We start from the raw sequence: 224,676 nt of genomic DNA, 5'->3' as shown, positions 1-224,676 counted from the left end.
CAAGATCGGCATTCTCAACGATCAGTCCGGCGTCTATGCCGACTATGGCGGCAAGTGGTCCTTTGAAGCAGCCAAGATGGCGGTCGAGGAGTTCGGCGGCTCGGTGCTTGGTCAGAAGATTGAAGTTGTCTCCGCCGATCACCAGAACAAGCCGGACCTCGGCGTCAGCATTGCGCGCCGCTGGTATGAAGTTGAAAACGTCGACATGATCACCGAGCTGACCACGTCGTCGGTGGCGCTCGCAGTGCATGATCTCTCCAAGCAGATGAAGAAGATCGACATCGTGGTCGGCGCTGCGACCTCGCGTCTGAGCGGCGATGCCTGTCAGCCTTACGGTTTCCACTGGGCGTATGATACCCGCGCGCTCGCCTACGGCACCGGGGGCGCGCTGGTGAAGGCCGGCGGCGACACATGGTTCTTCATGACCGCGGATTATGCGTTCGGCCATGCGCTCGAAAAAGACACCGGCGACTTCGTTACACAGCAGGGCGGAAAGGTCGTGGGCGCGGTTCGCATTCCGCTGAACACCGCCGACTTCTCCTCGTTCCTGCTGCAGGCCCAAAGCTCGAAAGCGAAAATCATCGGGCTCGCCAATGCCGGTCTCGACACCACGAACTCGATCAAGCAGGCGGCGGAATTCGGCATCGTCAAGGGTGGCCAGAAACTCGCCGGACTGCTGCTGACGGCGGCTGAAGTTCACGGCCTGGGTCTCGAGGCCGCGCAGGGCCTGGTGCTGACGGAGGGTTACTACTGGGATCGTGACGCGCGTTCGCGCAACTTCGGTGAGAAGTTCTTCAAGCGCACCGGCCGGATGCCGAATATGATCCAGGCTGGCACCTACTCTGCGACCTTGTCGTATCTGAAGGCCGTAAAGGCCGCAGGCACCAAGGACACTGAGGCGGTGGCCAAGAAGCTGAAGGAACTGCCGGTCGATGACGACTTCGCGCAGGGCGGCAAGGTGCTCGAAAACGGCCGCATGGTACATGACCTCTACCTGTTCGAAGTCAAGAAGCCGTCCGAATCCAAGAAGCCCTGGGACTATTACAAGGAGCTGGCGGTGGTGCCGGGCGACAAGGCCTTCCCGTCGGCGAAGGACTCGGGCTGCCCGCTGACCAAGTAAACACGAATGCGATATCCGGTCCGGTATGTTGCCGGGCCGGAGATCGCGGCGATCTTTCAATTGACGATAGTTGAAGCTGTTTTCCTTAAGCATTTTCGCGCCGGTCGCCTTCTTTGCCGGGCCGCCCCGCGCTAAAGAGAGAGAAATGATCCGCATCCTCTCGCTTTGCCTTCTTGTCCTGCTCGGTGTGCCTGCGGCTGCGCAAACGCCGCCGGAGCAGAAGCCTGCGATCGAGCAAAAGAATACAGCCGAGCAAAAGATGCCGGCCGAGCCGAAGCCTGCCGCACTTCTGTGCGTGTACAACAACAGAAAATACAGTGAAGGCGCCAACGTTTGTGTGCATAAGGCGATGATGCAGACCTGCACCATCGACGGCGCCAAGGCCGTCTGGGCCAACGTGACGGACGAAAAACTCAGCAGCGGCTGCGTGGCGCCCGGTCCCCGTTTGACCAAGTATCAGCGAGCGGCAATCGTGAACAGGCGGAACATTCGCCGCGAAATCACACCCGCCACGGACAGCTCACCGTTCTGCTTTTATACGAACGGAAAGCGGTTCTGCGAGTAGCGCGACTTCGCCAGCGCGATCAATTCACCTTGTAGATCGAGTTGGCCCAGGTGCCGCCGCAAATTTCGTCGCGGTTACCGGTGCACTTCGCATCGCAGTTCGTGGCAGGGCCGGCAGCGCCATACTTGTTGCCGCAAAAGCAGTGCCCGGCATATTGCGTGCCGGCATGGCTGAAGCCCTTCTCGCGGCATGTTGAGATGCAAAGCTGCGTGGTCATCTTGCCGTCGTAGAAGGTGTAGCCATCGAGATCGCGCTTGCCCTGATCCCTGAAGCATCCGAGATAGCCGTTCGCAGCGGCGGTCGTCGCCCCGGCTGACGGCGCCGTGGTCGGCGCCGTGACGATCGGCGCGGGATGCAGCGAGCGCTCATCCGACTTTGTGGCGACTTTTGTCTCCGATGCCTTCATGTCCTGTAAGCGGGCGCGGGCGAGGTCGCCATAGATACTGTCGCCGAAGCGGCGCACGAAAGCTTCCAGCACTGTGGGGCTTGTGGTGGTGGAGACCGCGCGCCAGGCTTCCGCGATTTCGTTGGATGATGGCGCAGGCGCGACCGCAATTGCGCGCGGCCCCACGGAAGCGGCGGGGTCGGCCGCCGCGACCTGCGCGGGTGCAGGCTTGGTTTCGGCTTTCGCCGCAGCAACATTCGCATCGACAATCGCGACCGTGTTGCCGCCGAGCGAGCCGTAGACATAGGGTTCTTGTTTGCGGGCGGTGGAGGTCAGCACCGCGTCCCGCACCCGGCCGAACGCAATGCGCAGATCGACTCCCGGCGTTGCGATATGTTCAAGCAGTGCCGTGGTGAAGGGGCTGTTGCTGTTGTCGCCGTCGAGTGCCACCGAGCCCGCCTTCGCCGCGAACGCGATCAGGGTGTCCGAGACCGTCGGCTCGATCTTGGCGAGGCCGCGTCCGACCGAGCGCGACGCAACCGTGCGCTTCATCGTCTTGGCGAAGGGGTTGTCGCGGCAGGCGTCCAACATCACGAGGCGCAAGCGCTTGGCGGGCTCGATTGCCTTCAGCAGCCGGTCGAGCGACAGCGCTTCGTCCTCGATGTCGAAATCGCGCGCGAGTTTTGCATCGGCGGGCACCAGATAGTTGGTGCCGTCGACCTCGATGCCATGCCCGGCGAAGAACACCACGGCGACATCGGCGTCCTGCGCCTTGTCGGAGAAGTCGCCGACCGCGCGGCGCAGATCGGCGATGCCGACGTCGCGCTTGGTCTCGACCACATCGAACCCGGATTTCCGGAATAGCGCTGCCATGGCATCGGCGTCATTCGATGGGTTCGGCAGCTTGGCGACATGCTGATACGCGGAGATGCCAAGCACCAGAGCCACGCGTTTGTCGGCCTGCGCGGCAGTCATGGAGAACTGCGCCGCAGTGAGAACTGCAAACAGGATCAGCAGAGAACGCAGCATGGCGCGCACGATAAGTCTCCGGGCTTTCGGCACATTCTCTACCACACGGGCGGAACCGCGGAAAAGAGCTCGGCTGTGGCAAAAAATCGCTGTTTCGCTTGAACTTTCCGCCTTGTGGCGTAGACATCGCGCGAGAGTGAAGGAGCCAGCCGTCCATGTCCGTCCGTATCGTCGATGTTCGCGAAGTCACCAAGCCGATCTCGTCCCCGATCCGCAATGCCTACATCGACTTTACGAAGATGACGACCAGCCTCGTCGCTGTTGTCACCGATGCGGTTCGCGACGGCAAGCGCGTGGTCGGCTACGGGTTTAATTCCAACGGACGTTACGGGCAGGGCGGCCTGATCCGCGAACGCTTCGCGCCGCGGCTGCTGGAAGCCGATCCGAAGACGCTGCTGGATTCGTCTGGCGACAACATCGATCCCGACAAGGCTTGGGCGGCGCTGATGTCGAACGAGAAGCCCGGCGGCCACGGTGAGCGCTCGGTGGCGGTGGGCACCATCGACATGGCGATCTGGGATGCGGTGGCGAAGATCGCCGGCAAGCCGCTGTTTCGCCTGCTGGCGGAGCGTCACAATCGCAAGGCCGATCCGCGCGTGTTCGTCTATGCGGCGGGTGGCTACTACTATCCGGGCAAGGATCTGTCGGCGCTACGCGGCGAGATGCGCGGCTATCTCGATCGCGGCTACAATGTCGTCAAGATGAAGATCGGCGGTGCATCGATCGCGGAAGATCAGGAGCGCATCGAGGCGGTGCTGAAGGAGATCGGCAATCAGGCGCAGCTTGCGGTGGATGCCAACGGCCGCTTCGATCTGGAGACCGGCATCGCCTACGCCAAGATGCTGCGCGAGTATCCATTGTTCTGGTACGAGGAAGTCGGCGATCCGCTCGACTTCCAGCTGCAGGCGGCGCTCGCCGAATTCTATCCCGGCCCGATGGCCACCGGCGAGAATCTGTTCAGCCATCAGGACGCGCGCAATCTCATTCGCTACGGCGGTATGCGGCCGGATCGCGACTGGCTGCAGTTCGACTGCGCCTTGTCGTACGGGCTTTGCGAATACCTGCGCACGCTCGATGTGCTGAAGACCCATGGCTGGTCGCCGTCGCGCTGCATCCCGCATGGCGGGCATCAGATGTCATTGAACATCGCAGCGGGTCTCGGCCTTGGCGGCAACGAGAGTTATCCGGATCTGTTCCAGCCTTACGGCGGCTTCCCGGATGGCGTGCGGGTCGAGAACGGCCACATCACCATGCCCGACCTGCCGGGCATCGGCTTCGAGGGCAAATCCGATCTCTATAGGGAGATGAAAGCGCTGGCGGAGTAGCGTGGGCCCGCCACTCCGGCCAAGCCGTCACGCATTGACGTGAATGAAATCCCGCAGCAGCGGATAGATTTCGTTGTTCCATTTCCGGCCACTGAAGACACCGTAGTGGCCGACGCCCGCCTGCATGTGATGCACCTTTCGGTAGGCGCGCACGCCGGTGCAGAGATCCTGCGCCGCCAGCGTCTGCCCGATTGAACAGATGTCGTCCTTCTCACCTTCCACCGTCATCAGGCCCATCTTCTTGATGGAGGCCGGGTTCACTGCGCGTCCCTTGTAGGTGAGCTTGCCCTGCGGCAGCAGGTGTTCCTGAAACACATCGCGGATGGTATCGATGTAGAAATCCGCCGGCAGATCCATCACCGCGAAATACTCGTCGTAGAAGGTCTTGATGGTGTCGGCTTTCTCAACCTCACCCTTCGCCAGATGCTCCAGCAAGTCCTTGTGCGACTTGACGTGCCGTTCGAGATTCATCGACACGAACGCGGTGACCTGAATGAAGCCGGGATAGACCTTGCGGAAGGCGCCCTTGCACTGCATCGGCACGTAGTTGATCAGATTGTCCTCGAACCACTTCAGCGGCTTCGAGGTTGCGAATTCGTTGACCTTGGTTGGCGCAATGCGCGTATCGATCGGCCCCGCCATCAAAGTGAGGCTCGCCGGGCGCGCACGATGATTGTCTTCCGACATGATGGCGCAGGCCGCCAGCGCCGATACCGACGGCTGGCACACCGCCACCATGTGAGACTTCGGGCCGAGCTGATCCATGAAGGTGATGAGATGCTCGGTATATTCGTCGAGGCCGAACTTGCCCTGATCGAGCGGAATGTCGCGCGGATTGTGCCAGTCGGTGATGTAGACGTCGTGATCCTGCAACAGCGTCTGCACCGTGCCGCGCAGCAGTGTCGCGAAATGACCCGACATCGGCGCGACCAGCAAAACCTTCGGCTGGTCCGGCGCGCCATCCTTCTTGAAATGCAGCAGCGAGCCGAACGGCGTCGCGAACGGGACTTCCTCGATCACCGGCCATTCCCGGTTGCCGACCGCGACCGGCTTGATGTCGTAGTCCGGCCGCTTGTAGGTCAGCGAACTGCGCGACATCAGTTCGAGTGTTGCGGCGAGGCGGCCGAACACCTTGTCCGAAAAACCTTCGGGCAGCATTTTCAGATAGGACAGCGCCGTTGAGGCCCCGTTTCGCCACGGGGCCGTCATGTCCATGGTGTTCTGATAGGTCTGGTACATCATTGGCGACATCCGGCACATTCCCTTGCTTTGTGCCATGCAAACTTGACGCCAAAGCCCCGTCAATCGGCCATTCGGACTGGCATGTCGTTTGCTGTGTGTAAAAGGAGCAAGCGCTTAAACAACAGGCAGGCGCGGGCATAACCGGGCGGAAAAGTGCGATCCGCCTCTTTGATGTGCAGGCGTTAGGAGAGCGACCATGGCCAAGGCCACGTTGACCATCAGCAGCAAGAACTACTCCTCATGGTCGCTGCGCGGCTGGCTGCTGACCAAGTTCTCGGGGCTCGAGTTCGATGAGATCGTCACGGCGGCGGACGATCCGTCGGCCCGGGCGGAAATCCTGTTGCTGTCGTCGTCGATCCTGGTGCCGTGCCTGCGTCATGAGGGGGCGGTGGTCTGGGACACGCTGGCGATCGGCGAATATCTCAACGATCTCATGCCGGAAGCGGGCCTGTTGCCGTCCGAGCGGATTCCGCGGGCGCACTGCCGGTCGATCTGCGGCGAGATTCATTCGGGCTTCACCACGCTGCGCTCGTCATTGCCGGTCAACATCAAGGGGCATTTCCCGGGCTTCAAGGTCTGGTCGCGGGCGCAGGCGGACATCGATCGGGTCTGCGCGATCTGGAGCGACTGCCTTGAAAAGTCCGGCGGCCCGTTCCTGTTCGGACATCGGTCGATGGCGGACGCGATGTATGCCCCCGTGGTGACTCGCTTCCTGACCTACGACGTGCAGATCAGCCCGTCCTTGGCGAGCTATGCAAAACGGGTGATGAGCCTTCCTGAAATGCAGGAGTGGGTCGAGGCCGCGCGGCAGGAGCCGGCCGAAATCGAAGAGCTCGAGGTTGAATATTAGGCAGCGGCGCTGCGCAATTGCCTGATCGCTGGGCCGGTTGCGGCTGCGTGTGCTTGCCTGAACGAGCGCTTTCCTGGGATGCCAGAGGCGGCGCGTTGCGCGACGGCCAGGCCCCAGATCGTCATCAGGCTGAATCCCGCACGGACTCAGCCACATCTTTGATTGCGCAAAACTTCCGCACGCTGTGACCGCTCGCGATGCGGGTGCTGGCGTGGAATTCGCATGATGCATTGCAGAAGCAACTGCGCCGGCGCCGGTCGCCCGGATTGGAGGATGCTATGAATGTACATGCTGCGGTCGGTTCAAAATCGTCTGGTCTCACGCGCCCGAACGGCGCCCCCATTCGTCTGAATACCCAGAGCTTCGTCGCCATCGATCGCCACAAGGATACGACATACGAGGCGACGTATCGCCCGCAGGCGCTCTACAGCCGCGCGGACGAAGGTTTCCATGCGAATAACGAAGCCTTCCTGCTCCATGAGGTGGCGACAAACCTGCCGATCTATCTCCCGGATACAGGTCCCACCGATTTCCATCTTCATCTTCCGCCGGGCGGCTTCCAACTCGTGCTGGTCACGTCGGGCATGTTCACCTTCGATTACGATGGACGCTTCTACAACGTCGGCCCCGGCGCGGTGATGCTGCAAAGCGCGATCGTGCATCGTCAGCTCTTCTACACATGGTCGGGGTTGTCGACGGAGGAGAATCTGAAGACGCCGCAGACCGTGGCGCCCGATCCGATTTCGATGGGCTACTCGGGAAAATTTCTTGAAGCCTTCATTACCGATCCCACGACATTTCCCAACCCGACGATTGTGGGTCCGGATCAGATCAACGAAGATGAAACGCCGCGTGTGGCGTGGAGCCATCCGCTGCATGATCGCCCGGCCGATGCCGGCTTCTGGCTTCAGGACCCATTGGCACTGGATGCGCTGTTCAAGCCGCTGGCGGCCGGCTCACCCGACAGTCTCATCAAGTCGGCCATGCCGGTTTATGTGCGCGATATTGGAATCGAGATTCCAAGCGGTCATCTTGTCACCGGCCACATCATCGCAACCGATCCGCGCGGGCACTCGCTCCTGCCCAAGAGTACGTCCGCAACAGCGGACGCAGCCTGTCTCGCGAAGGGCGAGGTCGTTATCCATCGCGTCATTCGCGGCACGGCCGAATTCAAGGACAGTGCGGGCAAGACTTTCGAGCTCGCGGCCGGCGATGTGGTGACTGCGAGCAAGAATACGATCTCCCTCGTCGGTGTCGGCGAAAATACGCAAGTCCTGCGGCTTGGCCTGCTGAAGGGCATGGACAGTCTTCGCAGTTGGACGCCGACGCAGCGGGATGAGATTGACGGGCTGGCCGGCCAGATCATTACAGGGAGGGACGTCCGTCCTCTCCGCACCGAAGGCCGGCCGGTCGGGTACTTATACAAGTAGGCTCCTGACACCCGTAAAACTGCAACATATCGTCCCGTAGCGTTCTGTACATTGCGTGCTTAAGTGTTTCCGGCTGATAAACCGGGGAACACAGATGCCGACACGTGCGCGCGTTGACGAATTCATTGCAGTGGTCGAGAGCGGCGATCACGCCGGCGCCATCGAGCGCTATTACACCGAAGATGCCAGCATGCAGGAGAACACCGCGCCGCCGCGCGTGGGCCGCGACGGACTGGTGGCGCATGAGCGCGGCATCCTTGCGCGAATGAAAGAGGTCCACTCCAAGGCGCTGGTATCTGTGGTGGAGGGCGATCACGTCATGATCCACTGGAACTTCGATCTTGTCGGCCTCGACGGCAGGACGCTCCATATCGATGAAATCGCCATGCAGGAATGGCGCGGCGACAGGATTTTCCGTGAGCGGTTTTTCTACAACGCGGCCAAAGCGTAAGCCCCACGCGTGACATGACGGGGCTTCATGCGGGCGATGACGATGTCTCGCTTGACGCCGCGATCCGCATCCTGACAGATGGCGTAATTGCTGCCGGAATCGGCAGAAAAGAAGAGCGCCAAGCTCCTTCAGGGAACGCCGGACTATGAATGCACCTCACGCGGGTCCCACCGCGGACGGGAAGATCGTCGACGAGTCATCGATCCGCTATGAAGGCTGGCCGGTCGTCGGGGTCTGCTTCCTTGTCGCGACATTCGCCTGGGCTGCGGGCTTTTACGGTCAGGGCGTCTACCTTGCCGAACTGCAACGCCTTCATGGGTGGCCGGCGTCACTGATTTCGACGGCGACCACCTGTTACTATCTGTTCAGCGCGGTTCTGGTGGTGTTCGTCAGCGAGGCGATCCGTACACTGGGTCCGCGCCGCCTGCTGATCGGCGGCATTGTGACCATCGCCGCAGGCACCGTGATGGTCGGGCAGATCACATCGCCTTGGCAATTATACGTTGCCTATGCGCTGATCGCGTTCGGCTGGGCCGGGACCAGCCTCGCTGCGATCAACAACACGCTGGGATTGTGGTTCGACAAGAAGCGGGGCATGGCGATCAGCCTGGCCCTGAATGGCGCGAGCTGTGGCGGGGTGCTCGGCGTGCCGCTGCTGGTCGGCGCGATCGGCAAGTTCGGCTTCCCTGCAACGTCGATCGGTGCGGCGCTGGTGATCCTTCTGCTGGCGATACCGGCGATTCTGATCTGGGTGGGCCGGCCGCCGAAACGCGCGATGCCGCCGACAGATGTGTTTACCGCCGAGCCTGCGCCGGCCGTGCGATCGATCGCGCAGATACGACATGCTGCCTTCGGCAGTCTCTCGTTCTGGACCATCACGGTGCCGTTCTCGCTGCTGCTGGTCGCGCAGGTCGGCTTCATCGTGCATCAGATTTCGTTTCTCGATCCGATCATGGGCCGCGAACGCGCCAGCATTGCGGTGGCGCTGATGACCGCGATGGCGGTGATCGGGCGGGTCCTGTTCGGCCTCGTTGTCGACCGCATGGACCAGCGCAAGGCGGCGGCGGCCTCGGCGGTCAGTCAGGCGCTCGCGCTAATTGTGATGATCAACACCCGGAACGAAGCCGCACTTTTCGTGGCCAGCGCGGTGTTCGGCTTTTCGGTGGGGAACATGATCACGCTGCCGTCGATGATCGTACAGCGGGAATTCAGCGCAGTCGCTTTCGGCGTGCTGGTCAGCCTGGTGACGGCGATCTGCCAGTTCACCTATGCGTTCGGTCCGGGAATCGTGGGGCTGCTGCGCGATGCATTCGGCAGTTACGCTGTGCCGTTCTATGCCTGCGTGATGCTCCAGCTGATCGCGGCCGCGATCGTGCTGGTTCGTACCAAAACACCAAAGACGATTTGATCAGCCCTCACGCTCGCGCAGCAACGCCTCGACGTCGAGGCGGTGCGTGAACATCGCCAGCGTTCCGTCGGGATGGCGCGGCCACTCGGCCTCGGGCCTGTCGCGGTAAAGCTCGACGCCGTTCTCGTCGGGATCACGCAGATAAAGCGCCTCGCTGACGCCGTGATCGCTCGCGCCGTCCAGCGTAATTCCGGCGGACAGCACCCGGTGCAGCGCATCGGCCAGCGCCGCGCGTGTCGGATAGAGGATCGCGGTGTGAAACAATCCGGTGGTGCCTTCCGGCGGCGGGCTTCCGCCCTTGCTGTGCCAGGTGTTGAGGCCGATGTGGTGGTGATAGCCGCCCGCGGAAATGAACGCGGCCTGATCGCCGTAGCGCTGCATCAGTTCGAACCCGAGCACGTCCTGGTAAAAGCCGAGCGCGCGGTCGAGGTCCGCGACCTTCAGATGTACATGGCCGATCCGCGTACCCGCCGCAATCGGTTTGAAAGACGTTGATACCGCCTTGGTTTCTCCGGACATACCAGGTCTCTCCGATTGTATCGATGCGCTGCTCTCATCGATGTATGAGTGCCTTCCTCATGGTACAAGATCGGAGGTCTCGCCCTCGGGCAATTCGACCTCAAAGGTGTTGAGCGTCATCGACACCAGCGCGTAGTAGCCGAGGAGGCCGACCAGTTCGACCACGCCGGTTTCGCCGAGCATCTCGACGGCTTCCTTGTAAAGCAGCTTTGGCACGTTGTGATTTTCGTGCAGCGATTCGCTGAATTCGTAGACAAGCTGTGCTTTCCGGTCGTTGAAATCGGGAACGTGACGATGATTGATGGCGGCGATGATATTCGGATCGAGTCCCGCCGCGAGCGCCATCTTCTTGTGCGCATACCATTCGTACTGCGCGTTCCAGTGCCGTGCGGTCACGAGGATGGCCAACTCGGACAGACGCGGACCGAGTGTGGTGTCGTAACGCAGGGACGCGCCGAGCCGGCTGGCGTGTCGCGCGACTTCAGGCGCGTAAATCCATGCGCGCAGCGGTGGCGTGACGGTGCCGCGTTTGCCTGAAACCGATTCTTCAAAGATGCTTTTCTGATCGTCGCTCATTTCGCTAGGCGAAAGCGTCTTCAGGCGCATGGCGGCTCCTCTGTTTTAAACGCGGCAGTGCCGAGGTATGGGCTGGGCTGTCGTGCATGGCTACCATATCGTACCGAGTGAAGCTTTCGCGCCAGCGAGATATTGAAATCCGCCAAGCGGACAGTAGAGTCCGGCCCGGAAAATAAACAAAGCCGCGCCCATTGCGCCGCGGCCCATCAGCCCGAGGAACGATCGAATGGCCGATATGGAAAAATTCCGCAGCGAGACGCGCGCTTGGCTGGAGGCCAATTGTCCGCCGGAGATGCGCAAGCCCGTAACCGGCGACGCCGATGTGTTCTGGGGCGGCCGTAACACCACGTTCTCCTCAGAGCCGCAGCGCCTCTGGTTCGAACGGATGCGTGACAAGGGCTGGACCGTGCCGGACTGGCCCAAGGAGTATGGCGGCGGCGGCCTCAATCCAGAGGAAACGAAAATCCTGCGTCAGGAAATGTCGGCGATCGGCGCGCGGCTTCCGCTGTCGAGCTTCGGCATCTGGATGCTCGGACCTGCGCTGCTGAAATACGGTACCGATGCGCAGAAGCGCGAGCATCTGCCGAAGATCGCCGCCGGCCTGATCCGGTGGTGCCAGGGCTATTCGGAGCCAAACGCGGGCTCCGACCTCGCATCGTTGCAGACGCGCGCGGATGTCGATGGCGACGATTACATCATCAACGGTCAGAAGATCTGGACCTCGATGGCGAATTTTGCCGACTGGATTTTCTGTCTGGTGCGAACCGACTTCAGCGCCAAGAAGCACGATGGCATCAGCTTCATCCTGTTCGACATGACCTCGAAGGGCGTCTCGACCAAGCCGATCCTGCTGATCTCGGGCAAGTCGCCGTTTTGCGAAACCTTCTTCGACAACGTCCGCGTGCCGCGGTCGCATGTGGTGGGCACCGTCAATCGCGGCTGGGACGTCGCGAAATATCTGCTCCAGCACGAACGTTCCATGATCAGCGAGGTGGGTGAGCGCCGCGGCGCCCGGCCCCTGGGGCAGGTGGCGGCGAACTCCATCGGCGTCGATGAACGCGGGCAACTGGACGATCCTATGCTGCGTGGCCAGATCGCTGCCTTCGATGTCGATGAGGCCGCGATGGCCTGTGCCGCCGAGCGCGCGGTCGATCTTGCGAAAGCAGGACAGGGGCACCCCGCTTATTCGTCGGCGCTGAAGTACTACGGCACTGAACTCAACAAGCGCAGGTACGAGATTCTGATGTCGGCTGGCGGTATTGACGCGCTGGAATGGGAAAGCCCTCGTTCTCGCGAAGGACTGACGGCGCGGACGTGGCTGCGCACAAAGGCAAACTCGATCGAGGGCGGCACCAGCGAGGTGATGCTCGGCATCGTCGCCAAGCGCATCCTCGATCTGCCCGGCGCGTAAAACACTTCGTCATTGCGAGCGAAGCGAAGCAATCCATCCTTGAGTAAAGCTGGATTGCTTCGTCGCTTCGCTCCTCGCAATGACAGTCTACTAACTCAGGTTTATCTATATCGATTGGAACACCTATGGCTCTCGTCCTCAACGAAGAACAGTCAATGCTGCGCGACAGCGCGCGCGGCCTCATCAGCGACAAGGCGCCCGTGGCGCATCTGCGCAAGTTGCGCGATGACAAGGATGCAACCGGATTTTCGCGCGATCTCTGGAAGACATTCGCCGAAATAGGTTTTGCAGGCCTGCTGGTGCCGGAAGAGTTCGGCGGCAGCGGACTCGGCTATGTCGAGGCTGGTGTGGTGATGGAGGAAATTGGCCACACGCTGATGCCGTCGCCGTTTCTGTCGACCGGTGTCGTCGCTGCGGCAGCGTTGACGCGCGGCGGCAACGGTGCGCAGAAATCCGAATATCTCCCCAGGATCGCTAAGGGCGATCTGATCGCGTCGCTTGCCGTGGACGAGGGCGCCAAGCATCGTCCTTCCAAGGTGGCCATGAAAGCCGTGCGCTCCGGCAATGGCTTCAAACTCAAGGGTGCGAAGGCGCTCGTGGTCGATGGCCACGTTTCAGACCTGCTGATTGTCGCCGCCCGCACCGCGGGCGAGAGCGGCGACCGGGAAGGGCTGACGCTGTTTCTGGTCAATCCCAAGAGCAAGGGTATCGAGATCGAGCGCACCGCGATGGTCGATGCGCACAATGCTGCCCGCATTGTGTTCGACGATGCCGAGGTGACGGCGGATGGTGTGCTTGGTGAAGTCGATCAGGGCGGCGTGCTGCTGGAAGGCATTCTCAACGTCGGCCGCGCCGCCGTGGCATCGGAGATGGTTGGCCTCAGCGAGGAGGCTTTCGCGCGTACGGTGACGTATCTGAAAGAACGCAAGCAGTTCGGCAAGCTGATCGGCGAATTCCAGGCGCTGCAGCATCGCGCCGCGCATCTCTACACCGAGATCGAGATTACCAAGGCCGCGGTAATGAAGGCGTCGCAGATGCTGGACAGCGATTTCGACGCTGCGGGTGCGGCGGTGGCCGTCGCCAAGGCGAAAGCCGGGACAACCGCGACGCTGGCCGTTCAGGAGGCCGTGCAGATGCATGGCGGCGTCGGCATGACGGACGCCTTCGACATCGGCTTCTTCATGAAGCGTGCGCGTGTATGTCAGGAGCTTTTCGGCGACAGTGCCTATCACGCCGAGCAACTGGCGCGGATGAAGGGTTACTGAGCAGGCCGCTCAAAGAAAATGGCCGGGAAGATCCCGGCCATCACAATCCAGATAAAATATAGAGACGCATTACCGGATCGGCGGCGCGTACTGGATGCCGCCGGCGCTCCACAACTGGTTGAGGCCGCGCGGAATCTTGAGTTTCGATCCCTCGCCGACGTTGCGGTCGTAGACCTCGCCGTAGTTGCCGACGTGGCGGATGATGCGCGCGGCCCAGTCCTTCGTGAGATCCATTTCCTCGCCGTAAGCGCCTTCGGTGCCGAGCAGACGCATGACGTCGGGCTTCTTCGACTTCAGTGCGTCGTCGATGTTCTTGGACGTGACGCCGAGTTCTTCGGCGTTCAGCATGGCGTAGATCGTCCACTTCACGATCAGCAGCCACTCGTCGTCACGCTGGCGGACCACCGGGGCCAGCGGCTCCTTGGAGATCACGTCCGGCAGGATGGCGTGTTCGGCTGGCTTGGTCAGGCGCAGCCGCAGCGCATAGAGCTGCGACACGTCGGTGGTCAGCACGTCGCATTGTCCGGAATCATACGCCTTGAGAACCTCATCGAGATTCGGAAAATTCAGCTCCTGATACTTGATGTTGTTGGCGCGGAAGTAGTCGGCAAGATTGAGCTGCGTCGTGGTGCCGGTCTGCACGCACACCTTGCTGCCGTCGAGTTCGAGACCCGACGTAATGTTGCGTGACTGGCGCACCATGAAGCCTTCGCCGTCATAATAGGCGACGGCTGCGAAGTTCAGGCCGTATTCGGTTTCGCGCGACATGCTCCAGGTGGAATTGCGCGACAGGATGTCGACCTTGCGATTGCGCAATTCCTTGAAGCGTTCGCTGGCGTCAAGCGGAACGAACTTCACCTTGTTCGGATCGTTGAAGATCGCGGCGGCGACGGCGCGGCAGATATCGACGTCGAAGCCGGACCAGTTGCCCTTGTCGTCAGGAATGGAGAAACCCGGCAGTCCAGTGTTCACACCGCACAGCACGGCGTCGCGTTTCACGGTCCGCTTCAGTGTCCGCGTATCGTATCGCTCGTAGGCGATCGCGGCGGCAGCAACGGCAACCGCGAGGACTGCTCCGAGCGTAAGACCCGAGGCAAAAGTACGGGGAAAAAGGGCCATGAATGAATCTCGCTTCCAAGTATGCGTGCAAAAAGGGATAGGGCGTTATTGGGAGATCAGATTTCGGGACGCTGGCGAATGATGACCTTGGTGCCGACAGGAACGCGTTCAAACAGATCGGTGACGTCGGCATTGACAAGACGGAAGCATCCCGAAGACACGGCGCTGCCGATGGTCTGCGGCTGGTTGGTGCCGTGAATGCGATACACCGTGGCGCCAAGGTAAAGCGCGCGTGCACCCATCGGATTGCCCGGTCCGCCTGCCATGAAGCGCGGCAGGTAAGGCTGGCGTGCGATCATTTCCGGTGGCGGCGTCCAGTCCGGCCATTCCTGCTTGCGGGAGATCTTTTGCAATCCCTGCCACTGAAATCCTTCGCGGCCAACGCCGATGCCGTAGCGAAGTGCGCGGCCGTTGCCCTGAATCAGATAAAGAAAGCGCTCGGATGTGCTGATGATGATAGTGCCCGGCGCTTCGGTGGTCCGATAGAGCACAGCGGTACGCTTGAACTCCGGCGCGAGCTCTTCGTCATCGGGAATGTATCCCGGCTGGTCACCGATGTTCATTTCGCGGCCCTGCGCGAAGGCGTGAGGCGCCGCGAACAACAGGCTGGCGGCGACCGCTGCCAGAGCGAGAGAGCGGATGATGTTCATGTCGAGAATCCCGCGTTAATTCGTGCCCCGCGCTCATCAAACCTGAGCCGAGCCCGGCTGGCAAGTGACACGCGCTCGAAGGCGGGCGACCATGCGTCGTAAATCCTTAAAATATATCTGAAAATCGGCGATCGTCAGCGATCAGTGCGGAGCAATCCAGAGCCGCAAGACATACGCAAACGCGGCGACAGTGCCGGTACCCAGCAGCCACAGCGCCGCGAACCACAGCAGACGCTGCGCCAGGGGGCGAGGCTGTTCGGGCGGCGAGGTCATGCTCACCTTAATGATAACCGCTGTCGGCGTGCACCTTGCCGCGGAACACCCAGTACGCCCACGCGGTGTAGGCAAGAATGGTCGGCACGAGGATCGCGATGCCGTAGATCATGAAGTTGAGACTGTTGGCGGGCGCCGCCGCCTGCCAGATGGTGACGTTCTGCGGCACGATATAGGGATACATGCTGACACCGAGGCCAGCATAGGTGATGCCGAACAGGACCAGTGAGAGAATAAACGGCCGGTAGTCTTGCCTGTTAGCGAGACTCTTCAGCAGCAACAGCGTGATCGCCGCCACCGCAATCGGAATCGGTGCCGCGAAGATGATGTTCGGCCATTCGAACCAGCGCCGCCAGTACTCCGCCTGAAGGAACGGCGTCGCCGCGCTGACGGCGACGATGGCGATGATCGTCGCGAGCAGCAGAATCCGGCTCAGGCGATAGGCATGGTCGCGCAGTTCACCCGCGGTTTTCATAAGCAGCCACGTCGCGCCGAGAAGGCCATAACCGGCGACGACCGCACAGCCTGTCAAAATGCTGAAGGGCGTCAGCCAATCCCACCAGCCGCCTGCGTAATGACGCCCTTCGACATGGACGCCTTGCAGGATCGCGCCGAGCGCGATGCCTTGCGCCATCGCCGCGACCAGCGAGCCGCCCGCGAAGGCGATATCCCAGCGGTTGCGCTCGCTCTTGGTCCGCCAGCGGAATTCAAAGGCGACACCGCGAAACACCAGGCCAATCAGCATGGCGATGATCGGCGTATAGAGCGCCGGCATCAGGATTGCGTAAGCCAGTGGGAACGCCGCCATCAGGCCACCGCCGCCGAGCACCAGCCAGGTCTCGTTGCCATCCCACACCGGAGCGACCGTATTCATGATGACATTGCGGTCCTCCTTTTTCGGAAAGAAGGGAAACAGCATGCCGAGGCCGAGATCGAAGCCGTCCATCACGATGTACATGAAGACGGCAAAGGCGATGATGAAGGCCCAGAGTGTTGCGATGTCGAACGTGAATCCGGCCATGACGTTCACCCCTGTCCTGCGTGAGCGGCCTGCGCGGGCGTGATGCCCGCCGCGCGTGCGGGCGCGTCCGCGCGGGGACCTTCTTCGCCATGATGCGGCGGTTCATGCATCAGTCGCAGAATATAGAATACGCCCATGCCGAAGACGATGAAGTACACGACAATGAAGGCGAGCAGCGAGGTCGCAACCGCCGGCGCGTCCAGCGGGGAAGCCGAATCCACCGTGCGCAACAGGCCGTAAACCGTGAATGGCTGACGACCTGCTTCCGTCGTCACCCAGCCGGCAAGAACGGCGATAAAGCCCGCAGGTCCCATTGCCAGCGCGAACGAATGTAGCAGCTTCGAGTCATACAGAACGCCGCGCCAGCGTGCCCACAGGCTGAACAGGCCGATGCTCAGCATCAAGAAACCGATACCGACCATGATGCGGAACGACCAGAACACCAGCCCGACCTTGGGCCAGTTCTCTCGCGGCACCGTGTCGAGTCCCTTTAGCGGTGCATCAAGTGAATGTTTCAGGATCAGCGACGAGGCCTTCGGAATTTCGATGGAATATTTCACCTTCGCTTCGTCCTGATCGGGCCAGCCGAACAGGATCAGCGGTGCGCCGTTCGGATGGCTTTGGAAGTGCCCTTCCATCGCCATCACCTTCACCGGCTGATGCTCGAGTGTGTTGAGGCCGTGCTGGTCTCCGGCGAAGATCTGGATCGGCGCCACCAAGGCCGCCATCCACATCGCCATCGAGAACATCACGCGTGCGCCTTCATGCCTTGAATTGCGCAACAGATGAAAAGCGCCAACTGCGCCGACCACGAAAGCAGTGGTGAGATAAGCGGCCAGCACCATATGGACAAGGCGATAGGGAAATGACGGATTGAAGATCACCTTCCACCAGTCGGCGGCGACGAACTGTCCCTGCGAATTCATCGCAAAGCCGGTCGGCGTCTGCATCCAGGAGTTGGCCGAGAGAATCCAGAACGCTGAGATCAATGTGCCGATGGCGACCATCATGGTCGCGAAGAAATGAAGCCTGTGACCGACGCGGTTGAGCCCGAACAACATGACGCCGAGAAAGCCCGCTTCAAGGAAAAACGCCGTCAGGACCTCATAGGCCATCAGCGGACCAATGATGGGGCCGGTCTTGTCGGAGAACACCGCCCAGTTGGTGCCGAACTGGTAAGACATCACGATGCCGGAGACGACGCCCATGCCGAAGGCGACGGCGAAAATCTTCAGCCAGTAGTTAAAAAGGTTGATGAAAACTTCTCGGCCGGTCCAGAGCCACAAGGCTTCGAGGACGGCGAGATAGCTGGCAAGGCCGATGGAGAAGGCTGGAAACACGATGTGAAAGCTCATCGTGAACGAAAATTGCCAGCGCGCCAAAGTAATGGCGTCGAAACCATCAAGCATCGCGGACCTCCAGCATGTCCAATCTGGAAATCCTATAGCATACGCACCGCGACCTTGATATTCGCCGCGGTGCATAAAGTTGCATGGCTCAGACGCAATCGCGCCTGCGGCATTTAGCTGCTGGCGTTCAGCAGCTTGCCGACGGTGCGGTCGATGTCATCGTAGGCGCCTTCGCCGGCGTGGCTGTAGACGATCCGGCCGGACTGATCGACAATATATTGCGCCGGCCAGTATTGATTGCGCCAGGCATTCCATGTCGCGGACCTGTTGTCCTGTGCAACAGGGTACGTGATGCCGTGCCGCTTTAACGCGGCCTGAACATTGTTCGATGAATGCTCGAACGGGAATTCCGGCGTGTGGATGCCGACCACGACGAAACCCTTGTCCTTGTATTTGGAATAGAGCTGCGTGACATGCGGCAGGGTGTTGACGCAGTTGACACAGCCATAGGTCCAGAAGTTCACCAGCACGACCTTGCCGCGCAGGCTCGCCAGCGTCAGCGGCTGTGAGTTGAACCAGTTGCCGAGGCCGGTGAATTCGGGCGCGGAGGCATTCACTTCCGCAACCTGGGTCGCATTGCCAGCGATCTCGTCGCTGCGGCCGGGCAGGGTTGAAGCCGCCAGTGCGAGCGCGGCTGCTGAAAGCACTCTGGTGAGATGTCGCATGGGTCACTCCTTTTACAGGCCGGTCTGGCCGCTTGGATAAAACTGGGTCAGCCACGCCACGGCGAGCGTGTCGTACTGAAAGTAGGTTGCCGCCGCGAAGGCGATCACGATCACGCCGAACCCCTGCTGCAAGCGCGGTGCGATTTGCGCAAGGCTGCGCACGCGTGCGGTCACGGTCTGTCCGCCGTAGGCGATGAGCAGCATCGGGATTGCTGCGCCGATGGCGTAGGTCACCAGCAGCAACGAGGCCCATGCGGTATCTTTCGACGTCGCGACAACGGTGAGGATGGAGCCGAGCACCGGACCGGCGCACGGTGTCCATACCAGTCCAAGAGTCGTGCCGAGGATGAACCCGCCGAGCAGGCCCTGACGGTCGCGTGCTGCAGAGGTCTGTTGCGTCAGCCCGGTAAACCGGATCGAGAGCCATTCGAACGGTGCGGGCCAGATCATCAGGAGCCCGAAGATCGCAAGAAGAACGGCCGCGCCATCACGCAATACGCTCGGATCGAAATCGAAAATGCGCGTCAGCGCGGTGAGCGCCAGCGCGACGACGGAAAACGCGATCACGAATCCGGCGGCGATGAACGCCGGCCGGAGCACGCTGGTCTGTCCGACCGATGCGCCAAGCAGGATCGGCAGCACCGGCAACGTGCAGGGGGCCGCAATGGTGACGACGCCGGCCAGCGCCGCGAGAACAAGATTGAACACGATACCGTCCGCCGAATTCCTGGGCGGCGCGCTGAAGCGCCCGCCATCGCTGGGTTCGGGGAAATCTTCGGGGGAAACGGCTGTGATGTTACGGGATGCGGCGTCACGTATTCGTGACGTCGGCGTGACCGTGCCGGTCGGGCATCAGCGCATGAAGAATCGCACCGGCACGGTGAAGCTTGCGGAGCTTTGGGTCATTTCCGGCGGGAACGACGGCAGCGGCTGGGCGCGGCGGATCATGGCCATGGTTTCTGCATCCAGCGCTGCAGAGCCCGATGATTTGGCAAGCCGCGCGCTCAGCACACCGCCAGTGCGGCTGACGGTGAAACTCAGCATCGCGACGCCTTGTTCGCCGGCCGCCTTCGCGCCGGACGGATACTGCTTGTAGCGCTGCAGATGCGCCGAAAGGATGCCGTTATAGCTCGCGCGCGCAGCCTGCGCGGCGCGCGGCGTTGCCGTGGTCTGCGGCGCAGGATTTTCGGTCGGCTTCTTGGGCTTCTCGACAACGGGCTTGGGCTTTTTCTTCACCGGCTCCGGTGCGGGTTTCGGTTTCTCCGGTGGCGCGACGATTTCAGCCTTTTCCTGCAGCGGGGTCGGCGGAATCTGCTCTTCGACGACCTCCGGCTGCTTTTCCGGCTCCGGCGCAGGAGGTTCGGCCTCCTGCATCTGCGGACCCGGCGCGATGTCCTGCTGCACCGGCTCTGGCGTTTGCGGCGCGGATTCCAGATCGAGCATGATCGGCTCGGACGCTGTGCCGATCGCATCCGGCATCGACGGCGTGTACAGAACAAACCCCGCGATCAGCGCTGCATGCGTCGCCACCACCAGCGCCGCCGCAAGACTCCAGCGGCGGACGTCGGATATGTCGGGTGGTCCGTGCAGGACGAGTGTGTTCATTGCAGCGAGGCTCTCTGCCGTCAGTTTCTTGCGTCGAGCCCGACGAGCGCCACCTTGAGGTAGCCCGCGTTGCGCAGCAGGTTCATCACGTCCATCAGGTCGCCGTAAGGAACGCTCTTGTCGGCGCGCAGATAGATAGGATCGGATTTCTTGCCGCTGGTGGCGGTGTCGAGCGCGCCGATCAGTGTGGTGCGCGGAACGATGTCCTCACCGACCGCGACCGAGAGATCGGGCTTCACAGTGATGAAGACCGGCTTGTCGGGCCGCGGCGGCGGCGTCGCCGTCGAGGCCGGCAGTTCGACGCCGAGGTCGACGGTCGCCAGCGGGGCGGCCACCATGAAGATGATGAGAAGGACCAGCATCACGTCGATGAACGGCGTGACGTTGATTTCGTGGGTCTCGGACAGATCGTCATCTGCCCCGACTTTTCCACCCAGACGCGCTCCCATGACTTACTCCGCAGCGCGCGCGATGCGCAGGGAGCGGCGGCCCTGGTCGCGGCTGATGAGCAGCATCACCTGCGCGGTGGCGTCGCCGAGCAGCGCGCGATAGGCGGTAATCATGCGGACAAGGTGATTGTAGATCACGACCGCAGGGATGGCAGCGATCAGGCCCATCGCTGTGGCAAGCAGCGCTTCGGCGATGCCGGGTGCGACAACCGCGAGGTTGGTGGTGTGGGCTTCGGAAATGCCGATGAACGAATTCATGATGCCCCATACCGTGCCGAACAGGCCGACGAATGGTGCGGTTGCGCCGATGGTGGCGAGCATGCCGGTGCCGCGCGAAATCCGCCGCGACATCGCCGCCTCGACGCGGCTCAGCCGCAGTTCAACGCGCTCCTTGAAGCCTTCGTCGTTGACGGTATCCGACAGCTCCGCTTCCGCCGCGGCAGATTGCACCAGCCGGGATACGGCGTCCTTGCCGCTGCGGGCGTCACGCTCGGCTTCGGCCAGCGAGATGTCGTTGGCGAGAACCTTGATGCGTTTCTTCGCACGCCGGGTTTCATGACGCAGTTCAAGAAGTTTTGCGACGCAGATCGTCCAGGTGATGAGCGACGCGATTGCAAGGCCGATCATGACGAGTTTGACGACGATATCCGCACCCATGAACATGCCCCACGGGGACAGATTGTGCGGCAGGGCTGGATTTTTCGCGGTCTGGCCAACGACGGCGGGCTGCGACGCGGGGGTCTGAGCAGCAGGCGCCGGGGTCGCCGGTGCAGCGGCCACCGGAGCAGTTGGCGCAGCCGGCTGCGCGACGGGGGCTTGCGCAGCTGGCGTTTGTGCCGATGGCGTGGGCGAAGCGGGGGTTTGTGCAAAAGCCTGCGCAATCATCAAGGAAGTTGCGGCGGCGAGCAGGACCAGAGATCCGGCAGCCTTCCTGGGGTTGGTCATATGCTCTCCGCTTCTTTCAAATCGCGTTTGCTGCCGACATCGGATGAACGTCGGGTTGATCGCTGTTTCGCAGTTTTCGCCGTCGTGCAGTTTTGGTCCAAAGCTCTCGTCGATGAACCCGCAGCGAGGCGCTGCGGCCATAGCCGTTTGACGGGAGGCGAGTTTCATTTTCAGAATAGTGCACTGCGATGCCCTTGTCGCCACCAGGGACCTAGATTTTGCCGAAACTGGAACGATTCCAGATTGATCGGCCCTCAGAATTTCACATTCGTGAACAGCCGCACGCCGAGCCCGGGCTGCAAAACCTCTGCCTTCTTGAACGAAATATGGTTCCGAATCTGCTCGTTAAGCAGGTTGTCGCCGGCCAGGCCGATGACGAGTTCGCGCGGCCCGCTATCGGTCCTGTTGAATGTATGCGTGTAGCTCACCTCTGCCTTGAGCAGATTGTAACCGTCGGTCGGGGTTTCGTTCACTGCCACGTCGTTCTGTGCGAAGGCGTGCAGCAGCCCCACCCGCGCGTACCATTCGGCGTTGCGCCACCACACGCCGCCGCCGAGCCGCATCGGCGCGATGCGCGGCACGTTGGTTCCATCGGTGAAGGTCGCGCGGACGATGTCGTACTGGCCGTCGACGCCAAACACGCCATTACCGAGCGGTGTCACATCAAGCTGGGCTGCGACTTCGGCGCCCTGGAAAACTGCATCGCGCTGGCCATAGGCCACCTGCGTCAGCGGCCCGGCGGCGCCGCAACTCGCAAAGGTGTCGGTGCAGAAATTGCCGGTCACCTGCTTGAAGATGAAGTCTTTGTAGAAGGTGTAGTAGATGCTGGTCTCGAACCGCAGTTGCCCCTTCGCGCGCTTGAGTCCGATCTCGGCAGTTTGCGCGGTTTCAATCTTGAGGTTCGGATTTCCGATCACGAACGTTCCTGACGCGCCATCCGAGCCGCGGGAGAACAGTTCGGGCGCTGCGGGCGCGCGCTGGACATATTGAGCGTTGAGTGTTGCCACCATGTCCCATGGCAGGTCCTTCAGCACGCCGAGGCTGGTGCTTTTCGGTGTGAAGGTGCGCCGCGCAGGTTCTTCCGAGAACGTGTTGGGAGGAGGAAGAAAATCCGCCGGGAAGGTCGGCGCTAGTCCCTTGACGATATGATTTTCAATGCGGCCCGCGGCCTGCATGCGCAGTGTGTCGGTGAACCTGATCTGCTCGAATGCGAAGACCGCTGCGGTGTTTGTATTTGTTTGGGCCAGAAGGCCGCCGAGGCTGCCGTCGGTGCCGAGTTCGCGATGACCGAACTGCGCGCCCCACGTTCCGGTGAGTGCGCCGATGCCGGTCGCAATCGCCGCATGGTCGAACTCGAAGCGGCCTTCCAGCTCACGGTTCTTGATGACGTTTTTCAAGGCGTCGACGCCGTTGGCGTCGAGACCGAGTTCATTGTGCTTGTAGTTGCTAGCGCCGAAGGTGAATCGAAATGCATCGATGCCGTCGACCGGCGCGCGCCATTCACCCTTGCTGGTCCATTTTGTCTGTTCCATGTCGATGCGAGAATTCTGCTGCGCATCGGCCACGCCGGGGATGTGATAGAGGCTGGTGATGTGCTGGATCGCGGTGCCGATATAGCCGCCGTCGAAAATGTAGGAGCCGCCGACGGCTTGCCCTTCCGTATTCAGTCGCGTGTTGGCCTGTACGCCGCCGGGAATCCGGTAATCGCCCGCGCGTCGGCCGTAAGCATCGGCATGGATGGCTACATTGCTGCCGCTGGCATCGAGGCTGACCGCGCCGTCGAGCCCGTTATCGACTGACGATGCGCCGCCCTTGAAGCGTGCGCTGAAGCCGTCCTCCACCAGCTTTTCCGGAATGCGGTTGTTGGTGGCGCTCACCACACCGCCGATCGCCTGTGAGCCGTAGCGCAACGTGGCAGGTCCGCGGATCACCTCGACCTTGTCGGCGGCGAGCGGATCGACCGGAACCACGTGATCCTGACTGAAGTCGGAGGCGTCCTGGGTGCCGATGCCGTTTTCCTGCACGCGCACGCGATAATCATCGAGGCCCCGGATGTTCGGGCGGCTTGCGCCCGGCGCGAACGTCGATGCCGAAACTCCCGGCAAGCCGGAAAGAAGATCGGCGAGCGAGGCAGCATTGCTGCGCTGGATTTCGCGACCGGTGATCGCGGTGGCTGACTGATAAGTATTGTCGATGACGTTGACTGGTCCGCGCTGCAAGCCGTCGTCAGATGTGTTTCCGGTGGGGACTGGTACCGATACCGCGATTTCGGGCAGCACCTCCTGGGCCAGACTGCTGCCAACATCCGCGGCTGTGACCGACACGCAGGCCATGCCCGCCGCAGAAACCCATGATTTCAAACGCATTTTGACCCCACGCAACGCCATTCGCGGGAAGTTGATAATGCAAGTGCGAATTATTCGCAACAAGAGATTTGCGATTGATTCTCAATAAGCGACTGCGCTGGATATCTGGAAAAGGGGCATGCGACGGCAACCCGCCGCAGACGCGTAAGCGCGTTCCGCTGCGGGTGAAACCGATACCGCTCGAATGGTTGTGATTACTCCGCGGGTGCGGCGCTGCCGACGGACTGCGGCGGAGTCTTCGCCGTCGTCTGCGGGCCACCTCTCTTGATCAGCGCGCGCTGACGGCGCTGGCGGAGCCAGATCAGGATGCCGGTGACGCCGAGCACCGCAGGCATGATGCCGCTCAGGAATACGACAAAGCGCCAGATTTCTCCGGAGTGGCTGCCTTCATGCAGCCAGCGGATCCATGATGCAGTCCAGTCTCCCGACAGTGGCTGGACGACACTGACATCGCCGCTGCGGTCGTTGATCAGGATCGTCACGGGCTCTGTCTTGCCGTCTTCACGCAGCCGGACGCGCCATGCACCGGTCTGCGGGTTCGGGTAGGAGATCGCATCGACCGCTGAATTCGACCGCGCGGATGCGGTGGCGAAAATCTCGGCTGGCGAACGCGCCGTATTGGCCATCACCTGAGCGCGCGGTCCGCCGCGCTGCTGCTCCGTCATCGGCGCGACCGACGACAGGAGTTCTCGTCCCTGTTGCGGCCAGGCCAGATAGATTCCGGTCAGCGAGATCAGCGTCAGCGGAAAACAGATCCAGAAGCCGGTCATGTAATGCAGATTGGACGATGTGGCGGGGCTGCGCCGCCACACGAAAGCACGCGACCATTGACCATGCCGCGGCCACCAGAGGTAAAGACCGGTGAGCGACAGCGTCAGCATCGCTACGCCGGTCCATCCGACGATGCTGCGCCCGTAGTCGGGGATCGTCAGGTTCTCATGAAACACGTGCATGAAGCCGAAAAACGTCTGGCGGTAATCGACAATGCTGAGAACGCGCGCATCGTGGCGGTCGATGGTCGCGGTGAGGCGCACAGGGCGTTCGCCCTTCGCCGCGGGGCCGCGCAATGCGATCGTCAGCGGAACCCGGTTATCTTCGGGGAAGCTGATGGACATCGGCGTGAAGCCGTCACCCGCCGCCTTGCGGGCATTTGCGATGGCAAGCGTGAGGTCCGTCGGTTTCGATGGCACCACTGCGCCGCGCGGCGTGCTCAGATACTCACCGATGTCGTCGTGATAGACGAGAACCGCACCCGACAGCGCGACCGGCACGAGCAGAATGAACAGACCAATGCCGAGCCACAGATGGATATTGCGCCAGAGCCGCTTCAGCGATCCGCGCCGGTGTATCGAAGTTGCTGTCGGCATTTAGACTGTTTCTAATTCAGTGAGTTTGGAGAGATTCTAAAAATACGTAACTGCAAGTGCGATGGTGCACTTCTGCGCTTGTTCTAGTCCCGCTGCGCGTCATGTTGCAATCGACGAACGTGTCTGAAGCGTCAGTTTGCAGATGTTCTAATTTGAAAGCCTTGCCCTGCAGGCCTGCATTTTTCAAAAGCTGCCCTGAGTTCGCCGTTCTGATGAACGCGCGGCAGATTGAGTTGCGGGGCAAGCGATGCGGAACAGATTCAACAGGGTTCTCAAGTCAAAGAAGAAGAGTCAGAAGGGCGATACCGTCGCCGTCGCCGCGCCGCAGGTTGACGCCGCATCGCCGTCATCGTCCCCCTTCATCCGCTCGTCGGTGCGTAAACCCGGCACCGCGATGCTTGGCCTTGCCTCGGTGATGATGGCGACCAACGCGATGGCGCAGGAAACGCTTCCAACCATCGACGTGCAGGAAACCGGGGGCAACGGTGGTGGTTATCAGGCTCCCGCAACATCCCAGCTTTCGCGCATGCCGGTTCCGCTGCGCGATACACCGCAGACGGTTAACGTCGTGACCCAGCAGGTGATGCAGGATCAGGCTTCAACCTCGGTGCAAGACGCGTTGCGCAACGTGCCGGGCATCACCTTCACGGCTGGTGAAGGCGGCGTCCAAGGCGATCAGATCAACATTCGTGGTTATACCGCACGTAACGATATCTACCGCGACGGCATCCGCGATCCAGGCTGGTATGCACGCGATGCCTTCAGCTTCGATCGGGTTGAGGTTTACAAGGGGCCGTCGTCGTTCGTGTTCGGTCGTGGTTCGACCGGCGGCGCCATCAACATCGTGTCCAAGCTGCCGCAGAATCGTGACTTTGCCGTCATCGAAGGAACGGGTACGTCGGCAGCCGGTGGCCGCGCTACCGTCGATGTGAACAAGACTTTCGGTGACATCGCGGTGCGACTCGCTGCGCTTGGCTATGATACCGACATTGCAGGCCGCGACGCCGCGCATATCAGACGCTATGGCTTCGCGCCGTCGATCTCGTATCAGATCACCAACCAGACCAAGAACACGTTCAGTTATATTTACCAGAATGACGACAACATCGCGGATCGCGGCATTCCGATGCTGCCCGGCTCCTATTTCGGAACGTCGTACAGACAGCCCGCGCCGGTGCCGCGCAACACCTACTTTGGCGTGTTGACGCCGGGTCAGAACGACATCGAGCAAACTCAGGCCCATAACCTCATGAACAAGTTCGAGCATGAGTTTGCTCCGGGACTGAAGTTCACGAACACGACCGGCTTTTCCTACGTCGATCGCTTCAACCGGACGCGGCCGGTGCAGATCGCTGCAAATGGATCGAACCTGTCCCCCACGCCGTCCGGCGGTGTTGCCTACGGCACCAATCTTCCGCCCGGCACGCCTTTGAGCAACATCTGGATCGCGAATACCAATCACTTTCAGAACCAGACCACCAACCAGCTTGTCAGTAACGTCAGTGACCTGAATGCCAAGTTCAACACGGGCATACTGGAGCACAATGTGCTGGTCGGCATGGAAGTCAGCCGCGAGGATCGCGACCAGTATCGCACAAACTTTACCGATGCCTATCGGATCAATGTGGCCAATCCAAATCCCTATGTGACGGGGACATTGTCTCCAACCACCGCGGCGACGATATCTTCGTCGAACACGATTGGTGTTTATGCGCAGGATCAGATCAAGATCACCAAATGGCTTGAGCTTCTCGGCGGCGTTCGGTTTGATAATTATACGGCGAGCGCCCAGACCTACAGTTTCAATCGGTTCACCGGTGGTCCTGCGACGCCCGTAGTCACGCCGACCAATCTCAATGCCACCAACAACTTTACGACCTACCGCGCCGGCGTTGTGGTTCACCCGACCGAGAATTCGAGCGTGTACTACATGCACGGAACGTCGGCTAACCCGCCGGCGGAATTCACCACCATTACCAACGGTCAGCAATCGCTCGCTCCGGTCCTGTCGGAAACCGACGAAGTTGGCGTCAAGATTGGCTTGCTGAACAATCGTCTTGATGTGAACGCGGCGATTTTCCGCACCCAGAAAAAGAACGATTACGAAAACAGGGGCACCACAGCCGCGCCTGACTATGTCGCGATCGGTGATTCTCAGGTCGAGGGTTTCGAGATTGGGGCGCAGGGCAGGCTGACGAATGAGTGGGCCATCTACGGCGGCTACACCTATCTGAAGTCCAGGTTGACGAATTCTCTGACCCCGACGAACATCGGTCACGAGCTCGCCAATACGCCGCAGAATTCGTTCTCGATCTGGTCGACGTACGACATCACGCCGCTGCTCACGGTCGGCGGTGGCGCGGTCTTCCTCGATTCGCGCTGGACCAGCGTGACCAACGACGGGCGCGTTCCAAGCTACTGGCGATTCGACGCGATGGCGGCCTACAAGGTGACAAAGAATTTCACCATGCAGCTCAACATCTACAACATCGCGAATGAGTATTACTACGACACGCTGGCCGGTGCGGGTTATGCAGTGCCCGGCCAGGGCCGATATGTCGCGCTGACGGGGCGTGCTTCGTTCTGAGCGCGATCCGGCGAGGCTACCAATCCGGCCGCCCTTCGGGCGGCCGTTTGTTTTCCGAACAGCAGGTCTCCATGAATGGGGCTTGGACGAAACGTGTTTCGGCGCTAACGAAGTCGCGTCAATGAAGGAGCCGACGCCATGATGCTGCACATCCCCAATGTGCTGACGCCCGAGCAGGTCGCGCGCTGCAAGGAGGTCATGACCAAGGCCGCGTGGGTCGACGGCAACATCACCGCCGGTCACCAGTCCGGCAAGGTCAAGTTCAACCTGCAACTGCCGGAGCAGTCAGCCGAGGCGCGGGATCTCGGCGACATGGTGCGCGGCGCGCTGCTGCGCAATCCGCTGTTCATGTCGGCGGTGCTGCCGCTGCAGGTCTTTCCTCCGTTGTTCAACCGTTACGATGCAGGCATGACCTTCGGCTCGCATATCGACAATGCGATCCGCACCCATTCGCAGCAGCCGGTGCGGATTCGGACCGACGTCTCGACCACCCTGTTCATTTCATCGCCTGAGGATTACGACGGCGGTGAGCTCGTCGTCGAAGACACCTACGGCAGCCACAGCGTCAAGCTTCCGGCAGGCGATGCCATCATCTATCCCGCGACCAGCGTCCATCATGTGACGCCGATCACGCGCGGCTCGCGCATCGCCTCATTTTTCTGGACTCAGAGCATGATCCGCGACGTCAGTCATCGCGCGATGCTGTTCGATCTGGACATGGCGATTATCCGGCTGAATCAGGATGTGCCCAATCATCCGTCGCTGGTTTCACTGACCGGCTTCTATCACAACATGCTTCGCCAATGGGCTGAGGTGTAGGGCGTGAGGTAATCCCGTTCGTCCCCGCGGAGGCGGGGACCCAGTTCTCGAAGATCTGGATTCCCGCTTTCGCGGGAATGAGCGGAGAGAATTTCATAAAAGAAAAATCCCTAGGCCGACTTCGCCTGCGCCGCGATAAAGGCGCGCCAGCCGCCGAACGATGTGATGTCCCGTGCGCCTTCGGTTGCGTTGGCCTCGACCAGAAAGCCTTTGACGCCGGAGCCGTCGGCAAGACGCACGGTGCCGATCGACAGCGGCGAGGGGATCGCGGCGACGAATGCGCCGAACGCGTTTGTCGGCAGCGCCCACACTTCGACAGCGATCGCGGCGCCGGTGCCGGGATCGACCCGCAGCATTCCCGGTTTGGGCGGCGCCGTGCCCTTCAGCGCATAGAGCCTGTAGTCCGGTGTGGTCGATGTTGCCTCAAGCAGGCGTCCGCCGAGCGACAGCAGTTCGTGATTCAGCGCCATGCCGGACAGATGCGCGCCGACTGCAACGATGGCCACTTCATCTTTGCCGGGCTGCTTTGCGGCCGGCGTGAGCGGCGGTTGAGCGACGCCTTTTGCACCGGTCTTGAGTTTGGTGTCGGCATGAAACACGCGGCCGATGCTGGCGAGCTTCGCATCCTGCCCCGCAGGCGCGAGCAGGGTGATGCCGAACGGAATGCCGTCGGCGCGCATCGCCGCAGGCACCGCGAGGCCGCACATATCGAGCAGATTGACGAAATTGGTATAGGTGCCGTTGCGGCTGTTGAGTTCGATCGGGTTCGCCAGCACGTCATCGACCGTATAGGCGGTCGGTGCAGTCGGCAGCACCATCGCGTCGATACTCTCGAAGGTCTTGCGACTGATCTGCAGCATCGCCTCGAGCTTGTAGAGAGCCGCGAACGTATCGGCGGCGGTGATTTTCTCGCCCTTGAGTGTAATCTCGCGAGTGACCGGATGGACAGCGTCGGGATCTTTTGCGAGCAGATCGCGGATCACAAGATAACGCTCCGCCACCCACGGGCCGTCATAGAGCAGCTGCGCGGTTTCATAGAATGGCGCGAGGTCGAACTCGACAGGCACCGCGCCGAGCGCGATCAGTCGTCCGACCGCAGCGTCGTAACTCTTCTCAGAGGCAGCGTCCCCGAAGAACTTCAACTGGCCCTTGCGCGGAATACCGATCCGGATGCTGGGTGGAAAACCCGTCACCGGGCCGACAAAGCGGTCGCGCGAATAGGGATCGGCTTCGTCATATCCGGCCATGACGTTGAGCGCGATCATGGCGTCATCGACGTTGAGAGAGAAAATCGACACGCAATCCAGCGTGCGGCAGGCTGGCAGCACGCCGAAGGTCGACATCAGGCCGAGCGATGGCTTGAGGCCAACGATATTGTTGAGCATCGCGGGCACGCGGCCGGAGCCCGCAGTGTCGGTGCCAAGCGACAGCGGCACGAGACCAGCCGAGACGGCGACCGCCGAGCCTGAACTCGATCCGCCGGGGACGAGATCGCCATTCACCGGATTTTTCGGAATGCCATAAGGCGAGCGCACGCCGACAAGTCCTGTCGCGAACTGATCGAGGTTGGTCTTGCCGATCACGATGGCGCCTGCGGCGCGCAATCGCGCCACGGTGTTGGCGTCCTGTGCCGGCTTGTATGAAAACGCCGGGCAGGCGGCGGTGGTCGGAAGGCCCGCGACGTCAATGTTGTCCTTCACCGCAACCGGAACGCCATAGAGCGGCAGCGAGATGTCGCCCTTGGCGGACAGTGCTTCGGCTTCGGCAATCGCCTCGGCTTCATCGCGCAGGCTGATGAAGATAGCGGGATCGCCATGGTCGCGAATGCGCCGGAAGCTGCGCGCAACGGTCTTGGCAGGTGATGATGTTCGCGCGCGGTGCGCGGCAACGATCTCGGCAACAGTCTCGGTCACAAATCGCTTCCTATCATTTTGTTGATTGATCTTATTCCGCAGGCACGACGGCAGGTTTCGGCATCGCTGCCATCGCTGCGCCGGATCTGGCGTAAGCGAAGAAACCAGCCGCGACCAGAGCGTAGGCCAGCGCCACGCCGGGTGTCACGGCGATGCCGACGGCGGGGCCATGCATGAAGCCGAAGAATGTCAGCACGGCACCGGCGGCGGCAAATGCGGAGGCTTTGACGAAATCGCGTTCGATCACGAACACCGCCATCGCCGCCAGCACCAGCCCTGAGAGGATCGAGCCTTCGCCGAGGATTTCGAGGCCGTGATAGAGCACGCCGGTCGCGCCGAGCTTGTCGATGCCGACGGCTGCGGCGCTGGTGCCCGCTGCTGTGAGCGCGCCGTCCACGAGGGTCTTGCCCCATGCGGCCAGATGCGGCGTCAGCGCGAGCACAATGGCCGGTGCATGGTTGGCGGGCGTCGCCTGGAACGCCTGCGCGCCGACCAGCATGCCGATGTAAAGCAGGATCGGCAGGATCGCGACGACAGGCACCAGATTGAGCAGCAGCGAGATCACGCCCAGCCACGCCAGCACAATCACCATTGCACCGGTCGCGGCGGAATAGCCGATGCGCCCGCCCATCGCCTTCCAGCCGGGATGGCCGATGTACACCGCGTTGATGAAGGGATTACCCATCAACGCGCCGATCAGACTGACAACGCCATCAGCGGTCAGCACACGTGTCGTGGGGTAGTGATCGCCGGCGGCTTCCGCGCTTTCCACATTGTCCATCGCCTCGACGAGGTCATAGACGCCGAACGGAATCGCGGTGACGAGAATGATGCCGATGAATTCAAATCCGGAGAACACGTGGCCGATGGCGGGGATCGGCAGCGAGAAGCCGACATTGCTGAATGCCGCACCCAGCTTGGCCAAGCTCATGCCGCCGATGTTGAGGCCGAAGAGGTTCGAGCCCCATGCGATTACGGTGCCGACGAAGATGGCGACAAGGCCCGCCGGAATATTCTTCGGATATTTCACGCCGCCGAACCAGCTTGCGAGGATTACGGCGAAACATGTGAGGCCGATCACGGGCGTCATGAACATCTCGAACGCGGGGCGCATCGAGATGAACGCGACTGATACGCCCGCCAGCGTGCCGAGCAGCGCCGCGCGCGGGGTGATGCGCTGAATCCAGGGGGCGATGAAGCCGCCGAGCATCAGGATGAAACTCTGGATGAACACCCAGGTCAGCCCGGCTTCCCACGCCTTGATCGGATCACCTGTCTTGAGAAGGATCGGCAGCATGATCACGAAGGTGACGATGAACATGTGCGGAACGCTGACGCCGGAGGGCAGCGCGCAGACGTCGCTGCGGCCGGTTTTCTGCGCGAGACGATAGGCCAGCCATGCGTAGTACATGGTGGAGAGAAACATCATCAGCCCGAGCGCGGGCAGGATGCGGCCGAACACCAGCGAATCCGGCATCTTCAGCACGAAGCGTAGCAGCGCCGTCAGCGTCAGCATGTTGACAAGGATGTTGGTGCCAAAGCCGAAGAAGGCGTTCCAGTCGCCGGGCGCCCACAGGATCGGTTTGCCGGAAGTCACAGCCGTGTCTGATGTGCTCATCGCGCGCCCCTATGCAATCATTTTCGATGGTTCGGAATTCAGTGCCGCTAAAACCTCTGACGATGAACTGACCCAGCCGAAGATGCCGCCCTGTGCCTTGATCATGCGCAGGCCCATCTCGTGAAATTCTGGGAAGTACGATGCGCAGCAATCGGCCAGCACGACGCAGCGGTAACCGCGGTCGTTGGCTTCGCGCACCGTGGTGTTGACGCAGACCTCAGTGGTGACACCGCACACCAGCAGTGTTTCGATGCCGCGCTGTTTCAGAGTATCGCCGAGGTCGGTTGCGTAGAACGCGCCCTTGCCAGGCTTGTCGATGACAATCTCGCCTTTGACGGGATAAAGAGCCTCCACAATGTCGTGCCCGGCTTCGCCGCGAATGAGAATGCGGCCCATCGGACCGGGATCGCCGATGCGCAATGAAGGCGCGCCGCGCTCGATCTTGGCGGGTGGCGCGTCGGAGAGGTCGGGCGAATGACCTTCGCGTGTGTGGATGACAAGCAGTCCGGCTTCCCGAAACGCGTCGAGCACGAGGCCGCACGGTTTCACGGCGCTCGCAAGCTGCGAGACATCGTTGCCGAGGGTTTCGCCAAAACCGCCGGGTTCGAGGAAATCGCGCTGCATGTCGATGATGACGAGTGCGGTCTTCGCCCAGGTCACATCGACCGGCGTCGGCTCGGCTGCGAGCAAATTTTTCGTCGGTGGCATCAGCGTCGCCTTCGTTAATCCCGTTAACGAAGCAAGCGGTGTGCCATTGTGTACAAAGCGTGCAGCGACCGTACGGATGCCCGATTGTCGATCCAAAACAACAGGTTGATGTCAGCCAGAGGGACTCTCCGGGCTGGGAAAATCCTGCGCTGCTTTGGTCCTAAGACTAAATTTTAGGCGGCATGCTGCCGCAGCCGCTAAGGCCGGGCGGCAATTGACACGTTCCAAACTATCTGCATTATATTGCATTAATCGCCGAAGAGCGGCATCAGAACTGCATTATTATTCTAAAACATGCAGTCGCGGAGGGGAAGGAAGCCAATGCCTGCGTTCGCAGTACCTGCGGCGGAAGAAATGTTGGCTGGCGCGCTCCGGGCGCTGCCATGACAGCGGTCGTCGCCCAACGCCAGGCCAGTGCGCAGGCGCTGTTCGCTGATCCGAATATTGTCGCCGAGCGCAAAGCCGATGGCAGCATCTGGCTGAAATCGGCGGCGCCGTTGCAGCCGTTCGCGCGCTGTGTCGGCGACTGGCTGGAGCAGTGGGCGCGCGACACGCCGGATACAGTTTTTCTTGCAGAGCGCGGCAGCGCCGACGCGGCGTGGACCAAGCTGACCTACCGCGAAACGCTGCGGCGGGTGCGCGCGGCGGGCACCTGGATTCTGGCGCAGGGCATGAACGTGGAACGGCCGCTTGCGATCCTGTCCGACAACTCGATCGACCATGCCGTTTTCATGCTCGCGGCCATGCATGTCGGTGTGCCAGCGGCATCGGTGTCGCCGGCCTATTCGCTGGTGTCGAAGGATTTCGACAAGCTGAAAAGCATGATTGCGCTGCTCGATCCCGGCGCGGTCTATGTCTCCAGCGCGAAAATATTTGCGCCCGCGCTGAGTGCCATCGCACCGCTGCATACGGCGGTCGTCGTTGCCGGCGATCCTGAGGGATTTGACGGGGCGATTGCATTCTCGTCTCTGACAGCCGCAGCAGAAACGCCGGAGGTCGCGCGTGTCTTCGCTGCCGTTGGCCACGACACCATTGCAAAGTTTCTGTTCACTTCCGGTTCGACCGGAACGCCAAAGGCCGTCATCAATACCCAGCGCATGCTGACCTCAAATCAGGCAGCAAAGGCTCAAACCTGGCCGTTTCTCACCCGACCCGGCCTCACCACGCTCGACTGGCTGCCGTGGAGCCATACCTTCGGCGCCAATCACAACTTCAACTGCGTGCTGCGCAACGGCGGCACGCTGTACATCGACAGCGGCAAGCCGGCCCCGGGCCTGTTTGCGTTGTCGCTCGCCAATTTGCGCGATGTGATCCCGACCGTGTATTTCAATGTACCGCGTGGTTACGACATGCTGATCTCTGCGCTGCGCGAAGACGACGACCTGCGTCGCCGGTTCTTTTCGGAAGTGAAACTCCTGTTCTATGCCGCGGCGGCGTTGCCGCAAAACCTCTGGGAGGCACTGGAAGCGCTGTCGATCGCAACCGTTGGCCATGCGGTGCCAATAGTGTCCGCCTGGGGTTCGACCGAAACCGCACCGCTTGCCACGGACTGTCATTTTCAGGCGCAACGCTCTGGCAATATCGGCGTGCCGATCCCGGGCACGGAAATCAAGCTTGTGCCGACCGGCGACAAGCTGGAGGCGCGCGTGCGCGGCCCCAACGTGACGCCCGGGTACTGGAAAGCACCGGAGCAAACCGCGAAGGCGTTCGATGCCGACGGTTTTTACATGATGGGCGACGCGATGACGTTCGCCGACAGTGCGCGTCCGGAGCTTGGCTTGTTTTTCGATGGCCGTGTCGCGGAGGACTTCAAGCTCACCTCTGGCACCTGGGTCAGCGTTGGTGCGCTGCGCATTGCGGGCATCGCCGCGCTGGCGCCGCTGGCGCAGGACATCGTGGTCACCGGTCATGACAGGCATGAGGTTCGCTTCCTGGTGTTTCCGAACATCCCGGCCTGCCGTGCACTGACGAAACTGCCGGACGCTGATGTTGCCGAAGTGCTGCGTTCGCCTGCCGTGCGCGAGGCGGTGGCACAGGGGCTCGCACGCCTGAAGGCGAACGGCGGCGGTTCGTCAAGTTTTGCCACGCGCGCGTTGCTGCTGGCGGATTTGCCGTCAGTCGACGGCGGCGAAATCACCGACAAGGGCTACATCAATCAGCGCGCGGTGTTGTCGCGCCGCGCCGCGGATCTCAAACGGCTCGACGACGATGGATGCGGCGACTGGATCGGATGCCCGGCCTGATGGGCGCAAGGCCGATCTTGAAACCGGCGGGTCATGCGTGCTGCAATCGGATTCAACCATAAAAACGAATGAGAGGGAGACGCCTATGTCAAAGATCATGAAGGTAAGCCGCAGGGCACTGTTATCCGGTGCTGCGGGAGCCGCAACGCTTGCCGTGACGCCGCGCCTGTTCAGTCCCGCGATTGCGCAGAATGCACCGCTGAAGGTCGGCCTGATGCTGCCCTATACCGGTACCTTCGCGAAGCTCGGCCAGTTCATCGACAATGGTTTTGAGCTTTACTATCAGCAGAAAGGCCTCAAGCTCGGCGGCCGCGAAGTGCAGTTCATCAAGGTGGACGACGAATCCAAGCCCGAGGCGGCGACCGACAACATGAACCGCCTGGTCGGGCGCGAGAAGGTCGATGTCGTGGTCGGCACGGTGCATTCCGGTGTTGCCATGGCGATGGTGAAGGTGGCCCGCGATACCAAAACCATGCTCATCATTCCGAACGCCGGCGCCAACGACGCCACCGGCGCATTGTGCTCGCCGAACGTATTCCGCACCTCGTTCTCGAACTGGCAGACGACCTATCCCGCCGGCAAGGTGCTGGTCGACGCAGGCATCAAGAACGTCGTCACCATCACCTGGCGCTACACCGCCGGCGCGGAAATGATCAGTGCGTTCTCGGAGAACTTCACCAAATCCGGCGGCAAGATCGTCGAGGATCTGACACTGCCGTTCCCTGAGGTGGAATTCCAGGCACTCATCACGCGCATCGCGACCCTGAAGCCGGATGCGGTGTTCTCGTTCTTCGCCGGCGGCGGCGCGGTGAAGTTCGTCAAGGACTACGCGGCGGCGGGTCTCAACAAGACCATTCCGCTTTACGGTGCGGGCTTCCTCACCGACGGCACTATTCAGGCGCAGGGCGAAGCGGCCAACGGCATTAAGACCACGCTGCATTACGCGGACAATCTCGATAATCCGGCGAACCTCGCGTTCCTGAAAGCGTTCAAGGCCAAAACGGGTCTCGATGGCGACATCTATGCCGTGCAGGGCTACGACGCGGCGGCGCTGTTCGATATCGGTCTTAACGCCGTCGGCGGCGATGCCAAGGCGCAGGACAAGATGATCGCAGCGATGGGTGCGGCGAAGATCGATTCACCGCGCGGGCCGCTGTCTTTCAACAAGGCGCACAACCCGATCCAGAACATCTATCTGCGTGAGGTGCGCAACGGCCGCAACGAACTGGTGTCGATCGCGCAGGCCGCCGTCGACGATCCGGCCCGCGGTTGCAAGATGGCGTGAGGTGCGAGCGGATCGGCGCACATAAAAGAGCCACCGGGCTCCTCTCCCGATGTCGTCCCCGCGAAGGCGGGGACCCATAACCACTATGTTTGATATTTCGCACAGAATCTGCGTCAGCATGTTTGCGGGAGGCTCGGATTCAGGGAGTATGGGTCCCCGCCTTCGCGGGGACGACATCGTGTGTGTAGTTCATGCCGCTTTTTCTGACGGGACACATTAAATGGACCTCGTAACCCTCGGCGTTCAACTTCTGAATGCCATTCAGTACGGGATGGTCCTGTTTCTGGTCGCCAGCGGGCTGACGCTGGTGTTCGGCATTCTCGGCGTCATCAATCTCGCCCACGGCGCGTTCTACATGCTGGGCGCCTATCTCGCCTACTGGATCGCGGCCTATACCGGCAGCTTCTGGGTCGCTCTTGTTGCCGGTGTCGCCATCGCCTTCGTCGTGGGGCTGTTGCTCGAGAACGTTTTCATCCGCAGGCTTTACGGCCGCGATCATTTGGCCCAGGTGCTGCTCTCGTTCGGTCTGATTCTTGTCATCGACGAAATCAGGCAACTGCTGTTTGGCAAGGACGTGCATTCGGTGCTGCCGCCGGAAGGGCTGCGCGGCGCGATCCAGCTCACCGATAACCTGTCATACCCGGTTTATCGTCTCGCGATCTGTGGCTTCTGTCTGGTTGCGGCCGCGATCATCTATCTTGTCATTACGCGCACCAAGATCGGCATGATCGTGCGGGCGGGCGCTGAGAACCGTGAGATGACGCGCACCCTTGGGATCAACTTCGACGCTGTGAATCGCTACGTCTTCGCGGTAGGCATCGCGCTGGCGGCACTCGGCGGCATCGTCGTCGCCCCGGTTTCGACCGTCTATCCCGGCATGGGCGACAGCATGCTTATCCTCTCGTTCGTTGTCGTCGTGCTCGGCGGCATCGGCTCGATTGGGGGCGCTGCGATTGGCGCGCTCCTGATCGGTCTCACCGATACGTTCGGAAAAGTGTTCTTCCCGAGCGTCTCGAGCGTGCTGATCTATGTGCTGATGGCGGCGGTGTTGCTGTGGCGCCCGAACGGCATTCTCGGCCGGCGGGAGGTATGATCCGCATGGACGAGAAAGTGCGACGCAATCCGCGTGTGTTGCTGTTGCCGGGTGCGCTGCTCGCGCTGGCGATTGCGCTACCGTTCGTCGCGCCAACCTATTATGTGCAGTTCATCAGCAAGGCGCTGATCATGGGCATCCTGGCGATGTCGCTCAATCTCGTGGTCGGCTACGGAGGTCTTGTGAGCCTGTGCCACGCTGCGTTCTTCGGCATCGCAGGCTATGTGCTGGCGCTGGCCTCCCCGAAATACGATCCAGTCTCGCTGTGGTGGACGCTGCCGCTTGCGGTGGTAGCTTCCGCGGGTGCTGCCGCGGTAATCGGTTCGCTGGCGCTGCGCACGCGTGGCATCTACTTCATCATGGTGACGCTGGCATTCGGAGAAATGCTGTTCTTCCTGTTTCATGACAGCAAGTTCGCTGGCGGCTCTGACGGCGCGTTTATCTATAACAAGCCGTCGATGATGCTCGGCAACATCACCCTGCTCGATCTCGAAAAGCCGCTGACCTACTATTTCTTTATCCTCGCTGTTCTGGTGGCGGTGATCGCGCTCCTGACCATGATCGTGCGCTCGCCGTTCGGTCACGCGCTGGCGGCGGCCCGCGACAATGAGCGCCGCGCCCGTGCGCTCGGCTTTCCGGTGTTTCGTGTGCGGCTGACGGCATTCGTGATCTCGGGCGCGATTGCGGGCATCGCCGGATACTTCGCTGCGGCGCAGTTCGGCTTTGTCGCGCCGCAGATGCTGGGCTGGCATCTGTCGGCCACGGTGCTGGTGATGGTGCTGATCGGCGGTCAGCGTTCGGTGGCGGGTCCGCTGGCTGGCGCGCTGGTGCTGATCGGGCTTGAGGAAGCTCTCAAGGCGACCACCGAACACTGGAAGCTCGCCGAAGGACTGATCGTCATTCTGATCGTATTGGTGCTGCCGAACGGCGTGCGCGATCTGCTGAAAATGGTCCTTCCGACGCAGGAAACGTCTCCCGTCATTGCGAGGAGCGCAGCGACGAAGCAATCCAGTTCTTTGTCGGATGCTTCTGGATTGCTTCGCTCCGCTCGCAATGACGACGCGAAGGAGGCCGGTCATGGCTGACAACGGACATGTCGCGCTCCGCGCCGTTGGCCTGAAAAAGCATTTCGGCGGCCTCACCGCCGTGTCCGATGTCTCGCTTGATGTTCACACCGGTGAAATTCACGCCGTGATCGGACCGAACGGTGCGGGCAAATCGACGCTGATCAATCTGTTGTCCGGCGATCTGTCCGTCAGCGCTGGCGAGATCATGCTGGGTCAGGACGATATCACGCGCCTTGCGCCAGACCGCCGCGCCCGTGCGGGTCTGGGCCGTTCGTATCAGAAGACCACGATCTTCCAGCAGTTCAGTGCGCAGGAAAACGTTCGGCTGGCGGCGCAGGCGCATGCCGCATCACCGTTGAAGATGTTTGGCGACGTGTTCTCCGATGCGGACGTCAACCGTCGCACCCGCGAGGCGCTGGAGCAGGCGGGGCTTTCGGCGCGCGGGCAGATGACGGCGATGCATCTGAGCCACGGCGAACAGCGGCAGCTTGAAATCGCCATGGTGCTGGCGACGCAGCCGCGCATCATCCTGCTCGACGAGCCGCTCGCTGGAATGGGCCAATCGGAAGCGCGCAAGGTGGTCGATCTGATCGCATCGTTGAAGAGGGGGCGCGCCGTGCTGGTGGTCGAGCACGACATGGATGCGGTGTTCGAACTGGCGGATCGTCTCACGGTCATGGCCGACGGTCATGTCATCGCCAGCGGCTTGCCGCAGGATGTCCGCGTCGATCCGGCGGTGCGGCTCGCCTATCTCGGTGTTGAGGAGGACGCGGTATGAGCGCGTTACTCGATGTCCAGAAACTCGAAGCGTTTTATGGCGCGGGCCAGGTGCTGCACGGCACCGGGTTGTCGATTGCGCGCGGCGAACAGGTGGCGCTGCTCGGCCGCAACGGCATGGGCAAGACGACGCTGCTGCGTTCGCTGATGGGGCTCGTCGCCGACCGGCGCGGGCAGATCACGCTCAATGGCCGCGATATCATGCGGGCCGCGCCCGAGACAATCGCGCGCGCGGGTGTGGCGCTGGTGCCGGAAGGCCGCGGTGTGTTCGGCTCGCTGTCGGTGGTGGAGAATCTCGTGATGGCCGCGCGCCCCGGCGTCGACGGACGCAGGGTATGGACGCTGGAGAAGATCTACGAACTGTTCCCACGACTGCATGCGCGTCGCACCAATGGCGGCCATCAACTGTCCGGCGGCGAGCAGCAGATGCTGACCATCGGCCGTGCGCTGATGACAAATCCCGATCTGATCCTGATCGACGAAGCGACCGAAGGGCTCGCCCCGCTGGTGGCGAAAGACATCTGGAAGACGCTCGGCATCATTCGCAGTGAAGGCGTCGCGACCATTGTGGTCGACAAGGATTTCCGCGCGCTGTCGCGGATTGCCGACCGAATGGTGATGCTGTCGAAGGGGACGGTGGTGTTCGACGGCACGCCTGCCGAGCTGGCGGAGAAGCAGGATCTGCTGGAGCAGCATCTGGGGGTGTGAGGGTTCCTCACCTCTCCCCGTTTACGGGGAGAGGTCGGATTGCGTAGCAATCCGGGTGAGGGGCGTCTTCACTTTATTTCGTTGCGGAGGTCTGCCCCTCACCCCAACCCTCTCCCCGCAGGCGGGGAGAGGGAGCAGCGACAGCCCCTCTCTTGTCCTGGCCGGACTTTTTCCGGCCATCCCGATCACAGTGCCTTATGAATCAGGATCATCGGGATAGGCGAGCGAAAGCGACGCCGTTCTTCAAACGGCTATGCCCGGTGATGACATTGTCTATAGATCAACGACCACCAGCCCCGCATCACTCGCTTCAACAATGTTCCGCTCCAGCGGCTGCGGCCATTGCAGAACAAGTTCTCCGATCAGATCGCCGAGGCCATCTTCATCGAACGCATCATAAAAAACAGGTGCATGAGCGCGCGCAATGAACGCGTGCAGCAAATGCGCGGCGTCGTAATCATAGACAATGTCCGTCGGCACGATGCCCTCGCGCCGCATCAGAAATCGGCGGAAGCCCGTCAGCTTCGCGCGGCCATCCTCACACGCGGCAAAGGACAGTACCAATGCTTCGTGCGCGATGCGCGGACCGTCCTGCATGCGGTCGAGCATCGGCAGTGCGTTGGCATCAATCACGTCGGCAAGGGTGCGGAAGTCGCTCGACATATCGTCGATGTGCAGCGTGTTGCGGATCGCAACCATGTTCGCCGCGTCGAGTCCGCGGGCGCCGAGCAGATCCGCCAGTGTTTGTGCCGACGCCGTTGCGACGGTCACAGGTGATGCGAGGTCGAGAACGCCGCTCATTGCGTGGCGACGGCGCGCGGCGCGAAGGTCAGCGGTTCCTTGGCCAGCAGCGGCGCGACGGTGTCGGCGAGGCGTTTCGCGGCTTCCTCGACATCGAGCCCGGCGGTGTCGACCTGCGCCGAGGCGCGCGCATAGAGCGGCTCGCGGCTGAGCAGGATGGTGCGCAGCTCCTGCATCGCGGAACGGTCGTCTGCCATCGGCCGCAGGTCGCCCTGCTTGCGTACGCGCCCCATGTGCTCTTCCGGCTTGGCCTTCAGCCAGATCGTATAGAACGACGACAGCACCAGATCGAACGTGACCGGCTCGGAGACGATGCCACCGCCGGTCGCCAGCACGATCAGCTCCTTGCGCGCGAGCAATTGCGCCAGCGCCGCCTGCTCCATGCGGCGGAAGCCTTCCTGGCCGTAGAGCGCGATGATCTCGGCGACCGAAAGGCCGTTCTGCTTCTCGATCTCCTTGTTCAGCTCGACAAAGGTCCAGCCGATTTTCTTCGCCAGCATTTTGCCGAGCGTCGATTTACCCGCGCCGCGCAGGCCGATCAGTGCAATGCCGGCGAAGGTGTTGCCGCGCGATGCTCCGTTGCCCGACAGGGCCTCCTTGGCCTGCGCGATCTGCTGAGGTGTCGCGCTGCGCATCAGATCTCGGATCACCAGCCAGTCCGGCGTCGTATCTGCGGTCGGGATCAGGTCCTCGACATGCGCGCCCATCGCCGCGGAGACCCGGCGCAGCAGCACGATGGAGACGTTGCCCTTGCCGCTTTCGAGTTGCGCGATGTAGCGCTCGGAAATCCCCGACACCTTGGCGAGCGTCTTCCGCGACATGCCGCGCAGCGCGCGCATGGTGCGGACGCGCTGTCCAAGCTGCTCAAGGAATTGGCTTTCCGGCTCTACCTGCGGGGTCATCTCGGTTTCGACTCGTGGGCGTACCTGAAACATAATGCCGGAAAAGGTTGACATCAAGCTCAGGGGGTGACTTTATATGAATTATAATTCTAAAACTGATCCAAGGGAGAGCGTCGTGCGGGTGAAGGGTGGACTGGGCACCGGCCCAGCGTCGAAGTCATGAGCGATTCAGGCGGCGGATACAATGCCGTGGCCTACCTGCTCGACCGCAACGTCGACGCAGGGCGCGGGGCCAAGGTCGTGTTCAAGGACCCGGTGTCCGAGATCACCTATGGCCAGTTGCAGGCGCAGACGCGCCGGCTCGCGAATCTCCTGAAGCGGCTCGGTGTGCGGCGGGAAGAGCGCGTCGCGATGATGATGCTCGACACCATCGACTTCCCGATCGTGTTCCTGGGCGCGATCCGCGCGGGCATTGTGCCGGTGCCACTCAACACCCTGCTGACGTCCGAACAATATGCCTACGTGCTGGCGGATTGCCGCGCGCGCGTGCTGTTCATTTCGGAAGCGCTGCTGCCGGTGGTGAAGGATGTGCTCGGCCGCATGCCGGATTTGCAGCATGTCGTGGTGTCGGGTGCAAACGCGAACGGGCATCTGCTGCTCAAGGATGAACTCGCGAAGGAAAGCGATCAGTTCGAAACAGCCGCGACCCATCCGGATGAGCCTGCGTTCTGGCTCTATTCATCAGGCTCGACCGGCATGCCGAAAGGCGTGCGTCATCTGCACTCCAATCTCGAAGCGACGGCGGAGACCTACGCCAAGCAGGTGCTCGGCATCCGCGAGGACGATGTCGGTCTGTCGGCGGCCAAACTGTTCTTCGCCTACGGTCTCGGCAATGCGCTGACATTCCCGATGTCGGTGGGTGCGACCACGATCCTCAATCCCGAACGTCCGACGCCGCAGGTGATGTTCGAACTGATCCGCAAGCACGATCCCAGCATCTTCTTCGGCGTGCCGACGCTGTTCGCGGCCATGCTCAACGACGAAGCTTTCAAAAATGAGCCGCGCACCAAACGTCTGCGTGTGTGTACCTCGGCGGGCGAAGCGCTGCCCGAACTGGTGGGCCGGAGCTGGAAGGATCGCTTCGGTGTCGACATTCTCGATGGTGTGGGCTCCACCGAACTGCTGCACATCTTCCTGTCCAACGCGCCGGGCGACATCAAGTACGGCACCTCGGGCAAGCCGGTGCCGGGCTATGCGGTGCGTCTTGTGAATGATGCGGGCGCGGACGTTGCGGATGGCGAGGTCGGCGAACTGATCGTCAACGCGCCGTCGGCCGGCGAAGGCTACTGGAACCAGCGCAGCAAGAGCCGGCAGACGTTCGAGGGCGGCTGGACCCGAACCGGCGACAAATACACCCGCGACGCCGAGGGCCGGTACACCTACTGCGGCCGCTCCGACGACATGTTCAAGGTCTCCGGCATCTGGGTGTCGCCGTTCGAAGTGGAGAGCGCACTCATTACGCATCCGTCGGTGGCGGAGGCCGCCGTCGTGCCCGCGGAAGATTCCGAAGGTCTGCTGAAGCCGAAAGCGTTCGTTGTGCTGAAGCAGGGCGCGTCGGTCAGTGATCTCAACGGAGCACTGAAAGAGCACGTCAAGCAGAAGATCGGCCCGTGGAAATATCCGCGCTGGATCGAGGTGGTGGAGTCGTTGCCGAAAACCGCGACCGGAAAGATCCAGCGTTTCAAGCTGCGGGCCGGCGCGAAGCCCTAGCCCGTCATTGCGAGCGGAGCGAAGCAATCCACTCTCAAGAAAAGAAAACTGTGCTTCGTCGCAAGTGCTCCTCGCAATGACGAACTAAAGTGGAACGACGAGGAAAAACCAATGACCATCCTGCAACCCTCCGGCACACTCACCATCGGCGACGCGCAACTCGAGTATCGCATGATCGGGCCCATGCCCGACAAGGCGCCGACCATCGTGATGCTGCATGAAGGTCTCGGTTCCGTCGGGCTGTGGGGCGATTTCCCGGAGAAGCTGCAGGCCGCGACTGGCGCCGGTGTGTTCGTTTATTCACGCGCAGGTTACGGCAACTCGTCACCTGCGAAGTTGCCGCGGCCGCTGAACTTCATGGAGATCGAAGCGCTTGATGTGTTGCCGAAGGTGCTGGAAGCCATCGGCTTCCGGCGCGGGCTGCTGCTCGGCCATTCCGATGGCGCGTCGATCGCGACGATCTATGCCGGCGGCATTCAGGATCATCGCGTGCGCGGCGTGATCCTGATCGCGCCGCATTTCATGGTCGAGGAGTTCGGTCTGGTTTCGATCAAGAAGACCAAACAGAACTACGACACCGGCGACCTCAAGCCGAAGCTCGCGCGCTGGCACAAGGATGCCGACAACGCGTTCAACGGCTGGGCCGATGTCTGGCTCGATCCGAAATTCCGCGAATGGGACATTTCGGAATCGCTCGCCTATGTGCGCGTGCCGGTGGAGATCATCCAGGGCTCCGATGATCAGTATGGCACGCTGCGCCACATCGAGATTGCGCAGGCCGAGTGCTACTGCCCTGTGGACGTGACGATCATTCCCGGCGCGGGCCATTCGCCCCATCGCGAAACTCCTGAACCCACCCTCCGGACGGCGGCGGATTTCGCCAACCGGCTGCTGTCCCTGCATGGCGAGGGCGCCGTGGGCCGGGCTGCCTGACATGCAAAAAAGTGCATATTGAGGGCAATATAGAGCTGGACGTGTCACTTAACCTGCATTATTATGCATTATAATTCAGATTTCATCCGGATCGAGAGACAGCCATGGCCGCGGAAGACCGAAAACTCGCCAACAGCGCGACCTTCATCGATTTCCAGACCGAGCCGTCGAAGTACCGGCATTGGAAACTCGATGTGGCGGGCGATGTCGCCACCCTGACCATGGATGTCGACGAGAACGGCGGCCTGTTCGAGGGCTACCTGCTCAAGCTGAATTCCTACGACCTCGGCGTCGACATTGAACTCGCCGACGCCGTGCAGCGGCTGCGCTTCGAGCACCCGGAAGTGAAGGTGGTGCTGCTGCGCTCGGGCAAGAACCGCGTGTTCTGCGCCGGCGCCAACATCCGCATGCTCGCGGGCTCGACCCACGCGCACAAGGTGAACTTCTGCAAGTTCACCAACGAGACCCGTAACGGCATCGAAGATTCGTCGGAGAATTCCGGCCAGCGGTTCATCTGCGTCGTCAACGGCACCGCGGCCGGCGGCGGTTATGAACTCGCGCTTGCCGCCGACCACATCATCATGGCGGACGATGGTTCGGCTGCGGTGGCGCTTCCTGAAGTGCCGCTGCTGGCGGTGCTGCCGGGCACCGGCGGGCTCACCCGCGTTGTCGACAAGCGCAAGGTCCGGCGCGATCACGCCGACTTCTTCTGCACTATCGAGGAAGGCATCAAGGGCAAGCGCGCCGTGCAGTGGCGGCTGGTGGACGAAATCGTCTCCAACTCCAAGCTGGAAGCCAAGGTCGCGGAGCGCGCGAAGGAATTTGCCGACAAATCCAAACGCAACGGCGAAGGGCAGGGCATCGCGCTGACGCCGCTGAAGCGCAGCTTCACCGACGATGGCATCCGCTATGGTTTCGTCAGCGTCGATCTCAATCGCACGGGACGCATCGCCACCATCACCATCAAGGCTCCCGAAAACGATCCGCCCGTCGATGTCGCCGGCATGACCGCGCAGGGTGCGGATTTCTGGCCGCTTCAGGTGGCGCGTGAGCTGGACGACGCCATCCTGCATCTGCGCATCAATGAGCTTGAAACCGCGATGCTGGTGTTCAAGTCGGTCGGCGAACGCACGCGGGTGCTGGCCTATGACGCGTTCCTTGAAGCCAACAAGGCCAACTGGCTGGTCAACGAGATCCGTCATTACTGGAAGCGCGTGCTCAAGCGCATCGATGTCACCTCGCGCACGCTGGTGACGCTGGTCGAGCCCGGCTCTTGCTTCGTCGGCACGCTGGCGGAACTCGTGTTCGCATCCGACCGCTCCTACATGCTGATCGGCGAGAAGCAGGGCGACAATCGCGCGCCCGCGGAGATTGTTCTCTCGCCTGCGAACTTCGGTCCCTATCCGATGAGCCACGGCCTGACGCGGCTGGAATCGCGCTTCCAGGCCGATCCATCGGATGTCGAGACAGCGAAGGCGAAGATCGGCGAAGCGCTCGATGCCGAAACCGCCGAGGACCTGGGTCTCGTCACCTTCGCGCTCGACGACATCGACTGGGACGATGAAGTGCGCGTGTTCCTTGAAGAGCGCACGTCGTTCTCGCCTGACAGTCTTACCGGCATGGAAGCGAACCTGCGCTTCGTCGGGCCCGAGACCATGGAATCGAAAATCTTTTCGCGGCTCACTGCGTGGCAGAACTGGATCTTCCAGCGGCCGAATGCGGTGGGGGAAAACGGCGCACTGCAACGCTACGGCACCGGCGAGCGCGCGCAGTTCGACATGACGAGGGTTTGAGAAACTTAAATGCCGTCATTGCGAGCGAAGCGAAGCAATCCAGAGCCACATGAAGAAGCTGGATTGCTTTGTCGCTTCGCTCCTCGCAATGACGAAGCAACCTGACGGAGAGCACGCCATGAACATCATGAACGTCGACTACACCACCAAGATCCCGAACAACGTCAATCTCGCCGAGGATCGTCAGGTGCTGAAAGCGCTGGAAGGCTGGCATCCGGGCTATCTGGACTGGTGGAACGACATGGGCCCGGACGGTTTTCAGGAATCGCTGGTCTATCTGCGCACCGCCATCAGCGTCGACCCGAAGGGCTGGGCCAAGTTCGATTACGTCCGCATGCCGGAATATCGCTGGGGCGTCTTGCTGGCGCCCCAGGACGAGCAGCGCCTTGTGAATTTCGGCCAGCACAAGGGCGAGAAGGCCTGGCAGGAAGTGCCCGGCGAATATCGCGCGATGCTGCGCCGCCTTGTCGTGATTCAGGGCGACACCGAGCCGGCCTCGGTCGAACAGCAGCGCCATCTGGGTAAAACTGCGCCATCGCTTTACGACATGCGCAACCTGTTTCAGGTCAACGTGGAAGAAGGCCGCCATCTCTGGGCGATGGTCTATCTGTTGCAGAAGTATTTCGGCCGCGACGGCCGCGAGGAAGCCGACGATCTGCTGCGCCGCCGTTCCGGCGACGAGGACGCGCCGCGGATGCTCGGCGCGTTCAACGAAGCGACGCCGGACTGGCTGTCATTCTTTATGTTCACCTTCTTCACCGACCGCGATGGCAAGATGCAGCTTGAGAGCCTTGCGCAGTCCGGCTTCGATCCGCTGTCGCGCACCTGCCGCTTCATGCTGACGGAAGAAGCGCATCACATGTTCGTCGGCGAGACCGGCGTCAGCCGCGTGCTCCAGCGCACCTGTGATGCAATGAAGGCCGCTGGCATCGATGATCCGAACGAGATCGAGAAGGTCCGCGCGCTCGGCGTCATCGACCTGCCGACCATGCAGAAGAAGATGAATCTACACTATTCGCTGTCGCTCGATCTGTTCGGATCGGAGGTCTCGACCAACGCCGCGAACTTCTACAACGCTGGCCTCAAGGGCCGTTTCCAGGAAACCAAGATCGATGACGATCATCGTCTGACCAACGACATCTACAAGGTGCTCAAGATGGTAGATGGAAAGATCACGCTGGTGGACGAGCCCGCGCTCACCGCACTCAACATGCGGCTGCGCGACGACTACACCGAGGATTGCGCCAAGGGCGTCGAGCGCTGGAACAAGGTGATCGAGAAGGCCGGCGTGAATTTCCGTCTCGAATTGCCGCACACCGCGTTTCATCGCCAGATCGGCGAATTTGCCAATGTGCAGGCGACGCCGAAGGGCATCATTGTTTCCGATGCCGAGTGGGCGAAGGTGCGCGACGACTATCTGCCCTCGACGGCGGACGGCGATTTCATTTCCTCGCTGATGGAGCCGGTGTCCGAACCCGGCAAGTTCGCGAACTGGATTGCGCCTCCCAAGGTCGGTATCGACAACAAGCCCGGCGACTTCGAATATGTGAAGATCGCGGCGTAACGGACGAAGCCTATGAATGCGCCGACGCAGGAATTGCTGAAGCAACATCTCATCGATCCGGAAATCTGCATTCGCTGCAACACCTGCGAAGAGACATGTCCGGTCGATGCGGTGACGCATGACGGCAACAACTATGTCGTCGATGCGAGCATCTGCAATCACTGCATGGACTGCATCTCACCATGCCCCACCGGATCGATCGACAACTGGCGCGTGGTGACGCGGCCCTACTCCCTTGAGGAGCAATTCTCGTGGGAGGAATTGCCGAAGCAGGAAGAGGTCGCAGCAGCATCTAGCGAGGGCGGCACGGTCGAGGCACTTGAGGACGAGGTCTCAAGGCTTTTGGAAGAGGCCCGCAAGGGCCTCGGCGGCAAGCCGGTCGCGCCGCATTCCGCCAGCAAGCCGACGGTCAATCTCTACAACCGCGGCAAGCCGGCGACGGCGACGGTCACCGGAAATTTCCGTCTCACCGATGCCAACGCAGATTCCGACGTGCGTCACATCATTCTCGACTTCGGCGATCAGAAGTTTCCGGTGCTGGAGGGCCAGAGCATCGGCATCGTCGCGCCCGGCACCGATGAGAACGGCAAGCCGCATGTGGCACGGCTCTATTCGGTGGCAAGCCCCCGCGGCGGCGAGAAGCCCAACACCAACAATCTCGCGCTCACAGTGAAGCGCGAGGACAACGGCGTCTGCTCGAATTATCTGTGCGATCTGCCGCGCGGCGCGAAGCTGGAAGTCACCGGTCCGTTCGGCGCCACCTTCCTGATGCCGGACGATCCTGCCGCAAACATCATCATGATCTGCACTGGCACAGGCTCCGCGCCATTTCGCGGCTTTACCGAGCGCCGCCGCCGCGCGATGCCGGATGCGCCGGGACGGCTACTGCTGTTCTTCGGCGCGCGGCGTCCTGAGGAATTGCCGTATTTCGGCCCACTGCAGAAAGTGCCTGAAAAGCTGCTCGGGAAATATTTCTGCTACTCGCGTGTGCCGGATCAGCCCCGCGTGTATGTGCAGGATCGGATTCGCAGCGAGATGGCGCAGATCGCCGCGCTGCTGCGTGACGACAAGACCCATGTCTACATCTGCGGATTGAAAGGCATGGAGAGCGGCGTCGATGAAGCCTTCGCCGATGCCTGCCGCGCGGCGTCGATCGACTGGTTAGCGCTGAAACCGAAGATGCGCGAGAGCGGCCGCTACCACGTTGAGACGTACTAGCGCGTTCGCGGTTATCGCAAACAAACGCCCCCCAGATGCGCAGCGCTTTTTCCAAAAAGGCTGCCCTAGAATAGCCGTGTCCGCTGGCCACGTTCCGTTTTTTGGAATGCCCAGTCCCGGGGTTCCAGGGTTGTGATCGTGATCTGCGTCATCAAGGCGCGGAATGGTCGCTTGGCGGCACCGGGTCAATTTGTTGGCACGCCCGGCGCTCGGGCCGGGGATCGAAGCACATTATGGCGTCTGTACTTCAACTGATTTCGTCGCTGAGTATGGGCGGCTCCGAACGGTTGCTCACCAGTTTCGCCGCCAGTTGCGCAGAAAGCCCCGGCCTGCCGCAGGTCTTTGTCGTCATCAACGACAAGATCAATGCCTATCTGGCCGAAAGCCTCGCTGCGACGGGTCATCCGGTCTATTTCCTGAAGCGCCCGCCCGGTCAGCGCAACCCGCGCATCGTTCTGACGCTGCTCAACATCATGCGCCGGCACGATGTCCGGATGATTCATGCCCACGACACCGGGGCAAAGCATTTCGCCATGCTGAGTAAACTGTATCGGCCGATGAGCGTCGGCTACACTATTCACAATACCGGCCTCGTTCCGGCATGGGACGGCGTCAAGGTGCGGCTGCATCGGCGCTTCGTCGACTGGAACATCGCCATTTCCGCAGCGGTCGCGCGCGAATGCGAGGCGGCGCGGCTGCAACGAATCTTCAAGGTGCATAACGCGATCCCGCTGGCGTCGTTTTGCGCGCCGGTTCGCTTGCTCCAGCCCGATGCGCCGATCCGGCTGATCAACGTCGCCCGGCTTTATCCGCGTCAGAAGGGTCAGGACATTCTGATCGAGGCCATCGGCATTCTTCGGAAGCGCGGGCTCGACATCCATTGCGATTTTGTCGGCGATCCGCCTGAAGGCGATCGGGAGATGGTCCCGGCCTTGCAGCGCCTTGCCGCCGCGGAAGGCATATCGGATCGGATTCGCTTTCTCTGTGACCGCACCGACATCCCGGCTTTGCTCGGGGATGCCGATGTCTTCGTGCTGCCGTCACGTTTCGAAGGCTTCGGGCTGGTGCTGCTCGAAGCCATGGCGGCTGGCGTTCCGGTGGTCGCGGCCGATGTCGACGGGCCGGCGGAGCTTCTCGTCGATGGCTCGAACGGCATCAAGTTCAAGGCCTGCTCGGCAGAGGATCTTGCCGACAAGATTGCAGCGCTAGTGGCCAATCCCGAAGCTGCTGCGCGTATCGCGACGACCGCCCAGCACTTCGTGACCGAATTCGACATCGCCAATATGCGCGAACAGTATTTCGCCATCTACCGGCAGATGATGCAGATGACGAAGGCGGCCTAGCCTTCGCCCGATACCGGCAGGCTGAGATTCGCGTAGACGATGCCGCCGTCGACAGCGATCGAGTTGCCGATGACATAGTCCCCGGCCCGCGACGCGAGATAGATCGCGATACCCGCCATGTCCTCCGGACGGCCGATGCGCTTGGCCGGGATCGCCTTCGCAACCGAGTCTCCGTGATCGCGTGCCGCGATGTTCATGTCAGACTCGAACGCTCCGGGACAGATCGCCGTGACATTGATATTGTCCTTGATCAGCTTCGCGGCCATGCGGCGCGTCAGATGGATGACCGCCGCTTTGCTCGCCTGGTAGGAATAGGTTTCCATCGGATTGACCGACAGGCCGTCGATCGATGCGATGTTGATGACCTTGCCGGGCTTGTCCTTGGTCGCTGCGGCGCGCAGCGGCTTGGCCAGCGCCTTGGTGAGGAAGAACAGCGACTTGACGTTGAGGTTCATGACCTTGTCCCAGCCGGCTTCCGGGAATTCGTCGAAGTTTGCGCCCCAGGCCGCGCCTGCATTGTTCACAAGGATGTCGATCTTCGGTTCGCGCTTGATCAGTTCCTCGGCCAGCTTCTCGCATCCGGCAACGGTGGACATGTCGATCGGCAGCGCGATGCACTCGCCGTCATAGGCGGTGGTCAGTTCCTTGGCGGTTTCCTCGCAGGGACCGGCCTTGCGCGCGGTGATGTAGACTTTCGCGGCGCCTTGGGCGAGAAAGCCCGACGCGATCATCTTGCCGATGCCGCGCGAGCCGCCGGTGACGACCGCGATACGGCCCTTCAGTGAAAACAGATCCTTGAACATGGTGCCTCCTGTTGCTTTGGCGGCGATATAGCGCCAGCAACGAAGCCGAAGTCAAGGAATGGCGGAACTGCGAATTCTGTTTGAAACGCCCTACGCCGCGTCCACGCGGCGGAAGCCGTTCCACATCGCAGTTGCGGCGCCCGATGTCAGCACCGACAGGAAGCGCGTGGTCTGGTAGTTGCCGTTCAGCGAAATGCGGGGCAGCGCTGTGAGATGTTCGGCGTTCTCGGCGAAGATCATGCCGGGACGCGTGGTTACGGCCGTTGCGAAGCCGAGTTCTCTGGCGATTGCGAACTCGCGTGCGGCGGCGGCCGATTTGTCTCCATACGGATAGGCGAAGTGGCGCGCGGGCTTTTGCAGGTGGTCCTCGATCTGCATCCGGCTGTCGCGCATCTCGCGCAGTGCGCCTGCGTTGGTTTCGCGCGCCAGATTGCAGTGGCTGACGGTGTGCGCACCGATATTCACCAGCGGATCTGCGGAAAACGTCTTCAGTTCATCCCACGACATGCACAGTTCGCGTGCGATCGCGGCATCGTCAACGCCGTGCCGGGCGCACAATGCGCTGACTTCGCGATTCACCTCGGTGTCGTTTGAGAGTGTGCGCAACCAGTCGTGAATCTGATTGAACGCGTTCTGCTTGGCACCGGCGTCGTGTGCATCGAGCTGCAGCGTCGCGCCGTCGCGGACGATCTCGATGGTCTCGGCCTTGGCGACAACGCGCTCCAGCGCCTCCCACCACAGCCGGCCGGTGCCCTCTGCGAAGTCGCTGGCGACATAGACCGTGAACGGTGCGTCGTGCTCCCGCATCACGGGAAGCGCATGATCGCGGTTGTTGCGATAGCCGTCGTCGAACGTGAAACAGGCGAAGCGGCGCGCAAAGTTGCGCTGTTCCATCCGGCGATGCGCTTCATCCAGTGAGACGATATCGACATCGAGCGCGCGGACATGCGTCAGCACCTCGCGCAGGAAATCCGGGGTGATCTCGAGGTGCCGGTTGGGCTGGAACAGACTGTCGCCCGCCGGGCGGACGTGATGCAGCATGAAGATCGTGCCGACACCCGCCAGGATCGGCCGCAGCACGTGGTGCGCGCCTGTGAAGTACAGCGCGTCGAGGCCGGCGCGGATGACGTTGTGGCGAAGCTGCTTCATGGCGGCGGGCGTTGGCCGATCGTTCCAGGGATCCGGCTCGAGATTTGGCAGAAACCGTTGAACAAACGGTTATACCGGTGCCCGAAACACCCTCCGGCAGGTACGGCAGGGGCGTGCGGCGGTGGCCCCAGCTTGGCGTTCATTTCCCGTTTGACACCCTGCCAAGGGTTTGTTTTGTCTCCATTCCGTCAGGTGAAGGTCCGGGATGAGCCGAATATCCAGTTGGGCGCGAAAGTGGTGGCCGGGGTTGATTCCCTTGGTGTTCCTTTGGATCGGCGCGATCTGGACGAATACCTCGCCTCTCGAGACCGATATTGCTGCGCGCTCAACCGCCGCGCTCAAGGGCACCGTGCTCGACAAGACCCGTATTTCCGTGTCCGGCCGCGATGTTTCGCTGTCGGCGGAGGCTTTTTCGGAGGAGGGCCGGCGGAGCGCTGTCTCGCAGGTCGAAGCCGTCACCGGCGTCCGGCTGATTGACGACGATACCACCCTGATCCGCGAGGCCAGGCCGTTTGAATGGTCGATCGAGCGCGACGTGGTCAGGATCACCCTCGGCGGACATGCTCCGCTGCCTGCAAGCAAGGCGCGCCTGGCGGACGCCGCCCGGGCCGCGGCCGCGGGTACCGAAGTTTTGGATCAGATGATCCTGGCGCGGGGCGCCCCGCCGCGGTTCGACACGGCCGCGCTGTTGCTGATCGATCAGATCGGCAGGCTCAAGGACGGCAAGATCACGCTCAGCGACACCGCCGTCAGCCTGACCGGTATGGCGCGCGAGATCGGCAATCGCGAGGCGATCCTGGCGGCGCTGAAAAATCTGCCTGAAGGTTATTCGGTGAAAGAGAACGCCATCAAGGCGCCGCCTTATGTCTTCCGCGCCAACAAGGATCCGGTCGCCAACACCGTTACGCTCGAAGGTTATGTGCCTGACAACAACGTGCATGCCGCCATCGTCGCGGCGGTCGGCCGCAAGTTCTTTGCCGAGAAGCTGGTCGACAATCTGAAGGCGAGCGCCGGTGCGCCGCAGGGATTTCAGAACGCGGTCGTGGCCGCGCTCGGCGCGTTGTCACGGGTCTCGACCGGCTCGCTGATGCTCTCGGACCGGGAGGTCAAGCTGTCGGGCGATGCACTCTATGCAGTCGCGGCGGACCAGATTCGCGGTGGCATCGGCGGCGAGTTGCCGCAGGGCTGGAGCGTCAAGGCGGACGTCTCCGTCAAGCCGGTGGCCAGTGCGGTCGATCCGACCGTTTGCCAGCAGTTGTTTTTCGAGCTGCTCGGCAAGGCGAAGATCAGATTCGAGTCCGGCCGCGCCACCATCGACAAGGATTCGATGGGTCTGCTCGACAAGCTGATCGAAACCGCGTTGCGCTGTCCGACTGCCAACATCGAAGTGGCAGGTCACACCGATAGCGATGGCGACAACAACACCAATATGGCGCTGTCGGAAAGGCGCGCGCAGGCGGTGTCGGACTACCTGATCAAGGCTGGACTGCCGCCGGACCGGCTGAAGGCCGTGGGCTATGGCAGTTCGCAGCCGGTCGCCGCCAACGACACCGACGACGGCAAGGCCAAGAACCGGCGCATCGATTTCGTGGTGAAATGATCATGATCTATCTTGCGACATTCAACTGGGGTTGGCTGTTGGCATCGGGTCTCGTCGGTCTCGCGATGGGATGGATTGCCGTCGTCCATCGCGGCCGCGGCTGGTCCACGACGACACTGCGCAAGGTCGCCGTGCTGATCGTGGCGCTCATCCTGGCGGCCGTATTTCATCTGGCCCCCGGCCGGGCAGGGTACTGGCTCGATCTCGGTCTTGTCATGTTCGCGGCTTATGTCATCGGCTGCGCTGTTGGATCGTGGCTGCGCAGTCTCGTGGTCGCGCGGTACGCCGCCGCAGGCTGACGTGTATGGCGGCCGGCCTCACGTCGCATTTCCGGATGCTTGGCCACTACAATGCGTGGGCGAATGCGCGGCTGTACGACGCAGCCGGCCGTCTTGGCGAAGCCCAATACGGGGCCGATCGCGGCGCCTTCTTCAAATCGGTCCACGGCACGCTCAATCATCTGCTGGCAACGGATCGAATCTGGATGAAGCGCTTTACCGGTGAGGGCGATGCTCCGGACCGACTTGATGCGATTTTGTTCGAGACGTTCGGCGCGCTCCGCGCGGCCCGCGTGGCGGAAGATGCCCGGATCGTGGCCTATGTCGACGGACTGGACGATACGCGTGTTGCCGGAACGATTTCCTATCGGCGTGTCTCCAGCCCCGAGCATTTCGTGCAGGAACTGGCTCCCGCACTGGCGCACTGGTTCAATCACCAGACCCATCATCGCGGTCAGACTCATGCGCTTTTGACAGGGCTCGGACAGCCTGCCACCGAGCTGGACCTGCTGTTTTTTCAGCGCGAGCAAGTCAAATCGGCGTCATCGTCATGACACGGTGACGACACCGTTGCGGTGCGGCGGACGACCGCAATTCTTAATGTGATCCTTAACGTGACTTCCGCATTATAAATGGGCTCAGATTGGTGATACCGGCCCTCGCGGTTGCCGCGCCGGTCTGCTAGGAAACACGTGGGATAGTGCAATTTTGAGGTCTGGATGCTGGAGACACTGCGCGGGGCCATCGCGTACATGCGCGAGAAGCAAATCCTGCACAAGCTTGGTGTCGCGATCAGCATCGCGATCATCGCGACCGCTTGTTACATCCTCTATCACATGCTCGAGGGTCTCGATGTCGACGACCTCTATGAGGCGTTGCGCGGTACGGAAATCCGCACTGTCGTGCTCGCTGGGCTTTGCGTGGCCGCAGGCTATTTCACGCTGACGTTCTATGACCTGTTTGCATTGCGTGCCATCGGGCGCGATGCGGTGCCTTACAGGGTCGCAGCCTTTGCCGGCTTCACCAGCTATTCGATCGGTCACAATGTCGGCGCCAGCGTCTTTACCGGTGGCGTGGTGCGGTATCGGGTCTATTCCGCGTGGGGCCTTTCGGCAGTCGATGTTGCCAAGGTCTGCTTTCTCGCCGGACTGACCTTCTGGCTCGGCAATGCCGCTGTGCTGGGTCTTGGCGTCGCCTATCACCCGGAAGCGGCTGCCTCTATCGACAAGCTGCCGGTCTGGCTCAATCGCACGGCGGCGATCGGCATCCTGCTTTGTCTGTGCGCTTACGTGATCTGGGTCTGGATGAAGCCGCGCGAGGTCGGCCGCGGGAGCTGGAGCGTCTTTCTTCCCGGCGGGCCGCTGACGCTTTTGCAGATAGCGATCGGCATCGTCGATCTCGGCTTCTGCGCGCTGGCGATGTATATTCTGGTCCCGGATGAGCCTCATGTCGGGTTCATCGTGGTCGCGGTGATCTTCGTCTCGGCGACACTGCTCGGTTTCGCCAGCCACTCGCCGGGCGGCCTCGGCGTCTTCGATGCCGCGATGCTGGTGGGCCTGTTTCAGTTCGACCGGGAAGAGCTGTTGGCCGGGATGCTGCTGTTCCGGGTGCTGTATTATCTCGTCCCGTTCTTTATTTCTGTCATCTTGCTCTCGCTTCGGGAGCTTATTGTCGGTCTTCGGGCGAAGCGAGTCTCAGCGGCCCTGCGAAGGCTCGACGAAGCTGCGAAGTCTCCGTCGGCCAAGGGGTCGCAGTCTCCCGTATCGTAGGGGTGTGCTGCGTCAGTTCGTGCCTGCGGGTTTTCCGAAATTCGGAAAGGGGATGCTGAAGCGGATCACAAACTTCGCGAAGTGGGTGTGAGCGCGAAACAGGTACGGCGCATGACGATAACGTCTTCCAATTCTGGTTTTGCTCCGTGGTCGGACCGGCTGCGGCGGTCTGCGATCATCCTGATCGCGACCGCCCTGGGTCTTGTCGCCTCGGTGGTGTTCGGAGGCCTGACGCTGACGCAGGCCGGATTGATCTTTCTCGTGATCGCGGGCGCGGCGCTCGTGCCATGGCATCTGCATCAGTCCGTTCCGACAACCGAAGACATGATCGGTGCGCGGCCTGCGGAAACGCCGGTGGTGCAGGCGCTGGTTGGCGGCATGCCCGATGCGGCCGTGCTTCTCGACCGCGCCGGACGCGTGCTGCATTTCAACACCGCCGCGGCGCAACTGGCGCCGGCGCTGCGCAGAAACGAACTGGCCCTGTTCGCGCTGCGCTCTCCCGAGATTATCGCCGCGCTGCGCGAAGCCATCGCGACCCGTCAACCGCAGCGCGCCAGCTATGTGGACCGCGTTCCTGTCGACCGCTGGATGGAACTGATCGTGACGCCGCTGTCGTTGCCGACCGCATTCGGCGGCAGCGAATATTGCATTCTGATGACATTCCAGGATCAGACGCCGCTGCGCCGGGTCGAGGAAATGCGCGCCGATTTCGTCGCCAATGCGAGCCATGAACTGCGAACGCCGCTGGCCGCGCTGTCCGGCTTCATCGACACGCTGCAGGGACCGGCGCGTGAGGACCCCAAGGCGCGCGAACGTTTTCTCGGTATCATGCACGCGCAGGCGACGCGCATGGCGCGGCTGATCGACGATCTGCTCTCGCTGTCGCGGGTTGAACTCAGCGCGCATGTGCGTCCCGAAAAGCTGGTCGATGTCGTGCCGCTGGTGCGTCAGGTGGTCGATGGCCTTGAGCCGCTGGCGAGCGAGCGTCAGGTTGTGATCGATGTCGAGCTTCCGCAGGAGCCGGTTGTTGTCGCCGGCGACAGTGAGGAATTGCTGCGCCTGCTGGAAAACCTGATCGAGAACGGCCTCAAATACGGCGCATCCGGCGGACGCGTCGTCGTATCGCTGACCGATCCCGCGCCTGCGGACGCCGGTGAGGTCCGGCTCGCGGTGCGTGACTTCGGTCCAGGCATCGCGCCGGAACATCTGCCGCGGCTGACCGAACGGTTCTATCGCGTCGACGTTGGCGACAGCCGCGCGCAGGGCGGCACGGGCTTGGGTCTGTCGCTGGTCAAGCACATCCTCAATCGCCATCGCGGGCGGCTATTGATCGAAAGTGTTCCCAATCACGGCGCAACCTTCACGGCCTGCTTTCCCTCAACGAAGACTCCGATAAGCGAGAAAATTTCGGCAAAGGAATAGGGTGGTTCGATCCGGAGCATTTTCGCTGCACGGCATGTCGCAACAAAAAAGCCTCATCGGATCGATGAGGCTTTTTCGTTATCGTTGGAAAAACTTCCGCTTATTTCGTGCTGGGGCGCGAAGTGCGGCGGCGATCGGAGGCCGGCTGATAGGCGACGCGCGAATGATGCGCGCAGTAAGGCAGGCTGGTCAGCGCCTTGCCGCCGCAGAAGAAGAAATCCGGGCTGCCCGGATCGCCGACCGGCCAATGGCAGGTGTTCTCGTTGAGTTCCAGCAGGCTGAGACGCTGGCTCATCGGCACCACGTTATCATAGGCGATCGGATCCGGCTCGGCTTCGACCTCAAAGGCATGGGCGAGCGCGGTGTTGCCGCGTGACACCGGGCGGCTGATCCGCATCATGTGCTGCGCCGGACGCACCTTGCGCTGGCGCGGCGCCGCCGACGACGGGCTCTTGGCGCGGCCGGACAGGCCCAGCCGATGCACCTTCCCGATCACGGCGTTGCGGGTGATGTTTCCGAGTTCGGCGGCAATCTGACTTGCCGAAAGCCCGGCTTCCCAAAGCTTCTTCAACTGCTCAACGCGATCGTCGGTCCAGCTAATTACCGTCATCGCACTCTTCCTTTTGATATCGCGCCGGCCATTTTTGACGCGGCGTCGCGATTGCAAACCGTCCAAAATCCCTGTCGGCAGAATCCCTTAGCCCTCGCCGGTTGCATGAAAAGCGACCGGGCGTTTACGCCGTACCGAAGACAATCGAGGATCAGAACCGCCGCACGAGATGTCGTACCCAACGACAGGAATGCTACAATATGCCGTGACTCACGCGCAAGAGTCGGGCATGGCGCGTCCACATGTTCCGGACAAAAAGCAAATAAATTCGATCTTTCTGCGACGTTGCAAATCGCGGGTTTCTTGCCTCGCACGGGCGGTTTCATTGCTTGAACAGGTTCAAAACGCCGGATTGTGCTTCATTTGCAGTGATAAACGGGCTGTCGCCCGGCCTCGGGAAGGGCTCGCGTGGATTGACACGACAGGGGCCACCAATAGAATAACCGCCACGTGCCGCCTTTTCGGGCGGCACGTTTCGTTTCCGGGGCAGGCAATTGAGCGACGATCGCTGATGCGATCACGCCGCTGCCGGTCCTTCACCATCGATCAGGTCGCCATGAGCCAAAGTGTCAAACCGCATCTCGACTCTCACATGTTGCCGGTTTTTGCCCGCGCCGACGTTGCTTTCGAGCGCGGCGAGGGCCCATGGCTGATCGCGACCAATGGCGATCGTTATCTCGATTTCACCAGCGGCGTGGCTGTCAACGCGCTCGGTCATGCGCATCCGCATCTGGTCGCGGCGGTGCAGGAGCAGGCCGCGAAGCTCTGGCATGTCTCGAACCTGTTCACGATTCCGGAGGGCGAGCGGCTGGCGACGCGGCTGTGCGACGCGAGCTTCGCCGACGTGGCTTTCTTCTGCAATTCCGGTGCGGAAGCGATGGAAGCCTCCATCAAGATGGCACGGAAATTTCAGGCAGTGAACGGCCACCCCGAGCGCTATCGGCTGATCACGTTTGAAGGTGCTTTCCACGGGCGCACGCTTGCGACGCTCGCCGCCGGCGGACAGCAGAAATATCTCGAAGGTTTCGGTCCCCGTGTTGAAGGTTTCGACCAGGTGCCGCTCGGCGATCTTGAAGCGGTAAAGAAAGCAATCGGCCCACACACCGCAGGGATCATCATCGAGCCATGGCAGGGTGAGGGCGGCGTGCGCGCGGCGGATCCCTCCTTCTTCCGCGCCCTGCGGCAGCTTTGTGATGACAACAAGCTCGTGCTGGTGTTCGATGAAGTGCAGACCGGCATGGGCCGCATCGGAACGCTGTTCGCGTACGAGAAGACCGGCGTGACGCCGGACATCATGGCGCTGGCGAAGGCGCTTGGCGGCGGTTTCCCGATGGGCGCATGTCTTGCCACGGTCGCCGCTGCAGCCGGCATGACCCCGGGTACGCATGGGTCGACCTTCGGCGGCAACCTGCTGGCGGCTGCTGCGGGCAACGCCACCCTCGACGTGATGCTCGCGCCAGGGTTCCTCGATCACGTTCAGAAAATGTCGCTGCTGCTCAAGCAGAAGCTGGCGTCCGTGGTCGATCGCTACAGCAGCGTCGTGAGCGAAGTGCGCGGCGACGGCCTTCTCATTGGCGTCAAAGCCGTGGTGCCTGCGGGAGACGTCATCAGCGCGCTGCGTGACGAAAAGCTGCTGACGGTTGCCGCGGGTGACAACGTGGTGCGCTTCCTGCCGCCGCTGATCGTCAATGAATCGGAGATCGATGATGCGGTAACGCGTCTCGAACGCGCCTGTGCGCGGCTTGCCAAGACGTCCGCGCAGAGCGAGGCCGTGTGATGACCAAGAAGCTGTCCAATCAGTCTCCGCGGCATTTCCTCGATCTGTTCGACGTGTCGACGCAGGATCTGCGGACGATCCTCGACGCCAGCATCGCGATGAAAAAGCAGCGCAAGACCGGCGATATGTCCAACAAGCCGCTGGCCGACAAGACGCTGGCGATGATCTTCGACAAGCCGTCCACGCGCACGCGCGTGTCGTTCGATGTCGGCATGCGCCAGCTCGGCGGCGAAGCCATCATGCTGACCGGCGCCGAAATGCAGCTCGGGCGCGGCGAAACCATCGCGGACACCGCGCGGGTGCTGTCGCGCTTCGTCGATGCGATCATGATCCGGATTCTCAATCATGAAGCGCTGGCCGAGCTGGCCGCGCATGCGACGGTCCCGGTCATCAACGGCCTGACCCGGCGCTCGCATCCCTGCCAGGTGATGGCGGACGTCATGACCTTTGAAGAGCATCTCGGCCCGATCAAGGGGCGCACGGTGGCCTGGACCGGCGACGACAACAACGTGCTGGCGTCGTGGGCGCATGCTGCGGACCGGTTCGGCTTCAACCTGCGCGTGGCGACCCCGCCGGAACTGGCGCCCAACAAGCTGCTGAAGGACTGGATCAAGTCGACGGGCGCGCCGATCGTGCTCGGCACCAAGCCCGAAGAGATGGTGCGCGGAGCCGATTGCGTTGTTACCGACACCTGGGTGTCGATGGGCGACAAGGACGGCGAGCACCGTCACAACCTGCTGAAGCCCTATCAGGTCAATGCCAAGCTGATGTCGCTGGCCAACCCCAACGCCATCTTCATGCACTGCCTGCCGGCGCATCGCGGCGACGAGGTCACCGATGAAGTGATCGATGGTCCGCAGTCGGTGGTGTTCGACGAGGCGGAAAATCGCCTGCACGCGCAGAAGGGCATTCTGGCCTGGTGTCTGCACGCCATCGGCTAAGGTCTCATCCCGGAAAAGAAACCCGGTTTTGAAAACATCGCGTCCGCCCAAAAGCGGGCGCGGTCGCGATGTTCCGGCCGTTCCTCCGCTGGCCTGTGTTCCCGATCCACTCCTTTTTTGCGGAACAAGGCACCCTATATTGTGCGGATACCTCGCTTGATCCATCATTGCCCTGGGGCGGGAAGTCAGACCGTCATGGTTTGAGCTTCTAACTGCGGCAATTCGTTTCTCCTGAAAAGAATGCGTCCGACATGACTCTCGAAAGCCAAATCCGTGCTCCCTCCGCAACGCCGGTGGAGGATGCCGTGCTGCCCTTTGAAGTCAGCGCGCTGGATGTGCGCGGCCGGCTGACGAAGATGGGCCCTGCGCTCGACGAGATTTTGACCAAGCACGACTATCCAGCCCCGGTCGGCAAGCTGCTTGGCGAAGCCATCGTACTCACGACACTGCTTGCTTCGACGCTCAAGTTCGATGGCCGTTTTATCCTGCAAACGAAAACCGATGGTCCCGTGTCGATGATCGTGGTCGACTTTCAGGCGCCGAACCGGGTGCGCGCCTATGCGCGCTACGACGCAAGCAGGCTTGTGTCCGGCCAGGACTCAGCCGCGCTGCTCGGTCACGGGCATCTTGCCATGACCGTCGATCAGGGTGCCGAGATGAGCCGTTATCAGGGACTCGTCGCACTGGAAGGCGGCAACCTGGAAGACGCCGCGCATGAATATTTCCTGCGCTCGGAGCAGATCCCGACGCGGGTGCGGCTCGCGGTCGGCGAAGAATTCCGCAGTGGCGATGGCCCCAAGCACCGGTGGCGCGGCGGCGGCATGCTGATGCAGTTTCTGCCCAAGGCTCCCGAGCGCGCGCGTCAGCCCGACTTGCATCCCGGCGATGCTCCGGAGGGCGCGGTCAAGCATGACCTGCCGGAGGACGATGCGTGGGCCGAGAGCCGGTCGCTGTTCGGCACCATCGAAGATGTCGAGCTGATCGATCCCGATCTTTCGGGAGAGCGGTTGTTGTTCAGGCTGTTTCACGAACGCGGGGTCCGCGTGTTTCCGACGCAGGCGATGCGCGCGCAGTGTTCCTGCTCGCGTGACGCTGTGGCGGGGATGCTGAAAAGCTTTACGCCGCAGGATCGCGCCGACATGGTCGAGAACGGCAAGGTGGCCGTCACCTGCGAGTTCTGCAGTTCGGTGTACGAGTTCACACCGGATGAAGCGGGTGTTGAGCCGGTGTCCAGCCAGGGAACGGCTGACTAAGGGGCGGCCCTCGACCCGTGCGGTCCGGCTTTGGCGTGCTAGTTCAACGTACGCTTGTAGGTGGGACTGTCGAGCGAGAAGGCCGGGATGTCGATGTCGAACGGTTCGCCGCTTTCGGTTACCATCTGATAGCTGCCGGTCATGAACCCGGAGGGTGTCTGAAGCGGTACGCCGCTGGTGTACTCGAACCGCTCGCCCGGCTCGAGCACCGGCTGCTCTCCGACCACGCCCTCGCCGCGGACTTCCTGGCTGCGGCCGACCCCGTCGGTAATGATCCAGTGCCGTGTCTTGAGCTGAACCGTCTCGTTCCCGGCATTGACGATGGCGATCGTGTAAGCCCAGAAAAAATGGCCATCTTCGGCCGACGAGCGCTCAGGCAGGAAGCTGGGCTCGACGATAACTTCGATCTGACGGGTCACGGCGCGGTACATGGCGTCCGTCCATATTCTGGTCGCAGTATAGCAGACCTGTTGTTCTTTGCGTAGGCACCAATAATTGATGCTTGCGGCGTCTTGTCGTGGATACGGGATCGCGCCGATCATTGTTTCAACATCGTTGCCATCCAGCATTCTGCGAGGCGCCTGTCCATTGGAATGCGTGCAATTTGCGGGCCGCTTTAATCTTCCATAGGATTATGGCATGAGCTGCCGGCTTCCAGCGGAACCGACTGAACGGACTCGACCGGAATGACGCTCGTGACGACCCAGATGACCGAACAGGCTGTTGCGAAAGCGCCTGCGAAGGCGGTGGCTGTTCCGGCCGCCGCGGGCGAGCGCGAGTTGCGCCTCGATCTGTTTCGCGGCATGGCGCTCTGGCTGATCTTCATCGACCATCTGCCGCCGAATATCCTGACCTGGTTCACGATCCGCAACTACGGCTTCAGCGACGCCACCGAAATCTTCATCTTTATCTCGGGATATACGGCGGCATTCGTCTACAGCCGCGCGATGCTCGATCGCGGGTTCGTGGTCGCGAGCGCGCGCATCTTCAAGCGCGTCTGGCAAATCTACGTAGCGCACGTTTTTCTGTTTACGATCTACCTTGCCGAAATTTCCTACATCGCGGCGCGGTTCGACAACCCGCTCTACGCCGAAGAAATGGGCATCCTCGACTTTCTCAAGCAACCCGACGTCACGATCGTTCAGGCGCTGCTGCTGAAGTTCAGGCCCGTCAACATGGACGTCCTGCCGCTTTACATCGTGCTGATGATTTTCCTGCCGGGGATCATCTGGCTGATGCAGCGCAAGGCCGACCTCGCTTTGGCGTTGTCGGTCGTGCTCTACGCCATCACATGGGAGTTCGATCTTGCTCTGCCAGCCTATCCGAACGGCACATGGTTCTTCAATCCGTTTGCCTGGCAGTTGCTTTTTGTGTTCGGGGCGTGGTGCGCGCTGGGCGGCGCAAAGCGAATGGCCCGCATTCTGTCGTCACGCATTACACTGGGGCTATGCATTGCCTATCTTGTTTTTGCGTTCTGTGTGACGCTGACCTGGCATATGCCGCAACTGAATACCTACATGCCGCGCTGGCTGGAAAGCTGGATGTACCCGATCAACAAGACCGATCTCGACGTGCTGCGTTTCGCCCATTTCCTCGCGCTTGCGGCGATCACAGTACGCTTTATTCCGGCGAGCTGGCCGGGCCTGAAATCGCCCTGGCTGCGCCCGGTCATTCGATGCGGCCAGCACTCGCTGGAGATCTTTTGCCTCGGCGTCTTCCTTGCATTCGCCGGGCACTTCGTCCTCGCCGAAGTCTCCGGCGGAGCGTGGATGCATTTCTTCGTCAGCATGGCCGGGATCGTCATTATGTCAGCCGCGGCCTCGCTGTTTTCGTGGTACAAGATCGAGGCAAGCAAGACCGACAAACGTGCGAAGGGCGCGGAAAGCGACGCCGATCTCGCGGGAGGCGGATCATGAAAGTGCTGCTGGTTGCAGGGATAGCGATGGGTCTCCTGGCGGCTTCTCCGTCGCATGCGGAGAATACCCCCGGATGCGTCGTGCCGGCTTATCTCCTGACGACCGAAAGCGTGTTTCCGAAGGTCGCCGATGCGGTCAAGACCAGGAAGCGTCTCGACATCCTCGTGGTCGGCAGCGGCTCTTCGGCTCTCGCCGGTGCCGACGGGGCGAGCGCGTCCTACCCGGCGCGGCTCGAAGCGACATTGCGCGAGAACCTCGCGGGCGTGGCCGTCAACGTGCGGACCGATCTCCGGCCCAAGAAGACCGCAGCGGAGGCTGCCGCCGGGTTCGGTCAGCTGATCGAAAAGCTTCCTGCGGACCAGAAGCCGGATCTCGTGATCTGGCAGACGGGGACGGTCGATGCGATCCGCTCGATCGACACGGACGATTTCCGCGCGGCGCTGGACAATGGCATCGGTGCCTTGCAGAAGGCCGGCGTCGACGTGCTCTTGATCAATCTGCAATACAACCCACGTATGGAAACGATGCTCTCGGTCACGCCGTACAACGATACGATGCGGGTGGTCGCGCAGGAGCATGAAATTCCGGTGTTCGATCGGTTTGCGATCATGCGGCACTGGAGCGAGGCCGGCGACTTCGATCTGTTCGGCCCGGCACACGGATTTGGAATGGCGAAACGGGTTCATGACTGCATCGGCCGGTCGCTGTCGACGATGATCGTCGAGGCGTCGCGCATTAATCCGGCGGAGCTCAGGATTCAACGTTGATGAATTTTTACGGTCGTTTGGCGATTGCCGCCATGGCGGGCGCGATGATGTGCGGCTCGCCAGCCGTTTCTCCGGTTTTGGCGCAGGCGCCTGAAGCGCCGCAGCAGAAAGGCCTCGGCACCAAGGCCATTGAAGCGGCGAAGAACGTGGCAAAGGGGGCGGGGGATATTCTCACACGCGTGCCTTGCCTGCCTGCAAAGGGAGTGAAGGACATTCCCGGCTCGCTGCCGCGCGTTGCGCGGCGGATCGCTGCGGACGAGCCGGTGACCATTGTCGCATTCGGATCGTCCACCACGGTCGGCTACGGCACGTCGGCGGCCTACAATTATCCAAGCCGGCTTGCGGATCAGTTGCGCCGCAAATTTCCAACCGCCGACATCAGGGTCATCAATCGTGGCATGGGCGGGCAGGACGCGCCCGAAATGATGAAGCGGTTCGATGTCGCCGTTCTCGATGCCGATCCGGATCTCGTGATCTGGCAACTCGGCACCAACGCTGTCGTCAAGGGCAACGCCAGCGACATCGCTGCGACGGCGGCGCTCGTGGAAGACGGCATCGCGCGCCTCCAGGCCCGCGGCATCGATGTCGTACTGATTGACCCGCAGTACGTTCCTGCTGTTGCAGCGAAGACCGAGAACGCAAGCAAGATGGTCAAATTGCTCGGCGATGTCGCCAAGCTAAAAAATGTCTCGGTGTTTCCGCGCTTCGAAGTCATGCGGCAGTGGCACGAGGACGAGAAAATGCCGTTCGAGAAGTTTGTGATCGGCGACGGCCTGCATATGAACGACTGGGGCTACGCATGTTTCGCCCAGTTGCTCGGCGACACCATCATCAGATCGGTCGGGCAGGTGAAGGCGGGCGTCAACATCCCGAGCAACGTGATGACCTTTCGTCCGATGTAGGGCTGCGTCAGACCGTCAGCTTGCCCTTGATGCATGTCAGCGTCTCGCCGCCGATCCAGATATCATCACCATCGCGCTCGACGTGAATGCGGCCCTCCCGCCCAAGTACGGTGCCCTGGCTCGCGACATAGGCAGCGGGTGCGAGTCCTGCGGACATCAGCCATTGGGCTAGACCTGCATTCAGGCTGCCCGTGACCGGGTCTTCTGTCGCGCGGTCGGACACGAAGGCGCGAACCTCAAAAGAGGCATCCCCGCCGTCGCGCGAGGGGTCCCACGGTGCGACCACGCCAAGCTTAAGATTCCCGAGGGCAGGATAGTCTGGCCTCAGCCCAAGGATTTCCGGGCGTGATGCCAGCATCACGGCGACCCAGCCGGGGCCATTGTCGATCCATTGCGATGCCTTGATGGCGTCGCGGCGAATTTGCAGGCCGTGGGCGATCTGATCGAGAATATCGCTTTCGACATTTCCGGTGCGGCGCAGAGGAGGCGCGGCGAATGCCAGCCTGTTCCCGTCGCGTCTGATTTTAACGAGGCCAGCGCCGCATTCCTGGACGACGTGTGTCTGCCTGGCGGTATTCCCCAGGCTCAGCCAGACATGGCAACTGCCCAATGTCGGATGGCCGGCAAACGGGAGTTCGCCTGAAGGCGTAAAAATCCGCAGGCGATAGTCGGCTTCCGGCACTGTCGGTTTCAGAAGGAAGGTCGTCTCGCTGAGATTCGTCCAGTTCGCGAGCGCAGCCATGGCGCCGTCGGGAAGTCCGTCGGCGCCGATAACCACAGCAAGCGGATTTCCCTTCAGGCGCTTGCCGGTGAAGACATCGACCTGTTGGAAATCAAATGTCTGCATCCGGTTTCCTCACGCTGTCTCCAGCGCCGCATTCAGGTCCTCGATCAGATCATCCTTGTGCTCCAGGCCCGCCGAGAAGCGGATGAAGCCTTCACTGATGCCGAGTTCGGCGCGTGCTTCCGGTGTCAGGCGCTGATGCGTCGTGGTTGCGGGATGGGTGACGATGCTCTTGGAGTCGCCGAGGTTGTTGGAAATCCGCGCCAGCTTCAGCGCATTCAGTGTGCGGAATGCTGCCGCCTTGCCGCCCCTGACTTCGAAGCCGATCAGCGTCGAGCCTGCGCGCATCTGCTTCCTCACGATCGCGGCCTGCGGGTGGTCGGCACGGCCCGGATAGATCAGCCGTGAGATTTTCGGGTGTTTTGCCAGTGCATCGGCAATGGCGGCTGCCGTTTCGGTCTGCGCCTTCACCCGGATGCTCAGCGTCTCAAGGCCCTTCAGCAGCACCCACGCATTGAACGGCGACATTGCAGGTCCCGTCTGGCGCAGGAAGGTGTGGATGTGCTCCTGGATGAATGCCTCCGACGACAGGATGATGCCACCGAGGCAGCGGCCCTGACCGTCGATATGCTTGGTCGCCGAGTAAACAACGACGTCAGCGCCGAGCGTGAGCGGGCTCTGCCAGATCGGGGTTGCGAACACGTTGTCCACGATCAGCCTCGCACCGACGCTGTGAGCGATGTCCGCGACCGCTGCGATGTCCACTACATCGAGCGTCGGGTTGGTCGGGCTTTCGAGGAAGCACGATTTGGTGTTCGGCCGCACGGCCTTCTTCCATTGGTCGAGATCATGGCCATCGACCAGCGTGGACTCGATGCCGTAACGCGGCAGCAGATCTTCCACGACATAACGGCATGAGCCGAACAGCGCTTTCGCGGCGACGACGTGATCGCCGGATTTGAGCGGAGCAAGAATGGCGGTGGTCACCGCAGCCATGCCGGTCGCAGTGGCGCGCGCGGCTTCGGCACCTTCGAGCTCGATCATGCGCTGCTCGAACATCGACACGGTCGGATTCGAAAACCGCGAATACAGGAAGCCTGGATCTGCGCCGGTGAAACGCGCCTCGCACTGTTCGGCGGTGTCGTAGATGAACCCCTGCGTCAGGAACAGCGCTTCGGAGGTTTCGCCGTACTGCGAGCGCAGTGTGCCTGAATGCACGAGGCGGGTTTCGGGGCGATAATTAAGGGTGGGGGACAGCGGCTTGCTTGGGGAAGTATTGGCCGCGGGCGTTTTGGTCTCGGACATGTGCACTCCATCGTGGCCACCTCGCGATGGACACAAAAAAACCGGCCTGGAAAATCTTTCCACAAGCCGGGATCACACTGTCCCCGGCCTGTTTAGCGAGTTATTTAACGTGGCTGCAAGCCGGCCGGCTCAAATGACCACGGGATAAGTCCTAGGCTTAATCCCGCATGCCCTTTCCGTCAAGCACCCCATCGGATAACCGATAAAATGCTTGTTTTGCTGGATCAGCCGATAGCCGAGGATTACCCCGTGGCCTTCACACTTGCCCCCGACGCGACAGGAATTCTGCCTGACCGCATGATCGCGGCGATGGCCGATGCAGGCCTGATCCTGCCGGAATATCCGTTCGTTGAAAGCCAGATCCAGCCGGCCAGTCTCGACCTGCGCCTCGGTGCGATTGCCTACCGCGTGCGCGCCAGCTTCCTGCCGGGACCGGACATGACTGTGGCCCAGCGTATCGATGAACTGAAGCTGCACGAGATCGATCTGTCCGATGGCGCGGTGCTGGAAACCAACTGCGTCTACATCGTGCCGCTGCTGGAAAGTCTCGCGCTGCCGCCGACGATTCAGGCTGCGGCAAATCCGAAAAGCTCCACCGGCCGCCTTGATGTTTTCACCCGCGTGATCGCCGACGGCACGCGGCGCTTCGACATGATCGCGCCCGGCTATCATGGCCCGCTCTATGCGGAGATCAGCCCGAAGACATTCCCGGTCTTGCTGCGTGAAGGATCGCGGCTGTCGCAGATTCGTTTCCGCACCGGCCATCCGCTGCTCGATGGCGATGAACTGGAGGCGCTGCATGAAGCCGAGCGTCTGGTCGACAGCGACGAAGCCGATCTCGCCGGTGGCGTCGCGTTGAGCGTTGATCTGTCCGGTGAAGGCTCGGATGGTTTTGTCGGCTATCGCGCCAAACGCCATACCGGCGTGGTCGATGTCGATCGCCGTGCCGGATACACGGTGGGTGAGTTCTGGGAGCCGATCCGCGCGCGGCCGGATCGCAGCCTGATCCTCGATCCCGGTGAGTTCTACATTCTTGCCTCCAAGGAGGCCGTGCAGGTGCCGCCGGATTTCGCCGCCGAGATGGTGCCGTTCGATCCGCTGGTTGGCGAATTCCGCGTGCACTATGCGGGCTTTTTCGATCCCGGCTTCGGCTATGCGGGCGCAGGCGGGCAGGGTTCGCGCGCAGTGCTGGAGGTGCGTTCGCGCGAAGTGCCGTTCATTCTCGAGCACGGCCAGATCGTCGGTCGCCTTGTGTATGAGAAAATGCTGTCGCGCCCCGATGCGCTATATGGCCAGCGCATTGCATCCAACTATCAGGGCCAGGGCCTGAAACTCTCGAAGCATTTTCGGACCTAGCGGCCGGTTCCGCTCTGCGAATTACGTCCCCTCGCGGCACATTTCACCCATGTCGCCATTGGCTTCCGGCCAGCTTGCCGCGGGCATCCAAATACCGGATCATTCCTGAAAATAACGGGAGCGATCCCGGCAGGGATGAAACGCCATGGTTGCAGCCGCAAAAACTCCGCCTTCAGAAAAGTTAGCTTCGCCGGGTGAGCCGACATCCGAGTTCGGTCTGATCGCGCCCGACACGTCGGGCATGAATTTCTATCGCGCCGATCCGATCCTCGCTGACCTGCTGCGCATCCATCTTCCCGCCGCGTTGTTTCAACACATCGAGCCGCATCTGGACCGGCTTGGCTCTCTCGCTGGTGGTCATCTCGACGAATGCGCGCGCCTTGCCGACAAACACGGCCCGGTGCTGCATCAACGCGACCGCTTCGGCAACGACCGGCAATGGATCGAGTATCATCCGGCGTATCGTGAGCTTGAGCGCGCGGCTTATGGCGAGTTCGGCATTCACGCGATGTCGCATCGCAAGGGCATTCTTGGCTGGGCCGATACTTATCCGGCGGTGGCGAAACACGCCTTCACATTCCTGTTCAATCAGGCTGAGTTCGGTCTCGGGTGTCCCATCAATGTCACGGACGGCGCCGCGCGCCTGCTGTCACGGTTCGGAGATGAAGCGCTCAAGGCAAAGTATCTCGACGGCCTGACGCAGACCGACATGTCGAAGCTGACCCAGGGCGGCCAGTTCATGACCGAGAAGGAGGGCGGCTCCGATGTCGGCAAGCTGACCACCACGGCCGTGCAGGAAGGCGATCACTGGCGGCTTCATGGCGAGAAGTGGTTCTGCTCCAACGCCGATGCCAAGATGGTGATGCTGTTGGCGCGGCCGGAAGGCGCGGTTGGCGGCACGCAGGGCGTCGGCCTCTTCCTGATGCCGCGCGAACTCGACGATGGCTCGCCGAACCACTACCGGATTGTGCGTCTCAAGGACAAGCTCGGCACCCGCTCGATGGCGTCAGGCGAAATCAAGCTTGAAGGTGCGATTGCTTACGCTGTCGGCCGTCTCGATCGCGGCTTCGTGCAGATGGCCGAAATGGTCAACTGGTCGCGGCTCTCCAACGGCGTGAAATCCGCTGCATTGATGCGCCGCGCACATCATGATGCGAACACCGTTGCCCACAACCGGGTGGTTTTTGGCCGCCGCATTGTCGACATGCCGCTCGCACGCCGTCAGCTGATGAAAATCATGCTCGCGACCGAACAGGCGGTGTCGATGAGTTTCATGACGGCCGATGCGCTCGATCGCGCCGAGGCAGGCAGCCAGGATGCTGCGGCTTTGCTGCGCGTGCTGACGCCGACGCTGAAGTACCGCGCCACACGCGATGCTCGCAAGGTCTGTGGCGAGGCGATGGAGATGCGCGGCGGCATCGGCTACATCGAAGAATTCGCTACGCCGCGGCTCTTGCGCGATGCGCATCTTGGTTCGATCTGGGAGGGCACCGGCAACATCGTAGCTATCGACACGCTCAAGCGGGCAGTTGGCCGTCACGGCGCCGAAGCCGCTCTCGGCGCTGATCTGCATGCGCGGATCGACGACATGCCCGGCGTTCCGCAGGGCTGGCGGGATCGGCTTTATGGCTTCACCGACAGGGCTATCGGTTTCGCGCGCGAGGTCGCGGGCCGGTCTGAGAACGAGGCCGAAGCCCGGCGCGCGACCAGCACGCTCTATCATGTCGCAAGCGCCGTGACGTTTGCCTGGGAGGGCAGCCGGATCCACGCCATGCGCGGCGATGCGCGCCGGCTATTGCTTTCAAGGCTCGTGGTCGATCACCGTCTGACCGCGCAGGACCCCTTTGCGGTCCTGCCGGGCGAAGGCGATGGCGCGGTCGCCGACAGGCTGCTCGGCGACCGGCCCATGTCGATGGCGGAGGCCGCCGACATGCTCGGTTCGGCCTGATATTCGGGCCGGTGACTGGGCGCCATGCGCAAGGCGCGCATTGCAGGCCACCGGTTTGATGGTAAGGGTCGGCGGAGGCGGCCGACATCAATGAGACCGCCACGCCGGGGAGTGCATGTCCGAACTGGGAGCTGCCGAAATTCCTGTGGTGCAGGCGGACGAGAAGCCGCCGCTCCCCCCTGTCAAAGGCCCGGCCAGAAATCCGCTGCTCGACGGTCCGATCCTTTCTACTCTGCTGAAGCTGGCTGCTCCCAATGTCGTCGCGCTGACTGCCGGCACCTGCGTCGCGATCGCGGAAACATCCTATATCGGCCGTCTGGGTGTCGAACCGTTGGCGGCGATGGCGCTGGTGTTTCCGTTTGTCATCCTGATGATGACCATGTCAGGCGGCGCGATGGGCGGCGGCGTCGCGTCAGCCATTGCGCGCGCGCTGGGCGCCAACGACACCGAGCGTGCATCCGCGCTTGCCGTGCACGCGCTGATGATCGGGATTTGCTTCGGTCTGACCTTCATGATCGGGATGCTGGTCTTCGGGCCATATCTGTTTGCCGCACTGGGCGGCAGGGGCCGCGTCCTGGGCGAGGCGATCGGGTACGCGCAGATATTCTTCGGCGGCGCCGTGTTGCCATGGATCATGAACACTCTGGCGGCGCTGTTGCGCGGCACCGGCAACATGAAGCTGCCGTCGGCGATCATTCTCAACTCGGCGTTCTTTCAGGTTCTGTTCGGCGGTGTGCTCGGTCTTGGCCTTGGGCCAATTCCGCAGTTCGGCATGCGCGGCGTCGCGGCCGGCACGCTGATGGCGTTCTCGATCGGCGCGGGGATCATGGCGTGGTATCTGCTGTCGGGCCGCAGCCGCGTGAAACTGAACTTCAGGGGCTTCCGGTTTCAGCGCGCGATGTTCTACGACATTTTGCAGGTAGGTGCGATTGCCTGCTTTTCGCCGTTGCAGATCGTGCTCACGGTGACGATCTTCACGCACCTGCTGGCAACGTTTGGGACCGAGGTGCTGGCGGGTTACGGAATCGGCGCTCGCCTCGAATTCATGCTGACATCACTGGCGTTTGCGGTGGGCATTGCATCGGTGCCGATGATCGGAATGGCGATCGGCGCGGGCCGTATCGCCCGGGCCAGGCGAATTGCCTGGACCGCGGGTGGTGTGTCGTTTGCGGCGGTCGGCGTCTTCGGTAGCTTCTTTGCCCTCTATCCGGATATCTGGGTGAATATTTTCACCGATAACACCGCGGTGCGGGCTGCGAGCCGTCAGTATCTTTCCATCGTCGGCCCCTTTCTCGCTTTCGTCGGCCTCGCGATCTCTCTCTACTTCTCCTCGCAGGGCGCGGCGCGCGTCATCGGGCCGGTGCTTGCGCAAACCGCGCGGCTTGCATTCGTCATGGCAGGCGGATGGTGGCTGATGTCACATGGCGGGGACAGCACGCAGTTCTTCTGGCTGGCAGCGGTATCGATGATTTTGCTGGGTGCCCTCGCTGTCGCCGCAGTTCGTTTCACGAACTGGGGCGGGAGAGGCGCAGCCGTCAGGGCCGGATGAGAGCCGTCACGCAAGAGCCGTCGGACGCGCGAGCGAGGCACGGGCGAATTTCTTCGCGTTGGCAGGTTTGCCGAACAGATAGCCCTGCGCAAGATCGAACCCCATTTCATGGGTTGCGACCAGATCTGATCGTGTCTCTACGCCCTTGGCGACGGTGCGCGCGCCGTTCCGGTTCGCAAGCTCGAGAATGCGGCGGCACACTGTCTGCTTGAGGCGGTTGTCGGCGGAGCCTGTGACGAATTCCCGGTCGACCTTGATTTCGACGAACGGAAAACTCTTCAGCTCCGTGAGAAGAGGCCAGTCGGTCCCGAGATCATCGATCGAGATTGCGATGTTGTGAAAACGCATACGCTTGGCGACGTCGATCGCCAGATCGAGGTTCCGAATCACTTCGGCACCCTTGACCTCCACGATCAATCCACCGAACGCCGGGTGATCCGGAATCTGGCGGCAGAGGTTGCTGACTGACGCGGGGTCTTCGAGGAAGCTGATCGGCAGATTGATGGAAATATCGACGGGGCCGTGCTGGCCCATGAAATAATGCCAGTCGTCCAGCGCGCGGCTGACCACAAATTCGGACAGTCCCTTGAACTGGGGGTCATTGTCGTCGGGGATAAACGAAGCGGGAGGCACGACGCCCCAGGACGGATGGCGCATGCGGATCAGCGCCTCGGCGCCGCGCGGCGCGAGCGTATGCACGTCGATCTTCTGCTGATACCACAGTTCCAGCCAACCGGCCTTCAGCGCCTCCGCGACATCGACGGGCGGACTCGGCGGGGCCTGTTGCGGAAGCAGCGTGACCACGCTGGCCCGCAGGCCATCCGCACTGAACGGCGTCGCAAGCGGCGGCAGCATGGCGATGCCGAGTTCCTCTCCGAGCTGACGGAGCGCGCCTGCGATAATCGATTCTTTCGGGCCGATCAGCAGCACCTGGCCGTCGAATTTCTTGTCGACGAGGGTTTTCAGGATTTGCCCCGCCTGAACGCCGTCGTTCGGCATTCCGACAAGAACGAGATCGGGTGCGTGCACGTCGAGCCGTAGCGGCAGTTCGTCCGCGCTCGCGCATTCGGAAGCAACGAAGCCGAGCTCCTCGAGAGCCTCCGCGAGAAACGTGCGGATGTGTCTTTTCGCGTCGACGATGCAAACGCGCGGCGTCATCTTGCGCTGGCCGAATGTCGCGACCGTATCCAATTCCGCGGGCTTGAAACCCCTCATGCGTCACCTCCGTGTCCCCAGAGACCGAAGTCTTAGCGTCATGGAGCGGTCGCAAATGTGGAATTGTTGAACCATCCACCTCTATAATTCGGTAAGGTTAAACGCGCGAGAGCGATTCAAATTTGAGAGAAATTTGTCGGAGTTCTGGTTGCATCGGGCGGCTCTGATGCGAATTCGACCATGCTGCACTTCGGGAATGCAGCATGATCGTCTTGCAGGGCGCCTGCGGCGAGGTGGGCGACACATTCGTTCCGCCAGCTAGCCGTTTTCGAGTTGTTTTTTCATCGCGGCGATCGACAGATCCATTTGTCCGCTGATGTATGGCGCGATTTCGTTCGGCAGCACGTCCACGGTCCAGACAAATTTGCAGCGCCTGTCGCCATCTTCGTAAATCTGCACCGAGGCGCTGTGTTGCCTGATCCGTTCGCTGACGATGGCATAGACCAGACGCCGTTTCGCGTCGTTGCAATCGACAAGGATTTCTCGCGCGTTCGTGCCGTTCGAAAATGTCACGAGCCGAGCATCGCCATCCATGACGGAGGCGGTGACGAATCCGGGCGCAAGCCGTGTGTGGACTGCTCCGAAGTCGCGCACGGCATCCCAGACAGCGGGTGCGGACGATGCGACCACAAATTCCTTCTCGATGGATGCCATATTCAATCCTCCGCTCCAGCCGGGTCGTTACGTGCACACGGCTTCGACATTGTTGCCGTCCGGGTCGATCAGGAATGCCGCGTAGTAGGTCGGGCTGTAATCCGCGCGCGGGCCTGCGCCGCCGTTATCGCGTCCGCCAGCCTTGAGTCCGGCTGTGTGAAACGCCTTGATGGCGTCGTGGCTGGCCGCACGGAATGCGACATGGGCGCCGGGCCCCACAGGCTCTTTCGACAGATGCAGCCAGAGCGCCGGTGCATCCTTTGGTCCAAAGCCCGCGCCGCTGTTGTCGCGCGAGCAGAGGACATGGCCGAGCGGTGCAAGCGCAGCGGTGTAGAACCTGATGCTGGCGTCGAGGTTTCTGACTTTCAGTCCGATATGGTCGTACATGGTGATCTCCCTGTGATGGAGGATCACCCTACGGTCGCAGCCTTGAGCCGTTCTTGGAAAATCTTGCGGTCGCCGCGCGCGGCGTCACGGAAACGCCGTGGTGACACACCGGCAGCCCGGTGGAAGGTCCGCACGAAATTCGACAGGTCGCCAAAACCGACATCGAAGGCAATCGACGTGATCGATCTTGCATCGTCGGCCAGCAGTCTCGCCGCATGACGCAGCCGCGCGCGCACCAGATACTGATGCGGCGTCACTCCGAGCACGTTGGAGAACATCCGCAGGAAGTGGAATGAGCTGACGCTTGCGGCTTTTGCGGTCGTCTCCAGATCGACAGATTTGTCGGCATGAGCGTCGATCCACAGCGCGCTTTCGACGGCGCGGCGGCGGTCGCGTGCGGTGGCGGGCGATGCCTTCCGGGTTTTTCCGGACATCGTTTCGGCGAAACGGCTCACAAACAACATCGCAGCTTCGTCGATCCCGATGTCGTTGTCGCCGCGCCCGGCGGCCTGCGCCAGTTCGCCATAAACCATCAGTTCGGGGAGCGGCGGCACGCTGCCGATCCGCAACGCGTCCTTGCGTATGCCCATGTCGTCGGCGAGCGCTGGCGACAACTGGAATGATAGGCATTCGTCGCCACAAACATGATGCGGATGCGAGCACGTGTATTCGTCACCGGCATGGCCCAGCATGACAGCGCCGGCAACGAGTTCGTGGGAACGTCCACGGGTGTCGTAACCGAAGCTGCCTTTGCGGACATACGAGAGCGAATGGTTGCGATGCTGCTCGGGGAACGGCTTGTCGTCCGGTCCCATGGCGCACCGGTAATCGAACACGGACAGCGATGCGCTTTCCATCAGCGTCGTCTTCATGGCCAGATGTTATCCCCGGCGGCGGCGCGGAGCAATCGACAGACCCGGATCGAACAGCATCGGGGCGTCCTTGGCGTCGCGGCTGGATATCCGGGCGCGTTCGATCGCCAGCATGCGGAACTTCGTGGTCACGCCCCCGTTGGCGGAAAATCCGCCGGTCTTCCCGTTCGCCGCCAGCACCCGATGGCACGGAATTACGATGGGGAGCGGATTTTCTCCAAGCGCCTTGCCCACAGCGCGCGACAGCAGCTTGTCGCCGAGCCTGCTGGCGATATCGCCATAGGTCAGTGTTTCGCCGGGTGCGATGGTCCGGGCGATGTCGTAGACACTGCGGTTGAAGGCGGGCAGGTGGCCGGTATCGAGGGCAATAAAGGACAGGTCGGTCGATGTGCCGTTCAGTAATTCCGTCATGGCGTCGCAGGCGCGCTGCACGTCCGCCGGCGGCATTGTTTCGTGGGGGCCCGGCGCCTTCTGGAGCAGCCGTGCACGGGTTTTCGCATCGTCAGCCTCCGGCAGTTGCACGCCCAGAAGGCCGCGCTCGCCCCAGGCGACGCCGCAACGTCCGATCGCTGTGTCGAACAATGCAAAACCAGCCGTCATGTCGCGTTCCAGTCTGCCTTAGGTGTCATTTTCGGGACTTGGAGAATCTTGCGCTTTTTCGTTTTGTCCGCCACCCGAAACCTGTGATGGCAGCCATCTTGCGGCGGGGTGCCGGGTATGGCTAAGGTCGGAACCGCGCGGGCGTAGTTCAATGGTAGAACGGCAGCTTCCCAAGCTGCATACGAGGGTTCGATTCCCTTCGCCCGCTCCAGTTTTCCCAAACAAACCAAAAATCCACAGAGGTCTGATGTCACAGCCCCGCCTGTTCACGCCGATTTCTCTCCGCAATGTCACGGCCAGGAACCGGATCGTGATTTCGCCGATGTGCCAGTATTCGGCCACCGACGGCATGGCGGATGACTGGCATCTGGTTCATCTCGGCAAGTTCGCGCAGGGCGGCGCCGGGATCGTGATGACGGAGGCGACGGCGGTCAACGCGGAAGGCCGCATCACCCATGGCGATCTTGGCCTCTGGCACGATGGGCAGATCGCGCCGCTCAAGCGGATCGCGGCGTTTCTTCGCGCCAATGGGTCGGTGCCAGCGATCCAGCTCGCCCATGCCGGGCGCAAGGCCAGCATGCAGCGGCCCTGGTACGGCAATGCGGCGCTGACTCCCGAAGACCACGCGCGCGGCGACAAGCCATGGACCATCGTTGCGCCCAGCGCGATTCCGATGGATGACGGCTGGCTGATGCCGCATGAACTCACGCAGCCTGATCTGAAAGCGCTGTGCGAGGACTGGCGTCTTGCGACATTGCGGGCGGTCGAGGCGGATTTCGACGTACTCGAGATTCATTGCGCCCACGGCTACCTGCTGCACGAATTTCTGTCGCCCCTGTCCAACCAACGCAACGACGCCTATGGCGGCGACCGCGCCGGGCGCATGAAGCATCCGCTCGAAGTTATCGAGACGGTGCGCGCAGTGTGGCCGTCGGACCGGCCGCTGTTCGTCCGTATTTCGTCCGTCGACGGAATCGATGGCGGGATCGACATCGCCGACTCGGTGGCTTTCGTGAATGAAGCCAAGGCGCGGGGCGCGGATGTGATCGATTGCTCGTCCGGCGGATTGATGGGATCGGCGACCGCGGCGCGGATTCCGCGCGGCTACAGCTTTCAGGTGCCGTTTGCCGAGCAGATTCGCCGTGAGGCGAAGGTGACGACCATGGCGGTCGGTCTCATCCTGCATCCGCAACAGGCAGAGGATATTCTCGCCGAAGACAAGACCGATCTGATTGCAGTCGGCCGCGAGGCGCTGTTCGACCCCAACTGGCCGCTGCATGCCGAACTCGCGTTGAGCGAAACGAAGGGCGTGATCGGCGACGGTACGTTTGCATCCTGGCCGAAGCAGTACGGCTGGTGGCTGGAGCGCCGCGAGCCGGGCCTGCGCAAGCTCAACGGACCCGCACTGCCATTCCGCAAGGCATAAGTGAACAGACGCCAAAAGGCGCCTGTTCTTTTGGTGGTTACTGCGGCGCCACCACAATGGTGCCCTTCATGTTCGGATGGTGACGGCAGTAATAGTCGATCGATCCCGCTTTTCTCAAAACCAGAGGGACCGTCTTCTTCGGCGGCTGGGCGACATCCCAGTCGCCGTTCCGGGCCGTCGCCGTATGCGCGAAGATATCCTTGTTGATCCACACGATCGTATCACCGACGGTGGCCTTCGCATTGGCAGGAGAGAACACGAGATTCTCGATGGTGATCTCGATCGTCGCCGCATGTGCCGAGACCGACACCATCCCCAGCAAGGCAGTGAGCGACGCAAGAAGAACCCGTCTCGACCACATAGGCTGCTCCTACTTGAACGAGGCCGCGACGTGTTCGGCGTGCTGGAGATGGCCCTGGAAGATCTTGAGGCCGGTCTGCAACAGGCTCTTCAACTCCGCATTGTTGGCAGAAGGAATCAGAAGCGTTTCGAGCGCGCCGTTGACCGCCTTGTGATAGGCCACCTCATTGGCGGCATAGGCCTTGTCGAATTCGGCGCCCTTGAGTTTTTCCATCTCGGCGAGCTTGGCGGCGGCCTGCTTTGACAGCGCGCGGCTGGTGTCGTTGTCTTCCGGCGTGACTTTCAGCTTCTTGACCAGCGCGAGCGCCTGCTGGTTCACGGCTTCATGATCGCGCACCATGTCTTCCGCGAACGACTTGATGGTCTTGTTGGTGCTCTTCGCGAGAGCCTGTTTCGCGGCGGTCACGTCGATGACGCCGGCGGTATAGGCGATGTGAGCGATCTGCGGATCGGTCGGTTTGGACGCGCCCTGCGCGAAGGCGGCGCCGCTCAAGAGGGAAAGGGCGGCGATGGCCGCGCTGATACGGACGAACATTTTATCGCTCCTGTGCATGGACTTCGACGAAGCCCTGGATCGTGCCGTTGAATGACACGATGCTTGGATGCAGCAGGACCAAAGAGGTTCCTGGAGAATCAGCTTGTAATGCCGAGCCGCTTGAGAACGGTTTCGGTCAGACGCTCGCATCGCTTGCCGGCGAACGGGAAGGCTTCCATCACCACAGGGCCGATCCGCTTTTCGACATTGCCGCGCAGCAGGCTTCTTGCGCGATACAGCCGGGTTTTAACTGTCTCCGGTTTCAGGTCGAGCAGTTCGGCTGTTTCTTCGATGCTCATGCCTTCCACCACACGGGTGATGAACACAATGCGGAAAGCTTCGGGCAGATCATCAATCGCCCGCTCAACGACATGCTGGATTTCGCGTTGCGCCATGGATTTTTCGGGATCGCCGAGGTTCAGGGATTGCGGAAACTGAATGATCTGCGCTTCCAGCACGCCGGGCTTGAGACTTGTCAGTTCGACCTGTGGCCGCTCGCGCCGCAGCCGGCCAAGGGCCTCGTTCATGGCGATACGGGTCAGCCAGGTCGCAAGGCTGGAGTCGCCCCGGAAGCCGTCCAGATGGGTGAACGCCCGGACGTAAGTCTCCTGGACGACGTCCTCGGCTTCTCCGTCGTTGCGCAGGATGCTTCGGGCCACCCGAAACAGCCGGCGGTTGTTGTGTTGCATGATAGCGCGAATGGCCGCTTCGTCGCGGTCACGGGCGCCTTGCACCAGCAGCGCGTCGTCGGCGGCCGTCATCTGCGGTATGGATGGTTGCTGCACGGCAGGTGCCCTCTTGGCCGGTTTCAGTCATACTTGGGCGTTGGATGCAGCAGAGGCAAACAGGTTCCTGGATTTCTGCGATCCCGGCACGAAAAATGACCGGACCTCTCCGGGACTGCAACAAGGAACGGCCAGCACCATGAGCACATTGAAGTCCGTTGCGGTCGCAGGCGCCGGCAGCATCGGCTGCTTCGTCGGGGGGATGCTGCGCGCCGGCGGGCACCCGGTCTCGCTTTTGGCGCGCCCGCGCCTGATTGAGGATATCAACCGGCACGGGCTGAAGGTCACGAGCTTTGAAGGTATCGAGCATCGCCTGACGCCGGCTGAGATCAGACTGTCCGACGATCCTGCGGCGATTTTTGCGGGCGCGGATATCATCCTTGTCACCGTCAAGAGCGATGACACCGCGGAGATCGCGGACCTGATCGCGCGACATGCGCGGAAGGATGCGGTGATCGTCAGCCTTCAGAACGGCATCGGCAATGTCGCCGTGTTGCGCGAAGCGCTGCCGGATCACGATGTGCTGGCGGGCATGGTGCCGTTCAATGTGGTTTCAATGGGCGAGGGGCACTTTCATCGCGCTACCTCCGGCGACATCCTGCTGGAGAAGGACGATCCCGATATCGCAAAATTGCTCTCGCGGCCCGAACTCGTTTTCCGAAGCGTGAACGACATCGAGGCCGTGCAATGGGGCAAGCTGCTGGTCAACCTGAACAATGCGCTTAATGCGCTGTCCGGGCTGCCGCTGCGCGACCAGCTTGCACAACGGTCCTGGCGCGTGCTGTTCGCGGATCAGATGCGCGAGGCGCTGGCGGTGATCAAGGCCGAGGGCATTGCGCCGGTGTCGACAACGCCGCTGCCGGCGTCCTTTACACCGTTTATCCTGAAGCTGCCCGATGCGTTGTTCACCCGGATCGCGGCGTCGATGGTGAAGATCGACCCGAAGGCGCGTTCGTCGATGTGGGAGGATCTGCAACGCGGCCGACGCACCGAAATCGGTCACCTTCAGGGCCTGATTGTCGCACTCGCCGAGCGGCACGGTCTGAAAGCGCCGCTGTCCGCGCGCATCGCCGCGCTGATCCGGCACGCGGAAAAAGCCGGCAAGGGGTCACCGGGCCTGACGCCGGAGCAGATACGGCCTGTGGTTCAGGGCTGATTTTCCTGCCGGACGGGCTGGCGGCGCGGCGGCGGCGGCGTTACGTTATCTGTGTTGATGCAAGCGCCGGGTCACGCCCGCAATTGTCTTGCCCGCGAGCCCGGTTGACAGGCCTGCTCGGAAGAGCGGTCAGGTCGTGTGCCGCGGCTTGCGCCGCGCGCCCATGGCGGACCAATCTGCAAGACAGGCTTCCACGTCTGGAGGCTCTCATGCATGCTGACACAATCAACGTAAAATCACATCGTCTTGTTGCCAGTGACAGGGTCGAGGGAACGCGGGTCTTCAATGCCGACGGCAGAAAAATTGGAAGCATCAAGCGATTGATGATCGACAAGACCAGCGGCAACGTCGCCTACGCGGTCTTGTGCTTCGGCGGTTTTCTCGGAGTTGGTGAGGACTATCGTCCGCTTCCGTGGGCGAGCATGAAGTACAATCCCGCCATCGAAGGCTACGAACTCCTGACATTGATGACGGAGGAGGAGCTGTCGAAAGCGCCGTCGTTCGGGGCTGACAAGGATTTCGATTGGGGCAATCGAGTCCGCGAGGTCGACGCGTACTGGATCGGGTTCTGACGAGCGCCGCGAAATACTCGCGTGTTGCTATGGCCATTGCTCCCTGAAGTGCTTCCTTCAGGGAGCAGGCCAGGCAGCAAGATGGTTCTGCATCCTTGATTCAGGTGCAGCTTTAGCTAGAGGACAGCCTTCGCTGCCGCGCGTCCGGCATTGCGTCCGGAGAACAGGCAGCCGCCAAGGAATGTGCCTTCCAGCGCGCGATAACCGTGCACGCCGCCGCCGCCGAAGCCCGCCGCTTCGCCCGCCGCGTACAGTCCCTGAATGATCTGGCCGTCATTTCCGAATACCCGCGAGTCGAGATCAGTCTCGAACCCGCCGAGCGTTTTCCGCGTCAAAATGTTCAGCTTTACGGCGATCAGCGGACCATGGGCAGGATCGAGAATCTTGTGTGGCTTGGCGGTGCGGATCAGTTTGTCGCCGATATAACGACGCGCGTTGTGGATGCCCATGACCTGGGTATCCTTGACGTAAGGATTGTCGATCTCGCGGTCGCGCGCCTCGATCTGCGTTCTGATGAAGGCGGGATCGAGCAGGTTTGTGCCGCCGAGCTTGTTCATGGCGGCGACGAGATCGTCGAGATTGTCGCGGACGATGAAGTCAGCCCCCTTGTTTTTGAAGGCTTCAACGGGTGCCGGACCGCCCTTGGCGCCGGCGCGGCGGATGACCTGCCGCCAGCTCTTGCCGGTGAGGTCCGGATTCTGTTCGGAGCCGGAAAGACCGAACTCTTTCTTGATGATGCTCTGCGTCAGGATGAACCAGGAATAGTCGTAACCGGTGCGCATGATGTATTCGAGCTGACCAAGCGTGTCGTAACCTGGATAAAGCGGTGAGGGCAGGCGCTTGCCGGTTGCGTCGAACCACATCGAGGATGGACCCGGCAGGATGCGAATGCCGTGACCCGGCCAGATCGGCGCCCAGTTGTGTACGCCTTCGACGTAATGCCACATGCGGTCGCGGTTGATGAGGCGAGCCCCGGCTGCCTCGGTAATGCTGATCATGCGCCCGTCGACGTGCGCGGGAACACCGCTCACCATATGCTTCGGCGGCGTACCGAGACGCTTCGGCCAGTTCTGGCGCACGAGATCATGATTGCCGCCGATGCCGCCGGAGGCGACGATCACGGCCTGCGCCCTGAACATGAAATCACCGGTCTCGGTGCGTGAAGAACTGACGCCGCGCAACTCGGATGACGGTTCCAGTATTTTACCGCTGACGCCGGTCACGGCCCCGCTCGTTATCTCGAGCGCATCGACCTGATGACGGAACTTGAAGATGATGCGGCCGGTCTTGGCGTGCTCGCGCGCGCGCCGTTCAAACGGTTCCACGACACCCGGGCCGGTGCCCCATGTGATGTGAAACCGCGGCACCGAGTTACCGTGCCCCATGGCATCGTAACCGCCGCGCTCGGCCCAGCCGACCACAGGAAAAATGCGGTGGCCCATGGCCTGAAGCCAGCCGCGCTTCTCGCCGGCTGCGAAGGCGACGTAAGCTTCCGCCCACTTCTTCGGCCAGTGATCTTCATCGCGGTCGAATCCGGCTGTTCCCATCCAGTCCTGCAAAGCGAGGTCATGGGAATCCTTGATGCCAAGCCGGCGCTGCTCAGGTGTGTCGACAAGAAACAGTCCTCCGAGCGACCAGAACGCCTGCCCGCCGAGGTTTTGCTCGCCTTCCTGATCGACCACGATCACGCGCTTGCCCGCGTCGGCCAGTTCGGTCGCTGCCGTGAGGCCCGCCAGTCCTGCACCGACGACAACTACGTCCGCATCATTCGCCATTTTTGATGTCTCCCCCGCTTCCGGATTGAAGCGCGGCGCGTGAAGCCGGGTCAACGGAAATTGCGGCCAAAAATGGCAGCGCCCGCTCCCGGTCGTTCACTGGCCCACGCTGGTCATGTTCCAATTCGGGATCGGCCAGTGCAGGTGCAGCAAGCCAGCAACACTGCGGCAGAATCCGTCCGCGCATCGCAGCGCGATCTGGACAAAAAACCAGACTCGCAACACGCTGACAGTGCCCCGATCGACAGGCAGGGGGCGACGGGGCCGGCAATGAAGATTGTGACGGGGTTTCTTGCGGCAGTCCTACTCCTGGGCGGAGTTGGTGCGAGTCAGGCTGTGGTCCGGATTTCCGATGACCGCGGCGGCCGCATCGGGACCTATGTCGACAAGTATCAAAGCCTCAAGGGGTCCGGCGAGACCGTTGTGATCGACGGCTTGTGTGCGTCGGCTTGCACGATCGTGCTTGGCGCCGTTCCGCATGACAAGATTTGCGTGACCTCGCGCGCCAGCCTTGGATTTCACGCTGCGTGGGACTTCGGGGCGAGCGGCCGGCCGGTGACGAACCGCGAAGCTACCCGGATGCTGTACGACATGTATCCGACATCGATCCGGACCTGGATTTCGCGGCGTGGCGGCTTGAAGCCGCGCATGATCTTCCTGCGTGGCCGCGAACTGACGAGCATGTATCGTCCGTGCTACATGGACGCGCAGGCTTCTGCGCACGTGCGCTAAACGCCCAGATCAGGCAGAAATTCGCTCCCGGTCATGTGATCGGGCATGCGCCTGCGACACTTGCCCGCCATAGCCGCGCGCTCTATCCCATGCCTAGCTTGGAACAGGCGGCAGGGCTGCCCCGCGAAGGATCAAGGACGGATGGCGATGGACAGGACGACCCGGCCGCTGGTGATTATCGCGGCGTTTGCTGGCAGCCTTGCAATCGGCCTGCTGGTGACGCTGTGGCTGCTCGGCGGTCTGCGCGGCGCCACCGCGCCGTCGGCGATCGGAGGGCCGTTCCGGCTGACCGATCAGGCCGGACAGGCGGTGACGGAGAAAAGCCTGATCGGGAAGCCCTCGATTGTCTTCTTCGGCTTCACCCATTGTCCTGATGTGTGTCCCACCGCGCTGTTCGAGATGTCTGAAGTCCTGCGCGCCATGGGTCCTGACGCAAGCAAGGTGAATGCGTATTTTGTGTCGGTCGATCCCGAGCGGGACACACCGGCTGTCATGAAGGACTATCTGTCGAGCTTTGATCCGCATCTCAAGGCGTTGACCGGCAGCCCGGACGAGGTGGCCAAAGTCATCTCGGCCTACAGGGTCTATGCCAAGAAGATTCCGCTGAAGGACGGCGACTACACGATGGATCACACCGCGCTGATCTATCTGATGGACCGCAACGGAAATTTCGTGCGTCCGTTCGATCTGAAGCGCAAGCCAGAGGAAGCTGCGGCCGATCTCAAGCGTTATCTCTGATCGCCTTCCGGTCCGGCTTACTCCGCCGGAGGGATGTCATCCGCGACGTTCGCGCGAGACCGTGCTCGGTCTTTTCCCAGTGGTAGGGTTCGATCAGCAACTGACAGAGCGCGCGCCAGGCGGCGATGGAGAGGAGAATCCAGTAGATCGGAGTGAGGGCAAGCACCCATGCTTCGCGCAGCAAATTCCGCTTCGCCAGTCCGATCAGTCCGATCACGATCGTGGTGAGATAGCCCGCCGCAATCGTCGCCAGATAGAGTTCGATGAACGGCTTGGCGAAGAACGAGGAAACGCTGTCGTCGAATGCACTCAGGAAGCTGCGAACGAACAGCTCGCCGAGCAGGAACGGATGCGCCAGTGCAGTCAGCACGTTTCCGCCGACGATGATGTTGAGAGCAAGGAAACCACCGGGCCCTGCATCGCGCCAGAGTTGTCGCGGTGAACGCATGTGGACGCTCCATGTTTGCATCCAGCCTTTCATCCAGCGGGAGCGCTGCCGCAGCCAGCTTCCGAACCGGGCCGGAGCCTCCTCATACGTTGTCGACGGGAACATGACGCAGCGATACCTGAAGCGCGCAAGTCGAAAGCCGAGATCTGCATCCTCGGTAACGTTGTAGGGATCCCAGCCGCCCACTTCGCGCAGTACGCTGGTGCGGAAGTGATTGGACGATCCGCCGAGCGGCAGCGGCATCTCGAAGTTGGAAAAGCCCTGCAGGAAGACATCGAATTGCCCCGCATACTCCGCGGTGAACATCCGCGGTATCCAGCCGTCCGCGGTGTTGTCGATACAAAGGCTGGCCTGCGCGCAGGCAATCTCCGGTCCATAGGTCCGGAAGACATCGAGCGCTTCGCGAAGCTGGTCAGGCTCGGGCCGGTCTTCGGCATCGAACACTGTGATGAATGTGCCGCGCGCGAAGTTCAGCGCGCAGTTGAGAGCCTTGGGTTTTGTGCGCGGTCCGACATCAGGTGCGATGATGACCTGAACGTGCGGCATCGGCCCGAGTCTGGCGATCGCTGCGCGGGTTGCGAGGTCGTCGGTTTCGATAACGAGCTTGATGTCGAGTTTCTCGCGGGGGTAGTCCAGAGCATTGATGTACTGCATCAAGGGCGCGACGGACGATGCCTCCCGGTAAAGCGCCGCGACCACGGTATAGACGGGTAACTGGCTGTCGTGCAGCCGCGGTGGACGCGATCGCCGTTTGGGCTGGGAAAAACATCCTGCAAGCCGCAGACTCGTGAACAGCAGAAACCAGATTGCGAGGATCAGGCCGCATGTATCGAGCACCATGGTCGGCGCCAGCGTCAGCAGCGCAACGGGGGCTGCAAGCCGCAGAAGATGGCGACAGAAACGGAACAGGCGGCTGCTTGAAGCTGGAACCGGCGCGGCGGAGAGGTGAGGAAAGCGTCGTGCCAGGTTTTGAGCCGCGGTATCGGCCAGTGCATCGCCGGAATGATAGGCGAGAAACGCATTGAACTTCGCATCCGATGTGAGCCGGACGCGTGGAAGAAGCGACGGATACTCCGTGATCAGCCTGACGATGCGCCGCGTGGTGTACCCGTGCGGAGCGGACACGTAGGCGAGTTCTCCCTGTTTCCGGACAGGAAGGATGCCGTGCCGTGCACAGAGATGAAGGCCGTCGTCGGGCAGCAGGCAGTCCGCTCGGCTGATGTCCTCCAGTGTTTCGATCTGGAGGCCGGTATGAAGGGCGAGCTGGTCCAGATAAGCGTCTTCGCCGATGACGCCCCATTGGATCAGGACCCGGTCAGCACCGACGCCGATCTCCTTGCTCCGTTGCTCTGCTGCGGCGAGCAGCGACGGAGCGAGCATATGGCGCAGGCAATCGAGTTCGACCGCGGGACCGGGCTCTCCAGTTCCCGGCCGGTTGTCGTTCTGTGATTGCGGCGGCCCAAGCAGTCCGGCGATGAACGAGGTGAAATTCCGGGCGGACGCCGTCAGGCGCGCGAAACGCTGCGGCCTGGCTTCCTCAAACTCGCTTGTCCGCCCAGCCACGGCCATCAGACCGCTACCCCACGCCACAAACGCACTCGAATCCGCCCGTGGATGGTCTATAAGACCCCACACGCAGAACCCCGGGTCAATGCAACCACAGATGGTATTTTCCTTCAATGTCCGATTGCGTGGCGCTGTCCGTGCAGCCGCCGGGGTCGTTGTCTGGAGCGCTCTGGCGTGCTTCGCGCCCGGGACGCCGCCAGCACACGCGCAAGGCGCACCCGCAGCGTCTCAGTCATCGCCCCCGGCTGCTATTCCACAGCCGGCCGCGCCTCAGGCTGTGCCGGGATTTTGGGATCCGCGGCGTCGCCCCGACCGGCCGGACCTGTCCCGGCTCACGGTCATCCGTTTCCTGACCGAGACGGATTATCCGCCCTTCAACTTCACGGGCCCCGACGGCAATCCGGCCGGCTTCAATGTCGATCTGGCCCGGATGATCTGCGACGAAATCAAGGTGGCTTGCACCATCCAGATGCGCCGGTTCGAGACGCTGGTCGATGCGATCAACGGCAACCGCGGCGATGCGATCATTGCGTCGCTGGCGGTGACGCCGCAGCTTCGCGCAAAGCTCGATTTCAGCGATCCCTATTATCGTTCGCCGGCGCGGTTCGTCTCGCGGCGGGATGCGGTGATGGCCGAAGTCCGGCCGGAATATCTCGAGGGCAAGAAGGTCGGCGCTATCGCGGGCTCGTCCCATGAGGCGTATCTGAAGACGCTGTTCACCGACGCGCAGATCGTCAGCTTTCCGAATGACGATGCCCTTCGCCTTGCGCTGCGCCGGGGTGAGGTCGATTTCATTTTCGGGGACGCGATTTCGCTGGCGTTCTGGATCAACGGAACCGATTCCGGCGATTGCTGTGCGTTCAGCGGCGGTCCCTTCACGGAGAGCCGCTATTTCGGCGAGGGGGTCGGTATCGGTGTCAAGCGCGGCAACGATGTGCTGCGGCAGGCGCTGAACTGGGCGATGTTCCGGCTCTGGGAAAAGGGCCGCTACACCGATTTATGGCTGCGCTACTTCTCGGTCAGTCCGTTCTAACTTCTCGGATGCGGCAATGACTTTGACGCGAACGGCGAAACTCAAGCGAACCGCCGCGGCGCTTCTTGCGCTGCTGGGATGGGCGACGCTTCTGCTGCAGTATTGGCTTTTGATGCGAACCGCCGGCGTGATGGCGCTTTCGCCGCTTGAGGCCACTATCCGCTTTTTCTCCTACTTCACGATCCAGTCGAACATTCTGGCGGCCTTGGTGATGACCGCATTTGCCATCAAGAGCGGCCCGGAGGAATGGCTGGTGCATCCGTTCGTGCGCTCTGCGGTGGCGGTTTACATTGCCATGGTTGGATTGGTTTATGCGGTACTGCTGCGGCAGCTCTGGTCGCCGATGGGCGCGCAGTGGATTGCAGACGCGATGCTGCATTACGCCATGCCGGTCGCCTATCTGCTGTTCTGGCTGACCTGTGTGCGCAAGGCGGGGCTGCGCTGGTACGATCCGCTGCTGTGGCTGATCTACCCGCTGTTCTATCTCGGCTTCGTGCTGGTGCGCGGAAAGATGTCGGGCTTCTACCCGTACCCCTTTATTGACGCCAAGACCTTGGGTTATGCAGGGGTTGCGGCTAATACAGCCGGATTGCTGATCGTCTGCGCTGCGATCGGGATGTGTCTGGTGATGACCGGCTGGTGGCTCGCGCGCCGGCAGCCGGTTTGATTTTTGCGCGGAGATCCTTGATGTCGACTGAAATGCCTTCAACCGCGAGCGACCTGCGGGCGCTTGCCGAACAATCCAACGCCTGGCCGTTCGAACAGGCGAAGCAGATTGTCGCACGGCTGAAGAAAAAGCCGAAGGACGAAGTGCTGTTCGAGACCGGCTACGGTCCCTCGGGGCTGCCGCATATCGGCACCTTCGGCGAGGTGGCGCGCACCACCATGGTGCGCCATGCGTTTCGCGTGCTGACCGAGGACAAGATCAAGACCAAGCTGCTGGCATTCTCCGACGACATGGACGGCCTGCGCAAGGTGCCGGACAACGTGCCGAACAAGGAGATGCTGGAGCAGGATCTCGGCAAGCCGCTGACGCAGGTGCGCGATCCGTTCGGTACGCATCCGAGTTTCGGCGAGCACAACAACGCGCGGCTGCGCGCGTTCCTCGATACGTTCGGGTTCGACTACGAATTCGCCTCATCGACGCAGTACTACAAGTCGGGCCGCTTCGACGCGACGCTGCTGAAGATGCTGGAGAACATCGACAAGGTGATGGCGATCATGCTGCCGTCGCTGCGCGAGGAGCGCGCCGCCACGTACTCGCCGTTCCTGCCGATTTCGCCGCGCACCGGGGTCGTGCTGCAGGTGCCGATCGTTGAACACGATGCGAAGGCCGGTACGATTTCGTATGACGATCCGGACACCAGGGAGCGCGTCACTGTTCCGGTTACCGGCGGGCACTGCAAGCTGCAATGGAAGCCGGATTGGGCGATGCGCTGGGTTGCGCTCGGCGTCGATTATGAAATGGCGGGTAAGGACCTGATCGATTCGGTGAAGCTGTCGGGCAAGATCTGCTCGGCGCTGGGCGGCACGCCGCCGGAAGGCTTCAACTACGAACTGTTTCTCGATGACAAGGGCCAGAAGATTTCCAAGTCGAAGGGCAATGGCCTGACCATCGACGAGTGGCTGCGCTACGCCTCGCCGGAATCGCTGTCGCTGTTCATGTACCGTGAGCCGAAGGCGGCGAAGCGGCTGTATTTCGACGTCATCCCGCGTAATGTCGATGACTATCAGCAGTTCATTGACGGCTATCCGCGCCAGGACGGCAAGCAGCGCCTGAGCAATCCGGTCTGGCACATCCACGCGGGCAATCCGCCGCTGGCCGATATGCCGGTGACCTTCCAGTTGCTGCTGACGCTGGTGTCGTCATCGAACGCGGAGAATGCCGAAACGCTGTGGGGCTTCATCGGCCGGTATCGTCCGGGTGTGACGCCGAAGACCCATCCGAAGCTCGACGACATGGTCGGTTACGCCATCAACTACTATCGCGACTTCGTGGCGCCAACGAAGACCTTCCGCCAGCCGACCGAGAGCGAACGCGCGGCCCTGACCGACCTGCGTAATGCGCTGGCGCAACTGGATGCCGATGCTTCCGCTGAAGATATCCAGAACGTGGTCTATGAAATCGGCCGCCGCGAACCGTTCCTGGATCACAAGAAGGCCGGCAAGGACGGCCGTCCGGGTGTTTCGCTCGACTGGTTCAACATGCTCTATCAGGTGCTGCTCGGCCAGGAGAAGGGCCCGCGCTTCGGGTCGTTCGTCGCGGTCTATGGTGTGACGAACGCGATCGCGATGATCGATGCTGCGCTGAAGCGGGCGGCGGCCTAGCCGCCGCCTCGGAGCTATGCATGTCGAAGGTGACGCGCGCGACCAAGATGCTGGAACAGGCCGGCGTCGCCTTCACCGTTCACACCTATGATTACGATGGCGATGCTGACCGGATCGGATTGCAGGCCGCCGAGGCGCTCGGCGAAGCGCCGTCGCGCGTGCTCAAGTCGCTGATGGCGCTGGTCGACGGCAAGCCGGTCTGCGTCATCGTTCCGTCCGATCGCGAAGTGTCGATGAAAAAGCTTGCCGCTGGGTTTGGCGGAAAATCCGCGCAGATGATGAAGCCTGCCGATGCGGAACGCCTGTCAGGATACAAGGTCGGCGGTATCAGTCCGTTCGGACAACCGAGGCCGCCGCGCGCGGCCATCGAGGAGCAGGCGATGGCGCACGAACTTGTCTACATCAATGGCGGACAGCGCGGGTTGCAGGTGCGGCTCGCTCCGCGCGACGCGGCCAAGATCCTGAACGCGATCGTTGCACCGCTGGTGGCTTGAGGCGGAGTGTTACTGGCTCGCCCAGACGATGCGCGCGATCCATTCGACATTCTTGGCGTCGATGACGCGGTCCTTGTGCGCCGGATTAAGCGACTGCAACTCGATCACCTTGGCGGTGCGTCGCTTCAGTTCCTTGACGGTGACTTCGCCGTCCTTGGTCTTCACCACGACACGGTCGCCGCGCCGGATCGGTGAGCCGGGCGAGACGATGATGACGTCGCCGTCGCGATAGGCGGGCTTCATCGAGTCGCCGGAAATTTCCAGCGCGTAGGCATGCTCGTCGTTGACCGAAGGAAGCCCGACTTCGTCCCAGCCCTTGCCGACCGGAAAGCCGCCGTCGTCGAAATAGCCGCCGGTGCCGGCTTCGGCGAAGCCGAGCAGCGGCACCGCCTGCACCGAGCGTGCGGTGTCCTCGATGAACTGCACGAACGTGTCGACCGTGGTGCCGGTCGCGGCCAGCGCTTTGGCGACGGATTCGGTCGATGGCCAGCGTTCGCGTCCGTCCGGCGTGATCCGCTTCGATTTGTTGAAGGTGGTGGGGTCGAGGCCCGCACGTTTGGCCAATGCGGATGCCGATAAACCCGCGCGTTCGGCGAGGCGATCGAGCGCATTCCAGATTTGATCGTGGGTCAACATGGGATGGCCGGATGTCTGGCCCAGCCGACCGGACCGGGCAGTGAATTTTATCAGGAGCTAGGAATTATTACCTCGAAACGGGCGTCTCTGCAATGCATAGCGATCAGATGAACGCTGCCCTTGAAGTGGCCGGAGTGCGCCGATACGGTCTGCGGGGCGCTCGGCAGAGCTCCGAAAAATCCCAAATGAATTCAATAACTCACGAGAGTCCGCCCGCCGTGTCCACGATCTACAAGATTTGCCCCGCGTCGGCTTGGCGCGAGGCCGAGCGGCAGGGCGCCTTTCGCGGCAGTGCCGACGACAAGCGCGACGGCTTTATCCATTTTTCCACCGCGTCCCAGGTGGCGGGGACCGTCGCCAAGCATTTCGCGGGGCAGACGGGGCTGTTTCTGATTGCGGTCGATACCGAGGCGCTGGGCCCGGCCTTGAAATGGGAACGCTCGCGCGGCGGCGAGTTGTTTCCGCATCTCTACGGCGAACTCGATACCGGCGCCGTGACAGAAATCCTCGACCTGCGTGCGCGCTCCGACGGTTCGCACGATATTCCGGAGCTTGCGTCGTGATCCGCGCTTTCGATGCTCTCACGTTGCCGCTGCTGCGCCGGCTCGATCCGGAGGACGCCCATCGGCTGGCGATCGGCGGGCTGCGGCTGCTGCCGCCGGCCAAGCCGCGCCCCAGCGATCCCAAGCTCGCGGTGCGCGCCTTTGGTCTGAATTTCCCCAATCCTGTCGGCATGGCCGCGGGCTTCGACAAGAATGCCGAAGCGCCCGACGCGTTGCTGCGGCTGGGTTTCGGCTTTGTCGAGATCGGATCAGTGACACCGAAACCGCAAGACGGAAATCCGCGCCCGCGGCTGTTTCGCCTCGAGCAGGATTCCGGCGTCATCAACCGGATGGGTTTCAATAATGACGGCGCGGAAGCTGTGTTGCGCAGACTCGCCGCGCGATCGCGTCTCGGCGGCATCGTCGGCGTCAATGTCGGCGCCAACAAGGATTCGGTGGATCGCACGGCGGACTATGTCCGGCTGATCGAGCTGTTCGCGCCGGTGGCGAGCTATTTCACGGTCAACATCTCTTCGCCCAACACACCGGGCCTGCGCAATCTGCAGCAGGCGGCGGCGCTGGACGATCTTCTGGCGCGGGTGGTCGATGCGCGCGAACGCGTGCGCAAGAACGCCGGCGATTCGCCGCTGCTTCTAAAGATTGCGCCCGATCTGACATTGCAGGAACTCGACGATGTCGTGCACATCGCCCGTTCACGCCGGGTTGACGGCATGATCGTTGCCAATACGACGCTGGCGCGGCCCGCGACGCTGCGTGAGCAGGCGAAAGCGAAAGAGCAGGGCGGGTTGTCCGGGCGTCCGCTGCTGCGGCTGTCCACGCGCATGGTGGCCGAGACTTACGTACGCACCGAGGGCGCGTTTCCGCTGATCGGCGTCGGCGGCATCGATTCCGGCGGTGCCGCGCTGATGAAGATCCGTGCCGGGGCCACTTTGATCCAGCTTTACTCCTCGCTGATCTACAAGGGTCTCGGGCTGGTTGAAGACATCAAGGCCGACCTCGTATCAACGCTGCGGCGGACCAGCCGCGACAGTCTCTCCGAAATCGTCGGCGCGGATGCTGCGACGATTACCGCGGAGCCGTGGCCGGACTAAGCTTTCCGTTGGCGAATGAATCCCTAAACAGCGCCGGATAACGCAGCGCCTGCAAGCCGCCGCGCGCGACATAATGAATCAGGAGCGCGCTCCACAGGCCCGCATTGCCGAACGGCCGCAGCAGCGCCCACGCCGTGAGGAAGATCATCAGCGACAGCAGCATGAGATTGCGCATGTCGCGCGCCCAGGTTGCGCCGATGAAAATGCCGTCATAGGCGAATGCGAAAAAACCGACGAGCGGCGCGAGAATGACGAAGACGAGATAGTCGTTCGCCACGCGTTGAATATCGAGATTTGGCGTCATCACCGCGATTAGACCAGATCCGAAAAAGAAATACGCAGTGCTCACGGCGAGCGCGAACACGGACCCCCACAGCATCACGAGTTTGGTCGCAATCAGGAAACCGTCGCGGTCGCGATTGCCGTAGGTGCGGCCGCAGATCTGTTCGGCCGCATTCGCGATACCGTCGAGAAAGAATGCGCTGATCAGAAGGAAGTTGTTGAGGACGGCGTTGGCGGCCAGCACGGTGTCGCCGGCACGTGCGCCCTGCGATGTGAAGAACAGGAACGCGGCAATGAGGGCGGCGGTACGAATCAGAATGTCGCGGTTGACCGAGAACATGTGCAGCAGCCGCTCGCGGTCGAACAGCCGCTCGGCGCTGATGTCGAACACACCGCCAAGCAGACGCCATGCCAGGACCGCGCCAACGACAAATCCTGTGGTTTCCGCCAGCACCGCGGCAATCGCCGCTCCCGCAATACCCTTGTTGAGTGCAAGGACCAGCCACGCGGTCATCGCGATATTGACGACGTTGATCAGAATCTGCAGCGCAAGCGCGGTTTTCGCGCGTGCCTGACCGACGAACCAGCCGAGCAGGACATAGTTGCCGAGAGCCATCGGCGCGGACCACAGCCGGATCGCAAAGTATTCATGCGCCGCCGCCGTCACCGGCGCGCTGCCTCCCATCACGGAGAGGATGACGGTGCCGAGCGGCTTGCTGACTGCGATCAGAAGAAGGCCGATCGCCGCAGCGACGATAATTGCGCGAAACAGGGTTGCGCGGATTTCAACATGATCCCGCGCGCCGAGCGCCTGCGCGGTGAACGCGACCGTGCCCATGCGCAGGAAACCGAACAGCCAGAACAGGCAATCGAAAACCACCGAGGCGATTGCGACGCCGCCGAGCAGGGCGGGATCGCCCAGCCTGCCGATACAGGCTGTCGCAACGACGCCCAGCAGCGGCGTTGTCAGATTGGCCAGCATCGCCGGTCCGGCGATGCTGAAAACCTCTCCGGTCGTAACTTTGGCCGCGTCTCTCAATCAGCGCGGCCGCTGGGTGCTGAACAGCCGCGAGATCAGCCAGATCGGGATCACGATCACCGCGCCGAGCAGGAAGTAGCGCCATACGCCGTTGATGAAGTCGAAGCCGAGATTCCAGATCCAGTCGATCAGGCGGCGGATGCTGTAGAGGATATTCCACGGATCGAAGCCGATCGCGGCGAGCACGACACCGACCAGCAGCGACAGCAGCACCAGCCGCAGCAATACCGACAATGGCGAACCGCCCAGGAAGCGCGACAGGGCGTCGTCGTTTCTGGCTGGCAATTCCTTCACATCGTCCGGCATTGTGGTCTCCCAAAGTGAGTGCGTCACCGCAGACTAGTACAATATTTAGACAGTGTCCTTTCGAATCCGAAGTTCGCGGACGGTAGGCTCTGCGGGATCGCGCGAACTTCGGATTCAGGACACTGGCACGCCAGATGGGGGACTGTCTTGCCGTCGTCAATGGCTATCCGCAGCGGCAGGAGAGAGAATTTTACTCTCGGAGATTAACATCCGTTCAAGTGTTTCCAGCCGGTCGGCATCGCGCGGTGGCTTGTCCCATCGCAATCGGCTGATGCGGGGGAAGCGCATGGCGACACCGGACTTGTGCCGCGCCGAGCGCGCCAGTCCCTCGAACGCGACCTCGAACACCAGTCCCTGGTCCGGCTCGTGCACCACATGACGCACCGGGCCGAACTTCTCGGTGGTGTGGCGGCGGACGAAGCGGTCGATTTGAATCAACTCGTCGTCGGTGAAACCGAAATAGGCCTTGCCGACCGGCACGAGTTGATCCGCGCCGTCGACGCTGGTCCAGACGCCGAAGGTGTAGTCGGAATAATAAGACGAGCGCTTGCCGTGACCGCGCTGCGCATACATCAGGACCGCATCGATGATGTGCGGATCGCGTTTCCATTTCCACCATTGGCCTTTCGGCCGGCCAGGCAAATATGGCGCGTCGCGGCGTTTCAGCATCACGCCCTCGATGGCCTCCGAATCCTCCCCGGCTCCGGCACTCGCAGGGTCGGCTCGTGCAGCGGCGAGATCGTCCCACGTCTTGAACGAGACTTGCGGCGAAAGGTCGATGCGCGGATCATTGAGCTGCGCCACAAAGTTCTCAAGTTTTGCGCGCCGCTCAGTGAAGGTCAGCATGCGCAGGTCGTTGTCGCCGTCACTCAGCAGATCGTAGGCGCGCATATGAATCGGATAATCCTTCATCAATTTTGGCGTGACGGATTTTCGGTTGAGCCGTTGCTGCAAGACGTTGAACGTCTGAACGCGCCCGTCGCGCAGCACCAGCAGTTCACCGTCGAGCGCGCCGGGCAGTCTCAGGGATGGCACCAGATCGGGAAAGCTCCTGGTGATGTCCTCGCCGGTGCGTGAATAGAGCCGCGTGAGAAGATTGCCGCGCTCGTCCTTTCCACTTACCGCCTGCACACGGATGCCATCCCATTTCCATTCGGCGGTGAAGTCTTCCGGCGCGAGATTGGTAAAGTCTGAGTCCTCGATGGCATGTGCCAGCATCACGGGATGGAACGGCGCCGGGTCGCGGTTGACGGGCTTGTCGGCGCGGCCTTCCAGCCACGCGAACAGGTCGAGATAGGGCGGGGTCAGCCCCGGCCATATTAGTTCGACGTCATGGGCGTCCTTGTCGCCAAGGGCTGCGGCTGCTGTTTTTGCCAATCGTGCGGAGACGCCGATACGAAGACCGCCGGTGACCAGTTTCAGCAGCGCCCAGCGGCCGGTCTCATCCAGTTCGTCGAGCCAGCGCGCCAGTTGTGCGGGGATTTCGGTCTTACCCAGCGTGTTGAACGTGGTGACGACTTCCGTGAGCGTCGGTGGCGGCGGTGAATTCGTCGCCCGCCGGTCCGTCGGCCACATCAGCGCGACAGTTTCCGACAGGTCGCCGACGTAATCATACGACAACGCGAACAGCACCGGATCGGTTCGCGCGGCGATCAGATCACGAATGAGGCCAGCCTTGGCATGACGGAACGACAACGCGCCGGTCAGCGCCGCCAGCGCCCAGCCGCGATCGGGGTCCGGCACTTCGCGGAAATAGTTCGTGATCAGCCGCAGCTTGTTGTTGCGGCCGGGCTCATAGGCAAGGCGGTCGAGCAGATGCGCGAATCGATTCATGGCGCCGCCTCTTCCGGCGCAGCGCCTTCGTCCTCGTCGCCATAGCCGACCAGATCCAGCGGCCGCGCTTTGAGGCCCCTCGACTGACACCAGTGAACCAGTGCGTCTTCCTGGCCATGGGTGACCCAGATTTCGCCTGCGCCGGTGGCGTCGATCGTCGCGCATAATCCGTCCCAGTCGGCGTGATCGGAGATCACCAGCGGCAGTTCGATGCCCTTTTGCCGCGCGCGGGCGCGCACCCGCATCCAGCCTGAGGCAAATGCGGCAACGGGATCGGGAAAACGCCTCGTCCAGATGTCAGTGATGGCGGACGGAGGAGCCAGTGTGATGGTCCCGGCGAGATCGGCTTTCTTCATCCCCTTTGCCAGCCGCAACTCGCCAAGATGGATACCGCGGCCTTCATAGTAGCGCGTGATCTTCTCCATCGCGCCGTGCATGTAGATCGGTGCATCGTAGCCCGCGGCGCGGATCATCGCGATGACGCGCTGGGCCTTGCCAAGCGAATAGGCGCCCACAAGATGCGCGCGCTCCGGAAACAACGCGACGGACGCGAGCAGTTTCGCAATTTCGCCCTCGACATTGCTGTGGCGGAAGACCGGGAGCCCGAATGTCGCCTCGGTGATAAACACATCGCACGGCACAACCTCGAACGGCGTGCAGGTCGGATCGGGCGTGTCCTTGTAGTCGCCCGACGCGACGATTTTTGTCTTGCCGCCGGTGACGGCGATCTGCGCCGAGCCCAGCACATGACCGGCGGGATGAAACGTCACGCTAACATCGCCGAGCTTGATGGTCTCGCCGTAGGAGATCGCCTGCGTGGTGCGGGCGAAATTGTCGCCATAGCGCAGCCTCATGATGTCGAGAGTTTCCTGCGTCGCCAGCACCGCACCATGGCCAGGGCGGGCATGATCGGAGTGGCCATGGGTAATCAGCGCCCGCTCGACCGGCCGCACCGGATCGATATGAAAGCCGCCGGGCTTGCAGCAAAGGCCGGCGGCGACGGGCATCAGGATGTCTTGCGGGCGCATCTCTAGTGGTCCGATTCTAACATTCGCATCGCGTCTCGGCAGGCACCCTTGCGAATGTTAGAATCAAGGGACCACCAGCAAATATAGGTTTCTAGTGGAGTTTTGGATTTGACATTCGCTTGCGGACTCGCGGGAGCAGGGAGCGAATGTCAAATCCACTCCACTAGGTTATATAGTCGCTCCGAAAACGCATTGGAGTCTGGTAAATCCCGCTCGGCTCTGTTTGAGGTTCAGATCAAGTCCATGCCTGCCTCGTTGTTCCTGTCCTCCGGAAATCTGATCGCCGACCGGCGCTATGACTTCGGGCGCGACCTGCAATTGCGCGGGGATTTTTCCGCCGCCGCCGACCTGATGATGCAGGCCGTGGAGCTGGAGCCCGGTTTTGCCTCGGCATGGTTCGCGCTCGGCGACTTGCGTGAGCAGATGGGCCAGCGCGACGATGCGGTGACGGCGTATTTGCGCGCGCGCGATGCCGATCCGGACGACCGGCATGGCGCGAAGCTGCGGCTGATGCGCCTCGGCGTCGAAGATCTCTCCACCATGCCGCCGGGCTATGTACGAGCGCTGTTCGATCAGTATGCGCCGCGGTTCGACAAGACGTTGGTCAATGATCTCGATTATTGCGGGCCCGCGGTTCTGCTTAAGGCCGTGCTGGCTGTGCGTCACGCGGCAAAGCTGCCGGTCCATTTCATGCGTGCGATTGATCTCGGATGCGGGACCGGCCTTGTCGCCCGCGAGTTCGCCTCACTGGCTGATGAGTTTATTGGCGTCGACCTGTCGTCCGGCATGATCGAGCGCGCGCGCGACACGGGTCTCTATGCGCGTCTGGATGTCACTGACATGCTGCAGGGTTTGCAGGCCGAGAGCGACGCCAGCGCAGACCTGGTCATCGCGGCGGACGCTTTCGTTTATGTTCCGGAACTGGATGCGTTGTTGCATGAAGCCGCGCGCGTGCTGAAGCCGCTGGGCCTCTTGGCATTCACGGTCGAGACGCACGTTGGCAAGGGCGTGATTCTCGGCCCCGGACTGCGCTATGCTCACAGCGAGGCTTATCTGCGCGGCGCCATTGCCGCTGCTGGACTGACGCTTTGCGCGATCACGCCGGCATCGACCCGCATCGAGGCCGGCGAGCCTGTGCCGGGTCTGGTCGTCACCGCAAGCAAGGCCTGACCGCTGCGATCAGTACCTGGCGGTCACCGGCGTATCGAAGTGGTAATTCACGCCGGTGCGGAAAATGTGATTGGTCTCTTCCGTCGTCAGGGTGTGCGGAATGCCGTTGAGGTTATAGCTGTTCGATGCGCTGCCGAGATCGATGTAGAGATACTCGGTCTTGACGCTCCACTGGCCGGGCTTGAACCAGTCGAACAATTCAAGTGGCGTCTCGACGCCGGCGCCCAGCGCCCAGCCGGCACGCACATCCTTGAAACCCGCCGTCCCGTTGATTCCAAGCGTGGTGATGGTCTCGGTCACGCGGGTCTTGACCTCGCCATAGGCGAGACCGCCGGTGGCGTAGAACAGCGTCGGGCCGACGCCATATCCAATGCGTCCGCGCACGGTGCCGAACCAGTCCAGCTTTTGACGGTACGTAGCAGTCGCGGTCGGCGTGCAGGTGAACAGGCAACTCCGATCGGTCTCCTGCGTCGAATACTGGATATCGCTCTCAAGGCCGTACACGACGTTGCCGCGTTGCCAGCTGTAACCGGCCTGCAATCCGCCGTTGTAACCGCGCGGGGCGAGATCGAAATTGTTGTTGGCTGTCAGGCCGGATATGACGCTATGGGTTGTGGCGTCGCGCGCGATGCCCGAGCCGCCGTTGCCGCCTGCGTAGAAACCGGTCCAGTTCGCGGCAGGTGTGACTGCAAACAGGCTGCCATTGCCGCCGATGCGGTAATTCAAACCGGCGCGGAAAATGCTCTCGCGCACCTCGGTGCCGAGGACATGAGGAATCCCGACAAGTGTGAAAGCCTGATTGATTGAGCCGAGATCGACATAGAGATATTCGATCTTCGCAGTCCAGTTGCCGCCGACAGCAGCCTCGATGCCGCTGCCCAGAACGAACCCGGTTCTGGTCTGCTCAATGGCGAAAGTGCCGACGTTGACGCCGAACAGGCGCTGCGCGTCAGTCACCTTGACGCCGCCGTAAGCAAAGCCGCCGGTGAAGTAATTGAGAATGGGGCCGGATGCGTAGCCGACGCGCCCGCGCACCGTGCCGAACCATGTCATGTCCTGCTGAAGCATGGCGCTGTTGAGCGCGTTGCAGGTCAGAATGCAGTTGGCGTGATTCTGATTGCCGATGCCCTGAATATCGGCTTCCGCGCCGATCACCCAGTTACCGAACTGATAGTTGTATCCGGCCTGGCCGCCGCCAACGACGCCCAGCGAGGCGAGGTTGAAGGTTTCGAACGAGCCGCCGAAGCCGAGCACATTGAGGCCGGAGCGGCCTTCGCCGCCAACAGCAACGCCGGCATTCACGCCCGCATACAAACCGGTCCAGTCATAGGTGGTCGCTGCGACAGGCGCTTTCTTGAACGCGATTTTGGCAGGAGGGTCCGCAGCATGGGCGCTTGCCGTCGTTGCGACGAGCGCGGCCGCGATCAGAAACTTCTGCATGGAATTCCACTTCAGATTGCTCTTCTGCTTAGCGGTTCTCGGGCTGTTCGGCTGTACCTCGCGGGCCACACCTGAGCCAAATTGACGCAGGGTGACTTCACGAAATTTTACTGGAATTAGAGGCGGTTACGGTGCGGCAGGACGGCTGACCTGCGGCGACCGGGCAAAAAGACCGGCCGTGACGCCAAAACGCAAGACAGGGCGGCATCGCACGGCAGGATGCCGTGATCTGCATCCGATCCACGGGGAATACGTCCGGAGAATCAAAAGGCATCGCAGAATGCTGCTGAATCAGTTCAGGGAGACAACAAGAAATGAAAAAGACGATGAAGTCGTTTGCCGCCGGCGCTGCGTTCTCGGCGGCCGTTCTGATGGTGGCATCCGCCGCGCAGGCGCAGAAGAAATACGACCCGGGTGCGAGCGACACCGAAATCAAGCTCGGCCAGACCGTGCCGCATTCCGGGCCGGGTTCGCTCTATGGCGTGATCGGCCGCACCCAGGCGGCGTATTTCCAGATGCTGAATGAAAAGGGTGGCATCAACGGGCGCAAGGTCACGTTCCTGACGCTGGATGACTCTTACAGCGCGCCGAAGACGGTCGAGGCGACGCGGCGTCTGGTCGAGCAGGAGGAAGTGCTCGCGTTGTTTGGCTCGCTCGGCACCGGCCCCCAGACCGCCGTGCAGAAGTATCTCAACGGCAAGAACATCCCGCAGCTTCTTCTCAACACTGGCGCAGGGCGCTGGAACGATCCAAAGAATTTCAAATGGACCACGCCGGGCCTGCCGCTCTATCCGACCGAGGGCCGGATCCTTGCGCGCTATCTGTTGCAAAAGAAGCCGGACGCGAAGGTTGCCATCCTCTACCAGAACGACGAGTTCGGCCGCGACTACATGAATTCGTTCAAGGAGATTCTGACGGAAGCCGGCGGCAAGGTGAAGGTCGTCGCGGAGGCGTCCTACGATCTCACGGACCCGACCATCGATTCGCAGATGATCAATCTGTCGAAATCCGGCGCGGATGTTTTCTACAATATCTCCACCGGCAAGGCGACGTCGCAATCGATCCGCAAGGTCGCGGAGCTTAACTGGAAGCCGCTGCATCTGTTGGTCAGCACGTCGAGTGGCCGGTCGATTTTGAATGCCGCCGGCGCGGATAACGCCATCGGCATCGTGGCCGCGAGCTACACCAAGGAAGTGGGCAGTCCCAAATGGGCAGATGATCCGGATGTAAAAGGATTTCAGGAGCTGCGGACAAAGTATTTGCCGAATGTCGATCAGGACAACACTATCGCGTTCCAGGGGTATTCGCAGGCGGTGACCATGGCCCGCATTCTCGAAAAGTGCGGCGATGAACTGACCCATGCCAATGTTCTGAAGCACGCCACGTCGCTGGCCGGCTACAAGGCGCCGATTTTCCTGCCCGGTATTACCTATTCAACCTCGCCCGATGATTATTCGCCGATCAAGACGTTGTTTATCGGAACATTCAACGGCAAGGACTGGGATCTCGATGCAAAGCCGGTCAGCCAATAGCGGATAAAATAATACGTGCGAGGGCAGGGCGGATTTCCGCGCTGCTCTCGACCGCGACCGCGTGACGCCTTACTTCTAGGCGGTGGACACCAAGACCCCGACATCGCCCGATTTGCTGCCCGGGATTTTCCAGCGCTGGTTCGCGGCGCGGGGCTGGTCGCCGCGCGCGCATCAGCTCGATCTGCTGGCAAAAGCGCAGGATAACAGGTCCGCCTTGCTGATCGCACCGACCGGCGCGGGCAAGACGCTGGCGGGATTTCTGCCGACACTCGTGGAACTCGGCTCGCCGCAACTGAAATCCGCGAAAACAATGTCGACGGGACGCAGCGTTGTGCGCAGTGGTGGCCTGCACACGCTCTATATCTCGCCGCTCAAGGCGCTGGCGGTCGACATCGCTCGCAATCTCGAACGGCCGATCGCCGACATGAAGCTGCCGGTTCGGGTCGAGACCCGCACCGGCGACACGCCGGTGTCGCGGCGGCAGCGGCAGCGCAAATACCCGCCGGACATTCTGCTGACCACGCCCGAACAGCTTGCGCTGCTGCTCTCGTCCGATGACGCGCCGTATCTTTTCTCGTCGCTGAAGCGGATTGTGCTCGACGAGCTGCACGCGCTGGTAACGTCGAAGCGCGGCGATCTGCTGTCGCTCGGCCTCGCGCGGCTATGGCGGCTCGCGCCGCAGGCCACGACAGTGGGTCTGTCGGCGACGGTCGCGGAGCCGGATGATCTGCGCCGCTATCTGGTGCCGCAGCAATCGGGCATTGAGCGTATGGCCGATCTTGTCATCGCGGATGCGGGCGCGGCCCCCATTGTCGAAATGCTCGATACAAAGGAGCGACTGCCGTGGGCGGGACACATGGCGCGCCACGCGCTTGGCGAAATCTACGATCTGGTGAAGGCCAACAAGACGTCGCTGATGTTCGTCAATACGCGTGCACAGGCGGAGATGCTGTTTCAGGATCTGTGGCGGATCAATGACGACGGGCTGGCGATAGCTCTGCATCACGGCTCGCTCGATGTCGCGCAGCGTCGCAAGGTCGAGGACGCGATGGCGGCGGGCAAGCTGCGCGGCGTGGTCTGCACTTCGTCGCTCGATCTTGGCATCGACTGGGGCGATATCGATCTCGTCATCAATGTCGGGGCGCCGAAAGGAGCATCGCGGCTGATGCAGCGGATCGGCCGCGCCAACCACCGCCTCGATGAGCCGTCGCGCGCGGTTATGGTCCCGGCCAATCGTTTCGAGGTGCTGGAATGCCGTGCCGCCATCGATGCGGTCGCGGAGAACGCGCAGGACACGCCGCCGCAGCGGACCGGATCGCTCGATGTGCTCGCGCAGCATGTTCTTGGCTGCGCCTGCGGCGAGCCATTTTTCGCCGATGCTCTTTATGAGGAAGTGCGCAGTGCCGCGCCGTATCTCGATTTGCCGCGCAAGGACTTCGATGATGTGATCGACTTTGTGGCGACTGGGGGGTACGCGCTGAAAAGCTATGAGCGGTTTGCTCGCATCAAGCAGGACAAGGCCGGAAGGTGGCGGGTCGCCAATCCGCGCGTGCGCCAGAGCTACCGTCTCAACGTCGGTACCATCGTTGAAGAGCCGATGCTGAAAGTGAAGCTGGTGCGTGGCCGCAGCAAGGGGTCGGGCTCCACCGGCGCGATTGCGCGGGGCGGGCGGATGCTCGGCCAGATCGAAGAATACTTCATCGAGGGGCTCGTGCCCGGCGACACGTTTGTGTTCGGCGGCGAGGTGGTGCGTTACGAAGCGTTGATGGAGGATGAGGTTTATGTATCGCGCAGCAACGATGCCAATGCCAAGGTGCCTTCCTATATGGGCGGCAAGTTCCCGCTCTCGACCTATCTGGCCGAGCGCGTGCGCCTGCTGCTCGCGGACCAGCGTGCATGGAAAGGGCTGCCCGATCAGGTCCGCGAATGGCTGTCGCTGCAGGCCGCGTTTTCCCGCGTGCCGGGGCCGCGCGAGCTGATCGTCGAAACATTTCCGCGCGCTGACAAGCATTATCTCGTCTGCTATCCGTTCGAAGGGCGTCTTGCACACCAGACGCTCGGCATGTTGCTGACACGGCGGCTGGAGCGGGCGCGCGCCAAGCCGCTCGGCTTTGTCGCTAATGAATACGCGCTCGCGGTGTGGTCGCTCGGCGATATGTCGTCGATGATCCGGAGCGATCGGCTCAATCTCGACGCGCTGTTCGATGCCGACATGCTCGGCGATGACCTCGAAGCGTGGCTCGCGGAATCTGCGCTGATGAAGCGCACGTTCCGCACCTGCGCCGTGATCTCGGGCCTGATCGCGCGGCGGTTCACCGGCGAGGAGAAATCGCGCCGGCAGGTGCTGTTCTCGACCGATCTCGTCTACGATGTTTTGCGCAAGCATCAGCCTGACCATGTGCTGTTGCGCGCGGCGCGAGCCGATGCCGCGACCGGTCTTTTGGATATTCGCCGTCTCAGCGATATGCTGATCCGGATCAAGGGCCGAATCACGCACAAGGAGCTCGACCGGGTATCGCCGCTGGCGGTGCCGGTGATGCTGGAAATCGGCCGCGAAGCGGTTTATGGCGAAGCGTCTGACGAGTTGCTGGCGGAAGCCGCCGAGGAACTCGTCAAAGAGGCGATGTCGCCCGATCAGGATTGACAAGAGATGCACGGCGCGCAGGCGGCAGATCGGGTTCCAGAAGTGACTGTCGCGGGCGTGACGTTCACCGCGGATATCGCCGGTGCGTTGTTCTGGGAAGATGAGCGCCTGCTGGTCGTTTCCGATCTGCATCTTGAAAAGGGTTCCAGCTTCGCGCAGCGCGGTGTGCTGCTGCCGCCGTTCGATACGGCGGCGACGTTGGCCCGGCTCGGAGCGGTGATCGCGCGCCACGATCCGCGCACGGTGATTGCGCTGGGTGACAGCTTCCATGATCGCGAAGCGCATGAACGGCTGTCGCCGGATGACCGCGAAGCACTATCCACCTTGCAGATGCGGCGCGACTGGATCTGGATTTCCGGCAATCACGATCCGGCACTGCCGCGCGATCTTGGCGGTACGGTCGCGGACGAGGTCGCCATAGGGCCGATTGTGTTTCGCCATGAGCCGACCGGTGCGGTTGGCGAGATCGCAGGCCATCTTCATCCCAAGGCGCGTGTCTCGACACGCGGCCGTTCGGTCGAGCGGCGATGCTTTGCCAGCGACGGGGAGCGGGCGGTGATGCCGGCATTCGGCGCCTATACCGGTGGCCTCAGCATTCGCGATGTGGCCTTTGCGGCAATCTTCCAGACCCTGGCCTTCACCGCGCATGTGCTCGGCGATCGCCGCGTGCATACCATCGCGGCGTCGCGGTGTTACTGAACGCTCAGGCGGCCTTCTCCTGAACCTCACTGCAAAATTCCGCAAGACGATCAGCAAGACGAAGCGTAGCCGGACTTGCCTCAGGTGACGCCACCAGCGCGACTTCGGTCTTGTCGATTGGAGCGAAACCATCCTTTGCCGTCAGCACGCGATGATCAGGCTGAATGGCAATTTGCGGAAGGATGCTGAGCCCGAGCCCTGCGGCCACCGCCGCCTGAATGCCGGACAGGCTCGAACTGGTATAGGCCATGTGCCAGTTGCGTCCGGCCGACTCGATGGAATGGATCGCGCGGGTTCGATAGAGGCATCCGATCGCGAAGAACACCAGCGGCAGCGACTGTGCCTTTGCGTCGATTGGGTTCTTCTTGCTGGTCACCCAGTGCACGCGCTCCGGCCACACCGCAATGCCGCCTTTTTCGCCGGCGTCACGCTTGATCAGCGCCAGATCAATGTCGCCGCGTTCGAGGTCGCGGCGCAGATAGGTGCTCTGGTCGGCGCGCACGTCGAGTCGCACGCCCGGCCGCGACCGCGCGAAGTTCGCCAGTAGCTGGGTCAATCGATACGCGGCGAAATCCTCCGGGATGCCGAGCCGTACCGCGCCTTCCGTCGCCGGACGCACGAGAACGTCGCGTGCTTCTTCCGCCAGCGACAGAATCCGCCGTGCATAGGAGAGCAGGCGCTCGCCGTCTTCGGTGGGTGTCACCGTCTTGCCGTTGCGATTGAGCAAGATACGGCCGAAGTCGTCTTCGAGACGCTTGATCTGCTGGCTCACGGTGGATTGCGTGCGGTGGACGCGTTCGCCGGCGCGGGTAAAGCCGCCGGATTCCACCACAGAGACGAAGCTGCGCAGAAGCTCGAGATCCAGCATAGCCGCACCTATTTATTTTTCCACTGATTATGATTTTATCATTTAATTTTCAAATGACAATGAAGAGGCCTATTTCGGGAGGCGAAGGAGACAGCCATGTCCATCGCCGTCCCGTTGCCCGCTCAGAGTACGCGCAGTCATTGGCTGCCGTTCCAGATTGCCTTGTTTTGCGTGGTCTGGAGCCTGTCGTTCGCGGTCGCCAAGGTAGCGCTCGCCGATTGCCCGCCGTTAATGCTGCTTATGACGCGCTTTCTGCTGGCCGGACTGATCATGCTTGGACTCGCGGCTCTCAAGCCCGGAGAGATCGCTTTGACCAGGCGCGATCTTTTCGCATTCGTCGTGATCGGTATCGCCAACAACGCGATGTATCTCGGTCTCGGCTATGTCGGGCTGCGCACCGTCTCCGCCGGTCTGGGCACGCTCGTGGTCAGCGCCAATCCTGTGCTGACCGCCGTGTTGGCCGCGATGTTTCTCAGCGAGAGGCTGACCCTGCAAAAGATCATCGGTCTCGTGCTCGGCGTTGGCGGCGTGGGCTTTATCGTCACGCATCGTCTTTCCACAGGCGGCGGTCAGGACAATGCGACGGGTCTGATTTTCACCTTCTGCGCGCTGCTCTCGATCGTCGCGGGCACCATTCTTTACAAGAAACTTGCGCCGCAGGGCGGCATACTGATCGGCAACGCGGTGCAGAACCTCGCAGGCGGATTGGTGCTGATCCCGTTTGCGTTTTCATTCGAAAGCATCTCGGAGATTGTGCCGACCGGGCGGCTGTTGTTGTCGCTCGCCTATCTGACCCTGCTTGGATCGCTGGTCGGCTACCTGCTGTGGCAGCACCTGATCCGCGTCATGGGCGCGACGGCGGCGAGCTCTTACCACTTCCTGATGCCGCCGCTCGGGGTGCTGTTCGGCTGGCTCCTGCTCGGCGAGCACGTCACGCTGGCGGATATTCTCGGGATTGTACCGGTTGCACTCGGCATTTATCTGGTAACCCGGCCGTCGGTGCCATCCATCAAGGCTCAACGGAACCAGCGCTCGCCGGGGCCGTTGTCTGCCGCGGCCGGACGCGAGCATGACACATCAGAAAAACGATCACCGGAAGAAGCCAGAGCCGGAAAAGCCGGGGCATAAAGACGAGCAGCAGAGGCCATCCAGCCTGCGCGGCTTTCTGAAGACGCTCGGCCCCGGCCTCATCACCGGTGCCTCGGATGACGATCCGTCCGGCATCGGGACTTATAGCCAGGCGGGTGCGCAGCTGGGTTACGGCATCGGCTGGACCATGCTGCTGACATTCCCGCTGATGGTGGCGATTCAGGAAATCTCTGCTCGGGTTGGTCGCGTCACAGGCCTTGGCATCGCCGGCAATGTCTGCCGCCATTACCCAGTCTGGGTGCTCAACATCATCGTGGCACTGCTCTTCATCGCCAACACGATCAATATCGCAGCGGATCTGGCGGCCATGGGCGATGCGCTCAAGCTTTTGATCGGTGGTCCCGGCTTTCTCTACGTGCTGGTGTTCGGTGTGGCCTCGACTGTTGCTCAGATTTTTCTCGACTACAAACGTTACAGCTCCGTGTTGAAATGGCTGACGCTCAGCCTGTTCGCTTACGTCGCTGCGCTTGCGGTGACGAAAGTCTCGTGGGGTGATGCGCTGCGCGGAATCGGTATCCCGCATGTGCAATGGACATCAGCGTTCCTGACCACGCTGGTCGCCATCCTCGGCACGACCATCTCCCCCTATCTGTTCTTCTGGCAAGCCTCTCAGGAGGCGGAGGAGCAGCGTATCGATTCGAAGAAGCGGCCGCTCGTAGAAGAGCACCATGGAGCACAGAAGGAGTTTCACCGCATCCGCGCTGACACCATTGTGGGGATGGCGTTCTCGAATCTGATTGCGATCTCGATCATCATCACGGCAGCGGCGACACTGAATGCGGCGGGTAAAACCGACATCGAATCGTCCGCGCAGGCGGCGGAAGCACTCAAACCGATTGCCGGTGTTTTTGCCGAGTTCATTTTCGCGCTCGGCATTATCGGTACCGGGTTGCTGGCCGTTCCGGTGCTCGCGGGGTCTGCAGCTTACGCGATCGGCGAGGGCCGCCGATGGCCGGTCGGCCTTGCCCGCAAGCCGCGTGAAGCGCGGGCGTTTTATTCGGTGCTGGCATTGTCGGCCGGTATCGGCATCGGTCTTAATTTTACGCCGATCAATCCGATCTCGGCATTGTACTGGAGCGCTGTGATCAACGGCGTGCTCGCGGTGCCCGTCATGGTTCTGTTGATGGTCATGGCGCGCCGCCGCGATGTGATGAGCAAGTTTGCGATCACCGGTCCGCTGCTCTGGCTGGGGTGGCTGTCGACGGCGGCAATGGCGATCTGCGTCGTCGCGATGATCGCAGGTTTCTTCTTCTAATCCCTGCGGAAGACCACAGACGCGAGCCATCCGGTCATGATCGCCATCATCGCGGTGGCCAGACCATAGAGCAGCCCATGATAGCGGGCGGAATTGGCGACGAACTGTTCGAAGCCGACCTTGACGATTTCAAACGCGGTTTCCGTTTTGGCGAGAACCGCGCCGTCGGCGAACAGCTTGATGTCGACAGTGTAGGTTCCGGTCGGCACCTCCGCGGGCAGCGGAATGCCGGTCCGAAACAGCGTCGGCGTAAGGAATGTCACCGCATTGGTCTGTTCGCGATAAAGCCCGTGGTCGGTGCGCAGCCGCACGAAGGCGGTTCGGAACGGGTCGCTCGCGACCGTGTTGGCGACATCGGGCCCCATGCGCTGCGGCAAAGGAAAGCTGGCCATGCCAATCTGCTGCCGGCGCTGCACATCCGGCGAAGCGATGTTGTCGATCGGACGGTTGGCAAAGATCCCGAGATAGGCCGGGACCTGAATGAACTGGCGTGAATCGACATTGATCCAGATGCCGAGCTTGCGCTCCTTGCGCCGGGTGACCATGTCGGCGCGCGGCCCGCTCACCGTCACCACGATGTCGTAGGCTATGCCGGGAGGCTTGGATTTGCTGTCGCGTTCGATCGATCCGAACAGGACAAGTTCTTCTCCGGAATAATTCGGCGTCACCGTGACGCGGTGGTTGGAAACCGAGACGATCAGGTTTTCCGCGTTCGCGGTGATGCTGCCCGCGGCGAGGGTGAGCAACAATGCGGCAAGGAAGGGGAGCGCGCGGTGTTTCATCCGCCGATCCCCAGATCGCGAATGGAATAGAGCTCCTGCGGACGGATCACCAGTTCGACCGCAAAGCGGATACCAACCGACAGGATCAGAAGTCCAAGCAGCAGGCGCAGATGCTCGCCGCGGATTCGCTGCCCGGCCCGCGCACCGAACTGCGCGCCGATGACGCCGCCCACCATCAGCACCAGCGCCAGCACTGCGTCGACGAGGTGATTGGTTACGGCATGCAGCACGGTCGCCATCACCATCGTCACCAGTGTCAGTGCCATCGAGGTGCCGATCACCGTCGCGGTGGGCACCCGCAGCACATAGATCATGATCGGGATCAGCAGAAAGCTGCCGCCGATGCCCATGATGGCGCCGAGAAAGCCGACCAGCAGTCCGACGGCGATCACCGGGATCACCGATAGATAAATCTTGGAACGCTTGAAGCGCATCTTCAGCGGCAGGCCGAGAATCCAGCCCTGAGCCCGCGCGCGCCGGGTAATGACAGTGTTGCCGCGCCGCGCCCGCAAGATGGCGCGCAGGCCTTCAAGGAACATCAGGGTGCCGACCGCAGTGAGCAGCACCACATACGACAGCGCGATGATCAGATCGAGTTGCCCGACCGATCGCAGCAACGCGAAAATCCACACGCCCAATGCCGTGCCTGTGACACCGCCGCAGAGCAGGATCATGGATAGCGCCGGGTCGATCGCGCGCTTGCGCCAATAGGACAGCGCGCCGGAGAACGACGAGGCCGCCATGTGGCTTGAGACCGAGGCGACGGCGACCGCCGGTGAAATTCCGACGAAGATCAGCAGCGGCGTCATCAGGAATCCGCCGCCGATGCCGAACATGCCGGACACAAATCCGACCGCCGCGCCCATCGTCAGGATGAGAAAGATATTGACCGGAATGTCGGCGATCGGGAGGAAAAGTTGCACGCGCGTTCGCTTGGATTTTGCGCGGGTCCGGGACCTCGCAGCAGTGAGTGTGCCGCGACGCGGGTCATGCGCCGCGCTTCTGCTTAGCCGAAATCGTTTGCGGGCGCGCTAGAGAATCCGGCTGGCGGGCCGAAAAATGCGCGGTGTGGTTTCGGGATTGTGCCGCGTTAATCTTAACGCGGCCGCTGTCCTCGGTGCGCTCGCTCAGCGGATCTGCGGGACTACCGGCTTGCGCTTTTCGCGGCCGTCTTGGCCGACTTCGCCGCAGGCGTTGCGGGTGCGGCGACGTCCCATCCGCCGGCCGGCGCGCCAACGGCGGTGGCTTCGTCGGGCTGTCCTTCGGGCGTGAAGGTCTGGACTGCGAGTTTTGCTGCGGCAAGCGACTGGGCATCGAGGCGCTTGGCGATATCGTCGCGCTTGCGGCCGGAATCCCCGTCGCCCTGGGCTGCGGCCAAGCTGAACCATTTGAAGGATTCGGCGAGATTCTGCTCCACGCCAATGCCGCGGGCATAGAGAATGCCGAGATTGAACTGGCTGTCCGCGACGCCGCGCTCGGCTGCCTTGCGGAACCATTGCGACGCGCTCTTGTAGTTCGGTCCCGCGCCGCCGCCGTCAGCGTCGAGCACCGCGAGGTTATGCATCGCCTTGGCGCTGCCCTTCTCGGCGGCCTGCAGGTAGTAGCCGCGTGCGGTCTCGATGTCCTTCTTCAGGCCGAGTCCCTTCTCGTAAAGCGTACCAAGGCGGAATGTCGCTGGGACAATGCCGCCTGCTGAGGCGCGCTCATACCATTTCGCTGCGGTGGTATAGTCAGCCGCAACGCCGCGGCCTTCGGCGTAGCGCACGCCGATTTCAAAGGCTGCACCCGGCTCGCCCCGGTTGGCCGCGTTGCGAAGTGCGGCGCTGCCGATGGCTTCGGGCAATTTGTCCGCGACCGGGGTCAGCTTGATTTTCGCAGTGGTCTTTGCGCCTGATGGGATGGTCACGGACACCCGTTCCTGCGGCGTGAGGATCGAGCCGGTAACGTCGGGCGCAACGGGAGCTGCGGCCGGCGCCGCGACAGGTTCAGCGGGAGCTGCAGCAGGAATCGAAGGCATCTGAGGGACTGAAATGATCTGCGGCCCGCTCATCGGTGACTGTCGCGTGAGCAGTGTCGGCGAGGTCATCGACGGCGTGAGCGCAGGCGAAGCGTCGGAGCGCGGTCCGTTTTCCGGCGCAGGCGGCGGAACCGGCGGCGTCACGCTGGATTCGGCAGGCAGCGACGAGTTCGAACTGTCGTGTCCGCTGAGCAGATTCATGCCCATCTTGACGGTGCCGAGCACGATCACGACGACGCTTGCGCCCACCAGAAGGGCGCGGATCTTCGAGGAGATGCCGGAATCTCCGATCGCCGCAGCCTTGGCGGCGTTGCGGGCGGCATCGTTGAGCGCGGTGACGCGGTTTGGTTTCGGCCCGGTGGCTGCCGGAGGCGCGGCCGCGGCGGCCTGCGCGGCGCGGCGCGCGGCCTGAATGAAGTTGGTCGAACTGACCGGTTCCTGCTTGCTCGCGGAAATCTCGTTCAGAACAACTTCCGATGCGGCAATGCGTTCGGACGGGCTGGACCCGCCGCGCAATGGCTGCATGCGGGTGCCCGGCTCCAGCGGATGATCCGGCGGCAGGCTGGGATCGATCGGACTGCGCGGGGTCGGAGGCGGACGCACTGATGCCGGTGCAGCGGAAGGGGCTTCCACGCTGGAAGGCTGCGCGATGTCGAGCGCCTGCGCGGCGGATTGCGCGGCTTGCGGGCGTGCAATCGGAGCCTGCGCCGCAGCCGGATTCGGCATTTCGGGGCGCTGCACCGGCGCGAACGATGTGGCGGGGCGTGGCGGCTCCGGCGCATAGGCCTCGCGTGCGCGGGGGGCAGGCATGGCCTGCTCGCGCGGCATCTCGCGTGTTGCGGGAGCAGCAGTCCGTGCGTTGCGCAGATCGCCCTCGATCTGCGCCAGCCGGTCGACGACGTGGCTGAGCGTGTTGTGAACGGCTTCGAGCGAATCCTGCGTATGCCGGTTGGTTTCCGACTGGCTGAAGCGGATGTCGGTCAGTTCACGCTTGAGGGTGTCGACAAACTCGCTGTCCATCGGCGCAACGGCGCGCAGGCCCGGATCACCTGCTGCGCTGCTGACGCGCTGGTTTTCGAGATGACGGAGAATGTCGGACAGCCCTTCTTCGACCCGTGCGAGGTTTCCGCCGCGCGTCTCCGACGCTTCAAGCCGTTCAAGAAGATGATGGACGCGCTGTTCGACATGGCTGAGCGACGCAGCGCTGCCATTGCCGACCTGAAGATTGTCGAGCCGGTCCGAAATCGTGCGAACCGCATTGTCGAAATAGACCGTGTCGCCCGCGGGCGGGCGCTCGCGCTGTTCAAGCGCCGTGGTCAGCACGGCGATACGTTGTTCGAGCGCCGACAGAATATCGCCGCTGCCGCCCGCTCGTGCGAGCTGATCGACCTTGACCGACAGAGTCTGGACATGACCGGCGAGTTCGTTCAGCGCATCATTCGATGCGACATTCGAGACGATCACCTTGAGCGCTGCGATGGCGTCTTCCAGCTGCCGAACCGTTGCCGGATCGTGACTGGATCGCACGATGGTATCGATCTTGCCGCCAAGATTGCGGATCGCGTCGTCAAAGCCGGCGAGTTGTTCGGCGGGCTTGAGCGCGCGCAGTTCGCTGTAGATGTCAGACAGCGCACGTTCGATGCCGGACAGCGCCGTGCTGTCGATGCCGCTGGAGCGCGTCTCGTCGATGCGCCGTCCGAGCGAGCGGATTTCGCCTTCGAGGGATTCGATCGCGCGACGCGGCATCGCCTCGGTGATCGCCTGCCGGATCTCACTCAGCTCGCTGCGGAACGAGGCGATCGACTGCTCGATGCCATCGGGCCGGCGCAGCATTTCGATCTGGCTGGTGATCTGGGACAACTGCCGCTCAAGACCGGAGAAGTCGGCCTGCGGCTGGATCGGCGGTGCATGGTTCACGAATGATGGCGGCGGCATCCGCACGGACGGCTGCGGCATGGCGCGCGGCGCGCCGTCGAGTTCGCCCTGCCGCGCAACGATTTCCGCGATGGAGAAATCCATCGGAGACATGCTGGGCGACGTGACGGGGGCAGTGCGGGCAGCCGGAGCAGCCTGATACGGCGGGGGCGGGGGCTGGGTGCCGCTTGAGATCTGCGACAACCGGGCATCGAGCCGCGAAATGGCGTCGTTCAGTTGCCGCGCAACGGCTGGATCGTTTTTCGGGGCACCCGGAGCACGCGAAATATGCTCGACTTGGCGGCTGATCGAATCCAGCCGCTTATGGATTTCGGCGACGTCCTGGGCTTCGCGGGGTGCGGCTGCGGGGCTGCCGATTGCCGAATTCAGCCAGTCTCCCAAGGACATACCGGCACGGCGCGCGGAAGCTTCGGCCCTTTCGCGGACCGATGGCTCGATTCCGTCAACACTCCACGATACGCGCGCTGTCATGCCTTGGTCCGGTCTTGGCGCTGGCTCCTGCCAGTGCGCTTCAGACCCCCGCGTCCCATTGAAGAGACAATCAAATTTCGACGCGAGACGTCTGTTTCCAGTCCCGACTTTTTCGCGTTACGGTAAATACCGGGTTAATGAAACGCCGGCAGCCCTATTAATAATTCTCGGGCCTGAGGCGTCAGCTGGAGGACGGCCGCGTAAACAGGCCGCTGAGATCGCCGAGATCCTGTTCCGTGATTGTGCAGTGAGCGGAATTCATGACCGACGACTGCCCGATATAGGCCCAGTAAATGAACTCTGCGCGAGGGATCGACGCCCTGGCATCAACGCCGGATTCTCGCAGGAGCTTGGCGATATAAGCGACCCGACGGGCATCGACGGTCGCGACAACCTTGGCTGCATCGGCATCCGAGGCGGCCCATGAGCGGAAGGCGCGATCAAGGCTTCTGTCTTCGTTAAAAGCCATCTTCATCAAATAAGTCAGCCGCGCAGGCCCTATGATCGATGAGTCAATCTCGCGGATCACTCCATCGGTCGCGCGCTCCTGCCAGGTCGCCAGGAGCTGGGTGCGAAAATCGGCGATGCTATTGAAATGCCAGTAGAAACTGCCTCTTGAGACCTGCAGGCCTTCGGCCATCATGCCGGTTTTCAGCGCGGCGGCGCCTTGCCGGGCAAGTGTCCGCAGCCCGTGGGCAATCCATTGCTCGCGGGTGAGGCGGTCTTTCGAGAGTGAGGCTTCTGCAACTCCAACCATGCACAAGTGTATTGACACAAAAAGGCGGTGCGCGCTAGGCTCCGTACAGATGTGTATGGATTTCTTGGCGGAATATGGCAACGCGACCCGGCAGGTCCTGTCCGGGGAATGGGCGATGCACTTCTGCCGTGGTTGAATTCCGAGAGATCGAAGGCGTCGATATGAATGGTGTCGATACAATCGCGCTTGCCGACAACGGCGCGTATCGCGCATTTCGATGTCATGGTCGGGTCATCGAAGGCAGTCCATGTGCTGATGCGACGCATCGCAAAACAATTTGCGCAATCCCCGTTCAATTCTGAGCCGAGAGACATTCCATGACGATCTACAAAGCGCCCGTCGAAGACGTAACCTTCCTTCTCAACGATGTCTTTCAGATCGATAAATACAACAACCTTCCAGGCTTCAGCGACGCGACGGCAGATGTCCGCGCCGCGATTTTCGACGAAGCCGCCAAGCTCGCCGAGCAGGTGCTTCATCCGCTGAACCATAGCGGCGATCAGGAAGGCTGCACGCGTCACGACGACGGCAGCGTCACGACGCCAAAGGGTTTCAAGGAAGCATTCAAGCAATTCGCCGATGGCGGCTGGATCGGCCTGGCGGCGCCGCAGGAATACGGCGGGCAGGGCCTGCCGGCGTCACTGTCGGAAACGGTCAGCGAATTCATGTCGTCGGCCAACATGGCCTTTGGCATGTACGGCGGCCTGACCCAGGGCGCCATGGCGGCGCTTCTCGTGCACGGCACACCGGAACAGAAGAACACCTTTGTGCCCAACATGGTCACCGGCAAATGGACCGGCACCATGAACCTGACCGAACCGCAGTGCGGCACCGACCTCGGCCTGATGCGTACAAAGGCGGTCAAGCAGGCCGACGGCACCTACAAGATTACGGGCACCAAGATCTTCATTTCCGGCGGCGAGCAGGATCTCACCGAAAACATCGTGCATCTGGTGCTGGCGCGAATCGAAGGCGCGCCGGCCGGCATCAAGGGCGTCTCGCTGTTCGTCGTTCCGAAAAGGAAGATCAATCCCGATGGCTCGCTCGGCGGATCGAACGGCGTGTCATGCGGTTCGATCGAACACAAGATGGGCATTCACGGCAATTCGACCTGCGTGCTGAATTTCGACAACGCGGTCGGCAACCTGGTCGGCGCCGAGAACAAGGGCATGGAGGCGATGTTCGTGATGATGAACGAGGCGCGTCTCGGCGTCGGCGTTCAGGGCCTGTCGCAGTCCGAAGTTGCCTACCAGAACGCGGTCGCCTATGCGAAGGACCGCCTGCAGGGTCGCTCCATCAGCGGCGTGAAGGCTCCCGACAAGCCCGCCGATCCGATCATTGTTCATCCCGACGTGCGCCGCACGCTGATGTCGATCCGTGCGTTCAACGAAGGTGCGCGCGCGCTCGTGGTGTGGACATCGCTGAAAAGCGACGTGGCGCATCGCTCCGACGACCCGAAGGAGCGCGAGGCCGCCGACGACCACATGGGTCTTCTGACCCCGGTCATCAAAGGCGTGCTGACCGATCAGGGTTTTGCCAACGCGGTTGCCGCCCAGCAGATGTTCGGTGGTCACGGTTTCATCGTCGAGACCGGCGTGGAGCAATTCGTGCGCGATGCTCGCATCACGATGCTTTACGAAGGCGCCAATGGCATCCAGGCGCTGGATCTGGTCGGCCGCAAGCTCGGCCGTGCCGGTGGACGTGCGATCACTACGTTCTTCAACGAAGTCGCTGCCTTCTCCAAGGAGAACGCCGGCAATGAAGCGATGAAGCCCTACATCGCGCCGCTCAGCGCGGCGGTGAAGGACCTTCAGCAGGCCACCATGTGGCTGATGCAGAACGCGATGGCCAAGCCGGACAACGCTGGTGCGGCCTCCACCGACTACATGCATCTCTTCGGCCTGGTCGCGATCGGTTACATGTGGGCGCGCATGGCCAAAGTTGCGCAGGACAAGCTGGCGGAGTCCGGCGAGCAGCCCTACCTGAAGTCCAAGCTTGTGACAGGCAGGTTCTTCATGGAACGGATGCTGCCGGAGACGGCGCTGCGCCTCGCGCGTATCCAGACCGGCGCGGACTCGATGATGGAACTGTCTGCCGAGGCGTTCTGAGCTTTTCAGTTTCCTCGCGCCGGACCCCGGCGCGAGAATTCATCAATCACTTGGTCTCAAGGGAGGGCGTCATGCCTGAGGCATTTATCTACGATCATGTCCGCACGCCGCGCGGCAAAGGCAAATCCGACGGCTCTCTGCACGAAGTCACGGCGCTGGCGCTGGCGACCGCGCCGCTGAAGGCGCTCAAGCAGCGCAACAATCTTCAAGAGGACACGGTGGACGATGTCATCCTTGGCGTTGTCGATCCGGTCGGCGAGGCTGGCGGCGATATCGCGCGCTTCGCCGCGCTGGGCGCCGGTCTCGGCGAGGCGGTGCCGGGCATCCAGATCAGCCGCTTCTGTGCTTCCGGTCTCGACGCCGTCAACTTCGCTGCCGCACAGGTCATGTCCGGCCAGCACGAACTCACCATCGGCGGCGGCGCGGAATCCATGAGCCGCGTCGGCATTCTCTCGTCCGGCACGGCGTGGCCGGTGGACCCCTCCATGGCGGTGCCGAGCTACTTCATGCCGCAGGGCGTCGCGGCGGATCTGATCGCCACCAAGTACGGCTTCTCCCGCGATGACGTCGATGCCTACGCCGTGCAAAGCCAGGATCGCGCGGCCAAGGCGTGGAGCGAAGGGCGCTTCAAGAACTCCGTGGTTCCGGTGAAGGATATCAACGGCATCACCATTCTCGACAAGGACGAGCATATGCGTCCAGGCACGACGATGCAGTCGCTGGCGCAGTTGCAGCCGTCATTCGCCGCAATGGGCGCGATGGGTGGCTTCGACGCGGTGGCCGTGCAGTCGCATCCCGAAATCGAGGGCGTGAACTACGTGCATCACGCGGGCAATTCGTCGGGCATCGTCGATGGCGCCGCCGCGGTGCTGCTCGGTAATGCCGAAGCCGGCAAGAAGCGCGATCTGAAGCCGCGCGCGAAAATCCGCGCGTTCGCGAACATCGGCTCCGAGCCCGCGATGATGCTGACCGGCCCGGTCGACGTCACCAAGAAGGTGCTGGAGCGTTCCGGCATGAAGCTGTCGGATATCGATCTGTTCGAACTCAACGAGGCCTTCGCCTCCGTGGTGCTGCGCTACATCCAGGCCTTCGGAATCGACAACGACAAGATCAACGTCAATGGCGGCGCGATTGCCATGGGCCATCCGCTCGGCGCGACCGGTGCGATGATTCTCGGCACCGTGCTCGATGAACTCGAGCGCACCAACAAATCCACCGCTCTCGTCACGCTGTGCATCGGCGGCGGCATGGGCACCGCGACCATCATAGAGCGCGTTTGACCCTTTTCCCTCCCCTTGATGGGGAGGGTCGGCGAACGGAGTGAGCCGGGGTGGGGTGATGTCTCAGAGAAACAGAGACCCCACCCCCGGCCCCTCCCCACAAGGGGGAGGGGAGCAGTGATAACCGCCGCGCCCGACGGCTGCAGGCATTGAGGGAGTTGGATAATGACCTACAAGAATTTCAAGGTTGAGACCGACGCGGACGGCATTGCCGTCGTGACCTGGGACATTCCCGGCAAGTCAATGAACGTGCTGGACGAAACCACCGGCACCGAGCTCGCCGCGATCGTCGATGCGACCACCAAGGACGCAGCGATCAAGGGTGTCGTCATCACCTCCGGCAAGGAAGCGTTCTCCGGCGGCGCCGACCTGACCATGCTGGAAGGCATGAACCGCAATCACGCGGAGATGCTCAAGACCAAGGGTGAAGAAGCCGCCAACAAGTACGTCTTCGACGAGGTCTCCAGGCTTTCGCAGAACCTGCGCAAGATCGAGACCTCGGGCAAGCCGTGGGTCGCGGCGATCAACGGCCTCGCCTTCGGCGGCGCATTCGAACTGGCGCTGGCCTGTCACTATCGCGTTGCGTCGGACAATCCGAAGACCCGTCTCGGCCTGCCCGAGATCAAGGTCGGTCTGTTCCCGGGCGGCGGCGGCACGCAGCGGCTCCCGCGCATGATCCAGCCGATGGAAGCGGTGCAGATGTTGCTCAAGGGCGACGCCATCGATCTGAAGAAGGCCACGGCGCTCGGCATCGTCGGCGCGGTGGTGCCCGCGGCCGATCTCATCAAGGCTGCGAAGGACTGGATCAAGGCGGGCGGCAAGGCCGTCGCGCCTTGGGACGAGAAGGGCTTCAAGCTGCCCGGCGGCGCGGTCTATTCGAAGGCCGGCATGCAGTTCTTCCCGCCGGCGAATGCGATCCTGCGCCGCGAGACTTACGACAACTATCCGGCTGCGCGCGCGATCATGCAGTGCGTTTATGAAGGCCTTCAGTTGCCGATGGATGCGGCGCTGCGCGTCGAGTCGCGTTACTTCTCGAAGATCCTGCGCTCGAAGGAAGCGGCGGCGATGATCCGCTCGCTGTTCGTGTCGATGCAGGAACTCAACAAGGGCGCGCGTCGTCCGCAGAACGTGCCGCCGACCAAGGTCAAGAAGCTTGCCGTCATCGGCGCGGGTTTCATGGGCGCCAGTGTTGGCTTCGTGTCGGCGCAGGCCGGCATTGATGTGGTGCTGATCGACCGCGATCAGGAAAGCGCCGACAAGGGAAAGGGCCACGCCAAGGTCATGCTTGACGGCCAGATCGCCAAGGGCCGCATGAAGCAGGACAAGGCCGACGCCATTCTCGCGCGCATCACCGCCACGCCGGATTACAATGCAATCAAGGATTGCGATCTGGTGATCGAGGCCGTGTTCGAGGACCGCAAGGTCAAGGCCGAGACCTATGCCAAGGCCCAGCCGCTGCTGCGCGATGGCGCGATCTTCGCGTCCAACACCTCCACGCTGCCGATCAATTCGCTGGCCGAGGAATGGAAGGACCAGTCGAAGTTCATCGGCATCCACTTCTTCTCGCCGGTCGAGAAGATGATGCTGGTGGAGATCATCGTCGGCAAGAACACCGGCGATCTGGCGCTCGCCACCGCGCTGGACTACGTGAGGCAGATCAACAAGACGCCGATCGTGGTCAATGACTCGCGCGGTTTCTTCGCCAACCGTTGCGTGCTGCGCTACATCTCCGAAGGCTACGAGATGTTCAAGGAAGGCGTGCCGCCGGCGATGATCGAGAATGTCGGCAAGATGGCCGGTATGCCGGTCGGTCCGTTGTCGCTCAACGACGAGGTCGCCATCGATCTGTCGCTGAAGATCCTCAAGGCCACCGAGGCCGACATGGGCGCACAGTCGGTCGATCCGGAGCAGAAAGCGCTGCTGGTCGAGATGGTGGAGAAGCGCGGACGGTTCGGCCGCAAGAACGGCAAGGGCTTCTACGACTATCCCGAGAAGGGCAAGGGTCAGAAGAAGCTGTGGCCGGAGCTGACGAGCTTGCAATCCAAGCATCTCGATCCGGACACGCTGGATGTCGAGGAACTGAAGCAGCGTTTCCTTGTGGTGCAGGCGGTGGAAGCCGCGCGCACGGTCGAGGATCATGTCATCACCGATCCGCGCGAAGCGGATGTCGGCTCGATCCTCGGGTTCGGCTTCGCGCCGTTCACCGGTGGCACGCTGTCCTACATCGACTTCATGGGCACCAAGACCTTCGTCGAGCTGTGTCACAGGCTCGAGAAGAAGTACGGCTCGCGCTTCACGCCGCCGAAGCTTCTGATCGACATGGCCGCCAAGGGCGAGACATTCTATGGCCGCTTTGCGCCGAAGAGAGCTGCGGCGTAACCGTTCGCCGCCATCGGATAAAGAAAAAGGCGGGATCATCGATCCCGCCTTTGTCATGTTAGGTAATCGCGGTTACGAGGCCTTCAGCAATCCTTCGGCGCTGAGCGCTTCCTGCACCTTCGGCCGTGCAGCGACACGCGCCTTGTAGGCGGTCAGATTCGAAAGGGCGGAAATGTCGAGGCCGACGCGATCCGCCCAGGCAAGCATCGTGAAGAGATAGGCATCCGGCACGGTGAACTGGCTGCCCATCACATAATCCCGGCCCTTCAGGGCCTGATCGATGTACTTGAACTTGCCCATCAAGCGGTCCTTGAAGAACGCCTTGGTGTCGTCGGAGAGCACCGGCTGGAACAGCGGGCTGAAGTTCTTGTGCAGTTCACTGGCGATGAAATTCAGCCATTCCTGGAGCTTGTAACGTTCGCTGGAGCCTGCGGCGGGTGCCAGATTTTTCTGCGGCGCGGAATCGGCGATCATCTGGACGATAACGGCGCCTTCGGTCAGCAGGTCGCCATTGGTGAGGCCGAGCGCCGGCACCTGACCCTTGGGGTTTACCGCCGTGTAGTCGCTGCCGTCCTCGAGCTTCTTCGCTTTCAGGTCGACCCTGACCAGGTCGAACGGCAGACCGGCCTCTTTCAGGGCGATATGGGGGGAGAGCGAGCAGGCGCCGGGCGAATAATACAGTTTCATGGGAGGTATCCCTTTTGAAAATTTGAACATTGGGGCATTGGCAAGGCCTATGACCGTCTCCTAAATGCAGGTATGTCAAGATTGATGCAACTGCATTTATTAGGGTAAGCTGGGATAGCCCCACCGGCACGGACGACACCATGAAGCGCAAACCATCCACCGAGGCGACAGAGGTCTGGATCCGTCTGATGCGGGTTCAGGGCAAGGTGCTCGGCGCTGTCGAGCAGGATCTCAAGAAGGCCGGCTTTCCGCCGCTCGCCTGGTACGACGCGCTGCTCGAGCTCTCGCGCGCGCCAAGCGGCGAACTTCGCCCGGTCGAACTCGAAAAGCAGATGCTGTTGCCGCAGTATTCGACGTCGCGTCTGATCGATCGTCTGGTCGAGGAAGGTCTTGCGGCGCGTCGCGAGTGCAAGATGGACAAGCGCGGCCTGTTCGTCGAGATCACCGATGCCGGACGCGAATTGCAGAAGAAGATGTGGAACTCCTATTCCGCTGCGATCGAGCGGCATATCGGCTCAAAACTCTCCGATGCCGATGCCGTCAAGCTGAGCGGTTTGCTCGATCGGCTCGGATGTTGTGCAAGCGCGCCGCAGGCTGTCACTGTCTCCAGGGAAGCCGTCAAAGAATCAGCCAAAGAAACCACGTCGGCGCGATGATCCTTTCTTTACCTCTCGCGGTTACGGATGCCCGCGTCCGTGGCATCCGCCTGCATCGTGCACTGACACTCAAACCGAAGCCTCTTACCTGGATGTCCCATGGCGCGTGATCAGATCGATATGACACCGCTGGATTCGCGGGACGAACTGGTCGCGTGGCTGGAGGCCGGCGTAAAGCCGAAGTCCGAATTCCGCATCGGCACCGAGCACGAAAAAACCCCGTTCACGCTGGAGGGCCACAGGCCCGTGCCTTATGAAGGCGCGCGCGGCATCGGCGCTCTGCTCGAAGGCATGCAACTCCTGCTCGGCTGGGAGCCGATCATGGAGAACGGCAACATCATCGGTCTGCATGACGTCACCGGCGGCGGCGCCATCTCGCTCGAGCCCGGCGGCCAGTTCGAGCTGTCCGGCGCACCGGTCGAAACCGTGCACCAGACCTTGTCCGAACTGATGGCGCATCTGGCGCAGGTGCGCGAAGTCGCGACACCGCTCGGCATCGGCTTTCTCGGCCTCGGCATGACGCCGTCATGGTCGCGCAAGGAGATGCCGGTGATGCCGAAGGGCCGCTACCGGATCATGACCAACTACATGCCGAAGGTCGGCAAGTACGGTCTCGACATGATGTACCGCACCTGCACGGTGCAGACCAATCTCGATTTCTGTTCCGAAGCCGACATGGTCAAGAAGCTGCGCGTGTCGGTGGCGTTGCAGCCGGTGGCGACTGCGCTGTTCGCGAACTCGCCTTTCACAGAAGGCAAGCCGAACGGTTTCCTGTCATTCCGCTCCGAGATCTGGCGCGACACCGATAACGCCCGCGCCGGCATGATTCCATGGGCGTTCGAGGACGGCATGGGCTTCGAGCGCTGGGTCGATTACGCGCTCGACGTCCCGATGTATTTCGTCAAGCGCGGCGACGATTACATCGATGTGTCCGGATCGTCGTTCCGTGATTTCTTCGACGGCAAGAACAAGATGATGCCTGGCGAGAAGCCGACATTGTCCGACTGGGCCAATCATCTCTCGACGATTTTCCCTGAGGTGCGCCTGAAGCGTTATCTCGAGATGCGCGGCTCCGATGGCGTGCCATGGCAGCAACTGCCGTCACTGCCGGCGTTCTGGGTCGGCCTGCTGTATGACGACGAAAGCCTCGACGCCGCGTGGGACATCGCCAGGCGCTGGACCGCGCATGAGCGGCAGGCTTTGCGCGACGACGTGCCGCGTCTCGGCTTCAAGGCGAAAATCGGCAACCGCTATCTGTTCGAGGTCGCACGGGATTGCATGGTGCTGGCCCATAAGGGGCTCGCGCGGCGCGGCAAGATCGACCACCTGGGCCGTGACGAAACACGGTATCTGGAGCCGCTCGATCACATTATGGATACGGGACTTACCCCTGCGGAGCGGCTGCTCGAGAAGTTCAACGGCGCCTGGCGGCATTCCGTCGATCCGGTGTACAGCGAATACGCATTCTAACTCAGCAAGTTACCGTCTTCACGAGAATGTTGTTCCGGCATTTATCTGCCGTTCATCTGCCGTACATCCGCACGGCGATTGAATAGGCGGCATCTGTCCGGCCAATCACGCCCGTTCTCCGCTGAAAGCGATGGCATGCTTCCAATCTGCAATTTCAGATCATGCATCGGCGTTTGCGTCGCATTGATGGCTGCGCTGGTCCTGTCGTGTCTTGTCCCGGTCCAGCCGGTTCAAGCGCAGGCCAGTTTCGATCGCCCCGGCAACGATTATCTGCGCACGCCGATACCGTCGGGTGATCCGGCTTTATGCGCATTGCAATGTGAGCGCGACCGGCGCTGTCGCGCATGGAGCTTCAACTATCCAACCGTCAGCGATGAAAGTGCGATCTGCTGGCTCAAGAATGCGGTGCCGCCGCGCGTGCCGAGCAATTGCTGCGTCTCCGGCGTGCGGGGCGCGGGCGTTGTCGAGCCGCGCAACAGCGCGCTTGAGGTCGAGACGGACCGGCTCGGCGGCGATTATCGCAGTGTCGATGTGGACGTCGATCCGAAAGGCGAGACCTGCAAGGCGGTGTGCGACGAGGATCAGAAATGCCGCGCATGGACCTATGCGCGGCCCGGCTATATCGGAAAATCGGCGCGCTGCTTCCTGAAGGATCACGTCAAGCCGCCGCGCCGCAAGCCGGGGTTTATTTCCGGCGTCGTGCGGTAGCCGGTTCCATAGCCAAACAATACTCCGATTTGTGCGTTAGGGCTGGGACTGAACCACGTCAGGAGTGTCCCGATGATGCCTGTCCGCAGTGTATTCGCCATAGCCTCGATCGTCGCACTCACGAGCGCGGCTGCATTCGCGCAGCGCGGGTGGGAAAGCTATGATGCCGGCCATCCGGTCACAGTGGAAGGATTGATCCTGGTCAGCACGTTTGAAGACCCGCAGGCGACCATTTCTGTCAAGGGCGCTGACAAGATCTGGACCGTGACACTGGCGCCCATCTCGCAAATGATCGAGCGCGGCCTGAAGGCGGATCTCGTCTCAGTCGGCAAGAAGGTGTCGGCTTACGGATATCCGTCGAAAATCGAGATGAATGAAATGCGCGCCGAACGAATTTCGATGGACGGCAAGACCTACGAGTTGCGCTGATAACGTCAGCGGCCGGGCGCAGCTTCAATGCACCGACGAGAATGACCGTGCGATCCGGAATCCCGACAACCATGTCCAGACCGGCTGGCTTTTGATGCCGAGATCCCACGAGCCGACGATGGCATCGACGCGCCCGACAAGATTTTCGACCGGCAGCAATCCGACGCCGCCATCGGCGACGGAGACGCGGCTGTCGGCGGAATTGTCGCGGTTGTCGCCCATCACAAACAGACGATCCGGCGGCACCGTCACCTCGCGCGTGTTGTCGAGGAAGCCGTGCTCTTTCAGTTTGAACAGGATGTGCTCGCGCCCGCCCGGCAGCGTTTCAGCGAAACGGGCTGCGGGCGTGACCCCGCCACTTTCATCTTCAGCCTCACCGCGGCCGTCGGGCCGCATTGCGACCGGCTCGCCGTTGATCCAAAGGCGGCCTTCGCGCATCTGCACGCGATCGCCCGGCAATCCGACCACGCGCTTGACCCAGACTTGCGACGTGTCGCCGGGCCAGCGGAATACCACGACATCGCCGCGATCGGGCAGAGCGCCGAACACACGTCCCGTCGCCGGCAAGGCGACGTTCACTGGCAGCGACGCCGCGCTGTAGCCATAGGGATACTTCGAGGCGAGCAGCGCATCGCCGATCAGCAGCGTCGGCTCCATTGAGCCGGACGGCACATAGAACGGCTCGGCCAGCGCGCCCTTGGCGGCCATCACAACCAGGAACGCCGCGATGATCTCGACCAGCGAGCGCGTCCACGGGCGCGATGGCTTTTGCGCCGCCGGGGCGATGTCTTGCTGATCGGACATGATCGTCTCCGTGTGCCGATTGCCGAGGTCGTACTAGCCCGTGCCGCCGACGGTGATGCGATCCATGCGCAGCGTCGGCTGGCCGACGCCGACGGGAACGCCCTGACCCTGCTTGCCGCAGGTGCCAATGCCGTCATCGAGCTTGAGATCGTTGCCGACCATCGAGATACGATGCAAGTCGGTCGGACCATTGCCGATCAGCATCGCGCCTTTCAGCGGCGCGCCGAGCTTGCCGTTCTCGATCTTGTAAGCCTCGGTGCACTGGAACACGTATTTGCCCGATACGATGTCGACCTGACCGCCACCGAAATTCGCGGCGAAGATGCCGTTCTTCACGGATGCCAGGATTTCCGCGGGATCGCGTCCGCCCGCCAGCATGTAGGTGTTGGTCATGCGCGGCATCGGAACGTGTGCGTAGCTCTCGCGCCGTCCATTGCCGGTGGGCTTCATGTTCATTAGCCGCGCATTCTGCCGGTCCTGCATGTAGCCGACGAGGATGCCATCCTCGATCAGCACGGTGCGGTTGGTCGGCGTGCCTTCGTCGTCGATGGAGAGCGAGCCGCGCTTCGACGAAATGGTGCCGTCGTCCACGACAGTCACGCCCTTGGCCGCGACCTGCTGGCCCATCAGCCCTGAAAAGGCCGAGGTCTGCTTGCGGTTGAAGTCGCCTTCAAGCCCATGGCCCACAGCTTCGTGCAACATCACACCCGGCCAGCCGGGACCGAGCACCACATCCATTTCGCCCGCAGGTGCCGGCACCGATTCCAGATTGACCAGCGCCTGACGGATCGCGCCATCGGCGGCCGTGCGCCACGCCCTGGTTTCGATGAAGCGCGCATAGCCCTCGCGTCCGCCGTAACCGGCGCTGCCGCTTTCCTGCCGATCGCCATTGCCTGCGACCACTGAAATGTTCACGCGCACCAGTGGGCGGATGTCGCGGTAACTCTCACCATCGGGACGCACGATTTCCACCACCTGCCATGTCGCGCCGAGCGACACGGAGACCTGCCGCACGCGAGGGTCCTTGTCGCGGACATAGGCATCGATCTCGGCGAGGAGTTTGACCTTGGTTTCGAAGCTCTGGCCGTCGAGCGGATTTTCGTCGCCATAGAGGCGGATGTTGGTGTGGCCGGGCGCAGCCGCAAACGTCCCCGAATATCCGCCGCGCACGGCGCTGACGGTATCGGCGGCGCGGATCAGTGCGGGCAGGGAGACATCGGAGGAGTGGGCGTAGCCGACCGCGTCATCTTTCACCGCGCGCAGGCCAAAACCCTGGGCGGTGTCGTAGGTCGCCTGCTTGAGGCGGCCGTTATCGAAACCGAGTCCTTCGGACTGGCGGTATTCAAGAAACAGTTCGCCGTCGTCGGCGCCCGCCAGTCCGCGCACGATTTCCTTGCGGACCGCATCGCGGTCGAGCCCGGCGCGATCGATCAAAGAAGTGGTCACGGGTACGGCGTCGGACGGATGGCTCATGAAGAAACTCCGGGATCGCGGGATTGCAGCGAGGATCAGGCTTTCAAGATAGGGACGATCATGCCGGAGGGCGAGGGCCTGGAATATGGGCGGCTGACTACGGCAGCTTGTCGTAACCCTCGCCGAGCCCCTTCAGGCTGAGGGGGAAGCCGATCCCTTCTTCCGGCGTCTCGAAGATAATGAAGGTCGCGGTCTTGGCGGTCTTGAGCTGGTTCAGCAGGGTATCTTCCATCACGACCTCTGCGACGCAGCCGTTGGGCAAGCACCGCACGAATCCGGCCCGTCCCACGTCCTTGTCGTCGAGCTTGAGGCCGAGGCCGGACGGCAGCAGCACGCCCAGCGGGGCGACCACCCGCATCAGCTTGCTCTTCTGGTCGGCAGTCTTGAGGATAATGACGGTCAGCCCTGCATTGGAGCGGTCCTCGGCCACAACGCTCTGAATCAGGGCGCATTGTTCGGCCTGCGCACCGGCGGGGGTGTCGCAGCGGATCTGCCAGTCGCCGTGGACCGATTTGACGGCTCCCTGCGCCTGGGCGGCGGCTGGTGCGGCCAGAATGGACACCCCTGCGACGATCGCGAGCCAGATCGGCGCAATCGCCCGGCTGCGGATTGAGAAAGGTTGGTTTCGCGCGCCCATCAGGCTCAATTCCCTGGCAATGATCTCGGCAATTCCCGGCGATTCGGCGGTTTCCCGCAGTGTGGCCCGCCCGATAGCTGGATTGACAGCGCAATGACGGCGTCTTGAGGGCAAACGCCTATTGCCGGGATGCACCATCTCAAAGCTGCGAATCGGGATTTCGCCGCATATCTGCCCGTGGGTACAACGGACAATCCAAGTGTCAAGCATTCTCCGGCTGCCGGACCGCCGGTTTTGGCCCATTTGCCAATGGGATTCAGGCTGTGCGTGCACCTTATTACGTGCATTGCGGTAGGCATAGAATTATGGTTTGAGAAGCGGGAAATTCGACGCGTTCTAACCTTTGGCCAACGGCCGAAATCATGACCGCGGCTGATCAACAGGCTTAAGGCAGATCTCGCCGCCCGGTGGGATCGCTGGGGTGACGAGAGCAGGAGCGAGAGCGGCATGAAGATGTCGAAGGGCCAAAATGGCCGCCGAGTACTGGGTTTTGCGGTGGCTGCCGCCGTGCTTGCCGCGGCCGGGGCAGCTTTCGCGGCAGGTGGGACGCTGGGTCAGCCGTCGCCTTGGGAAATCACGCTCCAGCCGTCGGCATCGCCGGTGATGGATAACATCACCTGGTTCCATAACTTCCTGCTCTGGATCATCACCGCGATCACGATTTTCGTTGCGATCCTGCTGGCCATCGTGGCGATCAAGTTCAACGCCCGGAAGAACCCCGTTCCCTCCAAGACCACGCACAACACGCTGATCGAGGTGGTCTGGACCATCGTGCCGGTTCTGATTCTGGTCGGTATCGCCGTGCCGTCGTTCCGCCTGCTGTTCCAGCAGCTCGATATTCCGAAGGCCGATCTCACCATCAAGGCCACCGGCAAGCAGTGGTACTGGACCTATAGCTATCCGGATAACGGCAAGTTCGAATTCGATTCGCTCCTGGTCGCCGACAAGGCGCCTCGCCTCCTGGGGGTGGACAACGAAGTGGTCGTGCCGGTGAACAAGGTGATCCGTGTTCAGACCACTGGCGCCGATGTCATCCATTCCTTCGCGGTTCCGGCCTTCGGCATCAAGATCGACTCCGTCCCGGGCCGCCTCAACGAGACGTGGTTCAAGGCGACCAAGGAAGGCATGTATTACGGCCAGTGCTCCGAGCTCTGCGGCAAGGATCACGCCTATATGCCGATCGCGATTCGCGTCGTAAGCGATCAGGAATTCACCACCTGGGTCGAAGCGGCGAAGAAGAAGTATGCGACCAACCCCGCGAACTCCTACGCGTCGATCGGGGCTGCTGCGCAGTAAGCGCATCGACGGGCGGGCCGGGCGCTTTGCGCCCGCACCGCAAGGCTGACGGGACTAGCTGACGGCACTACGAGGCTTAAAGGATTTGAAAATGGCCACCTCCGCTGCAACACATGATCACGCTCATGACGACCATGCGCACGATCACCCGACCGGGTGGCGGCGTTACGTCTATTCGACGAACCATAAGGACATCGGCACGATGTACCTTATCTTCGCGATCGTGGCGGGCGTCATCGGCGGCGCGATGTCGGTCGCGATCCGCATCGAGCTGATGTATCCGGGCGTGCAGCTCTTCCACGAAGCCCACACCTACAACGTGTTCGTCACCTCGCACGGCCTGATCATGATCTTCTTCATGGTGATGCCGGCGATGATCGGCGGGTTCGGCAACTGGTTCGTGCCCTTGATGATCGGCGCGCCGGACATGGCGTTCCCGCGCATGAACAACATTTCCTTCTGGCTGCTGCCTGCCTCGTTCGCGCTGCTCCTGATCTCGACCTTCGTCGAGGGCGAGCCGGGCGCCAACGGCGTCGGCGCCGGCTGGACGATGTATGCGCCGCTGTCGACCTCGGGTCATCCGGGTCCGGCGGTGGACTTCGCGATCCTGTCGCTGCACATCGCCGGCGCTTCGTCGATCCTCGGCGCCATCAACTTCATCACCACGATCTTCAACATGCGCGCGCCGGGCATGACCCTGCACAAGATGCCGCTGTTCGTGTGGTCGATCCTCGTGACCGTGTTCCTGCTGCTGCTGTCGCTGCCGGTTCTCGCCGGCGCCATCACCATGCTGCTGACCGACCGCAACTTCGGCACCACGTTCTTCTCGGCTGAGGGCGGCGGCGATCCGGTGCTGTTCCAGCATCTGTTCTGGTTCTTCGGTCACCCCGAAGTGTACATCCTGATTCTGCCGGGCTTCGGCATGATCTCGCAGATCGTCTCGACCTTCTCGCGCAAGCCCGTGTTCGGCTATCTCGGCATGGCCTACGCGATGGTTGCCATCGGCGGCATCGGCTTCGTGGTCTGGGCGCATCACATGTACACGGTGGGCATGTCCTCGGCGACGCAGGCTTATTTCGTCGCGGCCACCATGGTCATCGCGGTGCCGACCGGCGTGAAGATCTTCTCGTGGATCGCCACCATGTGGGGCGGTTCGATCGAATTCCGGGCCCCGATGATCTGGGCGATGGGCTTCATCTTCCTGTTCACGCTGGGCGGCGTGACCGGCGTGGTGCTGGCCAACGCCGGCGTCGACCGCGTCCTTCAGGACACCTACTACGTCGTCGCGCACTTCCACTACGTGCTGTCGCTGGGCGCCGTGTTCGCGATCTTCGCGGGCTGGTACTACTGGTTCCCGAAGATGTTCGGCTACATGTACTCGGAGACCATCGCCAAGCTGCACTTCTGGGTGACCTTCGTCGGCGTCAACCTGATCTTCTTCCCGCAGCACTTCCTCGGCCTGTCCGGCATGCCGCGCCGTTACATCGACTATCCGGATGCTTTCGCGGGCTGGAATCTGGTGTCGTCGATCGGTTCGTACATCTCGGCTTTCGGCGTGCTGATCTTCATCTACGGCGTGATCCAGGCGTTCGTCCGCAAGGAGCAGGCTGCTGACAATCCGTGGGGTGCCGGTGCAACGACGCTGGAATGGACGTTGTCCTCGCCACCGCCGTTCCACCAGTTCGAAGTTCTGCCGCGCGTTCAGTAACTGACGCGGCCAAGACCAAGACAATGCATCCGCCGCGGCCCTGTGGCCCCGGCGGATGAAATGATCAGGAAGTGAGTTAGATCTTGTCGATTGTCGACCATCACGCGATCGATCTGTCGCCTCGTATCTCCGAGGCGGGCGTCGCTGACTACATCGCGCTGCTGAAGCCGCGCGTGATGTCACTGGTGGTGTTTACCGCGCTGGTGGGATTAGTCATCGCACCCGGTCATTTCCATCCGGTGCTGGCCATTACGTCGATCCTGTGCATCGCCGTCGGCGGGGGCGCGGCGGGCGCGCTGAACATGTGGTACGAGCACGATATCGACGCCCTGATGTCGCGCACCGCCAACCGTCCGATTCCGCGCGGGCGCATTCTGCCTGGTGAGGCGCTGGCCTTCGGCCTGACGCTGGCATTCTTCTCGGTGATGACGCTCGGCATTCTGGTGAACTGGCTGGCCGGAGCGCTTCTGGCTTTCACCATCTTCTTTTATGTCGTGATCTACACGATGTGGCTGAAGCGGTGGACCGCACAGAACATCGTCATCGGTGGTGCCGCCGGTGCGCTGCCGCCGGTGGTAGCCTGGGCCGCTGCCACGGGCTCGCTGTCGCCTGAGCCGATTCTGCTGTTCCTGATCATCTTCCTGTGGACGCCTCCGCACTTCTGGGCGCTGGCGCTGTTCCGCACCGACGATTATCAGCGCGCCAACATCCCGATGCTGCCGAATGTCGCCGGTCCCGATGCGACGCGGCTGCAGATCCTGCTTTATACGATCGTGCTGGTGGCGGTTGCGCTCGCGCCGTGGCCGCTTGGGTATTTCTCCGCGGTCTATGGCGTAACCTCACTGGTGCTCGGCGCAGGAATGCTGTGGCTCGCCATTAGCGTCTATCGCAAGCGCACCGGCAGCGCCGCGCTGCGCGCCACGCGTGGGCTGTTCAAGTTCTCGATCCTGTATCTCTTCGGATTGTTCGCCGTGTTGCTGGCCGAAGTCGTGGTGTCCGCAGCCATGCGGATCTTCTGGTCATGAGCGCAGGCATCGTCATGGACAGCAACAAGAAGCCGCAGCAGGGTATCGTTCTCACGCCGGAGCAGAAGAAGCGCCAGCGCGAGCGCTCGATCGCCATTGCGGTCGCGTTGGGCATTCTGGTGATCCTGTTCTTTGCTGTCACCCTGGTGAAGGGCCCCGCCGTCCTTCATCGACCGATCTGAGGGATGCGAGCGATATGACGCAGCAGCCCGCCAGCAAGCCAAAGCCACGCATCAGCCGCGATGTCATGGTCGCGTCGATCTGCGGCTTTGTTGTCGCCTTCATGGTCGGCGCGTCCTACGCGGCCGTGCCGTTCTATGACTGGTTCTGCCGCGCAACCGGTTTCAACGGCACCACGCAGGTTGCGACATCCGCGCCGGAGAAGTCGCTGGAGCGCCGCATCAATGTGCGCTTCGACTCGAACGTGAGCGGCGGCCTGCCGTGGAAATTCCAGCCGGAGCAGAACGAGATCTCCGTCAAGATCGGTGAGGTCGTCACCGTCTACTACACCGTCACCAACCAGTCCGCGCGCGCGACCGCAGGCGTTGCCGCCTACAATGTCGCGCCGCTGACCGTCGGCGCGTTCTTCCAGAAGATCAATTGCTTCTGCTTCACCGAGCAGACCTTCGGTCCCGGCGAGAAGCGCGAGATGGCCGTGGTGTTCTATGTTGATCCGGCGCTTGCCGCCGATCGCGAATACGACGACCTCAACAGCATCACGCTGTCCTACACCTTCTACCCTGTGAAAGATCCGGCACCGAAGCCGCTCGCGGCAACGGAGACGGACAAGCGCAAGGGCAACCTTTGAGTTTTCGGCTTTAACTGCGACACGCGCCGGATAAGACCGGCATCACGGAGAGACCAAATGGCAACGGGCCAAGCCAAACATCACGACTATCATCTCGTCGATCCGAGCCCGTGGCCGGTCGTCGGCTCGATCTCGGCCTTCATCATGGCCCTCGGCGCCGTCGCATGGATGCACAAGATGTTCGCTGGCGCGCCGATCGTGTTCGGCGTCGGCACCATCGGCGTTCTCTACACCATGGCGAGCTGGTGGGGCGACGTGATCCGCGAGGCGGAGCACAAGGGTGACCACACCCGCGTTGTGCAGTTGCATCACCGCTACGGCATGATCCTGTTCATCGCCTCCGAAGTGATGTTCTTCGTGGCGTGGTTCTGGGCTTACTTCAACGCCGCGCTGTTCCCGGCCGATTCGGTCCACTACGTCCGCGACGCCCTGTTCGGTTGCGGCGCCGGCGTTTCTCCGGCGGATTGCAAGGTGCCGGGCGTCTGGCCGCCGAAGGGCATCGAGACCTTCGATCCGTGGCATCTGCCGCTGCTCAACACGCTGATCCTGCTGACCTCCGGCACGACGGTCACCTGGGCGCATCACGCGCTGCTCGAAGGCGACCGCAAGGGCCTGAAGTGGGGTCTGATCCTGACCGTGCTGCTCGGGGCGCTGTTCACCTGCGTGCAGGCCTACGAATACAGCCACGCGGCGTTCAGCTTCGCCGGCAACGTGTACGGCGCGACCTTCTTCATGGCCACGGGTTTCCATGGCTTCCACGTGCTGGTCGGCACCATCTTCCTGCTGGTATGTCTGTTCCGCGCCTACGCGGGCCATTTCACGCCGAAGCAGCATCTCGGCTTCGAGTTTGCCGCCTGGTACTGGCACTTCGTCGACGTGGTCTGGCTGTTCCTGTTCATCGCCATCTATGTCTGGGGACATGGCGCATCGACCATGGCGCACGGCGCGCACTGATTGCGCACCGGGTTCACCCATCAGGGGCGGCCTCCGGGCCGCCCTTTTTTGTGATGCTTTCGCTCTTGCAGCGATGGGGCAGCGGGCGTAGCGAAGGCCGATGAAAGCACGCCATGACCGATGATCCTGCTTCCTCCAGTGTGTCACAGGCTGCGCTGCGCGGCCTTGCCTGCAAGTGCCCGCGCTGCGGAGAGGGCAAGCTCTATGCGGGATTCCTCACGCTGCGCCCGTCCTGCGACGCCTGCGGTCTCGACTACGCCTTCATCGATGCAGGCGATGGTCCCGCAGTGTTCATCATCATGATCGCGGGCTTCATCGTGGTCGGTGCCGCACTGGTTGTGGAGATGAAGTATCAGCCGCCGTTCTGGGTCCATGCCGCGCTGTGGGGGCCGCTGATCCTTGCAACGACCCTGCTGCCGCTGCGGTCGATGAAGGCGTTGCTGATCGCCTTGCAGTATCATCACAAGGCCGCCGAGGGGCAGTTGATTGGGCGTAAGCCGGAATGAACGCGCCACAAGCAGCCATGCCTCGCGGGCGAGGCATCTTCGGTCTTGCCGTGATCGCGCTGATCATGGCGTCGATGCTCGTGAGCCTCGGCGTCTGGCAGCTTCGCCGCAAGGACGAGAAGCGCGCGCTGATTTCGGCTTTGACCGAGCGGCTCGCTGCTGCGCCAGGTGTATTGCCGGCAGCAACCGCGTGGCCCGCGCTGACACCGGCCCATGACGAATTTCGCCGCGTCAGTTTCAGCGCGACCTTTGAGTCGAAGCCCGACGTCATGGTCTACAGTTCCGGCTCCGCCGTGCGCGACGATATCAACGGGCCTGGCACCTGGGCTTTTATGCCAGCGCGTCTGGCCGACGGCCGCAGCGTCGTCATCAATGCGGGCTTTGTGCAGAACACGATGCAGGACCGCGCGCAGCAGGATCGTGCGGTGAAGCCGCTGGTTACCGGCGCTCCGGTGACGCTGACGGGCTATCTGCGCTTTCCCGAATCCGCCGGAACGCTGACACCGGCAGATGACGTTGTCAGACGCCTGTGGTTCGTGCGTGATCATCGGACCATGGCGAAGGCACTCGGCTGGGGTGAGGTCGCGCCATTTTATATCGACCTCGAGTCGCCAGCGCCCCCCTCGGGCATTCCAAAGCCGGGTTCGTTGCACGTCCATCTCAAGGACGATCATTTGCAGTACGCCATCACCTGGTTTGGCCTGGCACTTGTGGTGGCGGGCGCCTTCGTCGCCTGGGTGATCCAGCGTCGCAGGGCTTAACCTGCACCGTTTGGCTTCCTTGTGAAGGCAAAGCTCAGCCGATATGGTGCGGCTTGATCCGGCCGTTTGTCGGATAATTTATCCATCATTATCAAAGGCTTGCTTCAGGCTTGAGCCTTTGGAGGATCGCTTGACGAGCTATATTTCGACACGGGGCGAAGCTCCCCGGCTGGGCTTCTGCGATGTGATGCTGACCGGGCTTGCCCGCGACGGCGGCCTCTATGTGCCGGAGGTCTGGCCGCAACTCAGCCCCGAGATCATCGCGGGTTTTTTCGGCCGCCCGTACTGGGAAGTCGCGGTCGAGGTGATTCGTCCGTTCGTTGCGGATGAAATCTCCGAAGCCGACCTCGGCCGCATGGCCGTTGAGGCCTATGCCACCTTCCGTCACCCTGCAGTGGTGCCGCTCAGCCAGATCGCGCCGGATCGTTTCGTGCTCGAACTGTTTCACGGCCCGACGCTGGCCTTCAAGGACGTGGCGATGCAGTTGCTGTCGCGGCTGATGGATCATGTGCTGGCGAAGCGCGGGCAGCGCACCACCATCGTGGTTGCGACATCGGGCGATACCGGCGGTGCCGCAGTCGATGCCTTCGCCGGCCGCGACAACGCCGATCTCATTGTGCTGTTTCCGAACGGGCGCATTTCCGATGTGCAGCGGCGCATGATGACCACCAGCGGCGCGGCCAACGTTCATGCGCTGGCGATCGAAGGCACCTTCGATGACTGTCAGGGAATCGTGAAGGGCCTGTTCAACCATCACAAGTTCCGCGACTCAGTCTCGCTGTCCGGTGTGAACTCGATCAACTGGGCGCGCATCGTGGCGCAGGTCGTCTACTATTTCACGTCGGCGGTTGCCCTGGGTGCGCCTGCGCGCGAGGTGGACTTCACCGTGCCGACCGGAAATTTCGGCGACATCTTCGCCGGCTATGTCGCCAAGCGCATGGGCCTTCCGGTCCGGCGTCTGCGGATCGCCGCCAACGTCAACGACATTCTGGCGCGCACGCTCAAGACCGGCATCTATGAAGTGAAGCAGGTCCATGCGACCACGTCGCCATCGATGGACATCCAGATATCGTCAAACTTCGAGCGGCTGCTGTTCGAAGCTACCGGCCGCGACAGTGCGATGATCCGCGCGCTGATGGGCTCGCTGGCGCAGTCGGGACGTTTCGTGCTGAGTGATGCGGTGTTGAAACAGGTCCGCGAGGACTTCGATGCGGGCCGCGCCGACGAGACCGAAACCAGCGCCGCGATCCGCGCCGCATGGAAGGAGGCTGGTGAACTGGTCGATCCGCATACCGCGGTGGCGCTCGCGGTCGCCGATCAGGACAAGCCGGTCTCGACCGTGCCGAACATCGTGCTCTCGACGGCGCATGCCGCCAAGTTCCCCGATGCCGTCGAAGCGGCGTGTGGTGTCCGTCCGGCGCTTCCGGCATGGCTCGACGGCCTGATGACAAGGTCCGAACACATCAAGGTCATGAAGAACGATCAGACCGAGGTCGAACGGTTCATTCTCTCGGTGAGCCGTGCTGCCAAGCAGGGAGTTGCCGGATGAGCGTCAACGTCACCAAGCTGCCTTCGGGTCTGACGGTTGTCACCGACACCATGGCGCACATCGAGACGGCGGCGCTTGGCGTATGGACCGGCGTCGGCGGCCGCGACGAGAAGCTGGACGAGCACGGCATGTCGCATCTCCTCGAGCACATGGCGTTCAAGGGGACGACGCGGCGGACCTCGCAGCAGATCGCTGAGGAAATCGAGGCGGTCGGCGGCGATCTCAATGCCGCCACCAGCAACGAGACGACCGCGTATTACGCGCGGGTGCTGAAGGCCGATGTGCCGCTGGCGCTCGATGTGCTGTCGGACATTCTTGCCAATCCGTCGTTCGATGCCGAAGAACTGGAACGCGAGAAGAGCGTGATCGAGCAGGAGATCGGCGCCGCGCAGGATACGCCGGACGATGTAATCTTCGAACACCTCAGCGAGCTGAGTTATCCGGACCAGCCGCTCGGCCGCTCGCTGCTTGGTACGCCGCAGACGCTAGCCAGTTTCAATCGTGACAATCTGCACAACTACCTGACCACGCATTATCGCGGTCCCGACATGGTGGTCGCCGCCGCCGGTGCGGTCGATCATAAACATGTCGTCGCCGAGGCCGAGCAGCGCTTTGCGAGTTTCGAGGGCACACCGGCGCCGAAACCTGTGCCCGCGATGTTCGGCAAGGGCGGCTCGCGCGTCATTCACCGCGATCTCGAGCAGGCGCATCTGACACTGGCGCTTGAAGGTGTGCCGCAATCGGATATGTCGCTGTTCAGCCTGCAGGTCTTCACCAACATTCTCGGCGGCGGCATGTCGTCGCGGCTGTTCCAGGAAGTGCGCGAGAAGCGCGGGCTCTGCTATTCGATCTACACCTTCCACGCCGCCTATTCCGACACTGGATTCTTCGGGCTCTATACCGGCACCGATCCTGCCGATGCGCCGGAGATGGTGGAAGTCATCGTTGATGAAATGAACAACGCGGTCGAGACGCTGACTGAAAAGGAGATCGCCCGCTCCAAGGCGCAGATGAAGGCTGGCCTCCTGATGGGCATGGAGAGCTGCAGTGCCCGCGCCGAGCAGATGGCGCGGCACATTCTGGCTTATGGACGCCCGCTGACCGTGGACGAACTGGTGGCACGGATCGATGCTGTCAGTGTGGAATCGGCCCGTAATGCCGCGCGCGGATTGCTCAGCCGCAGCCGTCCGGTCGTTGTCGCTCTGGGCGGCGGCCGCGGGCTCGATACCGCGGTCAGCCTTGCCGAGGGCCTTGCGCGGCCGAAGGCCAAGGCGCTGCTGCACTGAGCCGCCATGGAGAACGCGAGCGGTGATCCTGTAAAGGCTCCGCGCTCGTCGCGTCTTGCACGGGCCTTCTTCCTCGGTCTTGGGTTTGTCTTCGTCGCGCTTGGCGTGATCGGCGCCTTTTTGCCCGTGCTGCCGACAACGCCTTTCCTGATCCTGGCGGCGGCGTGTTTCGCCCGGTCCTCTCCGAGGTTCGAGACCTGGCTTTTGGAGCACGAGCGCTTTGGGCCGACGTTGCGCGAATGGCGTTTGCGCGGGGCCATTCCGCACAGGGCGAAGATGGCGGCGCTTGCCGGGATGATTGTGGGCTTCACCCTGTTCTGGATCGTCGCCGATCCCGGCCTGCCGCTGACACTTGCCGTCGCCGGACTGATGCTGACAGGCCTTGCTTACGTGTTTTCGAGGCCCTCGTAGTTTTTTGATCGCGCCGCCGGCCGGATCGGAATAGCCGGAAAACTGTGCTAGAAAAGGTACGTGGATGCAGAGTGAGCATCCGGATACGGGAAGGGTTCTGGATGGCCCTGTTTCGCTTGCCAACGTCGACGGCTCCCGCGCTTGCCCCGCGCGGACATGGGCTTTTGCTGCGCGCGCCGCAAATGCCGGATTACGTGCAGTGGAGCGAACTGCGCGAGATGAGCCGGCTGTTCCTGACGCCGTGGGAGCCGATCTGGCCATCCGATGACCTGACGCGCTCGGGATTCCGCCGCCGGCTCCGCCGCTACGCCGAGGATATTGCCGAGGACAGGGCCTATCCGTTCCTGGTGTTTCGCGAGAGCGATGGTGTGCTCCTCGGCGGCGTGACGTTGGCCAATGTGCGGCGCGGCATCGTGCAGGCGGGAACACTCGGCTACTGGGTGGGGCAGCCGTATGCCGGCAAGGGCTATATGACCGGGGCATTGCGGATCTTGCTGCCGACCCTGTTCGGTGAACTCAATCTGCATCGCATCGAGGCCGCCTGCATCCCCACCAACCAGTCCTCGATCCGGGTGCTGGAGAAGTGCGGCTTCGCCCGCGAGGGCCTGGCGCGGCGCTACCTGTGCATCAACGGGGTCTGGCAGGACCATTATCTGTACGGCCTGTTAGATGAGGATTTCCGCGGTTAACCAGCCCGTTTGTGGACTGTCTTGCGCCTTTGGTTCGCCGTCTTTGCCCTGCTATAAGGCCGTCTGATCCTTTCCTTTTCCGAACCTTTACGATCCTCGGGGCCGACTGGAAGCAATGATGGCGGGTGACAGGCGTTTGAAGTGCGCGGCAATGGCTGTGCTGGCTGTGGCAGCGACAACGGCGTTATCGGGCTGCGGTGGCGGCAGCATGTTCGGCGGTTCATCCGGCAGTTCATCCAGCGGCTCTTCCTCCATCGGCAGCAAGTTCAGCCAGCTGTTCGGCTCGAAATCGCAGGAGGCCACCACGTCGGCCACGCCGTCGTCACAGGCGACCGAGAACAGCGATCTATCCTGTCCAAGCGTTGCGATCCGTTTTGGTGCGTCCACGCTTGCGGTCGGGACGCCGGGCAAACCGGCTTCCGGCAACGATCTGCGCTATCAGGGGTCGATCACGCGCACCGCGCGCGACTGCAATCTGCAGGGCGGCCAGATCACCGCGCGAATCGGCGTGATGGGCCGGATCATCACCGGCCCCGCGGGGGCGCCGCCGACCGTCGATGTGCCGATGCGCGTTGCGCTCGTGCAGGAGGGCGCACCGGAGAAAGTCATTGTCACCAAGGCGTTCCGCACCTCGGTGGCGCTCGAGGGGGACAACACCGAGTTCAGTATCGTTGCTGAGGACCTTGTCTATCCGACGCCCACCGAGGCGGCGAACGACAAGTACATTTTCTATGTCGGCTTCGATCCCGCGGCGCTCAAGCCAGAACCTGCGGCGCGCAAGCGCAAGAAATAGCACGCATCATTCACGCCTAAAGAAAAAGCCGGCCTCGAATCAACGAGGCCGGCTTTTTTGATGATGTGAGCGCTTAGTTCAGCTTGCTGCGGACGTCCTGAATGCCCTTGGCGATCAGGTCGCTGGCGACCTGGCCCTTCACCGACTGCGTCATGATCGACGAGGCGGCGCTGACAGCGGCTTCGGCCGCGGCAGCGCGGACATCCGCGATGGCCTGGCTTTCGGCCTGGGCGATCTTGTTCTCCGCGGTCTTGGTGCGGCGGGCGACAAAATCTTCCATCTTCGCCTTGGCTTCGGCCGCGATGCGCTCGGCATCGGCCTTGGCGTTGGCAACGATATCCTGTGCCTCACGCTCGGCGCTGGCGCGGCGGGCGCGATATTCGGCGACCAGCTTGTTGGCCTCTTCCTTGAGGCGGCGGGCGTCATCGAGTTCTTTCTGGATGCGATCGCGGCGATGATCCAGCGCTTGCAGGATCGTGCGGTGAACGCCGAAATAGCCGAACACACCCATCAGGATGACGAAAGCGACGGCAACCCAGAATTCTGCTTGGAACATCGTCGTTATCCCTTCAAGGACGCATCGACGGCGCTTTCGACAGCCTTGCTGTCGGGCGCAACGCCGGTGAGACGCTGAACGATGGCAGTCGCCGCATCGGATGCGATCGAGCTAACATTGCCCATCGCGGTTGCGCGCGTTGAGGCAATGGTCTTCTCGGCATCGGCAAGCTTGGTCGCAAGGCTGGTTTCCAGCGCCTTGCGGTCGCTTTCGGCCTGTGCGTTCAGCTTGTCGCGCGTTTCCGAACCGATCGCCTGAGCCCGCGCCCGCGCATCGGCAAGCTCGGTCTCATAGGCCTTGAGAGCCTGATCGGATTCGTCCTTCAGCTTCTGCGCCTCGGCCAGATCGTTTTCGATCACGCCTTCGCGGTTCGCTATGATGCCGCCGACGCGCGGAAGCGCGAACTTCGACACGATGAAGTAAAGCAGCGCAAAGGCGATCGCGAACGACACCAGCTGCGAGGCAAACGTCTCCTTCTGGAAAGGCGGGAAACCCGCCTTGCCATGACCGTCTGCCTCGGTGTGGGCGGTCGTGCCCTTTGCAGTGCCCTGACCCGTCGCCATGAGCGTCTCCTGTTGGCGTCAGCCGCGGCTCAATGAGGCCGCGGCAAACGCATCATCCGGTCTGACTTAGACGGCGAACAGCAGCAGCAGCGCGATCAGCAGCGAGAAGATGCCGAGCGCTTCCGTCACGGCGAAGCCGAAGATCAGGTTTGCGAACTGGCCCTGCGAAGCCGACGGGTTGCGAAGCGCTCCGTTGAGGAACTGGCTGAAGATCATGCCGACGCCGATACCTGCGCCGCCCATGCCGAGACAAGCGATGCCGGCGCCGATGTACTTTGCTGCAACTGGATCCATAGTGAAACTCCTTCTGGGATGTTGGTGTCAGTGGATAAGTGAAATCCGGCCAGTGTCCGAGGTCAGTGTCCGGGATGAAGTGCGTCGTTGAGGTAGATGCAGGTCAGGATGGTGAAGACGTAGGCCTGCAGGAAAGCCACGAGAATTTCGAGGCCGGTGAGCGCGGTCGTCATCGCCAGCGGCAATATCGAACCGAAAATGCCCACAGCGCCGAGCGCGCTCAGCGACGTTACGAATCCCGCAAACACCTTGAGGGTGATGTGACCTGCCAGCATGTTCGCGAACAGACGCACGGAGTGGGACACCGGCCGCGACAGGAACGAGATCACCTCGATCACCATGATGAGCGGCAGGATATAAAGCGGAATGCCTGACGGGACGAACAGCTTGAAGAACTTCAAGCCGTTCTTATACAGCCCGTAGAGCAGCACGGTCAGGAACACCATCAGCGCCAGCGCCACGGTCACGATGAGATGGCTGGTGACGGTGAAGGTGTAGGGAATGATGCCGATCATGTTCGCAGTCAGGATGAACATGAACAGCGAGAACACGAACGGGAAGAACTTCATGCCTTCGTCGCCGACGCTTTCTCTCAGAGTGTTGCCGACGAATTCGTAGGATAGTTCGGCAACAGACTGGAAGCGGCCCGGAACGAGGGCGCGCGCGGCGCTGCCGCCGATCATCAGCAGCGAAACGACTGCGACCGCGCCGAACATGTAGGCGGAGGAGTTGGTGAAAGCGATCTCCTGACCACCGATGTGGCCCAGCGAGAAGATCTTGTGGATCTCAAATTGATGGATCGGATCGGCCATCCACGTTCGTCTTTCATCTTTGCCGGCAAGCCGGACAGTCATACCCGCCAGAGAGCTGGCTTGAAATTCCAGGCGATTCCCAAGGACCGGTCGCGGGACCTGTCAGGAGCGGTCGGACGCATCGCGGTTGGCAACGCCGGCTGCCCGCATCACGTTAATCACGCCGGCAGTGAAGCCGAGCAGAAAAAACACGATCAGACCCCAAGGGGACGTCGAAAACAGACGGTCGATGCCCCAGCCGATGACCGCTCCGACAAGGACACCTGCGATCAATTCGGAGGAGAGGCGAAACCCCTTTGCCATCGCTGACGCGTTGGCGGAGGCTGCCCCGCTTCCCGACTGATCTGTCTGGTTCTTGCGGCCGTTCCGGACTTCGGAAAGCCGATGATTCAGACGTGCGAGCCTTGCGGAGAGCGCAGTTTCTTCGGCCGACGGTTTGTCTCGTCCATTGTCGCCGCGACCTTTGTTGTGTGCGCCCACCATGATGTCGACACCCACGCCCCGCCGCGCGATTTCAGAAAAACGCCCCGCCACCCACGAAAACCGCGCGGACCATACTGACGGCCTACGGTCAAGTCAAGATTGCCTGATTGACATGTATCGCTTTGAAATAACTTACGAAATCGGAGAAAAAATCCGGCCGCTGCGCGCACTCGCCGCACTGCGATAACCATGACACACAATGTCGCGTCTTCGGATGCCGTTCGGCCCGGTTATGATAAGACCGAAGTCTCCTGAAATCGTGCTGCCGGAGGATCGATGGCGCGCCAGATTGACTACTATTTTTCGCTGCAGTCGCCATGGGCTTACATCGGACATGCGCTTTTTGAGGATCTTGCCGCCGCGCAACGGCTGAAGGTCAACTACAAGCCGGTTCTCCTGACCGATGTCTTCTCCGAGACCGGCGGCCTGCCGCTGGCGAAACGTCACCCGGCGCGGCAGCGTTATCGGATGATGGAACTGCAGCGCTGGCGCGACAAGCGCGGTCTGAAGTTCAATTTGAAGCCGCGGTTTTTTCCGGGCGACCCGCGGCTTGCCGATGGAGTGGCTGTTGCCGCAGCGGTTGCAGGACTTAATCCCGAGCCGTTCATGCGCCGCGCTTTTGCCGGTCTCTGGGAGCAGGAACTCGATCTTGCAGATCCGGCCACAGTGACGCGGCTGGCCGATGAGGCCGGTCTGCCGGGTGCAAGGCTTGCCGCTGAGGCGACCTCAGCCGAGATCGGCGCGGCCTATGAGCAGAACCGCCAGGATGCGATTGCGTCCGGTGTCTTCGGCTCGCCCTGCTGGGTGCTCGATGGCGAGGTTTTCTGGGGACAGGACCGGATCGAATTGCTGGCCGATGCGTTGAAATCAGGCCGCAAGGCCTACACCTCTGATGTTTGAGGGCAAGGCAGACGTTGGCCGCGATGAGGAGCCCATGGGGTCAGCCGGTATCGTAGTCGAGACATCATCGGCGGCGCTCCGCCGAACGGGGCTTGCCGCGATGGTGTTGGCGGCGGCGGTGATGACTGGCCACGAGGCGCGTGCGCAGGCGATGCCCGAGACCGAAAACGGCCGTTTCACGCTGTCACCTGTCACCGACGGATTCCTGCGGCTCGATACCCGCAACGGCGTGGTGTCGATCTGCACCAACAAGAGCGGCTGGACCTGCCGGCTGGTGCCGGACGAGCGTGCCGCGCTCGATACCGAGATCGGCCGGCTTCAGGCCGACAACAAGAAGCTGCGCGAGCAACTGGCCCAGCGCGATACGGTCAGCGGCAAGACCGATGCGCCGCTGGCCAAGGAAGATTCGAAGAAAAGCGCACAGGCTGCGCCCGGCAGCAAGCCGTCGCCTGACGGAAAGATCGAACTGCAATTGCCGCCGGAGCACGAAAAGCTGATGGCGCTGATCGAGCGGGTCTGGGAGCGGCTGATCGATATGGCGAACCGCATGCAGAAAAAGCTGTCCGAGAAAATCTGAGATTTCAAAATCTGAAATTCAATGGCGCAAAAAAAGCGGCCGCGGAGCGATCCGCGGCCGTTGTGTTTGAAAGGTCAGGCGGAGCGATCCGCCTGGCCTTCAATCGTTACTTGCTGATATCGACGTCCTTGGTTTCCGGCAGGAAGAAGAAGCCGATCACCACGGTGATCAAGGCGAAGATCACCGGATACCAGAGGCCCGCATAGATATCGCCGGTCGATGCCACGATCGCGAATGACGTCGCGGGCAACAGACCGCCGAACCAGCCGTTGCCGATATGGTAGGGCAGCGACATCGAGGTGTAGCGGATCTTGGTCGGGAACAGTTCGACCAGCATCGCGGCGATCGGGCCGTACACCATGGTGACGTAGATCACGAGGATGAACAGCAGTCCGATGATCGCGGCCACCTGCGGTTTGAAGATGTCGAACGGATGCGACATCTTCGCGAGCGTCGGGTTGGCGCCGCGCTTCGGATAACCTGCCGCCTGAAGGGCAGCCGTCGCACTGGCATTCGAATCCGCCGGCTTGGTGTAAGGCACTTCGGTGCCGTTGATCGAGATCTTCACCGGCGAGCCGGCAGGACCTGCAACGGTGTCATACTTGACCGAGGACTTCGCGAGGAAGTCGCGGGCAAGGTCGCAAGGCGCGGTGAACACGCGGGTGCCGACCGGATTGAACAGGTCGCCGCAGCCCTTCGGATCTGCGATCACCGAAACCTTCACCGTCTCGATGGCCTTTTCCAGCTGCGGGTTGGCGTTGCTGGAAATCATACGGAAGATCGGGAAGAAAGTCAGAGCCGCGATCAGACAGCCGGCGAGGATGATCGGCTTGCGGCCGATCTTGTCCGACAGCGCACCGAACACGATGAAGAAGCCGGTGCCCAACAGCAGCGACCACGCGATCAGCAGGTTCGCGGTGTAGCCGTCGACCTGCAGAATCGATTGCAGGAAGAACAGTGCGTAGAACTGGCCCGTGTACCAGACCACGCCCTGGCCCATCACGCCGCCGAGCAGCGCGATCAGCACGAGCTTGGCGTTGCTCCAGTTGCCGAAGGCTTCGGTCAAAGGCGCTTTCGAGCCCTTGCCTTCATCCTTCATTTTCTGGAACACCGGCGATTCATTCAGCTTCAGCCGGATGATGACGGAGACGCCGAGCAGAACCACCGAGAGCAGGAACGGAATGCGCCAGCCCCATGCCGCGAAGTCGGCTTCACCGAGAATGGTGCGGGTGAAGAGAATGACCAGCAGCGACAGGAACAGGCCGAGTGTCGCGGTCGTCTGAATGAACGAAGTGTAGTAGCCGCGCTTGCCGGGAGGCGAATGCTCCGCGACGTAGGTCGCCGCACCGCCGTACTCGCCGCCGAGCGCAAGGCCCTGCAGCAGGCGCAGGGCGATCAGAATGATCGGAGCCGCGATGCCGATGGTGGCAGCGTTCGGGAGCAGGCCGACGATGAAGGTCGACAGACCCATGATGAGGATCGTGACAAGGAAGGTATACTTGCGGCCGACGAGATCGCCGATGCGGCCGAACACGATGGCGCCGAACGGGCGCACCAGGAAGCCGGCGGCGAAAGCCAGCAGTGCGAAGATGTCACGGGTCGCCGGCGGATAGGCGCTGAAGAACTGCGCGCCGATGATCGCGGCGAGCGATCCGTAAAGATAGAAGTCGTACCACTCGAAGACGGTGCCGAGCGACGATGCGAAGATGACGAAACGTTCGTCCTTCGTCATGCCGCCCGCTCGTGGCGAGGTCGTAGTCATTGTGGCCATTTCAAAGCTCCCCAAACGTGTTGCTGAAAATTCGCTTCGCGCGCCGCTCTTTCGCCGGCTGAAAAAGTGCGAGAAGTTCGCAATCAAGGTAACATCGGCGTGAAACCCGGCCCTATAAGACTTTCGGCCAGCCAAATGGGTAGGAAGGGGCACCGTGCAGTGCACAATCGTTGCGATCAGCGACCGGTGAGCTTGTTGTTTTTGTTCCCGGGTTGCATGACTGAACAACGCGGTAAACACTCGAATTCAATATCGTTGCCGGGCCTAATCAGCTATTGCATGCGGAATAAATGACCATCGCCACCAGCACACATCTCGTTGTCGCCGACGATCATCCGCTTTTTCGTGACGCCCTGCGACAAGCAGTCGCGACTGTCGTCGCGTCCGCGCGGATCGATGAAGCGGGGTCGTTCGAGGAGTTAACGGCGCTGCTCGAGCGCGAATCCGACGTCGATCTGATCCTGCTCGATCTGTCGATGCCGGGAATCAGCGGGTTCTCGGGGCTGATCTATCTCCGCGCGCAATTCCCGGCGATCCCTGTCGTGATTGTCTCGGCCAGCGACGACGCCGGCACGATCCGCCGGTCGATGGACTTCGGCGCATCCGGTTTCATTCCCAAGCGCTTTGGCGTCGAGACGTTGCGTGAGGCGATCGGCAGGGTGATGAACGGTGACGTCTGGGTGCCGGCCGATGTCGATCTGTCCGCCGCGGCCGATCCCGACATGACCAGATTGCGGGACCGGCTGGTGACGCTGACGCCCCAGCAGGTCCGGGTGCTGATGATGCTGTCGGAAGGCCTGCTCAACAAGCAGATCGCCTACGAGCTTGGCGTGTCGGAAGCGACGATCAAGGCGCACGTATCCGCCATTCTGCAAAAACTCGGCGTTGAAAGCCGGACCCAGGCGGTGATCGCAGCGGCGAAGATCGCCGGTGGGGAGTGGAAACAGGCTGACCCCGCGAAATAGCCGTCAGCCGGGCGCGAACAGCTTCTGCAAAAGCGATGGATCAATGATTGAGGCAGTGATTTGGGATTTTGGCGGGGTCCTCACCACGTCGCCGTTCGAGGCCTTTGCGCGGTTTGAAAGGGAGCGCGGCCTTCCTCTCGATATCATCCGGCGGACCAACGCCGCGAACCATTTCGAGAATGCGTGGGCGAAGTTCGAGCGCGCCGAAGTGGATCTTGCGACCTTCGATGAGCTGTTCGCGGCGGAATCGCTGGCGCTCGGCGCCGAAGTCCGGGGCCGCGATGTTGTGCCGCTGCTGTCGGGCGATCCGAGGCCGGAGATGGTCGAAGCACTGCGGCGGATCAAGCAGCGATTCAAAACCGGCTGCATCACCAACAATCTTCCCGCCAACGCCATCGGCAGTTCCGGCGGCCGCGCGCTCTACGTCGCGGAGACGATGGCGCTGTTCGATCACGTCATCGAGTCGGCGAAGATCGGCTTGCGCAAACCCGATCCGCGAATCTATCAAATGATGGTTGAGGCGCTGGGCGTCGATCCGAACAGGTGCGTCTATCTCGACGATCTCGGTGTCAACCTGAAGCCGGCGCGGGAGATGGGCATGACCACCATCAAGGTGATCGATGCGCCTCAGGCGATCCGTGATCTGCAGGCTGCGACGGGTCTTGCGCTGGGTGATCTCGTTCGCGCCTGAACCGTTCCTCTATTCGGCGGCCACCATCTGCTGCGCCCGCCACTGCGCGAGCAGCGCGCGAAGCGCCGCCGGCTTGACCGGCTTGTTGAGCACGACGATTCCATCCTCGCGTGCGGCATCGCGCACATGCGGGCTGCGGTCGGCCGTGATCAGGATTGCAGGAATGCCGTCGCCAAACCGCTGCCGGATGTCCCGGATCGCCGCGATGCCGTTGCCGCGGTCGAGATGATAGTCGACCAGCAGCCCGGTCACCCGCTCGTTGGCCGCCGCAATGGCGTCCGCGGCGGTCACCGGATCGACTGCGGCGATCACCTTGGCGTCCCAACCGGTCAGCAGCGTCTTCATGCCGTCGAGAATGGCGCGGTCGTTCTCGATGCAAACGATGAGAGTGCCGCTCATTGGCGCCTTGGACGAGACGCTGGTGCCGGACACCGTCGCGGTATGGGTGACGGTTTTTGCAATCGGCATCGTCACCGAGAAGCGCGATCCGCCGCTGCGGTTCGAATCGACCACGATGCGGTGGTTCAGAACCCGCGCCAGCCGCTCGACAATCGACAGGCCGAGGCCCAGTCCGCGCGCGATCCGGGCGCCCTGATCGAGCCGGTGGAATTCCTTGAAAATCTCGGCGCGCTTCGGAATCGGAATGCCGAGACCAGTGTCATAGATTCCGATTTCGAGCGACTTGCCCCTGCGGCGGCATCCGACCAGAACCCGGCCCTTGGGCGTATACTTGATGGCGTTCGAGATCAGGTTTTGCAGCAGCCGCCGCAGCAGCACACGATCCGAGGAAACTGCAAGCGAGCAGGGCACGAAGGTGAGTTTCAGCTTTCGCGCCTTTGCGATCGGCGCGAACTCCACTTCCAGCGACCGCATCAGGTCGCTCATGCGGAAGCTGGAGATCGACGGCGTCATGGCGCCGGAGTCCAGCCGCGAGATGTCGAGCAGCGCGCCCAGGATTTCCTCGATGGCTTCCAGTGAGTCGTCGATGTTGCCGACAAGGCGGGCATCTTCGCCGCCGTCCTGCCGCTCGACAAGGCTGGTGACATAAAGCCGTGCCGCGTTGAGCGGCTGCAGAATGTCGTGGCTGGCGGCGGCAAGGAAGCGGGTCTTGGAGATGTTGGCTTCCTCGGCGGTGCTCTTGGCCCGCGCCAGTTCGCTGTTGAGGCGCGTCAGTTCCTCGGTGCGTTCGCGAACCCGCTTCTCCAGCGTGGCGTTGGCGCGCTCCAGCGCTTCCGCCGCCTCAAAGCTCGGCGTGATGTCGGAGAAGGTAATCACCAGCGCGCCGCCCGGCATCCGGTTGGCGCGAACCTCCACAACCATGTTGCGGTCGATCAGCCGCTCCAGATAGGGCTCGCCCTCGGTGGTGTAGGCGGCGAGCCGGCGTTGCAGCATGGCAGGATCGGCATCCTCTGTCTGTCCGTTGCTGCCGATGAATTCAAGAATCTCGACCAGCGGAATCCCTATTTGCGAATACTGCGCGGGCAGGTCGAGAATCTCGCCGAATTGCTGGTTCGATGTGATGAGCTGCAATTCCGGATTGAACACCGCGATGCCCTGGCGGACGTGGTTGAGTGCCGTTTGCAGCATCTCGCGATTGAAATGCAGCGCGGTGTGCGCGTCGTCGAGCAGCTTGAGCGCGGCCTTGGCTGACACCGCGCGCTTGCGCAGCAGCAGCGACAGCACAAGCCGCGACGACGCCGCGCCGATCGACGATGCGATCAGATGTTCGGCATGGCGCAGCAGGCGGAAATCCGCAGGCGCCGCACGATCGATATTGACGTGGTGGCTGGCGGCGAAGGTTTCGAACGACTGCTGCGCGCGTTCCGGACCCAGATACTGCGCCACCGTGGTGAGCAGGTCCTGCACCGTCACCGTTGTACGCCAGCGCCTGAAATTCGGCGCGATCGGCGCCAGTTCGTTGGGCACGAACAGATCGGCCTGAACCCGCTCGATCGATGTCGGCTGGCGCAGCAGCGACAGCACGACATAGGTCAGAAGGTTGAGCGACAGGCTCCAGAACACGCCATGGATCAGCGGGGCCATCTCGGTGCCGAGCAGCGCGCGAGGCCTCAGCGCTGAAATGCCGAACAGGCCTTCATTCAGCCAGATCACGCCGCGCGGATCGACGTCGGCGAAGCTCGGCAGGAACAGCGTATAGGCCCACACCGCAAAGCCGATCAGCATGCCGCCCATGGCGCCGCGCGCGGTCGCGCGCCGCCAGAACAGTCCGCCGAGAAAGGCCGGCGCCAGCTGGGCGACGGCGGCAAACGAGAGCAGGCCGATGGCGGCGAGCTGCGCGTTGCCGAGCGCGTGGTAGTAGAGATACGCCATCGCCATGATGGCGAAGATCGCGACCCGACGCACCTTGAGCAGAAAGCCGCCGAAGTTCGCCTTCCCCGCCTGCGCGGCAGGCCGCCGTTTCAACACCAGCGGCACAACGATGTCATTCGACACCATGATCGCGAGCGCCACGCATTCCACGATCACCATCGCGGTGGCCGCGGACAGGCCGCCGATAAACACAATCACGCTGAGCCATGTGGCACCTGCCTGAATCGGCAGCGCCAGCACGTACATGTCGCTGTCGGATGCGCCGAACGGAAAGCTGACGAGGCCGGCAATCGCGATCGGGATCACGAACAGGTTGATCGCGACCAGATAGAGCGGGAACAGCCAGCGTGCGCGGCGAACCTCGGCCTCGGTGGAGTTCTCGACGACGCTGACGTGAAATTGCCGCGGCAGCAGCATGATCGCCAGAAACGAGAGCAGCGTCATGGCGGCGAAGTTGCCGATCGACGGCGCGGTCTCGATGGCACGCACCGCCTCCGGCGTCTTCATGGCGCGCTCCCACAGATCGGCCGGCCCGAACATGACGAAGGTCACGAACACGCCTGCGGCGATGAAGGCCACCAGTTTGACCAGTGATTCTGTCGCGACCGCCAGCATCAGGCCGTGCTGGTGTTCGGTGGCATCGGTCTGACGCGTTCCGAACAGCACCGCGAAGGCAGCAAGCGTAATGGTGACGATAAAGGCGATGTCGCCGATATAGGGAATGCTGGAAACATCCTGATCCTGATTGAGGATCGTTTCCAGCGACGACGCGACGGCCTTCAGTTGAAGCGCGATGTAAGGCACCGAGCCGATGATGGCGATGGCGGCAGCGGTTGCCGCGACCGCCTGGCTCTTGCCGTAGCGTGCGGCAATGAAGTCGGCGATCGAGGTGATGTTCTGCGATTTCGCCAGCTGGATGACGCGCATCAGCAGCGGCGTGCAGAACGCGATCATCAGGATCGGTCCGACATAGATGGCGAGAAACTCGACGCTGGTTCGCGTGGCGAGGCCCACCGAGCCGAAGAACGTCCAGGACGTACAGTAGATCGCCAGCGACAGAGGATAGATGATCGTGCCGAGGCGGCCGCGCTGGACCTGCGTCAGCCGCTCGCCGTAACTTGCGACCACGAACAGCAGGCCGATGTAGCCGAAAGCGGCTGCGATCACGCCCCAGTCATGCAGCATTGAATTAATCCCTGACGTCAGGGCACGATCCTCTCCGAAAACCGGTTCCGACTTTTCGGGACCGCGCTTGGCCAACGCCCGGTGTGACCTTAACCCGGTCCGATATCACGCGCATCTGAACTCGGGGCGTCCGCTGGGCGGACAAGAATATTGGCACACAGGCCCGAATCAGGTACTACACGTAATAGTTGTATTACCAGTGTAACGCACTTCGGGGGCGGGTCATGGGCCAGATGCTACCTGTCAGGGATGCCCCGATCGCTATCGTCGATGACGATGCATCGGTTCGTGATGCGCTGTCGCTGCTGCTGAAAATCGACGGCTTCATCCCGGAAACATTTGCAGACGGCGAGTCATTTCTGGGGTGGTTGCAATCATCTGCCCCGTCTTGCGTCATTCTCGATATTCAGCTTCCGGGCCGTTCCGGGCTCGCGGTACTGAGGCAGCTCGCCGACATCCATTTTGCGCCACCGGTTTTCGTCATGTCCGGTCAATCGGACGTGGCGATGGCGGTGGAAGCCATGAAGCTCGGCGCGCTGGATTTTCTCGAAAAGCCATTTTCTGCCGGTGCCATGATCGAGCGTGTTCGCGAGGCCGTTGTGATCTATCGCCGCTCTGCTGCCGGGCATATCGATGGTCTGGCCGATTTTCCGGGGATCGAGCTTCTCACCCGGCGTGAGCGGGACGTGCTGGGTCAGGTCGCCCACGGCGCATCGAACAAGGAGGCAGGGCGGCGGCTGGGCATCAGCCCGCGGACCATCGAGGTTCACCGCGCGCGCATCATGGACAAACTCGGTGCACGAAATGCCGCCGACCTGATGCGGATCGTGTTGGGGAATGCGCCGTCACCGGTGCGGCAGATCGTCAGAGCCGGCTAAAGCCGGAACGATCGGTCAGCCGTCAGTTATTCAGCCGCCAGGGGCTTGGCGTGCAGCGGCAGATCGAGCTGCTCCCACACCTGGACCAGCGCCTCGGCAAGGGCATCGATCAGCGCATCCTCATGATACGGCGACGGCGTGATGCGCAGGCGCTCGGTGCCCTTGGGCACGGTCGGATAGTTGATCGGCTGAATATAGATGCCGTGCTGTTCGAGCAGAAGATCGCAAGCCTTCTTGCAGCGCTCGGGGTCGCCCACGAACAGCGGCACGATATGGGTGTCGCTCGACATTACCGGAAGACCGGCAGCGGTCAGAATGGCCTTGAGCCGCGCGGCGCGGTCCTGATGACGCTCGCGCTCCCAGCTCGATGATTTCAGATGCCTGATCGCAGCCGTCGCAGCGGCGCAGATCGCCGGCGGAAGTGCGGTGGTGAAAATAAAGCCCGGCGCATAGGACCGCACTGCATCCACGAGCTTTGCGCTGCCGGCGATGTAGCCGCCAAGGCAGCCGAACGCCTTGGCCAGCGTGCCCTCGAGAATGTCGATCCGGTGCATCACGCCATCGCGCTCGGCAATGCCGCCGCCGCGCGGGCCGTACATGCCGACCGCATGAACCTCGTCGACATAGGTCATCGCGCCATAGCGCTCGGCGAGATCGCAGATCTTCGCCAGCGGCGCCACGTCGCCGTCCATCGAATAAAGGCTTTCGCACACCACCAGCATCGGGCGGCCCGCATTGGCGCGCAGCAGCTCTTCGAGATGCGCCACGTCGTTGTGACGGAACACAAGGTACTGCGTACCGGACTGGCGGATGCCCTCGATCATCGAGTTGTGATTCAGCGCGTCCGAGAGGATCAGGCAGTTCGGGATCAGCTTCGCCAGCGTTGCGATGCCGGTCTGGTTCGAGACGTAGCCCGAAGTGAACACCAGCGCCGCTTCCTTGCCGTGCAGATCGGCAAGCTCCTGCTCAAGCTGGATCAGGGAATGGTTGTTGCCCGCGATGTTGCGGGTGCCGCCGGCGCCGGTCCCGGTGCGGGTGGCGGTCTCGACCATTGCGCCCACCACCTTGGGATGCTGGCCCATGCCGAGGTAGTCGTTCGAGCACCACATCACGATGTTGCGCTGGCCCTTGGGTGAGTGCCAGACCGCATGCGGATAACGGCCGGCGATCCGCTCCAGATCGGCGAATACGCGATACCGCCGCTCGTCATGGAGGCGGCCGAGGGCGTCATCGAAGAACTTGTTGTAATCCATCACAAAAACCCTGATGGGGACCCGGATTACGGCAGCCGGCCCAAGGATTTACCAAGCGGTCTTCTGTCGCGCGCAAGGCCTTTTTAGAGCTTTTCCAGCTTTAATGTCGAGGCTGTTTTCGCCGGTCATGTATGCGGCTGGCGAGGAGTTGATCGAGATCAATCCCGCCAATCAGCGTGCCGGTACCGAGATCAGGCTGCGGTGAAGCGCAGCACGCCATCCGTGCCGAGATTGGATTTCAGACGGCCATGGGCGAGCATGTGATTGACGTGCGCGATCAGTTCGCCGGCGGCAAAGCCAGTCTGGTGGGCGTCAAGCACATGCTTGTGGAACACCACCGGCACCAACTCCGCCGAAGTCTTCGGCGACGTGCGGCAGGCATCGGCGATCAACTGGCAGCGCTCTTCATGATGATCGGCCAGCTGCTTGATTCGGGTCTTCACCCCGTAGAACGGAACGCCGTGTCCCGGCAGCACCAGCACGTCGTCCGGCAGCAGGCCGGTGAGTTCGGCAAGTGACGTGAGGTATTCGCCGAGCGAGTTGGCCTCGGGTTCGACCGCCCACACGCTGACATTCGGCGAAATCTTGCTCAGCACCTGATCCGCCGACAGGAAAATGTTGTCGGCCTCGCAGTACATCATGACCTGATCGAGCGCGTGGCCACCGCCGGTGATGATGCGGAATGTGCGCGACCCGATGGTGATCTCGTTACCCTTCGACAGACGGTGAAAGGAAGCCGGAAGGATCGACACGCGCGCGAGATAATCCATACCCCGGCCGAGCAGCGCTTCGGTGATCTCCTCGTCCATGCCGTGGCGGCGGAAGAACAGACGCTGCGCCAGTTTGCGCTCGGGCGAGCCGCGGTGCTGGTGATACGCCGCCTGCAGATACTCCACCTGCGACATGTGAAGTTCGCAGTTGAAGCGCTCGACGACCCAGCCCGCCAGTCCGACGTGATCGGGATGCGCATGCGTCACGATCAGTTTCGTGATCTTGAAACCCTTCAGCGGCCCTTCGAACAGCGTCGTCCATGCGGCGATGGTGGCTTCGTTACCGATGCCGGTATCGATCATGGTCCAGCCGTCGCCGTCGGCGAGCAGATAGATGTTCACATGGTTGAGACGGAACGGCAGCGTGAGCCGCACCCACATCAGGCCGGGCGCGATCTCGATCGCTTCATCCGGCTTGGGCGGCGTCTCGATCGGATAGCGAAGGCCATCCGGGGCTGCGGTCATTGGGGCGGTTTTGGTGTGCATCGTCTCGCAATCGTGTTTTTCAGGGTCCGGCTTAACGCGGCAATCGGTGCCGCGCTAGTGTTCCGGCCCGCCAAAGCTCACGTTTTACGGGGCGCGCAGGCATGGTTGCCATGCAGGCAGCCATGCCTCGGTGTTCCTTGGCGTTTCAAACAGCGTCAGGACGCGGCAGCCCCGGACGCCGTGGCCGCTGCCGGCTTCGCGTCCACATGCGTATGGTTGTGCTGCTTGGAATCGTCGAGCTTTGATTTGATGCCGAGACGATCGAGCAGATCGGCGTCGCGCACGGTCTGCGGATTCTTGGTGGTCAGCAGCACGTCGCCGATGAAGATCGAGTTCGCGCCGGCCACGAAGCACAGCGCCTGCAATTCGTCGGTCATGTACTGGCGGCCGGCGGACAGGCGAACGACACTGCGCGGCATCATAATGCGCGCGACTGCGATCATACGCACCAGCGCGATCGGATCGGGGCGCTCGGCGGTGTCGTTGACCGGCACGCCCTTGACCTCGTTCCACATGTTGATCGGAACGCTCTCGGGATGTTCGGGAAGGTTTGCCAGCAGCGCCAGCATGCCGAGACGGTCATCGACCTGCTCGCCCATGCCGATGATTCCGCCGCAGCAGACCTTGAGGCCGGCTTCGCGCGCATGCGCCAGCGTGTCGATGCGGTCCTGCATCGTGCGCGTGGTGATGATCTTGCCGTAGAACTCCGGCGAGGTGTCGACGTTGTGATTGTAGAAGTCGAGGCCGGCGTCATGCAGACGCTTGGCCTGTGCATCGGTCAGCATGCCGAGCGTGACGCAGGTCTCCATCCCGAGCCCCTTCACGGCGCTCACCATGTCGCAAACCTTGTCGAGATCCTTGTCCTTCGGATTGCGCCATGCCGCCGCCATGCAGAAGCGTTCCGCACCGGCTTCCTTGGCGCGCTTGGCGGTGGCCACGACATCGTCGTGATCCATCAGCTTCGAGGCCTTGAGGCCGGTGTCGTATTTGGCGCTCTGCGAGCAGTAGCCGCAATCCTCCGGGCAGCCGCCGGTCTTGATGCTGAGCAGGCTCGCGGTCTCGACGTGATTGGGATCGAAGTTGCGGCGGTGAATGCTCTGCGCCTGGAAGATCAGATCCGCGAAGGGGAGATCATAGAGCGTCTGCGCTTCAGCACGGGTCCAGTCGTTGCGTGGCTCGATCAGCGCGTCCCTGCCCATCGACGTTCCGCCCTTCACATCCGAACCCGGCACCATGCTCATGCGCTAACCCCTTGCGTGTTTTAAGGCGTCGCCCTGAAGCGCCGCTGTCTTGGTTCGTCGGGCAGAAAGCGATGTCTCGACGGCACGCGCGATTTCCCCGGATCGAGACTAGCAAGGACCATGGAGGTCCAGAAGAGTCAATCAGGAGTGTAGTTCGGTGCGCGGACGTATGGCTAAAAGCAGTAGCAAATCATGCTGTTCCGCCAAGCGCAGGGTCTGCATTTTCGTTCTTGCGCGCGTCTTTAACGAATTGGGGCCCGAAGCAGAAAGCTCCGGGCCCCAAAACAGAATGCAGGCATGCCAGATGGCATAGCGTCTAGACGCAATATTACGCAGCCCGGATATTGAGCAGGAAGGCATCGACCTCTGCGCGAAGCGTGTCGGCTTCACGGCGAAGTTCGTTCGATGCGTTGAGCACTTCGCCGGCCGCGGTTCCTGCCTCGCTCGAGGCGCGGCTCACGCCGACGATGTTGCTCGACACTTCCGCAGTGCCGCTCGCGGCGTGCTGGATGTTGCGCGCGATCTCGCGGGTCGCTGCGCCCTGTTCCTCGACGGCGGCGGCGATGGCGGTGGTCACCTCGTTGATCTCGCCGATGGTCGAGCCGATGCTGCGGATGGCGCTGACCGCCGATGCCGTGACGTTCTGCATGCTGGCGATCTGGGTGCGAATCTCGTCGGTCGCCTTCGCCGTCTGTTCGGCGAGGCTTTTCACCTCCGACGCCACGACCGCGAAACCGCGCCCGGCTTCGCCGGCACGCGCGGCCTCGATGGTGGCGTTGAGTGCGAGCAGGTTGGTCTGCGACGCGATCTCCTGAATCAGGTCGACGACGCTGCTGATGCGGTTGGCGTTGTCGGCGAGACCCTGCATGGTCGTGTCGGTCTTGCCCGCCTCGGTCACCGCGTTGGCCGCGATCTTGGTCGAACTCGTGACCTGGCGGCTGATCTCCTGGATCGACGACGACAATTCCTCGGTCCCGGCCGAAACCGTCTGCACGTTGACCGAGGTTTCCTCGGCGGCCGAGGCGACGGTGTTCACCAGTGCACTGGAATGCTCGGCGGATGTCGACATGCTCTCCGCCGTCGCCTGCATGACATTGGCGGAGGTCATCAGGCTGTCGAGCGCGGCGCGCACCTTGTCCTCGAAGCTGACGATCTGCTTTTCGATGCGCGACGCCCGTTCCGCCTTGGCGAGACGGTCCTGGTCCTGCTCGCTGCTGAGCGTGCGCGAACGGATCATGCTGTCGCGGAACACCTCCAGCGAATCGGCCATCACAGCGATCTCGTCCTGCTGACGGCCGCGCTTCACCTCGGCGTCGAGGTCGCCCTCGGACAGGCGCCGCATCACGTCCTGCAGGTTGCCGATACGGCCAAGGATGTTGCGGCCGACATAGAGCCAGACGAACAGGGCCGATCCGATCAGCGTCAGCGCGCCGAGCGCGAGCATCACCAATGTTGCCACCTTGATCTTGCTGCCTGCCATGGTGGTGGCGTCGGTGGTGTGGGCCTGCACGTCCTCGACGAGCTTTTTGACGCTCATCTCAAGGCCGCGATTGAGCTTGCGCGTTTCATCAACAATCAGCTGGCCGTATTCGTTCGCGTCCATTTCCTTCTGGCGAACCTTGAAGGTGCCGGTCTTGCCGTCCGCCAGCGCAACGACCTTGAGCAGCGGCTCGCGGATGGTCTCACCGGCATCGCCCTTCTTCATGCTGTCGAGTTTGTAGAGTGCATTTTTCTTTTTGGAGTCAAACGACTCCTGAAGCGCGGACAAGGTATCGGTGCTTTGTGCGGCCAGCGCTGCGGTCATGTCGGACGCCATCAGGTTGCCGTCGGTAATGACATTGCCGAGTACGTCGACAGCCCGCGCTGCATCCAATGCGTCGTTTTGCGAGAAATTGGCGGACCCGAGAATGGCGTTCATCTGGGTCTGGGCGTCGAGCATGGCCAGCGACGCGGCAGAGAGAAAATCGCTATGTGCCTTGCGCAGCGCAGTGGCCTGCGCTTCGCGCATGGCCGCGACCTCGAGCCGTTCCTTTGCGGCGGCGCCAATGCTGCCGACCATGTCTCCGATGCTTTTGCTGATTTCGTTCATCGAGTCCATGACAGTCTTGTCGGCCCCGAGCTTCGCAATCTCCGCAAGTTTCTCCACAACGATCCGCTGCGTACCCTGCATTTCAGCGGTGCGTTCCTTCAGTGTTGCGTCGCTGTCGGACGCCAGCAGGGCCTGGCCCTGATTGGAGAGGCTGGCGCTTTGCGCCGAGAGCTGGAGGCTTGCGGCGAGCCGCGGAATATCGTTGCCGCTGAGGGCATTCATGATGCCGCCGAGCTGGCTGAGCAGGATGCTTGCGCTGGTGCTGATGACAATCGCCATCCCGGCGATGACTGCAAAAGCCAGGAAGAGGCTTCCCCGGACGCCGAGCTTCATGCTCGGCAGCTTGAAACGAAACAGATTTTTCGCGACCTTAAACCGCAAAGCCATAACCCGAATCCCCCGATTCCCCGTAAAATCACGCGCGGGCGGAGTATCCGGATGCCTGGTTAAAAATTTCAGGAACCAGGGGTCATTTCTGTCAAAAATTTCGCGCAGGGCTGCAATGCGAGGCTTTTGAGAGGGCTGGTGCTGCCAGACAGGATTGAACTGTCGACCTCTCCATTACCAATGGAGTGCTCTACCACTGAGCTACGGCAGCGAACGCCAGACAAGAAAGAGCCAGAACCGTACCAGGTACGTGAATCAGCTAAAAAGCCCCTAAAGGCGCGCGTTCCTTTGCCATAAGGCAACTGGCGGTGCAAGCACCGAGAGGCCCGTTCTTGCCCCCAAGCGGCGGAACTCAGGCTGAAGCAGCCTTGGCGGATTTATATTTCGCCAGCTCCGGGCCGATCCGGGCGCTCATCCGGGTACTTAAGGCCTCCAAAGCCTTGAAGGGCCGGATCATCACCTCGAATTCGATGATTTTTCCGGCGGAATCGAATTTCACCAGATCGACCCCTTTGAGTTGCAGCTCGCCGATATTGGCGCTGAATTCCAGGGTCACATCGTGGGTCCCGGACACGAAGGTGCGGTGATAGCGGAAATTCTCGAAGATCTGCACGACCGCGCCGAGGATCAGCACGCTGGCGGGGCGTCCCGGGATCGGCAGATGGACGAACGGCGAACGGAACACGGTGGTTTCCGCAAGAAGCGGCCGTAGCACGTCCTCGCTCCTGGTTTCGACGAAGCGATGCCAGCCCCTGAGTGTCTCCTGCACGGAGGGCGCAAGTCCCGGTGCGTCAGCCGTCATTGCATTCTCCCCGCCACATTGCTTGCCGTATCCGATATAAAATAATTCGTCACACCGGCAATGGCCGGTCAAGGAAACGCGCGAGCAGGCCTGTTATGACGGACGACGTCGCAAATGAGCGCAACGCCAAATCGGCTCGCCACGAGCGGCTGAAATCAGCGCTGCGCGACAATTTGAAACGGCGGAAGTCGCAGGCGCGCGGCCGCGCCGGCATGGCGATCGTGACGCCGGATGACGACGCGGAGGCACGGGATGATGCATCGGGCAGGGCCGCTCACCGGCGCGAGGATGACACCTGAATCGCCGTCTTGAACCATCGGTTGATTGTTTGGCTGGGAGACACAATCTAGCCTGATGGAAACGGTCTCCAACGAGGGAGATCGGCGATCCTCGGTGCGAATGTAAGGGATACACGTGATGGCGACGGACCAGGCAACAGCAATTGGGACGGGCGCCCCGCAGTCGGACGCTGCGCGAGCGGCATTTCCCCGGTTCGAGCAGACATTCCCGAAACTGACGGATGCTGAAATCGACCGCATGCGCCGGTTTGGCGAGGTCCGCCGCCACAAGGATGGCGAGAAGCTGTTCGAGTCCGGCAAGGTCGGCCCCGGCATGTTCGTCATTCTGTCGGGCCATGTCGCCATTACCCAGCGCGATGGCATGGGCCATGTCACGCCGGTGATCGAGCAGGGGCCGGGCCAGTTTTTGGCCGAGGTCGGGCAATTGTCCGGCCGTCATGCGCTGGTGGACGGCACCGCTGAGGGCGACGTCGAAACGCTGCTGATTCCATCCCAGAGTTTGCGCGCGCTGCTTGTGGCCGAAGCCGATCTCGGCGAGCGCATCATGCGCGCGCTGATCCTGCGGCGTGTCGCGCTGATCCAGGCGGGTGTCGGCGGTCCGGTGCTGATCGGGTCGCCGTCGCTGGGCGACGTTGTGCGGCTGCAAGGCTTTCTGTCCCGCAACGGCGTTCCCCATCACGTGCTCGATCCTGCTGACGACAAGGATGCGGCGGATCTGATTGCGCGCTATTCGCCGTCGCCCGCCGATTTGCCGCTGGTGGTCGCTCCGGACGGCACGGTGCTGCGCAATCCCAGCGAAACCGATCTCGCCTATGCAATGGGAATGATCGGCGGTCCGATCAAGGACAAGCTTTATGATGTCGCCGTCGTTGGCGGCGGCCCCGCCGGACTTGCGACAGCGGTCTACGCGGCGTCAGAAGGATTGTCGGTGGCGGTGCTCGATGCCCGGCATTTCGGCGGACAGGCCGGTGCCAGCGCCCGCATCGAGAACTATCTCGGTTTCCCGACAGGCATCTCCGGTCAGGCGCTTGCAGGACGCGCCTACAATCAGGCGCAGAAGTTTGGTGCCGATCTGATGATTCCGGTCGAGGCCAAATCGCTCGACTGCTCGAAAAGCGGCGGCGCATTCGGATTGACAACCGAATGCGGTCATTTCCTGAAGGCAAAATCCATCGTCGTCGCCAGCGGAGCACGCTACCGGCGTCCCGCCATCGAGAATCTCGACAAGTTCGAGGGGCGCGGCGTTTGGTACTGGGCGTCGCCGATCGAAGGAAAGCTCTGTGCGCAGCAGGAAATCATTCTGGTCGGCGGCGGCAATTCCGCAGGGCAAGCCGCGGTGTTTCTGTCAGGTCACGCCAGCAAGGTGCGGATGATGATCCGCAGCGGCGGTCTCGCCGACAGCATGTCGCGCTACCTGATCGACCGCATCATGGCGACGCCGAACATCGAACTGATGATCCACACCGAGATCGTCAGGCTGGAAGGAGCCGAAGGCGGGCTCGAGCGCGTCCACTGGCGCAATCGCCGGACAGGCATCGAGACGGCGGGCGACATCCGCAATGTATTTTTGTTTGTCGGCGCCGATCCTGCGACCGCATGGCTGAAAGGCTGCGGCGTCGAGCTTGATCGGACCGGTTTTGTGGTGACCGGTTCGCAGTGCGAGGAAGGCAAGCCGGTCTCGGGGCTGGAAACCTCGGTGCCGGGCGTCTTCGCCGTCGGCGACGTGCGCTCCGGCTCGGTCAAGCGGATGGGCGGGGCGATCGGCGAAGGCGCGCAGGTCGTGGCCGCGCTGCATGGTTTTCTTGGCGACAAACTCGCGCAGCCCCATTAGCCTGTGACAGCCGGACAATTCTCTGACCAAGAGACCATCCATGCCCTGCAAGCACATCGCGGAGATCAAGGATGTCACGCCGAGCGCGCTGGGCTGCGAGGAATGCCTGAAGACCGGTAGCGTCTGGCTGCACTTACGAATTTGCCGGACCTGCGGCCATGTCGGCTGCTGCGACGATTCGCCGAACCGGCACGCCACCAAACATTTCCGCGCCACTCAGCATCCTGTCATCGAAGGGTATGATCCGCCGGAAGGATGGGGCTGGTGTTACGTCGACGAAATCATGTTCGACCTGTCGAAACGCAAGACCCCGCATAACGGTCCGATCCCGCGTTATGATTGAACTGCGTCTGCCGGTTATCTGAGCTTCCAAGCGCCCCTGCATTGTCAGAATCGTGCCGATCCTCAAAAGGAGTTTTTTAGCATGCTGTATTTCCGGCGAGCCATTCGCGGCGCGGCCTGCGCCGCGGCAATGGCGGCATCCATCTTTCTCGTGTCAGTCGCCTCCGCGTCCGCGCAGTCGGCACCGCAAAGCCGGACCGCCGATGTCAACGGCGTCAAACTGAATTATCTGATTGCTGGCAAGGGCGACCCCGTCGTGCTGCTGCATGGCTATGCCGAGACCAGCCACATGTGGCGGCCGCTGTTTCCCGGACTCGTCAACAAGCACACCGTGATTGCGCCCGATCTGCGCGGGTTCGGCAAATCCGATGCGCCCGAGGACGGCTATACCAAGAAGCAAATGGCGCAGGACATCCACGCACTGGTGAAGAGCCTCGGATTTACCAAGGTCAAGATCGTCGGCCACGACATCGGACTGATGGTCGCCTATGCTTATGCGGCGCAGTATCCGGCCGAGGTCGATCGTATCGTGCTGATGGATGCCTTCCTGCCCGGCGTCGGCGACTGGAAGAGCGTCTGGCTGCTGCGCGATCTCTGGCACTTCCATTTCTACGGCAAAACGCCGCTGGCGCTGGTTCAGGGCCGCGAGCGCATTTATCTCGAGCACTTCTGGAATGATTTTGCCGCCGATCCGGCCAGGTCCATTTCACAGAAGGACCGGAAAATCTATGCCAAGGCCTATGCGCAGCGGGGCCACATGAAGGCGGGAATGGAGGTCTTCCGCGCCTTCGAGAAAGACGCCGACGACTTTTCGGATTTTGCAAAGACCAAGCTGCCGATGCCGATGCTCGTTCTCTCCGGCGAGAAGGCGGGAGGTGTCTTCCTGATCGAACAGGGCAAGCTGGTCGCGACCAGTGTCGAGGGGGTGATCGTCAAGGGCTCGGGGCACTGGCTGATGGAGGAAGCGCCCGGACAGGTGATTCCGAAGCTGGTGGATTTTCTCAATCGTTGATCGCGCGACTCACAAAAAATTTGCGGGAGCTGAGCGCGCGGAAACGGAACTTCTGTTGCGCTGCCATGCGTATGATGTAGCCTTGGATTCATTCTAAACAGGGGCGCATCATGATTTTAGGCATGTCGTTAGCGGGTTTCACGGTCCTTCATCTCATCATCAGCATGATCGCCATCGGTCTGGGCTTCGTGGTGGCGGGCGGGATGCTCGCGTCGAACAGGCTGCCGGGCTGGACGCTGTGGTTTCTCGTGCTGACCATCCTCACCAGCGCGACCGGCTTTCTGTTTCCCTTCACCAAGCTGCTGCCGTCACACATCGTCGCGCTGATCTCGCTGGCGCTGCTGGCGATCGCGGTTTACGCGCTCTATGGCAAAGGCCTCGCCGGCATCTGGCGCACGGTCTATGTGGTCACCGCGCTGCTCGCGCTCTGGTTCAATGTGTTCGTTCTGATCGCTCAGTCGTTCCAGAAGGTCGCATTGCTGAATGTCTACGCGCCCACCAGCGCCGAGCCGCCGTTTGCGATCACCCAGGGCATCGTGCTGGTGTTTTTCATCGGCTTGATCGTCCTCGGCATCAGGCGATTCAAGACAGCCTGAGACCAACTGGAGAGCGGGAGCGTCGATGAAAGTCATTGTCTTCGGCGCGACCGGCATGGTGGGGCAGGGCGTTCTGCGTGAATGCCTGCGCGATGGCGATGTGACGGAGGTTCTGACCGTCGGCCGCAGTGCCACCGGTCAGCCGCATCCGAAGCTGCGCGAACTCGTGCATAAGGACTTTCTCGACTTCTCGACTATCGAGAAGGACATCACAGGCTATGACGCCTGCTTCTTCTGTCTCGGTGTGTCCTCGATCGGAATGGACGCGGAGCGCTACCGCCATCTGACTTACGACATCACGCTGGCGGCGGCGCGGCCGCTGGCGCGGCTCAACCCCGGCATGACCTTCGTGTATGTCACCGGCGCAAGTACCGACAGCACCGAGCAGGGCCGTGTGATGTGGGCGCGAATCAAAGGCAAGACCGAGAACGATCTGCTCAAGCTGCCGTTCAAGGCCGCTTACATGTTCCGTCCCGGTGCGATCCAGCCGCTGCGCGGGGTGCGGTCGAAAACCGCCTGGGTCCAGGCGATCTATGTCATGACCGGGCCTTTGCTGAGTTTCCTGCATCAGGTCGCGCCGAACTTTGTCACCACCACCGAGGAGGTCGGCCGCGCCATGCTGAGCGTGGCCAAGCGCGGCTATCCCAGGCCGATCCTTGAAATGGAAGACATCCATAAGGCCGGGGCCTGAACGCCGGGGCCGGACGGCTGGAAAGTCCGCAGTCACACGCCCAGCCGACACAATTCGAGCGATTTTTCGGGTATTAAGCTGGAGTGCCGGGGCTTTGGGGCATCCGGCGCGCGGTTTCCTCCCCCTCTGAAACGCGCTAAAAGCCACTTTAATCCGCAACAGGGCAGGTTTGGCATGGATCGCATTCGCATTGTCGGCGGCAACAAGCTCAACGGCACCATTCCGATTTCCGGCGCGAAGAACGCGGCCCTGCCGCTGATGATCGCAAGCCTGCTGACCGACGAGACCCTGATTCTCGACAACGTGCCGCGTCTGGCGGACGTCGCGCAGCTGCAGCGTATTCTCGGCAATCATGGCCTCGATATCATGGCGGCGGGCAAGCGCCCGGGCGACCACGAGTATCAGGGCCAGACCCTGCATATTTCCGCCGCCAATATCATCGACACCACCGCGCCCTATGAACTGGTCTCGAAGATGCGCGCCAGCTTCTGGGTGATCGCGCCGCTGCTCGCGCGGATGAAGGAAGCCAAGGTGTCGCTGCCCGGCGGCTGCGCCATCGGCACCCGTCCGGTGGATCTGCTGATCATGGCGCTGGAAAAGCTCGGCGCGGAATTGCAGATCGACGGCGGCTATGTGATCGCGAAAGCGCCCGGCGGGCTTGTCGGCGCGGAGATCGATTTCCCCAAGGTCACCGTCAGCGGCACCCATGTGGCGCTGATGGCCGCGACGCTGGCCAAAGGCACGACGGTTATCACCAATGCCGCATGCGAGCCGGAAATCGTCGATGTCGCCGACTGCCTCAACAAGATGGGCGCGAAGGTGTCCGGCGCCGGCACGCCGCGCATTGTGATCGAGGGCGTCAAGAAGCTGCACGGCGCACGCCACACCGTGCTGCCGGACCGGATCGAGACCGGCACCTATGCCATGGCCGTTGCCATGACCGGCGGCGATGTGCAACTCGCGGGTGCGCGGCCTGAACTGCTGCAATCGGCGCTCGACGTGCTGACCGAGGCCGGCGCCACCATCACGCCGAACAATGAAGGCATCCGCGTTGCGCGCAACGGCGCAGGTATCAGCCCGGTCAAGGTTACGACCGCGCCGTTCCCCGGCTTTCCGACCGACCTTCAGGCGCAACTGATGGCGCTGATGGCCTGCGCCAAGGGCTCGTCGCACATCACTGAAACAATTTTTGAAAACCGGTTCATGCACGTTCAGGAACTGGCGCGGTTCGGTGCGCGTATTTCCCTTGATGGCGAGACCGCGATCATCGACGGCATCTCCAAACTTAAAGGAGCTCCGGTGATGGCGACGGATTTGCGTGCCTCGGTGTCGCTGGTGATTGCGGCGCTGGCGGCGGAGGGCGAAACCACCGTCAATCGCGTGTATCATCTCGACCGCGGCTTCGAGCGTCTCGAGGAAAAGCTCTCGGCCTGCGGCGCGACCATCGAACGTATCAGCGGGTAACCCAGGGCATGATCCCGAAAAGTGGAAGCCGGTTTTCGGAAAAGATCATACCCAATTGAAATAACGGCGGGGGCCATGTCTCAGAACAAAGCGGCTCAGCAAAATTCATCCCGGCGCAAAATGGCCGCGCTGGATGAAGACGATCTCGCGGTGATTTCCGCCCACATCCAGGATGCGGCGGTGGTCGCGGGCGACATTCTCTGGCGGCAAAGCGAGAAGCGTCTGGTCGTCGCCATGCGGCGGATGGATTGCGAGGACATCCTCGCGGGCGATTGCGTTCCGCGCCGCCTGATCTCGGCGCTGCGCTTCGACCGCGTATTGTCGTGCCAGTCGCGCGAGATCGACATGACCGCCCCGGAGCTCCCGCTGACCCTGCTCGGGCTGGAATTCCATCCCGGCAAGAAACCCGGCGGCCAGGTGCTGCTGCTGTTCGCCAGCGGCGGGGTGCTGCGGCTCGAGGTTGAGTGCCTCGAGTGCGAACTGGCCGATCTCGGTCCGGACAATCTGGACGCTGATCCGGCGGACCATGCCGCAGTCACCTAATCTGCCTGCGGACACAGACATTTAGCAACCAATCCGCGCGGTCCCCGCTCGCGGTTTCATCCTGAGAATGTTATGGGTTGACGGTGATCTGGCATCGCGCCACTGACCACGCCTTCAATTGATCCCCTGCCGGACCCTGCAATGCCGATCCGTCTCACCAGTCACAGCGCAGATTTCACCGAGCGCTTCAACGCCTTTCTCGACATGAAGCGGGAGGTTTCCGCCGATATCGACGCGTCCGCGCGCGCCATCGTCGACGATGTGGCGAAGCATGGCGATGCGGCGCTGATCGCGGCGACGAAGAAGTTTGACCGGCTCGATGTGGCGGCAGGCGGATTGCGGATCACGCTTGCAGAACTCGAAGGTGCGGTGAAGGCTTGCGATACCGCGACGCTCGATGCCCTGAAGTTCGCGCGTGACCGCATCGAGGTTTTTCACAAGCGGCAGTTGCCGAAGGACGAGCGTTTCACGGACGCCGCGGGTGTTGAACTCGGCTGGCGCTGGAGCGCCATTGAGGCGGTCGGCCTGTATGTGCCGGGCGGCACCGCGGCCTATCCGTCGTCCGTGCTGATGAACGCGGTGCCGGCGAAGGTCGCCGGGGTGGGGCGCGTGGTGATGGTGGTGCCGTCTCCGGACGGCAAGCTCAATCCGCTGGTGCTGGCGGCAGCGCAGCTCGGCGGCGTGTCGGAAATCTACCGCGTCGGCGGCGCGCAGGCCGTTGCGGCGCTGGCCTATGGCACGGCGACTATCAAGCCGGTGGCGAAGATCGTCGGTCCCGGCAATGCTTACGTGGCTGCCGCCAAGCGTCTGGTGTTCGGCAAGGTCGGTATCGACATGATCGCCGGACCGTCCGAAGTGTTGGTGATCGCCGACCGCACCGCGAATCCCGACTGGATCGCGGCCGATCTTCTGGCGCAAGCCGAGCACGACGCCAACGCGCAGTCGATCCTGATCACCGATGACGAGACGCTGGCGAATGATGTCGCGCGTGCCGTCGAAGCACAGTTGACCACGCTGCCGCGCGCTGACATCGCGCGCGCGTCGTGGAACGATTTCGGTGCGATCATTCTGGTCAAGACTCTTGATGAGTCAGTCGCGCTTGCCGATGCCATTGCCGCCGAGCATCTGGAAATCATTACGGCCGATCCCGAGGCCTTGAGCGCGCGCATCCGCAACGCCGGCGCGATTTTTCTCGGCGGCCATACCCCGGAAGCAATCGGCGATTATGTCGGCGGCTCGAATCACGTCCTGCCGACGGCACGCTCGGCGCGTTTTTCCTCGGGTCTCGGCGTGCTCGATTTCATGAAGCGGACCTCGATCCTCAAGTGCGGACCGGATCAGCTTCGTGCGCTGGGCCCGGCGGCGATGACTCTCGGCAAGGCCGAAGGGCTGGATGCCCATGCGCGCTCGGTCGGATTGCGGCTCAATCTCTCATGACAAAGCCGCCGCCAAACGAGGACCCGAACAACCGCGTTGTCGCGGTGACGCTCGATGAGGAATCGATCGGGCGCTCGGGGCCGGACATCGAGCACGAGCGCGCGATCGCGATCTACGATCTCGTCGAGCAGAATCTGTTTGCGCCGGAAGGCGGCCATACCGGACCGTTCACCCTGCACATCGGCATCACCGGCAATCGGCTGATGTTCGACATCAAGCGCGCGGACGGGACGCCCTGCGTGGTGCATCTGTTGTCGCTGACGCCGTTCCGCCGGATCGTGAAGGACTACTTCATGATCTGCGACAGCTACTATCAGGCGATCCGCACCGCGACGCCCGACAAGATCGAAGCCATCGACATGGGCCGCAAGGGTGTCCATGACGAAGGCTCGCGGACCTTGATGGAGCGCCTTGAAGGCAAGGTGCGTGTCGATTTCGAGACCTCGCGCCGGCTGTTCACGCTGATCTCGGTGCTGCACTGGAAGGGCGAGGGCAGCACATGATCCCGAAACGTGCCCTGTGCAAAATCAGCGGGCGAGCCTGACGCATGGCGCGTTCTCCGCAGGCTGTCTTGTTCATGTGCGGGCAGAACAGCGTTCGTTCTCCGACGGCGGCCTGTCTGCTGCGCCATCTCGTTCCGCGCGGGCTGTATGTGCAATCGGCCGGCGTCAGTAAGGCCGATCTCGATCCGTTCGCGGTGGCGGTGATGAAGGAGATCGGTCTCGATATTTCCAATCACAAGCCGTGGACGGTCGCCGATCTGGAAGACTGGGAAGGCCTGAACTTCGATCTGATCGTCACGCTGTCGCCGGAGGCGCATCACAAGGCGCTTGAGTTGACCGCGACCTCGGCAACCGAAGTCGAATACTGGCCGACGCCTGATCCGGTGGGTGTCGAAGGCCGCCGCGAATTGCAGCTCGACGCTTACCGTCATGTCCGGGACAGCCTGCAGCGGCGTATTCGTGAACGGTTCGCGCCGGCGGCTATCAGGAACGAGTAGGAAAAATCGTTATAAATCGAGCCCGGACGCGCTGCCGCGCTGTTGTCGGGACCACGCCCTTCGGATAGTTTCCGCGCCCATTGACCCCTGACCGAAATCGACAAGTCTCGCATGTTAGGCCGTCCCAAATTTGTCCTTGCCTCCGGTTCGCCGCGGCGACTCAGCCTGCTGAATCAGGCCGGTATCGAGCCTGACGCGTTGCGTCCCGCCGATGTCGACGAGACGCCCAAGCGCGGCGAGCTGCCGCGCGCCTGCGCCAACCGTCTGGCGCGCGCCAAGGCCGACGCGGCACTCAAGTCCGTGCAGCTCGATGATGATCTCCGCGGATCCTACATTCTCGCCGCCGACACCGTGGTCGCGGTCGGTCGCCGCATCCTGCCGAAGGCGGAACTGGTGGATGAGGCCTCGCAATGCCTGCGGCTGCTGTCGGGCCGCAATCATCGTGTCTACACCGCGATCTGCCTCGTGACGCCGAAGGAAACATTCCGTCAGCGGCTGGTGGAAACGCGGGTGCGGTTCAAGCGGCTGAGCGAGGACGATATCCAGGCGTATATCGGCTCCGGCGAATGGCGCGGCAAGGCCGGCGGCTACGCAGTGCAGGGCATCGCGGGCTCGTTCGTAGTGAAGATGGTCGGCTCCTATTCCAACGTGGTCGGACTGCCGCTGTATGAATCGACCGCGCTGCTCGGCGGTGAAGGTTTTCCGGTCCGCTTCGGCTGGCTGAATGCCAGCTGAGGGCGTGAAATCCACGCCCCGCGCGAAGCCATGCCCGATCTGCGGCAAGCCACCGGTCGAGGCGTCCAGGCCGTTCTGTTCGGAACGCTGCCGCGATGTCGACCTGAATCGCTGGCTGTCGGGGTCCTACGCCATCCCCGCGCGCGAGAGCGACAACGAGGACGACCCGGACGAGCCGAAATAGCCCATTCGGGCGTTTCCCGGCTCCCCCGAAGCCCTTGAATCCGGGAGGATTTTAAGACGCCGCCGCTTGACACAGCGGTCCCCGCAAAATTCGCCCGATGGCTGGACAGCGCCGCCGCGTCTCACTATAAACCGGCGCTCTCCCTCCAAGCTGTTTTGGCAGCGTTCGGGGCGGCGCCCAGGTAGCTCAGTTGGTAGAGCATGCGACTGAAAATCGCAGTGTCGGTGGTTCGATCCCGCCCCTGGGCACCATCGCTTTCCTAAGCGGTTGTTTCCACAAAACTAATGCAAAATCAGATGCTTACTGCTACCGGCTTGGTACAAAAGGCTGGTACAAATGCCCTTGGCTATGTCACGTCCGTGGAAGCATCCTGATAGCGGTCTATTGGTTTCGCAGAGCTGTGCCTGCGGATCTCCGCGAGCTTTTTGGCAAGCGGGAAGAGAAACAAAGTCTCAAGACCAAAGATGCCGCGCTGACGAAACAGCGCCACGCTCAATTGCTCTCCGAGGTCGAAGCGCGGTGTGCGAATCTACGCCAAGGCCCTCGTTCATTAAGCGAAGCTGAAGCTCACGCGATCGCCGCGGCGTGGCAAGACCGTTGGATTGAGCTGCACCGAGATAATCCCGCCGAGCAAACCTGGCCGACCAGCTTAGGGGAGGCGATGTGGAAAGGGGAGGTGGTCCACGGCAACACCTGCATGACTGAGCAAGTCAGATCGCACCTTCAGGAACGTCAGACGAAAATCGAATGCGGAGAACTGGTGCCGCGCTAAGGCGCTCGAAGGCGACGCGCAGGCCGAACCGTCGATAAATGCGTTGGTGCGTTCGAACATTAAACTCATATGTCGTTGTGCCGGAATGCTTGGCCGCAGCATGTTGCAAGAGAAGACGGGCCCTGAAGGCCCTCCTCACGGCGAGCTTTGGGGGAAGCCTGGCGGCTTAAGCAGACTCAATCATTCTCATTTGAAGGAGAGATAATTTCGTTCGCGCTGAGAGTGCGCAGGTCATATCGAAGGCGTCAGACGTTTCAAACGACGCTGGATTCGCGTCTCGCCCTCCCTCGGCAATGCCAATGGAAGAAAATACGATGACGGAGCGGCGCACGACAAGAACTGACGAAGTGCTCAAATTTCGCATGGTTACCCACGTGACATCGGCACAATCGTTGGATGTCGGCGATGTGGATGGTCATACGGCATCGCTGACCCGCTTCTCCGGACTGGCGTTTCTCGCCGACGGCACGATTGCAACCGTCCATTTCGCGAGTCTGGCCGACTACACAAATGGCGCTGGCACCTTCACTCTTTTCCCAATTCTTGCTTTCGAAGACGGATCGGCGCTTTGGCTTAAATCGACCGGCACGGGAATGGTTGACGGGGCAAAAACGCGGTTTGTCGGAACTCTCACCGTTCTCGGCGGTAAGGGGCGCTTCGATGGTGCGGAAGGAGATGGCACGCTGACTGGCACCCGGTACACACCGCTGTCCGTCGGTGCCGACCTCGTAAGCGAATACACGGTCAACTTGAAGGGATGAAATTCTGCCCACGAACCCGAGGCGAGAAATGCGGTCGGGTTGGTGCGTCTAGATGCTCTTGCTGGCTGGGAGAACGCGCTGGGTTATTTCATGAGAGCGCTTCGATGTGGGCGATGCCGCCAAGTACGAGCAATGGATGACCCGATGGGGTGCCGGCCTCAATGCCAGTTACGTCTGAGCTTGCGCGCATGACGACGACGAAATCGCGAGTTCGACGGAGCAAGGACGAATCGAGGCAGTTGATTCTCGATGCGGCCGAAGCCCTGCTGCGGCAGTCCGGGTCGGACGCCGTCAACGTGCGCGCCGTGGCGGCGAAGGTGGGGCTGACGGACGCGGCGGTTAACCACCATTTCGGCACGCGGCAGAAACTTCTCGAAGCACTGCTGCGCCATGGCGGGCGGCGACTGAAAGACGAGCTGAACGCTGGACTGGTGCGATGGCAGAAGACGGATCACTCCGTCGAGCGGCTGGTCGATATCATCGCCGATCTCTATGCGGACGGCGACTATGCAGCGCTTGCGCTGAGGCTGCATCTGTCCGGCTGGCGAGACCGCGGGGTGGGGCTGCTGAGCCCGGTCGTCGAAGCGCTTCACGATATGCGCCTGAAGGCGTTCGCTGCGGCCGGAAAATCCGGTCCGCCGATTTCCGAAACCCGGTTCATCGTCGGCCTGATGCACCAGGCAATCGCGCTCGATCCTCTGTTCGGGTCCGAGTTTCGGCGGAGCGCCGGCATGGCGCGATCTGAGGAGCCATTCCGGGATCAGAAGAAGAAACTCTGGGGCTCGATCTTGCGAGTACTTTTGTCAGTCGAGTCTCGGGATCACCGGGGACTTCTGGTCAGGAGCTGAAGGGACGTGAAACAGATTGGGTGGGCGTTAGACCGGATGTTGCCGAGTACGGGAGACGATCCCTGGCGCCCCGATGAACTGCGAGCGATCATTCACCGCCTCGGCATCGCCGGCGATGTTTCCGCGCCACGCACGCTTTGGCTCGACGTTGCCGAACACGTATGTCTGCGTGCCCTCGATTGGGGTGGCACCGGGGCACCGGTGCTGCTGTTGCACGGCGGAGCACTCACGGCCCAAACCTGGGACTATGTTTGCGCAGGCCTGCGCTCCGAATTTCGATTGATAGCGCTGGATATGCGGGGCCATGGCGAGAGTTCCCGATCCGACGATTACAGCATAGGGCGACTGGCAGCGGACGCGGCGGAAGCGGCCTCCGAGCTCGGCATTGAGCGGTTGCATCTCGTAGGCATGTCGCTGGGCGGCGTAGTGGCCGCCGAGCTAGCTCTCACCACACCGAGTCTGGTGAAGAGTCTCACGATGGTGGACGTAGCGCCCGGTGTCGAATTCGAGGGGACCGCGCGAATGCGAAGATTCATCAACGGAATGATCTCTGCACCATCTATTGAAGCGGTAATCGACGCCGCGTTGCGAACAAGCCCGGGAAGTGATCGGGATCGGGTCGCCTACCGGATGAGAGCCCTTCTGCGGGAGAGATGTGACGGTGCGTGGGAGTGGCGCCGCGACTCCCGGCGCATGGTCGACTACTCGCATATTCTTGCGCATATCGAGGGATTGGCTGGCCGCGTCGGCGCGTTTAGTGCGCCTTTTCTGATGGTCCGCGGCGGTCGCAGCAGGTCCATGCCGGCGTCGGCGGCCGCTGAATTCGCCAGCCGGTTCCACGACGGACGCTTCGTCGAGATTTCCGACGCGGGACACAACGTCCAGGAGGACAATCCCGCTGCTTTGATCAGGGAGTCACGCAGCTTCTGGAATGAGCGGCAGCTTTCAGATCAAGAACATACGGCAACGGGAAGGTAAGATGGTCATGCGGGTGCTGAATCAGATCAAGGCATTCGAGGAGACGATGGTCGCTTGGCGGTTGAGGATTTCACGCGCTTGATCGGACTTCGCGCCGATATGGATGCGCTCCCGATCGAAGAGATCAATCGATTCAGCCATCGCTCGACCCGTGATCCAGGAATGACGTAGTCCATCGATCGATGAAATGAATTGGGATCATCTGGCTTACAGTTTTATTTGTTTGTCCTGCCGCCGCCCGTCGAATTATTTGATCATGAACGAGAGGGTCCTATGCGACAACTAATGATGCGGAGCGATCGGCGGCTGGAGTGGCGTGAGACGCCTGCACCGAAATTGCTGCACGCCAACGACGCGCTGGTCCGTCCTGTTGCCCTTTCGATCTGCGATGCGGACACCGCCTACCTCAGGGGCGGGCTTCCAGCGCGTGATGAATTTTGCTTTGGCCACGAATTTGTGGCCGATGTGATCGAAATCGGCGACGGTGTGACCGCGTTCGTCCCCGGCGATCGCGTCGTGGTGTCGTTTCTGGTCGCATGCGGCAAATGCAATCGTTGCAAGCGTGGCTTTCCAGCCGCCTGCACCACGGTGCCGCGAAATTCCGCCTACGGATTCGGAATCTTCGGCAATTGGGGTGGTGCCGCCAGCGACGTCGTGCGCGTGCCTTACGCCGATACCATGATGGCCAAGTTGCCTGAGGGCGTGTCGGCCGTCGATGCGGCCAGCGTCGGCGACAATCTTTCTGATGCCTTCCGATGTGTCGCCGAGGGACTGCTCGAAGAACCCGGAGCACCGGTGCTTGTGGTCGGCGGCGGTGGTGCCCCATCGATCAGTCTGTATGCCGCGGCACTCGCACGCGCACTTGGTGCTGAACAGGTGGATTTCATTGACAACGATCCCGCCCGCCTGGCCATCGCCGAATCTGTGGGAGCCAATGCGATCGAGATGCGTAAAGCGCCATCCCGCCATGGAAGTTATCCGGTGACAGTTGACGCCAGCGGCGTCCCGTCCGGTGAATGGCTTTCGGCCACGCTGCGGTCCACCGCACCCTATGGTCGATGCACCAGTTGCGGCGTCTAACACGGCTCGGCTTCGCTACCTGTCGGTGCGATGTACGCTCAGGGCGTGCGCTTTACGATCGGGTGGGCGAACATTCAGGCGCTGATGCCCAAGGTGCTCGATCTGCTGGCTCAACGAAAAGTACCTGTGCAGCGTATCCACACGGTGGCGCGATGGGACGAGGCGATCGACGCGCTCGCGAATCCGCCGACCAAGCTGATCCTCATGCGAGAAGCCGTCGCGTAGCGTCAGCCAAGCCCAGAGTGAGGCCGATAACCGCGCCGGAGATCCGGGGCCGTAAAGCGGCGGACGGCAAGATCGTGATACTCACACCCCATCTACACGGCCCGCGTCGTCGACGATTTTTGTGACGTCATCCTGATCGGAATTCCTTGGGGGCGCGGATGGCCGATACCATCGAATTTCTGGCGGAACGGGGCATCCCGATCATAGTGTATACTGGGCTGGCGTCACAAACTCTCCACGGCTGCTTCTTGATCGCGTGCTGAACACTTCCGTTAGCAGTCGCTACTAGCAGGCAATCGCCTACAGGCAGCTCGATAAATCTGCCTGTAGTTGGTCTCTAATCTTAGATTTCACCGTCATTCGATTCGACGTGAAAGCCTTTCGATGTAATCAGCCAAGTGCCATCGATTAAATGCCACGTCAGATAGTCCACGAATACCATCGTGTTGACCCTCACGCGAACCTTTGTGAAAGCCTGTGTTTGGGAGGAAAAATCGATTAACAGTACTTCATCAGCGCGGGGTGAGTTCGCAGATTTAGGCGACTGGCGCTTATCCAGGATATCCCGGTAGACCGGTGCAGGCCAAGCAACCATCTTTCCTTCACGGAATCCGTGCAGTTGGACGGTTGGCGCGAAAACCTGATTAAAGCGAGACGTATCGCAGTCGTACATCAGATCAAAATACTTCTGAACAGCATCAAGCAGGTCGTTGGCGTAAGCACGATCAATAAGCCCGTGCGCGGTTACAGTAGTAGACATGCACACTCCTTGTGGACGAAGAAACTCGACGTGGATTGTCCATGATAGTTATCATGCCATCCAAGGCGGACTCATCAAAAGATTTGAAGTCTATCAATAGCGAAACCGGATTGAATAGTGACGTGTTCTTAAATTCAGATGGCCAGCTTGGCCTGGGTTATGTCGTCGCCTTCTGCGCTGTTTCTTCAGATGGGCGCGCACAGCAATCAAAAGGGCCCAAGATTACGGCTGTGCCGTCGGCGCCTGAACGGACCTCTGCAAGTTTCGGTGATTAGATCCTGCGTTGTGAAGTGATGGGAAATCAAGCGCGACGGGTTTGTGAAGTAGCGCAAATATGAGTACAGAGGGCCAAAACAATCCGATCGCCCAGATTGCTATCGGACGACTTGCTCCATCAGAATCCTATCGCCTTACCGTCGTCCAACCTGCGAGCGGCGAGCCAATGGTTCTAGCTAGATGGAGCACAATTCTCAGTTGTCGATAGGGTCATTCATGAGCGCCAACGTGATGTACCTTTCGGAATGTCGATGGTGAAAGGCCGAACTTACGTTCGAATGCGAGATTGAGATGGCTCGCAGAGCTCATGCCAGTTCGCCTGGCAATAACTTTCAGCGGCAGGTTTGTCGCTAGCAGGGTTCGCGCCTTTTCCAATCTCATTTGAAGAACGAACTGTGCGGGAGTTTGACCGATTGCGGCTACGAATTTTCGATAGAATGATCGCTCTGAGAGCCCCGAGCGATTGGCCAGCGTTGTGATTCCGATGGGATGAGAGATTCGGGATTCCATCCAACTGATCAAGTTGGCAAATGGCTCTCCGGCAGAGATTTGCGCATTGAGCATCTCGCTAAACTGAGATTGATAACCCGGTCTTCGTGCATAGAGCACCATGAACTTTGCGACCTTATCTGCAACTTGTCGGCTGGTGTCTTGCTCGACCATCGCCAAAGCCATGTCTATGCCGGTTGAAATTCCAGCGGATGTCCAGGCCTTACCACTTACGATAAAAAGCGCATTCTTATCGACCGACAGACTAGGATAACGCATCCCAAGGTCAACGCAGTCGGCCCAATGCGTGGCCACGCGTAAACCATCCAATTTTCCAAGCTCGGCTAGTATGTAGGCGCCCGAGCACACCGAACCAAAGCGCGGTGCCGCCTCGATACAGCGCTGCAGCCATGTTTGCGTGCTGGGCAGCGCTATGGCTTTGTGCATGGTTGTCTGCCCGCCGCCTGCGACAAGCAAGGTCTTTACCATTTTAGGTGCGAGAGAAGTCGGCGCTTCCGTTGCGATCGAGATACCGCAGGACGTTGCAACTAGGCCGCCGGACGGTGAGATCACCGAGACATTGTAGATCTCTTGGCCAGCAATGTTGTTTGCAATTCCGAATACAGAGGAGGGGCCAGCAATGTCGAGCAGTTGGCATCCATCGAAAGCGAACAGCACGGTTTTTTGCATTTTGGGCATTGGCAGAAAATATCATGAGATTGTCATTTCTGCCAACGTTGGTTCCGCTAATTTTTCGGAAAGCAGTCCAATAGGTGATCAGTATGAAAATTATGGTTTGCGAATTTCCGGATGAAGCGTCGCGAAAGAAGGCGGCATGGGAAAGTCTTGTCGCGCAAGCTGGGGTTGATAGGCCTGACATCGTTGTTTTGCCGGAAATGCCGTTTTGCGAATGGATATTTGTCGGAGATCGGGTTGATGATGAGTCGTGGCGGAAGGCGCTTCGAGATCACGATCGGATGATCGATCAATTCGGCGCACTTTCCTGCAAGACCGTGATGACCTCCAGGCCGATAGAGCGCGATGGCCATCGGTACAACGAGGCTTTTCTCTGGTCGAAGGCTTCAGGTTATCAGGCTGTTCGGCGCAAGTGGTATTTGCCAGATGTCCCGATAGCGCGCGAGACGCTGTGGTTTTCCCAGGGTGATCGAAAGTTCGCCCCTGTCACGAATGACACTTTGCGTGTTGGCTTCCAGCTCTGCAGTGAGATCATGTTTCCAGAGCATGCGAGGGAAATCGGTATTGCTGGGGCTCATCTTATTTCTCATCCGCGGGCGGGAGGAGTAGGACGACGATGGCGTGCTGCTTGTGAGCTTTCTGCGGTGATTTCGGGGTGTTATCTCGCCTCTGCCAATCGCCGGTCGTATGACCGAGATCTGTTTTCCGGGTCTAGTTGGCTGTTCTCGCCTGAAGCGGCTTTGCTTGCTGAAACCTCTGTAGCTCGACCATTCGTCACGACAGAAATCGATCTCGCCGTCGCGGAGCGTGCCAAGGAGACATATCCGCGCGATATGCAGCGCGCCTACTTCGCGCCATCGGTCAGCTGAGTGATCGGAGTTCGAAATGGGTTTTAAGACTGCGCTGACGGATGGATTGAATCTGCGCCATCCCGTCGTGGCGGCTCCACTCGGCCGCGGATCGACTCCTGAATTCCTCGGAGCTCTCGCAAATGCGGGTGCTCTGGGGTTTGTCGCGCTGGGCCACATTCCTCAGGCTGAACTGCGTCAGACACTTTCTGGTTACATCGCGTCTGCTGGCGGTGCTGGTCGGTTTGGCGTCAATTTTGTTTTGATTGCGGACCAGATGCAGCGGCTTGAAACCGCTCTTGATGCTGGTTGCCGAGTTGTTTCGTTCTTGCGTGGCGATCCGGCACCGTATGTTCGGCGTGCAAAGGATAAGGGGGCGACAGTATTTTGGACTGTGTCGGGATCCGAAGAAGCCAAACGAGCAGCTGACTGCGGAGTGGACTTTATCGTGGCGCAAGGGCGAGAGGCCGGCGGTCATCTTACCGGCGAGGCGCCGCTTATGACCTTGTTGCCGACGATTGTTGATTCTGCGCGTGGTGTTCCAGTGGTGGCAGCTGGCGGCATAGCTGATGGACGAGGCCTGGCAGCCGCATTATCGCTCGGTGCATGTGGGGCATGGATGGGGACACGATTTGTTGCATCGGCCGAAAGTGGCAGTCATCCTGGGCACAAACAAATGATCGTGGATTGCGGATTATCAGACTTGGTCGAGACAACGTTGTTCGATGGTGGATGGCCAAATTCACCTCATCGAGTAATTGCCAACTCGACCTACAAGAACTGGAAGGATGCGGGCTATCCATCAAATGGATCACGGCCGGGAGAAGGAGAAGCAATCGGGCAATTCTCGGAAGGTGTTCCAATGCTTCGTTACAATGTGGCGACGCCTTGGGCGACAATGGACGGCGATTGGGAAGCAGGACCGCTTTATGCTGGCATGTCAGCGACGCTCATCCAGGCGGTTAGGCCTGTGGGAGAATTGCTAGCTCAGATCGATGACGAAGCTGAAACCGCCTTGCGGAAAAATGTGAGCTACTTGCGCGTGTAACTGTAACTCGTCTTGGAGTGTTGCTCGTCTTAAGCAGTCCTGCCCTTTAGTGTATTTTGAGCATTAGCCTCGGACGCGACTTTATTCATCGGCACCTTCGAGAATTGACGGCGATAATCGCTGGGGCTGAGCCTGACGAGGCGACGGAAGTGATGACGGAGTGCATGTGAGCTTCCAAAGCCAACAGCCTCCGCGACTTTCTCCATGGGCTGATTTGTCTGAGCAAGTATTTCCTTTGCCGCTTCAAGTCTTTCGTTGATGAGCCATTGGCCTGGCCATTCACCGGTGGCTTCCATAAAACGGCGTTCGAAAGTACGTTTGCTCATTCTCGCTTTGCTCGCCATCTCGCTGACGGACCATTGGTGATGAATGTGCTGTCTAATATATTCGAATACCGGGGCTATACTGGCGCTTACCCGTAAAGCAACCGGGCGTTCCAGAAATTGCGCCTGACCGCCTCCGCGATGGGCAGGCATGACAATTCGGCGAGCGACTGAGTTGGCGGCCAGTGCACCGAAATCCTGCCGCACAATTTCTATCATCAAGTCTATGCCGGCCGCGCTGCCTGCCGACGTATAGATACCGTTGGCGCCACGGTAGAGCGAGGTGTCATCGACTTCTATAGCCGGAAATCTTTCGCGCAAGGCGTCAGCGTAGCGCCAGTGGGTGGTGGCTATCGAGCCGTCAAGAAATCCGGCCTCTGCCAGGACAAAAGCTCCGGAGCATATCGAAGCTAATCTTGCGCCCTTTGATCTTGCGCGTCTTAGAGCATTTGTCAGGCTTTGAGGGACAGGAATATCAGAGCCCTTCCAACCAGGGATGATAATAAGATCCGCTTGCTCAAGAAGATCGGCCCCGCCGTCTGGTAGAATGCTGAAGCCGCCATGTGCACGCAATGGTCCGGGTTCAATTGCGCAGCTTGCGAAGCGATACCAGCCTGAACCCATTTCCGGGCGCGGAAGACCGAAAATTTCCGCAGCGATTCCAAATTCGAACGTGCACAATCCATCATAGAGTAGAGCGGCAACTAATGGACCTTGCATATTTGGCATGATGTTTACGTTCATTGTCATTTGCGCCAATGGCAAGTGAAACTGCGGCATAGCACTGTTGCAGGGAAAGGAGATTTCTCATGCCAAGTGCCGTTACTGCTGTAGCTCCGGCCGCAAGCGATCTTGCAAAGGAGCACTTTGCTGCTGAATTTGCATTCGAGACCGACTGTTGGGACGTTCACGACGCTCTGTCGAAGGGTGCGGACTTCGTTTTGCTCGATGTACGAAGTCCAGCTCTATTCGCGCAGGGGCATGTCGCTGGAGCTATTAATTTGCCGCATGGAAAGATCGTGGCATCGAGGATGGCACAATGGAGCGATGAGACGGTTTTTGTGACTTATTGCGCCGGGCCTCATTGCAACGGCGCGGCGCGTGGAGCCTTACGTTTGGCGGAGCTCGGCCGTCCCGTTAAGATCATGACCGGCGGGATCACCGGCTGGCTTGATGAGGGCTTTTCTCTCCAGTCCGATCAAAGTTGATGCCGATGGTCATCAGGCCAGCCGAGTCGTCCGATTGTGACGACTTGCTGGCCATGATCCGCGATCACGCTAACTACGAGAGAAACGAGGCAACTATCTCCAGACGGGGCCTATTATCTCTCGTGACCGGCGAAGGTGCCCGTGCGCATATCTTTGTCGCGTCTCGACAAGGAGAGCTTCTTGAATACTTCTCTCTGACGATCGACTACTCTCTCTGGCGAGACCATATCTGGGCGCATCTTGATTGTTTGTATGTGACAACCAACGAGCGAGGCAAAGGTGTCGGTGCAGGCCTATTGGCTGAGGCGATAGCCGTAGCTAGAAGGCTCGGTGCGGATCAACTTGAATGGCAGACACCGGAATGGAATGAGCGAGGAGTTGCCTTTTACTTGCGCGAAGGTGCTTTTTCGCAAGTTAAGATGCGCTTCAACATCAATTTGTGAAATCTATCCGGAGGTCGACGGCATACGTTCTAATCGTCATTCTGGCTGCATTAGTAAAGCCAGAAACCTAGTCACGGATAGCAGTAAGACCGGATAATCGTTCCGATTGTTGTAACGGAATTTACGTTAGCAACGCGGCTATCCCCAACGCGACTTTAGGCAATTGGTGATAGCAACGTCATGTCGGGCGAGTAACCGCTTGGAATTGGTTCAGCTCATGAGAATTCCATGAATCGACTCATTCCCCTAGGCTCGCGATAGGTCCGCTTGCTGAATACTCAAATGAATTGTCCGAATCTGGTCCCTTGAGGCAAAGCAGCAAGACGGATGAGGCGAGAATCCAGAGCTGCAGCTCTTCGGTGCGCCGCAGCTTCTCGATAAACGGGATCACGGAGAATTTCGTTAAAGGCTGCCAGGCTTGGGTACTCTGCAACAAAGCTTAGGTCCCAATTCTCCTCATCCGGGCCGATCAGCATGTTCTCGAAACGGCCTTCCCATACAATCTTTACGCCTAGTCGTGCGAGGACCGGCTCGCTGATACGTCCATAAGTTCGATAAGCCTCGACTCCGGTTGAGGCATGGCCGTCCGGATAGTTCGCATGTTCGCGTAGCCGAATGAGGTTAAGCAAGTGGGCCTTGCCGTCGCGCTGGTTGTCTCGATGAGCGATGAAGCGCTCTTTAGTCAGGTCAACATGTCCGGTCATTTCTTTTCCACGTATGTAAGTGCTGTAAATCCGTGTGATTCAAGGTTTTTATTGCCCGTTGAAATGAGCAGGACGACGCTCAAGAAATGCATCGATCCCCTCTCGGATGTCGCGCGTGGGAACCATCTGCGCAAATTGATTGGCTTCGACGGCAAGCCCTTCATCGATCGACAGATTGATGCCGCGGGTGACGCTCGCAAGACTCGCTCTGACCGCAGCAGGCGGCTTCTCAATGATTCTGGCCGCGAGTTCGCGGGCGCGCATCATGAGCTGCGAGGCAGATACAACTTCATTGATCAGACCGATACGTGCGGCTTCCTGCGCTGAGATCGAGTCACCAGTCAGAATAAGCTGCAAGGCACGCTTACGCCCAATATGGCGCGGAAGGCGCTGTGTTCCACCGAACGGAGGAGGAAACCCCAAGTTGATCTCTGGTTTGGCGAAACGGGCTTCGTCACTTGAGATGGCTAGCGGACATGCCTCAACTACCTCGCATCCGCCGCCGAAGGCCAACCCGTTCACTGCAGCGATGATGGGTTTTGGGAAGTTTTCAACCCGCTTTGTGAACGCCTGGCCGCGTCCAACGAATTCGCGCATGGCAATGTTTACGCCGGCCGCGACACTCGACGAGAACCCAGCGATATCGGCACCTGCGCTGAATGCTTTACCAGATCCGGTAAGGATGACGACTCTGATCGAGTCGTCTCGCTCTATGGCATCCAGGTGCTGCTGGAAAGTGTCGATGAGAGCATAACTAAGTGCGTTCAGCTTCTCAGGGCGGTTGAGGGTGAGTGTCGCGATATTGCCTTCCACACTCATGAGCACGGGTTGGTCAACGGTCATAATAATCTCCTTGCTAGCAGGTTAGGAGAAAATTGCCGGTGTCGACTTAGTCAAACAAACTCATAATCCTCGCCAGCGCATGAAAATTCTTCATTTTGTGGCGAGGGGAGAGGGTCTGATAATCTTGACCGTCAGAATGGCTCAAGAAAATTGAAGTCAAGCTTTCGATTTTTCGTAGGAGTCAAAAGCCAATCGGTTACTTACACTATCGATCTTGATCTAGGGATCCGGTAACGAAATGAACGAGACGTCGGAACGCAGTCCTCTTGCGCTATTTGCAAGTGATGCAGAAGAGCGCAGGAAGCTATCATGTTACCCCGAGCCGTTTCGCTCGCGTATGTCCAAACGCGTAAAACGGCCGCTGGGGGATCTTTTTGGTATCAAAAATTTCGGCGTGAACCTAACGGAGCTTCTGCCTGGCGGGGAATCGTCAATCATGCACTGCCACAGTAAGCAGGATGAGTTTGTATATATTGTGAGCGGAAGACCAACTTTGGTAACTGACCGAGGGGAAATAGAGTTGGCGCCGGGAATGTGTGCAGGGTTTCCTGCGGCGGGCCTTGCTCATCATTTGGTCAATCGGTCAGACGAAAGGGTGGTCTATCTGGAGATCGGGGATAGAACGCCGGGCGACAGTGCGAGTTATCCTCACGATGACTTGGTTGCAAACCTCGGAGCCTCGGGTTGGTTGTTTACGCATAAGGACGGAAACCCGTACTGATGCTTTCACGTGTTTTTCTGGGCACCAATGACCTCTTGTCCACTGGCGCATCTCGTTCTGCAAAATTGGCCGCCCGGAGATCGCTACTTTCGCGGCTGTCTGGAGGAGCGCGAAGGAAGACTAATAACAGTTTCAACGTCGTCTTTCCTCGCAGGTTTACCCTGTTCATCGACCAGGGCAACGGTTAGCTTTTGTCCCGTTGCTTTCGAGCGGAGAGACAAAGGCCCCGAGCCTTTCCCGATCCAGTGATCGCTCCACTCCGTCAGCGCTGTGAAAGACAGACCTAGCGACTGTCCCATCTTCGTCAGCGGATATTCGATCCGCGTCCGCTGTCCCTCCTCGCGATACTCCCGCTGTTCCATCAGGCCGCTCTCGACCAACCGGGCAAGCCGATTGCTCAGTACGCTGCGAGGGATATCCAATTCATTCCGGAAGTCGTCGAAGCGTCGCACCCCATACAGGGCCGATCGCAGGATCACGAGAATCCAGCGATCCCCGATCACTTCGAATGCTTTCCAGAGGTTGCAATCGTTGGGCGGTACTGGAGAGCGGCGAATCGGAGGGGTGTCGGTCATCACGGCATTATACACATTATCTGAGTTGCCAAAATGGATTTAGCTTGCTACAAGCCTAAGTCCAATAAATGGACCTAAAGGAAGTGCGATGCCGCTTATCTCTGTCAAGGCGCCGGCGGGCGTTCTGAATGATCAGTCCAAAGCTGCTCTTTCCAGAAATCTCGTGAATGTTGCGGTGGAGTGCGAGCAAATCCCAGATGAGCCGAGCAAGCGTGGTTTGTGCGTGGTCATGATCGAGGAGGGAGGCGCCGGAAGCTGGACCTTCGGTGGCAATGATCTGTCCGGCACGGTGGTGTCGTTTATCGCGACAGTTACTGTCGCTAAGGGGGTTCTTGACGAGCAAAGCCGGGCTCGTTTTGCCGAGCTTGGCCACAAGGCTGTTGCCGAGGCGTTACCCGGAGAGACGCGCCGGATCTCAAGTTCCTTTCTGTTCAATGAAATCGAAGACGGCATGTGGGGTGTTAACGGACGTCTCTGGAGCCTGCGAGAGCACGCAACGGCGTCCGGCTACAGGCATCTGCAACATCTTGTCGTCGCCAGCTGAGACCGGTGACGTTCTCGCACTACGACGTGCAGGAAGCCACGCTGGCAATCACATCGCCTGCGAGCGATCCATTTAGCGCATCACAAGGAGCCAATCGATGCTGACGCGGCCTGTAGACAGGGACGACGCACTTGAGGATTTTGTTGCCCGTGAGATCACGCTTATCGGCATCACAAAAAGAGTACTTGTATCAGGAAGTGGACCGGCCGTGATCGTGATGACCGAAATGCCCGGCATCAGTCCTCACGTGGCGCGATTTAGCCGCTGGGTACGCGATGCCGGATTCACGGTTTACATGCCTTCGCTATTCGGGCGCGATGGAGCTCTTGTCAGTGCAGAAGAGGGAGTTGCGGTGATGCAGCGGGCATGTGTCAGCGCCGAGTTCCGTGCGTTTGCTGCCAATGAATCCAGTCCCGTGACTGTATGGCTTCGTGCACTGGCGAAATTCGCACATGAGGAATGCGGCGGTCTTGGTGTGGGGGCGATCGGCATGTGCTTCACCGGGAATTTTGCGCTTTCGATGATGCTTGAACCGTCCATGCTAGCGCCGGTCGTATCGCAGCCATCGTTACCGCTTAACGATCCGGCCGGAATGGCGATGGCACCCGAAGAGCTTGCTGCTGTGCGCGAGCGTCTTGATCGGGAAGATCTTACGGTGATGGCCTACCGTTTCGCGGGCGACAAGTTCTGTAAGGCTCAACGGTTTGCCGCGTTTTCGGAGGCACTTGGCGACCGCTTTGTCGCGCGGGTGCTGCCGGACAGTGCGGCCAGTACGAACCTTCCGCCTTTCTTCGCAACCCATGTGACGACCCCCCATAGCGTGGTGACGGCTCATTTGATCGACGAAGCGGGGCAGCCGACAATTGCTGCGCGCGATGAGATCCTGGCTTTCTTTAAGCGTCGGCTGAAGTGATGAGGAGCGTGCGTCTGGAATTCCAAACAGGTTGATGACGTTCAATAGCGCATGAAAATCCTTCAGTTCGGTCGCTCACGACAGTTCCGCCGTGCTACAAGCGCGTTAAGGAAGGAGCACGTGATGCGCCATCGATTGCCCCCACTAAATTCGCTTCGCCTGTTTGAGGCGTCTGCCCGTCTTCTAAGCTTCAAGAATGCAGCAGAGGAGCTTCTGCTGACGCCGAGCGCAGTCAGCCATGGTATCCAGTCTCTGGAAGATTGGCTTGGTACACCATTATTCCTTCGCACGACCAAGGGGATTGTGCTCTCCGAAGCAGGCACCGCTTACATTCCGGTGGTACGGCAAGCGTTGGAGCTACTTGCCAACGGCAGCGCGAATATTGCCAACCAGCAGGGATTAGGGCAGCTCGCAATAAGTATGGCCCCTACGTTTGCAGCAAAATGGTTGCTTCCGCGGCTTCACAGGTTTCGTGAGCGTCATCCAGACATTCGCATCGTCATTGACACCTCGCACGAACGCAGCGAGTTGTCCGATGTCGGGGTGGATCTTGCCATTCGCATGGGACGTGGAAATTGGCACGGCTTCATTGCAGATAAGCTCTTAAATGAGGCCATGGTGCCTGTATGCGCCCCGGCTATTCTCGAGCGCGTGCGAGAGCTAAAGGATATCGAGCAATCGCCGCTGATTCATGTCACTACGGTGAGCGAGGATTGGGCCGCGTGGGCCCTCGGGTGCGGGCGCCCTGCACCGGACCTGGCGAAAGGATTGCACTTCGACACGATCCAAATGGCATTCGAAGCAGCCAGCCAGGGTCTCGGTGTTGCCATCGGGCGAAAGCCGCTGGTCAACTCCGAACTCGAGGCCGGTAGCTTGGTCGAGGTGTGGGAGACGGTAAACAGCAATACGTCGTATTGGCTGATAGGTGCGGAAAGCCGCGCAGATGATCCGCGCATCATTGCGTTTCGTTCCTGGATCCTCGACGAGGTTAAGGTCGATCTGGCTTGAGGTCTCTTCGGACGTGACCCCGATTCATGCGCGACGTACTATTACTCATTTGCCGTGGTTGGCTACCTATTTCATTCTGGACCAGATTTTGACTTGCAGGTGGCGTGTCCTTTTCTTGCCGGCCTGATCAGATGCCGAGAAAGGGAAATATGGCTGGTCAATATGCGGAAAGACGTGTGGCTTTCCGCGCTCTGCATCAGAGCGGATGTTTCGTTATTCCAAACCCATGGGACGTTGGCAGCGCGCGCCGTCTTGAAAAGCTCGGCTTTAAGGCGCTGGCGTCCACAGGCGCGGGCTATGCTTGGTCGCTGGGACGTCAAGATCAGCAGCTCACCTTGGACGAAGCGTTGGCTCATTTGCGGACGCTATGCAGTGCCACATCTCTCCCAGTGAATGCGGATTTTGAAACCGGCTATGCCGACAATGCGGATGGCGTCTTTACAAACGTGTTGAAGGCGATCGATACGGGCGTCGCTGGTTTGTCCATCGAAGATCGCAAGGATAATGATCTTCTGGATTTTGGCGAAGCGGTGAAGCGTGTGCGTGCTGCACGTAGCGCAATCGACCAGTCTGGCGAGAATGTTCTCTTGGTTGGACGATCAGAAGGGCACTTTATCGGGAAGCCGGATCTTGCGGCGACGATTGCCCGTCTGGTTGCCTATTCCGAAGCCGGCGCAGACTGTCTTTATGCTCCAGGTATTACCGATCTGTCGGAGATTGCGAGCATCGTGGCCGCGGTCCAGCCCAAACCTGTGAATGTGATGATTACTGGTCCTAGCCCTGCCGTATCGGAGCTGGCTGCGATTGGGGTCCGCCGAGTCAGTATAGGTGCATCGCTCGCGGCTGCTGCATGGAAAGGTTTCGATGTTGCAGCAAGAATGCTTTTCCAAGAGGGTCGGCTTCCGCTGCGGAGTTAGTCCCCGCGGTAGTTCCTAACGTCGATACTCAGAATACCTCTGATAGACAGAATTGGATGAACAAAATGATTGCAGTTATCTTCGAGTCGTGGCCCGCACCGGGAAAAATGCAGACCTATCTCGATATGGGAGCAAGGTTGGGTCCCCAGCTCGAAAAAATCGACGGCTTCATTTCAATCGAGAGGTTTCAGAGCGTTACAGACCCAACCAAGCTTCTCGCTCTGTCCATCTGGCGTGATGAGGCTGCGGTCGATGCCTTCCGCAACTGGGATGTTCATCGCAACGTCCAATCGAATAGCCGCAAGGATGTATTTCTTAATTATCGGCTGCGCGTCGCAGCGGTAATACGCGACTACGGCATGAACGAACGTGAGCAAGCGCCGTCAGACAGCCGCGAAGCTCACGCTTGATCTGGAAGAATCTAGCATGAGACTTGAGCATAGCATCGGTGCCTTTGGCGGTTGCGGGGATCACTAGATCAACTCCGTCGCCATTAGGTAATCCGGGTGAGATGAAGATGATCTCATCTTGTTTTCGGCACGGGAGGAAATGTGTGGTGTGGTCTGATCGAAGATTGCTGGATCTCCTGAGGATTGAAATCCCGATAGTTCTGGCACCGATGGTCGCGGTGCAGGATGCCGAGATGGCGACGGCCGTTTGTTTGGCAGGAGGTCTGGGATCGTTAGCCTGCGCAGCCCTTTCCGTAGAGCAGGTGCGTGAACAGGTTGCAAGAATTCGCTCTCGCGTTTCAGCGCCAATCAATCTCAATTTTTTCTGTCATGAAGCTGTCGATGCTGATCCACTCAGTGAGGCCAGTTGGAAGCGCCGGTTAGCGCCATACTATGCTGAACTTGGCTTAGACCCTGAGGCTCCTGTTCATTTTGCCAATCGTGCTCCGTTTGATAGCAAGATGTGCGATCTCATTGAGGAATTGCGACCTGAAGTCGTCAGCTTTCATTTCGGCCTTCCAACTGAATCTTTACTCAGGCGAGTGAAGTCGGCTGGGTGCGTTGTAATGGCGTCCGCCACGATCGTCAGAGAAGCGATTTGGCTGGAAGAGAATGGGGCGGATGTCATCATTGCCCAAGGGGCTGAAGCTGGAGGGCATCGCGGAATGTTCCTTACAGATGACATTTTCACTCAGCCAGGAACCTTTTCTTTGGTGCCGCAAGTGGCCGATGCGGTTGGCTTGCCTGTGATTGCTGCCGGAGGGATTGCGGATGGGCGTGGAATAGCGGCAGCGTTCGCTTTAGGGGCTTCTGGAGTTCAAGTTGGCAGTGCGTACCTGAGATGCCGCGAATCCAAGGCAATATCTGCTGCAAAAATAGCATTTGCCGATGCTACGGATGAATCGACCGTCATAACAAATGTCATGACCGGACGCCCCGCGCGCGGCGTATTTAATAGGATTATGAGAGAAGTCGGTCCCATGTCTGGTTTAGCGCCGGCTTTCCCACACTCAGCCACTGCGCTTGCTCCCTTGAAAACTGGAGCGGAGAAGCTTGGAAAGGTTGACTACACAAATCTTTGGGCGGGACAATCGATAAAGTTGGGACGAGAGTTGCCCGCCGGAGATCTAACGAGGGCCTTGGCGGATGAAGCGATACTTAGAATGAACCAGCTTGGGGCTTGTTCCGAATAACATCTTTAAGTTTAATTGGCGTGCCGATGCAAGTCGCTTTCAATAGTGAGAAGCGACTTGCATCGCAACGCCCGCGGTACTAATTGCCCGAGCGATTATCCCTAAAATGCGTTGAACCGATAAAGATTCCGCAATCTGAATATTCTCCCAAGTATTTGTCCGCCCTTGGTGCGAGGTGTTCTTGCCACGATCTCGCTTGCATCGCTGTTCGCCCTCGGTTCGCCACGTGCTGTCCACGACCTGGCGTGCATTACTGAGCAAATCTGGTAGCTGAAGAAGGTATAGAACTCTCTATAGCCGCGCCGTTTTGCGTCGACATGTTCGGGATGAGTCCGCCACTTCTCCAGTGCTTCTTCGGAGTCGAATTCGACAATGGTTATTCGTTCGCCATCCTCAGCGACAAATCCTTTGTGAGAAATGTAGCCTGCGATAGTTGGAGCGAGTTCGCTCATGCGCTTTGATAAAGGCGCATATTCATCTTGGATATTCGGCTTAAGCCGAGAACGAAGAACGGAAAGAATCATGAGTATTGTTCCTTGATTGTGCTCTACGTCGCTTTTCAGCGCGTCATTAAGGTCGTGTCATACTGTTGGCGTCGCGCCGGGTTTTCAAATGCTTTTCATCTATGATCATTATGCAAAAAAATTAAATCGCTGACTGCAATTCCTCGATCATGAGATTGAGGGCAGTATTGAATCGCCCCGGAATTGGGTGGCGCATCAAAGATATTGTGGCGCAAAGATCAAAGTCACTCACGTCGAGCACTTCTAGCGCCTCTCTATAGGGGCTGTTCTCGAATTGCCGCTGGGGCGCGAGAGCGAGCCCGCCGCTTTGAGCAAGCAAGGACAGTTGGAGATCTTCTCCAAAGACTTCTGCGGCAATCTGTATAGGTAACTCTAACCGATCAAATGTACTGAGAAGAGCGGCGCGACAGCCGCAACCTACTGGGTTTAGAAACCAGGGCTGATGGGATAGATCACTAAGGCGATAAGATCTTTCGTCCGCAAGATTGTGTTGGTGCGCCTTGGTAACAACGAGTATTCGCTCGGTTCCGATTGGAGTCTGTAGCAAATGGAGCGAACCTGCTTGATCAGGCATTAGGAGCCCGATTGCACAGTCGAGCGCTCCTGTTTGTACATCTTCTATCAACTCCTTAGACCAATCCGAGGTGACTTCTAGTTTGATCCTGTTGAATGTTCGTCTAAGCATATTGAATGGAGAGCTCAACAATGTCTCTTCAAGTCCAAACGCGATTCCGGCTTTTAGAACGCCGGAAATATCCTCTCTTAAGCTTCCGCAAGTTTCTAGTTCAGCCACTGCAGCCAATACTCGGCGGCAATGCTCGAGAACATGAGCACCAAATGCGGTCAGTACTGCAGGTTTGACCGTTCGATCGAAAAGAGGTGTAGAACCCATGGCGGATTCAAAATTCTGAATTCGTCGCGTGGTCGCCGGCTGAGTCAAGTTTAGGCGAATGGCCGCTCGGTTCACCGATCCTGTTTCGGCCACGGCCACAAACGCTTCAATTTCAAGAAGGTTTCTGGGGCCCATGCTCCGATCCTTGCCACTACCTCGCCCATAATAGGTTGAGCCACAAGCCTGCAGAGCCTTTAGCAAGCTAAAGCGTCCCCTATTCCAGAGCATGTAGATACATAAATTGCGGTTCTTCAACGCCAGCTTGTCGGCGAATTTCCACTAGCTGTTCAGACTCAAAAAATGATCGTGCCTTTGCAAGAGAACTCCAACTGGAAAAGTGAACGATCGTTTTGGAGTCATGCTCCTCTCTCAGAAGATGGTAGCTCTGCTCTCCAGCAATTTTACGCATATCGGAAGCGGCATCAAAAATTGACTTCCAAGCCTGGTAGTCTTTAACAGCGTGAATAATAAGAACGTAACTCATTCATTTATCCCATAATTGCCTATTTACTTTTAGATGCGATCGGCCAGATCGAAATGCGTTATTTCGTTGCACGGCCTTCATTCATCTGTCGAATGTAGGAACCGGTTTCGGTAAATCGGCCGATGCCGTGTTTGCACAAGTGAGATACGTTCGGCATCGAGGCTTGCGAGAGGTCACCTATGGCAGCGATTGTGCCATGCTGAGTGCCGGTTGAGGGTCTGGTGTGCAGCCAGCCAATCGAGCTGGGACGCCGACTGCGGTACATCCCGATGGAATTGATGTTAGGACCAATGAGCCAGCGCCAATCTTGGCGAAGTCTCCAATCTCTACATTACCGAGCACTGTCGCTCCTGCTGATAACAGTACGCCGCGACCTATTCGCGGAGCGCCGACTGAGCCGTCCAGCAAGCTGCCAAGCGTAACCCCCTGAAGCATCGATACGTCTTGCTCGATAACGACGTCTCTTCCCACTGTGACGCCCGTGCCATGGTCGATGAATAGAGAGTCTCCAATGACTGCAGACGGATGGATGCTGACATGCAAAGCGTGAGAGATGGAGTGGTGAAGTGTTTTAGCAAGGTCATATTGTCTTTCCCGCCAGAGGTGATTCGAGATCCTATACGCCTCCAACGCGATATAGCCCTTGAAGTGAAGAAGAACGTGAAGTGGCCCAGAGCAAGCCGGATCGCGTTGCAGTGGTGCATTAAGATCGCGGATTGCTGTGTCGATCAAAGAGGGGTCGTCGCAGTAAATGCGCTGCGCAGTTTGACGGATGAGTGCTTTGTCATTCCGGCTTCCCCTGGTTGCTTTGGCGATGAGATGCGACAGCGAGTGTTCAAAATTGATATGATTAAGTACTGCTTCATGTAACCAGGCAGCCAGTATTGGCTCAGCTTTCGCGACCGCAACTGCTTGACGCCGAATCGTATGCCATATCGAGACGTCAGTAGGCGGCCCTGAGCTCATGCAGAATCTCCGGAGATTAAGTAGATGCTTATTGTTGAATCACTTTCGGAAATCGGAATTTGGTCTTGGTCCATTTGATCTCAGTGCAAGATTCAATCAGAACGTCATTCGACTTGTCGTGTGAGAGTAAAATTGACATAGGAGTGCAAAATCCAATGCATGAGAAAAATTTGCCAGCGATTGAAAATATATCACTTGCTGAAAATCGAGACAGGTTGAGGAGAGTTTCTCCGTAGGTCTCTCATGAGACTTAATCGCGGGGCTATATCACTGACAGGTATGCCTCACTTGCAGATGACGCGTTTGCGTTAGGGTGATGCTTGGCGCATTGCTATCTGCATCAGGCTCATAGGGCGCGATGATCGTCTTGCGCCACGGAGGTTTTATGCGCGCAAGTATGCTGGACACTCATCCCCTATCGCCGGTTCAGTCTGCCAGACATAGCAAGTGGGGAAGTGCTTCACGTTCTGGCGTGCGTTATGTCGAAACCGAATCTATTCACTTTCGCATTCGTGAGGGTGGACTAGGCGATCTTTCCGTTGTTTTTTTCGCGGACGGGCCGAACGCGCTTGAGCATCATGATCCGGTCTTCGATCGGCTTACGAGGTCGATGCGTGTTATTGTTGTTGATCCGCCAGGATTTGGCTTTTCGACGCCTAAGCCGAGCTTCGATTTTACACTTGAAGCGTTCACGGATGGCTACGCTGAATTGCTGTCATCGTTAGACGGCCCGTTTGTGCTTTGCCCAACCTGTACCAACGTTTACCCCTCGGCGCTGATAGCCGCCAGGCGTCCCGAACTGGTAAGCCACCTGATACTGATGCAGGCGCTCAGCTGGGAGCAGGAGAAGATATGGACGAGTAAGATCGTTGATCCTGCTGGCGACTTGGCTAGGCCGTTTCTTGGGCAGGAGGTTAGCTATAAGATGCGCGCGAGTGCGCCGAAGACATGGTATCCTAATGCGCTTGGTTCGTCCGATCTCGCGGGGTCATTTCTAAATCAATCCTGCGAGTGTTTCGCTCATGGTGCGAATTTTTGCCTGGCTTCATTGATCCAGGCCTGGTTCGGTCGTGGTGCTGCCGATCCAGTTTTTCCTTCTTTCAGCCAGCCCGCTCTTGCGGTTTGGGGTGCAGGTGATCCTTCCCATCGGCGTAGCGATAAACGCTCTCTGCTGACCATCGCGCCGCACGCTCAATACGTTGAGCGTAAAGGCATTGGTCACTTTCCGGAAATTGAAGACCCGGAATGGTTTGAAGAGCTGTTGAAGAGGTTTCTTCGCGAGACAGCGTAATACACCTACTAATGTGCCGCCTCTTATCTTATGCCTTTTCCTGCTGCCTCACTTCGGCGTATCGGTGTTTCGTCGCGAATGTCGGTTAAAGTATGAGTACGTCGAAACATGTTGGGCCGACGTGGGTCGGCACAGGGGAGTAAAACCGGTTGTTGCGGGACGTAAGCGAACTCGAGAGCTCATTCAGCGTTTTTGCGGTTTGATTATCGCCCCGTTCACTCGCTTTTGTACAACGAGATGAAGAATCTCCCGTAGATCGGACGCAGCAGGAGACAACTCAGCTGCATACAGCATCCGTAGCTCGATCGCTGGTAGGGATGGAAGGGCGAACTCTGTGCCCACATCTCGAATGCCCGAGGGCACGCAATGGGACGTTCTTGGCGATATACCGTATCCCGATTGCAAGGCCGCCCAAACACCTGGCAGGCTTGGCGTTGTGAGTGATAAGCGCCAACGAACCCTGTTTCGTTCCAGGACTTGAAGTGCCGCCTGACGAAAGAGGCATGGATGATCGAAAACGACAAGCGGGATCCGATCGCTTGCTTCTGATCCGTTCACTCCCTTTCCGCCGAACCACATCATTGGCAACGAGGCGATCAAAGTACCGCGGTTAGAGGAATTAGGTTTGAAGAAAGCCAGAGCAACATCGAGGCGCCCAGAGTTTATATCTTCCTCGAGTGAATAATTACGGCCAGCACGGACTTCAACGTGGACTGCGGGGCGCTTCCGTGAAAATTGTTTAAGTGCATCGGGCATCACGTCTTCGAAGAAATCTTGAGGAAGTCCCATGCGCACTGACGCAGCAGCCGTCGCCGCGCCGACAGACGCTGCAGCTTCGTCATTCAGGGCGATGATGCGTCTGGCATACATGAGAAGGGAGTCGCCAGCTTCAGTCGGGACAAGACCGCGGCCGTTGCGACGAAACAGCGATTGTCCCGCTTGTTCCTCAAGCTTCTTTAGCTGCATGCTAATGGCGGATTGTGAGCGCCCCAGTTGCGACGCGGCCCGGGCGAAACTTCCAAGCTCGAGCCCCAAGACCATCGTGCGCAAAGCGTCCATATCGAAGTTGGGTTTCATACTTTCGAATTCCAGAATTGTGATTTCCTAACTATATGATATTCGAAATTATCATCCATTGCTAATGTCTAGGTCGAGCAACCGATTTCGCGGAACGCGATCGGGCGGGCTCCACCTATGCATGGAGATGGACATCTTGAGCCAGCTTTTGGTCGATCAGCTAAACACGCTTACGACCCCCTATCTCGCTGATGGTTGTCTGAGAACAGGTGTTCCGATTCGCTTCGCACCGGTGGGGTTGCGTCCACTTGCGAACAATATGCGGTGCGCGGGACGTGCGCGGCCGATTCGGCATGTGGGGAGCATCGACATTTTCTTCGAAGCTCTTGAGAGTTCCTCGGCCGGCGATGTCTTCGTTATCGATAATGGCGCACGTATGGATGAGGCGTGTATCGGCGATATCGTTGTTCTTGAGGCCAAGGCGGCCGGAATCTCAGGCTTTGTCGTCTGGGGGCTGCATCGCGACAGTGCAGAACTCAGCGATATCGGCTTTCCGGTATTCAGTATGGGATCGTTGCCAACCGGGCCACAGCGTTTGCATGTGCGGCCGCCGGACATCCTCAGCCAGGCAATCATCGGTACGCACGTCATTACATCCAAAGATTTCGTCGTGGGCGATGCCAATGGGGTTCTCTTCCTGCCGGAAGATCGGCTTGAGGATATCGTTGCTGCTGCGATTGCCTATCGGGAGACTGAGGCTCGCCAACTCAAAGGCATGAAGGAAGGCCGTGGCTATCGTTCCCAGACGCAGTTCAGCGAGTACCTCGCGCGGAGGCAGCGCGAGCCAAGTTACGGTTTTCGTCAGCATCTGAAGGATATTGAGGCTGCGGGCGAAGTCTGAAGATTGCGATAATTCGAATAAGCACGAAGAAGTGCATGCGTGGTCAGTCGTAAGCAGGTGGTCTGCGCGACGCGCCAGGCAGTTGTTGCTTGTAATTCTCCATCACATCAATCGAGGCAAAAGTGACTAAAGCTATCGTTATTGACAAGACAGGCGGACCGGATGCGCTGCAGTGGAAAGACATTCAAGTCGGTGAACCAGGTGAAGGGCAGGTTCGTATCCGGCATACGGCAATTGGCCTGAATTACATTGACGTCTATATGCGCTCTGGCTTGTATCCCATCCCGATGCCGGGCGGCCTTGGGCTTGAAGCTGCAGGCGTGATCGAGGCTGTCGGTTCAGGCGTAAGTCATGTCAAGATAGGCGATCGCGTTGCGTATGCCGGTGGTCCTCCCGGTGCTTACGCGGAAACGCGCGTGATGCCGGCAATTCCTCTGGTGAAGCTTCCAGACAACGTTTCCGATCAGCAGGCTGCGGCGCTGCTGCTGAAGGGCATGACCGTTCAATTCCTGATTCGCCGTACCTATAAGGTGAAGGCAGGTGAAACCGTTCTGCTGCATGCGGCAGCGGGTGGTGTTGGCCTCATTGCCTGCCAGTGGCTCAAAGCGTTGGGCGTAACAGTCATCGGCACCGTGAGTAACGAAGAGAAGGCGGCTCTCGCCAAGGCGAACGGTTGCACTCACACGGTTCTTTATACCAAGGAGAATTTTGCAGAGCGCGTTCGTGAACTTACGAATGGAGCCGGTGTGCCGGTCGTTTATGACTCGGTTGGCAAGGTGACGTGGGAAGATTCTCTGTCGTGTTTGCAGCCCCTGGGTCTAATGGTGAGCTTCGGCAATACATCCGGGCCTGTTCCACCGGTCAACATCGGCCAGCTCGCAGCCAAGGGCTCACTGTTTGTGACGCGGCCGGCCCTCGCAACTTACACTGCCAAGCCCGACGATCTTCAAGCCACCGCCGCTGATCTGTTTGACGCTATGGCCAGTGGTAAGGTTAAGGCGGAGATCGCACAGACTTTCCCGCTGAAGGATGCTGCGGATGCTCATCGTGCCCTCGAAGGCAGCAAGACGGTCGGTTCGACTGTTCTAATTCCTTGAGTTCGAAACAGCGATCACGGAGTGGAAGCCGGTCGCTAAATGATATTTGGCGTGAGTTGCGGGCCCGGCGATTTAAGCTGGCATATGACAAGCCGCTCTCGCACCAGATGAGATGAAGCCGAGCACGGTGAAGAGTCACAAGCGACTCTCAACCGGACAGGAATCCGGCAGGCAGCAAGACCAAACCGGCGTCGTAACCGCCGCTATGCGTTACCTGCACTCGTCGATCGGATAGTGCTGGCCGCCGCCGGAACCGCCGTAAACTCCGATGAAGACTTTGGTGCCCTTTTTGCAGCGGCTGGTGCATGCGGAGACTTCGCGCGTGCATTTCGCAGCATAGGTGGCGGCCTGGGCGCCCTGGCCGCTGGCCCAGACTTTGCAAGATTCTCCCTGCTGGGTGCAGGACACGGCGAACGCCGACGAGGATGCCAGGAAAATGGATGCCCCCAGAGCCGCAGCGGTGAAAAGCTTTTTCATAGTGCCCCTCCGTTTCGATGAGACGTACCAGAACAGACCGTGCGAGCAGATGTCTGTCGTTCGCTATGTGACTTCACTTTGCCCGTATGCGTCAAATGGATAAATCAATCGATATCAAACTTCACGCCTTGCGCGAGCGGTAGGTCGTGGCCGAAATTGATGGTGCTGGTGACCCGGCGCATATAGGCCTTCCATGAATCCGATCCGGCCTCGCGCCCGCCGCCGGTTTCCTTTTCGCCGCCGAATGCGCCGCCGATCTCCGCGCCGGACGGGCCGATGTTGACATTGGCGATCCCGCAGTCGGAGCCTCTGGCCGAGAGAAATTCTTCCACCTCGTGCATGTCGGTCGAGAAGATCGACGATGACAGCCCTTGCGGCACGCTGTTGTGCATCTCCATCGCTTCGCCGAATTCCGAATACTTCATGACATAAAGAATCGGTGCGAACGTCTCGCGCAGCACCGGCCCGGTCTGCGCCGGCATTTCGACGAGGGCGGGCGTGACATAATACGCGGCAGGGTTTTGTTTGTCCTCGACGCGCGCGCCGCCAAAAACCTCACCGCCAGACGTCCGCGCCTCCGCCAACGCTTTCTGCATTTTCCGGAAGGCCATCTCGTCGATCAGCGGGCCGACGAGGACGTCATTCACCGCGAGAGGATTGCCGATCCGGACCGATCCATAGACCTGCTTCAGTCGTCCGACGAATGCATCGTAAACGCTGTGATGAACCAGCAGCCTGCGAAGCGACGTGCAGCGCTGGCCGGCGGTACCGATGGCCGCGAAGGCGATGGCGCGAACAGCGAGGTCGAGGTTCGCCGACGGGCACACGATCGAGGCGTTGTTGCCGCCAAGTTCCAGAATGCTCCGGGCAAAACGCGCGGCAAGACGTGGACCGACCATGCGCCCCATGGCGGTGGACCCGGTCGCCGAAACCAGCGGGATGCGCGGATCATCCACCAGCAACTCACCGATATCCCGCCCGCCGATCAGCAGCGTTGAGAGGTCCGCCGGGATGCCATCGATCTTCGCCGCCGCGCGCTCGAACAGCGCCTGAACGGCGAGTGCCGTCAACGGTGTTTTTTCCGATGGCTTCCAGATCACAGGGTTGCCGCAGACAAGGGCGAGGGCGGCGTTCCACGACCACACCGCGACGGGAAAATTGAAAGACGTGATGACGCCGACAGGGCCAAGCGGATGCCATTGCTCCATCATCCGGTGGTTGGGCCGTTCGCTCGCGATGGTGAGGCCGTAGAGCTGGCGCGAGAGACCGACTGCGAAATCGCAGATGTCGATCATCTCCTGAACCTCGCCTTGTCCCTCCGACTGGATTTTTCCGGCCTCGATGGTGACCAGGCGTCCGAGCTCAGCCTTGGCGCCGCGCAGTTCGTTGCCAAGAACGCGAACGAGTTCGCCGCGCTGCGGCGCGGGAACGGTTCTCCATGCAAGGAATGCAGCTTGCGCCCGTGCGATCGCTTCGGTCGCGCTGCCAGTGTTTGCATCCTGCACGCTGGCGATCGTTTCGCCGGTGAGCGGCGAGCGCGCCGTGCGTGAGCCCTGAGTGTACAGATTGCGCGGAACGCCGAGCTTCTGAAGAAGCGAATCGACATCGGTTGCGAGAGTCATGCCGTGCTCCGGGAATCTCAGCTTTCGGGAGGCGGAACGAAGCAGAGGATGCCCGCCTCGGGCGTGTAGCACAACACGGCGCCGCCGGTCGGGTTGTGACGCTCGGCGAGAATTCTCTCGGCCGGGACCCGGATCCAGAAGGCTGACGAGATGTGCCACTTGTGGTCAACCTTGACCTCATAGCCCTGGGCATCCCGCCGCACCTCGGCGGCGCGGCAATCGGCGATCGAGCAGCATTCCGCGCCCGTTCCCGGCTGTCTCAAACCCTTGAACCAGGGCGCCAGTGCCGGGTCCGCATTGTCGGGCGGAGCTGCATGGACCGGCGCAAGGGACAGTGCGATCGCCATTGCTTGCGTCACGAATGCTCGCATGCGGACCTCCGTCGGGACATCTGCGACCGCTGCTCAGGTGGCTTCCGTGAGGAGCATCCCGCTTCCGTTCCGGATCATCAACACAATAAGCCGTCATCCCGCCGCCGCAACGGACGGTCCGCACCCATTCCTTTTCAATACTGGCTCGTGACGAGTGGCCTCGACGCATGCGGCATATTGCATCAGGTGTTCGTTGCCGCGGCGGTTGTTATGCAACATCATATAGTTCTATAAAAGAACTTAATGATAATGTGTTGTCACGGAGGACACGTCTTGCAGTTCAATCGCCGTCAAATCCTGCGCGCTGGCGCAGCTTCCGTTCTGCTGCCGGCTGCTGCTTATGCGGCGCCTCAATGGCCGGAGCGGGCCATCCGGATCGTTGTCGGGTTTGCTCCGGGAGGACAGACCGACATTTTCGCGAGAACCTACGGCGAATTCCTCGGCAAGCAGACCGGCGCGTCGGTCGTTGTCGAAAATAAAACCGGAGCCTTGGGGGCGCTGGCTGCAACGGAGGTCAAGCGTGCCGCGGCGGATGGATACACGCTGCTCTTCAATACCTCCGGCGCGATGACGGTGAACCGAGTTCTGATCAAGGATATTGCCTACGATACGGACCGCGATTTCGAACTGGTGGCCGCGATGCCGACCGGTGGTCTTCCGATGTTCGCGAGCAGCAAGCTCGGGGTCAAAACACTCGGTGAGTTTGTTCAGTATGCGAAGTCCGCGCCCCGCGTCAGCCTTGGCACGTTCGGCGTCGGATCTCCGGGGCACCTGACGATCATCGAACTCAACAAGCAGTACGATCTTAAGATCGAGCCGGTTCACTATCGCGGCGAAGCTCCGATGTTTACCGATATCGTCGGGCAGGTCATCGACGGCGGCATCGGAAGTTATATCGGCGCCCAATCCGTTCTTCAGAGCGGCGCGGGAGTTGCGATCGCGGTGCCGCGCAAACGGTTGACCGTTCTTCCCGACGTCAAGACATTCAAGGAGCAGGGGGCGACCGCTCCGCTGTTCGATCTCACGACGTATCAGTGCTGCGCCGTTCCCAAGGGAACGCCGCAAGAGGTCATTGAGCGCCTGTCCCAGATTCTCGTTCAGGGCGGAAAGAGCGAGAAGGCTCTCGAGATGTTCAAGATGTTTGGCATCGATGAAGGCGCGATGGACCTTGCGGCCACCCGTGCGCTGTATGCACGGGAATCGCCGGTCTGGATCGATCTGGCTTCGAAGATCAGCTGATTGATCGGCGCTTGGTCCCGTCCCGACCGGGATTGAGCGGTCTTGTCCGCCGATCGGAAGAACGGCATTTGCGCTCCTGCGCAAACGCCGCAAGCGAGGAGCGCGATAACGGTGAAATACCGCGCTCCGATCCCGGCTTACGCCATGCTCAGTTCATGCCGGCCGACCACCATCCAGTGCACCTCATCCGGACCGTCGGCAAAGCGCAGGTGCCGGACGTCGGCGTACATGTCGGCGAGCGGCGTCCATTCGGAAATGCCGGTTGCACCGTGAATCTGGATCGCCTGATCGATGATCTTGCAGGTGCGCTCCGGCACCATGGCCTTGACCATGCTGACCCAGACGCGGGCTTCCTTGTTCCCGAGCACATCCATGGCCTTGGCTGCCTTCAGCACCATCAGCCGCATCGCTTCGATCTCACAGCGCGCCTGCGCGATGATCTGGAGATTGCCGCCGAGATGCGCGATCTGCTTGCCGAAGGCTTCCCGCGTCAGGCCGCGCGACACCATCAGGTCGAGCGCCTTCTCCGCCTTGCCGATCGTGCGCATGCAGTGATGGATGCGGCCCGGCCCGAGCCGGACCTGTGAAATCTCGAAGCCACGGCCTTCGCCGAGCAGGATGTTCTCCTTCGGCACGCGGACATTGTTGAAGCGCATATGCATGTGGCCGCGCGGCGCGTGGTCGGCGCCGAACACATGCATCGGCCCGATGATTTCAACGCCGGGTGTGTCGACCGGCACCAGAATCTGGGATTGCTGCTTACCCCGCGGTGCATCGGGATTGGTCTGCACCATGGCGATCATGATTTTACAACGCGGATCGCCCAGGCCGGAGATGTAATACTTTTCGCCATTGATGACCCATTCGTCGCCGACGAGCTTCGCCGTGGTCGCAATGTTCTTGGCGTCGGAAGACGCAACGTTCGGTTCGGTCATTGCGTAGGCCGAGCGGATTTCGCCGTTCAGCAGCGGCTTTAGCCACTTCTCCTTCTGCTCTTTCGTGCCGACGCGCTCCAGCACCTCCATGTTGCCGGTGTCCGGCGCAGAGCAGTTCATGGTTTCAGATGCCAGCGGATTCTTCGCGAGCTCGACTGCGATGTAGGCGTAATCGAGGTTCTTCAGGCCTTCGCCGGTTTCGCTGTCGGGAAGAAAGAAGTTCCAGAGGCCTTCTTGCTTGGCTTTCGCTTTCGCTTTCTCCAGCACCTCGATCTGTCCGGGTGTGAAGCTCCAGCGGTCCTTCTTGCCCTCACCGTGCCGGGTGTATTCGACGAGCATCGGATCGACGGTGTCCCGGATGAATTTCTTGACGTGTTCAAAGAGCGGGCGAACCTGATCCGACATGCGCAGATCGTTCAGTTCATCGCCCGGATTGAGGCTGTAATTCGTCGTTCGCGGAACGTACGCGTGAGCTTGTTTCATACAAAGTTTCTCCCATGGGTGTTTCCTTGCTGAAACTCATAAAGCACGGGCGCACTCTTTGGTAGGGATGAGCTGAGTTGCGTCAGCGAAGATGCTGACCCTTATTCGATTTGACGACTGAAAATCCCGCGCGACATCAGCTTTGCTGCTCCGGCGTGCGTTACGCGTTTAAAACGCGCCCGCGGGTGCGCATCGCCCAGCGAACATTTCTGCACAGCGGGTTGAGTTTTCTCGTGGTTGATGTGCCGGGACGCCTTCCGTACTGGAAGAAATCTTCCGCAGGGGCATCCCAACGATGAACTGATAAAGCACTAGCATGGCGACACCTTTGATCTTCCCGCAGGATCGGAACGGCTCGCGTCCACGCAGGTGTGCAGCAATCAGGCGTTCGCCATTGGCGCGAACGTGCTTGCCTTCCAGTTTCATCCCGACGCGGATGGCGGCAGTTTTGAGCGCTACCTGATCGGCCATGCATCCGAACTGTCTCATGCCGGGTTGCTTCCTCAGGCGCTGCGCAGCGAAACGAAGCGCCTCGCGCCGGCAGCCAGCCGGCACGGACAGCGCTGTTTGCAGGCGTGGCTGGATGGCCTGGACGCATGACTTAAGCCGGCGTCGAAAGCTTCATCATCACGAGACCGGAAACAATCAGGGCTGCGGCCGCAAGGCGCGTCAGTGTCGCCGCCTCGCCGAGAACGATAATTCCGACCAGGAACACGCCGACGGCGCCGATCCCCGTCCAGATCGTATAGGCGGTGCCGAGCGGAAGCGTTCTCATGGCGATCGACAGGAGTGCGAAGCTGCCGATCATCATCACAATGGTGATCGTGCTCGGACCGGGCTTCGTGAATCCTTCCGACTGCTTCATCGCATAGGCCCAGACGATTTCAAGAATGCCGGCCGCTGCGAGATAGATCCATGCCATTTCCAACTCTCCATAGGGCCGGGCCGTCCCGGTCATTGCGCCCGAAAATGGGGAGGTCGTTCCTCTGGACTTGAATGCGGCGCCTGCACCTAGTGCCCAGGATGCAGGGCGTCGTTGAGGTACATGCAGGTGAGCATGGTGAAGACGTAGGCCTGGATGACGCACATCAGCAGTTCCAGTGCGGTCAGCGCAAGCACCATCAGAAACGGCATTGCCGCACCGAGAATGCCCAGTGTCCCGAGACCGCCGAGACCGACGACGAAACCCGCGAACACCTTCAGCGTGATATGCCCCGCAAGCATCACCGCGAACAGCCGCACCGAATGGCTCACAGGCCGCGACAGATATGAAATCACCTCGATCGGAACGATGAACACCGCGATGTACGGTGGAATGCCCGAGGGCAGGAAAAGCCGCAGGAAACCGAACCCGTTGCGGGCAATGCCGTAAATGGTGACGGTCAGGAACACCATCATCGCCATCATGAAAGTCACGGCGAGATGGCTGGTGACCGTGAAGGCATAGGGGAACATGCCGAGCAGGTTCGCCACCAGGATGAAGCTGAACAGCGAAAACACCAGCGGAAAGAATCGCATGCCTTCTTCGCCCGCGTTTTCGCGCACGGTTCTGGCGACAAACTCGAATAGAAACTCCGAAGCCGACTGCCAGCGCCCCGGCCCGAGGCTGCGTCGCCGCGCCGAAAGCAGCATGAAGAGGCTGATGATGCCGACCGCAACAAACATGTACACGGTCGAATTGGTGATATTGATCTGCTGCCCGGCGATCTCGCCGAGTTTCAGGATCGGCTTGATTTCGAACTGTTCAATCGGTCCGGCCATGATGCCCCTGTCGCATGCAAAAGAATCGCGTCCGCTGGCACGGAGCGATCTGAACGGAGCATGACGAGGGGAAGGCTTCCCAACCGGAACGGCCATCCCGACATCTCTCCGGGAGATGTAGGGCCGTCCCCGACGAAGCTTCAGCAATACGGGTCGTCCCGCACGCAGCACCAGACTTAAACATCCATGACGGGATTTTCAAGTCACCGGCCGGTGTGTGTATACTCGATCGGTGGCGCATCGCGCGTCATTTCGACGGGAGCCTTTCGATGTTTCGATTGCGCCTGATTGTCGCATTGATCGGCATCATTCTGTCGGTCGATATCGCCACTGCGCAGGTCAAGGCGCCGCCGAGCGAGTGTCTTGCGATGGCGCAATCCATCCCCCGCGTCATGTTCGCGAGCCTGTCGGCCGTTGCGGCGGAGAAGGGCGAGGTAACGATCACCTATGCCGGACACTCGACCTATATCATCGAGACGCCCGGCAATGTCACCATCGCCACCGATTTCAGCGGCGCCTACACCGCGGGCAAATCGCCCAATGTCGTCACCATGAACCGGGCGCATTCGACCCACTACACGCTCAACCCCGATCCGCGCATCGCCCATGTGCTGCGCGGCTGGAACGACGGCGAAGGCCCGGCGCGTCATGCGCTGACCGTCGGCGATACCCTGATCCGCAACGTGCCGACCGATATTCGCGGCGGCTGGCGTTCCGGTCCCGACACCGTGATGCAGAAGGACGGCAATTCGATTTTCATCTTCGAGGTGGCGGGCCTCTGCATCGGCCATCTCGGCCATCTGCATCATCCGCTCGACGAGACGCATTATGCCGCGATCGGCCGTCTCGACATTGTCATGGTGCCGATCGACGGAACGTACACGCTGTCGCTCGACGGCATGTCGGAGATCACGCGGCGGCTGCGTTCGTCGATCGTGCTGCCGATGCACCGCTTCGCAACGCCGCTGAGCGATTTCATCGCGCGGATGAACGGGCAGTTCGAGATGGACATCCGGCCGGCGCGGTCGCTGTCGGTCTCGCGCGACACGCTGCCGAAGAAGCCGACGGTGATCATTCTGGATGGTGTCTAGGCGGCCGCATTCAAAATGCCGCGGCCAGATCCTTGGCGCCCTGAAGATTGACCTGGTTGTCCATCCGCGCATCCGTCGCCGCCAGCAGTTTGGCGACGGTGTTGTTGCGGATCGCCACTGGATTGCGCTCATAGCCGTTGCGCTGGAAGAAATTCGACGTCGGGACGATAGTGCGCATCGCCTGCGGCATCGACACCATGTCGAATCCGTTGCCGTCGCCGGTCAGGTTCATCATCTCGAGCTCGGCGGCGGTGAGCGGCGCGGTGTAGCCCTTGCGCTTGGCGAAGTTGACTGAATCCATCAGCTTCAGCGTCTGCAACAGCGGCCCGACATCGATGTCGAGGTTGAGCGCATGTACGGCCATGCCGCGCGGCGTAACGCCGAGCTTTTCATGCGCCCCCCATTCGTTGGGCACGGTTTTGCAGAATGCGATCATCTGCTGGACGATGGCGGTCTTGCGCTCCAGCGCGGCTCTTTGCGGTCCCGATGCCTGACGGATCTTTTCGCCAAGCGATTTGAGGATCAGGCCGCCATGCTCTGCGAGCAGGTCGATGGTGTTGGTGGTGAGAAGCTGATTGTAGCCGAGCGCGGTGGAGATCGCGCGGGCGCCGGGGCGGGTGCCTTCCAGCCCGGCCTGCACATCGTACTTGCCGTTGCCGCCGGATTCGAAGCTGTAGATCCGCACCGCCTGATCGCGGGTCAGGCCGAAGCTCGATGCCACCTGCGCGTAGGCGCGCTTGTAGTCGATCTCAGAGGCGGGTTTGCGCGGTGTGAACTGGAAGTGCTCCTGCGCATTGCTCAGAAAATCCGCCACCACGGGGATCGGCTTGCGCTCCGACGGCGGCTTGGCCGGCGCCGAGGGATCGATTGGCTTTGGCGGCCCGCTATAGACCGGCGGTTGGGTTAGCACATAATCCTCGGCGACAAGGGTCTCGCCGCTGCGCCGCTTGGCGTTCCGCGCCCGCCGTTTGTCGCTGATCGATGTCCAGTAGGCCGCGGCCTGTTCGTCGAACGGCTGGCGCACCGCATTGTATTCGGCAAGCTTGCGGCGATACTCCGCCATCGCCTGCGGCGTCTGTGCGACGGAAACGGACGACAGTGTCGCCGCGAGCAGGGCGATGGAAATCCATGACATCGTCCGCCGGAGAGGTCTCACATAAACACCGCAACGTTCTGCCGGCTGACCAATACGGGTTGTCTATCAGCATTCCAGAGAGTCGTCGCCTGACTGGAGTATCCGCCCACCACGTTTTCAGCCTTGGTCTGGAGCAACCACCAGCCGTCTCTGGTCTGCGGCATGTCGGTCAGCAGATCGATGGTCCAGGTCATGGTGCTCATCGGTCCTGGCCGCTCGAACAGCACCAGGGCCGCGGGCGGCGGCGCATCGGTGAGCGCGACCAGAGCCGCGATCGACGCCGGTTTCGCTTCGTCCTGATGCCGCAGCCAGATCGAAAAGTTCGGCTGCTGGCTCTGGCTGAACGGAGGGTTGCCTCCGGCGAAACGTCCCTCGAAGTGCTGGATGAAGTTCAATCCGGGAATCTTGCGGAAAAACGGCGGACACGTATCCGGTTCCGGCACCACGGGCGCTGCCAGGCTGCTGTATGCGGCGGCCGACGGACGGGCTGTGGCGTAGCAAAGCGTGGCCCGGGTCGCGAGACCGGCTTCGCCGAAAAGGTCGACGCCGACGAAGATCGTCGACTTGCCCTTGCGCAGAACGGTCGGCTTGATCGTGACCGTGCCGGTTGCCGGGCCGACGAACCCGAATTGTGCAGAGCGCAACGGCGGCAGCTCGCCGAACTGGCGCGCCACGCTTTCGAGGCAGAAGGCCGCGGACAGACCGCCATAGATGGTGCGGCCTTGAAGCCAGTCCTCTGTCGCCGTGACTGAACAGGTCTCGCCGCTGACCGTTATGGTGTCCATCAATGCGGTGAAATCGATCATGGTGCTGCGCCTGCTCCTGAAATCCGTTTCCGCAGATATACCTGTGCGATGCACAATAACCACGATCATGGCAGCCATGATTGTGGATGATCGCTGATCGCGCGGCCCCGTGGAACTTGGCGCGGACTCACCGCAGACTCAATCAGTCAGTAAAGCTGACCGAATCAAGTTATCAACAGGCGATTGAGCGACTCTTTCGAATCATTCTCGCTTCGCGATACGAGTTGGTTTCAACTATGACGCTTGCGTGACTGTGGCGTTCGCGTGCGGGGCGACGATCATGAACAAAATTGTTTCGCCGAAGGGTTTTATTTCGAACGAGTTGTCGAAGCTGTTCGGCGATGTACCCAAGCCGGATCGCGCCGAGTGGGAAAAGACACTCAAGGCGCTCAAGCCGTGGCTTAGCCCGGAAAAATTCGCAGAAACCGAAATCATTCACTGGCGCATGTTCGACCGCGCCAACCGATGGCATGAAGGCAAGCCATCGTCGTCCGACGACTGATATCTTTAGGATCATGCCGATCTGAAAGCGTTGCCGCGCTTACACGCCGCTGCTGGCGGGCGTTTCGATCGGCACGTCTGTTGTCTTTGTGCGATCCGGCGTTTCGTCCTTCCACCGCACCGACCCCAGCGGCCGCTCCAGCATGCGATGAACCTTGATCGGCTCCGGCCCCAGGTGAAACGCGATGGCCTTGAGCTGGATCTCGCGCTCGGACTGGGTCGAGCGGTTGCGCTGACGCAGATAGTCCAGCCAGGTGGGACAGTGATAACGTTCGATCCACAGTTCGGGATCGGCTATGTCGCGCGCGATCGACCAGTCATAGGCGCCGTTGCGCTGGCGGATGGCCTGGAGCTGCAGCATCGTGGTGTAGAACGCGCGGGCCTTCTGCTGGCTGACGCGATACTCGATTTCGACCACGATCGGTCCGCTCCGCTGCGAGATCGAAAGATTCACCTCCGGCTCTTCCAGCGCATCGACGGCGTCGTTGTTGGCGCCTTCGGTCGCCGGCATGCGCAGCCAGATCGCGAGCACCGGCGAAACGAACATCACCGCGCCTGCAATCAGCAGCCCTTTGTCCACGCCGACGCCGTTGGCGACATAGCCCCACAGCCAGCTACCGATCGCGACGCCACCGGCGATTGCCGCCTGATACGCCGCCAGCGCGCGGCCCGCGACCCAGCGCGGCGTCGAGAGCTGCACTCCGATGTTGAACAGTGTGACAGCGATCATCCATGACGCGCCGGCCACCACAAGTGCGGCTCCAGTCAGTGCGGGCCAGCGGCTGAGCGCAAGGACGCCGATCGCAAGGCCCATGGTCAGCGCGCACAGGCGAACCGCGTGTTCGCCGCTGAGATGCGCACGCACGCTGGAAATGTTGAGCGCGCCGAGCACACCGCCCATGCCGAAACAGCCAAGCATGATGCCGTAGGTCTGGGCGCCGCCATGCAGGATGTCGCGCGCGACCAGCGGCAGCAGCGCCAGCACCGAACCGCCCGCAATGCCCGTCACCAGTGTGCGGTAGAGCACGATGCGGATTGGCGGCGAGTGGATGATATAGCGCACGCCCGAAACCACGGCGCGGCGCAGCCGCTCCGGCGGCAGCCGCGATGGCTCCAGCGTGCGCTGCCAGAGATAGAGCACGACGATCAGCGGGATATAAAGCAGCACGTTGCAGATGAACGCGGCCACTGCGCCCGCCGCTGCGACGATGATGCCGCCCAGCGCCGGACCGAAACTGCGGGCGATGTTGTAGCTGATGCCGTTCAGCGCGACCGCCGAGGGCAGCGTCTCTGCGGGCACCTGTTCGCTGACGGAGGCCTGCCACGCTGGGCCGAACAGCGCCATGCCGCTGCCGATCATGAAGCAGAACAGCAGCAGGCTGTTGGGCGTGACCGCATTGAGATAGGCGAGGACGGCCAAGGTCACGCCGCCGAGGAACCCAACCGACAGCGCGACAAGGCCGACGATGCGGCGGTCGTACATGTCGGCGATGGCGCCCGCCGCCAGTGACAGCAGCATGATCGGCAGCATCAGAGCGGTCTGGACCAGCGCCACCATGCTGGCCGACGAGGTCATCTGGGTCATGGCCCAGGCGGCGCCGACGCCGTTGATCATCAGGCCGAGGTTGGTGAGCAGGCTCGCCAGCCAGATCCGCCGGAACACCGCGTGCTTCAACGGCGCTGCGATACCGTCGGCCGACAGCAGCGATCGTTTGGCGGGCTTGTCGGTCGTCGTATTCAAGACAGGAATCCTCGAAACAGCTGGATCATTAATGGACCGGCAGGCGCGCGATATGAAGCTGGAATGTGGTCCAATAAGGGGGCTTGAACAGGGATTTCCTACCAGCGCCACTGCCCGTCGGCGGTCCAGCGCGAGCGGTGGCCGGCGAGGCGCATCCAGCGGGTGACGATCTGATCGAACCCGGTCACATAGTCGCAGGCCTTGTCGCGCTTCCATTTCGCGTCGTCTCTGACGTCCGCGAAGGTCTTCTCGCTCGCGTAGGAATAGAGCTGGAGCGGCTTGGACGAGTCGCTGATTTCGGCGCGGTTGGCGATCAGTTCCCGGTCCAGCGTGTTGAACACCACACATGGCGTGCTGGCGTAGGTCATCCGCTGCTCGTCCACGATGACCTTGGCGTTGTCTGGAGGCGGCTCGATTTTATAGGACATCAGGATCGCGGCGGCTGCGAGCAGCGCGACAAGGACGATGCCGCTTAGAACCGGCCAGATCAGCCGGGGACGCCTGACAGCCTCTGTTCGGTCCGGTTGCGGCATGAATTCGATACCAGTGTCCCGTGATCCTTTGATTCTGACATTCGTAAAAGTGCCCGCGCTAAGTGTGATACGAATGTCAGACCGGATCACTCGCATCGCCGGCGGGATGTTCCCGGACGCCGCGGCGGATCAAATCCGCGGCAGCGTCCGGATAGAACGATTATTCAGGCTTGATCTTCGCGAATTCGGCGACCTTGCCCCACTTTTCGGTCTCCGCGATGACGAACGCCTGCATTTCCTCGGGCGTGTTGCCGATCGGCTCGCCGCCGAGCTTGCGGATACGCTCGATCCCTTCAGGCGACTTGATGTGCTTGATGATGCTGGCATTGAGCTTCATCACGATATCCTTCGACACCTTGGCCGGGGCCGCCACCGTGAACCATGATGCGGCGTCGTAGCCCTTCACGGTTTCACCGATGGTTGGGATGTTCGGCAGCAGCGGCCATTTCTCCGCGGTGCTTACTGCCAGCGCGCGCACGTTGTTGTTCTCGGCGAAGGGCAGCACCGCCGGGAGGTTGTCGATCATGACATGGACGCGGCCTGCGACGAGATCCGTGAGCGCCGGTGCGCTGCCTTTATAGGGAACGTGCACGATATCGACGCCGGTCATCGACTTGAACAGTTCGGTGGACAGATGCGCGGTGCTGCCGAGACCCGGCGTGCCGTAGAACAATTGTCCCGGCTTCGATTTCGCCAGCGCAATGAATTCGGCGACCGACTTCGCGGGCACTTCAGGATTGACCGACATCAGATTCGGGACCCGCGCGATGATGGTCACCGGCTGGATGTCCTTGATCGGATCGTAGGGCATGTTCTTCTGAACATACTTGTTGATCGCGTGGGTGCCGGGTGTGCCGACGATGAAGGTGTATCCGTCGGGATCGGCCTTTGCGACAAAATCGGCGGCGATGTTGCCGCCTGCGCCCGGCTTGTTCTCGACAATGAACTGCTGGCCGTATTCTTCCGACAGCTTCTGCGCAACGAGACGTCCGAGAATGTCGGTGGTGCCGCCGGCGGCGAACGGGACGACGAACTTGACCGGGCGATCCGGCCACGCGGCGGCCTTCGAGGCGCCGCTCAGGAATGGGGTCGCTGCCAGTGCAGCGCCGCCTGCGAGAACGCTGCGGCGGGTGATCCGCGATGCTGAATGAGGCTGTGGTGACGTCGGTCGCTTGGTCATATCTTCAGAGTCTCCATCCCGCCCGCCTGTGCGGGCCTTGTCTGTGTCGCCGTATGCTTCGGCGCTATCAGCGTTCTAGAGCAAGCCGGGCAGCTTGACCATGTGAGCGGCCCGCAGCGGATATGGCTGCAACCCCGATGCGATGTTGCTTTGTTGGCAGATCGTATTGCGGCGGTGTGACGGTTCCTTATCGCAGTGCAGCAAAGGGCGTTTTCCCTAGACGAACGTCTATGCCGGGCGACGCTTTCGCAGCCGGTTCTTTGGTGTCTCGCGGGTTGACCGCGACCCCTCATCCGTCCACTTTCCCGCTAATTCAAAAGAGGAATCCAATGAAAAAGAAACTCTTCGCTGTTGCCGCCGCTGCTGCGGTCTCGCTATCTGCGCCGGCTGCCCATGCCCAACAATTCATCAACATTCTGACCGGCGGGACCTCCGGCGTTTACTATCCGCTCGGTGTCGCGATCGGGAAAATCTACGGCGACAAGATTTCCGGTGTGAAGACACAGGTGCAGGCCACCAAGGCATCGGTCGAAAATCTCAACCTGATCGAGCAGGGCCGCGGCGAACTCGCCTTCACCCTGGGCGACTCGCTCAAGGCCGCGGTCGATGGCGACGAGGAAGCCGGCTTCAAGAAGCCGCTCGGCAAGCTGCGCACCCTCGGCGCGATCTATCCGAACTACATCCAGATCGTCGCCATTTCCGACAGCGGCATCAAGACGCTCGCCGATCTCAAGGGCAAGACGCTCTCCGTCGGCGCGCCGAAATCCGGAACCGAACTCAATGCGCGTGCGATCCTGAAGGCGGCGGGCATGGAGTACAAGGATCTCGGCAAGGTCGAGTATCTGCCGTTCGCCGAATCCGTCGACCTGATGAAGAACCGCCAGCTCAACGCGACGTTGCAGTCGGCGGGCCTCGGCGTCGCGTCGCTGAAGGACCTCTCCAGCTCGGCAGAGATCAATGTCGTCTCGGTGCCGAAGGCCACGGTGGAGAAGATCGGACCTCCGTTCGTTTCCGTTGTGATCCCGGCGGGAACCTATACCGGCCAGAAGGAAGACGTGCCGACCGCGGCGGTGGTGAACTATCTCGTCACCAGCTCGGCGGTGTCCGACGATCTCGCCTATCAGATGACCAAGCTGATCTTCGAGTCGCTGCCGGAAATCGCCAACGCGCATGTCGCCGGCAAGGACATCAAGCTGGAGACGGCTGCGACCGGAAGCCCGGCGCCGCTGCATCCGGGCGCGATCCGCTACTACAAGGAAAAGGGCCTGATCAAGTAAGCGATCAGGAACGGCTATTGGTGATTTGATAAAGACGTCATGCCCGGGCTTGTCCCGGGCATCCACGTCTTAAGAAGTCGATCAGCAAGGCGTAGATGGCCGGGACAAGCTGGCCATGACGAGTTGAGATAGGTGGGCTGAGACGCTGTAAGGCGCGGGGATTTGAGATGTTGCACGAGCACGGCACCGAAGAAAAAGTCAAAGTCGAACTCGACAATTTCGAGCACGGTTTTCCCGAAGGCTTCGGGCCGGGAATGTGGGGCCATCTGGCCTATGTCATCGGAATTGCCTTCGCGGTGTTTCAGCTCATTATCGCGGCGTGGAATTTCCTCCCGAGCCAGGCGGTGCGCGGTATTCATGTCGGCTTTCTGCTGCTGCTGACGTTCGGTCTGATCGCCAATTTCACCGCCAGGACGAATTTCCAGCGCGCCGTGGGATGGATCATCGGCGGGGTCGGATTTTTCTGCGGCCTCTATCAGTATCTGTTCTACGCCGAGCTGATCCAGCGCGACGGCGATCCGACCCGGCTCGATCTCGTGATCGGCACCGTGCTCGCGATCCTTATCTTCGAAGGCGTGCGGCGGATGATGGGCCTCGCGCTGCCGCTGATGTGCGGCGCGTGTCTGCTCTACTGGTTCTTCGGGCAGTATCTGCCGGCGCCGCTCAACCATCGCGGTTACGATTTCGACCAGGTTATCACCCATCTGTCCTACGGCACCGAAGGATTCTACGGCGTGCCGATTTACGTGTCGGCCACCTACATCTTCCTCTTCATCCTGTTCGGCTCGTTCCTCGAACGCGCCGGCATGATCAAGCTGTTCACCGATGTCTCGCTCGGCCTGTTCGGCGGCACGCGCGGTGGTCCGGCCAAGGTCGCTGTCGTCGCGTCCGGTATGATGGGCACGATCTCGGGCTCTGGCGTCGCCAACGTCGTCACCGTCGGCCAGTTCACGATTCCGCTGATGATCAAGTTCGGCTACCGCCGCGCGTTCGCTGCGGGCGTCGAGGCCACAGCCTCGATGGGCGGCCAGATCATGCCGCCGGTGATGGGCGCGGTCGCGTTCATCATGGCGGAGACGCTGGGTGTCGATTACTCGGTGATCGTGAAGGCCGCCGTCATTCCGGCGATCCTGTATTTCGCCTCGGCGTTCTGGATGGTGCATCTCGAGGCCGGCAAATACGGCCTCACCGGCATGAAGAAGGACGAGATCCCGAGCGCGATCAGGGCGCTCACCAACGGCTGGTATCTGGTGTTGCCGCTGGCCGCGCTGGTGTTCATGCTGTTCGAGGGATTCACGCCGCTCTATGCCGGTTCGATGGGCCTCGCGCTGACCGTCGCACTGATCCTCGGCGCCAGCATCGTGCTCGGCTTCTCGAATGTCGCCCTGCGCTACGTGTTCTGGATCGGCCTCGCGCTGATCGCCGGGTCGCTGTTCCGCAATGGCAGTTCGGTGGACATTCGCTATGTTGCGGCCATCGTCGGCGTGCTCGTTCTCATCGCGGCGCTGACGCGGGGCGGGCGCGCCACGCTGACCGCCTGCCGCGACTCGCTGGCGGACAGCGCCAAGTCGGCGCTCACCGTCGGCATGGCCTGCGCCATTGTCGGCACCATCATTGGTATGATGACGCAGACAGGCGTCGGCACCATTTTCGGAAGCTGGGTGATCGGCCTCGGCGAGAAGAGCCTCTTCCTCGCGCTGATCATGACCATGCTGCTGTCGATCCTGCTCGGCACCGGCATTCCGACGATCCCGACCTACATCATCGTTGCGGCGCTGGCTGCGCCTGCGCTCGCCAAGCTCGGGGTGCCGCTGATCATCAGCCACATGTTCGCATTCTACTACGGCATCATGGCCGACCTTTCGCCGCCGGTGGCTCTCGCCGCGCTGGCCGCCGCGCCGATTGCGAAAGAGAATCCTGACAAGATCGGCTGGGAAGCGATGCGCATTGCACTCGCCGGTTATGTGATCCCGTTCATCGCGGTCTATTCGCCCGCTTTGATGCTGCAGAACGGCGATCCGATGCAGGCGCAGTTCGGCTTCTACGGCGCGGTGGCCTATGCCTTCGTCAAGGCGGTTGTCGCCATCGGCCTGTTCGGGATGGTGGCCATCGGCTTCCTGTTCGCACGCATGACGGTGACCGAACGCGTGGTGTCGTTCATTGCGGCCCTGTGTCTGCTCGGCGAATTCCAGTACAGCGACTGGATCGGCTTTATCGTCGCGGTTGGTGCGGTGATCTGGCAATGGCGCAAAAAGCCGGTGCCGGTTACGGTGGCAGCTTGAGCGTAAATCTCTGAGGTGTCGGTGTGAGTCTGTGTCTTGCCACCGCCGGCGTCGTGAAGTCGCTGGTGGTTGCAGCCTTCACGCTGTCATGGACCCATTCGGTCGAGAAGGTCGAATGGCAGGAGGACTGGCGCGTCACGCCGCTGGGACTCGAAATCATCGAGGCTCGCGTCAAGGGCTCGGGGGCGGGCATGGAGCCGCCGCCTGAAGCACTTCTCAGGAACGGCTGGTTTCGCTGGAAGCCGCAGCTTCCGGTACTGCCCGAGGTCGCGCTGGGAAATTCGGGACTGGCCGGCGAGTGGCGATTGTGCCGTGACGGCGCCTGCCAGGATCTGTCCGCCATTCTTGGCCGTCCGGTGGGCACTGCCGTCACCACCGTGAGCGTGTGCAAGACGGATCAGATCACAAAGGCGCTGGATGCGAAGACGCTGCTGGCGCGCGGCGACGACTTCAATATCAAGGGTGAACTCGACCGCGCCATCGCCGACTACGATGCGGCGCTGAAAGTTGAGCCGGCGCTGGCCGAGGCGCTCAACAGCCGCGGCATGGCCTGGCGCGCCAAGGGCGATCGCCGCCGCGCGCTGTCGGATTTCGATGCTGCGCTCAAGCTGAAGCCGGACTATGAAGCCGCGCGGGCCAACCGCAAAAGCCTGTTCAGCGAGATCGAACGCCTCGGTGCGCAGATGCCGCTGACCGGAAAGGACAAGAAGCAATAGGGTTGGTGCCGTCATCCTTCGAGGCGCGCAAGTGCTCGCACCTCGGGATGACGGAGCGTATCATCATAATGTCGCAGCCGTTGCCGCTTGAACTTGTGGCATCAGGCTGACAATGCTTGTGCCGACAACAAGAAAAGTCCGCTACAATTTGGCGTCCAGGAGTGATCGTGATGAGTGCCATATCCAACAGCCGCTATGCCGAAGTTCATGCGCGTTCGCTGCGCGATCCTGAAGGATTCTGGGCCGAGGCGGCGCGCGAGATCGACTGGATCGAGCCGGCGAAGAAGGTCTTCGATCCCTCGATAGGGCTTTATGGCCGCTGGTTCGCGGGCGGCGTGGTCAACACCTGCTACAACGCACTGGATCGTCATGTCGCCGGCGGGCGCGCCAATCAGCTCGCGCTGATTCACGACTCGCCGCTGACCAATACCGTTACCAGGTTCACCTACGCTGAACTCCTGCACGAGGTGCAGACCCTCGCCGCCGTGATGCAGGACTTCGGCGTAGTGAAGGGCGACCGCGTCATTCTCTACATGCCGATGGTGCCCGAGGCGATGGTCGCGATGCTGGCCTGCGCGCGGATCGGCGCGATCCACTCCGTGGTGTTCGGCGGCTTCGCGGCGAAGGAACTTGCGACGCGCATCGAGGACGCCGCACCGAAGCTCATTCTTTCCGCAAGCTGCGGCCTCGAGCCCGGCCGCATCGTCAAGTACAAGCCGCTGCTGGATGAGGCGATCAGTCTCTCAAGCGTGAAGCCGCAGGCCTGCATCATCCTGCAGCGCCCGCAGGAAACCTGCGATCTCGTCAAAGGCCGCGATCACGACTGGAACGAATTGCGCGCCGCCGCCATCAAGGCGAAAAAGTCGGCGGCCTGTGTGCCGGTGCTGGCGACCGATCCGCTGTACATTCTTTATACGTCAGGCACGACCGGAAAGCCGAAGGGCGTGGTGCGCGACAATGGCGGGCATCTGGTCGCGCTGAAATGGTCGATGTTCAATCTCTATGGCGTGAAGCCGGGTGAGGTGTGGTGGTGCGGCTCCGACATCGGCTGGGTGGTCGGCCACAGCTACATCATTTACGGTCCGCTGCTCCACGGCGCGACCTCGATCATGTACGAGGGCAAGCCGGTCGGCACGCCGGACGCGGGCGCATTCTGGCGCGTGATCTCGCAGCATGGCGCCGTGGCGTTCTTCACCGCGCCGACCGCATTCCGCGCCATCAAGAAGGAAGATCCGAACGGCGAGTTCATCCGCAAGTACGACCTGTCGAAATTCCGCACGTTGTTTCTTGCCGGCGAGCGCGCCGATCCGCCGACGGTGGAATGGGCCGAGCAGCAATTGAAGGTGCCGGTGATCGATCACTGGTGGCAGACGGAAACCGGCTGGTGCATCGCGGGCAATCCTGTCGGTCTCGGCACGCTGCCGGTGAAGCACGGCTCGCCCACGGTGCCGATGCCGGGCTATCAGGTCGATGTCGTCGACGAAGCCTCGAAGCCGCTGCCGCCGAACACCATGGGCTCGATCGTGATCAAGCTGCCGCTGCCGCCCGGCAATCTGCCGACGCTGTGGCAGGAGGACGAGCGCTGCAAGGAAGCCTACTTCACTGAGTTTCCCGGTTACTACAAAACCTCCGACGCCGGTTACAAGGACGAGGACGGCTATGTCTTCGTGATGGGCCGCACCGACGACATCATCAATGTCGCCGGGCATCGTCTCTCCACCGGCGGCATGGAAGAGGTGCTGGCCTCGCATCCCGATGTCGCCGAATGCGCCGTGCTTGGAATTAAGGATTCGGTGAAGGGCGAGGTGCCGTGCGGCTTCCTCGTGCTCAAGGCGGGTGTGACGAAGCCGGTCGCGGAGATCGAAAAGGAGATCGTCGCGCTGGTGCGCGAGAAGATCGGCCCCGTCGCGGCATTCAAGCTCGCGATCACCGTGGCGCGGCTGCCGAAAACCCGCTCGGGAAAAATCCTGCGCGGCACCATGAAGAAGATCGCCGACCATGAGCCGTGGACCATGCCCGCGACCATCGAGGACCCGGCGGTGCTGAATGAAATCGAAACTGCGCTGCAGGGACGGACATAAAGGAGACGACAATGAACGAAGACGTCTTCAACACCAGCGTGCGGAAATTTCTCAAGCAGGTCGGCGTCACGTCGCAGCGCGAGATTGAAAAAGCGGTGCGTGAGGCGATTGCTGCAGGCCGCCTGAAGGGCAGCGAGAAACTGCCCGCCAAAATGGTGCTCACCCTGGACGGGGTCGCGCTCTCCTTTACGGTCGATGGCGACATCGAACTGGGATAGGCGAAGAACGGCATCGCTTCGCTCGCCTATCCCGGCGATCCATGCCTTGCTTTTGCCGACTGTGGCAGTCAAAGACGTGGATGGCCGGGTCGAGTCCGGCCATGACGGAATAATGGCAAACTGGCGTCCACATGAAACTGACCGGACCAACTCTTTTTTTGGTGACTGCGGCCCTGCTGCTGGGAGGCTGCGCCCAGTTCGAACGCAATACCTCGCCGCAGACAACGGTGGATGACGACGCTCTCTGCCGGGCCGAGGGTGAACCCGGTTCGCCGGGTTATGTGGCCTGCCGCAAGAACCGCGACGTCCAGAGCAGCCGGGCTGCAGGCAGCAACTCGCGGATCGAGCGCTCGCACCGCAACCTCGCGGAAGACATGCTCAACAATCCGCGCTAAGGCATGCTGGTGATCAGCGGCGCGCAGGATGCCGCGCTTTACCAAGGATACGTCATGGCAGTCAGGGACAGCAACGGCAACGAACTGAAAGAAGGCGACACCGTCGTCGTCATCAAGGATCTGAAGGTCAAAGGCTCGTCCAGCGGCATCAAGCGCGGCACCGCGGTGAAGAACATTCATCTCACCGACAACGAAGACGAGATCGAAGGCCGCACCGACAAGATCAAGGGCCTCGTGCTGCGCACGGAATTCCTCAAGAAGGCGTGATCCTGCGCGCCTCGAAAGCTGATCATGATGATTTTCGCGAAGCGCTATTTTCCCGGCCTCGCCGCCGCAATGCTCGTGCTGACGTTCCTGGCCTTCGAGTCCGCGCAAACCGCGCCGGCGCAGGAGCAGGGCGCTGCCTCCGATGTGCTGAGCAAGGATGCGGTGCTGCGCGACGCCGACAATCCCGTGCTCGGAAATCCGAAGGGCGACATCACCATCGTCGAGTATTTCGATTACCAGTGCCCCTACTGCAAGAAGATCTCGCCGGTCCTCGATCAGGTGATCAACGACGACAAGAATGTGCGGCTGGTGCTGAAGGACTGGCCGATTCTCGGCGATCCGTCGGGATATGCCGCGCGCCTGGTGCTGGCTGCGAAGTATCAGAACAAGTATGAGGCCGCGCACCGCGCGCTGATCGTCAAGGTCGGCCGCCTGACCGAGGCCGCCATCGACGAAACGCTGACACAGGCCGGCGTCGATGTCGCCAAGGCGAAGGCCGATCTTGCGGCCAACAAGGCTTCGATCGATGCGCTGCTCAAGCGCAACAGCGAGCAGGCGCAGGCGTTCGGCTTCCGCGGCACGCCCGTCTTCATCGTCGGGACGTTCCGCATCCCCGGCGGCCTGACCGCGGAGCAGTTCAAGCTCGCGATCGCCGATGCGAGGAAGGCTGCGAAGGACGGGGCGAAGGGGAAGTGAGCCCTTTCTGTCGCGGCCGACCGTCTGCGGCTTGACAAGCTTACTCTAAGATTATATTCCTATCTCCGTTATCTTCCGCCGTCTCATGAGCGGCGGAAGAGCGCAATATGACGACGGTGGAGCGCCGGGAGGCGCAGCGCCAAAGTCATTTGGCGCGCGCGGCCCTCGCAAGGCTGCGCAGGCGACCGATCGCAAGGTTCGCCTCACGGGTGTCTCGCAAGCACCCCGGCGCCTCCCGAGGCTCCATCGCCTTCGCGCATTGGCGCGGGGCATATCACACCTCGGACGCGTTCAATCGCGCCGCGAGATCGTGTTGGTATGTGGAGATTGTTGGCGTGTGAAGACAAGCGCGGCCAAACATTCGATGTCATCCCCGCGAAGGCGGGGATCCATAGCCCTGAATTTTCAGATTCTACGCGATGCAGCAACGACGCTCTTGTCGGCACCGATGCAAAGAAGAGTCTGGGTCCCCGCTTTCGCGGGGACGACGATGTAAACGCAGCTTGTTGGGAGCAATTGCTACGGCTTCTCAGCGGGCTTGTCGAAACACTCGGCGACGAACTGCGCCAGATCACGCCGCTGAATCTTCGCGACCTTCGCGGCGTTGTTGCACTCTATCAGCTTGACCTGTTCGGCGCGGCGCTTCTCGGCGGCTTCGCGAAACTCCGGCGCAACCGTTTTGGGATCGACGATCTTGTCGGCGCGCGCCGATGCGCCGCCAAGTGCGGTCAGGGTTGCGACAAGAAAAAGGAGCGTGACGCGGCTGCGCATCACACTCCTGTACCACTCATCCGGCGGCTGCAACATGCCCCGTTTGGGGCATGGTTAAGCCTACTCGTCTTCGGCCTTCTTGCCGCCGATGGTCTTCAGCTTGGCGAACACGGCGTCGACATTGATGTCGTCACGCTGCTTGTCCGAGATCGGCGAGGCTTCGTGCTCGGCGTCCTTGCGGGTTGTCTCCGAAGCCGGCAGCAGGGTCGCGCCGCCGTATTGCTGGGCGGCGGGCTTTTCCTTGGCCGCGCGCTGAACCTCGAAATCGAGCTCGATCTGCGAGCACAGGCCGAGGGTCACCGGGTCCATCGGCGTCAGGGTCGAGGCGTTCCAGTGGGTGCGGTCGCGCACGCTGGCGATCGTCGTCTTGGTGGTGCCGACAAGGCGCATGATCTGGCTGTCCTTGAGCTCGGGATGATTGCGCACCAGCCACAGGATTGCGCTCGGCCGCTCATGGCGGCGTGAGACCGGCGTATAGCGCGGGCCCTTCTTCTTCTTGGCTTCCGGCAGAATGACCTTGGATTCGCCGAGCTTGAGGCGATAGTCCGGGTCGGCCTCGCCGCGCTCGATCTCCTCGCGGGAGAGCTGGCCGGTCGAAATCGGGTCCATGCCCTTGATGCCCTGCGCGGCGTCGCCGTCGGCGATGGCGCGAATTTCGAGCGGATGCATCTTGGTGAACTCGGCCACCTGGTCGAACGTCAGCGCGGTGTTATCAACCAGCCACACGGCAGTCGCCTTCGGCATCAGCGGTGCATTGCTCATGGCAAATCTCCTTTACGCTTCGCCCGCCAGATTTTTTGGGGGGTAAAGCCGTCTGGTCATCGGTGATGACGGGAATTCGTCCCTATATAGTCTGCCGAGGGCAGGCCGTTCAATGGTTTTGATCGCCCTTGACAGAACGGGGAAGGCAGCCCCAAGTCCCCTTTAACGGTTCCGAAAACCCTTGATTCCGGCTCAAAATGACCCCTGACGCTCAAAAACCGCAGCTTTCAGTCGTGCTTTGTTCCCCCCGAGGCTTCTGCGCCGGGGTGGTCCGGGCCATCGACACGGTGGAACGCGCCCTGAAGCTTTACGGCGCGCCGGTCTATGTGCGTCACGAAATCGTGCATAACCGCTATGTGGTGGAAAGCCTGCGCGAAAAGGGCGCGATTTTCGTCGCGGAACTGGACGAAATTCCGCAGACCAGCGCGCCGGTGGTGTTTTCCGCCCATGGCGTGCCGAAGGCCATTCCGAACGAGGCCGACAAGCGCAATTTCTTCACCCTGGACGCAACCTGTCCGCTGGTGACCAAGGTTCACCGCGAGGCGGCGATCCATTTCAAGCGCGGCCGTGAAATCATCCTGATCGGCCATGCCGGTCATCCCGAAGTGGTCGGCACTCTCGGCCAGTTGCCGAAGGGCGCGGTCGTTCTGATCGAAACCATGGATGCGGCGCGCACCTTCCAGCCGAAGGATGCCTCCAAGCTCGCCTTCGTGACGCAGACCACGCTGTCGATCGACGACACCGCGGAAATCGTCGCCGTGCTGAAGGAGCGCTTCCCGGACATCGACGGCCCGCACAAGGAAGACATCTGCTACGCCACCACCAACCGCCAGCTCGCGGTGAAGAAGGTTGCGCCGCAGGTCGAAGCCATGATCGTGGTTGGCTCGCCGAACTCGTCGAACTCGCAGCGCCTGCGTGAGGTTGCCGAGCGCGAAGGCTGCAAGGTCTCCGTGCTGGTGCAGCGCGCGTCGGAACTCGACTGGTCGAAGTTCGAAGGCATCAAGACCCTTGGCATCACCGCGGGCGCATCGGCGCCGGAGGTCATCGTCGAGGAAATCATGGATGCGTTCGCGGCCCACTATCATCTGAAGGTGGAGACTGTGTCGGCGGCGATGGAAAACGAATTCTTCCCGCTGCCGCGCCCGCTGCGGAACGACGCGGCGGAATAGGCGTGACATGGCGGTTTACACCGACGTCACCGCCGAAGAGCTTGCGGATTTTCTAACCCCATACGGGATCGGCGACCTGCTGTCCTACAAGGGCATCGCCGAAGGCGTGGAGAATTCCAACTATCTGGTTCACACCAGCGGCGGCTCCTACATCCTGACCCTGTACGAGAAGCGCGTCGCGAAAAACGACCTGCCGTTTTTCCTCGGACTGATGGGCCATCTGGCGGCCCATAACATCACCTGTCCGCAGCCGGTGCTGAACAGGAGCGGCGAGGCGCTGGGCACCCTTGCCGGGCGCCCGGCGGCGATTATCACCTTCCTTGAAGGGATGTGGCCGCGCCGGCCGAGTGCGACGCATTGCACCGGCGTCGGCCAGGCGCTGGCGAAGATGCATCTGGCCGGTGCGGATTTTCCCATGACGCGCCCCAATGCGCTGTCGGTGAAGGACTGGCGGCCGCTGTTCGATCAGGCTGCTGATCGTGCGAACGATGTGCATCACGGCTTGCGCGCGCTGCTGGGTGCCGAACTCGATCACCTCGAGAAACGTTGGCCAAGCGATCTCCCGAAGGGTGTGATCCATGCCGACCTGTTTCCGGACAACGTGTTCTTTCTCGGTGACAAGCTGTCGGGCCTGATCGACTTCTATTTCGCCTGCAACGACATGCTCGCCTACGATGTCGCGATTTGCCTCAATGCGTGGTGCTTCGAGATCGATCACTCTTTCAACGTCACCAAGGCGCGGGCTTTCCTTAATGCCTATGCCCGGGAGCGCAAGCTCTCGGCCGCGGAACAGGACGCGCTGCCGCTGCTGGCGCGGGGTGCGGCGATGCGTTTCCTGCTGACGCGCCTTGTCGACTGGCTCAACGTGCCGCCCGGCGCGCTGGTCAAGCCGAAGGACCCGCTGGAATATGTCCGCAAGCTGCGTTTCCACCAGAGTGTGAAGAGCATGCGCGATTACGGCGTCGAGCAGTCCGGGATGGTGGCGTGAGCGACGCAAAACTTCCGCATGTCACGATCTTCACCGATGGCGCGTGCTCCGGAAATCCGGGGCCGGGCGGCTGGGGCGCGATCCTCCGTTTCGGCGATGTCGAGAAGGAATTGAAGGGCGGCGAGAATCCATCCACCAACAACCGCATGGAATTGATGGCGGCGATCTCGGCGCTTGAGGCATTGAAGAAGCCGGCGTCGGTGGATCTGACCACCGACAGCCAGTATGTCCGTCAGGGCATCACAAGCTGGATTCACAACTGGAAGCGCAACGGCTGGAAGACCGCCGACAAGAAGCCGGTGAAGAATGCCGATCTCTGGCAGCGGCTCGATGCCGCGCTGAAGGCCCACAAGGTCCGCTGGCACTGGATCAAGGGCCATGCTGGCCACGCCGAGAACGAGCGCGCGGACCAGTTGGCGCGGGAGGGGCTGGCGGAAAATCGTTGAGGGTCAAGGGAAGTGTAGTTTTTCCCGGCGTCGTCCCCGCGAAAGCGGGGACCCATAACCACTGAAGGTTATCGAAGACAGATCCTGATAGCCCGCTTAGGAAGTATGGGTCCCCGCTTTCGCGGGGACGACATCTCGTGTGTTTCGGCTCTCGCGGAAAGACGCTTGCCTCAAAGCTGCGACAGCAGGGTGTCGCCGCCGGACACTTCCACCTTGCCGGGGTTCGTCTCGAGATTGAAAATCTTCACCGTGCCGTCTTCCACCAGCATCGAATAGCGCTTGGAGCGGATGCCGAGTCCGTTGCCGGAAGCGTCGAGCTCAAGGCCGGTCGCCTTGGTGAATTCGGCGTTGCCGTCGGCGAGGAAAATCGCCTCATCGCGCTGGTCGGTGTCGCGCTTCCAGGCGCTCATGACGAAGGCATCGTTGACCGACACGACGGCAATGGTGTCGACGCCCTTGTCCTTCAAGGCATAGGCGTTCAGGAAAATGCTCGGCATGTGCATCTTGTGGCAGGTGCCGGTGTAGGCGCCGGGGACGGCGAACAGCGCGACCTTCTTGCCCTTGAAAATATCGTCGGTGGTTTTGACCTGCGGGCCCTCCGCGGTCATGACACGAAACTTGGCCTCTGGCAGCTTGTCGCCAACTTTGATGGTCATCGGTGTTCTCCGTGAGATCGGTGCAGTGTCATAGCGCGGTTTCCGCAAGGGTGGGAACCGGTTTTGCGAATGGGAGACGCGCAATTTGTCGGTAAACTGCGCCTGCTGCGGTGCGCTCTCAGTCGGCCTTCGGTGGCAAGGGGGCATTGACCTCGTAAGCGCCGCTGGGTCCCGCGACCGTCAGCTTCAGGATCGCGCCTTCGGGCGTCGCACCCGGAGGAAGCCCGTCAAGTTCGAAGGCGAAACGCAGAAGGCCGTCCGCCTCGCGCCTGATCAGCTTCGGCACCGGCAACGCCCAGTCCGGGGTCGGGCCTTCGGCAAAGAGCTGAACCTCCCTGTCCTTGTGGGTTGCGCTCTTATCGTCCAGAGCCACATCGACCAGCACCAGCTTGCCGTCGCGCCGGATCTCGCGGATGGAGACCGGTGTCGTGTCACCGACCTTGGCGGGCTTCGGCACGGTTTCGAGCGCCGCGGCGATGGCGCTGTCTTCGGTGCTGGCGACGCTGACAAATCCAAGTTCGGCGTTGGCTTCGACCGGGATGCAAAGTTTTTCGCACACCGCGTAGCTGATCGTCGCGCGCAGCGTCACCGGCTTGTCAGGACTCTTTGCAATGATCCGCAGTGGCAGCAGCACCTGGTTGTTGTAGCCGAATGAAATTCCTCCGGCGCCGTCGGGGAATTTCATCGGAACGGGCCAGAGAATTTTGACGGAGTCGATGTTGTCGGACTTCGAAAAATCGATCCGCGGCGGCACGCCGGAATCTCCCGGCGTGCGCCAGTAGGTTTTCCAGCCCGGCTGGAGCTGGAAGCTGATGCCGCCGAGCAGCACGTTGCCGCTGCGCGAACCGGCGATCAGCCGGACGGACGAATACGTGTCTTTGATCCATGGCGAGGCGTCATCCGCGCGCGCGGATAATGGCGCGAGGCAGGCCATCGCAGTGAGAGCAATGCCGGAGGCTGTGCGAACGGGAACCAAGAGTGTCATCAGACGTCCTTACAGGGTGGTATCCCTGTGAGCCATTGAATTGCCTGTGATCCGGTCTTTTTCGCGACCAAATGCTGCATGTTGCAGCCGCCCGGCGCGGCTTGATTGACAGAACTGGCACCCAATATCAGGATGGTTGAACAGTACGAGAGTCGTTGCGATGAAGGCCACGCGCAAGAAGACCGAAAAGACTGCCGGTGGCCAGATCCTGGCCGAAGGCGAGATGTCGGGCGCCGGTTATCTCGACGGTCAGTTGCTGATCGCCATGCCTGTGATGGACGATGAGCGCTTTGCCCGCTCGGTGATCTACCTGTGTGCCCATTCGTCCGAAGGGGCCATGGGCATTATCGTCAATCGTCCGGCCGGAAGCATCGATTTTCCGCAGCTGCTGGTGCAGCTCGACATCATCAACAAGGCCGATCAGATCAAGCTGCCCGGCAGCGCCGAGGAGATGAAGGTCCTGAAAGGCGGCCCGGTCGATACCGGCCGGGGCTTCGTGCTTCATTCGAGCGATTTCTTCATCAAGGATGCGACGCTGCCGATCGATGACGGAATCTGCCTTACCGCCACGCTCGACATCTTGAAGGCCATCGCGGCCGGCGCCGGACCCAAACATGCCATTCTGGCGCTGGGTTATGCCGGCTGGGCGCCCGGCCAGTTAGAGAACGAGATCCAGCACAACGGCTGGCTGCACTGTCCCGCCGATCCCGATCTGATTTTCGGGCCCGACGCCGAGGACAAGTATCAACGCGCGCTCGAAAAGATCGGCATCGATCTGGCGATGCTGTCGAACGAAGCCGGGCACGCCTAAGCGAGAAAACCTTTAAGCCGTCTCGGGTCCGGGCATGGCAGCAGGCGCTGTCGTTGCCGCGGGCGGCGGTGTCGGCGTTGTGATGTTGCGGATGCTTTGCCGGCGGTTGCGCGGCTGCTGAACCTTTTCACCGGTCAGCAGCCGGAGGCTGGCGTCGGCGTCCATCGGCTCGCCGAAGGCAAAGCCCTGCGCGTATTCGCAGCCGAGCTGGAACAGCTCGACGGCGTCGGAATCGGTTTCCGCACCCTCGGCCACTACTTCCATGTCGAGATCGTGCGCCAGCGCGATGATCGACTTGAGCAGCACCGGACGCGCGCCGCGGCTCGAGGTGCGCACGAACGACTGGTCGATCTTGATGGTGTCGAACGGGAAGCGTTGCAGATAGGCCAGCGATGAATGGCCGGTGCCGAAGTCGTCCAGCGACAGGCCGACGCCGAGCTCCTTGATCCGGTGCAGCATCTGCGCGGCGTGCTCGGGATTTTCCATCACGAGGGATTCGGTCAGCTCCAGCTTGAGCGAGCCGCGCGCCACGGCGGAGCGTGACATCACGCCGCGTACGTCGTGGATGAGGTCATGACGCAGCAACTGCCGCGACGAGACATTCACGCTGGCGAAGATCGGCTGGCGCGAGCGCACGGTGCGCTGCCAGATCGCAAGCTGCTTCGCCGTGGTGTCCATCACGAACAGACCGAGCTCGACGATCAGGCCGATCTCTTCCGCGATGGAGATGAATTCCGACGGCGACATGCGGCCTAGCTTTGGGTGATCCCAGCGCGCCAGCGCCTCGAAGCCCGCGATGCTGCGGTCTTCCAGCCGGACGATGGGCTGGTAGAGAATGGTGATTTCCTGCCGCTCGATGGCGCGGCGCAGCTCGGATTCCAGCGCGAGGCGGTCGGTCTTGCGTGCGCGCATGGCCGGTTTGTAGACGTCGATGCGGTCGCCGCCGATGCGCTTGGAATGATACATCGCAAGCTCGGCGTCCTTGATGATCTCCTCGGTCAGCGGCACCTGCGGATCGCTCAATGCGAGGCCGATCGATGCGGTGAGGAAAATCTCGCGGCCGTCGAAAGCGATCGGCGCCCGGATCGTCTTGCGGAGGGTTTCTGCAAACGCCGTGATCCGCGCCGGTTCGTGCTCCGAGGTCAGGATCAGGCCGAACTGGTCGCCGGCCAGACGCGCCAGCGTGTCCTGGGGTTTAAGGATGCGGGCGAGACGGCGCGCCAGCGTCAGCAGGATCGAGTCGCCGACAGCGATGCCGACGGAGTCGTTGACCTGCTTGAAGCGGTCGAGATCGATCACCATCACGGTGGGGCGCAGGTTCGGCGTGGTCTTGGCGAACATCGACACCGCGCCGAGGCGATCGATGAAGAGCTGCCGGTTCGGAAGGCCGGTGAGATTGTCATGCACCGAATCGTGGAGCAGCCGTTCTTCGGAATTCTTGATTTCGGTGACGTCGGTCAGCGTGCCGACCACGCGCGAGACTTCGCCGTCCGAGCCGACCACCGGGCGCGCCTTGAGCGCGAACCACATGAAGTGCCCGTCGGGCGTGCGCAGCCGGAAGTCTTGTACGAGACGGCCGCGGCGCTGATCGAGCACGCTGTCGAGCGCGGCGCGGAAGCGGTCCTGATCCAACGGGTGAAGCACCTCGAGCCATTTGGCGGCGGGGCCTTCCAGCGTGCCGCGTTTGAGGCCGAGCAGCACTTCGGTTTCGGGACTGGTGAACACCTTGTCCGCCGATACATCCCAGTCCCAGATCAGATCGCCGGAGCCGGTCAGCGCCAGCGCGCGGCGCTCCACGTCGGAGACGACGCCGTTGGTGGCGCCGCCGCCTGCGAAGGCATGCTGCATCACCGTGAAGCCGATCAGCATCACGATCAGCACAAGGCCGCCGAGCAATGCAGGTCCGACGATATCGTTGGTGACCGCGCCGGCAATGGTCATGCCTGCGGCGGCGACCCAGACCATCAGCAGGAACCAGGTCGGGATCAGCAGCACCGCGCGGTCGAATCCGTGGGTCGAGAGGTAGACAATCAGCGCGAAGCCGAACACCGCAATCAGCGCCAGCGAGATGCGCGCGATGCCGGATGCGACGGCGGGATCGAACAGGGCGAGCGCGACCAGCGCGCCGAGGAACACCAGCCAGCCCATGGTGATGTGAGAGTAGCGCACATGCCAGCGCGACAGGTTGAGATAGGCAAACAGAAACACCAGCAGCGTCGCTGCCAGCATCGCCTCGCCGGACGCGCGCCATACGCGCTCCGCACCGGCGGACATGTCGAACACCTTGCCCCAGAATCCGAAGTCGACGCCGATGTAAACGAGAACCGCCCACGCGAGCGCCGCCGCAGCCGGGAACATGATGCTGCCCTTGACCACAAACAGGATGGTCAGCACCAGCGCGAGCAATCCGGAGATGCCGATGACGATGCCCTGATAGAGCGTGAATGAGTTGACCTTGTCCTTGAAGGCTTCCGGCTCCCACAGATAGAGCTGCGGAATCTTGTCGGTGCGCAGTTCCGCGACGAAGGTGATCACGGCGCCGGGATCGAGGGTGATGCGGAACACGTCCGCTGTCGGGTTCTCCTGGCGCTCGGGACGGTCGCCGGTCGAGGGCGTGATCGAGGCGACGCGCGACAGGCCGAGATCCGGCCACAGCAGTCCCGACGAGACGATGCGGTAATGCGGCACGACGATCAGGCGGTCGAGCTGATCGTCGGTGTTGTTGGTGAGCGCGAACACGACCCAGTTCTGGCCGCCTTCGCGCGCGCGGACTTCGATGCGCCGGACGATGCCGTCGGTGCCGGGCGCGGTGGAGACCTGGATGCGGTCGGTGTCGCTGCGCTGGAATTCAAGCACGCCGGTCAGGTCGATTGCAGGCGCGTCGCTGCGGACGCTGATCGCGTCGAGCGCATGCGCCGGCTGCGCGGCGGCGAACAGGGTCAAGCTCAGCAGTAATGAGAGCGCTGCGGCCCGAAGCGAACTTCGAATGTGAAACACTTGCAGCGCGAAGCCTCTGATCGAGCGCAAAGTCAGCTCTCCGCGTGGGGACCGGCGGGGTTAACAGGACCCGCCG

The 224,676-nt window shown here is 61.3% G+C and carries 220 protein-coding genes, 3 tRNA genes and 1 riboswitch (1 of these 224 only partly in view); of the genes, 131 read left to right on the top strand and 92 right to left on the bottom strand.

The window, feature by feature from the left end; translation table 11 throughout:
* Together I554_RS0117665 and I554_RS0117660 are read left to right on the top strand one after the other, a co-directional pair.
* Window positions 1–1,120, top strand: the 3' portion of a protein-coding gene (locus I554_RS0117665; protein ID WP_024577116.1) for an ABC transporter substrate-binding protein. Its footprint begins 80 nt before the window's first position; only the last 1,120 of its 1,200 coding nucleotides appear in the window; its start codon lies beyond the left edge, outside the window; the stop codon is at window positions 1,118–1,120.
* A 70-nt stretch (window positions 1,121–1,190) separates the two neighbouring features.
* The gene (locus I554_RS0117660) at window positions 1,191–1,685 is read left to right on the top strand and encodes a DUF1496 domain-containing protein (RefSeq protein ID WP_244432779.1); all 495 of its coding nucleotides are present in this window, start codon (window positions 1,191–1,193) and stop codon (window positions 1,683–1,685) included.
* A gap of 19 nt (window positions 1,686–1,704) precedes the next feature.
* Here I554_RS0117660 and I554_RS0117655 read toward each other — a convergent pair whose 3' ends face one another.
* Complete coding sequence (locus I554_RS0117655; protein WP_244432778.1) at window positions 1,705–3,099, bottom strand: caspase family protein; 1,395 nt, start codon at window positions 3,097–3,099, stop codon at window positions 1,705–1,707.
* A gap of 155 nt (window positions 3,100–3,254) precedes the next feature.
* On the opposite strand from I554_RS0117655, the gene I554_RS0117650 reads away from it, so the two are divergent.
* A complete protein-coding gene (locus I554_RS0117650; RefSeq protein WP_024577119.1) occupies window positions 3,255–4,424 on the top strand; it encodes a mandelate racemase/muconate lactonizing enzyme family protein in 1,170 nt (389 codons plus the stop codon).
* A 27-nt stretch (window positions 4,425–4,451) separates the two neighbouring features.
* Here the strand turns inward: I554_RS0117650 and phaZ are convergent, their stop codons facing one another.
* Window positions 4,452–5,675, bottom strand: a complete 1,224-nt coding sequence (gene phaZ, locus I554_RS0117645) for a polyhydroxyalkanoate depolymerase (protein ID WP_024577120.1) — start codon at window positions 5,673–5,675, stop codon at window positions 4,452–4,454.
* Window positions 5,676–5,862: 187 nt separating this feature from the next.
* Here phaZ and I554_RS0117640 point away from each other — a divergent pair, with 187 nt between their 5' ends.
* From I554_RS0117640 to I554_RS0117620, 4 genes are all read left to right on the top strand, one after another.
* Window positions 5,863–6,516, top strand: a complete 654-nt coding sequence (locus tag I554_RS0117640) for a glutathione S-transferase family protein (protein ID WP_024577121.1) — start codon at window positions 5,863–5,865, stop codon at window positions 6,514–6,516.
* A gap of 278 nt (window positions 6,517–6,794) precedes the next feature.
* Window positions 6,795–7,946 (top strand): hypothetical protein, encoded by a 1,152-nt coding sequence (locus tag I554_RS0117635; protein WP_024577122.1) that lies wholly within the window; start codon window positions 6,795–6,797, stop codon window positions 7,944–7,946.
* Between the two features lie 94 nt (window positions 7,947–8,040).
* A complete protein-coding gene (locus I554_RS0117630; protein WP_024577123.1) occupies window positions 8,041–8,397 on the top strand; it encodes a nuclear transport factor 2 family protein in 357 nt (118 codons plus the stop codon).
* Window positions 8,398–8,542: 145 nt separating this feature from the next.
* On the top strand, window positions 8,543–9,805 hold the full coding sequence (locus I554_RS0117620) for an MFS transporter (protein ID WP_024577124.1): 1,263 nt from the start codon (window positions 8,543–8,545) through the stop codon (window positions 9,803–9,805).
* Here I554_RS0117620 and I554_RS0117615 read toward each other — a convergent pair whose 3' ends face one another.
* The gene (locus I554_RS0117615; protein ID WP_024577125.1) at window positions 9,806–10,324 is read right to left on the bottom strand and encodes a VOC family protein; all 519 of its coding nucleotides are present in this window, start codon (window positions 10,322–10,324) and stop codon (window positions 9,806–9,808) included. It lies immediately after the preceding gene.
* 57 nt (window positions 10,325–10,381) lie between these two features.
* On the bottom strand, window positions 10,382–10,930 hold the full coding sequence (locus tag I554_RS0117610; protein WP_024577126.1) for a carboxymuconolactone decarboxylase family protein: 549 nt from the start codon (window positions 10,928–10,930) through the stop codon (window positions 10,382–10,384).
* Window positions 10,931–11,126: 196 nt separating this feature from the next.
* Here I554_RS0117610 and I554_RS0117605 point away from each other — a divergent pair, with 196 nt between their 5' ends.
* Entirely contained in the window at window positions 11,127–12,311 is a 1,185-nt protein-coding gene (locus tag I554_RS0117605) for an acyl-CoA dehydrogenase family protein (RefSeq protein ID WP_024577127.1), read from the top strand.
* Window positions 12,312–12,436: 125 nt separating this feature from the next.
* Window positions 12,437–13,576, top strand: coding sequence for an acyl-CoA dehydrogenase (locus I554_RS0117600; protein WP_024577128.1), 1,140 nt, complete (start codon window positions 12,437–12,439; stop codon window positions 13,574–13,576).
* A gap of 69 nt (window positions 13,577–13,645) precedes the next feature.
* On the opposite strand, the gene I554_RS0117595 is transcribed toward I554_RS0117600, so the two are convergent.
* From I554_RS0117595 to I554_RS0117540, 12 genes are all read right to left on the bottom strand, one after another.
* Window positions 13,646–14,695, bottom strand: coding sequence for an amino acid ABC transporter substrate-binding protein (locus tag I554_RS0117595; protein ID WP_024577129.1), 1,050 nt, complete (start codon window positions 14,693–14,695; stop codon window positions 13,646–13,648).
* Between the two features lie 56 nt (window positions 14,696–14,751).
* Entirely contained in the window at window positions 14,752–15,345 is a 594-nt protein-coding gene (locus tag I554_RS0117590; RefSeq protein WP_024577130.1) for a L,D-transpeptidase, read from the bottom strand.
* A 141-nt stretch (window positions 15,346–15,486) separates the two neighbouring features.
* Window positions 15,487–15,618, bottom strand: a complete 132-nt coding sequence (locus I554_RS26940) for a hypothetical protein (protein ID WP_006023021.1) — start codon at window positions 15,616–15,618, stop codon at window positions 15,487–15,489.
* A 7-nt stretch (window positions 15,619–15,625) separates the two neighbouring features.
* Complete coding sequence (gene cydB / locus I554_RS0117580) at window positions 15,626–16,639, bottom strand: cytochrome d ubiquinol oxidase subunit II (RefSeq protein WP_024577131.1); 1,014 nt, start codon at window positions 16,637–16,639, stop codon at window positions 15,626–15,628.
* A 5-nt stretch (window positions 16,640–16,644) separates the two neighbouring features.
* The gene (locus tag I554_RS0117575; protein ID WP_024577132.1) at window positions 16,645–18,048 is read right to left on the bottom strand and encodes a cytochrome ubiquinol oxidase subunit I; all 1,404 of its coding nucleotides are present in this window, start codon (window positions 18,046–18,048) and stop codon (window positions 16,645–16,647) included.
* Window positions 18,049–18,161: 113 nt separating this feature from the next.
* Complete coding sequence (locus I554_RS0117570) at window positions 18,162–18,713, bottom strand: thioredoxin family protein (RefSeq protein ID WP_024577133.1); 552 nt, start codon at window positions 18,711–18,713, stop codon at window positions 18,162–18,164.
* A gap of 12 nt (window positions 18,714–18,725) precedes the next feature.
* The gene (locus I554_RS0117565; RefSeq protein WP_024577134.1) at window positions 18,726–19,421 is read right to left on the bottom strand and encodes a cytochrome c biogenesis CcdA family protein; all 696 of its coding nucleotides are present in this window, start codon (window positions 19,419–19,421) and stop codon (window positions 18,726–18,728) included.
* 144 nt (window positions 19,422–19,565) lie between these two features.
* The gene (locus tag I554_RS0117560) at window positions 19,566–20,318 is read right to left on the bottom strand and encodes an energy transducer TonB (RefSeq protein ID WP_024577135.1); all 753 of its coding nucleotides are present in this window, start codon (window positions 20,316–20,318) and stop codon (window positions 19,566–19,568) included.
* A 20-nt stretch (window positions 20,319–20,338) separates the two neighbouring features.
* Window positions 20,339–20,767 (bottom strand): TonB system transport protein ExbD, encoded by a 429-nt coding sequence (exbD, locus tag I554_RS0117555; protein ID WP_024577136.1) that lies wholly within the window; start codon window positions 20,765–20,767, stop codon window positions 20,339–20,341.
* Window positions 20,768–20,770: 3 nt separating this feature from the next.
* Entirely contained in the window at window positions 20,771–21,712 is a 942-nt protein-coding gene (exbB, locus tag I554_RS25680) for a tonB-system energizer ExbB (protein WP_029659518.1), read from the bottom strand.
* 254 nt (window positions 21,713–21,966) lie between these two features.
* Window positions 21,967–24,078, bottom strand: a complete 2,112-nt coding sequence (locus tag I554_RS0117545; protein WP_024577137.1) for a TonB-dependent receptor — start codon at window positions 24,076–24,078, stop codon at window positions 21,967–21,969.
* A 194-nt stretch (window positions 24,079–24,272) separates the two neighbouring features.
* Window positions 24,273–25,445, bottom strand: coding sequence for a PepSY-associated TM helix domain-containing protein (locus tag I554_RS0117540; RefSeq protein ID WP_024577138.1), 1,173 nt, complete (start codon window positions 25,443–25,445; stop codon window positions 24,273–24,275).
* Window positions 25,446–25,692: 247 nt separating this feature from the next.
* Here I554_RS0117540 and I554_RS0117535 point away from each other — a divergent pair, with 247 nt between their 5' ends.
* Together I554_RS0117535 and I554_RS0117530 are read left to right on the top strand one after the other, a co-directional pair.
* Entirely contained in the window at window positions 25,693–28,032 is a 2,340-nt protein-coding gene (locus I554_RS0117535) for a TonB-dependent siderophore receptor (RefSeq protein ID WP_024577139.1), read from the top strand.
* Window positions 28,033–28,170: 138 nt separating this feature from the next.
* Complete coding sequence (locus I554_RS0117530) at window positions 28,171–28,851, top strand: Fe2+-dependent dioxygenase (protein ID WP_024577140.1); 681 nt, start codon at window positions 28,171–28,173, stop codon at window positions 28,849–28,851.
* Window positions 28,852–28,961: 110 nt separating this feature from the next.
* Here I554_RS0117530 and atzF read toward each other — a convergent pair whose 3' ends face one another.
* From atzF to I554_RS0117515, 3 genes are read right to left on the bottom strand one after another with little or no spacing between them, the layout of a single operon-like run.
* Entirely contained in the window at window positions 28,962–30,764 is a 1,803-nt protein-coding gene (gene atzF, locus I554_RS0117525) for an allophanate hydrolase (RefSeq protein ID WP_024577141.1), read from the bottom strand.
* 31 nt (window positions 30,765–30,795) lie between these two features.
* Window positions 30,796–32,382 carry a hypothetical protein gene (locus I554_RS0117520; RefSeq protein WP_024577142.1) on the bottom strand — a complete coding sequence of 529 codons (1,587 nt, stop codon included), beginning with the start codon at window positions 32,380–32,382 and terminating at the stop codon, window positions 30,796–30,798.
* Between the two features lie 9 nt (window positions 32,383–32,391).
* The gene (locus I554_RS0117515) at window positions 32,392–33,090 is read right to left on the bottom strand and encodes an isochorismatase family cysteine hydrolase (protein WP_024577143.1); all 699 of its coding nucleotides are present in this window, start codon (window positions 33,088–33,090) and stop codon (window positions 32,392–32,394) included.
* 383 nt (window positions 33,091–33,473) lie between these two features.
* On the opposite strand from I554_RS0117515, the gene I554_RS0117510 reads away from it, so the two are divergent.
* From I554_RS0117510 to I554_RS0117485, 6 genes are all read left to right on the top strand, one after another.
* Window positions 33,474–35,333: a feruloyl-CoA synthase gene (locus I554_RS0117510; protein WP_024577144.1), complete on the top strand. Its 1,860-nt coding sequence runs from the start codon at window positions 33,474–33,476 to the stop codon at window positions 35,331–35,333.
* An 85-nt stretch (window positions 35,334–35,418) separates the two neighbouring features.
* On the top strand, window positions 35,419–36,618 hold the full coding sequence (locus I554_RS0117505) for an ABC transporter substrate-binding protein (protein WP_024577145.1): 1,200 nt from the start codon (window positions 35,419–35,421) through the stop codon (window positions 36,616–36,618).
* A 220-nt stretch (window positions 36,619–36,838) separates the two neighbouring features.
* Window positions 36,839–37,711, top strand: coding sequence for a branched-chain amino acid ABC transporter permease (locus I554_RS0117500; protein ID WP_024577146.1), 873 nt, complete (start codon window positions 36,839–36,841; stop codon window positions 37,709–37,711).
* A gap of 5 nt (window positions 37,712–37,716) precedes the next feature.
* Window positions 37,717–38,796, top strand: a complete 1,080-nt coding sequence (locus I554_RS0117495) for a branched-chain amino acid ABC transporter permease (RefSeq protein WP_024577147.1) — start codon at window positions 37,717–37,719, stop codon at window positions 38,794–38,796.
* Window positions 38,789–39,556: an ABC transporter ATP-binding protein gene (locus I554_RS0117490; RefSeq protein ID WP_024577148.1), complete on the top strand. Its 768-nt coding sequence runs from the start codon at window positions 38,789–38,791 to the stop codon at window positions 39,554–39,556. The genes I554_RS0117495 and I554_RS0117490 overlap by 8 nt, the downstream gene beginning before the upstream one ends.
* Window positions 39,553–40,263 (top strand): ABC transporter ATP-binding protein, encoded by a 711-nt coding sequence (locus I554_RS0117485; RefSeq protein WP_024577149.1) that lies wholly within the window; start codon window positions 39,553–39,555, stop codon window positions 40,261–40,263. The genes I554_RS0117490 and I554_RS0117485 overlap by 4 nt, the downstream gene beginning before the upstream one ends.
* Window positions 40,264–40,536: 273 nt before the next feature.
* On the opposite strand, the gene I554_RS0117480 is transcribed toward I554_RS0117485, so the two are convergent.
* Window positions 40,537–40,962 carry a hypothetical protein gene (locus tag I554_RS0117480; protein ID WP_244432777.1) on the bottom strand — a complete coding sequence of 142 codons (426 nt, stop codon included), beginning with the start codon at window positions 40,960–40,962 and terminating at the stop codon, window positions 40,537–40,539.
* A gap of 98 nt (window positions 40,963–41,060) precedes the next feature.
* Window positions 41,061–41,966 (bottom strand): helix-turn-helix transcriptional regulator, encoded by a 906-nt coding sequence (locus tag I554_RS0117475; RefSeq protein WP_024577151.1) that lies wholly within the window; start codon window positions 41,964–41,966, stop codon window positions 41,061–41,063.
* Window positions 41,967–42,125: 159 nt separating this feature from the next.
* Between I554_RS0117475 and I554_RS0117470 the strand changes: the two genes are divergently transcribed.
* From I554_RS0117470 to I554_RS0117445, 6 genes are all read left to right on the top strand, one after another.
* Window positions 42,126–43,676, top strand: coding sequence for a benzoate-CoA ligase family protein (locus tag I554_RS0117470; RefSeq protein WP_024577152.1), 1,551 nt, complete (start codon window positions 42,126–42,128; stop codon window positions 43,674–43,676).
* 111 nt (window positions 43,677–43,787) lie between these two features.
* A complete protein-coding gene (locus I554_RS0117465; protein WP_024577153.1) occupies window positions 43,788–44,609 on the top strand; it encodes an alpha/beta hydrolase in 822 nt (273 codons plus the stop codon).
* A 104-nt stretch (window positions 44,610–44,713) separates the two neighbouring features.
* Window positions 44,714–46,402 (top strand): 2,3-epoxybenzoyl-CoA dihydrolase, encoded by a 1,689-nt coding sequence (boxC, locus tag I554_RS0117460; RefSeq protein WP_024577154.1) that lies wholly within the window; start codon window positions 44,714–44,716, stop codon window positions 46,400–46,402.
* A gap of 118 nt (window positions 46,403–46,520) precedes the next feature.
* A complete protein-coding gene (boxB, locus tag I554_RS0117455; RefSeq protein WP_024577155.1) occupies window positions 46,521–47,966 on the top strand; it encodes a benzoyl-CoA 2,3-epoxidase subunit BoxB in 1,446 nt (481 codons plus the stop codon).
* Between the two features lie 12 nt (window positions 47,967–47,978).
* Entirely contained in the window at window positions 47,979–49,184 is a 1,206-nt protein-coding gene (gene boxA / locus I554_RS0117450; RefSeq protein ID WP_024577156.1) for a benzoyl-CoA 2,3-epoxidase subunit BoxA, read from the top strand.
* Window positions 49,185–49,417: 233 nt separating this feature from the next.
* Complete coding sequence (locus I554_RS0117445; RefSeq protein ID WP_024577157.1) at window positions 49,418–50,527, top strand: glycosyltransferase family 4 protein; 1,110 nt, start codon at window positions 49,418–49,420, stop codon at window positions 50,525–50,527.
* Here I554_RS0117445 and I554_RS0117440 read toward each other — a convergent pair.
* Together I554_RS0117440 and I554_RS0117435 are read right to left on the bottom strand one after the other, a co-directional pair.
* Window positions 50,524–51,330, bottom strand: a complete 807-nt coding sequence (locus I554_RS0117440) for an SDR family NAD(P)-dependent oxidoreductase (protein ID WP_024577158.1) — start codon at window positions 51,328–51,330, stop codon at window positions 50,524–50,526. The genes I554_RS0117445 and I554_RS0117440 overlap by 4 nt on opposite strands.
* A gap of 90 nt (window positions 51,331–51,420) precedes the next feature.
* Window positions 51,421–52,479 (bottom strand): polysaccharide deacetylase family protein, encoded by a 1,059-nt coding sequence (locus I554_RS0117435; protein WP_024577159.1) that lies wholly within the window; start codon window positions 52,477–52,479, stop codon window positions 51,421–51,423.
* A gap of 205 nt (window positions 52,480–52,684) precedes the next feature.
* Here I554_RS0117435 and I554_RS0117430 point away from each other — a divergent pair, with 205 nt between their 5' ends.
* The 5 genes from I554_RS0117430 to I554_RS0117405 all read left to right on the top strand — a co-directional run bounded on the left by I554_RS0117430 (window position 52,685) and on the right by I554_RS0117405 (window position 57,548).
* Window positions 52,685–54,079, top strand: a complete 1,395-nt coding sequence (locus I554_RS0117430) for an OmpA family protein (RefSeq protein WP_024577160.1) — start codon at window positions 52,685–52,687, stop codon at window positions 54,077–54,079.
* Between the two features lie 2 nt (window positions 54,080–54,081).
* Window positions 54,082–54,378 carry a hypothetical protein gene (locus tag I554_RS0117425; RefSeq protein WP_024577161.1) on the top strand — a complete coding sequence of 99 codons (297 nt, stop codon included), beginning with the start codon at window positions 54,082–54,084 and terminating at the stop codon, window positions 54,376–54,378.
* Window positions 54,379–54,383: 5 nt separating this feature from the next.
* Window positions 54,384–54,911 carry a DinB family protein gene (locus tag I554_RS0117420; RefSeq protein WP_024577162.1) on the top strand — a complete coding sequence of 176 codons (528 nt, stop codon included), beginning with the start codon at window positions 54,384–54,386 and terminating at the stop codon, window positions 54,909–54,911.
* A gap of 165 nt (window positions 54,912–55,076) precedes the next feature.
* Window positions 55,077–56,126: a lysylphosphatidylglycerol synthase domain-containing protein gene (locus I554_RS0117415; RefSeq protein WP_024577163.1), complete on the top strand. Its 1,050-nt coding sequence runs from the start codon at window positions 55,077–55,079 to the stop codon at window positions 56,124–56,126.
* Window positions 56,127–56,237: 111 nt separating this feature from the next.
* Window positions 56,238–57,548 carry an ATP-binding protein gene (locus tag I554_RS0117405; protein ID WP_024577164.1) on the top strand — a complete coding sequence of 437 codons (1,311 nt, stop codon included), beginning with the start codon at window positions 56,238–56,240 and terminating at the stop codon, window positions 57,546–57,548.
* Between the two features lie 100 nt (window positions 57,549–57,648).
* On the opposite strand, the gene I554_RS0117400 is transcribed toward I554_RS0117405, so the two are convergent.
* Window positions 57,649–58,158: a GcrA family cell cycle regulator gene (locus tag I554_RS0117400; protein ID WP_024577165.1), complete on the bottom strand. Its 510-nt coding sequence runs from the start codon at window positions 58,156–58,158 to the stop codon at window positions 57,649–57,651.
* A gap of 556 nt (window positions 58,159–58,714) precedes the next feature.
* Between I554_RS0117400 and I554_RS0117395 the strand changes: the two genes are divergently transcribed.
* The 3 genes from I554_RS0117395 to I554_RS0117385 all read left to right on the top strand — a co-directional run bounded on the left by I554_RS0117395 (window position 58,715) and on the right by I554_RS0117385 (window position 62,129).
* Window positions 58,715–59,935: an aspartate aminotransferase family protein gene (locus I554_RS0117395; protein WP_024577166.1), complete on the top strand. Its 1,221-nt coding sequence runs from the start codon at window positions 58,715–58,717 to the stop codon at window positions 59,933–59,935.
* Complete coding sequence (gene argF, locus I554_RS0117390; RefSeq protein ID WP_029659516.1) at window positions 59,935–60,876, top strand: ornithine carbamoyltransferase; 942 nt, start codon at window positions 59,935–59,937, stop codon at window positions 60,874–60,876. Before I554_RS0117395 ends, argF begins: the two co-directional genes overlap by 1 nt.
* Window positions 60,877–61,127: 251 nt before the next feature.
* Window positions 61,128–62,129: an Hsp33 family molecular chaperone gene (locus I554_RS0117385; RefSeq protein WP_024577168.1), complete on the top strand. Its 1,002-nt coding sequence runs from the start codon at window positions 61,128–61,130 to the stop codon at window positions 62,127–62,129.
* 38 nt (window positions 62,130–62,167) lie between these two features.
* On the opposite strand, the gene apaG is transcribed toward I554_RS0117385, so the two are convergent.
* Window positions 62,168–62,560, bottom strand: coding sequence for a Co2+/Mg2+ efflux protein ApaG (apaG, locus tag I554_RS0117380; RefSeq protein WP_024577169.1), 393 nt, complete (start codon window positions 62,558–62,560; stop codon window positions 62,168–62,170).
* Window positions 62,561–62,815: 255 nt separating this feature from the next.
* On the opposite strand from apaG, the gene I554_RS0117375 reads away from it, so the two are divergent.
* From I554_RS0117375 to I554_RS0117365, 3 genes are read left to right on the top strand one after another with little or no spacing between them, the layout of a single operon-like run.
* Complete coding sequence (locus tag I554_RS0117375; protein WP_024577170.1) at window positions 62,816–64,045, top strand: OpgC domain-containing protein; 1,230 nt, start codon at window positions 62,816–62,818, stop codon at window positions 64,043–64,045.
* Window positions 64,042–64,812 carry an SGNH/GDSL hydrolase family protein gene (locus tag I554_RS0117370; protein WP_024577171.1) on the top strand — a complete coding sequence of 257 codons (771 nt, stop codon included), beginning with the start codon at window positions 64,042–64,044 and terminating at the stop codon, window positions 64,810–64,812. The genes I554_RS0117375 and I554_RS0117370 overlap by 4 nt, the downstream gene beginning before the upstream one ends.
* Before the next feature lie 47 nt (window positions 64,813–64,859).
* Window positions 64,860–65,714, top strand: a complete 855-nt coding sequence (locus I554_RS0117365; protein ID WP_244432781.1) for an SGNH/GDSL hydrolase family protein — start codon at window positions 64,860–64,862, stop codon at window positions 65,712–65,714.
* Window positions 65,715–65,721: 7 nt separating this feature from the next.
* Here the strand turns inward: I554_RS0117365 and I554_RS0117360 are convergent, their stop codons facing one another.
* Both I554_RS0117360 and I554_RS0117355 read right to left on the bottom strand, forming a co-directional pair.
* Window positions 65,722–66,561, bottom strand: a complete 840-nt coding sequence (locus I554_RS0117360) for a PhzF family phenazine biosynthesis protein (protein WP_024577173.1) — start codon at window positions 66,559–66,561, stop codon at window positions 65,722–65,724.
* A 9-nt stretch (window positions 66,562–66,570) separates the two neighbouring features.
* Complete coding sequence (locus tag I554_RS0117355; RefSeq protein WP_024577174.1) at window positions 66,571–67,803, bottom strand: O-succinylhomoserine sulfhydrylase; 1,233 nt, start codon at window positions 67,801–67,803, stop codon at window positions 66,571–66,573.
* A gap of 71 nt (window positions 67,804–67,874) precedes the next feature.
* Window positions 67,875–67,954: riboswitch (SAM riboswitch) on the bottom strand.
* 56 nt (window positions 67,955–68,010) lie between these two features.
* Here I554_RS0117355 and I554_RS0117350 point away from each other — a divergent pair.
* The 3 genes from I554_RS0117350 to I554_RS0117340 all read left to right on the top strand — a co-directional run bounded on the left by I554_RS0117350 (window position 68,011) and on the right by I554_RS0117340 (window position 72,656).
* Window positions 68,011–69,159 carry a 2'-deoxycytidine 5'-triphosphate deaminase gene (locus I554_RS0117350; RefSeq protein ID WP_192817724.1) on the top strand — a complete coding sequence of 383 codons (1,149 nt, stop codon included), beginning with the start codon at window positions 68,011–68,013 and terminating at the stop codon, window positions 69,157–69,159.
* A 145-nt stretch (window positions 69,160–69,304) separates the two neighbouring features.
* Complete coding sequence (locus I554_RS0117345) at window positions 69,305–71,107, top strand: acyl-CoA dehydrogenase family protein (protein ID WP_024577176.1); 1,803 nt, start codon at window positions 69,305–69,307, stop codon at window positions 71,105–71,107.
* 115 nt (window positions 71,108–71,222) lie between these two features.
* A complete protein-coding gene (locus I554_RS0117340; RefSeq protein WP_024577177.1) occupies window positions 71,223–72,656 on the top strand; it encodes an MATE family efflux transporter in 1,434 nt (477 codons plus the stop codon).
* A 6-nt stretch (window positions 72,657–72,662) separates the two neighbouring features.
* Here I554_RS0117340 and I554_RS0117335 read toward each other — a convergent pair whose 3' ends face one another.
* From I554_RS0117335 to I554_RS0117315, 5 genes are all read right to left on the bottom strand, one after another.
* A complete protein-coding gene (locus I554_RS0117335) occupies window positions 72,663–73,871 on the bottom strand; it encodes an EAL domain-containing response regulator (protein ID WP_024577178.1) in 1,209 nt (402 codons plus the stop codon).
* Window positions 73,872–74,129: 258 nt separating this feature from the next.
* Window positions 74,130–74,525 (bottom strand): SRPBCC family protein, encoded by a 396-nt coding sequence (locus I554_RS0117330; protein ID WP_024577179.1) that lies wholly within the window; start codon window positions 74,523–74,525, stop codon window positions 74,130–74,132.
* Between the two features lie 27 nt (window positions 74,526–74,552).
* On the bottom strand, window positions 74,553–74,912 hold the full coding sequence (locus tag I554_RS0117325) for a VOC family protein (protein WP_024577180.1): 360 nt from the start codon (window positions 74,910–74,912) through the stop codon (window positions 74,553–74,555).
* A 23-nt stretch (window positions 74,913–74,935) separates the two neighbouring features.
* Window positions 74,936–75,784: an AraC family transcriptional regulator gene (locus I554_RS0117320; RefSeq protein WP_024577181.1), complete on the bottom strand. Its 849-nt coding sequence runs from the start codon at window positions 75,782–75,784 to the stop codon at window positions 74,936–74,938.
* A gap of 9 nt (window positions 75,785–75,793) precedes the next feature.
* Window positions 75,794–76,384 carry a methylated-DNA--[protein]-cysteine S-methyltransferase gene (locus I554_RS0117315; RefSeq protein ID WP_024577182.1) on the bottom strand — a complete coding sequence of 197 codons (591 nt, stop codon included), beginning with the start codon at window positions 76,382–76,384 and terminating at the stop codon, window positions 75,794–75,796.
* Window positions 76,385–76,521: 137 nt separating this feature from the next.
* Between I554_RS0117315 and I554_RS0117310 the strand changes: the two genes are divergently transcribed.
* Together I554_RS0117310 and I554_RS0117305 are read left to right on the top strand one after the other, a co-directional pair.
* Window positions 76,522–76,595, top strand: a tRNA-Gly gene (locus tag I554_RS0117310).
* Window positions 76,596–76,631: 36 nt separating this feature from the next.
* Window positions 76,632–77,810, top strand: a complete 1,179-nt coding sequence (locus I554_RS0117305) for an NADH:flavin oxidoreductase/NADH oxidase (protein WP_024577183.1) — start codon at window positions 76,632–76,634, stop codon at window positions 77,808–77,810.
* 37 nt (window positions 77,811–77,847) lie between these two features.
* On the opposite strand, the gene I554_RS0117300 is transcribed toward I554_RS0117305, so the two are convergent.
* The 3 genes from I554_RS0117300 to I554_RS0117285 all read right to left on the bottom strand — a co-directional run bounded on the left by I554_RS0117300 (window position 77,848) and on the right by I554_RS0117285 (window position 79,466).
* Entirely contained in the window at window positions 77,848–78,171 is a 324-nt protein-coding gene (locus I554_RS0117300; RefSeq protein WP_024577184.1) for a cupredoxin domain-containing protein, read from the bottom strand.
* 9 nt (window positions 78,172–78,180) lie between these two features.
* Window positions 78,181–78,705: a DUF4142 domain-containing protein gene (locus I554_RS0117295; protein ID WP_024577185.1), complete on the bottom strand. Its 525-nt coding sequence runs from the start codon at window positions 78,703–78,705 to the stop codon at window positions 78,181–78,183.
* Between the two features lie 98 nt (window positions 78,706–78,803).
* A complete protein-coding gene (locus tag I554_RS0117285) occupies window positions 78,804–79,466 on the bottom strand; it encodes an RNA polymerase sigma factor (protein ID WP_051358672.1) in 663 nt (220 codons plus the stop codon).
* 163 nt (window positions 79,467–79,629) lie between these two features.
* Here I554_RS0117285 and I554_RS0117280 point away from each other — a divergent pair, with 163 nt between their 5' ends.
* Together I554_RS0117280 and I554_RS0117275 are read left to right on the top strand one after the other, a co-directional pair.
* Window positions 79,630–80,646 carry a 2-dehydropantoate 2-reductase gene (locus tag I554_RS0117280; protein ID WP_024577187.1) on the top strand — a complete coding sequence of 339 codons (1,017 nt, stop codon included), beginning with the start codon at window positions 79,630–79,632 and terminating at the stop codon, window positions 80,644–80,646.
* A gap of 209 nt (window positions 80,647–80,855) precedes the next feature.
* Window positions 80,856–81,218, top strand: coding sequence for a PRC-barrel domain-containing protein (locus I554_RS0117275; protein ID WP_024577188.1), 363 nt, complete (start codon window positions 80,856–80,858; stop codon window positions 81,216–81,218).
* Window positions 81,219–81,334: 116 nt separating this feature from the next.
* Here the strand turns inward: I554_RS0117275 and I554_RS0117270 are convergent, their stop codons facing one another.
* Window positions 81,335–82,993, bottom strand: a complete 1,659-nt coding sequence (locus I554_RS0117270; protein WP_024577189.1) for an FAD-binding dehydrogenase — start codon at window positions 82,991–82,993, stop codon at window positions 81,335–81,337.
* 270 nt (window positions 82,994–83,263) lie between these two features.
* On the opposite strand from I554_RS0117270, the gene I554_RS0117265 reads away from it, so the two are divergent.
* Both I554_RS0117265 and I554_RS0117260 read left to right on the top strand, forming a co-directional pair.
* Window positions 83,264–83,725 (top strand): hypothetical protein, encoded by a 462-nt coding sequence (locus tag I554_RS0117265; protein ID WP_024577190.1) that lies wholly within the window; start codon window positions 83,264–83,266, stop codon window positions 83,723–83,725.
* 147 nt (window positions 83,726–83,872) lie between these two features.
* Window positions 83,873–84,463: an SCO family protein gene (locus I554_RS0117260; protein ID WP_024577191.1), complete on the top strand. Its 591-nt coding sequence runs from the start codon at window positions 83,873–83,875 to the stop codon at window positions 84,461–84,463.
* Here the strand turns inward: I554_RS0117260 and I554_RS0117255 are convergent.
* A complete protein-coding gene (locus I554_RS0117255) occupies window positions 84,447–86,501 on the bottom strand; it encodes a glycosyltransferase family 2 protein (protein ID WP_343205829.1) in 2,055 nt (684 codons plus the stop codon). The genes I554_RS0117260 and I554_RS0117255 overlap by 17 nt on opposite strands.
* Before the next feature lie 61 nt (window positions 86,502–86,562).
* Here I554_RS0117255 and I554_RS0117250 point away from each other — a divergent pair, with 61 nt between their 5' ends.
* The 4 genes from I554_RS0117250 to ybaK are packed head-to-tail and all read left to right on the top strand — an operon-like array spanning window position 86,563 to window position 90,332.
* Entirely contained in the window at window positions 86,563–87,510 is a 948-nt protein-coding gene (locus tag I554_RS0117250) for a transporter substrate-binding domain-containing protein (protein ID WP_081710803.1), read from the top strand.
* A gap of 16 nt (window positions 87,511–87,526) precedes the next feature.
* Entirely contained in the window at window positions 87,527–88,177 is a 651-nt protein-coding gene (locus I554_RS0117245) for a Pr6Pr family membrane protein (RefSeq protein ID WP_024577194.1), read from the top strand.
* 20 nt (window positions 88,178–88,197) lie between these two features.
* A complete protein-coding gene (locus I554_RS0117240) occupies window positions 88,198–89,838 on the top strand; it encodes a lysine--tRNA ligase (protein ID WP_024577195.1) in 1,641 nt (546 codons plus the stop codon).
* 20 nt (window positions 89,839–89,858) lie between these two features.
* Window positions 89,859–90,332, top strand: a complete 474-nt coding sequence (gene ybaK, locus I554_RS0117235) for a Cys-tRNA(Pro) deacylase (RefSeq protein WP_024577196.1) — start codon at window positions 89,859–89,861, stop codon at window positions 90,330–90,332.
* A gap of 9 nt (window positions 90,333–90,341) precedes the next feature.
* Here ybaK and I554_RS0117230 read toward each other — a convergent pair whose 3' ends face one another.
* Window positions 90,342–90,968 carry a helix-turn-helix transcriptional regulator gene (locus tag I554_RS0117230; protein WP_024577197.1) on the bottom strand — a complete coding sequence of 209 codons (627 nt, stop codon included), beginning with the start codon at window positions 90,966–90,968 and terminating at the stop codon, window positions 90,342–90,344.
* Window positions 90,969–91,186: 218 nt separating this feature from the next.
* Between I554_RS0117230 and I554_RS0117225 the strand changes: the two genes are divergently transcribed.
* Both I554_RS0117225 and I554_RS0117220 read left to right on the top strand, forming a co-directional pair.
* Entirely contained in the window at window positions 91,187–91,531 is a 345-nt protein-coding gene (locus tag I554_RS0117225) for a DUF952 domain-containing protein (RefSeq protein ID WP_024577198.1), read from the top strand.
* The gene (locus I554_RS0117220) at window positions 91,528–92,622 is read left to right on the top strand and encodes a quinone-dependent dihydroorotate dehydrogenase (RefSeq protein WP_024577199.1); all 1,095 of its coding nucleotides are present in this window, start codon (window positions 91,528–91,530) and stop codon (window positions 92,620–92,622) included. Before I554_RS0117225 ends, I554_RS0117220 begins: the two co-directional genes overlap by 4 nt.
* Here I554_RS0117220 and I554_RS0117215 read toward each other — a convergent pair.
* The 4 genes from I554_RS0117215 to I554_RS0117200 form a co-directional block, all read right to left on the bottom strand.
* The gene (locus I554_RS0117215) at window positions 92,597–93,886 is read right to left on the bottom strand and encodes an MATE family efflux transporter (protein ID WP_024577200.1); all 1,290 of its coding nucleotides are present in this window, start codon (window positions 93,884–93,886) and stop codon (window positions 92,597–92,599) included. The two genes, I554_RS0117220 and I554_RS0117215, sit on opposite strands and share 26 nt — an antisense overlap.
* Before the next feature lie 57 nt (window positions 93,887–93,943).
* On the bottom strand, window positions 93,944–94,249 hold the full coding sequence (locus I554_RS0117210; protein ID WP_024577201.1) for a DUF6460 domain-containing protein: 306 nt from the start codon (window positions 94,247–94,249) through the stop codon (window positions 93,944–93,946).
* Between the two features lie 156 nt (window positions 94,250–94,405).
* On the bottom strand, window positions 94,406–96,082 hold the full coding sequence (locus I554_RS0117205) for a cisplatin damage response ATP-dependent DNA ligase (RefSeq protein ID WP_024577202.1): 1,677 nt from the start codon (window positions 96,080–96,082) through the stop codon (window positions 94,406–94,408).
* Window positions 96,079–97,110, bottom strand: coding sequence for a ligase-associated DNA damage response exonuclease (locus tag I554_RS0117200; RefSeq protein WP_024577203.1), 1,032 nt, complete (start codon window positions 97,108–97,110; stop codon window positions 96,079–96,081). The genes I554_RS0117205 and I554_RS0117200 overlap by 4 nt, the downstream gene beginning before the upstream one ends.
* Before the next feature lie 243 nt (window positions 97,111–97,353).
* On the opposite strand from I554_RS0117200, the gene I554_RS0117195 reads away from it, so the two are divergent.
* A complete protein-coding gene (locus tag I554_RS0117195) occupies window positions 97,354–98,280 on the top strand; it encodes a methyltransferase domain-containing protein (protein ID WP_024577204.1) in 927 nt (308 codons plus the stop codon).
* A gap of 9 nt (window positions 98,281–98,289) precedes the next feature.
* On the opposite strand, the gene I554_RS0117190 is transcribed toward I554_RS0117195, so the two are convergent.
* Complete coding sequence (locus tag I554_RS0117190) at window positions 98,290–99,720, bottom strand: outer membrane beta-barrel protein (protein WP_024577205.1); 1,431 nt, start codon at window positions 99,718–99,720, stop codon at window positions 98,290–98,292.
* A 314-nt stretch (window positions 99,721–100,034) separates the two neighbouring features.
* Here I554_RS0117190 and I554_RS0117185 point away from each other — a divergent pair, with 314 nt between their 5' ends.
* The 3 genes from I554_RS0117185 to pdeM all read left to right on the top strand — a co-directional run bounded on the left by I554_RS0117185 (window position 100,035) and on the right by pdeM (window position 104,595).
* Window positions 100,035–101,252 (top strand): ABC transporter substrate-binding protein, encoded by a 1,218-nt coding sequence (locus I554_RS0117185; RefSeq protein WP_024577206.1) that lies wholly within the window; start codon window positions 100,035–100,037, stop codon window positions 101,250–101,252.
* 82 nt (window positions 101,253–101,334) lie between these two features.
* A complete protein-coding gene (locus I554_RS0117180; RefSeq protein ID WP_024577207.1) occupies window positions 101,335–103,896 on the top strand; it encodes a ligase-associated DNA damage response DEXH box helicase in 2,562 nt (853 codons plus the stop codon).
* 6 nt (window positions 103,897–103,902) lie between these two features.
* Window positions 103,903–104,595, top strand: a complete 693-nt coding sequence (gene pdeM, locus I554_RS0117175; protein ID WP_024577208.1) for a ligase-associated DNA damage response endonuclease PdeM — start codon at window positions 103,903–103,905, stop codon at window positions 104,593–104,595.
* Window positions 104,596–104,599: 4 nt separating this feature from the next.
* Here the strand turns inward: pdeM and I554_RS0117170 are convergent, their stop codons facing one another.
* Complete coding sequence (locus I554_RS0117170) at window positions 104,600–105,463, bottom strand: LysR substrate-binding domain-containing protein (RefSeq protein WP_024577209.1); 864 nt, start codon at window positions 105,461–105,463, stop codon at window positions 104,600–104,602.
* A 96-nt stretch (window positions 105,464–105,559) separates the two neighbouring features.
* Here I554_RS0117170 and I554_RS0117165 point away from each other — a divergent pair, with 96 nt between their 5' ends.
* On the top strand, window positions 105,560–106,591 hold the full coding sequence (locus tag I554_RS0117165) for a DMT family transporter (protein ID WP_024577210.1): 1,032 nt from the start codon (window positions 105,560–105,562) through the stop codon (window positions 106,589–106,591).
* Window positions 106,533–107,867: a divalent metal cation transporter gene (locus I554_RS0117160; RefSeq protein WP_024577211.1), complete on the top strand. Its 1,335-nt coding sequence runs from the start codon at window positions 106,533–106,535 to the stop codon at window positions 107,865–107,867. The genes I554_RS0117165 and I554_RS0117160 overlap by 59 nt, the downstream gene beginning before the upstream one ends.
* Here I554_RS0117160 and I554_RS0117155 read toward each other — a convergent pair.
* The 4 genes from I554_RS0117155 to I554_RS0117140 form a co-directional block, all read right to left on the bottom strand.
* The gene (locus I554_RS0117155) at window positions 107,864–108,649 is read right to left on the bottom strand and encodes a TIGR02186 family protein (RefSeq protein ID WP_024577212.1); all 786 of its coding nucleotides are present in this window, start codon (window positions 108,647–108,649) and stop codon (window positions 107,864–107,866) included. The genes I554_RS0117160 and I554_RS0117155 overlap by 4 nt on opposite strands.
* Complete coding sequence (locus tag I554_RS0117150) at window positions 108,646–109,572, bottom strand: sulfite exporter TauE/SafE family protein (RefSeq protein ID WP_024577213.1); 927 nt, start codon at window positions 109,570–109,572, stop codon at window positions 108,646–108,648. Before I554_RS0117150 ends, I554_RS0117155 begins: the two co-directional genes overlap by 4 nt.
* Window positions 109,573–109,793: 221 nt before the next feature.
* Entirely contained in the window at window positions 109,794–113,072 is a 3,279-nt protein-coding gene (locus I554_RS0117145; RefSeq protein ID WP_024577214.1) for a tetratricopeptide repeat protein, read from the bottom strand.
* 181 nt (window positions 113,073–113,253) lie between these two features.
* Window positions 113,254–113,910, bottom strand: coding sequence for a TetR/AcrR family transcriptional regulator (locus I554_RS0117140; protein WP_343213187.1), 657 nt, complete (start codon window positions 113,908–113,910; stop codon window positions 113,254–113,256).
* A gap of 236 nt (window positions 113,911–114,146) precedes the next feature.
* Here I554_RS0117140 and I554_RS0117130 point away from each other — a divergent pair, with 236 nt between their 5' ends.
* From I554_RS0117130 to I554_RS0117120, 3 genes are all read left to right on the top strand, one after another.
* Window positions 114,147–115,937, top strand: a complete 1,791-nt coding sequence (locus I554_RS0117130; RefSeq protein WP_024577216.1) for an acyl-CoA dehydrogenase C-terminal domain-containing protein — start codon at window positions 114,147–114,149, stop codon at window positions 115,935–115,937.
* Window positions 115,938–116,008: 71 nt separating this feature from the next.
* Window positions 116,009–117,217 carry an acetyl-CoA C-acetyltransferase gene (locus tag I554_RS0117125; RefSeq protein ID WP_024577217.1) on the top strand — a complete coding sequence of 403 codons (1,209 nt, stop codon included), beginning with the start codon at window positions 116,009–116,011 and terminating at the stop codon, window positions 117,215–117,217.
* A 165-nt stretch (window positions 117,218–117,382) separates the two neighbouring features.
* The gene (locus I554_RS0117120; RefSeq protein ID WP_024577218.1) at window positions 117,383–119,596 is read left to right on the top strand and encodes a 3-hydroxyacyl-CoA dehydrogenase NAD-binding domain-containing protein; all 2,214 of its coding nucleotides are present in this window, start codon (window positions 117,383–117,385) and stop codon (window positions 119,594–119,596) included.
* 72 nt (window positions 119,597–119,668) lie between these two features.
* Here the strand turns inward: I554_RS0117120 and gstA are convergent, their stop codons facing one another.
* Complete coding sequence (gstA, locus tag I554_RS0117115) at window positions 119,669–120,283, bottom strand: glutathione transferase GstA (protein ID WP_024577219.1); 615 nt, start codon at window positions 120,281–120,283, stop codon at window positions 119,669–119,671.
* 140 nt (window positions 120,284–120,423) lie between these two features.
* On the opposite strand from gstA, the gene I554_RS0117110 reads away from it, so the two are divergent.
* From I554_RS0117110 to I554_RS0117095, 4 genes are all read left to right on the top strand, one after another.
* Complete coding sequence (locus I554_RS0117110) at window positions 120,424–120,939, top strand: MarR family transcriptional regulator (RefSeq protein ID WP_024577220.1); 516 nt, start codon at window positions 120,424–120,426, stop codon at window positions 120,937–120,939.
* A 99-nt stretch (window positions 120,940–121,038) separates the two neighbouring features.
* A complete protein-coding gene (locus I554_RS0117105) occupies window positions 121,039–122,409 on the top strand; it encodes a glutamate--cysteine ligase (RefSeq protein ID WP_024577221.1) in 1,371 nt (456 codons plus the stop codon).
* A 186-nt stretch (window positions 122,410–122,595) separates the two neighbouring features.
* Entirely contained in the window at window positions 122,596–123,117 is a 522-nt protein-coding gene (locus tag I554_RS0117100) for a PAN domain-containing protein (RefSeq protein WP_029659511.1), read from the top strand.
* A gap of 72 nt (window positions 123,118–123,189) precedes the next feature.
* Window positions 123,190–123,546, top strand: a complete 357-nt coding sequence (locus tag I554_RS0117095) for a hypothetical protein (protein WP_051358675.1) — start codon at window positions 123,190–123,192, stop codon at window positions 123,544–123,546.
* 24 nt (window positions 123,547–123,570) lie between these two features.
* Here the strand turns inward: I554_RS0117095 and lepB are convergent, their stop codons facing one another.
* The 3 genes from lepB to I554_RS0117080 form a co-directional block, all read right to left on the bottom strand.
* Window positions 123,571–124,350 (bottom strand): signal peptidase I, encoded by a 780-nt coding sequence (lepB, locus tag I554_RS0117090; RefSeq protein ID WP_024577224.1) that lies wholly within the window; start codon window positions 124,348–124,350, stop codon window positions 123,571–123,573.
* Window positions 124,351–124,383: 33 nt separating this feature from the next.
* On the bottom strand, window positions 124,384–125,823 hold the full coding sequence (tldD, locus tag I554_RS0117085) for a metalloprotease TldD (protein ID WP_024577225.1): 1,440 nt from the start codon (window positions 125,821–125,823) through the stop codon (window positions 124,384–124,386).
* A 97-nt stretch (window positions 125,824–125,920) separates the two neighbouring features.
* Entirely contained in the window at window positions 125,921–126,460 is a 540-nt protein-coding gene (locus I554_RS0117080) for an invasion associated locus B family protein (protein WP_024577226.1), read from the bottom strand.
* 447 nt (window positions 126,461–126,907) lie between these two features.
* On the opposite strand from I554_RS0117080, the gene coxB reads away from it, so the two are divergent.
* The 13 genes from coxB to I554_RS0117015 all read left to right on the top strand — a co-directional run bounded on the left by coxB (window position 126,908) and on the right by I554_RS0117015 (window position 138,246).
* Window positions 126,908–127,756: a cytochrome c oxidase subunit II gene (gene coxB, locus I554_RS0117075; RefSeq protein ID WP_024577227.1), complete on the top strand. Its 849-nt coding sequence runs from the start codon at window positions 126,908–126,910 to the stop codon at window positions 127,754–127,756.
* A 91-nt stretch (window positions 127,757–127,847) separates the two neighbouring features.
* A complete protein-coding gene (gene ctaD / locus I554_RS0117070) occupies window positions 127,848–129,464 on the top strand; it encodes a cytochrome c oxidase subunit I (RefSeq protein ID WP_024577228.1) in 1,617 nt (538 codons plus the stop codon).
* A gap of 83 nt (window positions 129,465–129,547) precedes the next feature.
* The gene (locus tag I554_RS0117065) at window positions 129,548–130,489 is read left to right on the top strand and encodes a heme o synthase (protein WP_024577229.1); all 942 of its coding nucleotides are present in this window, start codon (window positions 129,548–129,550) and stop codon (window positions 130,487–130,489) included.
* The gene (locus I554_RS0117060) at window positions 130,486–130,671 is read left to right on the top strand and encodes a hypothetical protein (RefSeq protein ID WP_006022896.1); all 186 of its coding nucleotides are present in this window, start codon (window positions 130,486–130,488) and stop codon (window positions 130,669–130,671) included. The genes I554_RS0117065 and I554_RS0117060 overlap by 4 nt, the downstream gene beginning before the upstream one ends.
* Before the next feature lie 14 nt (window positions 130,672–130,685).
* On the top strand, window positions 130,686–131,297 hold the full coding sequence (locus I554_RS0117055; RefSeq protein ID WP_024577231.1) for a cytochrome c oxidase assembly protein: 612 nt from the start codon (window positions 130,686–130,688) through the stop codon (window positions 131,295–131,297).
* Between the two features lie 57 nt (window positions 131,298–131,354).
* Entirely contained in the window at window positions 131,355–132,251 is an 897-nt protein-coding gene (locus I554_RS0117050; RefSeq protein WP_024577232.1) for a cytochrome c oxidase subunit 3, read from the top strand.
* A gap of 113 nt (window positions 132,252–132,364) precedes the next feature.
* Window positions 132,365–132,757 (top strand): DUF983 domain-containing protein, encoded by a 393-nt coding sequence (locus I554_RS0117045; RefSeq protein WP_024577233.1) that lies wholly within the window; start codon window positions 132,365–132,367, stop codon window positions 132,755–132,757.
* Window positions 132,758–132,774: 17 nt separating this feature from the next.
* Window positions 132,775–133,518, top strand: a complete 744-nt coding sequence (locus tag I554_RS0117040) for an SURF1 family cytochrome oxidase biogenesis protein (protein WP_244432776.1) — start codon at window positions 132,775–132,777, stop codon at window positions 133,516–133,518.
* Between the two features lie 130 nt (window positions 133,519–133,648).
* The gene (gene thrC, locus I554_RS0117035; RefSeq protein ID WP_024577235.1) at window positions 133,649–135,067 is read left to right on the top strand and encodes a threonine synthase; all 1,419 of its coding nucleotides are present in this window, start codon (window positions 133,649–133,651) and stop codon (window positions 135,065–135,067) included.
* A complete protein-coding gene (locus I554_RS0117030; RefSeq protein ID WP_024577236.1) occupies window positions 135,064–136,353 on the top strand; it encodes a pitrilysin family protein in 1,290 nt (429 codons plus the stop codon). Before thrC ends, I554_RS0117030 begins: the two co-directional genes overlap by 4 nt.
* 6 nt (window positions 136,354–136,359) lie before the next feature.
* Window positions 136,360–136,764 (top strand): YbaN family protein, encoded by a 405-nt coding sequence (locus I554_RS0117025; RefSeq protein WP_024577237.1) that lies wholly within the window; start codon window positions 136,360–136,362, stop codon window positions 136,762–136,764.
* Window positions 136,765–136,865: 101 nt separating this feature from the next.
* Entirely contained in the window at window positions 136,866–137,453 is a 588-nt protein-coding gene (locus I554_RS0117020; RefSeq protein ID WP_024577238.1) for a GNAT family protein, read from the top strand.
* A gap of 151 nt (window positions 137,454–137,604) precedes the next feature.
* Window positions 137,605–138,246 (top strand): hypothetical protein, encoded by a 642-nt coding sequence (locus I554_RS0117015; RefSeq protein WP_244432775.1) that lies wholly within the window; start codon window positions 137,605–137,607, stop codon window positions 138,244–138,246.
* Between the two features lie 73 nt (window positions 138,247–138,319).
* On the opposite strand, the gene I554_RS0117010 is transcribed toward I554_RS0117015, so the two are convergent.
* The 5 genes from I554_RS0117010 to I554_RS0116990 form a co-directional block, all read right to left on the bottom strand.
* Entirely contained in the window at window positions 138,320–138,802 is a 483-nt protein-coding gene (locus I554_RS0117010) for an ATP F0F1 synthase subunit B (RefSeq protein ID WP_024577240.1), read from the bottom strand.
* A gap of 5 nt (window positions 138,803–138,807) precedes the next feature.
* Window positions 138,808–139,365, bottom strand: a complete 558-nt coding sequence (locus tag I554_RS0117005) for a F0F1 ATP synthase subunit B (RefSeq protein WP_024577241.1) — start codon at window positions 139,363–139,365, stop codon at window positions 138,808–138,810.
* A gap of 66 nt (window positions 139,366–139,431) precedes the next feature.
* Window positions 139,432–139,659: a F0F1 ATP synthase subunit C gene (locus I554_RS0117000; protein WP_006022884.1), complete on the bottom strand. Its 228-nt coding sequence runs from the start codon at window positions 139,657–139,659 to the stop codon at window positions 139,432–139,434.
* A gap of 62 nt (window positions 139,660–139,721) precedes the next feature.
* The gene (locus I554_RS0116995) at window positions 139,722–140,471 is read right to left on the bottom strand and encodes a F0F1 ATP synthase subunit A (RefSeq protein ID WP_024577242.1); all 750 of its coding nucleotides are present in this window, start codon (window positions 140,469–140,471) and stop codon (window positions 139,722–139,724) included.
* A 102-nt stretch (window positions 140,472–140,573) separates the two neighbouring features.
* Complete coding sequence (locus tag I554_RS0116990; RefSeq protein ID WP_024577243.1) at window positions 140,574–140,954, bottom strand: AtpZ/AtpI family protein; 381 nt, start codon at window positions 140,952–140,954, stop codon at window positions 140,574–140,576.
* A 276-nt stretch (window positions 140,955–141,230) separates the two neighbouring features.
* On the opposite strand from I554_RS0116990, the gene I554_RS0116985 reads away from it, so the two are divergent.
* Window positions 141,231–141,854 (top strand): 2-hydroxychromene-2-carboxylate isomerase, encoded by a 624-nt coding sequence (locus I554_RS0116985; protein WP_024577244.1) that lies wholly within the window; start codon window positions 141,231–141,233, stop codon window positions 141,852–141,854.
* A 100-nt stretch (window positions 141,855–141,954) separates the two neighbouring features.
* Window positions 141,955–142,431: a hypothetical protein gene (locus I554_RS0116980; protein WP_029659510.1), complete on the top strand. Its 477-nt coding sequence runs from the start codon at window positions 141,955–141,957 to the stop codon at window positions 142,429–142,431.
* 106 nt (window positions 142,432–142,537) lie between these two features.
* Here the strand turns inward: I554_RS0116980 and I554_RS0116975 are convergent, their stop codons facing one another.
* Window positions 142,538–144,202 (bottom strand): MFS transporter, encoded by a 1,665-nt coding sequence (locus tag I554_RS0116975; protein ID WP_024577246.1) that lies wholly within the window; start codon window positions 144,200–144,202, stop codon window positions 142,538–142,540.
* A 290-nt stretch (window positions 144,203–144,492) separates the two neighbouring features.
* On the opposite strand from I554_RS0116975, the gene I554_RS0116970 reads away from it, so the two are divergent.
* Together I554_RS0116970 and I554_RS0116965 are read left to right on the top strand one after the other, a co-directional pair.
* Window positions 144,493–145,167 carry a response regulator transcription factor gene (locus tag I554_RS0116970; RefSeq protein ID WP_024577247.1) on the top strand — a complete coding sequence of 225 codons (675 nt, stop codon included), beginning with the start codon at window positions 144,493–144,495 and terminating at the stop codon, window positions 145,165–145,167.
* 43 nt (window positions 145,168–145,210) lie between these two features.
* The gene (locus I554_RS0116965) at window positions 145,211–145,858 is read left to right on the top strand and encodes an HAD-IA family hydrolase (protein WP_024577248.1); all 648 of its coding nucleotides are present in this window, start codon (window positions 145,211–145,213) and stop codon (window positions 145,856–145,858) included.
* Window positions 145,859–145,867: 9 nt separating this feature from the next.
* Here I554_RS0116965 and I554_RS0116960 read toward each other — a convergent pair whose 3' ends face one another.
* Complete coding sequence (locus I554_RS0116960; protein WP_024577249.1) at window positions 145,868–149,374, bottom strand: NahK/ErcS family hybrid sensor histidine kinase/response regulator; 3,507 nt, start codon at window positions 149,372–149,374, stop codon at window positions 145,868–145,870.
* A gap of 224 nt (window positions 149,375–149,598) precedes the next feature.
* On the opposite strand from I554_RS0116960, the gene I554_RS0116955 reads away from it, so the two are divergent.
* A complete protein-coding gene (locus tag I554_RS0116955; protein ID WP_024577250.1) occupies window positions 149,599–150,252 on the top strand; it encodes a response regulator in 654 nt (217 codons plus the stop codon).
* Between the two features lie 26 nt (window positions 150,253–150,278).
* Here the strand turns inward: I554_RS0116955 and hemA are convergent, their stop codons facing one another.
* The 6 genes from hemA to I554_RS0116920 form a co-directional block, all read right to left on the bottom strand.
* Window positions 150,279–151,505 (bottom strand): 5-aminolevulinate synthase, encoded by a 1,227-nt coding sequence (gene hemA, locus I554_RS0116950; protein ID WP_024577251.1) that lies wholly within the window; start codon window positions 151,503–151,505, stop codon window positions 150,279–150,281.
* 191 nt (window positions 151,506–151,696) lie between these two features.
* A complete protein-coding gene (locus I554_RS0116940; protein ID WP_024577252.1) occupies window positions 151,697–152,761 on the bottom strand; it encodes an MBL fold metallo-hydrolase in 1,065 nt (354 codons plus the stop codon).
* A gap of 155 nt (window positions 152,762–152,916) precedes the next feature.
* Entirely contained in the window at window positions 152,917–153,960 is a 1,044-nt protein-coding gene (bioB, locus tag I554_RS0116935; protein WP_034461668.1) for a biotin synthase BioB, read from the bottom strand.
* 370 nt (window positions 153,961–154,330) lie between these two features.
* Window positions 154,331–156,478 carry a HAMP domain-containing methyl-accepting chemotaxis protein gene (locus tag I554_RS0116930; protein WP_024577254.1) on the bottom strand — a complete coding sequence of 716 codons (2,148 nt, stop codon included), beginning with the start codon at window positions 156,476–156,478 and terminating at the stop codon, window positions 154,331–154,333.
* Between the two features lie 136 nt (window positions 156,479–156,614).
* Window positions 156,615–156,689: transfer RNA gene (locus I554_RS0116925), tRNA-Thr, on the bottom strand.
* A gap of 141 nt (window positions 156,690–156,830) precedes the next feature.
* Window positions 156,831–157,280 (bottom strand): hypothetical protein, encoded by a 450-nt coding sequence (locus I554_RS0116920; protein WP_024577255.1) that lies wholly within the window; start codon window positions 157,278–157,280, stop codon window positions 156,831–156,833.
* Between the two features lie 95 nt (window positions 157,281–157,375).
* Between I554_RS0116920 and I554_RS0116915 the strand changes: the two genes are divergently transcribed.
* The 20 genes from I554_RS0116915 to I554_RS26040 all read left to right on the top strand — a co-directional run bounded on the left by I554_RS0116915 (window position 157,376) and on the right by I554_RS26040 (window position 172,078).
* Window positions 157,376–157,579, top strand: coding sequence for a hypothetical protein (locus I554_RS0116915; protein WP_024577256.1), 204 nt, complete (start codon window positions 157,376–157,378; stop codon window positions 157,577–157,579).
* Window positions 157,580–157,697: 118 nt separating this feature from the next.
* Window positions 157,698–159,410 (top strand): FAD-dependent oxidoreductase, encoded by a 1,713-nt coding sequence (locus tag I554_RS0116910; protein ID WP_024577257.1) that lies wholly within the window; start codon window positions 157,698–157,700, stop codon window positions 159,408–159,410.
* 40 nt (window positions 159,411–159,450) lie between these two features.
* On the top strand, window positions 159,451–159,753 hold the full coding sequence (locus I554_RS0116905) for a UBP-type zinc finger domain-containing protein (protein WP_024577258.1): 303 nt from the start codon (window positions 159,451–159,453) through the stop codon (window positions 159,751–159,753).
* Between the two features lie 81 nt (window positions 159,754–159,834).
* Window positions 159,835–160,764: an alpha/beta hydrolase gene (locus tag I554_RS0116900; protein WP_024577259.1), complete on the top strand. Its 930-nt coding sequence runs from the start codon at window positions 159,835–159,837 to the stop codon at window positions 160,762–160,764.
* A 110-nt stretch (window positions 160,765–160,874) separates the two neighbouring features.
* The gene (locus I554_RS0116895; protein WP_024577260.1) at window positions 160,875–161,360 is read left to right on the top strand and encodes a hypothetical protein; all 486 of its coding nucleotides are present in this window, start codon (window positions 160,875–160,877) and stop codon (window positions 161,358–161,360) included.
* 25 nt (window positions 161,361–161,385) lie between these two features.
* Window positions 161,386–162,051 (top strand): NAD-dependent epimerase/dehydratase family protein, encoded by a 666-nt coding sequence (locus I554_RS0116890; RefSeq protein WP_024577261.1) that lies wholly within the window; start codon window positions 161,386–161,388, stop codon window positions 162,049–162,051.
* A 174-nt stretch (window positions 162,052–162,225) separates the two neighbouring features.
* A complete protein-coding gene (gene murA, locus I554_RS0116885) occupies window positions 162,226–163,515 on the top strand; it encodes a UDP-N-acetylglucosamine 1-carboxyvinyltransferase (protein WP_024577262.1) in 1,290 nt (429 codons plus the stop codon).
* Window positions 163,516–163,590: 75 nt separating this feature from the next.
* The gene (locus I554_RS0116880; protein WP_024577263.1) at window positions 163,591–164,058 is read left to right on the top strand and encodes a DUF2948 family protein; all 468 of its coding nucleotides are present in this window, start codon (window positions 163,591–163,593) and stop codon (window positions 164,056–164,058) included.
* A 141-nt stretch (window positions 164,059–164,199) separates the two neighbouring features.
* The gene (gene hisD / locus I554_RS0116875) at window positions 164,200–165,495 is read left to right on the top strand and encodes a histidinol dehydrogenase (protein ID WP_024577264.1); all 1,296 of its coding nucleotides are present in this window, start codon (window positions 164,200–164,202) and stop codon (window positions 165,493–165,495) included.
* Window positions 165,492–165,998 (top strand): UPF0262 family protein, encoded by a 507-nt coding sequence (locus I554_RS0116870; protein ID WP_024577265.1) that lies wholly within the window; start codon window positions 165,492–165,494, stop codon window positions 165,996–165,998. Before hisD ends, I554_RS0116870 begins: the two co-directional genes overlap by 4 nt.
* A 44-nt stretch (window positions 165,999–166,042) precedes the next feature.
* Complete coding sequence (locus I554_RS0116865; protein ID WP_024577266.1) at window positions 166,043–166,495, top strand: arsenate reductase ArsC; 453 nt, start codon at window positions 166,043–166,045, stop codon at window positions 166,493–166,495.
* 111 nt (window positions 166,496–166,606) lie between these two features.
* Window positions 166,607–167,230, top strand: coding sequence for a Maf-like protein (locus I554_RS0116860; RefSeq protein WP_024577267.1), 624 nt, complete (start codon window positions 166,607–166,609; stop codon window positions 167,228–167,230).
* A complete protein-coding gene (gene yacG / locus I554_RS0116855; RefSeq protein WP_024577268.1) occupies window positions 167,220–167,414 on the top strand; it encodes a DNA gyrase inhibitor YacG in 195 nt (64 codons plus the stop codon). The genes I554_RS0116860 and yacG overlap by 11 nt, the downstream gene beginning before the upstream one ends.
* 175 nt (window positions 167,415–167,589) lie before the next feature.
* Window positions 167,590–167,665, top strand: a tRNA-Phe gene (locus I554_RS0116850).
* A complete protein-coding gene (locus I554_RS0116845; RefSeq protein ID WP_343205866.1) occupies window positions 167,647–168,186 on the top strand; it encodes a DUF6538 domain-containing protein in 540 nt (179 codons plus the stop codon). The genes I554_RS0116850 and I554_RS0116845 overlap by 19 nt, the downstream gene beginning before the upstream one ends.
* A gap of 299 nt (window positions 168,187–168,485) precedes the next feature.
* Window positions 168,486–168,947, top strand: a complete 462-nt coding sequence (locus I554_RS0116840; RefSeq protein ID WP_024577270.1) for a hypothetical protein — start codon at window positions 168,486–168,488, stop codon at window positions 168,945–168,947.
* 188 nt (window positions 168,948–169,135) lie between these two features.
* Window positions 169,136–169,795 carry a TetR/AcrR family transcriptional regulator gene (locus I554_RS0116835; RefSeq protein WP_024577271.1) on the top strand — a complete coding sequence of 220 codons (660 nt, stop codon included), beginning with the start codon at window positions 169,136–169,138 and terminating at the stop codon, window positions 169,793–169,795.
* Between the two features lie 6 nt (window positions 169,796–169,801).
* Window positions 169,802–170,773: an alpha/beta hydrolase gene (locus tag I554_RS0116830; protein WP_024578261.1), complete on the top strand. Its 972-nt coding sequence runs from the start codon at window positions 169,802–169,804 to the stop codon at window positions 170,771–170,773.
* A gap of 336 nt (window positions 170,774–171,109) precedes the next feature.
* A complete protein-coding gene (locus tag I554_RS25675) occupies window positions 171,110–171,853 on the top strand; it encodes an alcohol dehydrogenase catalytic domain-containing protein (RefSeq protein WP_192819829.1) in 744 nt (247 codons plus the stop codon).
* A 30-nt stretch (window positions 171,854–171,883) separates the two neighbouring features.
* Complete coding sequence (locus I554_RS26040) at window positions 171,884–172,078, top strand: hypothetical protein (protein ID WP_051358678.1); 195 nt, start codon at window positions 171,884–171,886, stop codon at window positions 172,076–172,078.
* Between the two features lie 343 nt (window positions 172,079–172,421).
* On the opposite strand, the gene I554_RS0116810 is transcribed toward I554_RS26040, so the two are convergent.
* Window positions 172,422–172,838 (bottom strand): nuclear transport factor 2 family protein, encoded by a 417-nt coding sequence (locus tag I554_RS0116810; protein WP_024577273.1) that lies wholly within the window; start codon window positions 172,836–172,838, stop codon window positions 172,422–172,424.
* A gap of 41 nt (window positions 172,839–172,879) precedes the next feature.
* Between I554_RS0116810 and I554_RS26935 the strand changes: the two genes are divergently transcribed.
* Window positions 172,880–173,113 (top strand): hypothetical protein, encoded by a 234-nt coding sequence (locus tag I554_RS26935; RefSeq protein WP_152527705.1) that lies wholly within the window; start codon window positions 172,880–172,882, stop codon window positions 173,111–173,113.
* A gap of 211 nt (window positions 173,114–173,324) precedes the next feature.
* On the opposite strand, the gene I554_RS0116805 is transcribed toward I554_RS26935, so the two are convergent.
* Window positions 173,325–174,302, bottom strand: a complete 978-nt coding sequence (locus I554_RS0116805) for a GlxA family transcriptional regulator (RefSeq protein ID WP_244432774.1) — start codon at window positions 174,300–174,302, stop codon at window positions 173,325–173,327.
* A gap of 83 nt (window positions 174,303–174,385) precedes the next feature.
* Between I554_RS0116805 and I554_RS26475 the strand changes: the two genes are divergently transcribed.
* Complete coding sequence (locus tag I554_RS26475; RefSeq protein ID WP_081710800.1) at window positions 174,386–175,168, top strand: carbon-nitrogen hydrolase family protein; 783 nt, start codon at window positions 174,386–174,388, stop codon at window positions 175,166–175,168.
* Window positions 175,169–175,184: 16 nt separating this feature from the next.
* Window positions 175,185–176,195, top strand: coding sequence for a nitronate monooxygenase (locus I554_RS26470; RefSeq protein WP_081710799.1), 1,011 nt, complete (start codon window positions 175,185–175,187; stop codon window positions 176,193–176,195).
* A gap of 29 nt (window positions 176,196–176,224) precedes the next feature.
* On the opposite strand, the gene ftrA is transcribed toward I554_RS26470, so the two are convergent.
* A complete protein-coding gene (gene ftrA, locus I554_RS0116780) occupies window positions 176,225–177,298 on the bottom strand; it encodes a transcriptional regulator FtrA (protein ID WP_244432773.1) in 1,074 nt (357 codons plus the stop codon).
* 29 nt (window positions 177,299–177,327) lie between these two features.
* Between ftrA and I554_RS0116775 the strand changes: the two genes are divergently transcribed.
* Both I554_RS0116775 and I554_RS0116770 read left to right on the top strand, forming a co-directional pair.
* Window positions 177,328–177,726 carry a rhodanese-like domain-containing protein gene (locus tag I554_RS0116775; protein ID WP_024577279.1) on the top strand — a complete coding sequence of 133 codons (399 nt, stop codon included), beginning with the start codon at window positions 177,328–177,330 and terminating at the stop codon, window positions 177,724–177,726.
* Window positions 177,727–177,779: 53 nt separating this feature from the next.
* Window positions 177,780–178,169 (top strand): GNAT family N-acetyltransferase, encoded by a 390-nt coding sequence (locus I554_RS0116770; protein WP_192819978.1) that lies wholly within the window; start codon window positions 177,780–177,782, stop codon window positions 178,167–178,169.
* A 278-nt stretch (window positions 178,170–178,447) separates the two neighbouring features.
* Here the strand turns inward: I554_RS0116770 and I554_RS0116765 are convergent, their stop codons facing one another.
* Entirely contained in the window at window positions 178,448–178,873 is a 426-nt protein-coding gene (locus tag I554_RS0116765) for a DUF1330 domain-containing protein (protein WP_024577281.1), read from the bottom strand.
* 48 nt (window positions 178,874–178,921) lie between these two features.
* Window positions 178,922–179,716, bottom strand: coding sequence for a crotonase/enoyl-CoA hydratase family protein (locus I554_RS0116760; RefSeq protein ID WP_024577282.1), 795 nt, complete (start codon window positions 179,714–179,716; stop codon window positions 178,922–178,924).
* A 238-nt stretch (window positions 179,717–179,954) separates the two neighbouring features.
* Between I554_RS0116760 and I554_RS0116755 the strand changes: the two genes are divergently transcribed.
* Complete coding sequence (locus I554_RS0116755) at window positions 179,955–180,437, top strand: cupin domain-containing protein (protein ID WP_024577283.1); 483 nt, start codon at window positions 179,955–179,957, stop codon at window positions 180,435–180,437.
* An 83-nt stretch (window positions 180,438–180,520) separates the two neighbouring features.
* Here I554_RS0116755 and I554_RS25670 read toward each other — a convergent pair whose 3' ends face one another.
* Complete coding sequence (locus tag I554_RS25670) at window positions 180,521–181,012, bottom strand: helix-turn-helix domain-containing protein (protein WP_024577284.1); 492 nt, start codon at window positions 181,010–181,012, stop codon at window positions 180,521–180,523.
* 88 nt (window positions 181,013–181,100) lie between these two features.
* On the opposite strand from I554_RS25670, the gene I554_RS0116745 reads away from it, so the two are divergent.
* From I554_RS0116745 to I554_RS0116720, 6 genes are all read left to right on the top strand, one after another.
* On the top strand, window positions 181,101–181,556 hold the full coding sequence (locus tag I554_RS0116745) for a hypothetical protein (protein WP_024577285.1): 456 nt from the start codon (window positions 181,101–181,103) through the stop codon (window positions 181,554–181,556).
* A 97-nt stretch (window positions 181,557–181,653) separates the two neighbouring features.
* Window positions 181,654–182,469: a dienelactone hydrolase family protein gene (locus I554_RS0116740; protein ID WP_024577286.1), complete on the top strand. Its 816-nt coding sequence runs from the start codon at window positions 181,654–181,656 to the stop codon at window positions 182,467–182,469.
* 123 nt (window positions 182,470–182,592) lie between these two features.
* Complete coding sequence (gcvA, locus tag I554_RS0116735; RefSeq protein ID WP_024577287.1) at window positions 182,593–183,477, top strand: transcriptional regulator GcvA; 885 nt, start codon at window positions 182,593–182,595, stop codon at window positions 183,475–183,477.
* Between the two features lie 149 nt (window positions 183,478–183,626).
* Window positions 183,627–184,394 carry an isocitrate lyase/phosphoenolpyruvate mutase family protein gene (locus tag I554_RS0116730; RefSeq protein ID WP_024577288.1) on the top strand — a complete coding sequence of 256 codons (768 nt, stop codon included), beginning with the start codon at window positions 183,627–183,629 and terminating at the stop codon, window positions 184,392–184,394.
* Window positions 184,395–184,459: 65 nt separating this feature from the next.
* Window positions 184,460–184,804, top strand: a complete 345-nt coding sequence (locus I554_RS0116725) for an antibiotic biosynthesis monooxygenase (RefSeq protein WP_024577289.1) — start codon at window positions 184,460–184,462, stop codon at window positions 184,802–184,804.
* Window positions 184,805–184,950: 146 nt separating this feature from the next.
* Window positions 184,951–186,036 (top strand): nitronate monooxygenase family protein, encoded by a 1,086-nt coding sequence (locus tag I554_RS0116720; RefSeq protein ID WP_024577290.1) that lies wholly within the window; start codon window positions 184,951–184,953, stop codon window positions 186,034–186,036.
* Window positions 186,037–186,137: 101 nt separating this feature from the next.
* Here the strand turns inward: I554_RS0116720 and I554_RS26930 are convergent, their stop codons facing one another.
* From I554_RS26930 to I554_RS26460, 4 genes are all read right to left on the bottom strand, one after another.
* Window positions 186,138–186,560 carry an antibiotic biosynthesis monooxygenase gene (locus tag I554_RS26930; protein WP_024578186.1) on the bottom strand — a complete coding sequence of 141 codons (423 nt, stop codon included), beginning with the start codon at window positions 186,558–186,560 and terminating at the stop codon, window positions 186,138–186,140.
* A gap of 121 nt (window positions 186,561–186,681) precedes the next feature.
* Window positions 186,682–187,587: a LysR family transcriptional regulator gene (locus I554_RS26465; protein WP_192817723.1), complete on the bottom strand. Its 906-nt coding sequence runs from the start codon at window positions 187,585–187,587 to the stop codon at window positions 186,682–186,684.
* A 79-nt stretch (window positions 187,588–187,666) separates the two neighbouring features.
* Window positions 187,667–187,936 (bottom strand): hypothetical protein, encoded by a 270-nt coding sequence (locus I554_RS0116705; RefSeq protein ID WP_029659498.1) that lies wholly within the window; start codon window positions 187,934–187,936, stop codon window positions 187,667–187,669.
* Window positions 187,937–188,113: 177 nt separating this feature from the next.
* Window positions 188,114–188,902, bottom strand: coding sequence for a hypothetical protein (locus tag I554_RS26460; RefSeq protein WP_081710797.1), 789 nt, complete (start codon window positions 188,900–188,902; stop codon window positions 188,114–188,116).
* A 358-nt stretch (window positions 188,903–189,260) separates the two neighbouring features.
* Between I554_RS26460 and I554_RS0116695 the strand changes: the two genes are divergently transcribed.
* Window positions 189,261–190,193, top strand: coding sequence for an alpha/beta hydrolase (locus I554_RS0116695; protein WP_081710796.1), 933 nt, complete (start codon window positions 189,261–189,263; stop codon window positions 190,191–190,193).
* A gap of 183 nt (window positions 190,194–190,376) precedes the next feature.
* Here the strand turns inward: I554_RS0116695 and I554_RS0116690 are convergent, their stop codons facing one another.
* A complete protein-coding gene (locus tag I554_RS0116690; protein WP_024577294.1) occupies window positions 190,377–191,270 on the bottom strand; it encodes a LysR substrate-binding domain-containing protein in 894 nt (297 codons plus the stop codon).
* A 136-nt stretch (window positions 191,271–191,406) separates the two neighbouring features.
* On the opposite strand from I554_RS0116690, the gene I554_RS0116685 reads away from it, so the two are divergent.
* Both I554_RS0116685 and I554_RS0116680 read left to right on the top strand, forming a co-directional pair.
* Window positions 191,407–192,111 carry a hypothetical protein gene (locus tag I554_RS0116685; protein ID WP_196812818.1) on the top strand — a complete coding sequence of 235 codons (705 nt, stop codon included), beginning with the start codon at window positions 191,407–191,409 and terminating at the stop codon, window positions 192,109–192,111.
* A gap of 122 nt (window positions 192,112–192,233) precedes the next feature.
* Window positions 192,234–193,208, top strand: a complete 975-nt coding sequence (locus I554_RS0116680) for a quinone oxidoreductase (protein WP_024577296.1) — start codon at window positions 192,234–192,236, stop codon at window positions 193,206–193,208.
* Window positions 193,209–193,418: 210 nt separating this feature from the next.
* Here the strand turns inward: I554_RS0116680 and I554_RS0116675 are convergent, their stop codons facing one another.
* The 3 genes from I554_RS0116675 to I554_RS0116665 all read right to left on the bottom strand — a co-directional run bounded on the left by I554_RS0116675 (window position 193,419) and on the right by I554_RS0116665 (window position 195,678).
* A complete protein-coding gene (locus I554_RS0116675; RefSeq protein ID WP_024577297.1) occupies window positions 193,419–193,685 on the bottom strand; it encodes a hypothetical protein in 267 nt (88 codons plus the stop codon).
* A 104-nt stretch (window positions 193,686–193,789) separates the two neighbouring features.
* Window positions 193,790–195,307, bottom strand: coding sequence for an aldehyde dehydrogenase family protein (locus I554_RS0116670; protein ID WP_024577298.1), 1,518 nt, complete (start codon window positions 195,305–195,307; stop codon window positions 193,790–193,792).
* A 17-nt stretch (window positions 195,308–195,324) separates the two neighbouring features.
* Window positions 195,325–195,678, bottom strand: coding sequence for a hypothetical protein (locus I554_RS0116665; protein ID WP_024577299.1), 354 nt, complete (start codon window positions 195,676–195,678; stop codon window positions 195,325–195,327).
* A 273-nt stretch (window positions 195,679–195,951) separates the two neighbouring features.
* Here I554_RS0116665 and I554_RS0116660 point away from each other — a divergent pair, with 273 nt between their 5' ends.
* Window positions 195,952–196,917 (top strand): tripartite tricarboxylate transporter substrate binding protein, encoded by a 966-nt coding sequence (locus tag I554_RS0116660; RefSeq protein ID WP_024577300.1) that lies wholly within the window; start codon window positions 195,952–195,954, stop codon window positions 196,915–196,917.
* A 137-nt stretch (window positions 196,918–197,054) separates the two neighbouring features.
* On the opposite strand, the gene I554_RS0116655 is transcribed toward I554_RS0116660, so the two are convergent.
* Complete coding sequence (locus I554_RS0116655) at window positions 197,055–198,335, bottom strand: acyl-CoA dehydrogenase family protein (protein ID WP_024577301.1); 1,281 nt, start codon at window positions 198,333–198,335, stop codon at window positions 197,055–197,057.
* A 405-nt stretch (window positions 198,336–198,740) separates the two neighbouring features.
* Here I554_RS0116655 and I554_RS25665 point away from each other — a divergent pair, with 405 nt between their 5' ends.
* Entirely contained in the window at window positions 198,741–198,935 is a 195-nt protein-coding gene (locus I554_RS25665) for a hypothetical protein (protein WP_152527707.1), read from the top strand.
* Between the two features lies 1 nt (window position 198,936).
* On the opposite strand, the gene I554_RS0116645 is transcribed toward I554_RS25665, so the two are convergent.
* Together I554_RS0116645 and I554_RS0116640 are read right to left on the bottom strand one after the other, a co-directional pair.
* Window positions 198,937–199,257, bottom strand: coding sequence for a multidrug efflux SMR transporter (locus I554_RS0116645; RefSeq protein ID WP_024577303.1), 321 nt, complete (start codon window positions 199,255–199,257; stop codon window positions 198,937–198,939).
* 89 nt (window positions 199,258–199,346) lie between these two features.
* Window positions 199,347–200,096 carry a F0F1 ATP synthase subunit A gene (locus I554_RS0116640; RefSeq protein WP_024577304.1) on the bottom strand — a complete coding sequence of 250 codons (750 nt, stop codon included), beginning with the start codon at window positions 200,094–200,096 and terminating at the stop codon, window positions 199,347–199,349.
* Window positions 200,097–200,365: 269 nt separating this feature from the next.
* Between I554_RS0116640 and I554_RS0116635 the strand changes: the two genes are divergently transcribed.
* A complete protein-coding gene (locus I554_RS0116635; protein ID WP_024577305.1) occupies window positions 200,366–201,187 on the top strand; it encodes an MBL fold metallo-hydrolase in 822 nt (273 codons plus the stop codon).
* Window positions 201,188–201,197: 10 nt separating this feature from the next.
* Here the strand turns inward: I554_RS0116635 and I554_RS0116630 are convergent, their stop codons facing one another.
* Window positions 201,198–202,322, bottom strand: a complete 1,125-nt coding sequence (locus tag I554_RS0116630) for a hypothetical protein (protein ID WP_024577306.1) — start codon at window positions 202,320–202,322, stop codon at window positions 201,198–201,200.
* A gap of 17 nt (window positions 202,323–202,339) precedes the next feature.
* A complete protein-coding gene (locus I554_RS0116625; RefSeq protein WP_024577307.1) occupies window positions 202,340–203,128 on the bottom strand; it encodes a thioesterase family protein in 789 nt (262 codons plus the stop codon).
* Window positions 203,129–203,408: 280 nt separating this feature from the next.
* Between I554_RS0116625 and I554_RS0116620 the strand changes: the two genes are divergently transcribed.
* Window positions 203,409–203,630, top strand: a complete 222-nt coding sequence (locus tag I554_RS0116620) for a hypothetical protein (RefSeq protein WP_029659495.1) — start codon at window positions 203,409–203,411, stop codon at window positions 203,628–203,630.
* Window positions 203,631–203,669: 39 nt separating this feature from the next.
* On the opposite strand, the gene I554_RS0116615 is transcribed toward I554_RS0116620, so the two are convergent.
* The 3 genes from I554_RS0116615 to I554_RS0116605 all read right to left on the bottom strand — a co-directional run bounded on the left by I554_RS0116615 (window position 203,670) and on the right by I554_RS0116605 (window position 207,083).
* Entirely contained in the window at window positions 203,670–205,370 is a 1,701-nt protein-coding gene (locus I554_RS0116615; protein ID WP_024577309.1) for an MFS transporter, read from the bottom strand.
* 98 nt (window positions 205,371–205,468) lie between these two features.
* The gene (locus I554_RS0116610) at window positions 205,469–205,903 is read right to left on the bottom strand and encodes a hypothetical protein (protein ID WP_024577310.1); all 435 of its coding nucleotides are present in this window, start codon (window positions 205,901–205,903) and stop codon (window positions 205,469–205,471) included.
* A 160-nt stretch (window positions 205,904–206,063) separates the two neighbouring features.
* Complete coding sequence (locus tag I554_RS0116605; RefSeq protein ID WP_024577311.1) at window positions 206,064–207,083, bottom strand: tripartite tricarboxylate transporter substrate binding protein; 1,020 nt, start codon at window positions 207,081–207,083, stop codon at window positions 206,064–206,066.
* Between the two features lie 329 nt (window positions 207,084–207,412).
* Here I554_RS0116605 and I554_RS0116600 point away from each other — a divergent pair, with 329 nt between their 5' ends.
* The 8 genes from I554_RS0116600 to I554_RS0116565 all read left to right on the top strand — a co-directional run bounded on the left by I554_RS0116600 (window position 207,413) and on the right by I554_RS0116565 (window position 215,015).
* Complete coding sequence (locus I554_RS0116600; protein WP_024577312.1) at window positions 207,413–208,360, top strand: TAXI family TRAP transporter solute-binding subunit; 948 nt, start codon at window positions 207,413–207,415, stop codon at window positions 208,358–208,360.
* Window positions 208,361–208,527: 167 nt separating this feature from the next.
* The gene (locus I554_RS0116595) at window positions 208,528–210,642 is read left to right on the top strand and encodes a TRAP transporter permease (RefSeq protein ID WP_024577313.1); all 2,115 of its coding nucleotides are present in this window, start codon (window positions 208,528–208,530) and stop codon (window positions 210,640–210,642) included.
* Between the two features lie 23 nt (window positions 210,643–210,665).
* Entirely contained in the window at window positions 210,666–211,358 is a 693-nt protein-coding gene (locus I554_RS0116590) for a DUF1850 domain-containing protein (RefSeq protein WP_024577314.1), read from the top strand.
* A gap of 170 nt (window positions 211,359–211,528) precedes the next feature.
* Entirely contained in the window at window positions 211,529–213,439 is a 1,911-nt protein-coding gene (locus I554_RS0116585) for a propionyl-CoA synthetase (protein WP_024577315.1), read from the top strand.
* 11 nt (window positions 213,440–213,450) lie between these two features.
* Window positions 213,451–213,657 carry a DUF6494 family protein gene (locus tag I554_RS0116580; RefSeq protein WP_024577316.1) on the top strand — a complete coding sequence of 69 codons (207 nt, stop codon included), beginning with the start codon at window positions 213,451–213,453 and terminating at the stop codon, window positions 213,655–213,657.
* Between the two features lie 131 nt (window positions 213,658–213,788).
* Window positions 213,789–214,052: a hypothetical protein gene (locus I554_RS0116575; RefSeq protein WP_024577317.1), complete on the top strand. Its 264-nt coding sequence runs from the start codon at window positions 213,789–213,791 to the stop codon at window positions 214,050–214,052.
* Window positions 214,053–214,106: 54 nt separating this feature from the next.
* On the top strand, window positions 214,107–214,319 hold the full coding sequence (locus I554_RS0116570; RefSeq protein ID WP_024577318.1) for an alkylphosphonate utilization protein: 213 nt from the start codon (window positions 214,107–214,109) through the stop codon (window positions 214,317–214,319).
* Between the two features lie 24 nt (window positions 214,320–214,343).
* Window positions 214,344–215,015: a DsbA family protein gene (locus tag I554_RS0116565; RefSeq protein ID WP_152527708.1), complete on the top strand. Its 672-nt coding sequence runs from the start codon at window positions 214,344–214,346 to the stop codon at window positions 215,013–215,015.
* A 519-nt stretch (window positions 215,016–215,534) separates the two neighbouring features.
* Here the strand turns inward: I554_RS0116565 and I554_RS0116560 are convergent.
* Window positions 215,535–215,786, bottom strand: coding sequence for a hypothetical protein (locus I554_RS0116560; RefSeq protein WP_024577320.1), 252 nt, complete (start codon window positions 215,784–215,786; stop codon window positions 215,535–215,537).
* A gap of 60 nt (window positions 215,787–215,846) precedes the next feature.
* The gene (locus tag I554_RS0116555) at window positions 215,847–216,548 is read right to left on the bottom strand and encodes a cell cycle transcriptional regulator TrcR (protein ID WP_024577321.1); all 702 of its coding nucleotides are present in this window, start codon (window positions 216,546–216,548) and stop codon (window positions 215,847–215,849) included.
* Between the two features lie 197 nt (window positions 216,549–216,745).
* Between I554_RS0116555 and ispH the strand changes: the two genes are divergently transcribed.
* The 3 genes from ispH to rnhA are packed head-to-tail and all read left to right on the top strand — an operon-like array spanning window position 216,746 to window position 219,151.
* On the top strand, window positions 216,746–217,717 hold the full coding sequence (gene ispH / locus I554_RS0116550; RefSeq protein WP_024577322.1) for a 4-hydroxy-3-methylbut-2-enyl diphosphate reductase: 972 nt from the start codon (window positions 216,746–216,748) through the stop codon (window positions 217,715–217,717).
* A 7-nt stretch (window positions 217,718–217,724) separates the two neighbouring features.
* Window positions 217,725–218,705, top strand: coding sequence for a homoserine kinase (locus tag I554_RS0116545; RefSeq protein WP_024577323.1), 981 nt, complete (start codon window positions 217,725–217,727; stop codon window positions 218,703–218,705).
* Entirely contained in the window at window positions 218,702–219,151 is a 450-nt protein-coding gene (rnhA, locus tag I554_RS0116540) for a ribonuclease HI (RefSeq protein ID WP_024577324.1), read from the top strand. Before I554_RS0116545 ends, rnhA begins: the two co-directional genes overlap by 4 nt.
* 170 nt (window positions 219,152–219,321) lie before the next feature.
* Here the strand turns inward: rnhA and I554_RS0116535 are convergent, their stop codons facing one another.
* Entirely contained in the window at window positions 219,322–219,807 is a 486-nt protein-coding gene (locus I554_RS0116535) for a peroxiredoxin (RefSeq protein WP_024577325.1), read from the bottom strand.
* A gap of 118 nt (window positions 219,808–219,925) precedes the next feature.
* Window positions 219,926–220,792, bottom strand: a complete 867-nt coding sequence (locus tag I554_RS0116530) for a protein-disulfide reductase DsbD domain-containing protein (RefSeq protein WP_024577326.1) — start codon at window positions 220,790–220,792, stop codon at window positions 219,926–219,928.
* A gap of 160 nt (window positions 220,793–220,952) precedes the next feature.
* Between I554_RS0116530 and I554_RS0116525 the strand changes: the two genes are divergently transcribed.
* Window positions 220,953–221,603 (top strand): YqgE/AlgH family protein, encoded by a 651-nt coding sequence (locus I554_RS0116525; protein WP_024577327.1) that lies wholly within the window; start codon window positions 220,953–220,955, stop codon window positions 221,601–221,603.
* 12 nt (window positions 221,604–221,615) lie between these two features.
* Here the strand turns inward: I554_RS0116525 and I554_RS0116520 are convergent, their stop codons facing one another.
* On the bottom strand, window positions 221,616–224,630 hold the full coding sequence (locus tag I554_RS0116520) for a sensor domain-containing phosphodiesterase (RefSeq protein WP_024577328.1): 3,015 nt from the start codon (window positions 224,628–224,630) through the stop codon (window positions 221,616–221,618).
* Between the last annotated feature and the right edge of the window lie 46 nt (window positions 224,631–224,676).

The sequence above is a fragment of the Afipia sp. OHSU_II-C1 genome (assembly GCF_000497575.1).
Classification (GTDB): domain Bacteria; phylum Pseudomonadota; class Alphaproteobacteria; order Rhizobiales; family Xanthobacteraceae; genus Afipia.
The sequence above is the reverse complement of the archived record's forward strand: the minus strand, read 5'-3'. Positions and strand labels throughout refer to the sequence as shown.

Excerpts from the sequence above, each read along its gene's own strand:
- I554_RS0117655 (WP_244432778.1), bottom strand. The coding sequence starts at position 3,099 with ATGCTGCGTTCTCTGCTGATCCTGTTTGCAGTTCTCACTGCGGCGCAG.
- I554_RS0117650 (WP_024577119.1), top strand. The coding sequence starts at position 3,255 with ATGTCCGTCCGTATCGTCGATGTTCGCGAAGTCACCAAGCCGATCTCG.
- phaZ (WP_024577120.1), bottom strand. The coding sequence starts at position 5,675 with ATGTCGCCAATGATGTACCAGACCTATCAGAACACCATGGACATGACG.
- I554_RS0117640 (WP_024577121.1), top strand. The coding sequence starts at position 5,863 with ATGGCCAAGGCCACGTTGACCATCAGCAGCAAGAACTACTCCTCATGG.
- I554_RS0117635 (WP_024577122.1), top strand. The coding sequence starts at position 6,795 with ATGAATGTACATGCTGCGGTCGGTTCAAAATCGTCTGGTCTCACGCGC.
- I554_RS0117630 (WP_024577123.1), top strand. The coding sequence starts at position 8,041 with ATGCCGACACGTGCGCGCGTTGACGAATTCATTGCAGTGGTCGAGAGC.
- I554_RS0117620 (WP_024577124.1), top strand. The coding sequence starts at position 8,543 with ATGAATGCACCTCACGCGGGTCCCACCGCGGACGGGAAGATCGTCGAC.
- I554_RS0117615 (WP_024577125.1), bottom strand. The coding sequence starts at position 10,324 with ATGTCCGGAGAAACCAAGGCGGTATCAACGTCTTTCAAACCGATTGCG.
- I554_RS0117610 (WP_024577126.1), bottom strand. The coding sequence starts at position 10,930 with ATGCGCCTGAAGACGCTTTCGCCTAGCGAAATGAGCGACGATCAGAAA.
- I554_RS0117605 (WP_024577127.1), top strand. The coding sequence starts at position 11,127 with ATGGCCGATATGGAAAAATTCCGCAGCGAGACGCGCGCTTGGCTGGAG.
- I554_RS0117600 (WP_024577128.1), top strand. The coding sequence starts at position 12,437 with ATGGCTCTCGTCCTCAACGAAGAACAGTCAATGCTGCGCGACAGCGCG.
- I554_RS0117595 (WP_024577129.1), bottom strand. The coding sequence starts at position 14,695 with ATGGCCCTTTTTCCCCGTACTTTTGCCTCGGGTCTTACGCTCGGAGCA.
- I554_RS0117590 (WP_024577130.1), bottom strand. The coding sequence starts at position 15,345 with ATGAACATCATCCGCTCTCTCGCTCTGGCAGCGGTCGCCGCCAGCCTG.
- I554_RS26940 (WP_006023021.1), bottom strand. The coding sequence starts at position 15,618 with ATGACCTCGCCGCCCGAACAGCCTCGCCCCCTGGCGCAGCGTCTGCTG.
- cydB (WP_024577131.1), bottom strand. The coding sequence starts at position 16,639 with ATGGCCGGATTCACGTTCGACATCGCAACACTCTGGGCCTTCATCATC.
- I554_RS0117575 (WP_024577132.1), bottom strand. The coding sequence starts at position 18,048 with ATGCTTGATGGTTTCGACGCCATTACTTTGGCGCGCTGGCAATTTTCG.
- I554_RS0117570 (WP_024577133.1), bottom strand. The coding sequence starts at position 18,713 with ATGCGACATCTCACCAGAGTGCTTTCAGCAGCCGCGCTCGCACTGGCG.
- I554_RS0117560 (WP_024577135.1), bottom strand. The coding sequence starts at position 20,318 with ATGAACACACTCGTCCTGCACGGACCACCCGACATATCCGACGTCCGC.
- exbD (WP_024577136.1), bottom strand. The coding sequence starts at position 20,767 with ATGGGAGCGCGTCTGGGTGGAAAAGTCGGGGCAGATGACGATCTGTCC.
- exbB (WP_029659518.1), bottom strand. The coding sequence starts at position 21,712 with ATGACCAACCCCAGGAAGGCTGCCGGATCTCTGGTCCTGCTCGCCGCC.
- I554_RS0117545 (WP_024577137.1), bottom strand. The coding sequence starts at position 24,078 with ATGCGTTTGAAATCATGGGTTTCTGCGGCGGGCATGGCCTGCGTGTCG.
- I554_RS0117540 (WP_024577138.1), bottom strand. The coding sequence starts at position 25,445 with ATGCCGACAGCAACTTCGATACACCGGCGCGGATCGCTGAAGCGGCTC.
- I554_RS0117535 (WP_024577139.1), top strand. The coding sequence starts at position 25,693 with ATGCGGAACAGATTCAACAGGGTTCTCAAGTCAAAGAAGAAGAGTCAG.
- I554_RS0117530 (WP_024577140.1), top strand. The coding sequence starts at position 28,171 with ATGATGCTGCACATCCCCAATGTGCTGACGCCCGAGCAGGTCGCGCGC.
- I554_RS0117520 (WP_024577142.1), bottom strand. The coding sequence starts at position 32,382 with ATGAGCACATCAGACACGGCTGTGACTTCCGGCAAACCGATCCTGTGG.
- I554_RS0117515 (WP_024577143.1), bottom strand. The coding sequence starts at position 33,090 with ATGCCACCGACGAAAAATTTGCTCGCAGCCGAGCCGACGCCGGTCGAT.
- I554_RS0117510 (WP_024577144.1), top strand. The coding sequence starts at position 33,474 with ATGACAGCGGTCGTCGCCCAACGCCAGGCCAGTGCGCAGGCGCTGTTC.
- I554_RS0117505 (WP_024577145.1), top strand. The coding sequence starts at position 35,419 with ATGTCAAAGATCATGAAGGTAAGCCGCAGGGCACTGTTATCCGGTGCT.
- I554_RS0117500 (WP_024577146.1), top strand. The coding sequence starts at position 36,839 with ATGGACCTCGTAACCCTCGGCGTTCAACTTCTGAATGCCATTCAGTAC.
- I554_RS0117495 (WP_024577147.1), top strand. The coding sequence starts at position 37,717 with ATGGACGAGAAAGTGCGACGCAATCCGCGTGTGTTGCTGTTGCCGGGT.
- I554_RS0117490 (WP_024577148.1), top strand. The coding sequence starts at position 38,789 with ATGGCTGACAACGGACATGTCGCGCTCCGCGCCGTTGGCCTGAAAAAG.
- I554_RS0117485 (WP_024577149.1), top strand. The coding sequence starts at position 39,553 with ATGAGCGCGTTACTCGATGTCCAGAAACTCGAAGCGTTTTATGGCGCG.
- I554_RS0117480 (WP_244432777.1), bottom strand. The coding sequence starts at position 40,962 with ATGGTTGCGATCCGCAACACGCTGCACATCGACGATATGTCGAGCGAC.
- I554_RS0117475 (WP_024577151.1), bottom strand. The coding sequence starts at position 41,966 with ATGACCCCGCAGGTAGAGCCGGAAAGCCAATTCCTTGAGCAGCTTGGA.
- I554_RS0117470 (WP_024577152.1), top strand. The coding sequence starts at position 42,126 with ATGAGCGATTCAGGCGGCGGATACAATGCCGTGGCCTACCTGCTCGAC.
- I554_RS0117465 (WP_024577153.1), top strand. The coding sequence starts at position 43,788 with ATGACCATCCTGCAACCCTCCGGCACACTCACCATCGGCGACGCGCAA.
- boxC (WP_024577154.1), top strand. The coding sequence starts at position 44,714 with ATGGCCGCGGAAGACCGAAAACTCGCCAACAGCGCGACCTTCATCGAT.
- boxB (WP_024577155.1), top strand. The coding sequence starts at position 46,521 with ATGAACATCATGAACGTCGACTACACCACCAAGATCCCGAACAACGTC.
- boxA (WP_024577156.1), top strand. The coding sequence starts at position 47,979 with ATGAATGCGCCGACGCAGGAATTGCTGAAGCAACATCTCATCGATCCG.
- I554_RS0117445 (WP_024577157.1), top strand. The coding sequence starts at position 49,418 with ATGGCGTCTGTACTTCAACTGATTTCGTCGCTGAGTATGGGCGGCTCC.
- I554_RS0117440 (WP_024577158.1), bottom strand. The coding sequence starts at position 51,330 with ATGTTCAAGGATCTGTTTTCACTGAAGGGCCGTATCGCGGTCGTCACC.
- I554_RS0117435 (WP_024577159.1), bottom strand. The coding sequence starts at position 52,479 with ATGAAGCAGCTTCGCCACAACGTCATCCGCGCCGGCCTCGACGCGCTG.
- I554_RS0117430 (WP_024577160.1), top strand. The coding sequence starts at position 52,685 with ATGAGCCGAATATCCAGTTGGGCGCGAAAGTGGTGGCCGGGGTTGATT.
- I554_RS0117425 (WP_024577161.1), top strand. The coding sequence starts at position 54,082 with ATGATCTATCTTGCGACATTCAACTGGGGTTGGCTGTTGGCATCGGGT.
- I554_RS0117420 (WP_024577162.1), top strand. The coding sequence starts at position 54,384 with ATGGCGGCCGGCCTCACGTCGCATTTCCGGATGCTTGGCCACTACAAT.
- I554_RS0117415 (WP_024577163.1), top strand. The coding sequence starts at position 55,077 with ATGCTGGAGACACTGCGCGGGGCCATCGCGTACATGCGCGAGAAGCAA.
- I554_RS0117405 (WP_024577164.1), top strand. The coding sequence starts at position 56,238 with ATGACGATAACGTCTTCCAATTCTGGTTTTGCTCCGTGGTCGGACCGG.
- I554_RS0117400 (WP_024577165.1), bottom strand. The coding sequence starts at position 58,158 with ATGACGGTAATTAGCTGGACCGACGATCGCGTTGAGCAGTTGAAGAAG.
- I554_RS0117395 (WP_024577166.1), top strand. The coding sequence starts at position 58,715 with ATGAGCCAAAGTGTCAAACCGCATCTCGACTCTCACATGTTGCCGGTT.
- argF (WP_029659516.1), top strand. The coding sequence starts at position 59,935 with ATGACCAAGAAGCTGTCCAATCAGTCTCCGCGGCATTTCCTCGATCTG.
- I554_RS0117385 (WP_024577168.1), top strand. The coding sequence starts at position 61,128 with ATGACTCTCGAAAGCCAAATCCGTGCTCCCTCCGCAACGCCGGTGGAG.
- apaG (WP_024577169.1), bottom strand. The coding sequence starts at position 62,560 with ATGTACCGCGCCGTGACCCGTCAGATCGAAGTTATCGTCGAGCCCAGC.
- I554_RS0117375 (WP_024577170.1), top strand. The coding sequence starts at position 62,816 with ATGACGCTCGTGACGACCCAGATGACCGAACAGGCTGTTGCGAAAGCG.
- I554_RS0117370 (WP_024577171.1), top strand. The coding sequence starts at position 64,042 with ATGAAAGTGCTGCTGGTTGCAGGGATAGCGATGGGTCTCCTGGCGGCT.
- I554_RS0117365 (WP_244432781.1), top strand. The coding sequence starts at position 64,860 with ATGTGCGGCTCGCCAGCCGTTTCTCCGGTTTTGGCGCAGGCGCCTGAA.
- I554_RS0117360 (WP_024577173.1), bottom strand. The coding sequence starts at position 66,561 with ATGCAGACATTTGATTTCCAACAGGTCGATGTCTTCACCGGCAAGCGC.
- I554_RS0117355 (WP_024577174.1), bottom strand. The coding sequence starts at position 67,803 with ATGTCCGAGACCAAAACGCCCGCGGCCAATACTTCCCCAAGCAAGCCG.
- I554_RS0117350 (WP_192817724.1), top strand. The coding sequence starts at position 68,011 with ATGCTTGTTTTGCTGGATCAGCCGATAGCCGAGGATTACCCCGTGGCC.
- I554_RS0117345 (WP_024577176.1), top strand. The coding sequence starts at position 69,305 with ATGGTTGCAGCCGCAAAAACTCCGCCTTCAGAAAAGTTAGCTTCGCCG.
- I554_RS0117340 (WP_024577177.1), top strand. The coding sequence starts at position 71,223 with ATGTCCGAACTGGGAGCTGCCGAAATTCCTGTGGTGCAGGCGGACGAG.
- I554_RS0117335 (WP_024577178.1), bottom strand. The coding sequence starts at position 73,871 with ATGAGGGGTTTCAAGCCCGCGGAATTGGATACGGTCGCGACATTCGGC.
- I554_RS0117330 (WP_024577179.1), bottom strand. The coding sequence starts at position 74,525 with ATGGCATCCATCGAGAAGGAATTTGTGGTCGCATCGTCCGCACCCGCT.
- I554_RS0117325 (WP_024577180.1), bottom strand. The coding sequence starts at position 74,912 with ATGTACGACCATATCGGACTGAAAGTCAGAAACCTCGACGCCAGCATC.
- I554_RS0117320 (WP_024577181.1), bottom strand. The coding sequence starts at position 75,784 with ATGAAGACGACGCTGATGGAAAGCGCATCGCTGTCCGTGTTCGATTAC.
- I554_RS0117315 (WP_024577182.1), bottom strand. The coding sequence starts at position 76,384 with ATGACGGCTGGTTTTGCATTGTTCGACACAGCGATCGGACGTTGCGGC.
- I554_RS0117305 (WP_024577183.1), top strand. The coding sequence starts at position 76,632 with ATGTCACAGCCCCGCCTGTTCACGCCGATTTCTCTCCGCAATGTCACG.
- I554_RS0117300 (WP_024577184.1), bottom strand. The coding sequence starts at position 78,171 with ATGTGGTCGAGACGGGTTCTTCTTGCGTCGCTCACTGCCTTGCTGGGG.
- I554_RS0117295 (WP_024577185.1), bottom strand. The coding sequence starts at position 78,705 with ATGTTCGTCCGTATCAGCGCGGCCATCGCCGCCCTTTCCCTCTTGAGC.
- I554_RS0117285 (WP_051358672.1), bottom strand. The coding sequence starts at position 79,466 with ATGACGGCCGCCGACGACGCGCTGCTGGTGCAAGGCGCCCGTGACCGC.
- I554_RS0117280 (WP_024577187.1), top strand. The coding sequence starts at position 79,630 with ATGAGCACATTGAAGTCCGTTGCGGTCGCAGGCGCCGGCAGCATCGGC.
- I554_RS0117275 (WP_024577188.1), top strand. The coding sequence starts at position 80,856 with ATGCATGCTGACACAATCAACGTAAAATCACATCGTCTTGTTGCCAGT.
- I554_RS0117270 (WP_024577189.1), bottom strand. The coding sequence starts at position 82,993 with ATGGCGAATGATGCGGACGTAGTTGTCGTCGGTGCAGGACTGGCGGGC.
- I554_RS0117265 (WP_024577190.1), top strand. The coding sequence starts at position 83,264 with ATGAAGATTGTGACGGGGTTTCTTGCGGCAGTCCTACTCCTGGGCGGA.
- I554_RS0117260 (WP_024577191.1), top strand. The coding sequence starts at position 83,873 with ATGGACAGGACGACCCGGCCGCTGGTGATTATCGCGGCGTTTGCTGGC.
- I554_RS0117250 (WP_081710803.1), top strand. The coding sequence starts at position 86,563 with ATGCAACCACAGATGGTATTTTCCTTCAATGTCCGATTGCGTGGCGCT.
- I554_RS0117245 (WP_024577194.1), top strand. The coding sequence starts at position 87,527 with ATGACTTTGACGCGAACGGCGAAACTCAAGCGAACCGCCGCGGCGCTT.
- I554_RS0117240 (WP_024577195.1), top strand. The coding sequence starts at position 88,198 with ATGTCGACTGAAATGCCTTCAACCGCGAGCGACCTGCGGGCGCTTGCC.
- ybaK (WP_024577196.1), top strand. The coding sequence starts at position 89,859 with ATGTCGAAGGTGACGCGCGCGACCAAGATGCTGGAACAGGCCGGCGTC.
- I554_RS0117230 (WP_024577197.1), bottom strand. The coding sequence starts at position 90,968 with ATGTTGACCCACGATCAAATCTGGAATGCGCTCGATCGCCTCGCCGAA.
- I554_RS0117215 (WP_024577200.1), bottom strand. The coding sequence starts at position 93,886 with ATGCTGGCCAATCTGACAACGCCGCTGCTGGGCGTCGTTGCGACAGCC.
- I554_RS0117210 (WP_024577201.1), bottom strand. The coding sequence starts at position 94,249 with ATGCCGGACGATGTGAAGGAATTGCCAGCCAGAAACGACGACGCCCTG.
- I554_RS0117205 (WP_024577202.1), bottom strand. The coding sequence starts at position 96,082 with ATGAATCGATTCGCGCATCTGCTCGACCGCCTTGCCTATGAGCCCGGC.
- I554_RS0117200 (WP_024577203.1), bottom strand. The coding sequence starts at position 97,110 with ATGCGCCCGCAAGACATCCTGATGCCCGTCGCCGCCGGCCTTTGCTGC.
- I554_RS0117195 (WP_024577204.1), top strand. The coding sequence starts at position 97,354 with ATGCCTGCCTCGTTGTTCCTGTCCTCCGGAAATCTGATCGCCGACCGG.
- I554_RS0117190 (WP_024577205.1), bottom strand. The coding sequence starts at position 99,720 with ATGCAGAAGTTTCTGATCGCGGCCGCGCTCGTCGCAACGACGGCAAGC.
- I554_RS0117185 (WP_024577206.1), top strand. The coding sequence starts at position 100,035 with ATGAAAAAGACGATGAAGTCGTTTGCCGCCGGCGCTGCGTTCTCGGCG.
- pdeM (WP_024577208.1), top strand. The coding sequence starts at position 103,903 with ATGCACGGCGCGCAGGCGGCAGATCGGGTTCCAGAAGTGACTGTCGCG.
- I554_RS0117170 (WP_024577209.1), bottom strand. The coding sequence starts at position 105,463 with ATGCTGGATCTCGAGCTTCTGCGCAGCTTCGTCTCTGTGGTGGAATCC.
- I554_RS0117165 (WP_024577210.1), top strand. The coding sequence starts at position 105,560 with ATGTCCATCGCCGTCCCGTTGCCCGCTCAGAGTACGCGCAGTCATTGG.
- I554_RS0117160 (WP_024577211.1), top strand. The coding sequence starts at position 106,533 with ATGACACATCAGAAAAACGATCACCGGAAGAAGCCAGAGCCGGAAAAG.
- I554_RS0117155 (WP_024577212.1), bottom strand. The coding sequence starts at position 108,649 with ATGAAACACCGCGCGCTCCCCTTCCTTGCCGCATTGTTGCTCACCCTC.
- I554_RS0117145 (WP_024577214.1), bottom strand. The coding sequence starts at position 113,072 with ATGACAGCGCGCGTATCGTGGAGTGTTGACGGAATCGAGCCATCGGTC.
- I554_RS0117130 (WP_024577216.1), top strand. The coding sequence starts at position 114,147 with ATGACGATCTACAAAGCGCCCGTCGAAGACGTAACCTTCCTTCTCAAC.
- I554_RS0117125 (WP_024577217.1), top strand. The coding sequence starts at position 116,009 with ATGCCTGAGGCATTTATCTACGATCATGTCCGCACGCCGCGCGGCAAA.
- I554_RS0117120 (WP_024577218.1), top strand. The coding sequence starts at position 117,383 with ATGACCTACAAGAATTTCAAGGTTGAGACCGACGCGGACGGCATTGCC.
- gstA (WP_024577219.1), bottom strand. The coding sequence starts at position 120,283 with ATGAAACTGTATTATTCGCCCGGCGCCTGCTCGCTCTCCCCCCATATC.
- I554_RS0117110 (WP_024577220.1), top strand. The coding sequence starts at position 120,424 with ATGAAGCGCAAACCATCCACCGAGGCGACAGAGGTCTGGATCCGTCTG.
- I554_RS0117105 (WP_024577221.1), top strand. The coding sequence starts at position 121,039 with ATGGCGCGTGATCAGATCGATATGACACCGCTGGATTCGCGGGACGAA.
- I554_RS0117100 (WP_029659511.1), top strand. The coding sequence starts at position 122,596 with ATGGCTGCGCTGGTCCTGTCGTGTCTTGTCCCGGTCCAGCCGGTTCAA.
- I554_RS0117095 (WP_051358675.1), top strand. The coding sequence starts at position 123,190 with ATGATGCCTGTCCGCAGTGTATTCGCCATAGCCTCGATCGTCGCACTC.
- lepB (WP_024577224.1), bottom strand. The coding sequence starts at position 124,350 with ATGTCCGATCAGCAAGACATCGCCCCGGCGGCGCAAAAGCCATCGCGC.
- tldD (WP_024577225.1), bottom strand. The coding sequence starts at position 125,823 with ATGAGCCATCCGTCCGACGCCGTACCCGTGACCACTTCTTTGATCGAT.
- I554_RS0117080 (WP_024577226.1), bottom strand. The coding sequence starts at position 126,460 with ATGGGCGCGCGAAACCAACCTTTCTCAATCCGCAGCCGGGCGATTGCG.
- coxB (WP_024577227.1), top strand. The coding sequence starts at position 126,908 with ATGAAGATGTCGAAGGGCCAAAATGGCCGCCGAGTACTGGGTTTTGCG.
- ctaD (WP_024577228.1), top strand. The coding sequence starts at position 127,848 with ATGGCCACCTCCGCTGCAACACATGATCACGCTCATGACGACCATGCG.
- I554_RS0117060 (WP_006022896.1), top strand. The coding sequence starts at position 130,486 with ATGAGCGCAGGCATCGTCATGGACAGCAACAAGAAGCCGCAGCAGGGT.
- I554_RS0117055 (WP_024577231.1), top strand. The coding sequence starts at position 130,686 with ATGACGCAGCAGCCCGCCAGCAAGCCAAAGCCACGCATCAGCCGCGAT.
- I554_RS0117050 (WP_024577232.1), top strand. The coding sequence starts at position 131,355 with ATGGCAACGGGCCAAGCCAAACATCACGACTATCATCTCGTCGATCCG.
- I554_RS0117045 (WP_024577233.1), top strand. The coding sequence starts at position 132,365 with ATGACCGATGATCCTGCTTCCTCCAGTGTGTCACAGGCTGCGCTGCGC.
- I554_RS0117040 (WP_244432776.1), top strand. The coding sequence starts at position 132,775 with ATGCCTCGCGGGCGAGGCATCTTCGGTCTTGCCGTGATCGCGCTGATC.
- I554_RS0117030 (WP_024577236.1), top strand. The coding sequence starts at position 135,064 with ATGAGCGTCAACGTCACCAAGCTGCCTTCGGGTCTGACGGTTGTCACC.
- I554_RS0117025 (WP_024577237.1), top strand. The coding sequence starts at position 136,360 with ATGGAGAACGCGAGCGGTGATCCTGTAAAGGCTCCGCGCTCGTCGCGT.
- I554_RS0117020 (WP_024577238.1), top strand. The coding sequence starts at position 136,866 with ATGGCCCTGTTTCGCTTGCCAACGTCGACGGCTCCCGCGCTTGCCCCG.
- I554_RS0117015 (WP_244432775.1), top strand. The coding sequence starts at position 137,605 with ATGGCTGTGCTGGCTGTGGCAGCGACAACGGCGTTATCGGGCTGCGGT.
- I554_RS0117010 (WP_024577240.1), bottom strand. The coding sequence starts at position 138,802 with ATGTTCCAAGCAGAATTCTGGGTTGCCGTCGCTTTCGTCATCCTGATG.
- I554_RS0117005 (WP_024577241.1), bottom strand. The coding sequence starts at position 139,365 with ATGGCGACGGGTCAGGGCACTGCAAAGGGCACGACCGCCCACACCGAG.
- I554_RS0117000 (WP_006022884.1), bottom strand. The coding sequence starts at position 139,659 with ATGGATCCAGTTGCAGCAAAGTACATCGGCGCCGGCATCGCTTGTCTC.
- I554_RS0116995 (WP_024577242.1), bottom strand. The coding sequence starts at position 140,471 with ATGGCCGATCCGATCCATCAATTTGAGATCCACAAGATCTTCTCGCTG.
- I554_RS0116990 (WP_024577243.1), bottom strand. The coding sequence starts at position 140,954 with ATGGTGGGCGCACACAACAAAGGTCGCGGCGACAATGGACGAGACAAA.
- I554_RS0116985 (WP_024577244.1), top strand. The coding sequence starts at position 141,231 with ATGGCGCGCCAGATTGACTACTATTTTTCGCTGCAGTCGCCATGGGCT.
- I554_RS0116980 (WP_029659510.1), top strand. The coding sequence starts at position 141,955 with ATGGTGTTGGCGGCGGCGGTGATGACTGGCCACGAGGCGCGTGCGCAG.
- I554_RS0116975 (WP_024577246.1), bottom strand. The coding sequence starts at position 144,202 with ATGGCCACAATGACTACGACCTCGCCACGAGCGGGCGGCATGACGAAG.
- I554_RS0116970 (WP_024577247.1), top strand. The coding sequence starts at position 144,493 with ATGACCATCGCCACCAGCACACATCTCGTTGTCGCCGACGATCATCCG.
- I554_RS0116965 (WP_024577248.1), top strand. The coding sequence starts at position 145,211 with ATGATTGAGGCAGTGATTTGGGATTTTGGCGGGGTCCTCACCACGTCG.
- I554_RS0116960 (WP_024577249.1), bottom strand. The coding sequence starts at position 149,374 with ATGCTGCATGACTGGGGCGTGATCGCAGCCGCTTTCGGCTACATCGGC.
- I554_RS0116955 (WP_024577250.1), top strand. The coding sequence starts at position 149,599 with ATGGGCCAGATGCTACCTGTCAGGGATGCCCCGATCGCTATCGTCGAT.
- hemA (WP_024577251.1), bottom strand. The coding sequence starts at position 151,505 with ATGGATTACAACAAGTTCTTCGATGACGCCCTCGGCCGCCTCCATGAC.
- I554_RS0116940 (WP_024577252.1), bottom strand. The coding sequence starts at position 152,761 with ATGCACACCAAAACCGCCCCAATGACCGCAGCCCCGGATGGCCTTCGC.
- bioB (WP_034461668.1), bottom strand. The coding sequence starts at position 153,960 with ATGGGCAGGGACGCGCTGATCGAGCCACGCAACGACTGGACCCGTGCT.
- I554_RS0116930 (WP_024577254.1), bottom strand. The coding sequence starts at position 156,478 with ATGGCTTTGCGGTTTAAGGTCGCGAAAAATCTGTTTCGTTTCAAGCTG.
- I554_RS0116920 (WP_024577255.1), bottom strand. The coding sequence starts at position 157,280 with ATGACGGCTGACGCACCGGGACTTGCGCCCTCCGTGCAGGAGACACTC.
- I554_RS0116915 (WP_024577256.1), top strand. The coding sequence starts at position 157,376 with ATGACGGACGACGTCGCAAATGAGCGCAACGCCAAATCGGCTCGCCAC.
- I554_RS0116910 (WP_024577257.1), top strand. The coding sequence starts at position 157,698 with ATGGCGACGGACCAGGCAACAGCAATTGGGACGGGCGCCCCGCAGTCG.
- I554_RS0116905 (WP_024577258.1), top strand. The coding sequence starts at position 159,451 with ATGCCCTGCAAGCACATCGCGGAGATCAAGGATGTCACGCCGAGCGCG.
- I554_RS0116900 (WP_024577259.1), top strand. The coding sequence starts at position 159,835 with ATGCTGTATTTCCGGCGAGCCATTCGCGGCGCGGCCTGCGCCGCGGCA.
- I554_RS0116895 (WP_024577260.1), top strand. The coding sequence starts at position 160,875 with ATGATTTTAGGCATGTCGTTAGCGGGTTTCACGGTCCTTCATCTCATC.
- I554_RS0116890 (WP_024577261.1), top strand. The coding sequence starts at position 161,386 with ATGAAAGTCATTGTCTTCGGCGCGACCGGCATGGTGGGGCAGGGCGTT.
- murA (WP_024577262.1), top strand. The coding sequence starts at position 162,226 with ATGGATCGCATTCGCATTGTCGGCGGCAACAAGCTCAACGGCACCATT.
- I554_RS0116880 (WP_024577263.1), top strand. The coding sequence starts at position 163,591 with ATGTCTCAGAACAAAGCGGCTCAGCAAAATTCATCCCGGCGCAAAATG.
- hisD (WP_024577264.1), top strand. The coding sequence starts at position 164,200 with ATGCCGATCCGTCTCACCAGTCACAGCGCAGATTTCACCGAGCGCTTC.
- I554_RS0116870 (WP_024577265.1), top strand. The coding sequence starts at position 165,492 with ATGACAAAGCCGCCGCCAAACGAGGACCCGAACAACCGCGTTGTCGCG.
- I554_RS0116865 (WP_024577266.1), top strand. The coding sequence starts at position 166,043 with ATGGCGCGTTCTCCGCAGGCTGTCTTGTTCATGTGCGGGCAGAACAGC.
- I554_RS0116860 (WP_024577267.1), top strand. The coding sequence starts at position 166,607 with ATGTTAGGCCGTCCCAAATTTGTCCTTGCCTCCGGTTCGCCGCGGCGA.
- yacG (WP_024577268.1), top strand. The coding sequence starts at position 167,220 with ATGCCAGCTGAGGGCGTGAAATCCACGCCCCGCGCGAAGCCATGCCCG.
- I554_RS0116840 (WP_024577270.1), top strand. The coding sequence starts at position 168,486 with ATGGAAGAAAATACGATGACGGAGCGGCGCACGACAAGAACTGACGAA.
- I554_RS0116835 (WP_024577271.1), top strand. The coding sequence starts at position 169,136 with ATGACGACGACGAAATCGCGAGTTCGACGGAGCAAGGACGAATCGAGG.
- I554_RS26040 (WP_051358678.1), top strand. The coding sequence starts at position 171,884 with ATGTACGCTCAGGGCGTGCGCTTTACGATCGGGTGGGCGAACATTCAG.
- I554_RS0116810 (WP_024577273.1), bottom strand. The coding sequence starts at position 172,838 with ATGTCTACTACTGTAACCGCGCACGGGCTTATTGATCGTGCTTACGCC.
- I554_RS26935 (WP_152527705.1), top strand. The coding sequence starts at position 172,880 with ATGATAGTTATCATGCCATCCAAGGCGGACTCATCAAAAGATTTGAAG.
- I554_RS0116805 (WP_244432774.1), bottom strand. The coding sequence starts at position 174,302 with ATGCCCAAAATGCAAAAAACCGTGCTGTTCGCTTTCGATGGATGCCAA.
- I554_RS26475 (WP_081710800.1), top strand. The coding sequence starts at position 174,386 with ATGAAAATTATGGTTTGCGAATTTCCGGATGAAGCGTCGCGAAAGAAG.
- I554_RS26470 (WP_081710799.1), top strand. The coding sequence starts at position 175,185 with ATGGGTTTTAAGACTGCGCTGACGGATGGATTGAATCTGCGCCATCCC.
- ftrA (WP_244432773.1), bottom strand. The coding sequence starts at position 177,298 with ATGCCGCAGTTTCACTTGCCATTGGCGCAAATGACAATGAACGTAAAC.
- I554_RS0116775 (WP_024577279.1), top strand. The coding sequence starts at position 177,328 with ATGCCAAGTGCCGTTACTGCTGTAGCTCCGGCCGCAAGCGATCTTGCA.
- I554_RS0116770 (WP_192819978.1), top strand. The coding sequence starts at position 177,780 with ATGATCCGCGATCACGCTAACTACGAGAGAAACGAGGCAACTATCTCC.
- I554_RS0116765 (WP_024577281.1), bottom strand. The coding sequence starts at position 178,873 with ATGACCGGACATGTTGACCTGACTAAAGAGCGCTTCATCGCTCATCGA.
- I554_RS0116760 (WP_024577282.1), bottom strand. The coding sequence starts at position 179,716 with ATGACCGTTGACCAACCCGTGCTCATGAGTGTGGAAGGCAATATCGCG.
- I554_RS0116755 (WP_024577283.1), top strand. The coding sequence starts at position 179,955 with ATGAACGAGACGTCGGAACGCAGTCCTCTTGCGCTATTTGCAAGTGAT.
- I554_RS25670 (WP_024577284.1), bottom strand. The coding sequence starts at position 181,012 with ATGACCGACACCCCTCCGATTCGCCGCTCTCCAGTACCGCCCAACGAT.
- I554_RS0116745 (WP_024577285.1), top strand. The coding sequence starts at position 181,101 with ATGCCGCTTATCTCTGTCAAGGCGCCGGCGGGCGTTCTGAATGATCAG.
- I554_RS0116740 (WP_024577286.1), top strand. The coding sequence starts at position 181,654 with ATGCTGACGCGGCCTGTAGACAGGGACGACGCACTTGAGGATTTTGTT.
- gcvA (WP_024577287.1), top strand. The coding sequence starts at position 182,593 with ATGCGCCATCGATTGCCCCCACTAAATTCGCTTCGCCTGTTTGAGGCG.
- I554_RS0116730 (WP_024577288.1), top strand. The coding sequence starts at position 183,627 with ATGGCTGGTCAATATGCGGAAAGACGTGTGGCTTTCCGCGCTCTGCAT.
- I554_RS0116725 (WP_024577289.1), top strand. The coding sequence starts at position 184,460 with ATGATTGCAGTTATCTTCGAGTCGTGGCCCGCACCGGGAAAAATGCAG.
- I554_RS26930 (WP_024578186.1), bottom strand. The coding sequence starts at position 186,560 with ATGATTCTTTCCGTTCTTCGTTCTCGGCTTAAGCCGAATATCCAAGAT.
- I554_RS26465 (WP_192817723.1), bottom strand. The coding sequence starts at position 187,587 with ATGGGCCCCAGAAACCTTCTTGAAATTGAAGCGTTTGTGGCCGTGGCC.
- I554_RS0116705 (WP_029659498.1), bottom strand. The coding sequence starts at position 187,936 with ATGAGTTACGTTCTTATTATTCACGCTGTTAAAGACTACCAGGCTTGG.
- I554_RS26460 (WP_081710797.1), bottom strand. The coding sequence starts at position 188,902 with ATGAGCTCAGGGCCGCCTACTGACGTCTCGATATGGCATACGATTCGG.
- I554_RS0116695 (WP_081710796.1), top strand. The coding sequence starts at position 189,261 with ATGATCGTCTTGCGCCACGGAGGTTTTATGCGCGCAAGTATGCTGGAC.
- I554_RS0116690 (WP_024577294.1), bottom strand. The coding sequence starts at position 191,270 with ATGAAACCCAACTTCGATATGGACGCTTTGCGCACGATGGTCTTGGGG.
- I554_RS0116675 (WP_024577297.1), bottom strand. The coding sequence starts at position 193,685 with ATGAAAAAGCTTTTCACCGCTGCGGCTCTGGGGGCATCCATTTTCCTG.
- I554_RS0116670 (WP_024577298.1), bottom strand. The coding sequence starts at position 195,307 with ATGACTCTCGCAACCGATGTCGATTCGCTTCTTCAGAAGCTCGGCGTT.
- I554_RS0116665 (WP_024577299.1), bottom strand. The coding sequence starts at position 195,678 with ATGCGAGCATTCGTGACGCAAGCAATGGCGATCGCACTGTCCCTTGCG.
- I554_RS0116655 (WP_024577301.1), bottom strand. The coding sequence starts at position 198,335 with ATGAAACAAGCTCACGCGTACGTTCCGCGAACGACGAATTACAGCCTC.
- I554_RS0116645 (WP_024577303.1), bottom strand. The coding sequence starts at position 199,257 with ATGGCATGGATCTATCTCGCAGCGGCCGGCATTCTTGAAATCGTCTGG.
- I554_RS0116640 (WP_024577304.1), bottom strand. The coding sequence starts at position 200,096 with ATGGCCGGACCGATTGAACAGTTCGAAATCAAGCCGATCCTGAAACTC.
- I554_RS0116635 (WP_024577305.1), top strand. The coding sequence starts at position 200,366 with ATGTTTCGATTGCGCCTGATTGTCGCATTGATCGGCATCATTCTGTCG.
- I554_RS0116630 (WP_024577306.1), bottom strand. The coding sequence starts at position 202,322 with ATGTCATGGATTTCCATCGCCCTGCTCGCGGCGACACTGTCGTCCGTT.
- I554_RS0116625 (WP_024577307.1), bottom strand. The coding sequence starts at position 203,128 with ATGATCGATTTCACCGCATTGATGGACACCATAACGGTCAGCGGCGAG.
- I554_RS0116620 (WP_029659495.1), top strand. The coding sequence starts at position 203,409 with ATGAACAAAATTGTTTCGCCGAAGGGTTTTATTTCGAACGAGTTGTCG.
- I554_RS0116610 (WP_024577310.1), bottom strand. The coding sequence starts at position 205,903 with ATGCCGCAACCGGACCGAACAGAGGCTGTCAGGCGTCCCCGGCTGATC.
- I554_RS0116605 (WP_024577311.1), bottom strand. The coding sequence starts at position 207,083 with ATGACCAAGCGACCGACGTCACCACAGCCTCATTCAGCATCGCGGATC.
- I554_RS0116600 (WP_024577312.1), top strand. The coding sequence starts at position 207,413 with ATGAAAAAGAAACTCTTCGCTGTTGCCGCCGCTGCTGCGGTCTCGCTA.
- I554_RS0116595 (WP_024577313.1), top strand. The coding sequence starts at position 208,528 with ATGTTGCACGAGCACGGCACCGAAGAAAAAGTCAAAGTCGAACTCGAC.
- I554_RS0116585 (WP_024577315.1), top strand. The coding sequence starts at position 211,529 with ATGAGTGCCATATCCAACAGCCGCTATGCCGAAGTTCATGCGCGTTCG.
- I554_RS0116580 (WP_024577316.1), top strand. The coding sequence starts at position 213,451 with ATGAACGAAGACGTCTTCAACACCAGCGTGCGGAAATTTCTCAAGCAG.
- I554_RS0116575 (WP_024577317.1), top strand. The coding sequence starts at position 213,789 with ATGAAACTGACCGGACCAACTCTTTTTTTGGTGACTGCGGCCCTGCTG.
- I554_RS0116570 (WP_024577318.1), top strand. The coding sequence starts at position 214,107 with ATGGCAGTCAGGGACAGCAACGGCAACGAACTGAAAGAAGGCGACACC.
- I554_RS0116565 (WP_152527708.1), top strand. The coding sequence starts at position 214,344 with ATGATGATTTTCGCGAAGCGCTATTTTCCCGGCCTCGCCGCCGCAATG.
- I554_RS0116560 (WP_024577320.1), bottom strand. The coding sequence starts at position 215,786 with ATGCGCAGCCGCGTCACGCTCCTTTTTCTTGTCGCAACCCTGACCGCA.
- I554_RS0116555 (WP_024577321.1), bottom strand. The coding sequence starts at position 216,548 with ATGAGCAATGCACCGCTGATGCCGAAGGCGACTGCCGTGTGGCTGGTT.
- ispH (WP_024577322.1), top strand. The coding sequence starts at position 216,746 with ATGACCCCTGACGCTCAAAAACCGCAGCTTTCAGTCGTGCTTTGTTCC.
- I554_RS0116545 (WP_024577323.1), top strand. The coding sequence starts at position 217,725 with ATGGCGGTTTACACCGACGTCACCGCCGAAGAGCTTGCGGATTTTCTA.
- I554_RS0116535 (WP_024577325.1), bottom strand. The coding sequence starts at position 219,807 with ATGACCATCAAAGTTGGCGACAAGCTGCCAGAGGCCAAGTTTCGTGTC.
- I554_RS0116530 (WP_024577326.1), bottom strand. The coding sequence starts at position 220,792 with ATGACACTCTTGGTTCCCGTTCGCACAGCCTCCGGCATTGCTCTCACT.
- I554_RS0116525 (WP_024577327.1), top strand. The coding sequence starts at position 220,953 with ATGAAGGCCACGCGCAAGAAGACCGAAAAGACTGCCGGTGGCCAGATC.